Origin of the sequence: Nocardiopsis sp. CNS-639 (genome assembly GCF_000381685.1) — a bacterium.
Lineage (GTDB): Bacteria > Actinomycetota > Actinomycetes > Streptosporangiales > Streptosporangiaceae > Nocardiopsis > Nocardiopsis dassonvillei.
Window position 1 is genome coordinate 403,701 of record NZ_KB906854.1, and the last position, 229,044, is coordinate 632,744.

A 229,044-nucleotide genomic window follows, 5' to 3' on the forward strand; every position below is an offset into this window, starting at 1 on the left:
CGCCAACGCGACGACGGCGGGACCGGCGAGCCCCGGGCGGACGCGCAGGTGGTCCTGGTCCCCGTCCGCGACGGTGACCGCCTCCGCGCCGACGGCGCCGAGCCCGCGGCCGAGTCCGGCCCCGAGAACACCGACGCCGACAACGGAGGCGACGAGGACGCCGCCGAGAACGCCGAGGGCGACACCCGAGGGGAGGAGAACGAACAGGGGGACGAGGCCGTCGAACCCGCCCGCGAGGACGCGCTCGCCCTCGCCGCCGCGTTCGCCGCCGCGCCGCCGCCCGGCCTCACCGCCACGCTCCTGAACGGCGAACCCGCCCCCGACCGCCCGGCCGCCCGCGCCCGCGGCGCCGCCGCCGCGCACGGCACCCACCTGCTCTTCCTGGAGGGCTCCGACGCCCTCACCGGCTACGCCCTGGCCTACCTCCTGCGCAGCGCGGGCGACACCCGCTCGGACCTGGTCGTCGGCAACGCGTACAGGTTCGACGAGCTGGGCGCCTCCCCGTCCAAGGCGCACCGCAGGTACTGCGGCAGGCACCGCATGGCCGAGGACCCCCGCGCCGTCCCCGGACTCGCCGCCGACGCCACCCTGGGCAACAAGCTCTGGCGCAGGGAGTTCTGGAACTCCCTGCCCGACCACTCCCTGGACCCCGAGGACGCCGACCTGGGCCTGCGCCGGGCCGCCCTGTCCGCGGAGACCGTGGACACCCTGCCCGGCCCCGTCCTGCTCATGCGCCGGCGCGAGGCCGCCCGCCGGCCCCTGGACAAGGCCGCGCTCACCCGGCGCCTCACCGCGATGGGCGACCTCGCCGTCGGACTCGCCAGCGCCGACCGCGAGCTGTGGGACCGCACCCTGCTCGGCGGCGAGCTGCACCAGCTCCTGCTGCGCCTGGACGACGCCGACGAGGAGGCCCGCGAGGCCGTCGTCGACCTGGTCAACGCCTACCTCGACCACGTGCCCGCGCGCCTCCTGCGCGGCCTCAACGTGCTCGACCGCCTCCTGTACCACCTGGTGCGCAAGCGGCGCACGGCCGACGTCCTGGAGGTCGCGACCTTCGCCAAGAGCGTCGAGATCAAGAAGGCCACCGTCGTGCGGCGCGGCCTGGGCTACTACGTCAGCTACCCCTTCTTCGAGTCGCAGGACCCCGACCGGGCGGTGCCGCGCGAGGTGTACCGGCTCGGCGAGGACATCCGGGTCCGCCAGAAGACCGAGGACGTCCGCTGGTCGAACGGGCGCCTGCACGTCAGCGGCCGCGTCGGCATCCGCCACCTGCGCGCCCGCAGACGATGGCAGCAGCACCTGGCGGCCTTCGCGGTCAACACCGCCACCCGCCGCCGTGTCCGCGTGCCCGTGCGGGTGCGGCTCGCCGCCGAGTACCGCCTCCCCGACGTCATCGACGCCGCCCGCCACGACCACGGGGGCTTCACCGTCATCGTCGACCCCCGCAAGCTGCGCTCCTCCGGCGGTTGGGAGCCCGGAGACTGGAAGCTGGAGCTGGTCGTCCTCAACCGCGGGATCACCCGCCGCAGGATCGTCGCCAACCCCGTCCCCGGCCCGCCCGAGCGCCCGGGCTACCACCGCGTGGACGGGGACGTGTGGGTGCGCCCGCACTGGAGCAGGGACCGCCAGCTGCTGATCAGCGTCGAACCGGCCCGCGCGCGCGTGGCCGAGCACCGCTTCGACGCCCGCACCGGTGTGCTGGAGCTGGAGGGCGAACTGGTGTCGGCGCCCGCGGCCGAGGCCACCGGGCTGCGCCTGACCCGCCGCCCCGGCACCGCCGCGCTCACCTACCCGGCCACCGTCCACGGCGGCCGCGTCACCGCCCGCGTACGCGCCGACGAGCTCTTCGACCGCAGCGTCACCGAGTGCGGCGGCGTGATCCGCCAGGAGGAGTGGGACGTCCACCTGGTGACCCCGGACGGGCAGGCCGTCGCCCTGATCCTGCCCGACGAGACGGCCACCGCCGCCTACGCGGCCGAGGACGGCCACCGCGAGCTGGCCGTGCTGCGCACCGCGACCGGTCACCTCAAGCTGCGCGCGGGGCACGCCCGGCCCGTGGTCGACCGCGCCCGCTGGGAGGGCCGCGCCCTGCTGCTGGAGGGGGAGTTCTCCGCCGACGCCGAACTGGACCTGGTCGCCCGGGCGCGCGGCCGCGACGAGGAGCACCCGCTGCGGGTGGAGCGCTCCGGCAGCCGCTTCACGGCCCGCTTCGCCCCCGCCGACGTCCCCACCCTGTCCGGCGAGCTGTCCCTGCCCGCGGGCGCCTACCAGCTGGGGGGCCGGGTCAGCGAGGCCGCCGGGGGCGGCGCCGACGCGACGGACGTGGGCGTGGAGTTCTCCGACGCGCTCATCCCGGGCCTGCCGCTGGAGATGCAGACCGGCGAGCGCGCCTACACCCTCTCCTGCCAGGGGCGCGGTGTCCCCGTGCTCCAGGTGGGCAGCGACCTGCGCCCCGCCGAGCGCGGCACCTTCGCCCAGCGCGAGCTGCGCGAGCGCCACTACCCGGCCCGGCGCCGCGAGCCCGTCACCGAGGGCGTGCTCTTCGACAGCTACACCGGCCGCCAGTACTCCGACAGCCCGCAGAGCGTCTACGCGGAGCTGCGGGGGAGGGCGCGCTGGGCGCAGTACCCGATGTCGTGGCTGGTCGCCGACGGCCAGGTGCGCCTGCCCGACGACCTGACCGCCGTGCGGCACCGGGGCCGGGAGTACTACGAGGCGCTGGCCCGTACCCGCTACCTGGTCACCAACTCCCGCCAGCCCCCGTGGTTCCACCGCCGCCCCGACCAGGTGGTCGTGCAGACCTGGCACGGCTCGATGCTCAAGCGCATCGGCTTCGACGTCGAGAACATCCGCGGCAAGTCGCGCGACTACTTCGACAAGCTCGCCTGGGAGACCGCGCAGTGGGACTACCTGGTCTCGCCGAGCCCGTGGGCGACCCCGATCCTGCGCAGCGCCTTCCGCTTCGAGGGCGAGGTGCTGGAGACCGGCTACCCGCGCAACGACGTCTTCTTCGCCCCCGACCGCGAGGCCGTCGCCGAGCGCACCCGCCGCAGGCTCGGCCTGCCCGAGGGCAGGAAGGTGGTGCTGTACGCGCCGACCTGGCGCGACGACAAGTACTACACGCGCGGCAGGCACAAGCTGGACCTGCACCTGGACCTGCGCCGGATGTACGACAAGCTCGGCGACGACCACGTGCTCCTGGTGCGCAGGCACCCGCGGGTGGTGGACAGCGTGCCGATCGTGGGCAGGGACTTCGTCCACGACGTGTCCCTCTACCCGGAGATCATGGAGCTCTTCCTCATCACCGACGTGCTCGTCACGGACTACTCGTCGATGATGTTCGACTTCGCCAACACCGGGCGGCCGATGCTCTTCTTCACCTACGACCTGGAGAGCTACCGGGACAACCTGCGCGGGTTCTACTTCGACTTCGAGGAGACCGCGCCGGGCCCGCTGCTGACCGAGTCCGACCAGGTGGTCGAGGCCCTGCTCGACATCGACGAGGTGGCCCGGCGCAGCGGGGACGCCTACCGCTCGTTCGTGGAGCGGTTCTGCCCGCTCGACGACGGCCGGGCCGCGGCCCGCGTCGTGGACCGGGTCTTCGGCCGGGAGTGATCCGGGGCCCGTGTCCCGGGGGCCGCGCGTCCCCGGGACACGGCGCCGGGGCGCCCCGGGCCTCCGGGGTCCTTGCGGGGTCCGCACCCCCGGGACGAGGGCCGCCCGGAGCGGGATCCGCGCCTGTGGACAACCGTCCGGGGGCCTCCCGGGTGGGCCACAATGGGACCGTGATCGTCATCACCCGCTACTCCGTGCCCGAGGCCGACACCGCGGCCTTCCAGACCGACGCCGCCACCGCGATCGAGGTGCTCTCCCGCCGCCCCGGCTTCCGAGGCCACCGGGTGGGCCGCGCCGCGGACGACCCCTGCCTGTGGACCGTGGTCACCGAGTGGGACGGCGCCGGCTTCTACCGCAGGGCCCTGTCCGACTTCGACGTCAAGGTCAACGCCGTGCCGCTGCTCTCGCGCGCCATCGACGAACCCACCGCGTTCGAGATCGTGACCGGGGGTGGGGCCCCGACCTGAAGCCCATCCGGGCGGCTTCCGCACGCTTGGGGGCGGTTTCCGCACCTCCAGGGAGGGTTTCCGCACCCCTGAAGAGGGTTGCCGCACCCTCGAAACGTGCGTGCGCGCACCCCTGGTTGCTCTAGCCTGGGTGGACGCGGTCGTCGCTGTTGCCGCTCCCTGGTTTCGGCGGCGCCGCATTTCCACACCAACCGATGTATCGCGCACGCGATCCACCGACACCCAGCCGGATGGAGAGTTCCCCATGGCCGCCAAGTCAGAGGCGATGGACGCACTGGTCAACCTCGCCAAGCGCCGAGGTCTGGTCTACCCCTCCAGCGAGATCTACGGGGGTCTGCGAGCCGCCTGGGACTACGGCCCCCTCGGCGTCGAGCTCAAGAACAACGTCAAGCGCCAGTGGTGGCGCTCCATGGTGCAGGAGCGCGACGACATCGTCGGCCTGGACTCCAGCGTCATCCTGGCCCGCGAGGTCTGGGAGGCCTCCGGCCACGTGACGGCCTTCGTCGACCCGCTCACCGAGTGCCAGTCCTGCCACAAGCGCTTCCGGGCGGACCACCTCGTCGAGGCCTACGAGGAGAAGCACGGCCACGAGCCCGCCGAGGGCCTGGCCGCCATCGCCTGCCCCAACTGCGGCGCCAAGGACTCCTTCACCGAGCCGCGCATGTTCAACGGCCTGCTGCGCACCTACCTGGGCCCGGTCCAGGACGAGAAGGGCCTGGCCTACCTGCGCCCGGAGACCGCCCAGGGCATCTTCATCAACTACAAGAACGTCGAGCAGAGCGCCCGTCGCAAGGTTCCCTTCGGCATCGGCCAGATCGGCAAGTCGTTCCGCAACGAGATCACCCCGGGCAACTTCATCTTCCGGACCCGCGAGTTCGAGCAGATGGAGATGGAGTTCTTCGTCAAGCCCGGCAGCGACGAGGAGTGGCACCAGCACTGGATCGACATCCGCCACCAGTGGTACGTCGACCTGGGCATCGCCAAGGACAACCTGCGTCTGTACGAGCACCCGCAGGAGAAGCTGTCCCACTACTCCAAGCGCACCGTCGACATCGAGTACCGCTTCAACTTCCAGGGCTCCGAGTGGGGGGAGCTGGAGGGCATCGCCAACCGCACCGACTACGACCTGCGGACGCACTCCGAGGCCTCGGGCGTGGACCTGTCCTACTTCGACCAGGAGAGCAACGAGCGCTACATCCCCTACGTCATCGAGCCCGCGGCCGGTGTCGACCGGGCGGTGCTCACGTTCATGCTGGACGCCTACAACGTGGACGAGGCGCCCAACGCCAAGGGCAAGCTGGAGAAGCGCGCCGTCATGCGCCTGGACCCGCGCCTGGCCCCGGTCAAGGCCGCGGTGCTGCCGCTGTCGCGCAACGCCGACCTCTCGCCCAAGGCCCGCGACCTGGCCGCCAGGCTGCGCAAGCGCTGGAACGTGGAGTTCGACGACGCCGGGGCGATCGGCCGCCGCTACCGCCGCCAGGACGAGATCGGCACCCCGTTCTGCGTGACGGTGGACTTCGACACCCTGGAGGACGACGCGGTGACCGTGCGCGAGCGCGACACCATGTCCCAGGAGCGCGTGTCCCTGGACCGCGTGGAGACCTACCTGTTCGAGCGCCTGCCCGGCTGCTAGCCACCGGCGCGGCGAGGGCCGTCCGTCCCCGATCGGGGCGGGCGGCCCTCGTGCTTTCGCGGAGTCCGGACCCTCCGGCGGGGGCTGGCCAGAGCGCGGAACCGGTCGGGTGGAAAGCTCGGTGCCATGGGAAAGATCCACGACTCCATCGGTGACCGGCTCGCGCGCTTCCTCCTCGCCCAACCGGTCTTCTTCGTGGGGACCGCACCGCTCGCCGGGGACGGCCACGTCAACGTCTCACCCAAGGGGATGAGCGGGACGTTCGCCGTGCTCGGCGAGCACCGGGTGGCCTACCTCGACTACACCGGTTCCGGTGTCGAGACCATCGCCCACCTGCGAGAGAACGGCCGGATCGTGCTGATGTTCTGCGCCTTCGACGGGCCGCCGAACATCGTCCGCCTCCACGGCACCGGCCGGGCCGTGCTCCCCGAGGAGCCGGGGTTCGATGAGCTGCGTGCCCACTTCCCCAAGGAACGCGCCCTGGGCCAGCGCGCGGTCATCGTGGTCGACGTCCGGCGTATCTCTGACTCCTGCGGGTTCTCCGTGCCGCTGATGGACCTGCGCGGCGACCGGGACCTGCTGGACCGCTACCAAGAACGCCGCGATCCCGCCTACTTCGACGACCATCGGCTCACCCGCAACTCCGCCAGCGTCGACGGACTGCCGGGCCTTCCGCCGACCGCCTGAGGGGTGGGCTCGGGGCTGAGGGCACGGCGAGACGGCCGGACCCGGGGGGATTGGATTCCGGCCGCCTCTTCGGCCCCCGGCCGCACACGACCGGGGGAACCGGTTCTCAACCTAGCGGTAGGGGGTGCGCGTTACGCGGTCGTTTGGTGTGTCTTGTCCTGTCGTGTGAGCGAATCGTGACACCGGCGGAGACCCAACTCGATACCTCGCTCTTCTATGCCTAGCTCTGCTAGGGTAAATAACCCTAGCGGAACTAGGTATAGGAAGTGCGCGTGCACATCGACAAGGATCTGGTCGCGGCGTCGGCCACACCGCTCGTCCTGGGCATCCTGGCCGAGGGCGAGTCCTACGGATACGCCATCGTCAAACGCGTCAAGGAGCTCTCCGACGGCCGGATGCAGTGGACGGACGGCATGCTCTACCCCCTGCTGCACCGCCTCGAACGCAACGGCTACGTCCGGGCGTCCTGGGGCACGTCCGAGACGGGGCGCCGCCGCAAGCACTACGCCATCACGGAGGCCGGGCTGGAGACGCTGGCCGAGCGGCAGAAGCAGTGGGACGTCGTCGCCGACGCCCTCCAGCAGGTGTGGCAGGCCGCGTCGCGGCCACCGGTCCTCGGGGACGCCGCGGCAGGGGGGATCGCCTGATGAGCGAGGACACACGCGGTGACGTCCTGGAGGAGCAGATCGACCAGTGGCGCGGCTTCGTGCGCCGCCGCCGGGCCATCTCCCCCTCCGACATCGAGGAGATGGAGGACCACCTGTGCGAACAGATCGCCGACCTGGGGGCGAGCGGCCTGGACGACGAGGAGGCCTTCCTCGTCGCGGTCAGGCGCATGGGCAACCTGGACGAGGTGTCGCGGGAGTTCGCGCGCGAGCACTCCCACCGGCTCTGGAAGCAGCTGGTCCTGGTCCCCGAGGCCGAGGACGGGGAGGGCGGCCTCGCGCGCTGGCGCGAACTCGGCGTGGTGATCGCCTTCGCGCTCGGCGCGGGGCTGGCGGTCAAGCTCCTGTTCACGGCGGTCGACGACGAGTTCGCGCAGTTGCGCAACGTCGCCTTCGTGGTGCTCCCGTTCCTGGCGGGGTGGTTCGCCTGGAAACGGCGGGTCACCTGGCGCGTGTGCGCGGCGCTGGCCGCCGTCGCGGCGGTACCGGCCCTGGCCGTGAACCTCTACCCGTTCGAGACGGCCTCCGGGCCGTTCCCGGGCCCCGGCATGACCGCCGTGCTCGCGTTCACGCACGCCCCGGTCCTGCTGTGGCTGCTCGTGGGCGTCCTGCACACGGGCGGGCAGTGGCGGTCCCACGACCGGCGCATGGACTTCGTGCGCTTCGTGGGCGAGCTGGTGATGTACCTGGCGCTGATCGTGCTGGGGTCCGCGGTCCTGGTCGGCCTCACCTTCGGGGTGCTCTCCCTGGTGGAGGTGGACCTGGAACCGTTCATGGAGGACTGGCTGCTGCCGTTCGGCGTGCCCGGCGCGCTCCTGGTGGCCGCGTGGCTGGTGGAGGCCAAGAAGAGCGTGGTGGAGAACATCGCGCCCGTCCTGACCCGGGTCTTCACGCCGCTGGCGGTCCTGATGCTGCTCGCGGACCTGGTGGCGCTCCTGGTGAACGGTCCGCTGACCACGGTGGACCGCGAACTGCTCATCATCATGGACGCCGTTCTGGTGCTGGTCCTGTTCCTGCTGCTGTACTCGGTCTCCGCCCGCGCCCCGCTGTCCCCGCCGGGTGTGTTCGACTGGCTCCAGCTCGCGCTGGTCGGGGCGGCGCTCGCGGTGGACGCCGTCGCGCTGACGGCGATGCTGACCCGTATCGCCGAGTTCGGGTTCACCGCCAACAAGACCGCCGCGCTCGGTCTCAACCTCGTGCTGCTGGTGCACCTGGCGTGGTCGGCGTGGCTGATGGCGGGTTTCGTACGGGGCACCCGCCCGTTCGCCGCGGTCGAACGGTGGCAGACGGCCTACCTGCCGGTCTACGCGGTCTGGGCGGGGCTGGTCGTGCTGGTGTTCCCGCCGGTGTTCGGCTTCGCCTGATCCGGGTGGCGGTCACGCCCCCGTGTGCCGGGTCCCTCGGGGAGGGACCCGGCACACGGGGGCGCGCGGCCTGCGGTCAATGGACCGGGAGACGCGGTGCCTGGCCTTTCAGCCCGTGGTGTGGGCCGCGAAGGGCACCCCCGGTCGCGGTGCCCGGTCTTTCAGCCCGTGGTGTGGGCCGCGAAGGGCACCCCCGGTCGCGGTGCCCGGTCTTTCAACCCGTGGTGTAGACCACGAACGACACCGCGACATAGTGGCAGACGAACGCCGCGATGGTCAGCGAGTGGAAGATCTCGTGGAAGCCGAACCAGCGCGGCGCCGGGTCGGGCCACTTGAGCCCGTAGACCACCGCGCCCACGCTGTAGAGCACCCCGCCCACCAGGATGAGGATCCACGTCGCCGGGTGGGTGCCGCCGATCAGCTGGGGGATGAACAGCACCGCCACCCAGCCGATGGCCAGGTACAACGCGGTGGACAGCCAGCGCGGTGCGTTGAGCCACAGCATCTTGAAGCCGACCCCGGCGATCGCCCCGCCCCAGATCAGCGCCAGCATGGCGGTGCGCAGTGTGCCTTCGAGCACGAGCAGCACGAACGGCGTGTAGGTGCCCGCGATGATCAGGTAGATGTTGGAGTGGTCCATGCGGCGCAGCACCTTCTGCGCGCCCGGCGACCAGTTCCCCACGTGGTAGACCGCCGAGGTGGCGAAGAGCATCACCGCGCTGAGCGCGTACACGGCGCTGGCGATCATGGCGGGCGTGGTGGGGGAGAGGGACACCAGGACGATGCCCGCCGCCAGGGCGAGCGGTGCCGTCCCCAGGTGCAGCCAGCCGCGCAGCCGCGGTTTGACCGCCTCCAGCAGCTCCTCGGCCGCCGCCGCGGCCCTCTCGGGCACGGATGCGTCCGAGGGGGTGCCGGATCCCGGTTTCCGCCCGCCGTCGCGCGGGGCCCCGCGGTCCTTCCGGTCGGCCTCCGTACGCCCGGTACCCCGCGCCTGTTCCTCCGACACGCTGCACTCCTCCATCCCGCGGTCCGCCCCGCTGCGGGCCCACCCGAAGCCTAACCTACGGCTCCGTAGGTTACTGGTGGGTAGTCCTGTGTTTCGCGGCACAGGCATTCTCCCGTGGCGGATGTGGCACAGGATTGGTCGTGTGTGTTCCCGTAGCGGTGTTCACCGGGGGTGCGGGGCTTCCGAGCGCACTAGCGCCACCGTGACCAGCGAAGTCGTCTTCACCGGTGGCCCCGCGCACCGGATCGGGGTGCCCGAAGGCTTCCCTTTTGCTGAACCATTGGTATAGACCTCTTTAATAGCTGTGAACTGGGAATATGGTGAAAAAAGGGAGTTCATGGGCGAGTGATGATGCGGAGTGTGGATAGAGTCGCGCCCATCCGGGCACAGGCGCCGACCCAGCACTGCGCCGTCGAGAAGCGAGGGAGCACCCCCGTGGCCAAGTACGTCTACACGTTCACCGAGGGCAACAAGGACCTGAAGGATCTCCTCGGCGGTAAGGGGGCCAACCTCGCCGAGATGACCAACCTCGGCCTGCCCGTTCCCCCCGGGTTCACCATCACCACCGAGGCGTGCCGCCACTACCTCTCCCACGGCAGCATGCCCGCCGGACTCGACGCCGAGATCGAGGCCAACCTCCAGGAGCTGGAGAAGGCCATGGGGCGCCGCCTGGGCCAGGCCGACGACCCGCTCCTGGTGAGTGTGCGCTCGGGAGCCAGGTTCTCCATGCCCGGCATGATGGAGACCGTCCTCAACATCGGCCTCAACGACGAGTCCGTCGTGGGCCTGGCCGCCCGGGGCGGTGACGAGCGCTTCGCCTGGGACTCCTACCGGCGCCTGATCCAGATGTTCGGCAAGACCGTGCAGGGCATCGACGGCGAGCTCTTCGAGGACGCCATCGAGGAGGTCAAGGCCGCCAAGGGCGTCACCAGCGACCTGGACCTGGACGCCGCCGACCTGCGCCGGCTCGTGGACCGCTTCAAGGAGGTCGTGCGCGAGCGCACCGGCGGCCCCTTCCCGAGCGACCCCCGCGAGCAGATGGTGCTCGCGGTCCGGGCGGTCTTCGACTCCTGGAACGCCCCCCGCGCCGTCCTCTACCGCCGCCAGGAGCGCATCCCCGCCGACCTCGGCACGGCCGTCAACGTCTGCTCCATGGTCTTCGGCAACCTCGGCATGGACTCGGGCACCGGCGTCGCCTTCACCCGCGACCCCGCCACCGGCCAGCCCGGCGTCTACGGCGACTACCTCCAGAACGCCCAGGGCGAGGACGTGGTGGCCGGGATCCGCAACACCGTCCCCCTCGCCGACCTGGAGCGGATCGACGCCTCCAGCTACGGGGAGCTGATGGGCATCATGGACACTCTGGAGAACCACTACCGCGACCTGTGCGACATCGAGTTCACCATCGAGCGCGGCAGGCTGTGGATGCTCCAGACCCGGGTGGGCAAGCGCACGGCCGCCGCCGCGTTCCGCATCGCCGACCAGCTCGTGGACCAGGGCCTGATCACCCTGGACGAGGCGGTCCAGCGGGTCACCGGCGACCAGCTCGCCCAGCTGATGTTCCCCCGCTTCGACGAGGGGGCCCTCTCCGGGACGGACGTCCACCGCCTCGGCCGCGGCATGAACGCCTCGCCCGGCGCCGCCGTCGGCAAGGCCGTCTTCGACTCCTACACCGCCGTCAAGTGGTCGCGCAGCGGAGAGAGGGTCATCCTGTGCCGCCGCGAGACCAACCCCGACGACCTGGAGGGCATGATCGCCGCCGAGGGCATCCTCACCAGCCGCGGCGGCAAGACCTCGCACGCCGCCGTGGTCGCCCGCGGCATGGGCAAGACCTGCGTGTGCGGCGCGGAGGAGCTCGACATCGACACCAAGAACCGGCGCATGACCGCGCCCGGCGGCGAGGTGGTCGAGGAGGGCGACGTCATCTCCATCGACGGCACCAGCGGCGAGGTCCTCCTCGGCGAGGTCCCCGTGGTGGACTCGCCCGTCGTGCGCTACTTCGAGGGCGAGATCGACCCCGCCTCCGACGAGGCCGACGACCTCGTGCGCTCGGTGGACCGCCTCATGCACTACGTGGACGCCGCCCGCCGCATGCGCGTGCGCGCCAACGCCGACACCGCCGAGGACGCCGCCCGGGCCCGCCGCATGGGAGCGCAGGGGATCGGCCTGTGCCGGACCGAGCACATGTTCCTGGGCGACCGCCGCCAACTCGTGGAGCGGCTCATCCTCGCCGACACCGCGCAGGAGCAGGAGCAGGCCCTCGACGCGCTGCTGCCGCTCCAGCGCGAGGACTTCGGCGGCATCCTGGCGGCCATGGACGGCCTGCCGGTGACCGTGCGCCTGCTGGACCCGCCGCTGCACGAGTTCCTGCCCGACATCACCGAGCTGTCGGTGCGCGTGGCCGTGGCCGAGGCGCGCGGGGAGAGCCACGAGAACGACCTGCGGGTGCTCCAGGCGGTGCACAAGCTGCACGAGCAGAACCCGATGCTGGGCCTGCGCGGCGTGCGCCTGGGCCTGGTCGTGCCGGGGCTGTTCACCATGCAGGTGCGCGCCATCGCCCAGGCCGCCGTCGACCGGATCGCCGAGGGCGGACGCCCCCGCCCCGAGATCATGATCCCGCTGGTGGGCACCGTGCAGGAACTGGAGATCATCCGCGAGGACGCGCTGCGCGTGCTGCGCGAGGTGGGCCGGGAGAACGGCGTCGAACTCGACTTCCCCGTCGGCACGATGATCGAGCTGCCTCGCGCCGCGCTGACCGCCGGGCAGATCGCCGAGAACGCCGAGTTCTTCTCCTTCGGCACCAACGACCTCACCCAGACGGTCTGGGGCTTCTCGCGCGACGACGTGGAGGCCTCCTTCTTCTCCGCCTACCTGGAGAAGGGCGTGTTCGGGGTCTCGCCGTTCGAGTCCCTGGACGTGGACGGCGTGGGCCGCCTCGTGCGCATCGCGGCGGAGGAGGGGCGCGCCGCGCGCCCGGGCATCAAGCTCGGGGTGTGCGGTGAACACGGCGGCGACCCCGCCTCGGTGCACTTCTTCCACCGCGTGGGCCTGGACTACATCTCGTGTTCCCCGTTCCGGGTACCCGTCGCCCGCCTGGAGGCGGGCCGGGCCGCCGGACACACCGCGCCCTGACCGAGTCGAGGACGCACGCGGGTGCGGCGGTCCCCACGGACCGCCGCACCCGTCCTTCTCCGACCCCCAAGGCGGTGGAAGTCCCTGCCCAGAGGGGAAACGGCGCCTCCCCGACGCCCTAGACTCGTCCCGGTCAGCCGCACGCGTGGAAAATGCGCTGTGATCTGTTCGTGATGTATTCTGGCCGCCAGCCGGGCCACCACTTCCCCGCCCGCCTCCCCGTGCCCGCGGAACCGGGTACGGGGTGCGCTGACACCACCCTCCGCCACGGTCCCCCCACGGGCCGAATCGCTGAGAACCAGCGGTGGTCGGAGGCCGTCCCAGTGGGGGTGACACACCCCCCGACCAGAGAATGTGCGGAGGTGAGCCGGTGCGAACGGCGAACGACGGCCGCGGCGACGAGCCGTGGGACGACCCGACCACCGCTCCCTCGTCCGACGACGAGGCCACCCAGGTCTTCTCCCGGGGGGCCTACTTCCCCGCGTCCTCCGGTGCCGAGGGCGCCGAGAGCACCCGAGCGTTCTCCGACGACGAGACCACACGGGAGTTCCGGCGCGACGAGGTCCTGACGCCCGGGGCGACCGCCCCGCAGGGCGTGCCCGCCGACCTTCCGGCGGCCGACGACGCCGTCTTCACCCGCCGTTTCGTCCGCGAGCGTCCGCGGCCCCGCGCCCGCGTCTCCCCGCCTCCGGCGCCCGCACCCCCCGAGGTGGGGTTCCCGGAGGAGGAGTTCCCGCGCGCCCCGGAGACCGCGTCCCGCCGCCGCCCCGAGCCGCCGTCCTTCTCCCGGCCGCGCCGCCGCGGTCGGCGCCGCTTCCGCCTGCGCTGGCTGGTCAGCCTGCTGCTGGTCACCGCCCTGGCCGTCCCGGTCGGCACCTGGGCCTGGGTCTGGTACGTGGCCCGCCAGGACGAGCGCACCCCCTCCGACGCCATCGTCGTGCTCGGCGCCAGCCAGTACAACGGCGTGCCCTCGCCCGTCTTCGAGGCCCGGCTGCGCCAAGCCCAGGTCCTCTACCTGGAGGGCGTGGCCCCGGTCATCGTCACCGTCGGCGGCAAGCTGCCCGGCGACAACTTCACCGAGGCCGCCTCCGGACGCAACTGGCTGGTCGAGGTGGGCGTCCCCGGCGACCAGGTCATCGCGGTGGAGGAGGGGAGCGACACCCTCCAGAGCATCGAAGCCGTCGCCGAGGTCTTCGAGGCCAACTCCTGGGACACCGCCATCCTCGTCTCCGACCCCTGGCACAGCCTGCGCTCCGAACGCATGGCCGCCGCCCACGGCATCGAGGCGGGCACCTCGCCCTCGCGGTCGGGGCCCGCGGTCATCGAGCGCCGCACCCAGCTGTGGTACATCACCAGGGAGACCGCGGCGCTCTGGTACTACTGGATCTTCAACGACAGCAGCGACATCCAGGTCGATGCCGCCTGACCAGCGCGGACGGCGCCCGGGTCGTAGCTGGGAAGTAGGCTCGCACACACGATGACGAACAATCCCCGCGAGGGCGGAGCGCTCGGCTACACCGACCAGGACACCGAGCGCATGGCCCTGGAGAACCGCAAGAACCGGGCCCGCGACCCCTTCGAGCGGGACCGGGCCCGGGTCCTGCACAGCGCCGCCCTGCGCCGCCTGGCCGCCAAGACCCAGGTCGTCCAGCCCGGTGTGAGCGACTTCCCGCGCACCCGCCTCACCCACTCCCTGGAGTGCGCCCAGATCGGCCGCGAACTCGGCCAGGCCCTGGGCTGCGACCCCGACCTGGTGGAGGCGGCCTGCCTGTCCCACGACCTGGGTCACCCGCCCTTCGGCCACAACGGCGAGCGCGCCCTGGACGAGGCCGCCGCCGACTGCGGCGGGTTCGAGGGCAACGCCCAGAGCCTGCGCCTGCTCGTGCGCCTGGAGGGCAAGGTCATCGACCCCGACGGGCGCAGCGCGGGGCTCAACCTCACCCGCGCCACCCTCGACGCCACCGTCAAGTACCCCTGGCTCCGGGGCGAGGGCGGCAACACCCACAAGTTCAACTGCTACCCCGACGACACCGAGGTGTTCGACTGGCTGCGCCGGGACGCGCCCCCGGGCCGCACCTGCTTCGAGGCCCAGGTCATGGACTGGGCGGACGACGTCGCCTACTCCGTGCACGACGTCGAGGACGCCCTGCACGCCGGGCTGGTGGACCCCGCGGCCCTGCGCGGCGCCGCCGAGCGCGCCGAGGTCGTGCGGATCGCCGCCGCCGACTACTGCGACGCCGACCCGGCCGAACTCGACGAGGTCTTCACCGACCTGATCGCCCACCCCGCGTGGCCGCGTGAGTTCACCGGCGACCTCGCCTCGCTCGCCGCGCTCAAGAACCTCACCAGCGGGCTCATCGGCCGCTTCTGCCGGGCCGCGGAGGAGGCCACCCGCGCCGCGTACGGTCCCGGGCGCCTCACCCGTTACGGCGGCGACCTCATCGTGCCCCGCCGCCCCCTGCTGGAGTGCGCCCTGCTCAAGGCGGTCGCCGCCCACTTCGTGCTCTCGCGGGAGGAGGCCCGGGTCTACCAGGCCGAGGAACGCCGCCTGATCACCGAGCTGGTCGGACTCCTGTGGAAGAACGCCCCCGAGGGCCTGGACCCGCAGTTCCGCGCCGCCTTCACCGGGGCCGCCGACGACTCCGCCGCCCTGCGCGTGGTCATCGACCAGGTCGCCTCGCTCACCGACACCTCCGCGACCGCGCTGCACGCCAGCCTCACGGGCTGAGCGCGGGACCGCGTCCGCGTCCCCGGCCCCTTCCCCCGTTTCCACGACCGGGGTGAAGGGGGGTTGACTTCACTGATGTGAGCGCTAACAATGTTGCGCACATCACAGAAGTCCCCCCTTCCTGTGCCCGGAGGTGTCGTCCCGGTGAAACCCCCAGGTGGCCGTACCCCCGTCATGGCGGACGTGGCCCGGCTGGCCGGAGTCTCCCACCAGACGGTGTCGCGCGTGGTCAACGGCCACCCCAACGTCCGCGAGGAGACGGTGCTCCGGGTACGCGACGCCATCGAGGAGTTGGGCTACCACCGCAACTCCACCGCGCGCGCCCTGGTCACCCGCCGCACCAACGTGCTCGGCGTCATCGCCTTCGACCCCACGCTCTTCGGTCCGGCGCAGACCCTGGCGGGGATCGAGCGGGCCGCGCGCGAGGCGGGCTACTTCCTGAGCATGGTCAGCCTCGACGACGTGTCTCCCGAGGGCGTGGTCGCGGCCGCCGACTACCTGATCCAGCAGTCGGTCGAGGGCTGCGTGGCGATCGCCCCCCAGCGCGCCCTGGTGGAGGCGCTGGCCGCGCTGCCCGGCCCCGGACCCCTGGTCGCGGTCGAGGGCGGAGAGGGCTCGGGCCTTCCCGTCGTCTGCGTCGACCAGGTCCAGGGCGCCCACGACGCCGTCCGCCACCTGCTCGACCTGGGCCACACGACCGTCCACCACGTGGAGGGCGATCCCCTGTGGCTGGAGTCCGCGGCCAGGGTGGTCGGGTGGCGCCGGGCGCTGGAGGAGGCCGGAGCACCGGTCCCCGAACCGCTCCAGGGGGACTGGAGCCCCCGGTCGGGCTACGAGCTGGGCCTGGCGCTGGTGCGCAGGCGCGCCTCGGGGGAGCGGGTCACGGCGATCTTCGTGGGCAACGACCAGATGGCCATCGGCGTGCTGCGCGCGCTGCACGAGGCGGACCTGCGCGTCCCCGGCGACGTCAGCGTGGTCGGCTTCGACGACATCCCCGAGGCCGAGTACCTGACCCCGTCCCTGACCACCGTCCACCAGGACTTCGCCCAGGTGGGCCGGGAGAGCCTGGCCCTGCTGCTCGCCGAGATCGCCCGGGAGGGTTCGGCCGACCCCGCCGGGGCCGCGCGCCGGGTCGTCCCGGCGCGGTTGCGGGTGCGCGGCAGCAGCGGGCCTCCGCCGCCGTGACCCCCTGAGACCTCCCTGTCCGCCCCCTCACGGAGGAGCTTCCCTTGGCCCAGAATGTTAGCGCTAACAATTCACGTTCTCCCGATCCGGTGGTCGTCGGCGTCGACTTCGGCACCCTCTCCGGCCGCGCCGTCGTCGTCCGGGTCGGCGACGGCGCCGAACTCGGCTCCGCCGACTCCGTCTACCGGCACGGCGTCATCACCGCGCACCTGCCCGGATCGGCCGACCCCCTCGAACCCGAGACCGCGCTCCAGCACCCCGAGGACTACCGCGAGGTCCTGCGCACCGCCGTCCCCGAGGCGCTGCGCGCCGCCGGGGTCGCGCCGGAACGGGTCGTCGGCATCGGCACCGACTTCACCGCCTGCACGGTCCTGCCGGTGACCGCGGACGGCACGCCCCTGTGCGAGCTGCCCGACCTGGCCCGGCGCCCGCACGCCTGGCCCAAGCTGTGGCGCCACCACGCCGCCCAGCCCGAGGCCGACGAGATCAACGCCCTGGCCGCCGAACGCGGTGAGAAGTGGCTGGCCCGCTACGGCGGGAAGATCTCCTCCGAGTGGGAGTTCGCCAAGGCACTCCAGGTCCTGCGCGACGACCCCGACGTGTACGAGCGCGCCGACCGCTGGATCGAGGCCGCCGACTGGATCGTGTGGCAGCTGTGCGGGCACGAGACCCGCAACGTCGCCACCGCCGGCTACAAGGGCATCCACCAGGACGGGGAGTGGCCCTCGGCGGACTTCCTGGCCGCCCTGGATCCGGGCTTCTCCGGTTTCGTCCGCGACAAGCTCGCCCACCCCCTGTCCCAGCTCGGCGAGCGCGCGGGCGGCCTCACCGCCCGCGCCGCGGCCTGGACCGGGCTGCCCGAGGGCGTCCCCGTCGCGGTCGGCAACATCGACGCGCACGTCACCGCCGCCACCGCGCAGACCACCGGCAACGGCCGGATGCTCGCCATCATGGGCACCAGCACCTGCCACGTCATGAACTCCGACGTCCTCGCCGAGGTCCCGGGCATGTGCGGTCTGGCCCACGGCGGCATCACCCCCGGAGCGTGGGGCTACGAGGCGGGCCAGAGCGGTGTCGGCGACGTCTTCGCCTGGTTCGCCGACTCCTACGTGCCCCCCGCCTACCACGAGGAGGCCCGCGAACGCGGCCTGTCCGTCCACGACCTGCTCTCGGAACGGGCCGCCGACGCCGCGGTGGGGGAGCACGGACTCCTGGCCCTGGACTGGCACAGCGGCAACCGCTCGGTCCTGGTCGACCACGACCTGTCCGGCGTGCTCGTCGGCCTGACCCTGGCCACCCGGCCCGAGGAGGTCTACCGGGCCCTGGTCGAGGCCACCGCCTTCGGTACCCGCACCATCGTCGAGGCCTTCGCCGACGCCGGGGTCCCCGTGCACGACCTCACCATCGGCGGCGGCATGGTCCGCAACCCCTTCGTCCTCCAGGTCTACGCCGACGTCCTGGACCGGCCGCTGCGCGTCGTGGCCTCCGAGCACAGCTGCGCCGTGGGGGCCGCCATCCACGCCGCGGTCGCCGCCGGGGCCCACCCCGACATCCACGCCGCCTCCGCCGCCATGGGCGGGGTGCGCGAGGGGACGGTCGACCCCGACCCGGTCCGGGCCGCCGCCTACGACGGGCTCTTCGCCCTCTACACCGAACTCCACGACCACTTCGGCCGGGGCGGCAGCCGCAGTCTGCACCGCCTGCGGGCCCTGCGCAACGCCGCCCTGGCCGCCGCCGCGAGCGGCGGGGAAGGAGAACGATGACCGCCCCCACCCCCACGGCCGTGCCCGAGGAGCACCGGGAGGAGGTGGAGCGCCTGCGCGCCCTGGTGTGCGCCCTGCACGCCGAACTGCCCCGGTGGAACCTCGTCACCTGGACCAGCGGCAACGTCTCCGCCCGCGTTCCCGGCGCCGACCTGATGGTGATCAAGCCCAGCGGCGTCTCCTACGACGACCTCTCCCCGGCCGACATGGTCGTCTGCGACCTGGACGGCCGCCTGGTGGAGGGCGAGCACAAGCCCTCCAGCGACACCTCCGCCCACGCCTACGTCTACCGCGCCCGCCCCGACGTCGGCGGCGTCGCGCACACGCACAGCCCCTACGCCACCGCCTGGGCCGCGCGCGGCGAGGCCATCCCCTGCGCGATCACCGCGATGGCCGACGAGTTCGGCGGCGACATCCCCGTCGGCCCGTTCGCCCTCATCGGCGGCGACGACATCGGCAGGGGCGTGGTCGCCACCCTGGAGGGCCACCGCTCACCGGCCGTCCTCATGCGCGGCCACGGCGTGTTCACCGTCGGAGCGGGCGCCAGGGCGGCGGTCAAGGCCGCCGTGATGTGCGAGGACGTCGCCCGGACCGTCCACATCGCCCGCCAGGGCGGCCCCCTCCAGCGCCTTCCCCAGGAGCACATCGACGCCCTCCACGACCGCTACCAGAACGTCTACGGCCAGTAGGGCGCCTCCAGCGGCACCCGCCGCGCGACGGCCTCCGACACCACCGAACACGCCCTAAGGAAGCACCGTGACCGTACCCACGCCCCCCGCCACCGAGCACCCTCCCGTGCGCGCCCGCGCCCCCCGCGTCGGCCTGCTCGGCATCATGCAGCCGCTCTACGACGACATGATCCCCGGCATCACCGAGCACCAGGCGGCGTACGCGGCCCGGGTGGCCGAACGCCTCTCCGGCGTCGCCGAGTGGACCGTGGCCCCACCCGTGCGCGGGCGCGCCGACGCCGAGGAGGCGATCCGCGGCTTCGAGGCCGCCGGACTCGACGGGGTCCTGGTCGTCATGCTCACCTACGGCCCCTCCCTGCGCGTCACCCGCGCGCTGGCCCGCACCCACCTGCCCCTGGCGCTGGCCAACATCCAGCCCGACCCCGCGGTCAGCCCGTCCTGGGACATGGACGACATGACCTACAACCAGGGCATCCACGGGGCCCAGGACACCGCCAACGCCATGGTGCGGGCGGGGCTGCCCTTCGAGGTCCTCACCGGCGAGTGGCAGAGCCCGGAGTTCGCCGCGCGCGTGGACCGCTGGGCGCGGGCCGCCCGCGCCGTCACCGCCCTGCGCGGGCTGCGGGTCGGCGTGTTCGGCTACCCCATGAACGGCATGGGCGACGCCCGGGTGGACGAGACCGCGCTGCTGCGCAGGCTCGGCCCCGAGGTCCACGTCATCGCGCCCGGCGCCCTGCACCGGACCATGGCCGACCTGCCCGAACAGGCCGTGCGCGACCTCATGGCCTGGGAGGACGGGGCCCTGGAGGTGGACGGCCGCCTGTCCAAGGAGGAGCGCGAGGACCACGCCCGCATGCAGTTGGGCATCGAACGGCTGCTGGAGGAGTCCGGGTGCGGCGCCTACTCCACCCACTTCGACGCGATCGGGGAGGACGGCCGCTTCGCCCGGCTGCCGATGGCCGCCGCCTCCACCCTGATGGCCCAGGGGTACGGCTTCGCCGGTGAGGGCGACGTCCTGGCCGCCTCGATCGTCTACGCCGGGCACCAGCTCGCCGGGGACGGCCACTTCACCGAGATGTACGCGATGGACTTCCCCAGCGACTCCATCCTCATGAGCCACATGGGCGAGGGGAACTGGAGGGTGGCCCGCGAGGACGAGCCCGTCCGGCTGGTCAAGCGTCCGCTGGGCATCGGCGGACTGGGCGACCCGCCCACCATCGTGTTCCGCTACCGGCCGGGCCCGGCCACCCTGGCCTCCCTGGTCGCCCTCGGCGGAGAGGAGTTCCGCCTGGTCGTGGCCGAGGGCGAGGTCATCGACGCCCCCGAACTGCCCTCCCTGGAGATGCCCTACGGCCAGTTCCGCCCCGAGACGGGTGTGCGGGCCTGCATGGACGCCTGGCTCCGCGCGGGCGGCACCCACCACATGGTCATGAACACCGGGGCGCGTGCGCAGGACTGGCGGGTCCTGTGCGAGCTGTCCGGAATCGAGTACGTCCGGGTCTGACCCGGACGCCGAGCGCCCCGGCGCGTCCACACCCCCAGACGGAGGGCCCCGGGCGGTCCCTCCCGACCCCCAGGCGCAAGGAGAACACCGTGCGCGACACCACCCCCCACCACCCCCCACCACAGGCAGGGCCCGGTCGCAGGGCCCTGCTCACCGGCGCCCTGGCCGCGGCCGGACTGGCCGCCGCGGGCTGCGCGCCCCCCGACGCACTGCTGACCGGGGACACCCGCCTGCGGCAGTGGAACCTCTTCTCGGGCGGCGACGGCCTGCGGATGATCGAGATGCACGACGCCTACCGGGCCGAGCACCCGGAGGTCGACTTCCGGGCGACCACCTTCACCTGGGGCTCCCCCTTCTACACCAAGGTCGCGATGGGCGCGGCGGGAGGGCGCGGCGCCGACATCGCCACCGTGCACGTCTCCCGCCTGGAGAGCCTGGCCCCCGGGAGGCTGCTGGACCCGGTCGACCCGGCGCTGCTGGCCGAGGCCGGGATCGACGACACCGTGATCCTGCCCAACGTCTGGGAGAAGTGCTTCTTCGACGGGCAGCTGTACGCGGTCCCCATCGACACGCACGTCCTGATCCAGTACCACAACCTCGACGTGTGCCGCGAGGCCGGACTGCTCGACGCCGACGACCGGCTGGTCCAGGTCAGCGGGCTGGACGACTACATGGCCATGCTCCGCGAGATCAAGGCGGTCACCGGGGCCTACGGCCTGTCCGTCGACACCTGGCAGCCCTGGCCCAACTTCTGGGCGCTCTACCGCCAGCAGGACGGGGAACTCCTCCTGGGCGAGGACGACTTCACCATGGACGACGACAAGGCCCTGGCGGCCATGGAGGTCATGTACCGGCTCTCCGAGGAGGAGCTGGCGCCCCGCCACTCGATGCTGGCCGACACCGCGGCCAACCTCTCCAACGGCAGGGCCGGGCTGATGATCCACGGCAACTGGGAGATCCCGACGCTGGAGGCCGCCGGAACGGCCTTCTCGGCGTCCCAGTTCCCCGACGTCTTCGGCAACCGCCGCACCCGCGGCGACTCGCACTGCTACGTGTTCCCGCACCAGCGCGACCCCGATCCCGAGCGGATCCGGGCCGCCGTCGGATACGCCGCATGGATGCTGCGCCACAGCCTCACCTGGGCCGGGGGCGGCCACATCCCCGCCTACCGGCCCGTGGTCGAGAGCGCCGAGTACGAGGCGTTGCACCCCCAGTCCGAGTACCGCGAGGCGGCCGAGAACGTGCAGTTCGAGCCCGAGGCATGGTTCAGCGGCTCGGCGGGGCGCCTCCAGGAGGAGGCCAACGGCCCGCTCACCACCCTCCACCAGGGGACCCAGACACCCGAACAGGCGCTGGAACAGCTCAAGGGAGCCATCCGCGACCTGCTGACCGTGCCGTCACCGGTGTGAGGGAGCCGCCATGACCGCCCAGACCCCAGCGCCTCCCAGGACCGCGGCCTCCGGTCCCTCCGGCCGCGGCCTCGTGGACGTGCGCCGCAGGCCCGCCGTGTGGACCGGACTGTGGTTCGTCCTGCCCTTCCTCGCCTTCTACCTGCTCTTCCTCCTGTGGCCCGCCCTCGTCGGGCTCGTCTACTCCTTCACCGACCGCAGCCTGGCCGGGGGACCGGTCTCCTTCGTGGGACTGGACAACTGGCGGGAGAGCCTGACCGACCCCGACATGTGGGACGCGCTGTGGAACACCCTGTGGTTCACGGTGCTGAGCGTCCCCCTCATGGTCGCGCTGGCCCTGGCCCTGGCCCTGCTGACCGATCACGCCCGGCGCCTGGGGTGGTTCCTGAGGCTGTCGTTCTTCGCGCCGTTCGTGCTCCCGGTCGCGGTGATGACCCTCGTCTGGAACTGGATGTACAACCCCAGCCTGGGCCTGTTCAACGGCGTCCTGGGCCAGCTCGGGCTGGACGGCGTCGAGTGGCTCTTCAGCGAGGACACGGCGATGCTCTCGGTCGTCGTCGCCACCGCGTGGTGGCAGGTCGGCTTCAACTACCTGCTCTACCTCGCGGCCATGCAGTCGATCCCCAAGGACGTGTACGAGGCCGCCGCCATCGACGGCGCGGGCGCCTGGCAGCGCGTCGGCCGGATCACCCTGCCCCTGCTGGCGCGCACCACCGCGCTGATCGCCGTGCTCCAGCTCATCGGCTCCCTGCGCGTGTTCGAGCAGATCTACCTCATGACCTCGGGCGGCCCGAACTTCGCCACCAGGACCGCGATCCAGTACATCTACGACTCCGGTTTCGTGGGCCTGCGCATCGGACTGGCCTCCTCGATGGCCTACGTCTTCATGGCCCTGGTCGTCGTCGCCTCCATCGCCCAGTTCCGCCTCTTCGCACGGAAGGAGGCCTGACCGGCCATGGCAGCCCCCACCGCCCCCGCCGCGCGGCGCGTCCACCGGCCCCGGCGCGCGCCCTCCCCCGGGACGATCGCCCTCTACACGGTCTCCGCCCTGGCCGGAGCCCTCTGGCTCGTCCCCCTCCTGTGGGCCTTCGCCACCTCGGTCAAACCCGAGGGCGAGACCACCGTCATGCCGCCCTCCTGGCTCACCGACAATCCCACCTTCGAGGCGTACGCCCTCGTGCTGGGGCGCGGGGACATCCTGCGCTGGACGGCGAACTCCCTCATCACCACGGCCATCGTCACCGCCCTCACCCTGGTGGTCTGCGTCCTGGCCGCCTACGGGTTCTCCCGCTTCGACTTCCGCGGCAGGCCGTGGCTGTTCACGCTCGTCATCGGCGGCATCCTCATCCCGCCGCAGACCCTGATCGTGCCGCAGTTCGTCCTGATGACCCAGCTCGGACTGGTGGACACCTACTGGGGTGTCGCGCTGCCGCAGGTGGTCGCGCCGGTGTTCGTGTTCATCCTCAAACGCTTCTTCGACGCCATCCCCCGCGAGTACGAGGACGCCGCCAGGATGGACGGCGCCGGAGCGCCGCGCGTCCTGTGGAACGTGATCCTGCCCCTGTCGAGGCCGGTCCTGGCCGCGGTCGGCATCTTCGCCTTCATCGGCGCCTGGAACAACTTCCTGTGGCCCTTCCTGGTCACGAACGACCCCGAGATGATGACGCTCACCGTCGGGCTGGGCACCGTGGCCGGACAGTACGGGGTCCAGTACGCCCAGGTCATGGCCTCGGCCGTGCTGGGAGCGGTCCCGCTGCTGGTCGTCTTCCTGCTCTTCCAGCGCCACATCGTCACCGGTGTGGCCGGAGCGGGCATCAAGGGCTGACCCCACCAACCACCCCGAGGAGAACGCATGCTCCGAGCCTCCGTCACCGCCGACCCGGCGGCCGTCGTCTCCCCCGTGCACCGCCGCACCTTCGGCTCGTTCGTCGAGCACATGGGCCGCTGCGTCTACACCGGCATCTACGAACCCGGGCACCCGACGGCCGACGCCGACGGCTTCCGCCGCGACGTCGCGGACCTGGTCCGGGAACTGGGCGTCACCACCGTGCGCTACCCGGGCGGCAACTTCGTGTCCGGGTACCGGTGGGAGGACGGCGTCGGCCCCCGGGACCGCCGACCGGTCCGCCGCGACCTGGCCTGGCACAGCATCGAGACCAACCAGTTCGGCCTCGACGAGTTCACCGCCTGGTGCCGCGGCCTGGACATCGAGCCGATGATGGCGGTCAACCTCGGCACCCGCGGCCTGGCCGAGGCCCTGGACCTGCTGGAGTACTGCAACCACCCCGGCGGCACCCACCTGTCCGACCAGCGCGCCGCCAACGGGCACCCCGAACCGCACGGCATCCGCATGTGGTGCCTGGGCAACGAGATGGACGGCCCCTGGCAGATCGGCCACCTCGACGCGCGCTCCTACGGACGCAAGGCCGGGCAGGTGGCGCGCGCCATGAAAATGGCCGACCGCGACCTCGAACTGGTCGTCTGCGGCAGCTCCGGATCGGCTATGCCCACCTTCGGTGAGTGGGAGGCCACCGTCCTGGAGGAGACCTACGACGCGGTGGACCACATCTCGCTGCACGCGTACTACGAGGAGCGCGACGGGGACCTGGCCGACTTCCTCGGCTCGACGACGGACATGGACCACTTCATCGACTCCGTCGTCTCCACCGCCGACGCCGTCGGCGCGCGCCTGCGCGACCCCAAACGCATCCAGCTTTCCTTCGACGAGTGGAACGTGTGGTACCTCAGCCGCCACCAGGCCCGGGCCGCCGCGCAGCCCGCCGACGACTGGCAGGTGGCGCCCCGCGTCATCGAGGACCGCTACAGCGTCGCCGACGCCGTCGTCGTGGGCAACATGCTCATCAGCCTGCTCCGGCACGGCGACCGGGTCACCGCCGCCAGCCAGGCCCAGCTCGTCAACGTCATCGCGCCGATCATGACCGAGCCCGGCGGCCCCGCGTGGCGCCAGACCGTCTTCCACCCCTTCGCCCTGACCGCTCGGGCCGCACGGGGCCGGGTGCTGCACACCGGCGTCACCGCGCCCCGGTACACGACCGCCAGCCACGGCGAGATCCCGCTCCTGGACGCCGTCGTCACCTTCGACGAGGAGGAGGGCACCGCGTCGCTGTTCGCGGTCAACCGCTCCACCGACCAGCACCTCGCCCTCGACGCCGACCTGCGCGGCCTGGCCCCGACGGCCGTCACGGACGCCCGGACCCTCAGCGACGAGGAGCCCTACGCCCACAACACCATGGACGACCCCGACCGGGTCGTCCCGCGACCGGCCGGGGACGTGACCCTGGACGGCGGCAGGCTCTCCGCCGTCCTACCCCCCGTGTCCTGGTCCGTCATCACCCTCTCGACCAGCCGGAACTGACCGGAACCCCGGTGCGCGTCCGCGCCCGGACCACGCCCAGAAAGGCGAACGCATGACCCCCCACCCCCGACGCACACCCCTGCTGGCCGCCGTACTGTGCGGCACACTCCTGCTCACCGCCTGCGGAGGCGTCGGCGACGCCGCGCGGCCCGAGGGCGAGGCCGGCGTCGTCGGCATCGCCATGCCCACCCAGTCCTCCGAGCGCTGGATCAACGACGGCGAGAACATGGTCGCCGAGTTCGAGGCCCGCGGCTTCGGCACCGACCTCCAGTACGGCGAGGACGTCGTGGAGGACCAGGTCTCCCAGATCGAGAACATGATCACCCGGGGCGCCGACGTCCTGGTCATCGCCTCCATCGACGGCGAGGCCCTCGGCGACGTGCTCGACATGGCCGCCTCCAGCGACATCCCCGTCATCGCCTACGACCGCCTCATCCTCGGCAGCGAGCACGTCGACTACTACGCCACCTTCGACAACTTCCAGGTGGGCGTCCTCCAGGGCGAGTACATCGTGCGAGCCCTCGACCTGGAGAACGAGGAGGGTCCCTTCAACATCGAGCTGTTCGGCGGCTCGCCCAACGACAACAACTCCTCCTACTTCCTCGACGGGGCGATGTCGGTGCTCCAGCCCCACATCGACGACGGCCGCCTCGTCGTCCGCAGCGGCCAGACCTCCATGGAGCAGATCGCCACCCAGGAGTGGTCCGGCGCCGTCGCCCAGGACCGCATGGACAACCTGCTCAGCGCCCACTACTCCGAGGAGGAGGTGCACGCGGTCCTGTCGCCCTACGACGGCATGAGCCTCGGCGTGATCGAGTCCCTGCGTGCCGTCGGCTACGGCACCGAGGACCGGCCGCTGCCCGTCATCACCGGTCAGGACGCCGAGGCCGCCTCGGTCCGGTCCATCATCGCCGGGGAGCAGACCCAGACCGTCTTCAAGGACATCCGGACCCTGGCCACCCAGACCGTGGACATGGTCGAGGCCCTGGTACAGGGCGAGGAGGTCCCGGTCAACGACACCGAGAGCTACGACAACGGGGTCAAGGTCGTCCCCTCCTACCTGCTCGACCCCGTCTCGGTGGACGCCGACAACTACCACGAGGTCCTGGTCGAGAGCGGCTACTACGAGGAGTCCGAGCTCCAGTGACGACGCAGGAGAGGCGGCCAGCCCCCGGCGGGCCGCTCCTGACGATGCGCGACATCCGCAAGGACTTCCCCGGTGTGCGGGCCCTGGACGGGGTGTCGCTGACCGTCGGCCACGGCCGCGTCCACGCCCTGATGGGGGAGAACGGCGCGGGCAAGTCGACGCTGATGAAGGTGCTCAGCGGGGTCCACCCCACGGGCTCCCACGGCGGCGAGATCCTCATGGACGGGCAGCCCTGCTCCTTCTCCGGCGTGGCCGACAGCGAGCGCGCGGGCATCGCCATCATCCACCAGGAACTCGCCCTCATCCCGCAGCTGTCCATCAGCGAGAACGTCTTCCTCGGCCACGAACAGGCCCGCTACGGCGTCCTGGACTGGGGCGCCACCCACGCCCGGGCCCGCGAACTCCTGCGCCGGGTCGGTCTGGACGAGAACCCGGCCACGCCCGTCTCGGCGCTGAGCGTGGGCGCCAGACAGCTCGTGGAGATCGCCAAGGCCCTGGCCAAACGGGTGCGGCTGCTCATCCTGGACGAGCCCACCTCCGCGCTGAACGAGGCGGAGAGCACCCGGCTGCTCGAACTCCTCCTGGACCTGCGCGACCAGGGCGTCACGTGCATCCTCATCTCGCACAAGCTCGGCGAGGTGGTGCGCGTGTGCGACGAGGTCACCATCCTGCGCGACGGCCGCGCCGTCGAGACCCTCGCCGTGGAGCGCGACGCCGACGGCAACCCCTCGATCGACGAGGACCGCATCATCCGCGGGATGGTCGGCCGCGCGCTGGACCAGCGCCACCCCCCGCGCACCGGCGAGGTCGGCCGGGTGCGCTTCGAGGTCCGCGACTGGACGGTGGACCACCCCACCCAGGCCGGACGGCGCGTGGTGGACGGGGTCGACCTGACCCTGCGCGCCGGGGAGGTCGTGGGCATGGCCGGCCTCATGGGCGCCGGGCGCACCGAGTTCGCGATGAACCTGTTCGGCCGCTCCTACGGGCGCCGCGTCCGCGGCACCCTGCTCAAGGACGGCGCCGAACTCGCGACCGCCAGCGTCGCCGACGCCATCCGCGGCGGTCTCGCCTACGTGCCCGAGGACCGCAAGACCCTCGGCCTGCTCCTCGACGACGACATCCGCCACAACACCACGCTGGCGGCCCTGGACCGCGTGTCCGCGCGCGGCGTCCTCGACCCCGGCCTGGAGGTGGTGGAGGCCGCCCGGATGAGCCGGAGCATGCGGGTCAGGAGCCAGGGCCCCGCCCAGACCGTGCGCACCCTCAGCGGCGGCAACCAGCAGAAGGTCGTCCTGGGCAAGTGGATGTTCACCCGCCCCGAGCTGCTGATCCTCGACGAGCCCACCCGCGGCATCGACGTCGGCGCCAAGTACGAGATCTACCTCATCGTCCGCCGCCTGGCCGCGGAGGGCGCCTGCGTGCTGCTGATCTCCTCCGAACTCCCCGAGATCCTCGGCATGTGCGACCGGATCTACACGATGTGCGAGGGGCGCATCACCGGAGAGGTCCCCGGTGAGGGGGCCGACCAGGAAACCCTCATGAGACTGATGACGCGAACCGGGGGACATCCGTGAAAGAGCCCACCGCAACCTCCCGACTCTCCCGGCTCGGCGGCGCGCTGACCCGCGGCAACTCCCGCCAGTACGGCATGGCCGCCGCCCTGGTGGCCATCATCGTGCTGTTCCAGATCCTCACCGGGGGCCTGCTCCTCACCCCGCTCAACGTCACCAACCTGATCATGCAGAACTCCTACATCCTGATCCTGGCGATCGGGATGATGCTGGTCATCGTCACCGGCCACATCGACCTCTCGGTCGGCTCGGTGGTGGCCTTCACCGGCGCGGTGTCGGCGATCATGCTCACCTCCTGGGGGCTGCCCACGGTCGTGGTCGTGCCCGTCGCCCTGCTGCTCGGTGCGCTCATCGGCGCCTGGCAGGGCTTCTGGGTGGCCTACGTGCGGGTCCCGGCGTTCATCGTCACCCTCGCCGGGATGCTCGTCTTCCGCGGTGCGACCCTGGCCGTCCTGGGCGGGGAGTCCGTGGCGCCGCTGCCGCCCTCCCTGCGCGACATCGCCAGCGGGTTCCTGCCCTGGCAGGCCGGGGACGGCCTCCACCTGCCCACCCTGCTGCTGGGCGCGGCGGGGGCCGCCGCCCTGGTGTGGATCCAGTGGCGCTCGCGGTCCCGCTCGCTCGGGTACGGGCTCCCGGTCCAGTCCGCGCCGGTCACAGCCGCATCCTCGGCCGTGATCGTCGCGGCCATCCTGGCGTTCACCTACGTGCTCGCCGACTACAACGGGCTGCCCGTCGTGGGCGTGCTGCTCGTCGCGCTCATCGCCGGGTACTCGTTCGTCATGCGCTCCACGACCATGGGCAGGCGGGTCTACGCCGTCGGCGGCAGCGAGCAGGCCGCCGCGCTGTCGGGGATCCGCACGCAGCGCACCACGTTCTGGGTGTTCGTCAACATGGGCGTGCTCTCGGCGCTGGCCGGACTCGTCTTCACCGCCCGGCTCAACGCCGCCACGACCGGCGCCGGGACCATGTTCGAACTCGACGCCATCGCCGCGGCCTTCATCGGCGGCGCCTCCGCCTCCGGGGGCGTGGGCACCGTCGTCGGAGCAGTCATCGGCGCCCTGGTCATGGGCGTGCTCAACAACGGCATGTCCCTGATCGGCCTGGGCGTGGACTGGCAGCAGCTCATCAAGGGACTGGTGCTGCTCCTGGCGGTCGCCTTCGACATCTACAACAAACGCCGCGTCAGCGCCGGGCCCGTCACCGTCCCGGTCCCCCCGCCCTCCTCCGGGGCGAGCCGGGGCGGGGACGGGGCCCAGGGCCCGCCGTCCGCGGCGGACCGGGCCCGGGCCTCCTCCTGAGGAGGCCGCATCCGGGAGGTCCGGGGCCCTACTGGTACCCCCGGATCTCCCGGAAGACCTGCTCCAGGTCCTGCTCGCGGGCGTCGAACACCCGGCCGCCCGTCAGCTCCGCCAGCTCGGTCATCTCCGGCACGTCCGACTCGCCGAACAGCACCGTGAACACCGGCACCCGCGCCACCGACTCCGAACGCGCGGCCAGCGACTCCCGGAAGCCCTCCAGCCCCACGCCCCGGTTCACCTCGCCGTCGGTCATCAGCACCACCGACATCAGGGGTTCACCGTCCGAGCCCGTGTCGCTCTCCAACAGCTCGTACGCCCGCACCAGGGCGTCGTAGGCGGCCGTGTCGCCCTCGGCCTCCAACTCCTCCACCGCCGCGGACAGGTCCGCGTTGACCTCGTCCACCGAACCCGTCTCCACCACGAAGGTCCGCGGGTCGGCGGGCCACGTGGAGAACGGCAGCAGCGTCACCACCTCCCGCTCCTGGAAGGCCTGCGTGCTCCGGGCCAGCGAACCGCCGTCCGCGCCGGTCAGCGCGCCCAGGGCCGACTGGAGCTCGGCGAGCCGGTCGCCCTCCATCGACCCCGACACGTCCAGCACGTACACGGTGCGCGCCGGACGGCGCAGCGAGGCCGAGTAGTCCGCCACCAGGCCGTCCACCACCTCCCGGCTCGCCGGGAACGGCAGCTCCACCAGCGGGGGCACCGGCGGGGACAGCTCGGCCCCGGCCGTGACCGGGCGCCGCCACGTCCGGTCGGCGATCTGCTGCTGCGTCCCCTCCGACGTCAGGTCCCCCACCAGCCGCTCGTACCCGTCCAACGCCTGCTCGGAGGGGTCCGACAGCAGGGTCAGCGGGTAGTCGGCCGTCACCACGCCGTCGGCCGGGTACACGACCGTCAGGGGCTCCTCCAGCGCGCCGGAGGCGTTCAGCGACAGGATCACCGACTCGTAGTTGACCAGCCCGTCCACCGGCCTGTCGCTCTCCGCGCGCCGTACGAACGCGTCCGTGAGCCACCCCGACGACCCCGCCGTCACCTCCTGGCCCGCGAAGAACTCCGCCAGCTCCGGCCCCACCCGCTCCACGTCCTCCGACCTCAGAGCCGCGCCCGTGTCGGCCAGCGCCGAGGCCACCCCGATCAGCGCGGAGAAGCCCGAGTTGGAGGCGCCCGGGTTGGTCATCCCGTAAACCAACTCCTCTTCCACGACCGCCCGGTGCACGTCCGACCAGGTCACCTCCGCGCCCCCGTCCCAGCCCAGCTCCCGCGCGCGGTCGGCGGCCACGCCCAGCACCACGGGGGAGACCATGACCGGCGTCTCCTCGTGCACCGCCGACCGGCCGTCGCCGTCCAGGTTGAGGTAGCGGTTGGAGGCGAACCACACCGCGTCGTACTCCCCGCCCTCGCCCCGCCGGTCGCCCGAGGCGATCCGGGCCATGCCGTCCAGCGTGCCGGTGTACTCCAGCTCCACCGTCACCCCGGTGCGCTCCCCGGCCTCCTCCAGCAGCGGCTCCAGGTCGGCGATCTCGCTCCCGGCCAGGATCCGCAGCGTCACGTCCGGGTCCGTGCCCGGGGCGGAGCAGCCCGCCGCCGCCAGGGCCGCCGCGAGCACCGCCGCGCACACGCCGCGGGCCCCGAGTCCCCCGCGGATCCTCCCGGTTCCCGTTCCAGCCGCCATCGCCGTCCCGCCTCCGTGTCCGCCCGCCATGCCCTAGCTCCCGCCCCCGGCGCCGTGCACCGACGCGTCGGGGGCGGGCGGGCGCATCCCGTTGCTGCTGTAGGAGTCCTCGATCCCCGTCAGCAGGGCCTCCAGGACCTCGTAGGTGGGCGTGTTCACCACGTCCGCGACCCGGGTGCGCACCGGCAGCCCGTGCTCGGCCACCAGGTCCTCGAACTGGGTGCCGCCCTCGGTGCGGAACCCGTGCGCGGCGGCCAGCTCCTGGAGCCGCGGGTCCTCGGTGAGGAGGCGGCCGACCGCGTCGCCCTCCTCCGTGAACGGCACGACGGTGTGCACCGCGTACACGGTCGGCCCGGGGTAGAGCACCACCGCGTCGTCGGCCAGCGCGGGCCCGTTGACCATCGCGTCCACGTACTGCGCCTCGTAGGCCCACAGCAGCGGCGTGTGCCCCGACCCCAGGTCGCGGTACTGGTCGAAGGGCTGCTGGGAGGACTCCGGCGGCTGGCCCTGGGCCAGGAACAGGCGCGACAGCGTCCGGGTGAGCTCCTCGTCCACCCCGCCCGGCGCCACCACCTCCTCACCGTTGAGCAGGTAGGACAGGGCCGCCACGTGCATCGCCGCCGAGTTGGAGGTGCGCGGGTCGGTGGTGCGCACCAGCACCTCGTTGCGGTTGCTGGAACTGACCGCGTCCCCGGGCAGGTCCCGCCAGCGGGTGCGCTCCTCGGTCAGCTCCAGGTAGGCGGCCAGGTCCAGCGACCACGTGCCGTCCCCGGCCTGTTCGGCGACCCCGGCGCCCTCCAGGGCGTCCACCATCGGCTGGTAGCTCAGCAGCACCATCGGGGTGCTGAAGGGCCGGTACTCGGCGGAGATCCCGTGCCGCTCGCGCACGTGCTCGGAGGCCGGGCCCGAGCCGGGGGAGACGAAGTCGGCGCCCTCGGCGTCCTCGGCCATCAGGCGCGAGCCCCGGGGGCGCACCCGGACCTCGTACCCGAGTTCGGCGAAGCGCTCCACGACCCGCTCGTCCTCGAACAGCTCCACCTTCTCCGAGCCGACCACGCCCTCCACGAGGACCGTGCCGCCGCCGGTCAGGCGGTTGACCACGACGAAGCCGAGCGCCACGGCCAGAACCACCGCGAGGACCGAGGCGACCACGACGAACCAGAAAGCGCCGCGGCCGGACGTGTGGGGGAGTCCGCGCACCTGTGCCGAGCCTCCTCGGGGAACCGGTCATCGGGGGGAGCCCGATGATCCCAGAGCCCGCGGGCGCGGAGCCGACCGGCAGGTGGCCGTCCGGTGGCGCGGCGGGAAACCCCGGCTCCGGGGAGGGAGGAGGGGGCGGGACCGAGGAGTGGACTGCGGACGGCGGTCGCGGCGTCGGCGGGGCGAACTACCCTGGAGACCGTGGCAGGCCGGATCAGAGACGAAGACATCGCCCTCGTACGCGAGCGCGCGCCCATCGCCGACGTGATCGGCGAGTACCTCCAGCTCCGCAACGCCGGGGGCGGGTCGCTCAAGGGTCTGTGCCCCTTCCACGACGAGAAGTCCCCCTCCTTCAACGTCACCCCCTCCAAGAACCTGTTCTACTGCTTGGCCGGGGAGACCCGGGTCCTCACCCGTGACGGGGTGCGGCCGATCCGCGAGCTGGCGGGCGGCAGGCACACGATCCTCACCCGCAGCGCCCGCTGGGTGGAGGCGCCGTTCTCCTCCTTCGGCGTGCAGAGGCTGATGCGCGTGACCCTGAGCAGGAACGGCCAGCGCAAGGAGATCCACGCCACCCCGGAGCACCGCTGGTTCGTCCAGGCAGGGAAGGACCGCTCCAAGCTCCGCGAGGTCACGACCCAGGAGTTGAAGCCGGACCACCGGCTCGCCTACGTCTTTCCGGCCAAGAAGATTACCAACACCATTCCCTCGCCCTTCGGTATCGCGCACGGCATCACCTTCGGTGACGGGTCCCGGCTGAACCGCGGCAGCATCGCCGAGCTTGACGCGGAGAAGGATCCGGCGCTCCTCAAGTGGTTTCCGTGCAGCGAGACCTCCCAGCGCGGACGCCAGATCCTCGTGCACCATCTGCCGGGGTTCTTCAAGGACCTGCCGTCCCTGGACGAGTCCCCCTCCTACCTCTACGGTTGGCTCGCCGGATACCTGGCGGCCGACGGACACGTCGCCAAGGACGGCACGGTCTCGCTCAACTGCGCCGACCGGTCCGTGCTGGAGCACGTCCGCATGGTCTGCACGCGTCTGGGCATCGGCACCTACGGGATCACCGAACAGGTACGCGAGGGCTTCCCCGGCCGTGAACCCTCCTCGCTCTTCCGCGTGCACTTCGTCAACGACGACCTGACCGAGGAGTTCTTCCTCCACGACGAGCACCGCACGCGGTTCTGCGGCGCGGAGAAGAAGTTCGCCCGTCGAGGCTGGACCGTGCGTTCGGTGGAGGAGACCGATCGCGTCGAGGAGGTCTTCTGCGCGGTCGTCGATGACGGGCACGCGTTCGTCCTGGAGGACAACATCCTCACGGGGAACTGCTTCGGCTGCGGAGAGGGCGGGGACACCATCTCCTTCCTCCAGAGGATCGACAGCCTCAGCTTCACCGAGGCCGTCGAGACGCTCGCCCGCCAGGTCGGCATCACCCTGCGCTACGAGGAGGGCGGGCGCAGCTCCGCCAGGCACGACACCGGCAAGCGCCAGCGCCTGCTCGACGCCCACCGGGCCGCCGCCGAGTTCTACGCCGAACAGCTCCTCTCCCCGGGCGCGGTCACCGCCCGGCGCTTCCTGGACGAGCGCGGGTTCAACCGCGCGCACGCCGAGCACTTCGGCCTCGGCTACGCCCCCGCCGGATGGGAGAACCTCACCGCGCACCTGCGCCGCAAGGGCTTCACCGACGCCGAACTGGTCGAGGGCGGCCTGGCCAGCCAGGGGCGGCGCGGCGCCTACGACCGCTTCCGCAACCGGCTGCTGTGGCCCATCCGCGAGGTCACCGGCGAGGTGGTCGGGTTCGGCGCCCGCAAGCTCGACCCCGAGGAGGACGGGCCCAAGTACCTCAACTCCCCCGAGAGCCCCGTCTTCCACAAGGGGCGGCTGCTGTACGGGCTCGACCTGGCCAAGCGCAACATCGCCCGGGAGGGCAAGGCGGTCATCGTCGAGGGCTACACCGACGTCATGGCCTGCCACCTCGCCGGGGAGGACACCGCCGTGGCCACCTGCGGCACCTCCTTCGGCGAGGACCACGTCAAGATCCTGCGCCGCATGCTGCTGGGCCGCACAGGACAGAGCGGCAGGGTCGTGTTCACCTTCGACGGCGACAAGGCGGGCCAGAAGGCGGCCGTGCGCGCCTTCGCCGAGGAGCACGGGTTCGCCTCCGAGACCTTCGTCGCCGTGCAGCCCGACGGGCTCGACCCCTGCGACCTGCGCCTCCAGCACGGACCGCAGGCCGTGGTCGACCTCGTCAAGGACGCCGCCCCGCTGTACGAGTTCATGATCCGCAACGTCATGGAGAGCTACGACCTGTCCACCCCCGAGGGCAGGATGGCCGCCCTGGATGCCGCCGCCCCGGTGGTCGCGAGCATCCGCGACGAGGGCGTGCGCCGCGACTACGGCAGGAACCTGGACCGCTGGATCGGCATCCTGGACGAGGCCTTCGTGCTGCGCCGGGTCAACCAGCACATGCGCGGCGCCCGGGGCCGCGCTCCCGGGCCGCGGACGGCCCCCGCGCGGCCCGTGCCCACCCCGGACGCGCAGGAGGCGCCCTACAACCTGGGCGACCCCTCGGTGCAGCGCGAGCGCCAGGCGCTCAAGATCGCCCTGCAGTTCCCCTCGCTGGCCGTGGGCTTCGACGCGTTCACCGAGGAGGACTTCACCGTCCCCCAGCACCGCGCGGTGCTGGGGCTCATCACCGCCGCGGGCGGGGTGGCCGCCGCGCACGACCCCGCCGCGTGGGTGAACGGCCTGCGCGAGGCCGCCCCCAATGACACACAGCGTGATTTCCTCACCCGTTTGGTGGTGGAACAGCTGGAGTTCTACGGAGAACTCGACGAGCATTACGCCCGGCAAATACTGGGCACAGTCAAGACTCATTCCATCAACCGGCGCGAGTCAAACCTGAGATCGGAACTGTCCCGCCTGGAGGGAACTCCCCAGGTGGAGGAGCAACAACGGCTGCTGACCGAACTCATGGCGCTCCAACAGCAAAAACGCGCTCTCCAGGAGATGTGACGGGGCGCTATGTAGCACCGGGGTGACAATAGTAGTTCTCCCTTCCCGGGTGCCCGAAAGGGCACAATGGGCGGGTGGCTCCAACAGTTGTGACCAACGAAACGCCGTCCATTCGACAGGTGGTCCGGCTGCTCCCCGACACGGGGCCGGTCAGCCGCGGCGAGGTCGCCTCGGCCCTGGATCGGCTGGACGCGCCCCCCGACTACCTGGACCAGGCGGTCGCCCACCTCGCCCGGATCGGCGTGGAGGTCTCGGGCCCCGAGGACACCGGTTCCGAGGACCCCGGCCCCGTCGCCGACGGCGGCAGGCGCTCCGGGTCGGACCTGGTCCGCCTCTACCTGCGCGAGATCGGCCGAGTACCGCTGCTGAGCGCCGAGCAGGAGGTCGAACTGGCCAAGGCGGTCGAGGTCGGCCTCTACGCGCAGCACTGCGCGCCCGTGGAGGGCGTGCGCACCGCCGAGGAGCTGGCCTGCCTGGTCGAGGAGGGGCGGCGGGCCAAGAGGAGTCTGATCGAGGCCAACCTGCGCCTGGTGGTCTCCATCGCCAAGAGGTACATGGGCCGGGGCCTGCTCCTGCTCGACCTCGTCCAGGAGGGCAACCTCGGCCTGATCCGCGCCGTGGAGAAGTTCGACTACGGCAAGGGCTTCAAGTTCTCCACCTACGCGACGTGGTGGATCCGCCAGGCCATCACACGGGCGATCGCCGACCAGGCGCGCACGATCCGCATCCCCGTGCACATGGTCGAGACGATCAACAAGGTCGTCCGGGTCCAGCACCAGCTGCACCAGCAGCTCGGCCGCGAACCCAGCGTCGAGGAGATCTCCTCGGCCGCCGGGTTCGTCGGCCAGCGCGTCGTGGAGATCCAGCGCATCGCCCGGGAGCCCGTCTCGCTCCAGTCGCCCATCGGCGAGGAGGAGTCCGACTTCGGCGACTTCATCGAGGACTCCGACGCGGTCGCCCCGGTCGAGGCGGCGGCCTTCACCGTCCTCCAGGAGCAGCTGGGGACCATCCTCGGCGGCCTGTCCGACCGCGAGCGGCGCATCATCCGGCTGCGCTTCGGGATGGCCGACGGCCACCCGCACACGCTGGAGGAGGTGGGGCGCGAGTTCGGGGTGACCCGTGAGCGCATCCGCCAGATCGAGGCCAAGACCCTGGCCAAGCTCCGCCACCCCTCGCGGGCCGGGAGCCTGCGCGACTTCATCCGCACCGACTGAGCGGGGGCACGGGGCGTTCGACGGCGCCGGACCGCGTTCGGACGGTCGGCGGTCACCACCAACGCGTGGGCCGCCCCCGGGGTTCCCGTCCGGCGGGCGGTCGGCCTGATGTGGCCGAACCGGTGTCGACCCGCCGCATCCGACGCGCTCGGCGTCTAACGTCGTGTGTGTGAGAACCACGCCAGCCCCGCCGGACGGCGCGCCGCCCACGCGGCGCCGACCCCTGCTCGTCCTGGGCGCGGTCGTGGCCGCCGCAGTGCTGATCACGGGGGTCTTCGTGGCCGCGACCGGAAGGAACCCCGAGCGCCTGGGGTACTTCGCCGACTGGAACGTGGCCAACCGCGGCTACACCGTCAAGGAGCTGGAGGACAGCGGAGCCCCCGAGCACCTGACCCGCCTGATGTGGGCGTTCGGCGACATCAGCTCCGGGGGCCTGTGCCACATCCCGGGCACCCACGACCAGCCCTGGGAGCTGTACCAGCGGCGCTACGACGCCGACGAGAGCGTCAGCGGGCGGGCCGACGAGTACGAACAGGAGCTCGCGGGCAGCCTCAACCAGCTGCGCCAGCTCCAGGAGAGGCACCCCCACCTGAGGGCCAGCCTGTCCCTGGGCGGCTGGAACTGGTCCACGCACTTCTCCACCGCGGCCCGCACCCCCGAGTCCCGGGAGGCCTTCGTGGCCTCCTGCCTGGACCTGTGGCTGCGGGGAGACCTGCCGGTGTTCGAGGACGAGCCGCAGGGCGGCGACGGGGCGGCCGCCGGGATCTTCGACGGCATCGACCTGGACTGGGAGTGGCCCGGGGGAGCGGGTCACCCGGACAACGTGGAGCACCCCGACGACGCGGCCAACTTCACCCTCCTGGCGGCCGAGTTCCGCCGCCAGATGGACGCGCTGTCCCGGGAGACCGGCGAGGAGTACGTCCTGTCCGCGTCGCTGCCCGGCGGGGCCGCGGCCAGCCAGGCCTACGACGCGCGGGTCTTCGAGTACCTGGACTTCGCCACCGTGCAGGGCTACGACTTCGCCGGTCCGTGGAGCGAGCGGACCGCCTACCACTCCAACCTGTACACCTCCGACGCCGACGCCAACAGCGTCGACCGGGCCGTGCGGCGCTACGTGGACCTGGGCGCGCCGCCGGAGAGGCTCGTGATGGGCGTTCCGGCCTTCGGCCGCGGCTGGCGGCTGGAGGACCCCTCCGAGCCCGGGCCGGGGCAGCCGGTCGCGGGACCCGCCGAGGACCGCTACGACGGCCCGACCATGGCCTTCTCCGAACTCCAGGAGATCGGGGGCCCCCGCGCCCTGGACGAGGAGGCGGGCGCCTCCTGGGTCCTGGACGGCGACGAGTGGTGGGCCTACGACAACCCCGAGGTGATCCGCATCAAGGGCGAGTACGTGCTCGAACAGGGGTTGGGCGGGCTCATGGTGTGGAACCTGGACATGGATCCCCGCGGCGAGCTGGTGCGGGCCATGGACGAGTCCCTCGGGGGCTGAACCCCCGGGACGTCCGGCGCGGACACCGGTTCCGGAGGAACCCGGACACCGGTCCCGGCCCCGTGCCCCCGGCTCCGGACGGCGCGGCGGCGCGGCTCGGCCGGGCAGCGCGGCACGCTTGCGGCGCCGCGGCCGCAGCCGCCACGCTGGCACCATGGCCGACCCGCACAGCACCACCACAGCCCGAAACGACGTCGCCGCCCTGCGCCGCGATCTGGAGAGCCGTGTCCGGGGCACGGTCGCCTTCGACGCGGGCACACGCGCCCTCTACACCTCCGACGCCTCCAACTACCGCCGGGTCCCGCTGGCCGTGGTGGTCCCCGAGACCGTCGAGGACTGCGTGGCGGCGGTCCGCTCCTGCGCCGAGCACGGTGTGGCGATCGTGCCCCGGGGCGGCGGCACCTCCATCGCGGGCAACGCCATCGGTACCGGCGTCGTCATCGACACCTCCCGCCACCTGCGCGCCATCGAGCACATCGACCCCGTGGCGCGCACCGCCACCGTGCAGCCCGGTGTCATCCTCGACGACCTGCGCCGCGCCGCCGCCGAGCACGGGCTCACCTTCGCCCCCGACCCCTCCACCCACAGCCGCTGCACCGTGGGCGGCATGGTCGGCAACAACGCCTGCGGCTCCCACTCGGTCGCCTGGGGCACCACCGCCGACAACATCGTCTCCCTCGACGTGCTGCTCAGCGACGGGACCCGGCTCACCGTCGGCTCCAGCGACGGCGACGAGGAGCACCGCGCCCTGGCCGCGCGCCCCGGACGCGAGGGACGGATCCACGCCGCCCTCGCCCGCCTCGTGGACGCCCACCGCGCCGAGCTGCGCACCGCGATGCCCGACTTCCGCCGCCGCGTGTCCGGATACTCCCTGGACCGCCTGCTGCCGGAGAAGGGCCGCGACGTCGCCGCCGCCCTCGTGGGCACCGAGGGCACCTGCGTGTTCGTCCTCGGCGCCACCGTGCGCCTGGTCGAGTCGCCTCCAGCCCGCGCCCTGGCCGTCCTCGGCTACCCCGACGCCCCCGCGGCCGCCGACGCCGTCCCCGACCTGCTCGGCCACAGCCCGCTCACCGTCGAGGGCATCAACCACCGCATGGTCGCCTCCCTGGACCGGTTCGGCTCCGGCTCGCGCGTACCGCTGCCCGAGGGCGGGGCCTGGCTCCTGGTGGAGGTCGCCGGGAAGGATCCCCGGGACGCCGCCGACGCCGCGGAGGGCATGCTCGCCGCCCTGTCGGGTGCCTCCCGCCCCCGTGACGCCCTCGTCGTCTCCGACCCCGCCCACCAGAAGGCGCTCTGGCGCATCCGGGAGGAGGGCGCCGGGCTCACGCAGCGCACGCCCTCGGGGGCCGAGGCCTGGTCCGGCTGGGAGGACGCCGCGGTGCCGCCCGAGAACCTGGGCGACTACCTGCGCGACTTCGAGGCGCTCATGGAGCGCCACGGCCGCTTCGGCGTGGTCTACGGCCACTTCGGCGACGGCTGCCTGCACGTGCGCATCGACTTCGAGCTCACCACCGAGCGGGGACGGCGCGAGTACCGGGAGTTCATGGAGGAGGCCGCCGACACCGTGGTCCGGCACGGCGGCTCCCTGTCGGGCGAACACGGCGACGGCCAGGCGCGCTCGGAGCTGCTGGCCCGCATGTACCCGGCCTCCCTCATCCGGGCCTTCGGCGAGTTCAAGCGGATCTGGGACCCCGCCGGCCTCATGAACCCCGGCGTCATCGTCGATCCTCTGCCGCTGGACGCCGACGTCCGGGTGGCCGCCGTCCCCGGTCCCTCCGGCCCCGGCCCGGTGCTGCCGCTGCTCTCGCGGGCCGAACTGGCCTACCGCGAGGACGGGGGCGACCTCGCCAAGGCGCTGCGCCGCTGCTCCGGGGTGGGCAAGTGCCGCCGCCAGGAGGGACCGGGCGTCATGTGCCCCAGCTACCAGGTCACCCAGGAGGAGAAGCACTCCACCCGCGGCCGCGCCCACCTGCTGTTCGAGATGGCCAGCGGCGACGTCATCACCGACGGCTGGCGCTCGGAGGAGGTGCGCGAGAGCCTGGACCTGTGCCTGTCCTGCAAGGGCTGCTTGAGCGACTGCCCGGTCAACGTGGACATGGCCTCCTACAAGGCCGAGTTCCTGCACCAGCACTACCGGGGCAGGATCCGTCCGGCCGCCCACTACTCCATGGGTTGGCTGCCCCTCTGGGCGCGCCTGGCCGCGCTCGCCCCGGCCGAGGCCAACCGAGCCGCCCGGCTGCCGGGGGTGTCGCGCCTGGCCAAGAGGGTCGCGGGCGTGGCCGCCCAGCGTGACCTGCCCTCGTTCGCCCGCACCACCTTCACCCGCGCGTTCCGGCGCCGCGCCGCGCGCGGGCGGGCACGCGTCGGCGGACCGAGGGTGGTGCTGTGGCCGGACACCTTCGGCAACCACCTCAACCCGAACGTGCCCGCGGCCGCCGTGCGCGTGCTGGAGGACGCCGGGTTCACCGTGGTGCTGCCCCGGGGGCAGGTGTGCTGCGGCCTGACGTGGGTGTCCACCGGGCAGTTGGACACCGCCCGCGCGGTGATGCGCCGCGCGCTGCGGGCGCTGGAGCCGCTGGTGGAGGAGGGGCTGCCCGTGGTGGGCCTGGAGCCCAGCTGCACCGCCGCGCTCCGCCACGACCTGGTCGAACTGCTCCCGGGGGAGCGCAGCGAGCGGGTGGCCGCGGCCGTGCACACCCTCGCGGGCTTCCTCAACGAGTACGCGCCGGACTGGCGGCCGCCCCGGATCGCGGCCTCGGCCCTGGCGCAGGTGCACTGCCACCAGCACGCGGTGATCGGCTTCGACGCCGACCGCGAGCTGATCGCCCGCGCGGGGATCGACGGAGAGGTGCTGGACTCGGGCTGCTGCGGGCTGGCGGGCGACTTCGGGTTCACCGAGGGCCACTACGAGGTGTCCGCGGCCATCGGCGAACGCGAGCTGCTGCCCCGCGTGCGCGGTGCCTCCCCGGACACGCTGGTGCTGGCCGACGGCTACAGCTGCCGCACCCAGATCGAACAGGGGGCGGGCCGCCGGGCGCTGCACCTGGCCGAGGTGCTGGCGCGGGGGCTGGCCGAACGCGACGCACGGGAGTCGACCGGGCGACCCGACCGTGTGTGACTCCTGACGTGTCCTGGGAGGCGTGTGACCCTGCCGACACCCCCGGTGGGTTCCCGCAGTTCCGGGCCCTCCGGGGAACGCGTCCAGCCGGTGGCCCGGAGGCTGAGCCTTTCGCCGGACCGCGTCCGTGGCTAGGGTGACCGTGCGTTCCGGCGCGGGCCCCGCCCGTGACCCCCTCCGCGTCCTGCGGACCGGGCGCGAGCACCTACCGTAGGCGTCGTCCCGCCCGCGCGGCGGGACCGCCGACCACCAGGCGGCGGAACACCCCACCGCCGCAGAACGGGGTTCCTCCATGTCCACACCCACCGGACTCCGCGCGGCCGCGGCCGTCGGACTGACGGCGCTCCTGGCCGCGGGCTGCGCGAGCCAGGGCGGAGGCGAACTCGCCTCGTCCACCTCCTCCACCGCGGGCACCGCCGACACCGCCGCCGAGGCGGCCGCCTTCGAGGGCTTCCCCGAGGGCACGTTGGACTACCAGCTCGGCGCCTCCTACACCCCGCCCCCGGGCGTGGGCACGGTGGTGCGCGACTCCACCTCCGAGCCGGCGGAGGGGATGTACTCCGTCTGCTACGTCAACGGCTTCCAGACCCAGCCCGGCGACCTGGAGTGGTGGTTGGAGGAGCACCCGGACCTGATCCTGCGCGACGCCTCGGGCGAGCCCGTCATCGACGAGGACTGGGACGACGAGCGCCTCCTGGACACCTCCACCGAGGACAAGCGCTCCGACATCGCCGCGGTCCTCGGCGAGACCATCGCCGACTGCGCGGACAAGGGCTTCGACGCGGTCGAGTTCGACAACCTCGACTCCAACCTGCGCTCCCAGGGCCTGCTCACGATCGACGACAACCTCGCGCTGGCCGCCGAACTGGTCGAACTCACCCACGGACACGGCATGGCCGCGGGCCAGAAGAACGCCGCCGAGGACACCGAGCGAGGCAGGGAGGAGGTCGGCTTCGACTTCGCCGTGACCGAGGAGTGCGCGGTGTGGAACGAGTGCGAGGCCTACACCGGCGTCTACGGCGACGCCGTCCTGGCGGTGGAGTACCCCCACGCGCTGGAGGAGGCGGGGATGACCTTCGAGGAGGCCTGCGCGGCTCCGGGCGCGCCCTCCCGGATGATCCTGCGCGACCTGAACCTGGTCGGCCCCGACCACGGGGACTACGTCTTCGACGTCTGCTGACCGGTTCCGGTCACCCGGCGCCGGGCGGACGGGGCCGGGCGGACGGGGCCGTCCCGCCGCCCGGCACCGGCCGGGCGGCGAGGGGCCCTCGGGTGCGGCTCACACGCCCATCTGGTCGTGGAGGGCGTCCAGGGAACGGGAGACGGCGTCGGGCAGGCGCGGGTCCCGCTGGTCCACCCCCTCGCCCAGATGGATGCGCCAGGCCACGTCGGCGCCGCCGGGCGGCCGCCGCGCCACCAGGCGAAAGCCCGTGGAGGAGTCCGGATCGGGGAAGGGCACGAAGCGGTTGACCAGGATGGTCGCGGTGACCCGCTCGGAGACGGTCTCGGCCAGGCGGCGGTAGTCCACGCCGTCCGCGTCCGGGTCCGAGCGCAGCCGCACCGTGTGCTCGCCCGCGCCCTCCTCCACGAAGGTGAAGGTGTCGGGGCTCCAACTGGCCTGGTCGATGTCCTGCCAGGGCACCGCGCGCCCGTCGGGCAGGTGCAGGGCCCGGGTGGTGGCGGCCAGGACGGGCGCCGCCTCCCCGGCCGGAGAGGCGACGGGCGCGTGGGCCAGCACGCGCTCACCCCGCTCCAGCCGGGCGCGCAGCGCGGCGGGTACGCCCCTGGAGAACAGGGCCACTAGCGGTTCCCGCCGTTGCCGGGGGAGCCGTTCTCCTCCGGAGGCTGGGTGCCGTTGGACCTGTGGCTCTCCCACTCGACGAGTTCGATCTCCTCGTCGGTGGGCCGCGCGAGGAAGTCGCGCACGGACGTGACCGGCATCTTGTCCACGGCCTTGTCGTAGACGGTGCGGCCCGCGTTGCTGACCTGGGCGCCGACCAGGCCGGCGACCTCCTGGACGACCGGGCTGTCGGCCACCTTGCGCGCGGTGCGCGCGAGCTGCTCGTAGCGGGCCCTGCCCGCCCGTGCTCCCAGGACGTAACCGATGGCGAGTCCGGCGGCGAACGTGATCCGGTAACGCATGGTCTACCTCTTCACCCTTTGGAGACGATCGGCGTGATCCGTGCTCGACGTTACCCCGTCGCGACCCCGCCACACATGCCGACACCGGTCACGAGCACTCCGCGGGGACGCTAGGCTTGATGTGTCGCCGCGGCCCCACCGCGGGGCACACGCCATCCCGCGTAGCTCAATTGGCAGAGCAGCCGGCTGTTAACCGGCAGGTTATTGGTTCGAGTCCAATCGCGGGAGCGCCCGGAGGGCCCGTCGGAAGCATCCGGCGGGCCCTCGGTCTTTCGGGTGGTCGGGCGGGTGAACGGAGCCGGTGCGCGGGGGCGAAAACACGTCGCGAGCACCCTTCGGAAGGCGCTAGGCTAGGGGACGTCGCCGAGCCTCCGGGGTTCGGGGACTAGCGCGATCCCGCGTAGCTCAATTGGCAGAGCAGCCGGCTGTTAACCGGCAGGTTATTGGTTCGAGTCCAATCGCGGGAGCAGCAGGACAGGGCCCTTCCCTCCACAGGGGAAGGGCCCTGTCCTTTTTTGTGCCCGGCCTTCGGGCGCACAGAAAGTACCGGTGACCACAGAAGGCACTGGGGTTCCCCAAATCCCAGGTACCCCTGCCGTCTCACGCGTCCGCGCCCGCGCGCCTCACTTCCGAAGGTATTCCGGAAAACTTCCGTTATTCCACTGGAAAAAAGCCGAAAACCCTTCCTACCATGGAGGCTCGCACCGCCGGTTCCGGCCCGAGACCCCCGCCCCCACCGGAAGTCCGCATGCCGCTCCCGCCGCCGCACGTGCGGCGGCGCCCCCGTCGGGCCGGACCGGCACCCCCCCGTCCGGCGCGCACCGGCGGGCACGCGACCCGACGCCGTCCGGCAAGGGCCGTTCCGGCCGACCGCGCGCCCTCCCTCCGGAGGACCCCATGCGCTTCCACCGCCACCGATCCCGGGTGTGGGCGGCCACGGCCCTCGTGGCCGCGGCCGGTCTGGCCACCACCCTCCTCCCGCCGACCGGCGCCGCCGCGCGGGCCGAACCCGCCGCCGAGCACAACGGCGCCGACTGCGCGGTGCCCGACCCCGGCCACCCGGCCGCCGACCCCCTGCTTCCCGATCCCTTCACCAGCCTGGACGGCACCCGCGTCTCCACCCTGGAGGAGTGGGAGTGCCGCCGGGCGGAGATCCACGAACTGGCGGAGCGCTCCGTCTACGGGGACAGACCCGCGCCGCCCGACAGCGTCACGGGCGCGGTCACCTCGTCCGGCATCACCGTGAACGTGACGGACCGGGGACGCAGCACCAGCTTCTCGGCGTCGGTGGACCTGCCGAGCGGTTCGGGCCCCTTCCCGGCCGTCATCGTCTACGGCGGGTTCGGGGCGGACACGGCCACGATCAACGCCGCGGGCGCCGCCGTCATCAGCTACGACCCCTTCGCGGTCGGAGCCGAGGGCACCTCGCGGGGCGACAAGCGGGGCGCGTTCTACGACATCTACGGCTCCTCCAGCGGTACGGGGCTGCTCATGGCCTGGGCCTGGGGGGCCAGCCGCATCATCGACGTCGTCGAGCAGTCGGGCGGCAGCGTTCTCCGGACGGACGCGACCGGTGTCACCGGGTGCTCGCGCTACGGCAAGGGCGCCCTCGTGGCGGGCGCGTTCGACCAGCGCATCGACCTGACCATGCCGATCGAGTCGGGCACCGGCGGTGTCCCCGCCTTCCGCGCGGTCGCCCGGGAGAGCGGAGCCCAGCCCCTGAACAGCGCCTACGGCGAGCAGCCGTGGCTGGGGGACGCCTTCGGCTCCCACACGGGAGACCCGAGCACGCTGCCGGTGGACACACACCAGATCCTGGGCATGATCGCGCCGCGCGGGCTGTTCGTCATGGACAACCCCCACATCGACTGGCTGGGCGCCCGCTCCGGGAGCGTGGCGGCCCTGGGCGGAGCGCAGGTGTACCAGGCGCTCGGCGCCCAGGACAACATCAGCTACTGGTCCGACGTCCAGGACGGCACCCACTGCGCCACCAGGCCCGAATGGCGGGCCCCGCTGCGACAGAGCATCGAGGCGTTCCTGCACGGGACGGGCGAGGCCCCCGGTGTGTTCCGGGTCGCCCCCGGCAGATCCGGCGACCTGTCCGAGTGGCGGGACTGGCGGACCCCGGCCCTGACCGACGGCGGTGGTGACGACGACGGCGGTGGTGACGACGGCGCGGACGGTGCCTGCACGGCCGACTACCGGACGGTCAACAGCTGGTCCGGCGGTTTCCAGGGCGAGGTGACGGTCCGCAACGACGGAGCCAGCGCGCTCGACGGCTGGAGCGTCGCCATGACACTGGCCCCGGGACAGTCCGTGGGCAACCTCTGGAACGGGGTGAACACCGGCACCAGCGGAGCCGTCACGGTACGCAATACCCCCTGGAACGGAACCGTCGCGGCCGACGCCAGCGTCACCTTCGGCTTCGTCGCCACCGGCGACTCCTCCGTGGCTCCCGGCGGCATCAGCTGCACCAGCCCCTGACCCCTACCGCGACCCCGCCGGACTCCGCCCCGGCGTGCTCCGGCCCGCCGGGGCGGACCCCGCGGCGGACGGGACGTGCGCCGGGTTCCGGTCGGCAGGTGCCGACGGGGAACAGGGGGGACGGCACGCGTGCGGACGCCGGATCCCCGGTCCACCGGGGCGTTCGGCGGTGACGGCGCGTGTGGGCGCCGGGCCCGGTCCGACCGGCTTCCCGGTCCGCCGGGACGGCGGCACGGCCCGTTGGGCGGGACCGCGCTCGGAGGGCAGCGACTCGGGGGCGGCACGCGTCCGGTCATCGGCGAGGAGAGCGGCACCGGGTCCGCGCCCGTGCTCTGGGGCGCCATCCGTCGGTGCCGGGGCGGCCGGGACGCCCCGCCGGACATCCGCCGTCCGCGCCAGCGGTTCGGGGCCGCTGGAGTACTCCGAGGGTTCCCGTGGTCGGGACACGGGACCGCTCGGTGTGGGGCCACTGGGCTGAGTGGCCTGGTGTGCGCGGTGGCGGACCTCGCCCGCTGCCGATCCGGGCGGCTGCGACGCGGGGCGGAGGTAACGCCTCAGATTCCGGCGACCCCGCCGATGAGCAGTCGGCGGTTGCGCTGGGGCATCTGGTAGCAGCCGGGCACCGGCGGGGCCACGGGCAGCGTGCGCCACCGCTGGACCTCGATCACGCCGGGTTCGGCGACGCGCCAGCCCTCGAAGAAGTCGAGGATGGCCCGCCGGGAGCGCCAGCGGCCGGACCGCAGGCGTTCGGCGAACACCTGCTCCAGCTGTTCGGCCCGCGCCGCGTCCTTGGGGAAGACGGCGGAGTCGGGACGGCAGTAGTGGCTGAGGACCATGTGGCTGCCGGGAGCCAGGGCGTCGCGCAGGGCGGCTATGTGCTCGGCCGGGTGGTCGGCGTCGGAGGTGTGCGTGACGGCACCGGTGAGCAGCAGGCCGACGGGCTCGTCCAGGTCGAGGAAGCTCCGGGTCTCGGAGCTGTCCAGGAGCCTGTCCGGGCGGGTGAGCGAGGCGCGCACCGCGGTGGTGGTGCGCCGGTCGCGGAGCAGGGCGAGGTGGTGGGTCAGGACCACCGGGTCGTCGGTGGCGTAGACGACGCGCGCGCGGGGATCGCTCTCGTGCGCGATCTCGTGCGGGTCGCCCGGTGCGGGCAGCCCCGCGCCGAACTGGATGAACTGCCGGATGCCCAGGTCCGCGCACAGGTGGCGGACGGCGCGCTGGAGGAAGGCCCTCTCGCCCAGCACGAGGTCCTGGAACCCGGGCGCGGCCCGCTCGGCGCGGCCGGCCAGGTCCCGGTCCGCCTCGAAGTGGTCCTTGCCCTTGAGGTGGAAGGAGTGCAGCCGGGCCACGCTGGGCCGGGTCAGGTCAACGGCGGGCGGTGGGTGGGCGCGGACGTGTTTGCCCCCCGCCTGCCTCAGGAAAGGGGGGGAGGTGAATCGAGACATCGCCGTCCTCTTGTCTGAGGTGGGAAGAGTGGTCGACCACTGGATTGTATTCCGCGTGAGCGGTGTTGTTAACCGAGTCACAGACTCCGGTCATAAAAATCGGTGTTCGCGATGCCCGGGAAGTACTGCGGGGTGTGGCGAAGGGCGATCCCGGGTGGGCTAGGGGTTATATGCCTAATGTCCATTATGAGAGGAATCAGGATGAGGCCCCGGAGCTCGTAAGCCCGTGGCTAAGGGCTTCCCGGGTTTCGTGAGTGCGCGTGTGTGACAGTGGAGACGTGTGGGTACGGGTGGTTGTGTCCCGTCCCCGGAGCGGAGCCGCGGGCTCCTTCGCCGTGCGGGAACGGTGAAAAGCGTTCCCCGCGCATATCGGAGGGCAATTCCGCGCACGCAGTCGCCACCTGCGGGAATTCCTTGCCGAGCCCAGGAATGCGGCGCAACCGGTGAACGGTGGAGCGGCGGGCCGAAAACACCGGAACGCCGTTGGGACGCTGGCCCTCCCAGCCGCCGACCCTTCCGGTCACGGGCTCCCGCGGACGCGGGCGCTCCCCGAGCGCGGACCGCCCGGCCCCGCGCCGTGGCCTAGCCTGGGGCCATGGACCGCCCGTACACCATCCTCAGCTGCGCCATGTCGGTCGACGGACGCATCGACGACACCGGGCCCGAGCGGCTGCGCCTGTCCAACGAGGCCGACTTCGCCGAGATCGACGAACTACGGGCGGAGTGCGACGCGATCCTCGTCGGCGCGGGCACCCTGCGCGCCGACAACCCCAGGCTGTTGGTGCGCTCCCCGCGGCTGCGCGAACGTCGCCGGGAGCGCGGGCGCACCGTGCACCTGCTCAAGGCCCTGGTCACCCGCAGCGGCGAGTTCGACCCCGCGGCCCGCTTCTTCTCCACCGGGGACGCGGGAGCCGTCGTCTACACCGGCGGGGCGGGCGTGGACACCGCCCGGCGCGCGCTGGCCGACCGGCCCGCCGCGGACCCGCCCGCCGAGGTCGTGGACGCCGGGGACCCGCCCACCGTCCGGGCCGTGCTGGCCGACCTGGCCGACCGGGGCGTCGGCCGCCTGCTGGTCGAGGGCGGCGGACACATCCACACCCTCTTCCTCACCTCGGGGCTGGTCGACGAGCTCCGGTTGGCGGTGGCCCCCTTCCTGGTGGGGCAGGAGGACGCCCCGCGCTTCGTCGTTCCCGGCGCCTTCCCGCAGACCCCCGACGCGCCGATGCGGCTGGTGGAGGCCAGGGCTCTGGGCGACGTGGCGGTCCTGCGCTACCGGCTGGACCAGGGAGCGCACGCGTGAGCGCCGGTCCGCCCCCCGCCGAGGGGGAGTCCGACGCCCGGTGGCTGCGCCGCACCGTCGAGCTGTCCCGCTCCTGTCCGCCCTCGGACACGGCGTTCTCGGTGGGCTGCGCCGTGGTCGCCGCCGACGGCACCGTCCTGGGCGAGGGCTACTCTCGCCGCGACGACCCGCACGACCACGCAGAGGAGGCGGCCCTGCGGGAGGTGGACGCCGGCGACCCCAGACTGGCCGGAGCCACCCTGTACTCGTCCCTGGAACCGTGCAGCTCCCGTGCCTCCCGGCCGCTGTCCTGCTCGGCGCTGATCCTGGCCACGCCCGTCGCGCGTGTGGTGTTCGCCTGGCGGGAGCCCTCCGTGTTCGTGGACTGCGACGGCGCCGAGCGCCTGCGCGCGGCGGGCCGGACGGTCGTGGAGCGGCCCGACCTGGCCGACGGCGTGCGCGAGGTCAACGCCCACCTGCTGGGCTGAGCGGGAGCCCGGTGGACGGCGGCCGCGTCATCTGAGCTTGCCCGCGTAGGAGTACAGGCGGCGCGTCCGGGCCTTGGTCTCCTCGTCCTCGTAGGGGTTGGTGACGCGGGCGTGCACCGCCCCGGAGAAGTCGTCCCACTGCTGGGCGCTCATCCGGGGCGCCCTGGCGTCGAGGTGGCGCATGGCGACGGGCTCCTCCATCTCCAGGAGCCTGTCGAGTTCGTCGCTGGCCGACACCGACCTGCCGAGGGAACCGGCGACCTCGCGGACCCTTCCGGCGAACTCCTCGTCCCTGGACATCCGGCGGGCGACGTAGGCGGCGGCCGCGGCGCCTCCCGCGGCGACGGCCCAGGCGATGAGGGGGAGGGGCATGGTCGAACCTCCTGTGTGTGAAGGTCCGCGCGACCGCTGGGACGGGAGGGGTCGGCGGGCAGGGGAGCGGATCCGGCGGCGCCGGACCCCGTGTCGTCCTTTCTACCCGCCGGAGGCGGCCCGACCCGAGTTGTCCACAGGCCGGATCCGGCTGTGGCGCGGCCCGGGCCCGGGGGTGTTCCCTTGGTACAGGGGCCCACCCCCGGAGACGGCATGGGCGTGCCCGAAAACGCCCCTTCCCCGAGGGCCGCCCGCCCCTACAGCCGGTCCACGTCCGCCACGTGCACCACCGCGCGCCCCTCGGCGTCGGACGCGGCCAGGTCCACCTCGGCGCTGATGCCCCAGTCGTGGTCGCCCGCCGGGTCGGCGAAGATCTGGCGGACCCGCCACAGCTCCGGCTCCCGCTCGATGAGCAGCATCGCCGGGCCGCGCGCGTCCGGCCCGGTCCCGATCGCGTCGTGCTCCTCGAAGTAGGCGTCCAGGGCCTCCTCCCAGGCCTCGGCGTCCCACTCCCCGCCCTCGTCCAGCCGACCCAGTTCGTCGTGGCGGCGCAGGGCGGCCAGCTCCACGCGGCGGAACATCTCGTTGCGCACCAGCACCCGGAACGCCCGCTCGTTGGTGGTGACGGGGCGTACCTTCTCCTCGGCGGCGGCCGCGTCCTCCGGCACCTCCGCCTCGGGGTTGGTCAGCTGCTCCCACTCGTCCAGCAGACTGGAGTCCACCTGGCGGACCAGCTCGCCCAGCCACTCGATGAGGTCGCGCAGCTCCTCGGTCTTGGCGTCGTCGGGCACCGTCTGGTTGAGCGCCTTGTACGCGCTGGCCAGGTAGCGCAGCACGAGCCCCTCCGAGCGGGCCAGTTCGTAGAAGCCCACGTACTCGGTGAAGGTCATCGCCCGCTCGTACATGTCCCGGGCCACCGTCTTGGGCCGGAGCGGGTGGTCGCCCACCCACGGGTGGCCGCGCCGGTACACCTCGTAGGCGTGGCTGAGCAGTTCCTCCAGCGGCTTGGGGTAGTCGACCTCCTCCAGCCGCTCCATGCGCTCGTCGTACTCGATGCCGTCCATCTTCATCTGCTGGACGGCCTCGCCGCGCGCCTTGTTGAGCTGGGCGCCGAGGATCTGCCGCGGGTCGTCCAGGGTGGACTCCACCACGCTGAGCACGTCCAGCGGGTACGTGGGCGACTCCTTGTCCAGCAGGTCCAGCGCGGCCAGCGCGAACGTGGACAGCGGCTGGTTGAGCGCGAAGTCGGCCTGGAGGTCCACGGTCAGCCGCGCGGTGCGCCCCTGCGCGTCGGGCTCGGGGAGCGCCTCCACGATCCCGCCGTCCAGCAGCGACCGGTAGATGGCGATGGCCTCGCTGATGTGGCGGCGCTGCCTGGGGCGGTCGTCGTGGTTCTCGGTGAGCAGGTGCTTCATGGCCGGGAAGCAGTCGCCGGGGCGGGCGATCACGCTCAGCAGCATGGCGTTGCTGACCCTGAACCGCGAGGTCAGTGGCTCGGGGTCGGACTCGATCAGCTTGGTGAAGGTGGCCTCGTCCCAGGAGACGAACCCCTCCGGGGCCTTCTTGCGCACCACCTTGCGCCGCTTCTTGGCGTCGTCGCCGACCTTGGCCAGCGCCTTCTCGTTCTCGATGACGTGCTCGGGCGCCTGGGCCACCACGTTGCCCACGGTGTCGAACCCGGCCCGGCCCGCGCGCCCGGCGATCTGGTGGAACTCGCGGGCGCGCAGGCGGCGCACGCGCACCCCGTCGTACTTGCTCAGCGCGGTGAACAGCACCGTGCGGATGGGCACGTTCACGCCCACGCCGAGGGTGTCGGTGCCGCAGATGACCTTGAGCAGCCCCGACTGCGCCAGGCGCTCGACCAGGCGCCGGTACTTGGGCAGCATGCCCGCGTGGTGCACGCCGATGCCGTGCCGCACGTAGCGGGACAGGTTGCGGCCGAACTTGGTGGTGAAGCGGAAGTTGCCGATCTCCGCCGCGATCGCCGCCTTCTCCTCCTTGGTGCACATGTTGATGCTGGTCAGCGACTGCGCGCGCTCGACCGCCTGCGCCTGGGTGAAGTGCACGATGTACACGGGGGCGTTGCCGCTGCCGAGCAGCTCCTCCAGCGTCTCGTGCAGCGGGGTGACCCGGTAGTCGTAGTAGAGGGGGACGGGGCGCTCGGCCGAGGACACCACGGCGGTGGAGCGCCCGGTGCGCTTCTCCAGGTCCTCCTCGAAGCGGCTGACGTCGCCCAGGGTGGCCGACATCAGCAGGAACTGCGCCTGCGGCATCTCCAGCAGCGGCACCTGCCACGCCCACCCGCGGTCGGGTTCGGCGTAGAAGTGGAACTCGTCCATGACGACCGTGTTGATGTCGGCGTTCGCGCCCTCGGCCAGGGCGATCTGGGCCAGGACCTCCGCCGTGCAGCACACGATGGGAGCGTCGGCGTTGACGCTGGCGTCGCCGGTCATCATGCCGACGTTGTCGGTGCCGAAGATCTTGCACAGGTCGAAGAACTTCTCCGACACCAGCGCCTTGATGGGCGCGGTGTAGAACGCGCACTCGTCGCGGGCCAGCGCGGCGAAGAGCGCGCCGGTGGCCACCATGCTCTTGCCCGAGCCGGTGGGGGTGTTGAGGATGACGTTGGACCCGGAGACGACCTCGATGAGGGCCTCCTCCTGGTGCGGGTAGAGGGTGAGGCCCCGCTCCTCGGCCCACAAAGCGAACGCCTCGAAGAGGGAGTCGGGTTCTGGTTCGGCCGGAAGCACATCGATGAGACTCACAGTCTCTATACTGCCTGCTTCCCGGCCCCCTTCGGGACGTCGGCCGCCGCGCGCGACGTCCGGGGCCCCGCGACGGCGACGGGCGCACCCCGCGCGGGGTGCGCCCGTCGTGTCACCGGTCTCGCGGTGCGCGTCTGGCTGGTCAGACCAGGCCGAGCTGCTTGACGGTGTCGCGCTCCTCGACCAGCTCCTTGACGGAGGCGTCGATGCGTGCGCGGGAGAAGTCGTCGATCTCCAGGCCCTGCACGATCTCCCACCTGCCGCCGCGCGAGACGACGGGGAAGGAGGAGATGATGCCCTCGGGCACGCCGTAGGAGCCGTCGGAGGGGATGGCCGCGGAGGTCCAGTCGCCCTCGGGGGTGCCGTTGACCCAGTCGTACACGTGGTCGACGGCGGCGTTGGCGGCGGAGGCCGCCGAGGAGGCGCCACGGGCCTCGATGATCGCGGCGCCGCGCTTGGCGACGGTCGGGATGAAGTCGTTCTCCAGCCAGGCCTGGTCGCCGACGGCCTTGGCCGCGTTGGCGCCGTTGACCTCGGCGTGGAACACGTCCGGGTACTGGGTGGCGGAGTGGTTGCCCCAGATCGTGAGCTTCTTGATGTCGTTGATCGACACGTCGAGCTTCTTGGCGAGCTGGGTGAGCGCGCGGTTGTGGTCCAGGCGGGTCATCGCGGTGAAGCGCTCGGCCGGGACGTCGGGGGCGTGGCTCTGCGCGATGAGGGCGTTGGTGTTGGCGGGGTTGCCCACCACCAGCACGCGGATGTCGTCGGCCGCACCGGCGTTGATCGCCTCGCCCTGGGGCTTGAAGATGCCGCCGTTGGCCTCCAGCAGGTCGCCGCGCTCCATGCCCTTGCCGCGCGGGCGGGCGCCGACCAGCAGGGCGACGTTGGCGCCCTGGAAGGCCTGGGTGGCGTCGTCGAAGATGTCGATGCCCTGGAGCAGCGGGAAGGCGCAGTCGTCCAGCTCCATCGCCGTGCCCTCGGCGGCCTTGACGGCCTGCGGGATCTCCAGCAGGCGCAGCTTCACCGGGGTGTCGGCGCCGAGCAGCTGGCCGGAGGCGATCCGGAACAGCAGCGCGTAGCCGATCTGGCCGGCGGCGCCGGTGACGGTGACGTTGACGGGTGCTTTGGACATGACGTGAACTCTCCCTGACGACGTTTCGCGACCCGCGATGCTCACAACGGGTTCGACGCGGCTTCGGTACCGGGCGCTGGGGGCCGTCCAGGCTCGCGCCGCACCTCACCACCCTAGACCGCGCGCTCCCGCGTGCTGTGACCCAGGTGCGCGCTACGTGTCCCCGCGCCGTCCCGGGCGGGCGGCCGGGAGGTCCTGTCCGTTAACGGATTTAGGGCGGGGAAACGTCGGACCCACCCTGTTAGGATGGCGTTTGCCGATCACGGCGGGCCGGTAGCTCAGTTGGTTAGAGCAGGGGACTCATAATCCCTGGGTCGCGGGTTCGAGTCCTGCCCGGCCTACCCTCTCCGAACACGAAAAAAGCGCCTCCCACCTGTGCGTACAGGCAGGAGGCGCTATCGCTTTCCCCACGGTCGGCTACGGCCTTCCGCGGCCCCGTCCGGATGGCCGCGGGGAATACACGTCGAAGTTTCGGAAGCCCTCGAACCCGGCCGCCGCCCGGTCGGCGGCGCCGTTCCGCGGCGCGGCGGTCGTCCGTTCCCGCCAAAGGCGCCGGACACGCGCGCCACGTGCCCTGCCGTCCCCGCACAGCCCCCCGTGACCCGCCGCCTTGCGGGTGCGGGCCGGGTCGGCGGCGCCACGGGCCCGGGGGCGCGGCGTCCGTTCTTCGTTTGTGTTTTGTCTACTTATAGGGCCTTTGGTATGTTCCTTCCTTCCGGGGAAGTCCTCACTGCGGTATCCGAATAACGGACGTCCGATTTCCCGGTCTGACATCGGACGAATATGGCGGCACTCCTGCCCGAATCCGAAGCTCCTGCGCGTTTTCCCGTTCCGTGCAGGTCGCAGGCCATACGACCCGCCGTCCAGTACATCCCGGAACCTCCGCGCCCGGCGGTGGCCGCTCGTTTACACTGGCGGCCGCTCCGAGGGGCGCGGTGGTCCACGTCTCAACAACCACGGCGCGCCCGGCGGCGTCCGACAGTCGGTGGACAGATGCATGCGGGGGGAGAGGCGAGCGTTGGGAGCGGACGGCACACGGCTGCGCGGAACCCACCGGCACGGGGTGGGCCTCCACCCCCGTCTGCTGTACGCCCTGGCCGCGGCGGCCGTGGCGGTGCTCCTCGTGGTCGTGGTCAACACCGCCGTCTCCCGGGACGACGGCGCCGGGCCCTCCGAGTCCAGGGAGCAGACCGTCCCCGCGGTGAACGCGGTCCCCTTCAGCGGTCTCGTCGACCGGATCGGCGTCTCCCGGGACACCTCCGTCGCCACCGTCGACCTCGACGGCTCCGGGAACAGCCTGTCCTCCCAGGCGCTGGCCGCCGCCGGGTGGACGCCCGGCCGCGAGGTGGTCCTGCTCGGCACACCCATGGAACTGCCCGACTACGCTCCCGGCCGCCCCGACCACCTGGTCTCGGACGGCCAGTTCCTGCGGCTCGCGGACGAGCGCTACCGGTCGCTCACCTTCCTGGCCACCGCGACCCGTACCGACGGCATCGAGGCCGAGGTCACCGGAACCGGCCGCGTGGTCTACGCCGACGGCCGGGAGCAGGAGTTCACCCTGTCCGTGCCGCACTGGACCGCCGGACCCGCGAGCGAGGCCGCGCTCACCCTGCCCTACGCCAACTCCGCGCGGCACGCCGGTCCCAGCCCCACCCTCGGTGCGGCGCGCCTGTACGCGCGCGGCGTCACGGTGGACCCCGCCCGTGAGATCTCCCACGTGGTGCTGCCCGAGACCGCCGACGAGGCGGGCCGCATCCACGTGTTCTCCGTGGGCGGGCGCGCCGCGGAGACGGAGTGGACGGGCACCTGGGCGCGCGCCACCTCCGGCTACATGGAGGTCGGCCCCTGGCGGGACCAGACCCTGCGGCTGTCGGTGCGCACGACCACCGGCGGCCACACGGTCCGCATCCGCCTGGACAACACCTTCGCGGTCGCCCCCGTCACCGTGGGCGCGGCCTCCGTCGCGCTGCGCGGAAGCGGCGCCGCCTCCCGCGGCGCCGCGGTCCCGCTCACCTTCGAGGGGCGCTCCGACACCGTCATCCCGGCCGGGGGACAGGTGTTCAGCGACCCCGTCGAGATGCTCCTGCCGCCGCAGACCGACGTGCTGGTCAGCATCCACCTGCCCGAACAGGTGACCACCGCGCCGGTGCACTACGCCTCGGTGGACACCAACTACACCAGCGCGCCCGGAAGCGGCGACCTGACCCTGGACACCACGGGGGAGCCGTTCACCGGCCGGGTCGCGCAGTGGCCCTTCCTCACCGCGGTGGAGCTCTCCGGGGGGCCGGGCGCGATCGCCGCCTTCGGCGACTCCATCACCGACGGGATCCGCTCAACCCCCGACGCCCACGCCCGCTGGCCCGACGTGCTCAGCGCCCGCCTGTCCGAGCGGTCGGGGCTGCCCAACCCGGGCGTGCTCAACCTCGGCGTGGCCGGGAACCACGTGATCCGGGACGGCTACCCGGGCGAGGGCGTCTCCACCAACCCCACCGGGGTGGCGCTGACCCACCGGGTGCACCGGGACGTGCTGGCCCAGAGCGGGGTGAACACCCTGGTCGTCTTCGCCGGGATCAACGACCTGCGCTGGAGCACCCCGCCCGAGTCGGTGATCGCCGGGATCGAGGAGATCGCGGGGCTGGCCCGCGAGAACGGCATGCGGGTGTTCGTGGCCACGCTCGGCCCCTGCGGGGGCGAGGCGCGCTGCACCGAGGAGGTCGACCGGGCCCGCCAGCAGGTCAACGACCACCTGCGGGCGCGGGCGAACGATCCCCTGTCGCCCTTCGACGGCGTGTGGGACTTCGACGCGGTCCTACGCGACCCGCAGGAACCCAGCCGCATGCTGCCCGCCTACGACTCGGGCGACCACCTCCACCCGGGGGACGCCGGACTGCGTGCGCTGGCCGAGTCCGTGGACCTCTACCAGCTCGTCGGCGGCTAGCGCCGACCGCAGGAGCGCGTGGCCCGCCCCGGCCGTCCGGTCAGCGCGGGCACCCCAGGTGGTGGTGGATCACGAGGTCGACGTAGACGGCGCCGAGGTCGTCCAGGCTCAGCCCGGCCCCGGGTTCGTACCAGTGCAGCAGGGAGTCGAAGGTCGCCAGCACGTCGTCGGCGACCCGCCCCGGCTCGCGCACCCCGAAGTCCCCGCGGGCCACGCCGTCCAGGATGATGCCGCGCACGTGTTCGCGGTACGCCCGCGTCAGGGAGGTGACCTCGCGGTGGCGGGCCGGGTGGACGGCGCGCAGCACCGGCAGCAGCTCGTGCCCCAGCGCGGTCGCCGCGCGGTGCCTCCAGCCGGTCTCCACGTGCCGCCTGACCAGCGTCGACATGCGTTCTGTCGCGGGTCGGTCCGGCCGGTCCGCGGCCAGCTGCCCGTGCACCCGCTCCCGGGTGGAGCGCAGAACGACGGCGTAGGCCAGGTCCAACCGGGTGGGGAAGGCGCGTCTGATCACGGCGGGGTCGGTCCCGGTCCCGGCCGAGATCCGGGAGGTCAGTTCGGACATCGCCAGGCCTTGTGAGCCGTGCTGGGCGAACAGGTGCGCCGCGCAGTCCAGGACGGGGGCCGTGGTGCGGAGCGCGTGAGGGGATGTGTCGGCCGTCATGTGGTGTCTCATCGCTCGGAGTACGCCCCCGGAGAGGGGGAGGGCGTGCGGTCTTCGGCGGATCGGTTCCGCGGCCCCCGCTCTCAGACCGGACCGGCGGCCGGTGCCCGCCGCTCACGGCTGCTGGTCAGCGACACCAGGTCCTCGATCCGCTCGGTGGCGAGCGCGTCCACGCCCATGCCCACCACGCGCGCCATCTCGGGGAAGTCGTTCACCGTCCACGCCGTGACGAGGTGGCCGCGCAGGTGTATCTCCGAGACCAGGTCCCGGGTCAGCAGCGTGTAGTGCGTGCCGAGGAAGGTCGGACGCAGGGTCCGCACCACGTCCTCGGGCGGCGGGCCGGGCTTGTCCCAGGCCAGCATCAGCCGGGCCTCGGAACTGCGGCCCCGCAGGGCGTCGAGCGTCTCGGTGGAACCGGTGAAGAGCACCTGGTCGCCGAACCCGCGCGCCCGCAGCAGGCTGTCCGCCGCCAGCGCCGCCTCGGGCGTGCCGGCGTCCACGAGCAGGGGAGGGGGAGCGTCGCCGGTGTACTCGGCGAGCACCTCCATCAGGGTGGGCACGCGGTGCTCCACGTCGTCGCGGGCGGTGGCGATCTCGGCCAGGGTCAGCTCCCCCACGGGGCGGGGCGGGGAACCGGGAAGGGCCACGAGTCGTTCGTCCACCAGGACGGGATAGCCGTCGGAGGTGAGGTGGACGTCGATCTTGACCAGATCGGCCCCGGCACGCGAGGCTGAACGCAGGGCCGGGAGGGTGTTTCCCGGGAAGCGTGCGGTGTCTCCGCGCAGTGCGATGGACAACGTCATGTGGTCAAGGGTGGCAAAGACTTCCGCTTCACGTGGTGCAAACAGGAAAAACGCCCGCCGGGGGCGGGCGCGGACGGGCGTGCGGCGCCCCGCGCGGACCGGTGTTGCCGTTACGTGGCGTCGCGATTGCGAGCGGACTCACGTCGTCGGGGACGCCGACGGGGTGCGGCGAGCTGGGAAACTTTGTTACACGGCGTCGTGACCGCACGGTGCCCCATGACCGTCCCTGGAGTGTGAGGCGAACGATGATTCCGGACCAGAGACGAGAGCACATCCTCAAGCTCCTTCAGGAGCGCCACGTGCTGAGCATCAACGAGCTCACGTCGATGCTGTCCGTGTCCCACATGACGGTCCGGCGTGACATCCAGGCGCTGGAGAACGACGGCAAGGTGCTGTCGGTCACCGGGGGGGTGCGGCTCGCGGCGCGGCTCAAGAGCGAGCCCTCCTACCTGGCCAAGGCGCAGCTGGAGGTACCCGCCAAGCGGGCCATAGCGCGCGCGGCGGCCGACCTGGTCCGGGAGAACTTCACCATCTACCTGGACGCGGGCACGACCACGCTGCAGATGGTCCCCCTGCTCACCGACAAGGTCGGTCTGACCGTCATCACCAGCGACTTCAACGTCGTGGGCCACCTGATGGAGTACCCGGGGATCGAGCTGATCCACACCGGCGGGGTGGTTTCGCACTCCGACCACTCCTCGGTCGGGCGCTTCACCGCCGACTTCCTGCGCCAGGTGAACGTCGACCTGGCCTTCATCGCCAGCAGCTCCTGGGACGCCGAGCGCGGCTCGACCACGCCCTCCGAGGCCAAGGTGGTCGCCAAGCAGGCGCTGCTGCGGATCGCCTCCAAGAGCGTGCTCACGGTCGACAGCACCAAGTACGGCAAGTTCGGCACCTTCAGGGTGGCGAGCCTGGAGGAGTTCGACCTGATCATCACCGACGACCGGCTCCCGCGCTCGGCCGTGGACGACCTCGCCGAGCGCGACGTGCGCCTGAAGCTGGTCGAGGTGGAGTAGAGGGGGCGCCCACCGGGCGCCCCGGCGGCTCAGGGCCGCCCGAGCCCGCTGCTCATCGCCTGGTCGGCGGCGCGCGGCCGAGGCCCCGGCTACGGCTCCACGCGGCTCAGTCCTCGTCGGCGTCGAGCTCCGCGTGGGCGAACAGGGCCAGTTCGGTGCCGTCCGGGTCGTAGAAGAGCAGGGTGGAGCCCTCCTCGCCGTGCATCACCGGGGAGTGCTCCACGTCCATCTCCGCGAAGCGCTCCTCCCAGGCCTCCAGTTCTCCCAGGTTCTCCACGCCCAGGGTGAGCCGGTCCAGGCCGCAGTGCCTGCGGTCGAACCTGCCCTTGAAGTTGTCGCGATGCTGGATGAGCGCCAGCAGCAGCCCGGAGGCCGGGTGCTGGCACTCGGTGCGCCGTGTGCCCTCGTGGTCGCTCTTGCCGAGGACCCGGAAACCCAGGACCGTGCGGTAGAAGCGCACACTCTCGTCGCGGTCGCGGACCGACAGGGTGACGCGGGCGAGCCCGTTGAGCTGGGGCACGGGCACCTCTCTGCGGCGGGGGCCGATGGTGGCCAGTAGATCGAGCACGATCATCGAGCCTAGGTCGGAGTCAGAATGATGGGTTCCTCTTTAACGCGGGTTTAACGCCTGATGTTCCCCGAATCACCCCGACACACTCCCTGACCTCCCCGGTCACCCCTCTCCGACGCCCGGAGTGGAACGTGTCACCGTCGCCGGAGAGGACGGTTCGCCGCGCACGTACCAGCGGGCGCGCATCACCAGGACGGTCACCGCGAAGGAGACCAGGCCGCCCAGTGTGGCCAGCACGAACGCCCCCTGGTGGCCGTGCGCGTCGGCGAGGACGCCCGCGACCGACGACCCCAGCGCCTGGCCCAGGATCAGGCAGCTCAGGATGACGGCCATCGACTGCGACAGGCGGCTGGCCGGGGCGGCCCTCTCGATCAGCCCGAACAGGCTCACGATGTGCGGGCCGATGGCGGCGCCCAGGACGAAGATGGCCACCGCCAGGGCGGCCGCGCCGTGGGCCGCGTACAGCGGCAGGGTGAGCAGGAACAGCGCGCCCGCCGCGATCCGGGTCCGCGCCGTGAGCGGGAAGCCCACGGGGACGGAGGCCATCAGCAGGCCCGCGACGGCGCTGCTGGTGCCCATCACCGCGTACATCAGCCCGGACAGGTCCCCGTGCCCGGAGGCGGCGGAGAAGGCGGTCACGCCGGTGGACATGCCGCCGAAGAACAGGCCCTGGCAGAACATGGGGACGGCCAGCACCAGCAGCGCGGGTGTGGCGATGCGGCCCCCGGCGCCGCGCACCGGCGGGGTTCCGGGCGGCGCGGTGGGGTGCAGGGCGAACACGGTCCCGAACACGCCGATGAGCACGGCCGCGCCCAGCACGCTGGCCGCCGGGGAGAGCGTCACGGTGAGCAGGCCCACCAGGGCGGGGCCCAGGACGAACGCGGCCTCGTCCAGCACGCCCTCGACCGACATCGCCGCGGACACCGACCGCTCGCGCTCCTCGCCCCGGTGCGGCCCCCGACGGATGAGCACCACCCAGCGCGTGCGCGCCATGGGGCCGATCTGGGGCATGCACAGGCCCGCCACGGCGGCGAGCACGGCCAGGACCGGGGCGGAGGCCTCCGCCAGGACGGCGGTCACGAGCACGGTGATGAGCACGGCGTCCACGAGCGAGGTGACCAGCACCGGGACGCGCTGCCCGCGCCGGTCGGCGAAGCGGGCGATGACGGGCCCGCCCACGGTCTCCCCGAGCGCGAAGGCGCCGGTCACCGCACCGGCGGCGGCCACGCTCCCGGTCGTGGTGGTGACCAGGGTGAGCAGGCCGATCAGGGACATGGAGATGGGCAGGCGGGCGAGGAAGGTACTCAGGAGCAGCGGCCACCCGGCGATGTGGTGCATGCGTCGCAGCGTGTCCAAAGGTGACATCCGGCCCCTGTCCGCGGTCGTGGTTGCCGACCCCCGACTCCCGGCACGGCCGTATGGCTCGGGCCATCGCGGAAGGGCCAAAATTCATCCCATGATATGGCCGTCGTCGGCGGGCGGGGCCCTTCCGGCGCCCGCGTGGGGGGCTTTCGGGGTTCCGGCGGATCTCCCGGTACCCGCGCGGGACCTCCGTGGCCCCGGCGCGCCCCGCGGTGCTCCCACCGGGCGCGCCGAGCGGGGAGGGGCGGGCGCACGCGCCGGATGTGTCGCGCGGGTGAGGCCGGGTGCCCGTCGCCGGTGATGACGTACTCGGGCCGTGGGGCGTGCCGAGCGGGGGCGCACGTGCTTGTCGGAGGGGGTGGCCCCACCCTGACTTTCGACGGTGCCGCCGACCCGCCCCCGGTGTGTAGGTTCACCGGCATGGACCTCTCCGTACCGCGCGAGGGCCTCCGGCGTGCGCTGACCCCACTCGGGGGGTGGCCCACCCGGGGCGCCGTCTGGCGCGACGTGCTGTTCGGGGCCGCGATCGCCGTCCTTTGCCTGGGGGAGATGCTCATCCGCTGGCGCGCCGGTGAGACGTCGGCCGCCGAGGCGCTCGCCACCGGGTCCGCCGCGGTGGCGTTGACCGCGCTGACCGTGGTGCTCTGCCGCCTCTACCCTCTGCTCGCCCTGACCGTGGCGCTGCTCGGCTCGTTCTGGGTGTACGGCTTCGGCGTCCTGCTGCTGTGCGTCGCCTACCTGGCGGGCCGCCGCCTCCCCACGGTGTGGTCGGCGCTGGCGCTCTTCACGTCCGTGCCCGTCCTGTGGACGGCGGTCGGAGTGCTGCTGTGGCCCGAGGCGCCCGCGGCGTGGCCCGCCACCGTGAGCACCGTCGTGTTCACCCTCGTGCTCCCCTGGCTGGTGGGCGTCTACCGGCGCCAGCACGTGGCCCTGGCCGAGGCCGGATGGGAGCACGCCCGCCAGCTCCAGCGCGAGCACCGCCTCACCGTCGACGAGGCCAGGCTCCGCGAGCGCTCCCGCATCGCCCAGGACATGCACGACTCCCTCGGCCACGAGCTCAGCCTCATCGCCCTGCGCGCCGGGGCCCTGGAGGTCAGCCCCGACCTGGACCAGGAGCACCGCCGCTCCGCGTCCGAGCTGCGGATCACCGCGGTCGACGCCACCCGCAGCCTGCGGGAGATCATCGGCGTGCTGCGCGCCGACACCGAACCCGCCCCCATGTCCCCCGCGGGCGAGGGCGTTCCCGCGCTGGTCGAGCGCGTCCGCGACTCCGGCATGCGGGTCGTGCTGGTGCGCGACGGGGACACCGGCGGCCTGCCGCCGATGGTGGACCGCGCGGTCCACCGGGTCGTCCAGGAATCCCTCACCAACGCCGCCAAGTACGCCCCCGGCGCCGACGTGACCGTGTGGCTGACCGCGAGCGGGGAGCGGGTGGAGGCCAGGGTCACCAACTCCGCGCCCCCCGAACCCTGCCCCGACACCGGTCCGGGCGGCAGGCGCGGACTCATCGGGCTGCGCGAGCGCGTCCGCCTGACCGGGGGCTCCTTCGCCGCCGGGCCGAACGGCGACGGCGGCTGGGAGGTCTGCGCGACCATGCCGCTGGACGGCACCGCCGGGGCGGGGCCCGACGAGGACGGGGAGGCGGCCCAGATCGACCAGCTCCAGCTCGCCGCCCACCGCCGGGTGCGCGGCTGGACGATGGCCCTGGCCCTGGTCCCGGTCACCGCCGCCGTGGTGCTCGTGCTCGGGCTGGGCTGGATCGGCGTCACGAACATGGAGAGCAGCACCCTGACCCCCGAGGAGTTCGCCGACCTGACCGTCGGCGACCCCCAGGCCGAGGTCGAGGAGGCCCTGCCGCCGAATTCGGTGTACATGGACGCGGGCGTCCTGGCGCAGGACGCCGTCCCCCCGGGCGCCACATGCAGCTACTACCGCAGCAACGGCGTGTTCTTCGGCGAGGAGACGGTCTTCTACCAGCTCTGCTTCTCCGAGGGGCGCCTGCTGACCAAGGGCGAGGCGCCGCTACGGTGACCACGCGAACCCGCTGCGGACACAGGGAAGAGGGACACACGTGATCAGGGTGCTGCTCGCCGACGACGAGGCGATGATCCGCGCCGGGGTGCGGGCGATCCTGCGCAGCGACCCGGAGATCGACGTGGTGGCCGAGGCCGCGGACGGCCGCGAGGCCGTGGATCTGGTGCTCTCCCACCGCCCCGACGTGGCGCTGCTGGACATCCGGATGCCCCGGATGGACGGCCTCGCCGCCACGGCGGAGATCCGCAGGGTCGCGCCCGGGACCGCCGTGGTCATCCTCACCACCTTCGGGGAGGACAGCTACATCTCCCAGGCGCTCGGCGGCGGCGCCAGCGGCTTCCTGCTCAAGGCCGGCGACCCGCGCGAGCTGATCGCCGGGGTGCACGCGGTCGCCGACGGCGGCGCCTACCTGTCCCCCCAGGTGGCGCGCCAGGTCATCGCCCGGTTTGGCGGGCCCCGGGCCGCCCGGGAGGCGGCGGCCGTCGCCCGGGTCGAGGAGCTCACCCAGCGCGAGCGCGAGGTGCTGGCCCTGGTGGGGGCGGGCCTGTCCAACGCCGACATCGCCGACCGGCTGTTCCTCGTGGAGGGCACCGTCAAGAGCTACGTCAGCGCCATCCTCAACCGGCTGGAGATGCGCAACAGGGTGCAGGCGGCCATCCTCGCCCACGAGGCCGGACTCGTGGACACCTCCGCCACCTGACCCGGTGCCGGGCGGACCCGCCGCGATGGGGGAGACTGGGGAGTATGGACGACGCGTGGCTGGAAGCCGCCTGGCGCGGACTCGCCGGGGACGGACCCGAGGCGGTGGCGGTCGGCGCCGAACTCCTGGGCCGCTGGAACGAGCCGCACCGCCGCTACCACACGCCCGCCCACCTGGAGGCCGTGCTGCGCGCGGTCGACCTGCTGCTCCTCGAGGAGAGGGTGCGCGACGCCGACCTGGTGCGCTACGCGGTCTGGTTCCACGACGCCGTCTACGAGGGGGTCCCGGGCCGCGACGAGCGCGAGAGCGCGGGGCTCGCCGAGCGGCTGCTGCCTCTGACGGGGATGGGGACCGCGCGGGTCCGCGAGGTCGTGCGCCTGGTCGGGGTGACCGCGGCGCACCGGCCGGGCAGGTGGGACGCCGACGGCGCGGTGCTCTGCGACGCCGACCTGTCGGTGCTGGCCGCCCCGGCCGACGAGTACCTGGCCTACGCCACGGCGGTGCGCGCCGAGTACCGGCACGTTCCCGACGGGGACTTCCGCGCGGGCCGGACCGCGGTGCTGCGGTCGCTGCTGGAGGCGCCGCGCCTGTTCCACACCCCGGCCGGGCGGGCGCGCTGGGAGGCGCGGGCCCGGGTGAACGTGCTCGCCGAACTCGACCGGCTGAACGCCCCGCCCCCGGTGGAGCCGCCCCCGCCCTGAACCGGCCCTGTCAGGCCGTGCCGGTCAGCCGGACGGCCTTGGGCCGCCGCAGCCCGGACGCGCGCAGGCGCGTGACCAGCTCGCGCCCGCTGACGTGCTCGGCGCCCAGTTCCAGGGCCCGGGCGTGCAGGTGCTCGGGGATGTCGTAGTGGTCGCGTTCGAACGCCCGCGGGTCCACCCCGAGCGCACGGGCGAAGGCGTGCAGCTCCTCGTAGGAGCTGTCGCTGACCAGGTGCGCGAACAGCCAGCCGCGCGGCCCCGGCCAGACCGGGGTGTCGATGAGAACGCTCATCCGGAAACTGTAGGGCCTGTCCGGGCGGGACCGGTGCGGCCCGTCGCCGCCCCGGTCCCGCTCCCTCCGACCCGCCTCAGGCGCCCAGCCCCCCGTCCACGGGCACGATCGCGCCCGTCACCATCGAGGCCCGGTCGCTGAGGAGCCACGCGGCCCGGCCGCCTGGAACCCGCGTGGGTCGAGCCCTCGGGCGGTGCCCGGTCAGGGCCGCCCGGTCACCGGGGCGCTCACCGGGCGCCAGGGCACGGGGCTGGACATGACCATGGTGCTGGAGGGGCGGCCGTGCTCGGCGAGCCTGTCGATGACCTCCTCGAAGTGCTCCATGGAGCGGACCGCGATGAGCAGGACGCAGCAGTCGTCGCCGGTCACCCGGTGCACCTGGAGGATCTCCGGCATCTCCAGCGACGCCTGGTCGCGCAGCAGGCAGTGCGCGCCGAAGCACTCCATGCGCACCAGGGCGGTCACGGGCAGTCCGGCCGCGGCCGGGTCCACGTGCGCGTGGTAGCCGGTGATCACCCCGCGGTCGGTCAGGCGCCGTACGCGGTCGGCGACGGCGGGCGCGGACAGGTTCACCCGGCGGGACAGTTCGTTGAAGGACAGGCGCCCGTCCTGTTGGAGTTCGGCGAGGATGCGCTGGTCAACGCTGTCCAGCGGGGTTGCCAACCGTGAGGCCATGCTTTGCGTTCCCAAAGTCGAGAGTCACAACGACTTACGAATGCTAGGCCAATGTCCCCTTCGCGTGCCTGTTGGCCCTTCCTGTCCGGGGTGCGGGTGCCCGATGATGTCACCTCACGCGCCCGGCGGCCGTGCGCGGGGGCGGACCCCTCCGCCCGCGGCGCCGAGGACGCGCCGCCGTACACGCGATCGCGACAAGGGGTTTCGCATGCTCACCACGACCGCCCAGCAGTGTCCGTACGCCGGTGGCCCCGGCGGGACCGAGGCGGCCCGGAGCGCCGGGGACGACAGCCCGACCCTGTCCTTCGACCGCGCGACCCCCTACGTCGACTACGCCGGTATCGACACCCTGCTGTCCCTGCAGAAGCCGCGCACGGCCGAGCCCGCCGAGCCCTCGTTCATCATCGCCACCCAGGTCATGGAGCTGCTGTTCGCCCTGGTGCGGGAGCGCTGGGAGGCCGCACGCGACGCCCTGGAGGCCGACGACGTACCCGAGGCCCTGGCCTGGCTGCGCCGCGCCCGCAACGCCCAGGACGTGCTCAACGACTCCTGGGGCCTGCTCGCCGACATGACGCCCACCGAGTTCAACCGCTTCCGCGACTCCTTCGGCGAGGCCTCGGGCTTCCAGTCCTACGGCTACCGCAAGCTGGAGTTCCTGCTCGGCAACAAGTCCGCCGCCATGATCCGCCCGCACAAGGCCATGGACGGCGTCGCCGACGACCTCACCGCCATGCTGGAGCGGCCCGGGCTCTACGACGCGGCGCTGCGGCTGCTGCACCGCCGCGGCCTGCCCGTCCCCGAGGACCGCGTCGAGCGCGACTGGACCCTGTCCTACGAGGCCAGCCCCGGCGTGGAGGAGGCCTGGAAGGCCGTCTACGCCCACGACGTGCCCGGCAACGAGCTGTTCCTGCTGGCCGAGGCACTGCTCGACGTCGCCGAGCGGGTCACCCGGTGGCGCCAGCGGCACCTGGTCGCGGTCAAGCGCACCCTGGGCGGCAGACCCGGCAGCGGCGGCTCCAACGGCCTGAGGTGGCTGGCGCGCAACGCCGAGCAGGACGTCTTCCCCGAGCTGTGGTCCCTCCGCAGTACCGTCTGACCCGTTCCCACCCGCCGTCACGAGGAAGCAGGACCCCGATGACCCCCGCCACCCGCGCGGACTGCGCCGCACTCGACGCGGCCGACCCCCTCGCCCCCTTCCGGGAGGAGTTCGTCCTCCCCGAGGGTGTGGTCTACCTGGACGGCAACTCGCTGGGCGCGCTGCCGCGCTCCACCCCCGGCCGGGTCGCCGACATGATCGAACGCGAGTGGGGGCGCGACCTCATCCGCAGCTGGAACGACGCCGGGTGGTGGGACAAGCCGCGCACCCTGGGCGCCAAGGTCGCGCCGCTGGTCGGCGCGGCGGCCGACGAGGTGGTCGTCGGCGACGGGACCTCGGCCAACCTGTTCAAGACCCTGGTCGCGGCGCTGCGCATGTCCGACCGCTCGGTGGTGCTGGGCGAGGCGGGCAACTTCCCCACCGACCTGTACGTCGCCGAGGGGGCGGCCTCGCTGACGGGGGCGACGCAGAGGCGCGTGGACCCCGACGGCCCCGAGCTGGCCCGGGACCTGGAGCGGGGCGACGTCGCGGTCCTGCTGCTCAGCCACGTGGACTACCGCAGCGGCACCCTGCGCGACATGCCCGGCATCACCCGCTTGGCCCACGAGCACGGCGCCCTGGTGGTCTGGGACCTGTGCCACAGCGCGGGCGCGGTCCCCGTCGACCTGTCCGGCAGCGGCGCCGACTTCGCGGTGGGGTGCACCTACAAGTACCTCAACGCGGGCCCGGGCGCCCCCGCGTTCCTGTACGCCGCCCGCCGTCACCACGCCGTGGCCGACCAGCCCCTGAGCGGCTGGCACGGCCACGCACGCCCCTTCGACTTCACCGCGGACTACGAGCCCGCCGAGGGGGTGTCGCGCTTCCTGAGCGGTTCGCAGCCGCTGGTGGCCGACGCCGCCCTGGAGGCGAGCCTGGACGTGTGGGCGCGGGCGGACATGGGCCTGGTGCGCGCCAAGAGCCTGGCCATGACCGACCTGTTCCTGGAGCGCGCGGCCCGGGCGGGGATCTCCTCGATCACCCCGGCCGAGCACGCGCGGCGCGGCAGTCAGGTGGCCCTGGTGCAGCCGGAGGAGGGCGCCGGGTACCCGATCGTGCAGGCGCTCATCGCGCGCGGTGTGATCGGGGACTTCCGCGCCCCCGACGTCATGCGGTTCGGGTTCACTCCGCTCTACCTGCGCTACGTGGACGTGTGGGACGCCGCACAGGCCCTGCTGGAGGTCGTGGAGACGGGGGAGTGGCGCCAGGAGCGCTTCTCCCGCCGAGGCCAGGTGACCTGAGGCCCGGAGGCCCGGCCCAGGGCCGGGCCTCCGCCCCGTCGCGGCGGCCGCTCCCGTCGGCCGGGCAACCTTCCGGGACTCCTTTGCCCGTGCCCGGAGTCGTCCGGGGTCGAGCTGACTGTTCCCGAATGTGTGGTTTGCGTGGCCTTGACCACGTTCGTTGGCGTCCGGCGTCCGCCGCCGCGCCCCGTGGTCCGCGGCTCCCCGTACGGCCCCGTGCCGCTTCGCGACCGCCCGCGGGCGGGTGGAGCCGAGACTATGACGAGGGCCACGGAAAAGCCCGTCCGTTGCTCCGGGACGGTCCGTAAATCCCCTGCCACCGGGGCTTTTCGCGTTTTCGGTCCCCTGCGCGCCCCGTTTCGTAACGTATTGCGAGAGACACGCAAAGTCATTTTACCTCTGCGGCTTGCGCGCTTTGCCTAAACATGGGTTAGTGTCCTCGTGATCGGTTCGTTATTGCTGTTTGACGAACCGATGCCGAGCCCTTGACCGGCCGAGAGCCGCAAGGGAGTCGAGACCTCTTTCCCCGGGAACAGGGCCGCGCGAATCCACGCGCCTGCGCCAGCGGAGAAGCCGAATCCCATCGGTACATCCCGTTCCCGCCCGCCACTCGCCGCCAGCGACGCGGGAGAACCCTGCCTTGACCACGCCCTCGCGGGGGCGCACCGAGCGTGCCCGCATGCCGGGCGAGTCATGCCCGCGGTCTTCTCGGCCCTGTCGTCAACCTGGCTTCCTACTTATGAGCAACGACACTCCCATTCAGCACGGCGAAGTTACCGCGACCTACTTCTGGGACGACGGTTCCGGCATCAACGGGGACACAGGAGCCCCCGCGAGCGGAGAACCCATGCAGAAGGGGCTTTTCTCCAGCCCCAGTTGGCCGCTCGGCACCGAGGGCTATGTCGTCTACGAGGGCAAGAAAGCCGAGTTCTTCATCGGCGACCGGGGTCCGGGCGCCCCCTCCGAGGGTTGTGACGTCCTCCTCGACATGGACGGCAAGACCTTCGCCGAGATCACGGGCGAGACCTGGAACGACAGCAACTACACCGTCAGCGGCGGCAACGGCCACCTCGAGGTGGAGTACTACATCACCGAGTGGGGCGACGGCGCGGGCACCGAGGGCGCACCGCACCCCTTCCAGCAGCCGGGCAACAAGTGCGAGGACGCGGTCTCCCCGATCCCCGAGGACGCTCTTCCCGAGGAGGAGACCGAGGAGCCCGCCGAGGAGAGCGCGCAGAAGACCGAGGAGAGCGAGGAGCCCGCCCCGAAGAAGGCCGAGGGCGAGCCCGAGCAGAGCGCCGAGGAGGAGCAGCCCGAGGAGGGCGCCGCCGAGGACGGGGGCGAGGACGGTGATGGCGGCGTGACCGCCGAGACCGCGGCCAACGACCTCTCCGGCTTCCAGCTCATGGGCTCCGACGGCGTCATCAGCGGCACCGGGCTGCTGGCCCTGGCCCTCATCCCGGCCGTGCTGCTCGCCGTGTTCTTCGCCTGGACCCGCCGTCCGGCCGGCGCCCACGCCGGGGCAGAGGACGACGGAGGAAGCCTGACGGACGCGAGCAACGGCCGCCACAGCCTGGGCACGCGGCTGAACTCCGTGATCGACAGGCTGCGCGGCGGGCGCTGACCCGCACCGGGACGGCCCGCCGGCCGGAACACGGGTTCCGGCGCACCGCGGGGGCCGCGGCCGACCGGCCGCGGCCCCCGTTCGCGTCCGCGGCACGGAGGTCCGCACCGGCAGGTCCGCCGTTCAGGCCTCCCGCGGCCCGTGGACCGGGGCCAGGTGCCGGTCCACGAGGCGCACCGGCTCCGTCGAGGGGAGTGGAGGAGCCGGGGCGGATCGCTCATCGGTGCGCTTCATGTCTTGAATATGAGGTGAATCACCCCATATTGTCGAGAAGTCCATCCGGATACTGGACGAACTGCCCAGTAGTGCGGTGCGGCGGCCCGGATGTTCTCCGTCGATGATCGTGTGAGCGGTATGAGGTAAGTATGGCCGTGCAGCTGGACGACACCGACCGTCGCATCATCTCCCTGCTCCGCGGCGACGGGCGCATGTCCATCCGCGCGGTCGCCGAGCAGGCGCACATCTCCCGTGCCAACGCCTACTCGCGCCTCGAACGCCTGCGCTCGGAGGGCGTCATCCGCGGCTTCACCGCCGTCATCGACCCGGAGAAGTACGGCACCGCCCTGTCGGCCTACGTGTCCGTGCGCATCGAACAGCACTCCTGGGAACGCTTCCGCGGCTACCTGCGCGACATCCCCGAGGTCGACCACGCCGCACTCGTCTCCGGGGACGTGGACCTGCTCCTGCTGGTCCGCGTCGCCGACGCCGCGGCCCTGCGCACCTTCGTGCTCGAACGCCTCCAGCGCATCCCCGAGGTCAAGAGCACGCAGACCATGTTCATCCTCGACGAGCCCCCGCTCTAGACGGGGGCGGGGCGGGGAAAAGGCCACCGTCCCGGGAAGTGGCCCTTGGGGCGGCGCGGGGGAGGCTCCTAGTCTGGGCCCCATGCCTGAGTACCGCGTGGTCGACGCCTTCACCGACCGGCCCCTGGCCGGGAACCCCGCCGCCGTCCTCGTCCTGGACGAGGCCTACCCCGACGACTGGGCCCAGGGTGTGGCCGCCGAGTTCAACCTGTCCGAGACCGCCTTCGCCCGGCCCGTGCACGAGTCCGGCGCCGACTACGAGCTGCGCTGGTTCACCCCCACCGTCGAGGTCGACCTGTGCGGGCACGCCACCCTGGCCACCGCGCACACCCTGTCCGAACTCGGGGTCCCCGGCCCCTACCGCTTCACCACCCGCAGCGGCGTCCTCACCGTCACCGAGCGGGACGGGCGGATGTGGATGGACTTCCCCGCCGCGTGGCCCAAGCGCGTCGAGGAGCCCGAGGGACTGGCCGAGGCCCTGGGCTCGCGCCCCCTGTGGACCGGCCTGGGCCTCGGCGGCCAGGACCTGATGGTCGAGCTCGCCGACGAGGACGCCGTGCGCGGGCTGTCGCCCGACATCGCCGCGCTGGGGCGGATGCCGTACCACCTGGTCATCGTCACCGCCCGGGCCGACGAGGGCCCCGACTTCGTCTCCCGCGTCTTCGGCCCCAACGTCGGCGTGCCCGAGGACCCGGTCACCGGCAGGGCGCACACCGTGCTCACCCCGTTCTGGGCCGACCGCCTGGGCCGCAGTGAGCTGAGTGCCCACCAGGCCTCCGCGCGCGGGGGCGACCTGCTGGTGGAGGAGCGCAACGGGCGCGTACTGATCGGCGGCGAGGCGGTCACCGTGGCCACCGGCACGCTGCTCCTCTAGGTTCCGGCCGGGCCCCGCGCACCGCCCCGGGCGCGGGGACGGAGGAATCCGGGTTTCCCCCTCACGGAGGCCCGAGTTCCGGTAGAACTGGTCCGAGGCACCTCCCCACCCCTCCCGGGGAGGTGCCCGCCGCGGCCCCTCCGGCACACCCCCTTGGTATCGGGGGGCCGCGGCGCACCCCCCGGAAGACCGGCCCCGCCGCCCCAGCGGGGCCGGTCCTCTCCGGCGGACGGCCATCGTCGCCGACGGAGCCGTCCCACCGGCGCTCCCCGCGTCCACTCCCGGACCGGGAGCCCGCGTCGGGGTGCCGCCCGCCCGGGCGGGCGGGACCGCGGGGTTCAGGGCGCGCTGAACCCCCAGGTCCTCGCCCGGGCGCGCGGCGACCGGAACACCTGGTGCGCTCGTCCACGGGCCCTCACAGCGGATCCGCGCAGCACCCCCCGGGGACGGGACCCGCCCCCAGACAGGACCGCTCCCTCACCCCGCCCGGGACAGCAGGAGCGAGGAGTTCTGCCCGCCGAAGGCGAAGGAGTTCGACAGGGCCAGTCCCTCGGGCATCGGCTGCGGGTCCCCCAGGAGCAGGTTGAGGTCGATGTCGGGATCCACGTCGTCCTTGCTCACGTTCAGGGTGGGGACGGCCACGCCCCTGTCAAGGCTGAGCAGGCACACGATCGCCTCCAGCGCGCCCGCCGCTCCGAGCGGATGGCCGTAGTACGACTTGGTCGACGACACCAGCGGCCGGTGCGGGAACAGGGACGCGATCGCCGACGCCTCCGTCCGGTCGTTGAGCTGCGTCGACGTGCCGTGCGCGTTGACGTATCCGACCTCGGACACCCTGTGGTCGGACCTCGGCGAGAACAGCCCCGCCATCGCACGGGTGACCCCGTCCAGGTCGGGGGCGAGCAGCGAACCCGCGTCCGAGGTGCCGTGGTAGCCCACCACCTCGCCGAGGACGGGCGCGCCCCGCCGCCGCGCGTGCTCCCACGACTCCAGGACGAGGACCCCCGCGCCCTCGGCCATCACGAACCCCGAGCGGTTCCCGGAGAAGGGCACCGACGCGCCGTCGGGATCGGACGAGGACGTCATGGCGCCCAGCTTCCTGAACGGTTCGAGGACCTGGTCGATGACACAGGCCTCGGCGCCTCCGGCGACGGCCACTTCCAGATCGCCCGCGCGCACCCTCCGGAACGCCTCGCCGATCGCCACGCTGCCCGAGGCGCACGCGGAGGCGTAGCTGAGCGCCTCGCCCCGCAGCCCGAACTCGATGGAGATGTTCGCCGCGATCATGTTCATGAGCCCCTTGGGCACGATCAGGGGGGAGATCTCCCGCACCCCGTGGACGGCCCCGTCACCGAACTCGGAGGCGAGGGTCTGCACGCCGCCGATCGAGCTGCCCATGAACAGGCCCGCCCCGTGGAGCACCTCGGGCAGATCGAGCAGGCCAGCACCGGTCAGGGCCTCCTTCGAGGCGCGCAGCGCCAGGCGGGTGACCCGGTCGGTGTGGCGGCGGACGCGGGTGGGGAACCCCTCCTCCCAACCGTCGGGCACCCGGGCGACGAGGGTCACACCCTCGATGTCCGGTTCGGTGAAGTTCGTCCTTCCGTTGAGCAGCGATCCCCAGAACTCCTCCGTGTCAGCGCCGATCGGGCTCACCACGCCGGTACCGGTCACCACGACGCGTCGTTTCGTTTCGGACACCATCAACTCCTTCTCAGGCGGGATCGCGACCTGATGAGGACGACCGCGAAGAGCACGAGCACGGTCGAGCAGGTCAGGGCGAACGGCAGATAGGACGTGCTCGCGGGGACGAAGGTGACGAAGGTGGACATGATCCGGTCGAAGAACGCCCGGACCACGGCCGAGGCGGCGAACGCGGTCAGAGCGACGAGCGACACGACCAGGGGGACCGTGTAGCCGAACACCGCCCGGTTGAGGACGCCGGGCGAGTAGCCGTTCATCCGCATGATCCGGACGAACTCGCCCTGGGTGGCGAAGGTGAAGCGGTAGATGGACAGGAGCATGATGGCCAGAAGGGCCACCGCGATACCGATGAGCAGCGACACCTGGATGTTGATGATCTCGACGATGCTCTCCCCGGAGGAGGCGATGCTCTCCCGCAAGACCGAGGGGACCGCGTCGTGCAGGTCGGGATGGCGCGACCCGGTGAACGCGACCGGGACGGACGGGGCCCGCGTCCCGGAGTCCTCGATCCGCTGGTCCTCGGGGACGTAGACCAGCGCGGAGGTCGCGTTGTCGGTGACGGCGCCGACCTCCAGCGTGTACTCGGCCTCGCCCTCGATGTCGGTGAACCGGAGCTCGCTGCCCTCGCCCACCCCGTACTTGTCGGCGAACGCCTCGGTGACGGTGGGTTCGTCCACCTCACCGAAGAAGCGCGAGTCCGACGGTACGGAGAACACCATCTGCGCGACGTGCTCGTCGTCGTACAGGGTGGTGAGCCGGGCGAGTTCGTCCTCGTCCCTTTCCAGGCCCGCTTCGGCCACGGCGTCCGACAGCACGTACATGTACTCGTAGTCGGTGTCCGTTTCGAGCATCGCCACGTACTCGTCCACCGAGATCTTCAGCATGAACGAGAAGTTCACGAAGAGGCTGACGATCAGTACGAGCGCGACCAGGGACAGCGGCTCCCGGGGGTTGCGCAGGGCCTTGACCAGCCGTAGCCGCAGCCCGAAGTCGGGGATGAACCGCAGCCCCGAGGTGGACACGCGGGGCTCCCGGCGTGCCCTGCGGCGCCGGCGGGGCCTTCGGTGGACCATCCGGTAGCAGGCGTAGTCCACGAGGAGCAGCACGGCGAGGGTGACCAGGGAGACGGCGAGCAGCACCGGGACGTCGACCGAGAGCGGCGGATAGTTGTAGAGCCTGCCGTTGATCGACATGATCGGTGTCGCCGCCACCGCCATCAGGGCCGTGCACACGATCCAGGCCGCGACGAGTGTGAGCACCGTCTCGACCCGGTAGTGCCCGCGCAGGTGGGAGGCGAGCCCGAGCCGCTCGAAGGTGGCGATGTCGCGCTGTTCCCTCCTGCGCGTCTCGAAGTGGTACACGGACACCAGGGCGACGATGATGGCCGTGAAGATGACGAAGATGAGCGCGGCCAGGTCGCGCGGGGCGGCGGAGTCCCCGATGACCTGCTGGATCCGGGAGTTGTTGTCCGAGTCGCGTATGAGTGAGGGAGCGTACTCGTCGATGACGGACGCGACGTCGGTGCGCTCGTCGAAGGAGAACTGCCGGGTCGCCTCGTCGAGGAACTCCGCGTCGAAGGTGTCGCCGGTGACGAACGCCATGCCGAAATCGTCCGCGTTCGGCTGGAGGACCAGTTCGCTGCTCTTGGTGGTCATGTAGTCGGGTGCGGTCGCGAAGCCGACCACTTCGAGGTCGAGGGGCCCGACGGTGACGCGGTCGCCGATCTCCAGCCCGTGGGCGTTGGCGTACTGCTCGTCGAGCAGCACGTCGTCGTCGGCCTCCAGGTCCCGTCCGGCCACCACCGCGTGCAGGTTGACCGACTCCCGGGGAGGGAACAGCCGCAGCGTGGAGTCGTCCGGTCCCGGCACGTCGGCGCTGAGCACCGACTCCACTCCGTCGGCCACCTCACCCCGTACCCGCTCCCCGTCGTCGGCGACGAGGAAGTACCCCTCCTCCTGGTTGTTCTCCTGGGCGAAGCGTTCGAGGTCGCCGAGCACGCTCGTGGACGCCACGAAGAAGGAGTTGCTCAGGGTGAACCCGATGACCGTGATGAGGAAGAGCGTCACGAGTTCGGGCCAGTTGCGTTTCGCTCGTCGCCGCACCCGCTTGCGCAGCGTGTCGCGGAGGGCGGGGCTCACCATGCGACCGACGAGGCGTTCACGGGGGCCAGGCCCCGGTCGTCGGAGGCGACGCGGCCGTCGTGCAGGCGCACGACCTGGTGGGAGATCCCCGTGACCAGCTCGTTGTGCGTGATCATCACGATGGTGACACCGAACCGCAGGGTCAGGTCCTGGAGCACCGAGAAGACCTCGCGGGTCGACACCGTGTCGAGCGCTCCCGTGGGCTCGTCGCAGAACAGGATCGCGCACTCCTTGTTGAGCGCCCTCAGGATCGCGCACTTCTGCCGCTGGCCGCCGGAGCACTCACCGGGGAAGCTGTCCACCACGCCGCGCAGGTCCCAGCTGTCGATGAGCTCGTCCACCTTCGGGATGAGCGGCCGGTCGAGCACGATGTTCTCGTGGAGCGTCAGGTCCCCGACCAGGTTGTACTCCTGGAAGACGAACGCGATCTCGTCGCGGCGGAAGCGGTCGACCTCCCGGCGTGACAGGGAGTGGACGTCGCGGTCGGCGACGGTGACGGTGCCGGAGTCGATCCCCTCCAGGCCGGACAGGCAGTTGAGGAGTGTGGACTTCCCGGACCCGGACGGGCCGAGGATGGTGCAGAGCGTCGCCTCCTCGATCTTCAGGGACACCCCCTTGAGCACGGTGGTGCCGTGCTCCCCGCCGACGGGGAACGACTTGACCAGGTTCTCCGCCGCGATCACGAGGCGCCCTCCGCCCGCCGCACGAGCAGGAAGTACGAGTAGTACATGCTGTCCGCCGGAACGATCTCCTCCACGGCCAGGCCGGCCTCCGAGAGCTGGTCCTGGAGTGTGCTCCAGTAGGCCACCGACCGGAAGTCCGACAGCACGCGGTTGAGGAGGGCCTCGGCCTTGACCAGGGAGTTGCCCACACCGGACAGGTAGAGCTGGATGCCCGGCACCGGGGAGGTCGAGCGCACGAGGACCTCCTGGACGTCCTCGAAGTCGGGGAAGTACTGGCCGATGACGTAGGTGCCCGTCGGCGACAGGACCTCACGGACCCTGCGGAAGAACGGGACGCGCTCCTCCTCGGGCATGTAGAAGATCATGAAGCTGCTCAGGACCATGTCGAAGCGGTCGGTGGTGTCGTGGTCGGTGAACCGGACCGATTCCACGCGTGTGTTCGGATGGCCGGACAGCCGCTCGCGTGTGGCGTCGGCGACCTTCACCTGGGGTTCCAGGCCGACCATCCGGGCGGTGGGCAGAGTGGAGAGCACCGAGCTCATGTGCAGGCCGTCACCGCAGCCGATGTCCAGGACGGACGCGGGGGAGAGGCGGCGGCAGAGCCGTTCGAACGAGCGCTTCGTGTAGAGCTCGTAGGCCAGGGCCCCGAGGTCGGAGTAGAACTTCTCGGAGAAGGAGGGCGCGACCTGGGCGTCGAACCTCATGCCCTCCAGTTCGAGGATGTACCGGCTGAGGACGATCAGGTAGCGCACGTCCGGCCGGTGGAGCGGCCCGGACTCCCCGTCCGCCTCGGCCTTGCGGATGAGCCCTCGGACGAACACGTAGTCCTTCTCGGCCTCGGCGCGCGGGCGCGTGGCCGAGTCGCCGCCGAAGCCGGGGAAGCCGGTGGTGTAGGCGGGTTCGGGGACGACGGCGCCGTCCACCCGTGCGGCGACGCCCAGTTCCAGGGCGAGCCGGAGGAAGTCGTCGAGGATCCGGGGGTCGGTGTCCGGGCGCGCGGACAGGTCGCCGTCGGGGAACTCCCGGTCCATGAGGGTGAGCACGATGTGCCGGAGGAACCCCTGGAGCTTGGACAGGAGGAGGAGCTGGAGCAGGGGGCCGCCGCGCAGGCCCAGCCCGTTCGCCGCCGCCAGCGCCGCGCGGACGACGGGCGTCTGCCGGGAGCGGAGCGCCAGGTTGTGCCGCCTGAGGGCGATCTCGCTGTGCCTCATCGGGCGGCCTCCAGCTCGTTCAGGGCCTTGAAGGTCACCTCGAGGTCCTCCTCGGTGTGCAGGCGGGACAGGAAGAAGCGGAGCCTGGCCTCGTCCTCCCGGACCGCCGGGTGCAGGATGGGCGCCACGTTGATGCCGCTGACGTGCAGCTGTTCGGAGAACCTCAGGGCGAGGGCGGAGTCGCCGGTGATGAGCGGGACCACGGGCGTGCCCCCGCTCTTGCCCGTGTTCAGGCCCATGTCCCTCAGGGTGTCGAGGAAGCGCTGGGAGATCCCGTGCAGCTCGTCGATCCAGTGGGGGTTCTCCTGGCACAGGCGGATCGACTCCAGGGCCGCCGCGGTGTTGGCGGGGGTCATACCCACGCTGAAGACGAAGCCGGGGAGGTTGTAGCGCAGGTACTCGACGAACCCGCGGCTTCCGGCGATGTAGCCCCCGCAGCTGTTGAAGGCCTTGCTGAGGGTGCCCATGTGGATGTCGACGCGGCGCGGGTCGACACCGAAGTGGCTGGCCACGCCGCGGCCCGCGCGCCCCACGGTGCCGATCGAGTGGGCTTCGTCGATCATGAGGAAGGCGTCGTGGTGCTCCTTGATCCGCAGCAGCTCCGGCAGGGGGCACAGGTCGCCGTCCATGCTGTAGACGCCCTCGACGACGATGACGACGTTGCGGAACCTGGGGCGCAGCCGTGCCAGCTCCTGCTCCAGGTTCTCCATGTCGTTGTGCTTGAAGGGCTTGCGCTTGGCGTCGGAGAGCAGCGCGCCCTGGATGAGGCTGTTGTGGGCCAGGGAGTCGTGGAGGATCAGGTCGTCCTCACCGAACAGGTTCCCGAGGACGTTGACGTTGGTGCTGTGCCCGCCGACCTGCACGAGCGCGTCGTCCACGCCGATGAAGTCGGCGATCGTGCGCTCCAGCTCCCCGTGGAGACCGATCTCGCCGCCGATGAGCCTGCTCGCCGAGACCGAGGTCCCGTGCTCCGCGACGGCGTCGTCGACGGCCTTGCGGATACGGGGGTGGCCGTTGGTGCCGAGGTAGTTGTAGCTGGAGTAGTTCACGAACGTGCGGGCGCCGACACTGATCGTGTTCGCGGCGATCCCGCGGTAGGCGGCGAAGTAGGGCAGGTCCTCCTGTCCGCGGAGGAAGTCCCCGAACTGGACGATCTTCTCCATCCGTGCGATGCCCTCGGGAGCCGCGGGGGCGTCCGCCGGAGTGTCCTCGACCAGCGCGTGCAGACGGAGTTCGAGGTCGGCGTAGGTGATGTCGTCCTGGAAGTCCTCCCACGGGTCGATCGAGCGGATCTGGGGGTAGTTCTTGGCGAGGCTGGAGACGAGGTCCATGATCATGATCGAGTCGAACCCGAGGTCGTCGATCATGAGTTTTCCGGGGTCGATTTCGTGGGTTTCGTACGAGGCTATTTCGGCGACGGTCTTGAGCAGATCGTTGCTCATGTTACTCGTGTGGCTCATGGGGGCTCCAAGTCGTTCTTCACGGCTTCTGAGACACGTGTTCGTGAATGTGTTCCGCTGCTGACGCCGCCCCGTCGACTCCGGAGAGGAGTTCGCGGAGGGCCCGTGCGCGGGAACGGGTGCGGGGGTCGGTGAGGACCTTCTCCACGGCATTGCGGAAAGAGGTTCCGGAAACGTCCTTGGGGGAGATGGCGACGGCGTTTCCGAAGCGGACGCAGTCCGCCACGTTCCACCGCTGCTCCATCTGCAGGCCGATTCCGACGAAGGGTTTTCCGGTCGTGACCGCGGTCTGCACGGTTCCCTCGCCCCCGTGGATCACGGAGGCGTCGATGAGGTCGCCGAGCAGGTGTGCGGGGAGGAGGTCGCGCACGTGGATGTTGTCCGCGACCTGGGGGAGGTCGCTCTCCTTCAGGTAGGAGGCGACGGGGGCGATGACGGTGACGGGCATCCGGGAGAGCTCGGTGAGGACCCGGAGCACCACCTCCCGGTTCCCGGAACTGCCCATGGCGAAGTAGACCACCGGGCGCTTCGCCCGCGCCGAGGCCTCGGCGACGCGGACCACGTCCGGAGGGATCTCCCGGTCGATCCGGGCGAAGACCGGGCCGACCAGGCGGTAGTTCGCGGGCATCCGGTAGGGGCGCAGGTAGCAGGAGAGGGAGGTGATCAGGTTGAGGTCGGCGTCGAGCGCCTGGATGGTGCGACCGGGCAGCCTGACCCCGTGCTCGCGCGCGACTGCCCGGAAGGCCGCGGGCTTGTAGGTGGTCACCCGGGCGGCCTCCCGCAGGAGCGCGGCGGCGCCGGTGTTGACCGCCCGGGGGAGCGGGCCGCCCCCTTCGACGAGCGGCAGCGACCGCGTCTGGAGGATGTGGGGCCAGCTGTAGGCGAAGGGCTTGACGTAGACGAGCGGTACGCCGGCGGCACGGGCGGAGACGAACTGGCTGAGCGTCGTGCCGATCACGACCGCCGCCGGGCGGAGAGTGCCGATGAGGGCGAGTTCACTGGCGACGCGGGTGCGGAGCATCGCGGCGGTGAAGGGGTGCCGGACCGCCTTCCCCTGGTCGACGCGGATCAGCTGGTCCGCGTCCTCGTCGGTCAGCGCGGGGGCCAGGCGGTGAAACGTGAACCCGGCCTCTTCAATGAGGCCGGAGTATCTTTCGGAATACCCGGAAAAGACGCATTCATATGTTTCACGGAGGTGTTTCGCCACCTCGATGGACCGGGTTGTCTCCGCGAGATTGAATGTCTCGGGGGCGAACAATATAACGCGCACCAGTAAACGCACCTAAGCAAAATTTATGGGACGTCCATGAAAGTAGCATTGGCGAATATAAGCGTCAAATGTGACGCGTATCACACTAAAAGTCTCATGTTTTGGAGGGCCAGGTGGGGAAGGCGTGGGGCAGGGGCGTTGCGTCGAGCCGGTGCGTGTTCCCTGGTGAAGGTTTTCCGTCCTCGGGGTGGAGGAATCGGTGGATTCACGTTCTGCTGTCACTTCTTGCAGTATTTCGACCACGAAGAGAAATGTTGGATTCGCGTTTCTCTCTTTTCTTCGGTCATGTTGCGCGCTTGTTACCGCGGGGCGGCTTCACTGTGCCACTGCCGGGGTGCGGGGGTGTTCGCGCCGGTGCGCCGCCGGGCGGCGGGTGGGAGCGCGGAGTTCGGGGCGCGCCGATTCCCCGGTTCCCGTCCCACCGTTCGGCCACCAAAGCTCCTGTCGCGCGTCCCACGGGGGCGAGGCGCCCGGGCGGGTCCGCCCTCGGAGGGTCCGGAGGCGGGCGGGGCGCGTGGTGTCCACGCCGGACGGACGGGTAGGGGCGGCCAGGGCTCCGAACAGGGCGGACGCGGTTGTCCACAGGTCCTCTGCGGCGAATCCGCCCAACGCCTAACCTGGCCGGAGCAGAGGAAACGACGTCTGGGGGACAGCGATGACGGGACGGTACGGGGGAGGCCAGGGGCGCCGGTACGGGGGCGGCGGGGGCCGCGGCGGCGGGCGCGGGCCCGAGCCCGAGCCGATCCGCGGAGTCCGCGACGAGGCCCGGCTCTCCGAGGAGCTCCTGCGCATGGACGGCGCCTCCTACGGCCGCTACAAGACACTCAGGGGCGACTGGGACTTCGGCGACTTCACCCTGACCGTGCAGCGGGTCCAGGCCGACCCCTTCGCACCGCCCTCGCGGGTGCGCGTGCTCATCCCGGACGCCGGCATCCCCAAGAGCGCCTGGGGCGACCCGGTGCGCCGCCGCGCCACCGCCGACTACCTGGGGCGGCGTGCCCGTCGGCTCCTGCGCGGATCGCTGCTCAGGATCGACACCGGCGGCCAGGAGGTGATCGAACGCTCCTCCTGCCAGCTCACCGACGGCGGCATCGACCTGCGCGTCGGCATCGACCTGCCCGGCCACGGCCGCCGCATCGACGGACGCACCGCCGAGCGGGAGCTGTGCCGCACCCTGCCCGGCCTGGTGGACGACCTGGACTGGGAGGAGATCGACGCCGAGGAGGCCGCGGCCTTCGCCGACACCGTCGCCGACACGGTCGCCCTGCGCTCCCAGCTGGAGGAGAGGGGCCTGGTGGCCTTCGTCGCGGACGGCGCCGTGCTGCCCCGGCGCAGCGGTGTCAGCGACGAGCCCATGACCGGCGGCGCCGTACCCTTCGCCTCCCCCGAGGGCCTGCGGGTCAGCGTCGACCTGCCGCACCGGGGCACGGTGAGCGGCATGGGCGTGCCCGAGGGCATCACCCTCATCGTCGGCGGCGGCTTCCACGGCAAGTCCACCCTGCTGCACGCCCTGGAGCGCGGCGTCTACGACCACGTTCCCGGCGACGGCCGCGAACTGGTGGTGACCAGGGGAGACGCCGTCAAGATCCGCGCGGAGGAGGGCCGCAGGGTCGAACGCGTGGACGTGAGCCCCTTCGTGCGCAACCTGCCCACCGGGGCCGACACGAGCGACTTCCGCACCGAGAACGCCTCCGGGTCCACCTCGCAGGCTGCCAACATCTGCGAGGCGGTCGAGGCGGGGGCGCGCGCCCTGCTGGTGGACGAGGACTCCACCGCCACCAACCTGATGATCCGCGACGAGCGCATGCAGGCCCTCGTGCACGGCGACCGGGAGCCCCTGGTCCCCTTCATCGACCTCGTCCGGCCCCTGCGCCGCGAGCACGGGGTGTCCACGGTCCTGGTCATGGGCGGCAGCGGCGACTACTTCGACGTCGCCGACCACGTCATCATGCTCGACGCCTACCACCCGCACGACGTCACCGAACGGGCCCGCGAACTCGCCCACGAGCGCGTGGACGCGGACTTCGCCCTGCCGCGCCCCCGCGTGGTCGATCCCGCCTCCGTGGACGACGGCACCTCGCGGGGCCGGGGCCGGATCAAGCGCCGCGACATGGACGTGCTGGTGTTCGGCGAACACGACGTCGACGTGCGCGCGGTGGAGCAGTTCGTCGACCCCGGGCAGATCACCGGTGCCGGGCTGGCCCTGCGCGAGCTGGTCGCCGGGCGCCACCTGGACGGCGGCCGCACCCTCGCCGAGGCGCTCGACTCCCTGGAGGAGGCCCTGGACAGGAGGGGCGTCACCCTGCTGGGCTCCGACTTCGGCGGCGACTACGCCCTGCCACGCCGCTTCGAGGTCGCCGCCGTCCTCAACCGGCTGCGCTCGCTGCTGGTGGCCGACCTGCACTGAGCCGCGGGGGCGGGGCCGGGGTGTGGCGGTCCTCTCATGCCCCGGTTGCAGGAAGCTCCCTCCACCGGTCGGGGTTGGTAGGGGTGTGGGTGAGCGTCCTCGCACGGCTCCACCGGCCGGGGTTCCCTTTCCGCGCCGGCCGGTGGCGGTGGTGCCGTGGGGCGTGAGCGCCCTCGCACGGCTCGGTCGGTGGGCTGGTGGGTCGGTATTCTGGAGAAGCAGGGCACAGCCTCCCAGGCGGTGCGAATCGGGCCTCCCCGGCCGTACCCCGGCGCCCGACCGCCGCGCGAGCGCGGCCCTGTGATCCCGACCAGTTTTGGAGACGAGAACCCGGTGCGTGATTCCGCAGATCTGTACGAACTCCACCCAGGCTTCGAGGATGTCGCCGGCCTGGCGATGCTGGTCTGTCTGGACGGCTTCGTGGACGCCGGACACGCCGGGCGCCAGCTGATCACGTCGCTGTTCGAGCGGTTCACCGCGGAGGAGGTCGCGACCTTCGACGCCGACCGCCTCGTGGACTACCGCTCGCGCCGTCCGACGATGACCTTCGTCGAGAACACCTGGACCGCCTACGACGCGCCCAAGATCGCCCTGTACCGGCTGCACGACGACGAGGGCGCCCCCTTCCTGGTCCTGCACGGCCCGGAGCCGGACCGCGAGTGGGAGGCCTTCGTCGCCGCCGTGGGCCGCCTCGTCGACCACTTCTCCGTCACGCTGTCCGTCAGCGTCCACGGCATCCCCATGGCGGTCCCGCACACCCGGCCGGTCACGGTCACCCCGCACTCCACCCGCCCCGAGCTGGTCGAGGGGCACACCCCGTGGATCGGCCGCGTCGAGGTGCCCGGCAGCGCCACCTCACTGCTGGAGTACCGGCTCGGCGAGCGGGGCCACGACTTCGTGGGCTACGCCGTCCACGTGCCCAGCTACCTGGCCCAGGCCCAGTACCCGCGCGCGGCCATCGCCGCCGCCGAGTACGTGGCCGGGGCCACCGGCCTGGCCCTGGCCACCACGGAGATGGAGGAGGTCGCCGCGGCGACCGACGTCGACATCGCCGAACAGGTCATGGCCTCCGAGGAGATCCAGCGCGTCGTGGCCAACCTGGAGCGCCAGTACGACGACATCATGTCCTCGCGGACCGACCCCGAGGAGCGTCCCACGCTCCCGCTGGCCGACGACGACGCCCAGCTGCCCACCGCCGACGAGCTCGGCGCCGAACTCGAACGCTTCCTCGCCGAGCGCGAGGGCGAGGGAAACGGATGACCGTGTTCTACCAGATGCTCTTCCGCTCGGTCCTGCGCCACATGGACGCGGAGAAGGTCCACAGGCTCAGTTTCGCCGCGCTGCGCGGCGTGACCTCCCTGCCCGCGGTGGCCTCCGCCATGAACGGTGTGCTCGGGCCGCGCGAGCCGGAGCTGACCGTGCACGCCCTCGGGCAGGAGTTCCCCGGTCCGCTGGGGCTCGCGGCCGGTTTCGACAAGAACGCGGAGAGCCCCTCCGGGCTGGCGGCGCTCGGCTTCGGCTTCGTGGAGGTGGGCACCGTCACCGCCCAGCCCCAGCCGGGCAACCCGCGGCCGCGCCTGTCCCGGCTGGTGGCCGACCGCGCGATCGTCAACCGCATGGGCTTCAACAACGAGGGGTCGGCCCTGGTCGCCGAACGCCTCCACCACCGGCGCGGCGGCCGCCGTCCCGTGCTCGGCGTCAACATCGGCAAGACCAAGGTCACGCCTGAGGAGGAGGCCCCCGCCGACTACGCCCTCAGCGCCCGGCGCCTGGCCCGCTACGCCGACTACCTGGTGGTCAACGTCAGCTCGCCCAACACCCCCGGGCTGCGCAACCTCCAGGGCGTGGAGCGGCTGCGCCCGCTCCTGGCCGCCGTGCGCGAGGCCATGGCCGAGGCCGGTCGCCCGGACCTGCCCCTCCTGGTGAAGATCGCCCCCGACCTCGCCGACGAGGACGTCGACGCCGTCGCCGACCTCGCGCTGGCCGAGGGGCTCGACGGCATCATCGCCACCAACACCACCATCTCCCGTGAGGGCCTGACCAGCCCCGCGGCACAGGTGGAGGCGGCCGGTGCGGGCGGCCTGTCCGGCGCCCCCCTCAAACGGCGCTCCCTGGAGGTGCTGCGCCGCCTGCGCGCCCGTGTGGGCGACCGGGTGACCCTGATCGCCGTCGGCGGCATCGAGACGCCCCTGGACGCCTGGTTCCGTATCCGGGCGGGGGCCAGCCTCGTGCAGGGCTACACCGGCCTCATCTACGGCGGTCCCCTCTGGCCCCGCCGCATCAACCGCGGCCTCGCCCGGCTGGTGCGGGCCTCGGGCCACCGTTCCATCAACGAGGTCGTCGGGGCCGACGTCCCCGCCCCGGTTGCCCCGGCGGCCGACACCGGGCAGGGGGCGGACCCCGCCGAGGCCACCGCCAAGGGCTGAGCCCGCCGCCGGAGCCCGGACCCGCGGACCCGCCACCGATAACCGGACCTGCGGACCCTTCACCGAGGACCGGTCCCGCTGCTCCGCCTCCCGGGGGCCGCGTCCGCCCAGGGGCGCGACGCGGCCGCACGGACGCGGCGGCCGGTGGGACCCTTCCCACCGGCCGCCGACACGCGCGCCCCGCCGCCCGCGGACCTCAGGAACCGGCGGGTGCGGACAGCCCCTCGGGCGGGTAGCTCTTCCCGGCCTCCGGGCCGTCGTAGACCTGGCTGACGGTCGCGAACTCGTATCCGTCGGCCCGCAGCCGTTCGATGATCTCCGGGACCGCGGCCAGGGTCGGCTCCAGGGTGTCGTGCAGCAGTACCACGCCCCCGGGTCGGGCTCCGTCCACCACGCTCTCCACGACCTCGTCACGGCTCATGCCGGTCCAGTCCTTGCTGTCCTGGCTCCACAGGATCTCGGCCATGCCCTGACGGCCGATCTCCTCCAGCACCTCCGGCGAACTGTCGCCGAACGGCGGCCGGAACAGCTCCACGGTGTGGCCCGTCTGGCGGCGCACCATCGCGCTCACCGCGGCCACCTGGTGGACCAGTTCCTCCCCCTCGAAGGCATCGGGCATGCGTTCGTGCAGGTGGTTGTGGCTGCCGATCTCGTGCCCCTCGGCGTAGGCGCGCCGGATCACGCTGGGCCGGGTCAGCGCCGGGTTGCCGTTGAGGAAGAAGGTGGCCGCCACCTCCTCCTCCGCCAGCAGGTCCAGCAGTCGCGGAGTCGTCGCCACCGGTCCGTCGTCGAAGGTCAGCGCGATGCACTTGGCCTCGGCGCAGTCCAGGTCGGGGTCTCCCGCCGAGACCACCCCCGGCACCGGCGGGTCGGCCGGGGGCTCGGCGTCGGGGGCCTCCACGGTCAGCACGGGCTCCTCCGCCATGGCGGCCTCCCGCGCCCGCTCGCCCAGGCCGGACAGCAGGGGCGCGGCCTCCTCGGCGGGCACCACCGCGACCATCCTCCCCGGCTCCGAGGACGGGGGGTGGCCCTCCACGATCGGGGACAGGTGCCCGTCGTCGAACTCCACCACCAGGTCCCCGTCGGCGTTGAACCCCATCGAGTCGTAGGTGCGCATCACCGGGTGCAGTCCCCGCGCGTCCACCGCCTCCTCGTCGGCGAACGAGGCGCGGACGATCCCGTTGAGCTCCCGGAGCGCCGCGTCGTCGGCCAGCAGCTCCGTGGAGTAGGCGGTGTGGCCGGTGGACGCGTCGTACCAGTACGTCCCGTACCCCTGGCGCAGTCCGTGGAAGTCCTCCTCGGTGCGCACCAGGCGCACGCCCAGCACCCCGTTCCCGGCGGCGACCACCTCCCAGTCGACGCCCAGACTCACCGGGTCCCGGCCGGCGCCCCGGTAGTCCCGCACCTCCCGGTCCACCCGGGCGGCCAGTTCCTCGGCGAAGGCGTCGGCACCCGGGAACACCGGGTAGGCGACGTCGATCGTGAGCCCCTCGGGCTTGTACGGGTGGTCCTCGAAGTCGGAGGCGTCCCCGCGCCACTCGGTGACCCCGTCCCCCGGCTCCGCCGCCACCACCGTGATCAGTTCCGGGTCCTCACCGCCCCCGGAGGCGATCCCCTCGGTGCCGCACGCGGCCAGGGGCAGGACCAGCGCGACCAGCGCCGCCCCGGGCCACCGGGCTCTGCGCTCCCACGGCCGGTTCCCCCCGGCCCCGGGACAGGGGGCGGCCTCGTTCGGGTGGACTCGAGTCGACGACAACACCGGACTCCCTCATCCCTCAGCGGGTGGCCAACACGGCTGCTGCTGGGAGCAACATAGGGGACGCCGTCACCCGTCCCGGGGCGGTGACCACATGTGGTCACCGCCCCGGGACGGGCAGCGCGCCGGGGACCGGGAGCACCCGTGCGGGGCGCCCTTTCCGGCCTCACCCGGTGCCCCGCACGGCTCCGCGCCCCGTGCGTCCCACCGGCCGCGGCCCCGAAGCCCTCCCGGGGCCATCCTCACCCGGGACCGCCCGCCGCGCCGTGACGCCGCGCCCTTCAGGCCCCCTCGGAAGCCTCCTCGGCCCCCTCAGCGGGCTCACCGGCCTCCTCGGAGGGGTCGGCGTTCTCCTCCGGGGCGTCGGGGACCCCGTCCATGTAGCTCTGGCCGGGGGTCGTGGTCCCCAGCAGCTGGGACACCGTGACCATGGTGTACCCCTGCTCGTCCAGTTCCCGGATGGCCGTGCGGGAGGCGTCGACGGTGGTGCCGTGGATGTCGTGCATGAGGATGATCGCCCCGTCCGAAGCGCCCTCCAGCACCCGGTCGTGGATCACCGGGGCCTTGCGGTCCTTCCAGTCGAGGGTGTCCACGCTCCACAGGATCTGGGCCAGGCCCATGTCCGCGGTCACCGAGGCCACGCCCTCGTCGGTCGAGCCGTAGGGCGGGCGCATGAGGTTCATGGTGTAGCCGGTCTCGCGATACACCAGCGCCTGCACGACGTCCAGGTCCGCGCGCACCCCTCCCGCGCCCAGACCGGCCAGGTCGGGGTGGTTCAGGGTGTGGTTGGCGATCTCGTGCCCCTCCGCGTAGGCGCGCCGCACCGTGTGCGGGTGCTCCATGACGGGGTTGCCGGTGACGAAGAACGTGGCCCGCGCGTCGTACTCGGCGAGGGCGTCCAGCAGTTCGGGGGTGCGCCCGCCGGGTCCGTCGTCGTAGGTCAGCGCCACGCACTTGGTTTTGGGGTCGGAGCAGTCGACGTCGGGGTCCACCGCGGGCACCTGTCCGGGCACGGCGCCCTCCTCCTGTCCGTCCTTGTCGGCCCGGGGCGGGGCGGCGATGGAGAAGTCCTCCACGCCCACGGTCGCGGCGTCGCGCACGCGCAGGCCCAGATCGGACAGCAGGCCCTCGGCCTCACCGGCGGCGACCACGGCGCGCGTGCGGCCCTCCTCCGCCGGGGCGACCTGCCCGGCGTCGAACTCCACGACCAGGTCACCGTCGGGGTTGAAGCCCACCGAGTCGTACAGGGAGCTGATCGGGTGGATGACGCCGGGGTCGGCCGGGCCCTCCCCGTCCTCCCTGCTTCCGACGGCGCCGCGCACCAGGCCGTTGAGCTCCTCCAGCTGCTCCTGGCCGCCGACCAGTGCGGCGGAGGGGTGGTGCGCCGCGGTCTCGGTGTCGTACCAGTAGGTGGTGTACCCCTCCCGGGACCCCTCGGAGTCGGTCTCCACCCGGGTCATGCGGACCCCCAGCAGGCCGTCGCGCGCCGCGGTCAGGTTCCACCCCGCCTCGAAGGAGACCGCGCCGGGGTTGGCGGTCTCGAAGGCGTGCACCTCGTCGGTCAGCTCACGCTCCAGGAAGTCGGCCAGCGGCTCGGCGTTGGGGATCACCGGGTAGGTCACCGCGACGGAGACCTCCCCGTCGTAGGGCAGTTCGGCCTCCTCCAGGCCCGCCACCGCGGCCGCGTCCACCTCGGTGAGCCCGTCGGGCGCACCGGAGGCCGGGGGCGATGGCTCGCTCTCGGAGACCGGCGCTCCATGCGTCCGCGGCCCGGGCTCGGGCTCTCCGGAGGAGCGGGTGGCCAACAACACCATGCCCGCCAGGACCGCCAGGGCTACCACGACCGTGATCAGGGGGTGGTCCGGTGCCATGGCGAGGCGGGACTGCTTACTCACGAGGGAATCTCCACGTTCATCGCTCAGACGAACGTCCGCGGGGAGCAGAGGGGAGCTCACCCGCGCAACGCTTGACTTCGTGTGTGACGCCGGTCGAAGGACGGGGGTTCTCACCGTCCGGGCCGGGCGCATGGGGCCGCACGCCGGGTACAGGGGCGAAGGGGGCCCTCCCTATACTTGCAGCCGTGGAAGGTACATGATCCACCCCCGCGTCCCGGGTCCGGCCCGGAACGGGCGGGGCGGAACCATGTCGCAAGAGGGAACCCGGTGCGAGTCCGGGACTGCCCCGCAGCGGTATGGGGGAACGAACGTCGCCATGAGCACTGGTAGTGCCGGTCGCGGAGACCGCACACCGGGAAGCGGCGGCCAGTAGGAGGAGCGGTGTTGGCACCGCCCGCGCCCCCGAGTCCGAAGACCTGCCTCCACCCGGCGACGCACCCGCGGCGCCGGTGGTCCCGCGCCCCGAGGGAGGGCCGGAGGCGGTGGCAGGTCCGGTGCGCGCCCGCGGCGCGTCCGTCGGCGTGCCCGCCCCCTCTTCTCCCCTCGCGGCCGGTACCCGGCTTTCGACGAGGGAGAGAAGCTCATGACCACGACCCCCGCGCCGTCCGCGGCCCCGGGCGGACCACGCCCCTCCGTGCGCTCGACCGTGCACGGCTACCCGCGCATCGGCCCCGCCCGCGAGCTCAAGCGCGCCTGCGAGTCCCACTGGAGGGGCCGCACCACCGCCCGCGAACTGGACGCGGTCGCCGCCGGACTGCGCCTGGACGTCTACGCCCAGCTGCGCGAGGCCGGTGTCGACGACATCCCCTCCAACACGTTCTCCTACTACGACCACGTGCTGGACACCGCGGTCCTGTTCGACCTGGTCCCCTCCCGCTTCGCCCCTCCCGCCGCGGCGCCGGACCGCGAGGAGGAGCTGCGCCGCTACTTCGCGCTCGCCCGCGGCGAACAGGGCGCCCCGCCGCTGGAGATGACCAAGTGGTTCGACACGAACTACCACTACCTGGTCCCCGAGCTCTCGCCCGGCAGCCGTCCCCGCCTGGTGGGCGACAAGCCCGTCGCCGAGTTCCGCGAGGCGGCCGAGGCGGGTTTCCACACCCGTCCGGTCCTGGTCGGTCCGCTCACCTTCCTGCTGCTGGCCAAGCCCGCCGACGGCGCCCCCGAGGGCTGGGAACCCGTCCAGCTGCTCGACCAGCTCCTGGAGGCCTACGCCCAGCTGCTCGGCGACCTGCGGGCCGCGGGCGCCACCGAGGTCCAGCTGGACGAGCCGATCCTGGCCACCGACGAGGGCCGTGCCGCCGTCGGCCACCTGGAGCGCGCCTACCAGTACCTGGGCGCGGTCACCGACCGCCCCTCCCTGCTGGTGTCCACCTACTTCGGCTCCATCGGCTCCGCCGCCCTGCGCGTCCTCAAGGACTCCGCGGTCGAGGCGGTCGGCCTGGACCTGGTCACCGACGACGAGGGCGTGGACGACCTGGTGCGGGTCTCCGGCCTGGGCGCCACCCGCCTGGTCGCGGGCGTGGTGGAGGGGCGCAACGTCTGGTGCACCGACATCCCGGCCGCCGTCGCCGCGCTCGGTACCCTGCTCGCCCTCACCGACGAGCTGACCGTGAGCACCTCCTGCTCCCTGCTGCACGTGCCCCTGGACCTGGACGCCGAGCCCTCCCTGGCCCCCGAGCTGCGCGGGGCCCTGGCCTTCGCCAGGCAGAAGGCACAGGAGACGGCCCTGCTCGGCCGCGTGCTGTCCGAGGGTGCCGAGGCCGAGCACACCGGACGGGGCGGCGTCCGTCCCCCCGCCTTCACCGACGCGCGCGTGCGCGCCCGCCTCGACGCCCTGGGCCCGGACGCCTACGAGCGCCCGCGGGAACGCGGCAGGCCCACCGACACCCCGCTCACCACGACCACCATCGGGTCCTTCCCGCAGACCGCCGAGCTGCGCCGCGCCCGCGCCGCGCACCGCAGGGGGGAACTGGCGGAGGACGCCTACAAGGCCGTCCTGCGCGAGGAGATCGACCGGGTCGTCGCGCTCCAGGAGGAGATCGGCCTGGACGTGCTCGTGCACGGCGAGCCCGAGCGCAACGACATGGTCCAGTACTTCGCCGAGCAGCTGGAGGGCTACGCCACCACCGAGAACGGCTGGGTGCAGTCCTACGGTTCGCGGTGCGTGCGCCCGCCGATCCTGTTCGGCGACGTCTCGCGCCCCGAGCCGATGACGGTCGAGTGGACCACCTACGCCCAGTCGCGCACCGACAAGCCGGTCAAGGGCATGCTGACCGGTCCGGTCACCATGCTCGCCTGGTCGTTCGTGCGCACCGACCAGCCGCTGGGTGAGACCGCACGCCAGGTGGCCCTGGGTCTGCGCGACGAGGTCGCCGACCTGGAACGCGCCGGGATCCGCCACATCCAGGTGGACGAGGCGGCCCTGCGCGAACTGCTGCCGCTGCGCTCGGAGCACCGGGCGCGGTACCTGGACTGGGCGGTGGGCTCCTTCCGCCTGGCCACGTCGGGGGTGTCGCCGTCCACGACCATCCACACGCACATGTGCTACTCGGAGTTCGGGCTGATCGTCGGCGGCATCGAGGCGCTGGACGCCGACGTCACCAGCGTGGAGGCCGCCCGCTCGCGCATGGAGCTGGTGCGGGACCTGGGCGAGCGCGGCTACGGGCGCGGGATCGGCCCGGGCGTGTACGACATCCACTCCCCGCGGGTGCCCTCGGTGGAGGAGATCGAGGGCTCGCTGCGGCTGGCGGTCGCGCACATCGACGCCCGGAACCTGTGGGTGAACCCCGACTGCGGCCTCAAGACGCGCGGTTACGCCGAGGCCGAACAGGCCCTGCGCAACATGGTCGAGGCGGCCCGCCGGGTGCGCGCCGACCTGGCGTGAGCCCGGCAGTGTTTTTTGGACCTCCGCCTCGCTCCGGTCCGTGTTCGGGCGCCCGGAGCGCGGGAATCGGGTTGAAGCAGGCACAGCGGCGCCTCCGGTGAGACGGCTCGTGCCCACACCGTCGCCCGCCACCACCCTCAACGGACGCCTACGGCGCAGTCCTGCTTGCAGTCTCACCTCCAGCCGCTCCAGAACCCCGTGGGCGCCCGAACCGGCCCCCACAAGCTGAGGCCGATCCAAGAAGAGTCCTCAGGAGGCTGGAACGCGGGAGGGGGCCGCGGCGAACGCCGCGGCCCCCTCGTGCCGTGTCCGGTCAGCCCCCTCAGGCGCCGACCAGGGCCAGCGCCTCGGCGCCGGCGTTGAGCATGATCTCCTCGACGTTGTCGGGCATGACCAGGTCCTCGGCGGAGGCGTCCTCGGTGAAGGGCGGGTGCATCTGGTACTGGACCCGGATGTTGAGGTTGGCGGTGCGGATCACCAGCGTGGCCTCGGGGATGTCCTCACCCAGGAAGTCGTACTTGGTGAGGACGTAGTGGGCCTCGTCGCCGAGGTCCACCTCCTTGTCCTCCTCCACGTTCGCGGCGTCGTAGAAGGTGTTGTAGTCACCCTCGCCCCGGAGCTCCTGGACCGCGGTCTGGAAGTCGGTGGTGGCGGCCTCGACGGAGTCGGCTGCGGAGTAGGGGACCTGATAACTGATCTCGAACATCGCGTAGCTCTCGGCCGGGTTGCCCTCCGGGGCGGCGCCTTCCAGGCTCTCGCAGTAGGAGTTGTTGTCCTGGACGTACTTGTCGCCCTCGTCCTGGATCAGGAAGTCGGAGAGCACCTGGTCGGTGAAGGCCTCGCAGGGCTCGGCGGGGACGGCGTAGGGGGGCTCGCCCGCGGGGGCCGCCTCGGGGGCGGGCGCGGCCGTCTCACCGCCGCCGGTGGTCTCCTCCGTGCTCGGGGCGGGCTCGGGCTCGGGGGAGACGGTCTGCTGTCCACCGTTGTTGGTGACGAGCACGACCAGAACGGCGATGACCAGGACGACGATCACGGCGCCGCCGCCGATCACGACCCACAGGCCCGCCTTGCTGCCGCCGCCCTGAGGCTGCTGCGGCGCAGGGGGGTACCCGGGACCGCCGGGGCCGCCGCCGTAGGGCGGCTGGCCACCCGCGTACATCTGCTGGTCCTGGGGGCCGGGGAAACCCGCGGGGCCGCCGCCGTAGGGCGGCTGTCCTCCGGTGTTGGGGTCACCGTAGGGACCGCCGTGGGGCGGCTGTCCTCCGGTGTTGGGGTCACCGTAGGGGGCGCCGTGGGGCGGGCCGTAGGGCGGCTGGCCCCCGCTGTTGTCCCCACCGCCGTATGGGTTCTGCGGCGGCTGGTTGTATGGTCCGTTTTCGCTCATGGCTCCCCTCGCCCGTGTGTGATGACCGTGTTGTCTGGGACGCGTGTGTGCGCCGTTGGGTTCTCACGACTTCCCGTGCCGCCCCGGGAGGGGCACGGTGGCCGTGTGGGGGAGGCGCACCTGTCGCCACTGCCGTCCCGCGGGCGAGGGCGGGGGAGTGGGCGGGCGTTCCCCGCCTCCATGCGGAGGTTGCGGTGGACCGGGGGACCGGCCACCGGGGGCGGTGGCCGGGCGGAGCCGAAGGCGTCCTTCGGTCCGGGCCGGGACGTGTGCATCCTAGCTGTGAGTGGTGTCCCCTGGGCAGGTCAGACCGGGGGTAGCAGGGTGAATCGTCACTGTTTTGTGTCGGTTGTGCAGGAACTCATCCCGCACGTGACGCAATCGTGACGCCGTTCCCCGCGCGGTCGCGCCCCGTGCGGGGTAATGGGGCGTCCGTCGCGGGCGCCGCCGGATCAGAACATCGAGATGTGCACGTGGTCGAAGTGGTTCTCGGTGATGCTGCCGCGGTCGGCCATGTCGCGCCAGCCCTCGTCGCCGCGGCGGATGTCCCAGATCTGCTGCCGGTAGATGATGTACATGATGCCGAGGCGGTCGGCGTTCTCCTGGGCCCACTCGGCGATCGCGTAGCCGCGGTCGATCTGCTCCTGTGAGGGCGTGTTCCCGTTGGGGTCCACCATGAAGTCGCAGGCGCGGCCCTTGGGGTGCTCGCCGACCACCCAGCCGCCGACCTCCCGGTAGCAGCCCACGCCGCCCACGTCGGTGCCCTCGCCGAACTCCTCGATGATCAGCTCGCGCATCTGCTCGGTGCGCGGGGTGATGTTGTACTGGCCGCCCATCGGCTGCACGGGGTGGTCCGCGATCATCTCCTGGACCTCCTCGCGGCGCCCCTCCAGCTCGTCCAGGTCCTCCTCGGCCGCGGCCAGCTGCTCCTCGGCGTTCTGCTGCGCGGTCTCGTCGCGCTCCAGGGCCTCACTGAGCTGGTCGATCTTGTCCTGGTTGCTGGTGGACAGGTAGTTGATCACCACCGCGCGGTCGATGACCTCGTCGGGATCGGCCTCGACGAACAGCGACATGGACAGGCCGATCCCGCTGCTGGTGTAGGTGGCCACCGCCAGGGCGCGCACCTGCTCGCGCGCCTCCTCCACGTCCTCGCGGGTGCTCTGGGCCCGCTCCTCGGCGCGCTCGGCCTCCTGGATGACGCCCTCCATGTCGCGCAGCTCGCCGTTGAACTCCTCGCTCAGGGCCTCCGCGCGATCCTGGAGGGCGCCCATGTCCTCCGGCTCGGCGGGCACCGGCGCCGCCACCGCCGTGCCCTGGGGCGCGAACAGGAAGCTCCCCAGCACGGCCACCGCCAGCGCGGCCACACGCGCGCGGCCCGGGCGAGCAGCGGCGGCGAGGAACCCCGCCAGGGCCCGGGCGCGGTCCGGCCAGCTCAGTTCGGGAGGGTCGGGAGCCCAGAAGTCGGCGAATTCGTCCACTCGGCTCAGATCGTCGGGCTGCACGGTGTGGTCGCTCCTCGGGCCCGCCCGGCCCCCTGGCACGGGAGCGGAGCGGGCGCTGTTTCTCGTCGTTTCCCCAGGGGGCCGACAGCCGCGGGAGCGGCCTCCGGCCCTGGCCTCCCGCGCACACCCGTGAGCCGGGGGCGGGAGTAAAGGGACCGTCATGAGTGTAGGCACTCGCGCGGTTATTCGGGAGGGACGGGACGAATCCACCGTGCCACGGGAGCCCCGATGTGGTGGAGGTAACCCGGCGCGAACAGTGAAATCGGGTGAACCGACCCTTTTCCCCGTGGTTGAGTAGGAAACGTGAAGGCTCCCGCGCACGACCCAGCGACCACCGCTCCCACGCGGTCGGACACCGCCGAGCGGTGTCTTCCGCTGCCCGGCGGACGCTGTCGTGTCCGCCCGGTCCCGTGGACCCGCCCGCAGCCCCCGGACACCGGGGGCTGAGGCCCGCCTTCTCGAACCGGCCTCAGTTCGCGGGGGTTGGTTCGGGCGCCCGGACACCGACCGAAGCGGAGCGGAGGTCCAAAGAGGTACCGCCGCCGGGAGCGGCGCGTCCCCCGACCGGCCGCCCCGCGCGGGCGCGCCGCCACCGGCGCCCGCCCGACCACCGGCGCGCCGCCGCCCGCGCCCGCGGGGCGCTCCGTACGCTCGGACGCGGGCGACGGACCCGCGCCGGACCCCCGCCGGGCGCCACACCACCGCCAGACGTCGATGGGAACACCGTGATTGACGCAGTGGGCCTCCACAAGGCCTACAGGTTGAAGAAGCACCGGGTGACCGCCCTGGACGGGGTCGACCTGCACGTCGAGCCCGGCGAGATCTTCGGTGTGGTCGGCCAGAGTGGCGCGGGCAAGAGCACCCTGCTGCGCTCGGTCAACCTCCTGGAGCGCCCCGACGCCGGAACGGTCCGGGTCGACGGCGAGGAGCTCACCGCGCTGCGCGGCGCGCGGCTGCGGGTCGCCCGCCGCCGCATCGGCATGGTGCACCAGCACTTCGCCCTGCTGTCCTCGCGCACCGTCGCGGGCAACGTGGCCTTCCCCATGGAGGTCTCCGGCGTCGACCGCGCCCGCCGCAGGAGGCGCGTGGGCGAACTCCTCGAACTCGTGGGCCTGGGGGACAAGGCGCGCGCCTACCCCTCCCAGCTCTCCGGCGGCCAGAAGCAGCGGGTGGGCATCGCCCGCGCGCTGGCCTCCGACCCCAAGGTGCTGCTCAGCGACGAGGCCACCTCCGCGCTCGACCCGGCCACCACCGACGCCATCCTCGCCCTGCTGCGCCGCCTGCGCGACGAACTGGGCCTGACCATCCTGCTGATCACCCACGAGATGGACGTGATCAAGCGGATCTGCGACTCCGCGGCGATCATGGACAGCGGCGCGTTCCTGGAGTCGGGCCGGGTGCTCGACCTCATCGGCACCCCCGGCTCGCTGCTGGCGCGCTCGCTCTTCCCGCTGCCCGCGCACGGCGGACCGGACACGGTCTACGTCACCTACCCGCGTTCCTTCGACGAGCCGCTCATGTCCGAGCTGACCCGCCGCTTCGACGTGGACGTCAACATCCTGAGCGGCGGCGTGGAGGAGGTCGCCGGGCAGTCCGTGGGCCGCCTGAGCGTGGACCTGCGCGGCGACCGCCGCGACCAGGCGCTCGCCTACCTGTCCGAGCACGGCCTGCTGGTCGAGGAGGCCCGCAAGTGAGCACCAACCCCGCCGACGTCCTGCACCTGGCCGCCGCCACCGGGGCGGCCGGACCCTGGGACGCCGTCGTCGCGTTCGTCCAGGCCTGGCCCGCGATGTGGCCCGACCTGTGGCTGGGCACCCTGGACACCGTCTACATGGTGTGGTGGGCCACCGTCGTCAGCGTCCTGTTCGGCCTGCCGCTGGGCGTGCTGCTGGTGGCCACCGACCGGGGCGGGCTCATCCCCGCCCCCGCCGTGCGCGCCGTGCTCAGCGCCGTCGTCAACATCGGCCGATCCCTGCCGTTCATCGTCCTGATGGTGGCCGTGCTCTCCCTGACCCGCCTGCTGGTGGGCACCACCCTGGGCCCCACGGCCGCGATCGTGCCCCTGAGCATCGGCGCGATCCCCTTCTTCGCCCGCCTGGTGGAGACCTCCCTGCGCGAGGTGGACCGCGGGGTCGTGGAGGCCGCGCACGCCATGGGCACCCGCCGTGTCACCATCGTGGGCAAGGTGATGCTGCCCGAGGCCATGCCCGGCCTCATCGCGGGCCTGGTGATGACCGTGGTCACCCTCATCTCCTACTCGGCGATGGCCGGAGCCATCGGCGGCGGAGGCCTGGGCGACCTGGCCATCCGCGAGGGCTACCAGCGCTTCAACGACCACTACCTGTGGGCCACCGTCATCCTGCTCATCGTCATCGTGCAGATCGCGCAGAGCCTGGGCGACCTGCTGGTGCGCCGTCTGGCGCGGCGCTGACGCGACGGGGTACACACAGAGGACGACCCCCTCCCCCCACCAGTTGTCCCGGCGACACGGAGGGAGACGGCGATGACCGAGGACGCGAGGAGGCGCGCGGTGCGGGGCGCCGCCGCGGCGACGGCGGTGGCCCTGCTGGCGGCCTGCGGCAGCCCCAGCGAACGGGCCCGGGAGGAGACCGGCGGGGAGGACGTGACCGTCCTGAGGATCGGCGCCACGCCGATGCCGCACGCCGAGATCCTGGAGTTCGTGGACGAGAACCTCGCGGCCGACGCGGGGCTGGCCCTGGACGTGTCCGTGTACACCGACTACAACCAGCCCAACGCGGCGCTGGCCGAGGGCGAACTGCACGCCAACTACTACCAGACGCGGCCGTTCCTGGAGGAGTACCTCCAGGGCAACCCGGACGCGGACCTGAGCTACGTGACGGACGTGCACCTGGAGGCCTTCGGCGTCTACTCGCAGGAGCTGACCGACCTGGCCGACCTGCCCGAGGGCGCGCAGATCGGCGTGCCCAACGACACCTCCAACATGGGCCGGGCCCTGGACCTGCTCGACACCGAGGGCGTCATCACCCTGGCCGACACGGGCGAGGAGGCGCCCTCGGTCGACGACATCGAGGACAACCCGCTCGACGTCACGGTCACCCCGGTGGAGGCCGCCCAGCTGCCGCGCTCGCTCCAGGACCTGGACGCGGCGGTGGTCAACGGCAACTACGCCCTGGAGGCCGACCTGGTCTCCACCGCCAACGTTCTGGCCTGGGAGGAGACCGAGGACAACCCCTACGCCAACGGTCTGGTGGTGGCCACGCACGACATCGGCGACGAGGAGATCGCCCGGCTCGACGAGCTCCTGCACAGCGACGAGGTGCGCGCGTTCATGGAGGAGCGCTGGGAGGGCGTCGTGGTCCCCGTCGGCGGGGAGGGCACCTGAGGGCGGTCCCGGGCCGGCCGCGCGGGCCGCACCGCGGGGTTTCGCCGCGCGGCGGCCGCGCCTCGGGGCCGGTTCCGGGGCGCCCGGTCGGGGCGTTTCGGAGCCGTCTCCATCACCGCCTGCCCGTAACGTTTGGATTGCGGTGACAAGGCTGTTGATTGACATCAAGGTACTTCTCTGTTTCTTTTATGGGAGCGCTCCCAAAACGATGTCCCCTCGTCATGGAAGGTGCGTACACCAGCAGTGAACAACCGCAACGATTTCCCTGAGGGCTTCCTCTGGGGGGCGGCCACCGCCTCGTTCCAGATCGAAGGCGCCACGACCGCCGACGGCCGCGGCCGCAGCATCTGGGACACCTTCGCCGAGACCCCCGGCAAGGTCCTGGGCGGAGACACCGGCGACCCCGCCGACGACCACTACAACCGCTACGCCGACGACGTCGCGCTCATGACCCAGCTCAACCTGGGCGCGTACCGCTTCTCCGTCGCCTGGCCGCGGATCATCCCCGAGGGCACCGGCGCCGTGAACCAGGCCGGGATCGACTTCTACGACCGCCTGGTGGACACCCTCCTGGCGGCCGGGATCCAGCCCTGGGCGACCCTCTACCACTGGGACCTGCCCCAGCCGCTGGAGGACGCGGGGGGCTGGCCCCACCGCGACACCGCCTACCGCTTCCGCGACTACGCCCAGGTCGTGGCCGAGGCCCTCGGCGACCGCGTCAGCAACTGGATGACCATCAACGAGCCCTGGTGCTCGGCCTTCCTCGGCTACGAGAACGGTCACCACGCGCCGGGCCACAAGGACCCGGCCGCGGCCCTGGCCGCCGCCCACCACCTGCTGCTGGGCCACGGCCTGGCCGCCGAGGCGATCCGCTCCACCGGCCACCCCGCCCGGGTGGGCCTCGCCCACAACCAGGCGGTCATCCGGCCCCACGGCCCCAGCGCCGCGGACGCCCGCGCCGCCCGCCGCGCCGACGGCGTGCGCAACCGCATCTTCACCGACCCCCTGCTCAAGGGCCGCTACCCCGCGGACGTCAGGGAGGACCTCGCCGGCGTCAGCGACTTCTCCTTCATCCAGGACGGCGACCTGGAGATCACCTCCGCCCCCCTGGACTTCCTGGGCGTCAACTACTACTCGCCCGAGTTCGTCGCCGCCTCGGCCAAGGGCCTGGACCCCGCGCTGGTCAGCGGCGAGGGCGGCGCGTGGCTCGGCGCCGAGCCCGAGGAGGTGCACGTCTCGCAGGGGCTGCCCGTCACGCACATGGGCTGGGAGATCGACCCCACCGGCCTGTACGACGTGCTCTCCCGCCTGGCGGGGGAGAGCGGCGGCATCGACCTCTACGTCACCGAGAACGGGTGCGCCTTCGAGGACACCGTCACCGAGGCCGGCGAGGTCAACGACACCGACCGGATCGACTACTACGAGGGCCACCTGAGGGCGGCCAAGGAGGCCGTCCTGGCCGGAGTGCCCCTGCGGGGTTACTTCGCCTGGTCGCTCCTGGATAATTTCGAGTGGGCGTGGGGATACTCCCGCCGGTTCGGCATCGTGCACGTCGACTACGAGACGCAGCGCAGGATCATCAAGGACAGCGGTCACTGGTACGCCGAACTGGCCAAGACGGGGCAGTTCCCCGAGCGCCAGTAACGCGTCCGGCGGACGCCGCCCGCCGCGTGGCGGGCGCCCCGCCGAGCACGTCCTGGATTGCGCCGGACCGCCGCCGTGCACGCGGCGGCGGCCCGGCGAACCGCGGAAGGACCGTGGGGTGTCCCAAGGGGCACCCCACACAGTCGTTCCGGGCGGGTATGACCGTGGATGCCCGTCGCACACGCCGCCGCCCCGGGGAAGCAGCCCCCGGGACGGCGGGACACGATCCCAGAGGGAGCCTCGAAGTGGCCAAGACCGGTGCTGGTCGGAAGCGTCCGACCCTGGAGATGGTGGCGCAGCGCGCCGGGGTCGGACGAGGGACCGTCTCGCGGGTGATCAACGGGTCCGCGCAGGTGAGTCCCCGCACCCGGGAGGCCGTGCACGCCGCGATCGCCGAACTCGGCTACAGCCCGAACCAGGCCGCGCGCACCCTGGTCACCAGGCGTACCGACACGATCGCGCTGGTCGTCTCCGAGCCCCGGGACCGGCTGTTCTCCGACCCCTTCTTCGCCGACATCATCCGCGGAGTGAGCTCGGTCCTGCACGAGCGAGACCTGCAGCTCATGCTCACCACGGCCCGGACCGAGGCCGAGCACAAGCGCGTGGGCGACTACCTCAGCGGCTTCCACGTGGACGGCGCGCTGCTGATCTCCCTGCACAGCGACAATCCGCTCTCGGCCCGTCTGGACGAGGCCGGGGTGCCGGTCGTCCACGGCGGTCGCCCGCACTCGCCCGAACAGCCCGCGCCCTACTGCGTCGACATCGACAACATCGGCGGGGCCCGGATGGCCATCCGCCACCTCCTGGAGCGCGGATGCCGACGGGTGGCCGCCATCACCGGCCCCCTGGACATGAACGCCGGTGTGGAGCGCCTGCGCGGCTACCGCGAGGTCATGGCCGCAGCCGGGCTGGAGGTGGACGACAGGCTCGTCGTGCAGGGCGACTTCAGCGTGGAGGGGGGAGCCGAGGCGATGGAGCGGCTCCTGGGCACCGGGCTGGAGCCCGACGCGGTGTTCGCCGCCTCCGACATGATGGCGCTCGGCGGGCTGCGGGTGCTGCGCGCACGCGGCCTGAGAGTTCCGGAGGACGTGGCCCTGGTGGGTTACGACGACACCGTCATGGCCCAGCACAGCGACCCGCCGCTGACCACCATCCACCAGCCCACGGTGCAGATGGGGCAGGAGATGGCGCGGCTGCTGGTGGACGTGGCGATCCCGCGCACGACGGAGGCCGAGACCGTCATGCTCGGCACCCACCTGGTCGTGCGCGAGTCCGGCTGAGCCGCGGGGCCTCCCGGAGCCGCCGGGGCCAGCGCGCACCCTCCCGCAGCGCTCTGACCCGCCCGTTCACGCCCTCCCGGGTGGACGCGGCGCGGTGACTGTGCAAGGCTGGTCGCGATTTCGCGGGAGACGGTGGGAGCGCATGGAGCGGGAACCGACACACAGCAGGTGTGCGATTTCCTCGTGCGGATGGTGCGAGCGGGACGGCGTCGAGTGCCGGTTCTGCTCCGGCACGGGCTGGTGGCGACCCGAGCGGCCGCACCGCGACGGCAGCGGGGTGATCGTCTGGCTGCGCGTCGACGAGCCCTGCCGCGGGTGCGCGGGCACGGGCAAGGAGCACAGTCCCACCGCCGCCCTCTGAGCGGGGGCGCGACGCCCCTTCCGCGCTGGACAAGGAGAAGCACATGCGCTGGGTGACCTACCTGTCGCCGAGCGGCGGCAGCGAGCGCGTCGGAGCCCTGGACGACGGCGACGTGCTGGGCAGCCCCGACCCCGTCCGCCTCGCCGACCTGCTGGAGGCGGGTGGCGACGCCCTGGCCGGGGCCCACGAACGCGCCGTCGCCGCGCCGATCGAGATCATCGTCGAGCCGGAGGCGCGCATGTGCGCCCCGCTGGTCCCCGCCGAGCCGGTGCCGGTCAGGGCGGGCGACGACGTCTGGCGGATCCCCCCGGAACTGGTGCGGGGCTCGGACGACGCCGTGCCGCCCCGGGCGAGTTCGGCCCGCGTGGGCGTGGCCGCCGTCGCCGGGGGAGGGGCGTCGGTGAGCGCCTACACGCCCGCCTGCCTGTGGCTGGACGGCGAGGGGCAGCCGGTGCAGCTGACCCTGGGGCCGGTGCTGACCACCGCCGACGAGGTGCCCGGGGAGCCGCTGAACGTGAGCGCCTCGGTGGAGGAGGGGGAGCTGGGCCGCGGTCTGGCCGACCCCGCGCACGAGTGGCTGGTGTCGGGCCCCGGGCGGGTGCGCGCGCTGCTGCCGGTGGCGACACCGCCGCTGGAGACCGACGACGAGCTGTTCGTGGACGCCGACGTCCTGGGCACCTTCGAGGTCCGGGTCGGCTCCCAGGTCTGACCGCGACCGGGGCGCTCCCCGGTGGACCGGCCAGGAACGCTGTCGGCGTGTCACGGGAGCCCCGGCGAACCCTGGTGGTCAGGCGCTACGGCGTGAACTCCCAGTGCCAGGGCTCGAAGCCGCCCCGGGCCCAGGGCGGGTTGTGCCAACCGTGGTCGGGCGCGTGGGCCAGCATCCACTGGTGCTCGGCGGTGCCGAGTCGGTTCACTCCGCCGCACAGGTCCACGGCCAGACCCAGGCCGTGCTGGCTGGTGCCGGGCCGGGCGGCCATACCGGGCACCATCTCCTGGAAGAGGCGCACCTGCTCGTGGTAGGGCCGGTAGGAGTCGGCCACGCACATCGGCCGTCCGAACGCCTCGCGGTAGTCACCGTCGAGTTCGATGAAGGCCTCGGCCGCGTCGGCGCGCAGCCGCTCGCCGGGCTGGGGCAGGGGGCACAGCACCGACTCCGGGATCCGCCCGTTGGCGTGAGCGGTCGCGACGCCCCCGGTGCAGCCCTGGTCGGCGCTCTCCGCGGACGGAACCTCCTCCCCGCCCTCCTTCTCCTCCGCCGAAACGGCGGTGACGGCGGACTCCGCCGACCCCCCGGAGGCGTTCGCCGCCCGCGCGTCGCGCAGGGCCTCCTCACGGCGCCTCTCGGCGGCCTCGGCGTCGCGCACCTCCGCGAGCCGTGCCTCAAGCCGGGTCTGCTCCTCCAGCAACTCCTCCAGTGCCGCCTCCTGGTCGGCCACGGCCTCCACCGCGTCCTCCCGGGCGCTCCTGGCGTCCTCGACCGCCTCGGCCTGCTCCGTCCGCGCGGTCTCGGCGATCCCGGCGAGGGTGTCGGTGGCCACCCGAGCGGCCTCGGCGCGGCCCACGTCGGCCTCCCGGTGCGAACCGAGCAGGGTGAGGTAGGCGCCCCGTTCGAGCATCCCGGTGGGCCCCTCGGGTCCGGCCCAGGCGTTGACCATGCCCAGCTCGCCGCCCTTGTAGGCGGTGGCGGCCTGCCGGGCGGCGGCCAGGCGGGCCGTCTCGCCGCGCTCGTCGGCCTCTCCCGCGCGCTCCTGCGCCTCGCGGCTGCGCTCGGTCAGCTCGGTGAGGCGTTCGCGCTCGGCCTCGTAGTGCTCGATCTTCTCCGAAGCCTCCTGGCGCAGGGTCTCCATGCCCGCGCGCAGCGCGGCCAGTTCCACCCGCACGCTCCCCAGCGCGCTCCCCGACGCGTCGCCGTCGGAGGCGGCGCCGGGCGCGGCGGTGGAGAGGCAGAGCAGTACCGCGAGGCCGGCCGGGAGCGCGGTACTGACCGAAAAGGCGCGTGCGGAGGGCCCGCGGGTTTTCCCGCGAGCGGAACCCTCCGCTTTCGTTTTGTCACCGAGCGTGTGTGATTCAGGACATGACGAGGTACGCATTTCCGCTTCCTCCCCGGGACCTGCGTCTACCGTCTTGTCACGATGTCATGTCGGTGGGGTGTTGGTGGGGAAGCTGGCGGTGTGTCCAAAAAGTTACCTCAGTCCCGGGGTGGTTTCGGACGCTATCCCTGACCTGGTGCATCGGCCATAATGCCGACAATGGCGGGCATTATGTACCGGTCGAGGGAAGAAGATCCCACCGATCGCCGTCAAACGGCCGAAGCGAGTCCTTCGCGCCCATTGGTACGCTATCCACCGCACGCGCACCTACGGAGATCTTCGGGTGCGCGGCTCCTCTCATCCCAGGCGAGTCCAGCGGACAGTCTTCACATCTCCCCACATTCCCGCCGCTTCCGGCTCGGCGGACCACCTGGTCTGTACCGATTTCCCCGAAGAGCCTTCGGTTGGAGCGGTCAACCCTGGGGTCCAACCAGCCGCCCGAAGCGGTGACACGAAAGGTTGCGAGGGTCCGTGTCGACACGAGCGACGAAAAACGGGGCCGGCGCGCAGAGCGAGGCAGCGCAGGCCGAACATGCCGATGCCACGCCCAAGCGCAGAGCCGACTGGTGGCGGCCACGTAACTGGCGGGTGCGCTCCCGACTGGTGGCCCTCATCGTCATCCCCACCGCGGTAGCCCTGGCACTCGGCGGCCTGCGGGTCTACGAGGCGGCGGTCTCCACCGTCACCCACGCGCACATCCAGGACCGCGCCGAGGTCGGCGTCCTCATCGTGGAGCTGGCCAACCAGCTGGGCCACGAGCGCAGCGCCAGCGCGGTCTACATCTCCGACAACGCCGACCCCGCGCGGCGCTCGGACGAGCTGCGCCAGCGGATGGAGGAGGAGCGCGACGCCTCCCGCGACCTCCAGCAGACCCTCACCGCCCGCCTGGACGACATGGGAGAGGTGGACACCGAGACCGCCTCGAGCCGCCTGTCCAGCATGCGCAGCCAGCTCTCCACGCTGGACGCACTGCGTACCGAGGTCGACGAGACCCGTATCACCGTCCTGCCGGTGGTCACCAAGTACCGCACGATCACCCGCTCGCTGGCCGAGTTCAACCAGACGATGGCGGACGAGACCGGCGACACCGACCTGCGCGAGAGCGTGCGCACGCTGACCGCGCTCTCCACCGCCCGGGACCAGCTCTCCTACGAGACCGCGCTGATGGGCCACTCCCTGGCCCGCAACACGATGACCGGCGGTATCGCCGAGGCCATCGACTCCGCTCGCGCCCGCTACGAGAGCGAGATCTCCAACTTCGTCCAGGCCGCCTCCGAGGAGCAGCGGCAGATCTTCGACGACAACTTCACCGGTCTGGAGGTCAGCCAGGTCTCCACGATGCGCATGCGCGTGATGTACCGCGCCGACCGCGGCGACGACCTCACCGGTGTGACCGCCAACGACGGCCCCGAGGACTACCGCGAGATCGCCGACGTGGCCCTGGGACGCCTCCAGACGGTCGAGGAGGGCATCGCCGAGGGCATCGCCGCCGACGCCAACACCCTGCGCGACGAGGCCATGGGCCGCGCCCTGATCGACCTCTTCGTCGTCGCGGGCGTGCTCCTGGCGGTCTTCGTCCTCACCTCCCTCGTGGTCCGCTCCCTGGTGCGCCCCCTGCGCGCCCTGGAGGACGGCGCGCGCCGGGTCGCCGAGCGCGACCTGCCCGACGCGATCAACCGGATGCAGGAGGCCGGGACGGTCCCCGAGAACGTCAAGGTCACCCCGATCGAGGTCGACACGCACGACGAGATCGGCGAGGTGGCCCGCGCCTTCGACGACGTCCACCGCGTCGCGCTCACCCTGGCCTCCGACGAGGCCGCGCTGCGCAGCAACGTCAACGCGATGTTCGTCAACCTGTCCCGCCGCAGCCAGACCCTTGTGGAACGGCAGCTGCGCCTCATCGACGGTCTGGAGCAGTCCGAGCAGGACGCCGACCGCCTCTCCGACCTGTTCCAGCTGGACCACCTCGCCACGCGCATGCGCCGCAACAACGAGAACCTGCTGGTCCTGTCCGGCCAGGACAACACCCGCAAGTGGGCCCAGCCCGTCCCGCTGGTCGACGTCCTGCGCGGCGCCGTCTCCGAGGTCGAGCAGTACGAGCGCGTCAACGTGCGCGCCCCCTCCCACATCTCGGTGCTCGGCCGCCCCGTCAACGACGTCATCCACCTGGTCGCCGAGCTGGTGGAGAACGCCACCTCGTTCTCCCCGCACGACACCGAGGTCCTGGTCAGCGCCAAGACCCTCGACAACGGCGGCGTCCAGGTCGACGTCACCGACAGCGGCATCGGCATGGCGCCCGAGGACATGGCGGCGATCAACGCCCGCCTGGCCGCCCCGCCGGTCATCGACGTCGCGGTCTCGCGCCGCATGGGCCTGTTCGTGGTCTCGCGCCTGGCCCACCGCCACGGCGTCAGGCTGCGCCTCGAGGAGGCGCACGGCGGCGGAACCACCGCGCACGTCATCTTCCCGCCGGACCTGCTGATCACCCCGGTCGAGGGCCAGCACGCCCTGGGCGGCGCGGACAGCCGTCCCGAGCTCACCTCGGGCGCGCCCAACACCTACGCCGACGCCGAGGCGGCCTTCGCCTCCACCCCGGCGCCCGTCGAGCCGAACGACCCCTGGCAGACCCAGGAGAGCGGCAGCGTCCCGGGCGACCTGGGCGGCCTGCCCAGGCGCCAGACCACCGGTTCCCACACCGAGGAGCACCCGCCCAGCGGCCAGGACCTGTGGGGCAACACCGGCACCGGTTCGGTGTGGGACACCACCAGGGGAGCCGGAACCACCGGCGCCTCCTCCGGCGGCGCCAACGGCCGGCCCGTGGTCGACCCCTACGACGCCTCCGAGGACGACGAGCCCCAGCGCCCGCAGCCCGAGACCGGCGGACGCAACTTCTTCGACCCGAGCCCCCGCGGCGACTCCTTCGGCGGCGGCTCCGTGGGCCGCTCGACGGACACCGGGTCCTTCAGCAGGCCCTCCGACACGGGGTCCTTCCGCCGTCCCACCGGCGACACGGGCGAGTTCCGCCGGCCCGACACCGGCGCGTTCCGTTCCACGGCGAACGAGTCCTACGACGCGTTCGGCGGCGCCGGCACGCAGTCGGGCGGCCACACCGGAGCCCCCGCCGACAACGGCGCGTCCGCGGGCAGCGGGACCTTCTCCGGCAACGGCTCGGGCCACGCGTTCGGCGGCCGCGACATGGGCGCCCACGAGCGCCCCGCGGCCCGCGAGCGCGACGACAACACCGAGACCTTCCCGGCGATCCCCCCGTCCCAGGACGGCGGGAACTGGCGCTCCGGCGGCATCGACTCCCGCGAGGGGTACGGCTCGACCGCCTACCTCTCCCGCCGCTACGGTGGCGCCCAGGGGCCGAACAACACCGTCGTGCCGCCCACCCCGTCGGGTGAGGAGAGCGACTCGCTGCCGATCTTCGACGCGATCGAGTCCAACTGGTTCAAGCGCCGTACCGGCGGCCCCACGGTGGACACGACCGAGACCGGCCCGATCCAGCAGGTCCCGGCGGCCCAGGAGCAGCGCTCCCCGGCCAGCACCGACCAGGCCCCCCGCTCCACCCAGGAGTGGACCTCCGAGGCCGACCGCGGCTGGAAGGCCGCGCGGACCGCGGCGGAGCCCAAGGCGGACGGGCTGACCCCCTCGGGCTTGCCAAAACGCGTTCCCAAGGCAAACCTTGTTCCGGGGACGGCGCCCAAGCCGGAGAACTTCAAGCAGATGCCCACGCGCAGCGCGGACCGCGTCCGCAACCGCTTCTCCGGTTTCCAGAAGGGCGTCCGCGAGGGACGGGACCGACTCGGGGAAGGCTCGACGGAGGGGTGACCTCAGTGGAACCTGGCGGGACGGGGTCCCCCTTAATCCCGGGGGCTGGATGCAATAGCATCTACCGAGCTTCTCGGACGCGTCTTACCCACAGCTCGACGAGAGCAGAACACCAGACTCCCGGCCACCCCCACGGGAGGGGCCGGGCAGTTCGTAGAGGCAGTGCTGTCACATGCCGTGCCGGCGGTAGCAGTGCCCAGAGACCAGCCGGCGAAACTGGACAGGAGATCAGATGAGTCGACAGGTGAATGAACTCAACTGGTTGATCACTGACTTTGCCGACCGTGTCCCCGATGTCGCCCACGCGATCGTCGTCTCCTCTGACGGCCTTCCGTTGGCCTCGTCGGCGGGCTTCCCAGCGGACCGGGCCGACCAGCTGGCGGCCATCGCCTCCGGTCTGTCGAGCCTGACGCAGGGTGCTGCCCGGGTGTTCGAGGGTGGAGCGGTCGCCCAGACCGTCGTGGAGATGGAGCGGGGGCTGATGCTCATCATGGCCATCAGCGACGGCTCCTGCCTGGCGGTCCTGGCGTCGGCTGAGAGCGACCTGGGTCTGGTCGCGTACGAGATGACCCTGCTCGTCGAGCGGGCGGGGCGGGCGCTGACACCAACGGCGCGCACCTCGGGAATCCACTGAACCACCACCGACAGGAGGAAGTGGTGGCACCTCACAGTAGAGATGCCGGGAGCGCCTCGTGGTTCGGACAACAGCCGAGCGGTCCCCCCACGGGGGGAATGCCGGCGGTTCCGGGCGGCGGAGATGTTCCCCGACCAATCCAACAACCATACGACCAACGATCCGCTGCGGGGAGCGCGCCCAGTTCTCTGGTCCGTCCCTACGCGGTGACCAAGGGCCGCACCAAGCCGAAGTCGCAGCTTCCCCTGGAAGCCCTGATCTCGGCCACCGCGGCGGCCCGCAACGAGTCTGGGACGCTGACGCCCGAATGGCAGGCGATCAGCGACCTGTGCCGGGAATGGCGTTCCGTGGCGGAGATCTCCGCGCTGTTGCGGATGCCGCTCGGTGTGGCGCGGGTGCTTGTGGCGGACATGTCCGAGCAGGGACTGGTCCAGATCAGGTCCTCGCTCAACAACGACGCCCGTCCCAACACCAACCTGCTTGAAAGGGTGCTCAGTGGACTTCGCAAGCTCTAGCCCAGCCGAGGAAGGCGGTGCTGGGGGGAACGCGATGACGTCGGTCAAGATCGTCGTCGCCGGGGGCTTCGGTGTCGGGAAGACGACATTCGTTGGCTCCGTCTCCGAGATCGTGCCGCTGACCACCGAGGCGGTCATGACCAGCGCCAGCGTCGGGGTGGACGACCTCGCAAAGACGCCGGACAAGCAGACCACCACCGTGGCGATGGACTTCGGCCGCGTCTCCCTCGACTCCGACCTGATCCTGTACCTGTTCGGCACCCCCGGACAGCACCGGTTCTGGTTCATGTGGGACGACCTGGTCAAGGGCGCCATCGGCGCCGTCGTCCTGGTGGACACCCGCCGCCTGGCGGACTGCTTCCCCGCGATCGACTACTTCGAGGAGGCGCGTCTGCCCTTCATCGTGGGGATCAACGGGTTCGACGGCTACTACCCCCACGCGGCCGACGAGGTCCGGGACGCGCTGACGCTCAGCCCGGAGATCCCGATCGTCCAGGTGGACGCCCGTGACAAGGCCTCCACCAAGTCGACGCTCATCACCCTCGTCGAGCACGCCATCACGGTGGGGGACCCCGAGGGCGCGGCCGGACAGCCCACTTCCACGGGCGGCCAGAGCTCCTGGCGCTAGGAGGGCCACCCGGGCCGGGGTCCCGCACAGAGCACGGCCCGGTTCCCGTCGGACGGGAACCGGGCGTCCGTGCTGGCATCATGGCGCCATGAGCTCTTCCTCCCAGCCCGACCCAGAGGCGATGACCCGGCGGTTCCGCGAGGTGGCCGAGCGCGTGCTCGACTCCCTGCTCCACGACGCCCCCGAGTGGGCGCTGGACCTGGGTGACACCCGTGGCGCCTCCCGTCTGTCCGACCACTCGGCCGAGGCCGACGTGCGCCGCGTCTCCGTGCTCACCGACGCCCTCGGATCCCTGGACGAGATCGACCCCGACCTCATCCCCGCCGGCGACCGGGTCGACCTGGAGGTGCTGCGGACCCGCGTCAGCGCCGACCTGTGGCACACCGCGGAACTGCGCCCGCACACGTGGGATCCGCTGCTGTACTCGCCGGGCGAGGCCCTGCACGCCCTCGTGGAGCGTGAGGTCCTGCCCCTCCCCGAACGCCTGTCGGCGCTCGCCGCGCGCTGCGCGGCCCTGCCCGACCACCTCGCCACCGCGCGCTCGCGCCTGTCGGAGGGTCCCGGCATGCCCCGCGTGCACGTGGAGACGGCCCTGGCCCAGGCGGCCGGGGCCCGCGCCATGCTCACCTCCGACGTGCCCGCCCCGGCCGAGGGAGCGCCCTCCGCCCTGGAACCGGCCCGGGAGGCCGCCCTGGCCGCCGTGGAGGAGCACGCCGCCTGGCTGCGGGACCGTCTGGAGACCGCCACCGCCGACCCCCGTCTGGGCGAGCGCGACTTCGCCGCCCAGCTCTGGTACACCCTCGACTCCGAGCTCTCGCCCGAGGCGCTGCTGGTGCGCGCCGAGAGCGACCTGCTGGCCACGGAGGAGGCGATCGCCGAGACGGCGGCCGAGTACCTGGGCGGGGCGCGCCGCCGGGAGGGGGTGGCCGAGGCGCTCGCCGAGCTGGCCGCACGGGGCGCCACCGACGCCGACACCGTCCGCCCCGCCTGCGCCGACGCCCTCCTGCACCTGAACGAGCGGGTGCGCGCGCTGGACATCGTGACGGTCCACGACGACCCGGTCCGGATCGTGCCGATGCCCGAGGCCCGCCGCGGGGTGTCGGTGGCCTACTGCGAGCCCCCCGGCCCCCTCGACCCGCGGTCCGGGAAGCAGCCGACCCTGGTCGCGGTGGCCCCGCCGCCGGAGGACTGGCCCGCCGAGCGCAGGGAGTCCTTCTTCCGCGAGTACAACGCGGTCATGCTGCGCGACCTCATGGCCCACGAGGCCGTTCCCGGGCACGCTCTCCAACTCGCCCACGCCGCCCGGTACGAGGGCGGCACCCGGGTGGGCCGGGCCCTGTGGAGCGGCACCTTCGTGGAGGGCTGGGCGGTCTACGCCGAGGAGGTGCTGGCCCGCCACGGCTGGTCCGGCGACCGGCGCGAGGACCTGGAGCTGCGCCTGGTGCAGCTCAAGATGCGCCTGCGGATGATCATCAACGCGATCCTGGACGTGCGCCTGCACACCGGCGACATCACCGAGGCCGAGGCGATCTCCCTGATGACCCGGCGCGGGCACCAGGAGGAGGGCGAGGCCGTCGGCAAGTGGCGCCGCGCCCAGCTCACCAGCGCCCAGCTGTCCACCTACTACGTGGGCTACGCGGAGGTCTCCGACATCGCCAGAGACCTGGCCCTGGCCCGGCCCGCGCTCACCGAGCGCGAGCGCCACGACGCGATGCTCGCCCACGGCAGCCCGCCCCCGCGCCACCTGCGCACCCTGCTGGAGCTGTAGGGACGCGGCCACCCGGCCTGACGGGCACTCCGGCCGCCCTCCACGCGTTGGTACACCGGCGGCTGCGGCGGGCACGACCGGTCCCCGCGGGTTCCCGCGGAGTTGTCCACAGGCCGGGCCGGGTTCGGCCCGCGGTCGCCATCGCGCTTCTATGCTGGAGGCGCGAGAGAGTACGGACAGGCGACGGAAACGGACGAGCCATGCGCGGTGCCGACGACGAGCACGGGGACGTTCCCGGCGACCCTCCCGCCGTGGGGACGGGAAGCCCCGACGGCTGGGAACGGCTGTGGACGCCGCACCGCATGGCCTACATCAAGGGCGAGGGCAAGCCCAGCGGCTCGCGCCCCGAGGACGGGTGTCCCTTCTGCCGCGCCCCCGGACTGTCCGACCCCGAGGGCCTCGTGGTCGCCCGGGGCAAGTCGGCCTACGCGGTCCTCAACCTCTACCCCTACAACAGCGGCCACATCCTGATCTGCCCCTACCGCCACGTGTCCGACTACACCGCCCTGGACGAGGAGGAGACCGCGGAGGTGGCCGCCCTCACCCAGGCGGGCATCCTCGCGCTGGGCGCGGCCTACGGGCCGCAGGGCTTCAACGTCGGCATGAACCTCGGCGGCTCGGCCGGTGCCGGAATCGCGGCCCACCTGCACCAGCACATCGTTCCCCGCTGGGGCGGCGACGCCAACTTCATGCCCGTGATCGGCCGGACCAAGGTGCTGCCCGAGATGCTGGAGCAGACCCGCTCCAAGCTCGCCGCGCACTGGCCCAGAGAGTAGGGCGCGCCCCACGGGAGCACGCGAAACGCCCTCACCCGAGCGCGCGACACGCCCCCCGGACGCCGCCCCGCCCACCCACGCGGCCCGCCCGGTCCGACCCGCACATCCATTCAGCCCCGCCCGACCAGTCCGCCCCCCACGCCCAGTCCGACTCGCCCGTCCCGGCCCCCGAGCCGCTCCGCCCGCAGGATTCCGACTCCCGCGGTCGGGCTCCCACCTTCTCTGTGGGGTCCCCACCCCCGCCGGTGCGGTTCCCACCTCCATGACCGTTCCCGCCCTACGATTCCAAGAAGACATGCTGAGAATCCTTCGCCCCATGGTCTCCCGGGTCACCACTCCGCTCGGCCGGAGTCTGGCCCGCCTCGGCCTCACACCGAACATCGTCACCATCGTCGGCGCCCTCGGCGTCGTCGTCAGCGCCCTGTTCTTCTATCCGCAGGGACAGCTGTACGCCGGGTCGGTCGTCGTCACGGTCTTCGTGCTCTTCGACATGCTCGACGGGGCCGTGGCCAGGGCCCGGGACAGTGCCAGCGCGTTCGGCGCCTTCCTCGACTCCAGCCTCGACCGGGTGGCCGACGCCGCCATCCTCTCCGGGCTCCTGTGGTGGTTCATCGGCGAGGGCGACGACCCCCTGCTCGCCGGACTCACCCTCTTCTGCCTGGTCAGCGGTTTCATGGTGTCCTACATCAAGGCGCGCGCCGAGGGGCTGGGCGTCAACTGCGACGTCGGGGTCGCCGAACGCACCGAGCGACTGGTGGTCATCCTCGTCGCCGTGGGCCTCGGCGGCCTGGACGTGCCCTACGTGCTCGCGGGCGGTCTGTGGCTGCTGGCCGCGATGAGCCTGCTCACCGTCCTCCAGCGCCTGGTGGAGACCCGCGCCCGCCTCAACGACCCCGACTACGTCGAGGGTGCCGCGGGGACCGGCGAGGCCAACGGCGGAGCCTGAGCGCACGAGGGGACGGCGAAACGGGCAGAACGGGAAACGGGGGACACGACGTGGACGAACGCACGGCCGACCTGGCCTACACGGCGGGGTGGGCGATGATCCGCCGCACGCCCGAGCGCGCGGGGCGGGCGCTGTTCCAACGCCTGGCCGACCGCTCCTGGCGCGCCCACGACGAGAGCACGCGCGGCCTGGAGCGCAACCTGAGGCGCCTGGTCGGCCCCGGGGCCACGGACGCCCAGCTGCGCGCGCTCTCCCGCGCGGGCATGCGCTCCTACATGCGCTACTACTACGAGATGTTCCGCCTCCCCGCCATGAGTGAGGAGTACGTCCTGGGCCGGACCCGCGCCACCGGGATCGAGGTCCTGGAGGAGCACGTCCGGTCGGGCCGCGGTGTGGTCGCCGCCCTGCCCCACATGGGCAACTGGGACCACGCCGGGGCCTGGATCGCCCTGAGGGGCACCCCCCTGACCACCGTCGCCCAGCGGTTGCGCCCCGAGAGCCTGTTCCAGCGCTTCACCGCCTACCGGGAGTCCCTGGGCATGGAGGTGCTGCCGCTGACCGGAGGCTCGAACACCGTGGGCACCCTGGCCCGGCGGCTGCGCGAGGGCGGACTGGTGTGCCTGCTCGCCGACCGCGACATCAGCGGCACCGGCCTGGAGGTGGACTTCTTCGGGGAGCGTGCGCGCGTGCCCGCCGGGCCCGCCGCGCTGGCCCTCAACACCGGCGCAGCCCTGATGCCGGTCTCGCTGTGGTACGACGGCCCGTACTGGAACATCCGGGTCCACGACGAGATCCCCGTCGCCGGGGGAGCCACCCGCGCCGAGCGGGTCCAGGCCACGACCCAGCAGCTGGTCCGCGTCTTCGAGGGGGCGATCGCCGAGCACCCCGAGGACTGGCACATGCTCCAGCCGGTGTTCAGCGCCGACCACGCGCGAGTCTCGCGCGGTCGCGGAGCCGACGGCGGCGTTCCGACCCCGGTCGCCGCCGACCGCGCGCGCGTCTCGCGCGAGGCGACCGCGGAGACCGCTGTGCCCGCGGTGACGGACGAGGGCACCACGCCGGGAGCGGTGGGCGACGGTACCGCGCCGGGTGGCACTGTCCGGGAGGGTCCGGGCTACGGCACCGCGCCGGGTGGCGCTGTCCGGGAAGTCCCGGCCGACGGCACGGTACCGGGCGACGGTGCGCCTGGAGGGTCGGGCGACGGTACCGCACCGGGCACACGGGGCGGGTTCACCGCGGCGAACGGGGTAGGGGCCCCTCAAGGCAGCGGGGCGAGGCCCCCCGGACGAGACGAACGGAACGGGTGACCGTGGGCATGCGGGTCGGCCTGGTCTGCCCCTACGCCTGGGACGTCCCGGGCGGGGTGCAGCAGCACGTCGGCGACCTCGCCGAGGCGCTCACCGGCATGGGGCACGAGGTGTCGGTACTGGCACCGGTGGGCGACGCGGACACCGGCGCCCTGCCGGACTACCTCGTTCCCGCCGGAAGACCGGTCCCGGTGCCCTACAACGGCTCGGTGGCCCGGCTCACCTTCGGCCCCAGGGCCGCCTCGCGGGTGCGCCGGTGGATCGCCGAGGGCGGGTTCGACGTCCTGCACATCCACGAGCCGTCCGCGCCGAGCGTCTCGCTGCTGGCGTGCTGGGCGGCCGACGGCCCCGTGGTGGCCACCTTCCACACCGCCAACCCCCGGTCGCGGGCGATGGCGGTGAGCTCCCCGGCGCTGCGTTCGGCCATGGAGAAGATCAACGGCCGCATCGCCGTGTCCGAGGCCGCCCGGCGCACCCTGGTAGAACACCTGGGCGGCGACGCCGTGCTCATCCCCAACGGGGTCGCGGTGCGCAGGTTCGCGCACGCGGACCCCCTGCCCGGCTGGCCGGGGGCGGGCGGCTCGATCGGCTTCCTGGGACGCCTGGACGAACCCCGCAAGGGGCTGGGCGTCCTTCTGGAGGCCTTCGTGCTCATGGCCCCCGAACGCCCCGGCCTGCGCCTGATGGTGGCCGGGCCCGGCGACGCCTCGGCGGCGATGGAGGCCGTCCCCGGGCACCTGCGCGAACGCGTCGTGCTGCTCGGACGCCTGGACGACGCCGACAAGGCGCGCGCCTACCACTCCGCCGACGTGTTCTGCGCGCCCAACCTGGGCGGTGAGAGCTTCGGCATCGTGCTGACCGAGGCGATGGCCTCCGGCGCGGCCATCGTGGCCAGCGACATCCCCGCCTTCGCCGCGGTCCTGGACGGCGGGGCCGCCGGGGAGCTGTTCGCCGCGGGTGACCCCGCCCACCTGGCCGAACGCGCCGGTGCGCTGCTGGACGCACCCGGGAGGCGTGCCGAGCTCTCGCGCGCCGCCCGCCGCGCGGTGCGCGCCTACGACTGGGACACCGTGGCCGCCGACGTCGCCCACGTCTACCGGACCGTCCTGCTGTGGGACGGGAACGGGGACGGCCACTCCGGCGGGGTGGGCCTGGACGGCGGGCCCCGGGCCACCGCCCTGCTGCGCCGGGGGACGACGTGACCGCGGAACGGGGTGAGCGGCCCTGACCGAGGACGTCCTCTTCGCCGCCACCGTCGTCGGCATCCTCCTGGCCCTGGTGCTGTTCGGCTTCTACCTCTCCTGGCGGGCCACCCGCCTGCACCGCCTGCACCACCGGGTCGACACCGCCCGCGCGGCCCTGGAGGCCGCGCTGGAGCGGCGCCTGGCCGCCGCGTCGGCGCTGGCCGCCGCCGACGGCACCGACGTCACGCGCGCCCTGCCCGAGGCCGCCGAGGCCGCCCGCGGGGCGCGCGACCGGCAACGCGAGCTGGCCGAGAGCGCGCTCTCGCGCACGCTGCGCGCGGCACTGGAATCTCCGGGTCCCGCTGAGCGTTCCAACATGCTGCGGCCCCACCTGATCGAGGTGGAAGCCGCCGCCAAGGGCGTCCACATGGCCCGCACGTTCTACAACGGCGCGGTCTCCGACACCCGCCGCGCCCGCCGTTCCCGGCTCGTCCGGACGTTCCGCCTGGCGGGCACGGCGCCCCTGCCGGACTTCTTCGAGATCGACGACCAGCCGCCGCGGATCCCGCTTCTCCCCGTCGGCCCCGACACCCCGTAGATACGGGCCTCGGGAAAACACCGATCTGGCCAAAACCCTCGAAAGGGGGTGGAAGTAGGATGGGGGGCTGGTCGACCAGGGTGCGCGGCGCCGACGGTGTCCGCGTACCGCCGCGTGGGGCCGCCGACTCCGCTGCCCGAGAGCAGCCCTCAGCAGAACCGAGACAACGGGAGTCCACCACCGTGGCCAACAACGCACCGAACACCTCCGACAACGCCGTCGGCACCGAGCGTGTCAAGCGCGGCATGGCCGAGCAGCTCAAGAACGGCGTCATCATGGACGTCGTCACGCCCGAGCAGGCCAAGATCGCCGAGGACGCCGGAGCCGTCGCGGTCATGGCCCTGGAGCGCGTCCCCGCCGACATCCGCAGGGACGGCGGTGTCGCCCGCATGTCCGACCCCGACATGATCGACGGCATCGTCGAGGCCGTCTCCATCCCGGTCATGGCCAAGGTCCGCATCGGCCACTTCGTCGAGGCCCAGGTCCTGGAGTCGCTCGGCGTCGACTTCATCGACGAGTCCGAGGTCCTCACCCCGGCCGACGAGGCCTACCACATCGACAAGTGGGCCTTCACGGTCCCCTTCGTGTGCGGGGCGACCAACCTGGGCGAGGCGCTGCGCCGCATCGGCGAGGGCGCGGCCATGATCCGTTCCAAGGGTGAGGCCGGAACCGGCAACGTCGTCGAGGCCACCCGCCACATGCGTTCCATCCGCGGCGAGATCCGGCGCCTGGGCACCCTGGACGAGGCCGAGCTGTTCGGCGCGGCCAAGGAGCTGCGCGCCCCCTACGAGGTCGTCAAGGAGGTGGCGGCGCTGGGCAAGCTCCCCGTCCCGCTGTTCTCCGCCGGAGGCGTGGCCACCCCGGCCGACGCCGCGCTCATGCGCCAGCTCGGCGCCGAGAGCGTGTTCGTGGGCTCGGGCATCTTCAAGTCCGGCGACCCGGCCAAGCGCGCCGACGCCATCGTGCAGGCCACCCTGCACTACGAGGACCCCGCGGTCATCGCGCGCGTGTCCCGCGGTCTGGGCGAGGCCATGGTCGGCATCAACCTGGACGAGCTGTCCGACTCCCAGCGCTACGCCGGCCGCGGCTGGTAGCCGCCGCCCGGCGGACGCCTCCCGCGCCCGTCGTGCGGGCGGCGGGGCCGGGCGCGGCCCCGCCGCCCGCACACGGCAGAACACGAGCCTACGTCCACGAGTGAGGCCGTACTTGACCGCCACACCCACCATCGGCGTCCTCGCCCTCCAGGGCGACGTCGCCGAACACCTGCGCGCGCTCCAGGCCCTGGACGCGCACACCGTCAAGGTGCTCTCCCCCGACCAGCTCGACGCCCTGGACGGGCTGGTCATCCCCGGCGGGGAGTCCACCACCATGTCCAAGCTGGCCGTCCGCTACGGCCTGATGGAACCGCTGCGCAAGCGGATCGCCGCGGGGATGCCCGCCTACGGCACGTGCGCCGGGATGATCATGCTCGCCGACCGCATCCTGGGCGGGACCGCCGACCAGCAGACCGTCGGCGGGATCGACATGACGGTGCGCCGCAACGCGTTCGGACGCCAGACCGAGTCCTTCGAGGCCGCCGTGGACATCGACGGCCTGGAGGGCGATCCCTTCGACGCGGTGTTCATCCGCGCGCCCTGGGTGGAGTCGGTCGGGCCCGGGGTCGAGGTGCTCGGCGCAGTGCCCGGCCCCGACGAGGCCGGTAGGATCGTCGCCGTACGGCAGGGCGGCCTGATGGCCACGTCCTTCCATCCCGAACTGACCGGCGACACGCGCATCCACCGCCTCTTCGTCGACATCGTGAAAGGACATTCATGAGCGGCCACTCCAAGTGGGCCACCACCAAGCACAAGAAAGCCGTCATCGATGCCAAGCGCGGCAAGCTCTTCGCCAAGCTGATCAAGAACATCGAGGTGGCCGCGCGTACCGGCGGTGGAGACCCCGACGGGAACCCCACGCTCTACGACGCCATCCAGAAGGCGCGCAAGAACTCCGTGCCGCTCGACAACATCGAGCGCGCCCGCAAGCGCGGCTCCGGCGAGGAGGCGGGCGGCGCCGAGTGGCAGACCATCATGTACGAGGGCTACGCCGCCGGTGGCGTCGCCCTGCTGGTGGAGTGCCTGACCGACAACCGCAACCGCGCCGCCTCCGAGGTGCGCGTGGCCGTGTCCCGCAACGGCGGCAACATGGCCGACGCCGGTTCGGTCTCCTACCTCTTCAACCGCAAGGGCGTCGTCATCGTGCCCAAGGAGGGCACCACCGAGGACGACGTGACCCTGGCGGTGCTGGAGGCCGGTGCCGAGGAGGTCGAGGACCTGGGCGAGTCCTTCGAGATCGTCTGCGAGGCCACCGACCTGGTCGCCGTGCGCACCGCGCTCCAGGAGGCGGGCATCGAGTACGACTCCGCCGAGTCCAGCTTCCTGCCGACCATGGAGGTCCCGGTCGACGCCGAGACCGCCAAGAAGGTCATGCGGGTGGTGGACGCGCTGGAGGACTCCGACGACGTGCAGAACGTCTTCACCAACGCCGACATCCCCGACGAGGTCATGGCCGAGATCGGCTGACCCTCCGGTCAGGCGACCTCCCGCAGCAGGTCGCGCACGCGCGCGGGCGCCTCGTGGAGTGCGAGGTGGCCCGCGCTCGCGATCGTGCGCACGTCGGTGCCCAGCAGCCTGCGCACCGCGCCGCGCAGCAGCGAGGGTGTGAAGACGCGGTCGTGGGCTCCGGTGGCCACCGTGACGGGTGTGCCCGACCAGTCCCGGAAGTCCTCGCCCCGCAGTATGCCCGGGACCGGGCTGGGGCGGCAGTGCCGCCCGACCAGGGTCGCCCACTCCGTGAGCGGGTGGGTCGCTCCGCCCGCGGCGACGGGCCCGCTGAGCAGGCCCAGGAGCCGCGAACTGGTCCGCTCACCCGGTGAGAGCCGCCAGGAGAACGTGGCGCGCAGTCTCTCGCCGTCCATGACGGGGGCGGCCAGGCCCGCCGGACCGACCAGCACGAGCCCCGCCACCAGCGGCGAGGGCATCGCCGCCAGGGCGGCCGCGGCGCCCGTCGAGTGCCCGAGCAGGATCACCGGTTCGGTGGTGACCTGGGGTAACAGCGCGTCCAGCCAGGCGCCGTAGGCGTCCGCCCGGCCGAGCAGGGGGCGCCGGGAGTCGCTCGTGCCCGGGTGTCCGGGCAGGTCGGCCAGGAGCACGGTCCGGTCGGCGCGCAGCACCCGCGCGGTCTCGACCAGGTTCGCCGACCCCAGGAGGGCCCCGGACAGCAGCAGGACGGGGGTCCCCGGCCCGCCCGGGAGGACGTGCACCCGCGTGGCGCGTCCGGCGGCGGTCACCGCCCCCGGCGAGCGCAGGTCGCGAGCGCCGCCCAGTGCGCGCTCGCACCAGGAGCGCACCGCGATCTCACCGGCGTCGGACCGGTAGATCCGGGTGAGGGACAGCGTGGACATCGTTCACCTTCTCGTGACAGGGGCGTCCCCGCCGGAGAGCCGGGACGCGGGGATGGGCGCGAGGGAACCCGTGCGCGAGGATCTGGCGGCACCGTTGACACCCCCGGACGGAGGTGCACGGGCAGGCACCCCGTGCCCGGGGTCGGCGGCTCGTACGGCACGACCGCCTCCGCGTGACGTCGGACTCCCGCGGGCTGAAGCCGGTGGGCGGGCGGGCCCGTCCGCCGGCTCCGCGTTCGGGGTTCGCGCACGGAAGGGCCGGTGCCCCTCGGGGACACCGGCGCCGACGGCGGGGGTTTCAGCGCAGCGGGTCGAGCGCCTCCAGCGCGCCCGGGCGGACGCCCGTCGCGATCTGCTCGGCCAGGAGGTCGCCGGTGACCGGGCCGTGCGTGAGCCCCCACATGCCGTGGCCGCCCGCGACGAAGACGCCGGGGGTGCGGGTGGCCCCCACCAGGGGCACACCGTCGGAGGTGACCGGCCTGGGCCCCACCCAGGCGTCGGTGCGCTCCTGCCAGCGCACCCCCCTGAGGTAGGGGCTGGCCGAGCGCTCGATGGCCTCGACCCGGCGCGGGTCGAGCGCGTCGTCGGGGCCCCGGAACTCCATCGTTCCGGCGACCCGCAACGCCCCCTGGTAGGGGGTGCACGCCACGCGGGCCTCCGGCAGGTAGACGGGGCCGGGCACCGGCTCGTCGGTGGGGACGGTGAAGGAGTAGCCCCTCCCGGCGCGGACCCGGGCGCGCACGCCGTGCTCGGCGGCCAGCCGGTCGAACCAGGCGCCCGTGCACACCGCGACAGCGTCGGAGCGCAGCCGCTCGCCGTCGCCGGAGACGGTGACGACCGCGCCGCCCTCCCGGTGGACGCCGACCGCCTCGAACCCGGTGCGCACCTGACCGCCGCGCTCGCGCACCGAGGCCGCCAGGTTGCGGACGAGGGCGCCGGGGTCCACGTGGCGCTGCCCGTCCAGGCGCACCGCCGCCCCCACGGCCCCCGAGGCGTGGGGGAGGACCTCGCGGACCGCCGCCCCGGTGAGGGCGCTGTGGCTGACGTCCAGCCCCGAGGCCGTGATCCGGTCCAGTTCGCGCAGGAGCGCGACGGCCGAACGCGGGGACCGGAACAGCGCGGTGACGGGCGCGGAGACCTCGGTGGTCTCCACACCGCCCTTGGCCAGGGCGTCGAAGGCGTCCAGTGCCCCGGTGTTGAGGGGCAGGTTGGCGCGTACGGCCCTCTCCCAGGCGTCCCAGCGGCAGTGCGCGGCGAAGCGGGCCAGGAACAGCCACAGGTCCGGCGAGGGGGACAGCGGAACCGACAGGGGCGCGTCGCGGTCGAGCAGGGAGCGCAGGCCGTAGCGCAGCACGCCCGGCTCGTTCAGGGGGATGGCCAGGCCCGGCGAGAGCCATCCGGCGTTGCCCCAGGAGGCTCCGGAGCAGACCCCGTCCCGGTCCACGACGGTGACGCGGACGCCGCGTTCCTGGAGGAACCAGGCCGTCGACAGACCGACCACCCCCGCGCCCACGACCAGCACGTGCTGGACCCCGCCGACACGCCCCACGTCCGCCATCGCGCCTGTTCCCCCTGTTCACCGTGTCCGTCGGTCCCCACCATGCTCGCTTTCCACCGCGGGGGCCTTGTCGGGAAGCGACAATCAGGAGTGGGGTTCCTGTGCCGATCAGACAAAGGATGCGGCGGGGTCCGCGCCCGGATCAGGGCAGGCGGGAGAGCACCTCGGCGGTGAACTCGTCCGTGCCCGCGCTGCCGCCCAGGTCGGCCGTGCGCACGGGGGAGGAGGCCAGCACGGCGCGGACCGCGTCCATGACCTGCGCGCCCGCCTCGGGGTGGCCCAGGTGGTCGAGCATCATCGACGCCGACCAGATGGCCCCCAGCGGGTTGGCCAGCCCCTTGCCCGCGATGTCGGGCGCCGAGCCGTGCACCGGCTCGAACATCGACGGGTACTCGCGCTCGGGGTTGAGGTTGGCCGACGGCGCCACTCCGATACCGCCCGCCACGGCGGCGGCCAGGTCGCTGAGGATGTCGCCGAACAGGTTCGAGCCCACGATGACGTCGAACCGCGCCGGGTCCAGGACGATCTTGGCGGCCAGGGCGTCGATGTGCTCCTGTTCCCAGGCCACCTCCGGGTGGCGCGCCGCGCGCTCGGCCACCAGCTCGTCCCAGAACGGCATGGTGTGCACGATGCCGTTGGACTTGGTGGCCGAGGTCAGCCTGCCGCCGCGCCGCCCGGCCAGGGCGAAGGCGTGGTCGAGCACCCGTTCCACGCCCATGCGGGTGAACACCGACTCCTGGAGGGCCGCCTCGTACGGGGTGCCCTCGTGGATCCGTCCGCCCACACGCGAGTACTCGCCCTCGTTGTTCTCGCGCACGACCACGAAGTCGACCTCGCCGGGCAGCGCCCGCGCGACCGGGCTGGGCACCCCCTCCAGGACGCTGATCGGCCGCAGGTTGACGTACTGGTGGAAGCCGCGGCGGATGGGGATGAGCAGCCCCCACAGCGACACGTGGTCGGGGACGCCGGGCCAGCCCACGGCGCCCAGCAGGACGGCGTCGTGGTGGCGGATCCGGTCCAGGCCGTCGTCGGGCATCATGGCGCCCTCGGCCAGGTAGCGCGCGCAGGACCAGTCGAACTCGTCGTAGGAGAAGGAGAGCGCGTGGTGGGCGCCGATCCGGTCCAGGACGGCCCGGGCGGGCGGCAGGACCTCCTTGCCGATGCCGTCACCGGGGATCGTGGCGACGCGGTAGTGCTTCATGGCGGTGTCCTTCCGTGGGGTGTTCGGGGGCGTTCGGGCCCGGCGGGGCCCTCTTCGTCCTCGTGGGGCTGGTCCGTCTCATCGCGTCGGGGCCGACGGGGGCCCGGGCCCGGTCGTGGAGGGCCCGGCCGGGGGACGGGGAACCGCGCCCGGACGTCGGCCGGGACCACGCGGCGCCCCGTACGTTGCGGGACAGGGGGAGGCGGGAACCGCGCCCGGGGCGTGCTCAGGGCGCGGAGCCCCCGCCCAGGAACGCGCGCAGGTGCCGCGCCGTGGCCCCGGGCGCCTCCTCGGGCACGTAGTGGTCGCAGTCCAGCGCGTGGCCGCGCACGTCGCGGGCGTATCCGCTCCAGGCGTCCGGCACGTCGTAGTGGCGGCCCACGAAGCTGTGCCGTCCCCACAACAGCAGGACAGGGCACTCCAGGCGGCGCCCGGCGTCGGCCCGGTCGTGCTCCAGGTCGATCGAGGCCGCCGCCCGGTAGTCCTCGCAGGAGGCGTGGATCGCGGCCGGGTCGCGGAAGCAGCGCACGTACTCGTCCACGGCGGCGGGCGCGAAGGGGGTGCCGCCGTGGTGGCGGGCGTTCATGCGGGTGCGGACCCAGAAGTCCGGGTCCTGCCCGATGAGGTGCTCGGGGATGCCGTTGCCCGCCGCCAGGAAGAACCAGTGGTGGTACCCGAGGGCGAACTCGGCGTCGGCGTGCTCGAAGGCGTACCGGGTCGGCACGATGTCCAGCGCGCACAGCGCCGTCACCGCCTCCGGGTGGTCCAGGGCGAGGCGGTGGCCGACCCGGCCGCCGCGGTCGTGGCCCGCCACGGCGAAGGAGTCGAAGCCCAGTTCGCGCATGACGAGGTACTGGTCCCGCGCCATGGCCCGCTTGGAGTAGGGGGCGTGCCGCTCGTCGGAGGCGGGCTTGTCGCTGTCCCCGTAACCGCGCAGGTCGGTCATGACCAGCGTGAACCGGTCCGCCAGGAGCGGTGCGACGCGGTGCCAGATCAGGTGCGTCTGCGGGTAGCCGTGCAGCAGCAGGAGCGGGGGGCCGTCCCCGCCCGTGCGGACGTTGACGCGCACGCCCCCGGCGTCCACGGTGCGGCGTGCGAACCCGGAGGGGAGGAGGTCGCTCATGACTGGATTCCAGCAGGCCGGGGGCGCGGGTGTCCAAGACCGGCTGTCGATATCGTTGATAGGCCCGGCCTATAAGGAGGAGCGGTGGACGTCCGGCAACTGGAGTACTTCCTGGCCGTGGTCGACCACGGAGGGGTGAACCGGGCGGCCTCGGCCCTGTACCTGTCCCAGCCGTCCCTGTCACAGGCGGTCCGGGCCCTGGAACGCGACCTGGGAAGCGACCTCTTCCACCGCATCGGCCGCCGCGTGGTGCTGACCGGGGCGGGACGCGCGCTGGTCGAGCCCGCCCGAGAGGCGGTGCGCGCCCTGGACCTGGCCCGCTCGGCGGTCGAGTCGGTGCGGGAGCTGCGCGGCGGACGGGTGGACGTGGCCGTGCTGCCCACCCAGGCGATCGAGCCGCTGACCGGCCTGGTGGCGGGCTTCACCCGGCGCCACCCGGAGGTGTCGGTGTCGGTCCGCAGCGCGCTGACCACGCGCGACGCCGTGGAGATGGTGCGCACCGGCGCCTGCGAACTCGGTGTGGTGGCCACCTCCGAGCCCTTCGCGCGGACGGGGGTGCGCGCCCATCCGCTGGTGCGCCAGAGCTTCGTGCTGCTCGCCCCGCCCGACGGGCCCTTCACCGCGGGGGAACCCGTGCGCGCCGAGCGGTTGGAGGGGCAGCGGTTGATCGTGGGACAGCACGGTTCGGGCATGCGCCGGTTCGTCGACGAACTGGTCGCGAACGGCCTGGACGCCCGGGTCGCCGTGGAGAGCGAGCACAGGGTGTCCCTCCTGCCGCTGGTGCTGGGCGGAGCCGGGATCGCGGTGGTCACCGACGCCTGGCGGGACCTGGCCGAGCGGGCCGGGGCGCTGGTGCTGGACCTGGAGCCCACCGGCCACCTGTACGTGTCCCTGGTCAGCAGGAGGGGGCCGCTCACCGCGGCGGCGGAGGCGTTCGTGGCCCACGCGGTGGACTGGTCCGCGGGGGCGGACCCGGGCCCGACGGACGAACCCGGGACCGACGTCCTCACCGGGGGTTCGGGCTGATCAGCTCTTGGGGGTCCGACGGGTTGAGGCTGCCCGGCCCGAAATCCGGCGCGTCGACCCCGAAGCCGTGTCGGCGCGGTACCGCCACCGCGTCGTCCAGGGACTCGCGGTCGGTGGTGGAGCCGCGATCACCCACGCTGTTCGGACTGAGGCTGTGGTACAGCTTCCTCCCGTCGTCGTTGCAGACGAACAGGACCGCGTTCCCGGGGACGTCCACGCGCGGGCGCTCAGCCGACCATGTCGAAGGCGGAGACCACCCTGGTCGGGCGCAGCCGCACCGCGAGCTCGCCGGGCACGCCGTTGCGCCGCCCGAACTCCTCGGCCCGCTCGGGCCCCATGTAGCGGCGGGCGATCGCGGTGGCGGTGCGCACCAGCTCGTCGGGGTCCTCGGACACGACGGCCTCGCCCTGCACCTGCACGAAGGCGTACGGCGGTTCGGGCAGGTCCACGGTGAGCGCCACCCTGGGGTCGCGCGCGATGGACCGGCCCTTCGCGGTGGAGGCGCCGGTGTTGAAGACGATGTCGCCGTCCTCGACGACGAACCACACCGGTGCCGCCAGCGGCCGTCCGTCCGAGGCGGTGTAGGCGAGCATCCCGGTACGGGTGCCCTGGAGCAGGAAGTCGCGGACCCGGGGGTCGGAGAGAGAAGTCACGGCCCCACGCTAGTGCGCGGGTCCCGGTCCCTCCAGGAGGACGCGGCGCCGGGGTGCCCGCGTGTCGGCGCGATCCCGCGTATCGGTACGATCCGCGCAACACGGACGTCCGCCGCGGGCGGTCGGACACGGGAGAGGGATGCCATGGGCGGGGTCGTGCCGGAGGACGGGACGTGGCGGATCGGCGCCCGTGAGGGCGTCGCGCTCTCGGCGCGCTGGTGGAAGTGGGTGTGGTCGGCGCCGGAGGGGTGCGATCCGGTCCGTGATGCCACCGGCGAGCACGCGGCCCGCAACCAGCCGGACGACCTGTGGTTCCTCGCCGGTACCTACGGGGGCAGGGTCGTGCGCCGGTGCGAGGTGCCCACGGGACGCCCCCTGTTCTTCCCGGTGTTCAACATGCAGTTCCCCTTCGAGTACTCCAGGGAGCCGATGGCCATGCCGGTCGCGCGCGCCGACGCGCACCTCAACGGCGTCGCGCTGCCGCTGGAGGAGTTCCAGGGGGTGTTCCGCAGCCCCCTGTGGGTCCGCAGGCACAGCTGGGGGCTGTGGGGCGCGGTCTCGCCCCTGAGCCCCGGCGGGTACGTGCTGGAGATCAGGGCGGACGACGGGCAGGGCTTCCGGGTGGACACCACCTACCACCTGACCGTCGTCTAGGCGCGCGGGACGGCGCGACGAGGGCCGCGCCACGACGGTCGGCCCCGCCGCCCGCCGGAGCGGACCTCGATGGGGTGGTCAGGCACGGGACGGAACGCGGGCGTCGGCGCGGGTCGGCCCCGAGAACACCGCCTCCAGGGGCAGCCCCAGCTCCTCGCCGACGGCCTCGGCGGGGGAGTCGGGCGCGGGGGCGAGCACGGGCCGCGCCGCCAGCAGGGCGCGGGCCAGGCGCTCCTGCCGGTCCAGGCGCGCCGCGGCGTCCGCCAGGGCCGCGCCCGTCACGGCGGCGCCCGGCCCGCTGGGCGCCGGGGCCGGCGCGGGGACCGGTTCCAGGCCGGACCCGTCCGGCGAGGTGTAGCCCGTGCACCAGCGCAGCCGCCCGCCCGCCCGCGCGGGGGCGTCGGCGTGCGTGACCACCAGCGAGTCCACCCCTCCGGTGGCGGCGAGCGCGTACCGGTGCGCCACCGCGTCGAAGTGCCCGACCCGGAACGCCCCCTGCCACGGGTGCGCGCCGTTGTGCGCCTCGGCCAGCACCGCGCCCAGTTCCGGGTCCTCGGCCACGAGCGGGCCCGCGCCGTGCCGGGTGGTGTAGGTGCGCACCACACCGATCCGGCGGGCGTCGTCGGGGCGCCCGGCCTCGGCCATGAGCGCGAGCGGGTTCGCGGTGGTCGTGGTGGACCAGGTGGTGTAGGGGTGGAACCCGTGCCACTCGTCCAGCAGCACCCCCTGCGCCCCCTCGAACACCACGGGGGAGCGGTCGAGCAGCCGGGGCAGGTAATCCTCGTCCACCAGCCGCACCCGCCGCGCGAAGGCCAGGTAGGCCTCCACGCACTCCTCGACGTCCGGCTCGGTCTCGGGCCGGGACCCGGCGCCGGGGCTCGGGGCCGCGCTGGACCCTGCTGCCGCGCCGGAGGCCGCCGCCGGCCCGGTTCCGGCTGCGGTGACCCCGGCACCGGGGCCGGGGGCCGCGTCCGGGGGCTCCAGGGAGCGGCGCACCGCGTGCAGGTGGTCGGCCAGGCGGCGCAGCTTGCGGCGCAGCGCGTCCGGCCGCGCGCAGTCACCGGCGGTGGGCGCGTCCTCGGGGCGGGCCAGGGCGTAGGCCACGGTCTCGCCCACCCCCATCCCGCAGGAGCCGTGCCGGGCCTCGCCCCGCGCCCGCTCCCGCGCCTGGTTGGCCGCCCGGTGCCACGGCGTGCTGATCAGCGCCCGGCGGTCCACGGTGACCAGCGCGAACGGGTCGGCCACGCCGAGCGAGGCCAGGTGCCCGGCCTCGGCGGCCAGGGCGAAGGGGTCCACCACCATCAGCCGCGACAGGTGCGTGGGCACCGGGCCGCCGGGGGCCAGCGTGCCCGCACCGAACTGGGCGAACGTGTGGTGGCGGCCGTCGGGGGTCACCACGTTGTGCGCGGCCTGGGCGCCACCGTTGGCGCGCACGACGGCGCCGAAGCGCCGCCGCGCGCACAGCAGGTCGACCGTCACGCCCTTGCCCGCGTCGCCGAACCCCAGGTCGACGACGACGGCGTTCCCGTCGGCCCACGGGGCGATCGCGCCGGTCACAGCCGGTCCACCCCGCCCGTGTCGGCCGGGCCGCCGAGCCCGATCGGGGCGTCGGCCACGACCACGGAGCCGCGGCTCTCGGACAGCGTCCGCAGCGCCCTGCCCACCGCCTCGCCCGCGTCTGAGCCCGCCTCGGCCAGGTCGGCCAGGCCCTTCTCCAGGTCGATGGCCTCCTCTGCGAGTCCGACGGTGACCGCGATGGTCTCCGACACCGCGTCGAGGTCGTCCAGGTAGATGACGTTCTGGCCCAGCTGGGTGTCCCAGAAGCCGCGCACCTTGTCGTTGTGGTAGTGGCCGCTTCCGGTCGGCATGATGAAGTACACCTCGAAGCTGCGCCGCAGCTCGGCCAGGATCCGCGGGAAGGGGATGTCCTCGGTGAGGTCGTCGCCGATCACCTCGCGCACCTCCCGCGCCTTGACCGCCCCGTAGGCCATCTCGTCGCCGATGATGAAGAGGTGGCCGCGCCGTCCGCGCTTCTCCAGGCAGTCCATGGAGGTGTGCCTGGCCATGAAGTACATGGCCAGCTCGTAGGACTCCATCACCTGGCCGCCACCGCCGCCCTCCAGCAGGATGTTGCCCAGGTCGTCCTCCAGTTCGTTGCCGGACTCGAACTGCCCCACCTGGAGCGGGGCCCGGTCGCACGTGGCGTCGCCGATCGCGCCGAAGAGGATCTGCGGGTCCTGCACGTACCCCTTGCGCAGCAGCAGGCCGAACAGGTCGGGCAGCTTGGTCTGGAGTACGCGCGGCACGTTGCGCATGGACCCGGTGACGTCGAAGAGCACCGAGATGGCCAGCGACTCGGGGTGTTCGGCGGAGTCGCGGCTCTCGCGCACGTCCACCCCGTGGGGGTCGAGGCTGTCGTGGACCCGCCAGGCACTGCGCGGGGTCGAGGCGAGCACGTCGTCGGTGTAGCCGAAGCTGCTGGAGCCGACGGAGGCGTTGTAGGCCTGACGCGCGTGGTAGGCGTCGGTGGACCAGTTGCTGCTTCCCATGGGGTTCTCCTCGGGAGATGGGGTGGGCGGATGGGGCCGCCGGGGTCGGGGGCGGGGAATGCGCGGGGGACGGTGGTCGGGGAGGGGGTTCAGACCCCGGCGGCCGGTGCCGGGTCCGGCATGGTGAAGGGGCGGAACCGGCGCGGCCCGTAGAGGCGTTCCAGCACGTCGTCCAGTTCGCAGAGCAGGGCGAACCCGTCGCGGGGCCGCCGCTCGGGGGCGGGCAGGGTGCAGCCGCGCGCGAAGGAACGCAGCTGCGGGGGCAGGCGGCCCGCGGTGACGTACTCCACGCACCGGGTCGCCATGTGGATGTCGGTCTGGGCCAGCGCGGGGCGGCGGGTGGCCACCTCGGGCGGGTAGAAGTCCGCGCGTCCGGGCACCATCGCCGGGATGTGCGGCGCGGTGCGCGGGGCGTGCGCCGTCACCGAGTAGCACCAGTCGACCAGGACCAGGCCGTGCTCGGCCGGGTGGATCATCACGTGCTCGGGCACGACCGCGCCGTGCACGACCCCCGCCAGGGCGGCGTTGCCGACGGCGACCAGCAGCCGCCGCCACATCCACGCCGCGTCGCGCGGGTCGACGCCGTCGGGGTGGGCGCGGCGCACCTCGGCCAGCGTGTGGAAGCCGTGCAGCCGCCCCAGGACGTTGGCCCGCCGCTCCACGCCGGTGGCGGCGTCGCGGTGCTTGAAGGACTCCACCAGTTCGGGGACGAAGGCCCGGTAGCGCTCGTGGCCGTGCTCCCGGATGCGGCGCAGCGCGGTCGCCTCGGCCTCCAGTAGGTCGTTGTCACGGGGTGCGCGGGGCAGTTTGAGCACCGCGTCGCGCCACTCCGGCGCCCGGTAGCGCACCGGGTGCAGGTCGGAGACGTCTCCGCGGGCCAGCCGCTCCCGGCCGATCCGGTAGGTGTGCGCGCCGGTGGCCAGGGTGAGGTCGTCCAGGCGCAGGTCGCCCGCGGCCATCGCCCGGTACAGGTCCCACAGCTCCGAGAGCCGGGCGAAGGGGCCGGTGCCGCTTCCGTGCGGCGCCGTGTCGGGGTGCAGCGCGCGGGCCAGCTCGCGGTGGCGGGCCGTGGCCGCCGGGGGCACGCCGCCGTCCTCGGGCAGCGGGCCGAACAGTTCCACGGGGTCGCCCGCCAGGGCGACCTGGCGCTCGGCGTCCTCGAAGGCGGGGCCGGTGGCCGTCATCGGGCTCCTCTCGGGGGTCACTGCGTGCTCCGCAGCAGGGGAGGGTGCAGCAGGGCGGCGCCGCCCGCGCGGTAGAGCCGGGCGCGCCGTCCGCCGCCCGCGCCGCCGCGCTCGGCGAGTTCCCCGGTGTCCTCCACGAACCCGGGGGCGGCGAGGATCTTGCGGTGGAAGTTGGCCGCGTGCAGGGACTGGCCCCACACGGCCTCGTACACCTCGCGCAACGCCGTGATGGTGAAGGCGGGCGGCAGGAAGGCCGTGGCCAGCGGGGTGTACTCCAGCTTGGAGCGGGCGCGCTCGACGGCGTCGGCCAGGACGCGGCCGTGGTCGAAGGCCAGGTCGAGTCCGGCGCGGGCGCCGTCTCCGTGGCCGAGGTCGCGCCAGGGGATCCAGGCGGCCTCCTCGGTGTCCCGGCCGGTGTGCGGGTCGGGCAGGTCGGGGGCCAGCAGGACGTAGGCGACCGAGAAGACGCGCATGCGCGGATCCCGGTCCCGGGCGCCGTAGGTGCCCAGCTGCTCCAGGTGCAGCTCGGTGGGCAGCAGGGTCTTCTCCGAGAGCACGCGCAGGGCGGCGTCGGGCAGGTCGGGGTCGGCGGGGCCGTCCGGTCCGTCCTGGGCGCGGACGAACCCGCCCGGCAGCGCCCACCAGCCGCGCTGGGGGTGCGCGGCGCGCCGGGTCAGCAGCACGTGCGGCACGCCCGACCGGATGGTGAGGGCGACGACGTCGACGGTGACCGCGACCGGGGCGAACGCGTGCGGGTCGTAGTCGGCGAGGAACCGGCTCTCGCCCTCCTCGTCGCGCGGGTCGGCCACGTGCGCCTCCAGTTGTTCTCATATCGAGTATTTCTCGAACTGAGAGCAACTTAGCACGCGTTCGGCGTCCCGTCCATCCCTTTCCTCCGGAAGCGCGAGGGCGGCGCGCGGACCCGGGCCGTGCGGGCGTGCTCGGGCGGGCGGCTACGCTCGCGTCGGGGCGGCCCGCGGCCGCGGCGGGTTTCCGGCCCGCCGGGTGTCCCCGGGGGCCGACACGCCCGGGTGGACCGGAGGCGGACGTCGTCGCCCGCCGCTAGCATGTGGGCGAACGGACGTTCGAGAGGGCAAGGGTGAGGCGCGTGCGCGTGTTGGGGATCGACCCCGGGCTGACCCGGTGCGGTGTCGCCGCCGTCGAGGGCGCCATCGGCCGACCGCTCACCCTGCTCGGAGCCGACGCCGTGCGCACCAGTCCCGACACCGACCTGCCCCACCGGCTCGTGGGGATCGAGCGCGGCATCGAGGAGTGGCTGGACCGCTACCAGCCCGACGCCGTCGCCGTCGAGCGCGTCTTCGCCCAGCACAACCTCAGCACCGTCATGGGCACCGCCCAGGCCAGCGGCATCGCCCTGGTCTGCGCCGCCCGCCGCGGCCTGCCCGTGGCCATGCACACCCCCAGTGAGGCCAAGGCCGCCATCACCGGCAACGGCCGCGCCGACAAGGCGCAGGTCGGCACGATGGTGGCGCGTATCCTCGGACTCGACGGACCCCCCAAGCCCGCCGACGCGGCCGACGCCGTCGCCCTGGCCATCTGCCACATCTGGCGCGGCGGGGCCCAGGCCCGCGTCGCCCAGGCCCAGCAGGACTTCGCCCGCAAGGTGGAGCTGGCCCGCCGCACCCGCGGCCGCTAGCGCCCCGCCCCCAGGAAGGAGAGGGGCACCGTCCCCGGTGCCCACACCAGATGATCGCGTTCCTCACCGGCCGGGTGGCCGCACGCGGCGCGGGCACCGCCGTCATCGACGTCGGCGGGGTCGGCATGACCGTGCAGTGCACGCCCTCCGCGCTCTCGCGCCTGCACGTGGGCGAGACCGGGACCGTGGCCACCAGCCTCGTCGTGCGCGAGGAGTCCCTGACCCTGTTCGGGTTCGCCGACGACGACGAGAAGCACCTGTTCGAGCAGCTCCAGACCGCCTCCGGTGTCGGTCCCCGACTGGCCCTGGCCATGCTCTCCGTCCACAGCCCCTCCAGCCTGCGCCACGCCGTGTCCACCGAGGACACCACCGCCCTCACCCGCGTGCCCGGCATCGGCAAGAAGGGCGCCCAGCGCATCGTCCTGGAACTGCGCGGCAAGCTCGACGCGCCCGTGCTCACCGACGGCACCCTGCCCGGGTCCGAAGCCGCCGGGAGCGGCAGCGAGCCCAACGGCGCCTGGCGCGGACAGGTGGTCTCCGGCCTGGTCAACCTCGGCTGGTCGGCCAAGGACGCCGAGGCCGCCGCCTCCGCCGTGGCGGCCGAGGCCGAGCACACCGACGACGTCGCCGTCCTGCTGCGCAGCGCCCTGCGCAGGCTCAGCCGGGCCTAGGAAGGAGGAAACCCCGTGTACGACTTCCACGAGGAGGACCCCCGGGGCTCGGCCCCCGGCGGGCCCCCGCCCTACGAGCGCGACGCGGTCTCGCCCGACGCGGGCACGGACGAGCGCCAGATCGAGGGCGCCCTGCGCCCCCGCGCCCTGGACGAGTTCGTCGGCCAGGAACGCGTGCGCGAACAGCTCTCCCTGGTGCTGCACAGCGCCAAGCGGCGCAACCGGGCGCCCGACCACATCCTCATGTCCGGCGGCCCGGGCCTGGGCAAGACCACCCTGGCCATGATCATCGCCGCCGAGATGGGGGCCCCGCTGCGCATCACCTCGGGCCCGGCCATCGAGCGCTCCGGGGACCTGGCCGCGGTGCTCTCCACCCTCCAGGAGGGCGAGGTGCTCTTCCTGGACGAGATCCACCGCATGGCCCGCCCCGCCGAGGAGATGCTCTACGTCGCGATGGAGGACTTCCGGGTCGACGTCGTGGTCGGCAAGGGCCCCGGCGCCACCGCCATCCCGCTGGACATCGCGCCGTTCACCCTGGTCGGTGCCACCACCCGCGCGGGCATGCTGCCCGCGCCCCTGCGCGACCGCTTCGGGTTCACCGCGCACATGGACTTCTACACCCCCCAGGAACTGGAGCTGATCCTCCAGCGCTCGGCGGGCCTGCTCGGCGCGCCCCTGGACGCGGACGCGGCCGTGGAGATCGCCGGGCGCTCGCGCGGCACCCCCCGGATCGCCAACCGGCTGCTGCGCCGGGTGCGCGACTACGCCGAGGTGCGCGGGGACGGGCGGCTGTCGCTGGACACCGCCCGCGCCGCCCTCGACCTCTACGAGGTGGACGAACTGGGCATGGACCGCCTGGACCGCGCCATCCTCGACGTGCTCATGAGGAGGTTCCGCGGCGGCCCTGTCGGCCTGTCCACGCTGGCGGTGTCGGTGGGGGAGGAGGCCGAGACGGTGGAGACCGTGGCCGAGCCCTTCCTGGTCCGCTCCGGCTTCCTGGCCCGCACCCCGCGCGGCCGGGTGGCCACCCCGCAGGCCTGGGCGCACATGGGGCTCACCCCGCCGCCGGACGCGGCCTTCGGCGCGGCGGCGGCCAACGGCGGCGCCACCGGTAACCCCGCCCCCGCGGGCAACACGGGTCACAACGGTGCGGCGAGTCCCTGACCAGTGCGTCTGACACGGCGCCCCGGTCCGGGCACAATGGGTTCCGGCCGCGCGGATCGGGGGCGAACCGTTAACGCTCCGATCTCATCCGGTGGGACAGCGGTGACCCACGCCACGTAAGCTGGGACGAAACAGCCGAGACGGGGCACGACTCCGTACGTGTCGTTGGACACCGGTGGAACGAGTCGGCCCTCTGGCGCGTTGTACGTGCCGGACAGGTCCGGACCACGCGGTTCGTGCCGACGCGAAGAAGGTGGCCGTCGCGGTGTCCGATCCGACAGCCGTCGGCCACACGAAGAAACCTCAGGAAGGACGCCCCCGTGCAGGGCCTTTACCACCTCGCTGCCCAAGGAGAGCCCACGGGCGGACTCCTCAGCATGCTGTTCCCGTTCCTGCTGATCCTTCTGGTGTTCTGGCTGCTGTTCTGGCGCCCGGCCCAGAAGCGCCGCCAGCAGGAGATGCAGATGCACAACGCCCTGGTCCCCGGTGTCGAGGTGATGACCAAGGCCGGCATCTTCGCCACCGTCGTCGAGATCCACGAGCAGGACGTCCTGCTGGAGATCGCGCCCGGGACCCGCATCCGCATGCTCAAGGCCGGTGTCGGGGAGGTCGTCACCCCGGCCGCCGACGACACCCCGGTGGAGGACCGCCCCGACTTCGGCGACGACGACAAGCCCAAGGGCTAGAAGTACTCCTTCGGGCCTCCGCCCCGCTTCGGCCCAGGCTCCGGCCTCCGCCCCGCGCGGTGAGCGGACGGCCCGCGCGCGTCCGACCCCGGTACCGGCCCCCCGCGCGGGGGGCCGGTACCGCCGTGTCCGGCCCGTCGGGCCGCGGACCGCCGCGGCGACTCCCGCGAGGCCCCGCCCACGTCGGCCCCGACAACACGAGAACCCAGCAGAAGGCCCATCCCACATGCCCGACGACACCGCCACCGCGGCGCCCGTCCCCAGCCCGGAGCTCATCCGGGCGCACATCCGCGACGTCCCCGACTTCCCGAAGCCCGGCGTCCTGTTCAAGGACATCACGCCGCTGCTCAACCACCGGGAGGCCTTCGCCGCCGCCGTGGAGGGCCTCGCCGCGCCCTTCCGCGCCGCGGGGGTGGACCACGTGGTCGGACTGGAGGCGCGCGGGTTCATCTTCGGCGCCCCGGTCGCCATGGCGCTGGGGTCGGGCTTCGTCCCCGCGCGCAAAGCCGGGAAACTGCCCTCACGGACCATCGGGCAGGCCTATGATCTGGAGTACGGCACCGCGACCGTCGAGATCCACGCCGACGCGGTCTCCCCGGGCAGCCGTGTGCTGATCGTGGACGACGTCCTCGCCACCGGCGGCACCGGCAGGGCCGCGGTGGACCTGGTCCGCAAGGCGGGTGGTACGGTCGTGGGATTCTCCGTCCTGATGGAGCTCTCCGCGCTCCGGGGACGGGACAGGGTGCCCGACGTGGAGCTGCACACCCTCCTCACGGTCTGATCCGGCCGACCCGCGCCGCGGCCGACGCCCCTCCCCACGGGGAATGCGCGACGGCCCGTCATCGTTGACGTACTCCACCACCGGGGGTGAACCCCCGGTGGCCAGTGTCACACCCGCCGCCGGGCGCGGCGGGAGCGGGGAGGCCGAGGCCGTTCCCGACGGGAACGGCCCCACTAGACTGGTGGGAGAGGTACCGCGGCGGCCACGTCACGACTGGCCCTGATGACACGCACGTGCACCGGTGGAGCCGGGCGGCGCTGACGGCGCCCGCGCGACCGGACGGATCCGCGGGAGGTAGGCATGCCAAGCGAAGTGGTTTCGACCGGGGCGGTACCGACGGACGAGACGCGGCGGGGCGCCTCCCAGGAACCGCGGCCGAACGCGCCCCAGGGGCAGGCGGACGGCACCGGCGCGCGGGGCGCCACCACAAGTCCACAGGGAGACCGGCCGGAGGGCGCCGCGAACGGAGCGGCGCCCTCCGACGTCTCCGGAGCGGGGGCCACGCGGCAGCCGTCCCCCTCCACCACGCCCTCCACGGTGCGAGTACGCAGAAGGCTCGCCCGACTCGGCGCCCAGCGGGGAGTGACGATGAACCCGGTGCTCGAACCACTGATCAAGACAGTGCGGGCCACCCATCCCAAGGTGGACGTGCGGCTGGTCGAGCGCGCCTACGAGGTCGCGGCCCACCACCACCGCGACCAGAAGCGCAAGAGCGGCGACCCCTACATCACCCATCCCCTCGCCGTCGCCACGATCCTCGCCGAGCTGGGTATGCAGGAGGCCACCCTGGCCGCCGCCCTCCTGCACGACACCGTCGAGGACACCGACTACTCCCTGGGCGAGCTGCGCTCGGACTTCGGCGACGAGATCGCCGAGCTGGTCGACGGGGTCACCAAGCTCGACAAGGTCAAGTACGGCGAGGCCACCCAGGCCGAGACCGTGCGCAAGATGGTCGTGGCCATGGCCCGCGACATCCGCGTGCTGGTCATCAAGCTGTGCGACCGGCTGCACAACATGCGCACCCTGCGCTACCTGCCCTCCCGCGCCAAACGGGAGAAGAAGGCCCGCGAGACCCTGGAGATCTTCGCCCCCCTCGCCCACCGGCTGGGCATGAACACCATCAAGTGGGAGCTGGAGGACCTGGCCTTCGCCACCCTCTACCCCAAGCGCTTCGACGAGATCGCCCGCCTGGTGTCCGAGCGCGCCCCGCGCCGCGACGTCTACCTCCAGGAGGTCATCGAGGCGGTCTCGGCCGACCTGCGCGAGTCCAAGCTCAAGGCCACCGTGCGCGGGCGGCCCAAGCACTACTACTCGATCTACCAGAAGATGATCGCCCGCAACTGCGGCTTCGACGAGATCTACGACCTCATCGCCGTGCGGGTCCTGGTGGACAGCGTCCGCGACTGCTACGCGGCCCTGGGGACCATCCACGCGCGGTGGAACCCGGTGCCCGGCCGGTTCAAGGACTACATCGCGATGCCCAAGTTCAACATGTACCAGTCGCTGCACACGACGGTCATAGGGCCCTCGGGCAACCCGGTCGAGCTCCAGATCCGTACGCGCGCGATGCACCGGCGCGCCGAGTACGGCATCGCCGCGCACTGGAAGTACAAGGAGGATCGGGGCAGCGGGGGCGAGAGCAAGCCCCGGGGCAGCTCCGACATGCAGTGGCTGCGCCAGCTCATCGACTGGCAGCAGGAGACCAAGGACCCGGGCGAGTTCCTGGAGTCGCTGCGCTTCGACCTGTCGGTGCAGGAGGTGTTCGTCTTCACCCCGGGCGGCGACGTCATCTCGTTGCCCCAGGGCGCCACCGCCGTGGACTTCGCCTACGCCGTGCACACCGAGGTCGGCCACCGCACCGTGGGCGCCCGCATCAACGGCCGCCTCGTGCCGCTGGAGAACGAACTGCACAACGGCGAGACGGTGGAGATCCTCACCTCCAAGACGCCCGACGCCGGGCCCAGCCGGGACTGGCTGAACTTCGTCAAGAGCGCCCGGGCCCGCAACAAGATCCGGCACTGGTTCACCAAGGAGCGCCGCGAGGCCGCCATCGAGCAGGGCAAGGACGAGATCGCCAAGGTCATGCGCAAGCAGGAGCTTCCGGTCAAGCGCCTGTTCAGCGGTGAGGCGATCATCGGCCTGGCCAGCGACCTGCGCTACCCGGACGTGGACTCGCTGTACGCGGCCGTGGGGGAGCGCCAGGTCAGCGCCCAGCACGTGGTCGGCAAGCTCGTCGACTCCATGGGCGGCCTGGAGAGCCACACCGAGGACATCGCCGAGTCGGCGCTGCCCACCAAGGCGGCCACCCGCCAGCGCCAGCACGGCAACCCGGGCGTGGTCGTGGAGGGTGACGCCGACGTGTGGGCGCGCCTGTCCAAGTGCTGTACCCCCGTGCCGGGCGACGAGATCGTCGGCTTCGTGACCCGGGGCAACGGGGTGTCGGTGCACCGCCGGGACTGCGTGAACACCGCGACGCTGGACACCGACCGCATGGTCAAGGTGGAGTGGTCGCCCACCGAGGACTCGATGTTCCTGGTGGCGCTGCACGTGGAGGCCCTGGACCGGTCCCGGCTGCTGTCGGACATCACGCGGGTGCTGAGCGACCAGCACGTCAACATCCTGTCCGCGACCGTCCAGACCAGCCGCGACCGCGTGGCGCAGAGCCGCTTCACCTTCGAGATGGCCGACCCCGCCCACCTGGGCAGCGTGCTGCGCGCGGTGCGGGGCGTGGACGGCGTCTACGACGTCTTCCGCGTCCGCAACTGACCCGGCCGGACGGCGGGGGAGGGGCCGCGGGCACGGGGGACGCCGCGGTCCCGTGTCCGGGGCCGCGCGGGCAGGGCCGGACACGGCCGGGCCCCGGACGCCCGAGTGGGGAGCCCGGAGCCCGTGCGCGCCGTCAGATGCGGATCGTGGTCGAGCGCACGATCTCGAACACCGGGTGACGTTCGGCCTCGGCCGCGAACGCCTCCTCGGGGGCGTCCGGCGGCGTCTCGAAGTACAGGCCCACCATGGCGGCGCGCGGGTGGTCCAGGTACTCCTTGAGCAGCGGGGCGGCCTCCGCGGCCCCCAGTTCGCGCACGCTGATCAGCTCGATCCAGCCGCCCTGGCGCAGCGTCGCGAAGCCGTCCTGACGCAGGTTGCGGACCCAGTCCACCTCCCCGTAGGGGGAGACCAGGAACCGTCCGCGGTCGCTGTCCAGCACACTGAGCGGGATGGTGCGCAGGAAGCCCGACTTGCGCCCACGCGTGGTGAGCAGGTGCAACTCGGGCAGGCACACCCCGTACTTGACGAAGCCGCTGACGACGGCGTTGGCGGTCCGCCGCAGCCCCGTCATCTCGAACCGCTTCGTCGGCTCGTTCCCCATCTCGGCAACTCCCTCGCTCGGCTGCTCCCCATTCTGGTGGCTGCGCGCGCCCGGCGGCACCGGGGGGAGGCGCGCGACCCGCGGCGGACCACCGCTGACCGGCCCTGACCCGGACCGGAGAGCGGGCCCCGGGGGCGGGATTCAGCGGAAGGCCGAGATCCCCGTCACCGACTGGCCGATGCTGAGCGCGTGGATCTCCTCGGTGCCCTCGTAGGTGGCGACCGTCTCCAGGTTCAGCATGTGCCGCATCACCGGGTACTCCAGGGTGATGCCGTTGGCGCCGTGCACCGAACGCGCCGCCGCGGCCACCCGCTGGGCGGCGGCCACGCACGAGAGCTTGCCGAAGCTCACGTGGTTGTGGTGGCACCGGCCCTCGTCCTTCAGGCGCCCGATCCGCAGCGCGGTCATGGCCGCCTGGTTGACGTCCACCACCATGTCGGCGAGCTTGCGCTGGGTCAGCTGGAACCCGGCGATCGGCCGGCCGAACTGCTCGCGGCTCAGCGCGTACTCCAGGGCCGCCTCGTAGCAGGCGCGCGCGGCACCGGCCGCGCCCCACACGATGCCGTAGCGGGCCTCGTTCAGGCACGACAGAGGCGAGCCCAGGCCGCGCGATTCCGGCAGCACCGCGTCGGCGGGCAGGCGCACGCCCTCCAGCACCAGTTCGGAGGTGATGGACGCGCGCAGCGACAGCTTGCGGTGGATGACGTTGGCCGAGAACCCGGGCGTGTCGGCGGGCACCACGAACCCGCGCACGCCCTCGTCGGTGGCGGCCCACACCACGGCCACGTCGGCGACCGACCCGTTGGTGATCCACATCTTGGTGCCGTCGAGCACCCAGTCCGACCCGTCCCTGCGGGCGCGGGTGCGCATCGAGCCCGGGTCGGAACCGGAGTCGGGCTCGGTCAGCCCGAAGCAGCCGATCGCCTCACCGGCGGCCATGCGCGGCAGCCACTCCTGCTTCTGCTCCTCGGAGCCGAACTTGTGGACGGCCGCCATCGCCAGCGAGCCCTGCACCGACACGAAGCTGCGCAGGCCCGAGTCCACGGCCTCCAGTTCGCGGCAGGCCAGACCGTAGGCGACCGCGCTGGAGCCGCCGCAGCCATACCCCTCCAGGTGCATGCCCAGCACCCCGAGGGAGCCGAAGGCCCTGGCCAGCCCGCGCGGGTCGGGCAGGGTGCCCGCCTCGAACCACTCGGCCACGTTCGGCGCCAGCTCGCGCGAGGCGAAGTCGCGCACGGCGTCGCGGACGTCGCGCTCGGTGTCGGACAGATCGGCGTCCACGGCCAGGAAGTCGTGCGGGTCCGGGGCGGCGGGCTTGCGGGAGTCGCTCATGGTGGGGTGTCCCTTCGTGGTGCTGACGGCCGGTGCGGCCGTGCGGGAGGTGGACGGTGTCCTCGGATCCGGGTGCGGGACCCGGAGGAGGGACGGGCGGTGGTCCGCGGACCGGGTGCGGAGCCCTGAACGGCCCCGGGGCGCGGCCGGGTGGATCCGGTGCGGTCCGCTGGGGTCTCAGGACAGGTCGGGCTGCTGGACGGCGCCGCGCGCGACCATCGCGTCCACGTCGGCCCCGTCCACGCCGAGTTCGGCCAGGATCTGCCGGGAGTGCTGCCCCAGCAGCGGCGGCGCGCCGAGCGGGGGCGGGGTGCCCTCCAGCCGGAACCCCGCGCGGACCTGTTCGATCAGCCCGGCGGTGGGATGCTTGACGGTGCGCAGGACGTCGTCGCCGCTGGCGTCGGCGGTGCGCAGCGCGTCGAGCACTCCGCGCACCCGTCCCACCGGCACCCCGGCCCCCACCAGCAGCTCCATCCAGTGGTCGGCGGGCCGTGAGCGCAGGGTCGCCGACAGCTCGCCGACCAGCTCCTCCCGGTGCGCCACCCTGCCGGGGTTGGTGGCGTAGCGCGGGTCGGCGGCCAGGTCGGGGCGGTCCAGGGCCGCGCACAGCCGCTGGTACAGGGCGTCGTTCCCGGCGGCGACGACGATCTCGGCGTCCGCCGTCGCGAAGGTCTGGTAGGGCACGATCGTGGTGTGCGCGTTGCCGACCCGGGCGGGTTCGGCCCCCGTCACCAGCGCCTGCTGGGTGAGGTTGACCAGGCCGGAGAGGGTGGAGTTGATCAGCGACACGCTGATGTTCTCGCCGCGCCCGGTGACGCGGGCCCGCATGAGCGCGCCCAGGACGCCCACGGCGGCGTTGAGCCCGGTGAGCACGTCGGTCAGGGCCACGCCCACCTTGCTCGCCGGTCCCTCCGCGGGCCCCGTGGCGGCCATGAGCCCGCTCTCGGCCTGCACCACGATGTCGAAACCGGGGCGCGTCGCGGGCTCGTGCTCGGGTCCGAACCCGCTCACCGAGCAGTACACGACGGCCGGGTTGCGGGCGCTGACGGCCTCGTAGCCGAGCCCGAGCCGGTCGATCACCCCGGGCCGGAAGTTCTGGACGACCACGTCGGAGGCCGCGCACAGCTCCTGGACCGCGGCCAGGCCCTCGGGGTCCTTCAGGTCCACGGCCAGACTGCGCTTGTTGCGGTTCACCGACAGGAAGTAGGCGGCCTCGCCGTGCCCCTCCGGTCCGGCCTCCCCGGCCCAGGGCGGACCCCAGGCACGGGTGTCGTCGCCGCGTCCGGGCTGCTCCACCTTGACCACCTCGGCGCCCATGTCGGCGAGCAGCATGGTGGCGTAGGGGCCGGCCAGCACGCGGGACAGGTCGGCGACGCGCACGCCCGCCAGCGGCAGCGGCGCGGCCCCGGCCGCGCTCTCGGTTCCGGTCTGGGGACCGGCCCCGGCCCCGGTTCCGGCCCGGGCTTCGGCGGGGGCTCCGGCGGGGGTCCCGTCCGCGCGCAGGTCGTCGGTCACGGCCGCGCCTCCTGCCCGGCCTCGGGGTCCGCGGGCAACTGGTCGCCCTCCCGGAGCTGGACGTAGGTCTCCAGACAGCGGCGGAGGGCGGTGGTCAGCGCGGCGCCGGACTGGCCCGCGTACCGGGTCTGCACCCGCCGCACCAGTTCGGCGACGTCCTCGGTCACCGACTCCCCCTCGACCAGGGCGCGGAAGAAGTCCCTGGCCAGCTCGGTGAGCAGGGTGGTGTCCGCGGCGACGACGCGCCCGTCGGCGGTGTCCACGGCCAGCACGACGCCGAGCCGCTGGTACTGGGAGTGGCTCGCCACCGAGTCGGGCAGGCGGGCGTAGCCGGACACCAGGACGATCCTGGGATTGCGCAGAACCTGCTGGATACGGTCGTCGCCGTACAAGGTGCACACCTCTCGCTCACGGGCACGCGAAAACTCCGACGCTCTGGAGTCTCGCGCCTGGAGGGCGGCCGGGGGAAACCGGACACCCGCGGCGTGAGGGCAGGCAGGCACAAGTATGTCCCCACCGCGCGCGCCGCTGTCAAGCGGATCGGTGGTCCGGGCCACATCCGGTCCCCCTGCCGCGAGCCGGAAGGCTGTGTTAGTGTGCCTCGCAGGTCACGAGTACCAGCGTCAAGCCCCGGCTAGCTGGTCGGCAACCCTCCTACCGCGGTGGGGTGCCCCGGGTGAGGACCAGGTCCCGACACGACCGTGTCGGACAAGCGCGGACCCCTGAGGCGTTACCGGAGTGACATCTCCGCGGGTCCCACGACCCACAGGAGAGGTGCTTCCATGACCACTGCCGTTTCCGTCCACGCCGCCCGTTCCGCCGAGTCCCCGGCCGACGCCGCCGCGTGCACCGTCGTCACCTCCGACGAGGGCGTCCCCCTGGTCACCGGCGAACGCGTCGAGTACGCCAACTTCGACTACGCGGCCAGCGCCCCGTGTCTGACCCCGGTGGCTGAGGCCCTGTCCGCGGCGCTGCCCTACTACGCCAGCGTGCACCGCGGCGCGGGCCACCACTCCCAGGTCAGCACCGACGCCTACGAGCGCGCCCGCCGCAGCGTCGCCCGCTTCGTGGGCGTGCGCGCACAGCCCGCCGACGCCGTGGTGTTCGTGCGCGGCACCACCGACGCCCTCAACCTGCTGGCCCGCTCGGTGCCCGAGGGCTGCACGGTGGTCGTGTTCGAGTCCGAGCACCACGCCAGCCTGCTGCCCTGGGAGCACCCCGCCGCCCGCGCCGGACGGGTGGTGCGCCTGCCGCTGCCCGCCTCCCCCGGGGACGCGGTGGAGGCCGCGCGCGCCGCGCTGCGCGGGGCCCCCGAGGGCCCGCGTCTGCTGTGCGTGACCGCCGCCTCCAACGTCACCGGCGAGATCTGGCCGGTGGAGGAACTGGTGCGGGCCGCCCACGCCGAGGGCGCGCGCGTGGTCGTGGACGCCGCCCAGTACGTGCCGCACCTGCCCTTCAGCCTGGAGGAGACCGGCGCCGACTACGTCGCCCTGTCCGCCCACAAGCTCTACGCCCCCTTCGGCTCCGGGGTGCTGGCCGGTCGCGCCGACTGGCTGCGCGAGGCCGCGCCCTACCTGTCCGGCGGCGGAGCCACGCGGCTGGTCGGCGAACACGACGTGGTGTGGAACGACCTGCCCGCGCGGCACGAGGCGGGCAGCCCCAACGTGCTGGGCGCCGTGGCGCTGGCCGCCGCCTGCGACACCCTCGCCCCCGCCACCCAGGAACTCCTGCACGTGCGCGAGTCGGCGCTGCTGGAGCGGCTGCGCGCGGGGCTGACGGCGATCGACGGTGTCACGGAGCTGACCCTGTGGGGCGGGGACCACCCGCGGGTGGGCATCGTGTCGTTCACCGTGGACGGTCTGCCCGCCGACCTGCTGGCCGCGGCCCTGTCCGCCGAGTACGGGATCGGGGTGCGCGACGGCCTGTTCTGCGCCCACCCCCTCACCCGGCACCTGCTGCCCCGGGGGCACGGCCAGGCGGTGCGGGCGAGCCTGGGAGTGGGCACCACACGGGAGCACGTGGACCGCCTCGTCGGCGCGGTCGCCGAACTCGTGGCCCGCGGACCGCGCTGGGAGTACGCCGACTGCGACGGCCGCCTCGCCCCGGTGCCCGACCCCGCGCGGGTGCTCTGACGGAGGTTCCGGGCGCGGGCGCCCCGTCGGATTCCCGCGGCGGGTGGTCGCCGTGTGGCTCCCCGCTTCGGCGGGGGCCAAGGGCGCGGTGGAGGCGGGGGTAAGTCCGCGTCGTGGTGCGCGGCGGTGGGCGCCAACGGCCGTTTCCGCCCGGCCCGAGGGCGTTGCGGCGGCGCGGTCGGCGGGGGGACGGTACGTGTGCCGTGGCGGCGGAGCGCTCCACGTGTCGGTGGGGCTCCGTTTCGGCGGGGGCGGCGGGCGGGGCCGGGAACGCGCGTCGTGGCTGATCAGAGGGGTTCGGGTCGGTACTACTACAGCTGGCTGTAACAGGGGTCGACCGGTGAGCGGGATGTTTCGGCGGGCCGCGTCCTCGTAGCGTCGGAGACGACACGGCGGGCGGTACGCCGGCCGTGTCCAGCCACCCACCGAACCCCGGGAGCAGCCGTGTCCGACGACCCCTACCGCATCGACGCTCCGACCGCCGGAGCCCCGTCGCCCTCCGTTCCGCGGGTGCCCGCGCGCGACCCCCGGCCCCGGCGCACACCCGCCCGCAAAGCCCCGCTGGTCCTGCTCGGCGTCCTCCTCGCCGGGGCGGCCACGGCCAACGGCACGCTGTCCCTGCTCGGCCACGAGCTGATCGGGTCGGCCTTCGGACTCGCGGCGCTGGTCTTGCTCGTCGCGCTGATCGTCCTGGTCCGCAGGGGCGACCGGTGAGCGGCGCGAACGGGGCGGCCGCCGCCCCGGCCTCCACCGCACCGGGTTCCGCCGGTCCGGACGCCGACGGCGAGGCCGTCCGGCTCACCGACGTCCACCGCGTCTACTCCGACGGCGAGGGCGCCGTCTCGGCCCTGGCCGGGGTGTCGCTGCGGGTTCCCCGCGGCTCGTTCCTCGCCGTCATGGGGCCGTCCGGGTCGGGCAAGAGCACCCTGCTCAACTGCGCGTCCGGCATGGACCGGCCCACCTCGGGCTCGGTGGTGGTGGGCGGCACCGACATCAGCTCCCTGCGCGAGCCCCGCCGCACCGAGTTCCGCCGCGAGCGGGTCGGTTTCGTGTTCCAGCCCTACAACCTGGTGCCCACGCTCACCGCGGAGGAGAACATCACCCTGCCGCTGCGCCTGGCCGGACGGACCCCCGACCAGGGCTGGCTGCGCTCGCTCGTCGGCCGGGTGGGGGTGGGGCAGCGGCTGCGCCACCGGCCCACGGAGCTCTCCGGCGGCCAGCAGCAGCGGATCGCGATCGTGCGGGCCCTGGCCTCCCGGCCCGACATCGTCTTCGCCGACGAACCCACCGGAGCGCTCGACGGCGCTACCGCCGACAGCGTCCTGGGACTGCTGCGGGAGGTCGTGGACGAACTCGGCCAGACCGTCGTCATGGTGACCCACGACCCCAAGGCCGCCGCCCGGGCGCACGCCACCGCGGTCATGGCCGACGGCCGCCTCGCCGACGTCCTGCACGCCCCCTCCGCGGCCGACCTGGCCGGACGTCTGGCCTCCCTGGAGACGGCCGGGGCGGAGGCTGACCGATGACGGCGATCCCCGAACCGAATCCGGCTTCCGGCCCGGCCTCTGGCTCCGGCCCCGCCTGCGGTCAGGGCCCCGTGGGCGGACGCGGCCCCCTCGCGCTGAAGCTGGCGCGCGGCCGTGCCGGGGTGCTGGCCGCCGTCGCCGTCGCGGTCCTGGGCGGATCGGCGTTCGTCACCGTCGGCGGCGTGCTGGCCGACACCGGGCTGCGCTCGTCGGTCCCCGCCGAACGCCTCCGGGGAGCGGACGCCGTGGTCACCGCCCCCCAGACGGTGGAGCAGTCCGAGGACCTGGACCTGCCCCTGCCTGAGCGGGCCGGACTGCCCGAGGAGCTCACCGCCCGGCTGGCCGCCCTGCCCGAGGTCGGCACCGCCGTCGGCGACGTGGGATTCCCGGCCGCCGTGCACACCGGGGAGGGGATCGCCACGGGAGCCGACCCCCGCACCACCGGCCACGGGTGGTCCTCCGCCGCGCTGCTGGAGGACGCCCCCTTGGAGGGGGAGGCGCCGCGGGGGCCGGGAGAGGTGGTCCTGGACGCCGCCACGGCGGCCGCCGCCGACGCCGGGGTCGGCGACCGGGTGCGGGTCACCGCGGCGGGGCGCACCGGCGACCACCGGCTCTCCGGGGTGCTGGACACCGGCGCCACCGTGGTCCTGTTCGACGACGGAACCGCCGCCGACCTGGCCGGGCGCACCGAGGGCCCGCGCGAGGGCACCGTGGACCTGGTGGCCCTGCGCGCCGCGCCCGGAGTGTCGCAGGAGCGGTTCACCGGGGCGGTACGGGAGGCCCTGGAGGGAGAGGACGCGCTCGTGCGGACCGGGGACCGGATCGGCGACGCCGAGTCCCCGGCCGCCGGAGCCGCACGCGGTGTCCTGGTCGCGGTGGCCGGTTCGCTCAGCGGTGTCCTGGTGATGACCATCGGCCTGACCGTCGCCGGAGCGCTGTCGGTCTCCGTGGCCGCCCAGCGTCGCGACCTGGCGTTGCTGCGGGCCGTGGGCGCCACGCCCCGGCAGGTCCGCCGCCTGGTCGCCGCCCCCAACCTCCTCGTCACCCTGGCGGCCCTGCCCTTCGGCGTGGCCGGCGGCTACCCGCTGGCCGGGGTCGCGCTGGACTGGTTCGCCTCCCTGGGCCTCGTGCCCCCGGGCCTGCCGCCGGTGTTCGGACCGCTGCCCGCCCTGGCCACGGCGGTGCTGATGGTGCTCGCCGTGTGGCTGGCCTCGCTGGCCGCGGTCGGCCGGACCGCGGCCGCGCCGCCCACCGACGCGCTCGCCGAGTCCGTCGCCGAACCGCGGGTTCCCGGCCGGGCGCGGACCTGGACGGGGGCGGCGCTGCTCCTGGCCTCGGTGGGGGCGTCGGTCCCGGCGCTGGTGCTGGGCGACGAGACGGCGGCGGTCGGCCCGGCCTCGGCCAGCCTGCTCGCGGTGATCGGGCTGGCCCTGGTCGGCCCCGCCCTGCTGCGGGCGGTGAGTGGGGCGCTCGGCCGCCGCCTGCCCGCGCGTTCGTCCGCCCTGACCTGGCTGGCGGTGCGTAACCTGCACGGCCACTCCCACCGGGTGGCGGGCGCGGTCAGCGCGCTGGCGATGTTGGTGGCCTTCGCACTCAGCCAGGGTTACGTCAACACCACGCTGCTGGCCGCGCAGACGGAGCAGCGACAGGACGGCGAGCTGGCCGCGAGCACGCTGACGGCACCCGCGCTCGGCGGGCTTCCGCCGGGGCTGGCCGAGACCGTTCGGGAGGACCCGTCCGTCGCCGCGGCCGCCACCGCCACGCCGACCGCCCTCGTGTGGACCACCGAGCTGCCGTTCGACGAGGGGGTGCTGCACCAGGAGACGCCCGCGCTGGTCCTGGGGCCGGGAGCCCCGGAGGTCGTCGACGTGGGCGTCACCGGGGGCGACCTGGGCGCGCTGACCGGCGACACCGTCGCGCTGGGCGCGCAGACCGCGCGCTCCCTCGGAGCGGAGCCGGGGCAGAGGGTGACGTTCCGGATGGGGGACGGGGCCGAGGTCAGCGCCGAGGTGGTCGCGCTGTACGAGCGCGAACTCGGTTTCGGTCCGGTGCTGGTCTCGCGGGACCTGGCCCGGGGACACCTGACCGGGGACCTGTCCGCCGAGTTGCGGGTGCTCGCCGAACCCGGGCGGGAGTCCGAGGTGCGCGGGGTCCTCGACGGCCTGGCCTCGGCGCATCCGGGGGTGGAGGTCGCCGACACCGCCCCGGACGCGGCCGGGAGCGGGCTCGCGGCGAACACGGTGCTCAACCTCGTGGTGCTGCTCTGCCTGGCGGGGTACGTGCTGCTCTCGGTGGCCAACCGCCTGTCCGCCCAGACCCTGCGCCGCCGCGCGGAGACGGACGCGCTGCACGCCGTGGGCATGACCCCCGCGCAGGTCCGGTCGCTGCTGCGCAGGGAGGCCGTCCTGATCGCGGTCGGCGCGGTCGTCGCCGGTGTCCTGGCCTCGGCGGTCCCGCTCGCCTTCGCGGGGATGGGGCTCCTGGGGCGTCCGTGGCCCGGCGGCCCGTTCTGGCTGCTGCCCGCGACCGTGCTGGTGGTCGCGGTGGTGTCCTGGCTGTGCGCGGAGCTGCCCGCGAGGAGGCTGACCGCGGACCGGTGGCGCGCCGGGGCCGGGGCCTGACGGGCTTCCCCCGGGAGCGGTCCTCCGCGCGGAGCGGCGTTCTGGCGGGGACCGCCTCCGGCCGGGAGCGGCCTCCCGGTGGGGGCGGCCTTCTGATTGGGGCGGCCTCCGCCCGGGAGAGGTCCTCGTGACGGAGGGGCGGTCGCCCCCGTCGGGGGGCGACGCCTCGGGACCGGAGCCCGGGGGGTGGGGGACCCTCTCGCCCCCCGGGACCGTCTCCCTGGAAGCGCGGCAGGAGAAGCTCCGGTCGGGGGCGACGCCTCGGGACCGGAGCCCGGGGGTGCGGGGGACCCCTCGCCTCCTGAGGCCGCTTCCCGGCAAGCACGGCAGAAAAAGCGCTTTCCCGGACGATCCGGCCGTGCCTTGGGGCTTTCCCGGGAACACACGTCGGTGACCTGCTGGAACCGCGGGGGAGCGGGGCGTGACGCCCCCTCCCCGTTCGTGGGGCCGAGTTCGTTTACCAGAAACACTTGCGCCCCAGGAGTTCCCAAAGGGCGAAATAGGGCGCATAACACCCAAGTGTGTGCTGAGGATCACTTTCACAGGAGGTACCATCGGGCCCTGACGGCATGGCGCGACGCTGTCCGGGCCCGACCGGCCCGCCCCGCCGAGCGTCTGCCTCCCGCGAGCGAACCGGCTGGGGGAGCGTGAACGTGACCAACGTCCGAGGGCCCAAGACGGGTCGGCTCACAGCCGTGTTCCGAGGACGCGGGTCCGTGCCCGTCCCCGGCCAGCGGTCCGGTGTGGTCGACCTCGGCTCCCGCGCGGGCGGACGTCCCGACCCCCGGCACGCCGAGCACACCCGCCTGCACCAGGCCTTCCTCGGGCGCGTGGTCGACTACCTGTCCGCCGACGCGGGCGTGCGCCAGTTCGTCGACTGGGGGTGCCCGGTACCCGGAACCGCCGAGCGCGTGCACGCCACCGCCCCCGACGCCTCCGTCGTCCACGTCGCCCCGCACGGCGCGGCGGGCATGCTCTCCGCCCCCGGCGCCCGCGTGCTCTCCGGCGACGGATCCGGCACGGACACGCTCCTGCGCCGCCTCGGCACCTCCGGTCTCGTCGACTTCGACGAGCCCGTCGCCGTCCTGATGACCCGCCCCTTCACCGCGGACGACCCGCCCGCCCGGATCGACGCCCTGCACGCCCTCATGCGCGGGGGCGGCTACCTCGCCCTCACCTCCCCGGCGCCCCGCGCCGCGGTGGAGCGCGCCTTCGACCCCTTCCAGCCCATCGAGCCGGGCGTGGCCGACCTGCGGTGGTGGCCCTATCCGGACGAGGACGTGTCCGATCCGGGCACCGGCGTCCTGGCGGGGCTGGGCCGAACGCCAAGACGCCGAGGGGGCGTTCGCGGGTGGCGGTGAACTGGACCGGAGAGGTCCTGGCGCAGTTGCGGTTCTACTGGGACTTCTCCCTGTGGCCCCGCCTGGAGGGGCTCACCGACGAGGAGTTCCACTGGGCTCCGGTGCCCGGAGCCTGGACCGTGCGCGAGGGGCCGGACGGACGCCACCGGCCCGACACGGTCGTCCCCGAACCCGAACCGCCGCCGGTGACCACCATCGCCTGGCGGCTCGGGCACATCGTCGTCGAGGTCCTGGAGACCCGCGTCAACTGGCACTTCGGCGACCGCACCGCCACGCGGGAGAACGCCGACTGGCCCGCGACCGCCGCCGAGGCCCGGCAGCGGCTGCGCCACGCCTACACGGCCTGGACCGCGCACGTCCAGGAGTTGGACGAGAGCGGCCTGGCCGCGCCGGTGGGCGGCGCCGAGGCGCCCCAGTGGGAGGACTTCCCGATGGTCGCCCTCGTGCTCCACGTCAACCGGGAGGTCATCCACCACGCGGCGGAGGTGGCCGCGCTGCGCGACCTGTACCGCGCGGAGTACGGCCGCTGAGCCCTACGGCCGCCCCCGTCGGACCCCGGGCCGCCCCGGACGAGGCCCTCGACGCGTTCCCTGCCGCGACGACCGCCTGGCCCCGAGGCGCCCGAACCCGCTACGAGTACAAGGCCACCGCGGGGCCAGACCCCGTGTGCCACACCGGTGATACTTTCGGACGGGCGGGCCCCGGTGCTCCCCCGGACGGCCCCGACACCGCCTAGACCACGTGCAGCGGGTCCATCCGCACCTGCGCCAGGTGCTCGTCGCGGCGCGCGCTGCGCGCCGAGGCCGCCACCTTGAGCGACCGGGACAGCGCGCCCACCCCGGCCCGGGGCACCCGCAGCAGCGCGCGCTCCGTGGGGTGGGCGCCGTCCGGCCCGACCGCCCGGTCCGCGCCCACCGGCACCGGCCCCAGGAGTTCGGCGCCCTCGGGCAGTTCGATCTGGTCGAGCAGCTCGCGCACGTGCTCGGGAGCGCCGGTGACCGAGGCCATCGCCACCGCGGGGGGGAACCCCAGCTCCCGGCGCTCGGCCAGCTCGCGCTCGGCGAAGCCCGCCGGGTCCCAGCGCACGAACGACTGCACCACCGGCAGCGAGGCGTCGGCCGACACCACCACCGTGCCGCCCGGCCGCACCAGGGCCCCCGCGTTCAGCCAGCGCCGCAGCGCCTCCTCCGAGGCGCGCAGGTCCATCCGGTTCAGCAGCGCCCAGCCGTCCAGTAGGACCGCCGCCGCGTACCCGTTGTCGGCCACCGGTTCGGCCCCCGGCGTGGCCACCACCAGCGACGGCGCGTCCGCCACCCTCGACAGCACCTCCTCGCGGCCCGAGGTGCGCACGGTCAGCGAGGGGAACGCGCGGCCCAGCTCCTCGGCGGTGCGGCGGGCGCCCACCACCACGGCGCGCATGCGGGTGACCCCGCACTCCGGGCACGCCCACTGCCCGGCGACCCGGCCGCACCAGCCGCACGAGGGCATGGCGTGCGAACCGCGCACGGCCAGCGGGCCTCGGCAGGAGTCGCAGCGCGCGGGCTCGCGGCACCCGGCGCAGGCCAGCGTGTTCAGGTAGCCCCGGCGCGGAACCTGGAAGAGCACCGGACCGGTCCGTGCGGCCTCGCGGGCCGCGCGCAGGGCCACGCTCGGCATCCGCGCCGACCGCGCCGCCTCGTCGCGGGCCAGCTCCCGGTCGTCCCCGGCCGCACGGACCACGGGCGCGCGGCGGCGCAGGGTCGCCCGGTCGGCGGTCAGCGGGTGCGCCCACCCCGACTCCACCAGCAGCTGGGCGTCGGTGGTGCGCGTGTGCCCGCCGATCAGGGCACCGGCCCCGGCGCGGTGCGCGCGCATCGACAGCACCGTGCGCGCGTGGGGATAGGGGGCGTGCGGGTCGGCGTGCACGTCGTCGCCGTCGTCCCACAGCACCACCAGCCCCAGGTCACGCACCGGCGCGAACACCGCCGCGCGCGTGCCGACCACGACCCGGACCCCGCCGCGCAGCACCGAGAGCCAGCGCCGGTAGCGTTCGGCCGGTCCGAGGTCGGCGGTGAGCGCCACGTACCGGCCCCCGCCCAGGCGCTGTTCCAGGGCGTGGTCGACGGCCCGCACGTCGCGGCCGTCGGGCACCACGACCACGGTGCCGCGCCCGGCGGCCAGGGTCTGCACTGCGGCGACCGCCACCGCGTCCGCCCACCCGGTTCCGGGCAGGGCGTTCCACACCGCGCGGGCGGGCTGGCCCGCGCGCAGCGCGCGCAGGAACGAGGGGCCCTCGGAGTAGTCGGCCCAGGGGCCGGGATCGGTGGCGGCCCCGGTGGCGTCCTGTGTCGCTGCCGTAGCGGAGGGCGGATCTGTCGCGGTTGAGGACGCCTGTGGGGCGTCGGTGGTGTTCGGCGCGGTGTCGGGGCCCGTTCCGGTGGTGTCCTGTGTCGTTGCCGCACCGGAGGGCGGGTCTGTCGCGGTTGAGGACGCCCGCGGGGTGTCGGCGGTGTTCGACGGGGCTTCAGGGGCCGTCCGGGTGCCGTGCGGGACCGCCTCGGGGGTCTCGCCCGGGGCCATCACGGAGGGGGCCTCGTTCGGGTCCGCTCCGGTCGCCGCGATTTCCCAGGAGGGTGCCGCTCCCGGTGTCTTCGGATCCGTACCGGGCCCCGCCGTCTCCGGATCTGCGCTGACCCCCGTGGCCTCCGAAGACGCTTCGGCCCCCGACATCCCCGGATTCACTCCGGACTCCGTTGTCCCCGGGGTCGTCGCGGCCGCTGTCGCCTCGGAATTCGCGCCGGAACCCGCTGTCTCCGGGGGCGCGCCGGTCACGGCTGCCCCGGAACCCGCACCGAGCGCCAACATTTCCGGACCCACACCGGTCACGGCCGTCTCGGGTGCCGCTCCGGCCTCCGCTGCCTCCGGAACCGCGCTGACCCCGGCCGCATCCGGAGACGCGTCGGCCCCCGACCCGACTCCGGTGGCCTCCGCGGGTGCGTCGGACCCCGTTGCCTCCGCGGCCTCCGCTGCCTTGGCCGCCTCCTTCTCCACGCGGGCGTGGCGGGGCGGCACCGCCAGCCGCAGCACGTCGCTCAGCGTGCCCGCGTAGCGGTCGGCGACCGCGCGGGCCAGCCCCAGGATCTCGGGGGTGAGCACGGGCTCGGGGGAGACGACCGCCTCCAGGTAGGCCAGCCGCCCCGAGAACTCCGAGGTCTCCACCCGTTCGGCCAGGAAACCGCCCAGCTGGCGGTTGTTGAACCGCACCTTCACCCGGCAGCCGGGCACCGCCGCCTCGTCCATGTCGGCGGGCACCCGGTAGTCGAAGTACCGGTCCAGGTGGGGCAGCGGGGTGTCCACCACCACGCGCGCGACGGGCAGCCGCTCGGCGGGCCTGCGTGGGGCCGGGCGGCGGGACCTGCTTGCCGCCCGAGCCGTGGCCTTCTCCTGTTCCGGCTCCTGTTCCGGAAGCTCGAAGAGGACCCCGTCGGGCTGACCGGGCTGCGCTGTCATCCTCCTCTGTCTACCAGAACCGTGCGACACCGCCCCGCGCACCGGGCGGCGCGGCCCGGCGCCACTGGTAGAACTGGGGAACCGACAGACCTCGGTGGAGGGGAACCCACGTTGAAGCTTGTCTTTGCCGGAACACCGCAGGTGGCGGTACCGTCCCTGCGCGCACTGATCGACTCCGGCCACGAGGTCGCCGCCGTGGTCACCCGTCCCGACGCCCGCTCCGGGCGCGGCCGGAAGGTCTCCGCCAGCCCGGTCGGCGAACTCGCCGAGAGCGAGGGCATCGAGGTCCTCAAACCCGCCAAGGCGGGCGACCCCGAGTTCCTGGAGCGGCTGGCGCACATCGCCCCCGACTGCTGCCCCGTGGTCGCCTACGGCGCCCTGCTGCCCCAGTCCGCGCTCGACATCCCCCGCCACGGCTGGGTGAACCTGCACTTCTCCCTGCTTCCCGCCTGGCGCGGCGCCGCCCCCGTCCAGCACGCGGTCCTGCACGGCGACGACATCACCGGCGCGTCCACCTTCCGGATCGTCAAGGAACTCGACGCCGGTCCGGTCTTCGGCACCCTCACCGAGACCGTGCGCCCCACCGACACCAGCGGTGAACTCCTCGACCGGCTCTCCGTCTCCGGCGCCGAACTCCTCGTTCGCACGATCGACGGCATCGCCGCCGACCGGCTCAGCCCGGTGGAGCAGCCCGCCGACGGAATCTCCTACGCGTCCAAGCTCACCCCCGAGGACGCCGAACTCGACTTCACCGCCCCCGCCCTGCGCGTGGACCGCACGGCCCGCGCCTGCACCCCCGCCCCGGGCGCCTGGACCACCTTCCGCGGGAGCCGCCTCAAGGTGGGGCCGGTCACCCCCCTCACCGACGCCGACACACCCGCGCTCGACCCCGGCCAGCTGCACGCCGACAAGAAGCGGGTCCTGGTCGGGACCGCCACCCACCCGGTCGTCCTGGGCGAGGTGCAGCCGCAGGGCAAGCGCGCCATGGCCGCCGTCGACTGGGCGCGCGGCGTGCGCCCCGGCGACGAGGACCGCCTGGGGCGCTGAGCTGCCGTAGTCTCGACCTGGCGGCTGAGCCCGCCGGTCCCGTCCCCGGTTTGTTGAGGCAGCACACGTTGAGCGAGCAGTCCCGATCCCCGTACCGCCGTCCCCGCCGCGGCGGGAAGCCCACGCAGGGCGGCGGCAGGGGCGGGGACGGACAGTCCCCGCCCCGCGACCCCGCCCGCCGCGTCGCCTACGACGTGCTGCGCGCGGTGGGCCAGCGCGACGCCTACGCCAACCTGCTGCTGCCCGCCCTGCTCAGCGAACGCGGCATCAGCGGCCGTGACGCGGCCCTGGCCACCGAGCTGACCTACGGGACCCTGCGCCTCCAGGGCACCTACGACGCGATCCTGGAGGCCTGCGTGGACCGCACGCTCGCCTCCGTGGACACCGAGGCGCTGCCGCTGCTGCGCCTGGGCGCACACCAGCTGCTGTCCACCAAGATCCCGCCGCACGCCGCGGTCAGCGCCACCGTGGACCTGGCCCGCAGGGTCGTGGGCCACCACCGCGGCCGGTTCGTCAACGCCGTCCTGCGCAAGGTTTCCGCCCGCGACCTGGACGCGTGGACGGCCGTGGTCGCCCCCGACCGCGCCACCGACCCCAGCGGGTACCTGTCGGTCGTGCACAGCCACCCGCGCTGGATGGTCAAGGAGCTGGCCCGGGCGCTGGGGGAGCGGTCCGCCAACGGACTGGTCGAGACCGAGCGCCTGCTCGCCGCGCACAACGAGCGCCCCCGCGTGACCCTCGTGGCCAAGCCGGGCCGCGCCACCGTCGCCGACCTGGTGGCCGCCGGTGCCGAGGAGGCCCGCTACTCGCCGTTCGCCGCCTACCTGCCCGAGGGCGACCCGGCGGCGATCCGCGAGGTGCACCAGAACCGGGCCGCGGTGCAGGACGAGGCCAGCCAGCTGGTCGCCCTCGCCCTGACCAGGGTGGACGCCCACGGGGACGACGCGCGCTGGCTCGACATGTGCGCGGGGCCGGGCGGCAAGGCCGGTCTGCTGGCGTCCCTGGCCGGACAGCGCGACGCCCGCCTGCTGGCCGCCGAGGTGCAGCCCGCGCGGGCCGGACTGGTGGCGGGTGCGGTGCGCCGCTCCCCGCGCGACGCGGGCCGGGTCGTGGTCGCCGACGGAACCAGGCCCGCCTGGCGGCCGGGGGCCTTCGACCGGGTGCTGGTGGACGCGCCGTGCACGGGCCTGGGCGCGCTGCGCCGACGCCCGGAGTCGCGCTGGCGGCGCACCGAGGGGTCGGCCGCCGAGCTGGCGCCGCTCCAGCACGACCTGTTGACGAGCGCGGTGGAGGCGGTGCGCCCCGGCGGTGTGGTCGCCTACGTCACCTGCTCGCCGCACCTGGACGAGACCGACGGGATCGTGGGCCGGGTGCTCTCCGAGCGCGACGACCTCACGCTGCTGCGCGCCGCCGACTACCTGGACGGGGTGCCCGACCTCGCGGCCGGTCCGGAGGGAAGGTACGTCCAGTTCTGGCCGCACGTGCACGGGACCGACGCGATGTTCCTGGCGCTGCTGCGCAGGTCCGAGCGTTCCTAGGTCCGAGCGGTCCTGAAGCCGTGGGGGCCGCTCGCGCGGCGGTTCCCTCATCGACCCGGGCCGGAGGAGTCCCCGGGCCCGTCCACAGGAGGGGATCCGGAGTGGGCGGGAGCGGGACGGCCGGTCACACTGGAACACGGGGGCATGTCACCGCGCCGACGGACGCCCGCGGCGCCCCCGATACCAGAGTAGGGACCTGCGCGCCTTTCCGCGGAGCCCTGTGGACAACCCGTCCGGGGCGGCGGGGCGCTCGTCGTCCTCGGGCTCGTGTCCGGCGGTGTCTGCCGCCGATCGAGGCGTCCGCTACCAATGGCGCCCCTCGTTCTCGGGCTCGTGTCCGGCGGCGTCCGGTGCCGACCGAGGTGTTCGCTACCCAGGGGGTCCTTCGTCCTCCGGCCCGGGGGCGGTGGTGTCCGCTGCCGACGGCGGCGCGGGCTCGGGTACCGGAGGCGGCGCGGACCCCGGCGGAGGCGCGGATTCCGGAGGCGGCGGCATGGTCACCGGGGACGTGGTCTCCGGGGGCGGCGACGCGGATTCCGGAGGCGGCGGCATGGGCACCGGAGGCGCGGTCTCCGAAGGCGGGCGCACAGGCACCGGATCCGGCGACGCGGCCACCGGAGGTGCGGCCACCGGCGGGGGCACGGACGCCAAGGGTGCGAGCACGGGCGCCGGTGGCATGCTCGCGCGCAGGCGCAGGGTCAACCGCTCGCCCAGCTCCCCGCTGAACACCCCCTCGTGCGCGACCCCCACGCGGTCGGCCAGCTCCACCGCGTGCAGGCGCACGACGGCCTCCACCAGCGTGGCGTAGTTCCCGGCCGCCGACCGGGCCCGCACCCACGCGATCCCCGCCACGGCCGCCGCGACGAGCGCGGCGGGCCACCACCACACGGTCAGCGGCAGGTACAGCAGTCCCCACGCCGTCAGCCCGGTGGCGCGGGACAGGTCCTCGCGGGCCGCGGTGACCTCCACGCGCTCCTCCTCCGGCAGGACCAGCCACAGGTGCGGCCACAGCACGGCCAGGTCCGCGCGGTGGTCGCGGGCCAGCCGCGTGCGCACGGCCGCGATCCGGTCACCGCACCAGGTGGGGCGCTCCGGCCGCTCGGGGGAGATCCTCGCCATGCGGTCGTAGGCCTTCGCGAACGCCTCCTCCCGGCCGCTGCCCCGCGCCTGCCCGACTTCCCCGCCCCCACGCCGAGCCCCCTCCCCGCCTTCGCGCCGCGGCCGCTCGGCTTCCCCCTTCCACGTCCGCTCCGCCTCCCCGTCCCGTGTCCGTTCAGCCTTCCCACTCCGCGTTGGCTCGGCTTCCCCCTTCCGCGCCCGCTCCTCCTCTCCGTCCCGTGTCCGTTCAGCTTCCCCGCCCCGGAACTGCTCCTCCTCCCCGTTCCGCGCCCGCTCGACCTCCCCGCGCAGCCGGTCCCACCGCGCGCGGCGCGAGCGCACCCACCGCCAGGTCCAGCCGCGCAGCGGCGGCGGCCACCGCTCCCAGTCCGCGGCGGTCCACAGGCGCTCGACCAGCCAGCCCGACCCCCGGGCGACCAGGCCCACGGCGGTGCTCCCGGCCAGCACGGCGGCCAGCACCAGGGCCTGGCCGCCGAAGGTGTCCACTCGCGGATCCGCGGCCCATCCGGTGACACGCTCGGCCAGGTGCCCCGCGTCCCACGCCCCGGACCAGCCCAGGGCGTAGGCGGCGGTGGCGACCGCCAGGTAGAGGGCGCCGGGCAGCGCGAGGGTGCTGACCCACCTCTCGGTGAGCCTGCGGCCCAGTTCCGCCCACAGGTCGCCCACCGCCTACCGCCCCCGCGGCGGGCGCAGGGCGGCGCCGCTGACCAGGCAGGCCGGCACGTCCTCGGCCGGTGTGGGCTCCCACGTGCGCACGCACCTGCCCTGGGGGCACCCGTACAGGGCGAAGGCGGGGCGGGGCAGACCGATCCCGGCCACCCCCGCGCCCCCGGACCCCACCCGGTGCACTCCGTCGGCGTGGGCGGCCAGCCCGCGCCCGTCGAGGGCGACCAGGGCCTCCTGGAGTTCGGCCAGCTCCGCCGACGCGTCCCCGCCGCCGCGCGCGGCCCCGAGCACCGCGTCGACCAGCGCGGGGCCGCCGGGCACCGGTTCCAGCCGGTCCCTGATGTCGCGGGCGTGCTCGCAGACCACGCCCAGCTCCGCCGCGGTGTCCTCGCTCACGGATCTCCCATTCCTCCCGGACGCTCCTGCGCGCGGGCGTCCGCCACGGCACCTGGCACGGGCCCCACCTCCCCGGGGGCCGTGCCAGGTGTGCTCGGACGCCCTCCCCCCACTCCTCTCGGCCACTCCGCATGTCCGAAAAGGGCGATTTGTAATCTACGTCGTAAAGATCCTCCACAAAGACACCCCGAACAGTGAGGGGGAGGGGAAAACCTCTTCGCATCCCCGCAGTTCCGGGCCCCGCACCCGGACCACCCGCCCCCCTCCGCCGTGGCTACACTGCACGCGTGGCCATCCAGATCTCACCCAGCATCCTGAGCGCCGACTTCGCGCACCTCGCCGACGAAGCGGCCGCCGTGTCCCCTTCCGCCGACTGGCTCCACGTCGACGTGATGGACAACCACTTCGTCCCGAACCTGACGCTCGGCCTGCCCATCGTGGAGTCCCTGCTCAAGGCGACCGACACCCCCCTGGACTGCCACCTGATGATCGAGGAGCCCGACCGCTGGGCCCCCGCCTACGCCGAAGCGGGCGCGGGCAGCGTCACCATCCACGCCAAGGCCGCCGGGGCCCCCGTGCGCACGCTGCGCGAGATCCGCCGCCTCGGCGCCCGCGCGGGCCTGGCCCTCAACCCCGCCGAGCCCGTCGAGCCCTACGCCGACCTCGTCGGCGAGATGGACATGCTCCTGCTCATGACCGTCGAACCCGGCTTCGGCGGACAGAAGTTCCTCGACGTGGTCCTGCCCAAGATCCGCCGCGCCCGCGAGATCCTCGACAGCCGCGAGGCCTCCGTCTGGCTCCAGGTCGACGGCGGCGTCAGCGAGGAGACCATCGAGCGGGCCGCCGAGGCCGGAGCCGACGTCTTCGTCGCCGGTTCGGCCGTCTACGGGGCCCAGGACCCGGCCAAGGCCGTGGAATCCCTGCGCGCCCTCGCCGCCGGGGCCGCCGCCAGGTCCTGAACCCGAAGCCCCGACCCTCCGCAACCGAACGTCCGTCTGCGCAACGATCGCGACACGGTTCCGCCCTTCGCTGGCCCCGCCCTGCGTCTCCCCCTAAGCTGTGCGACTCGTAGTCGTGAATCTCGCTTGGTCGCGGCTCCGTCTTCCCCTCCGCCTTCGCGCGCGCGGGGGAGCGGCGCGGCGTGAGCGCGTTGCCAGGCGCGGACCCCCGGGAGTACGCGTTGAACGCTTGGACCGCCGAGCACCTGGCCATGGACGCGCTGTGGGAGGCGGAGACCGTCCCCATCCTCTGGCTCCAGGGCCTGGGGGACTGGCTCGCTCACCCGCTGGGCCTGGTCACCCACCTGGGTTCCCACACGCTCGTCATCCTCGCCCTCACCCTGGTCTTCTGGTGCGTCAACCCCGGCCTGGGGGCGCGCCTGTTCGTCGTGGTGGCCTGCTCCGGCGTGGTCAACCAGCTGTTCAAGTCCCTGCTCTACGGGGCCCGGCCGCCCTGGTTCGACGCCCGCGTCACGGCCCACACGAGTTCGGACAGCTTCGGGATCCCCTCCGGGCACACCCAGGGCGCCACCGTCACCTGGGGCTACCTCGGCATCAGGTCCGGCCGCCGCGCCGTGCTGTGGGCGGCGGTCGCGGTCATCGCGCTCGTCTCGCTCTCGCGGGTCTACCTGGGCGCCCACTTCATCAGCGACGTCGTGGCCGGGCTGGTGCTGGGCGCCGCCCTGCTGTGGGCGGTCCTGCGCTGGGAGGACCGCGTCACCGCCTGGTGGCTGGGGCTGGGCACGGCCCGCTGGATGGGCTACGCCCTGGCCGTCGCCCTGCTGCCCTGCCTGGCGGCCACCCTGTGGCAGCTGCTGGTGCGCGGTGACTGGACGGTTCCCCAGGAGTGGATCGGCGCGGTCCCCGCCGACCCGGCCGCCGAAACCCTCACCGGTCTGTACACCGTGGCCGGGACCCTGCTGGGCGGGCTGGTGGGCTTCACCCTGCTCGCCCGGCGCGGATGGTACAGCGCCGCGGGCACCCTGGCCTCCCGGGCCGCCCGTTTCGTCCTGGGGGTCTCGGTGATCGTGCTGGTGCAGGTGTTCGTGAGCGTGCTCTTCGGCCACCTGGGCGGGCTCGCCGACGCCGCCGTGTCCTTCGTCGCCTACGGCGCTATCACCTTCTGGGCCTCCTTCCTGGCTCCGGAGGCCTTCGTCCGCAGCGGCCTGGCCACCCGGCCCGGGGCCGAGGCCGAGACCTCCTGAGCGGGCGGGACGCGCGGCCGCGGCGACACGCCCGCCGGGGCCGCCCGACCGGGCGCGTGCCGTCCGCGCCGACGCCTGTGGGGCCCGATGATTCGCGTCACACCGGCTAGGCGCTCCTGTTGACGAGGGGTTAGGATCCCTACCAGCAAGTTCAACACGTGCTCCGGGGTCGGTGTAATTCCGAACCGGCGGTGACAGTCCGCGACCCGGCCGAGTCCATCGGCCGGTTGAACCGGTGGAATTCCGGTACCGACGGTGAAAGTCCGGATGGGAGGCAGTACGTGTCGGGACGGCCCCTCGCCGCCCGCGTCCGCTGACGCGCGGCCCCGGTGCCGTCCTGTTCGTGGACCCTTCTCCACGCGTCCCCTCACCCCGGAGCCACCAGGCGAAGGGAAGGCAAGGGCGTGTTCACCGGAATCGTCGAGGAACTCGGCGAGGTCGTCTCCATCCAGGCCGCGGGCACCACGGGTGAGGCCGTACTGCTCACCGTCCGGGGCCCCCTGGTCAGCTCGGACGCCGCACACGGCGACTCCATCGCGGTCAACGGTGTGTGCCTGACCGTCGTCGACCGGGGCGAGGGCACCTTCACCGCCGACGTCATGAAGGAGTCGCTGGACCGCTCCAGCCTCGGCGGCCTGGCCCCGGGCTCCCCCGTTAACCTCGAACGCGCCGCCCGCGCCGACGGCCGCCTGGGCGGGCACATCGTCCAGGGCCACGTCGACGGCACCGCCGCCCTGGTCTCCCGGAATCCCGGCGACAACTGGGACGTTCTGCGTTTCGGGCTGCCCGCCCACCTTTCGCCGTACGTGGTCGAGAAGGGCTCGATCACCGTCGACGGCACCAGCCTCACCGTCTCCGCGGTCAGCGAGCCCGGCGCCGAGGATGAGTTCTTCGAGGTCAGCCTCATCCCCGAGACCCTGCGGGCGACCACTCTGGGCGGACTGGCCACCGGTGCCACCGTGAACATCGAGGTGGACGTCATCGCCAAGTACGTCGAGCGCATCACCGCCGTGGCGGCGGTCCGCCCGCGGGCGTGAGCGCCCGCGCACGGCACGAGGGGGCGGACCCGCGCGGGCGGGCCGCCGCCCGCCCCAGCACCCACATCCACGATCCATCCCAGGGAGCGGCCATGACCGTCACCGAACCCACCCCGGCCACGACACCGATCGACCAGGCCGTCGTCCTCGACCCGATCGAGGAGGCCGTCGCCGAGTTCGCCGCGGGGCGGGCCATCGTGGTGGTGGACGACGAGGACCGCGAGAACGAGGGCGACATCATCTTCGCCGCCGAGCTCGCCACGCCCGAACTCCTGGCGTTCATGATCCGCTACACCTCCGGTGTGGTGTGCGTCCCCCTGGAGGGCGGGGACCTGGACCGCCTCGACCTGCCGCTGATGACCGCGCGCAACGAGGAGAGCCTGCGTACCGCCTACACGGTCACCGTGGACGCGCGCGAGGGCGTCACCACGGGGATCTCCGCCGCTGACCGGGCCCGCACCATCCGCCTGCTGGCCGCGGAGGGCAGCGGCCCCGCCGACTTCGTGCGCCCCGGTCACGTCCTGCCGCTGCGAGCCCGCCCGGGCGGCGTGCTGGCCCGGCGCGGCCACACCGAGGCCTCCGTCGACTTCGCCCGCCTGGCCGGTCTGCGTCCCGCGGGCGTGCTCGCCGAGGTCGTCAACGACGACGGCACCATGGCCCGTCTGCCCCGGCTGCGCGCGTTCGCCGACGAGCACGGCCTCAAGCTGGTCTCGGTCGAGCAGCTCGCCGCCTACCGCGAGGCGCTGGGGGAGGCGCTCACCGAGGCCGAGGCGCACCCGCCGCTGGTCTCCCGCGCGGTCCAGACGCGCCTGCCCAACAGGTACGGCCAGTGGCGCGCGGTCGGGTACCGGGGCACCGCAGACGGCGCCGAGCACGTCGCGCTGGTGTACGGGGACCTGACCGACGGCACCGACGTCCTGGCGCGCCTGCACTCGGAGTGCCTCACCGGCGACGCGTTCGGCTCCCACCGCTGCGACTGCGGCGCCCAGCTGGACGCCGCCATGGCCGACATCGCCGAGGAGGGGCGCGGGGTGCTCGTCTACCTGGGCGGCCACGAGGGCCGGGGGATCGGTCTGCTGCACAAGCTGAGCGCCTACAGCCTCCAGGACCAGGGGGCGGACACCGTGGACGCCAACCTGCGCCTGGGCCTGCCCGCCGACGCGCGCGAGTTCGGCGCCGGGGCGCAGATCCTGGCCGACCTGGGGGTGTCGTCGGTGCGGTTGCTGACCAACAACCCCGCCAAGGCCGAGGGGCTGGAGCAGCACGGGGTGCGGGTCAAGGAGCGGGTGGCGATGCCCTCCTTCGTCACCGAGGACAACATCGACTACCTGCGCACCAAGCGCGACCGCATGGGCCACGACCTGACCGGCGTCGTCCGCTGACCCCGGCCCTGCGGCGCGGCCGACCGGCCGCCCCGCGCGCGGCGCCCCCGGAAGGCCGGGGCGGCGCCCGCCCCGGCGGTGGTCCGGGGCCGCACACTTCGTTCGGAGAGGAAGCAGGAGCCCATGAGTGGTGAAGGACGCCCCGACAGCAGTGGTGTCGACGCCTCGGGGATGTCGGTGGGCATCGTCGTGACCCGTTGGAACGCGGGCGTGGTCCAGCCGATGCTCACCAGGGCGCTGGAGGTGGTGGCGTCCTCGGGCGCGGCCGAGCCCGTCGTGGTGGAGGTGGCCGGGGCGGTCGAGATCCCGGTGGTCGCCCAGGAGCTGGCCCGCAAGCACGACGCCGTGGTCGCCCTGGGCGCGGTCATCCGCGGGGGCACCCCGCACTTCGACTACGTGTGCCAGTCGGTCACCCACGGCCTGACCGAGGTGGCGCTGCGCCATTCCACCCCCGTGGGCAACGGTGTGCTCACCTGTGACACCCTGGAACAGGCGCTCGACCGCGCCGGTCTGCCGGGGAGCGCCGAGGACAAGGGCGCCGAGGCCGCGCTGGCCGCCCTGGACACGGCGGCGGTCCTGCGCGGGCTGCGCCGCTGATCCGGTCCGGCGGCGCACGGTGACGGTGGTGGGCCGTCCGCGCACGCGGACGGCCGAAGAGGTGTCGCGCGGGTCCCGATCCGGCGGGTGGCCGCTGGGCGGTCCTCGCCGGGCGGTGCGCGCCGGAGGGCCCGAGGGGGCCGTCCGGCGGGGTACGGCGTCGCGGGACGCGGCCTGGCGGCGTGCCGGGACCGCGGCGGACACGGTCCAGAAGTGGAGCAGTTGGTGCGGACGAGGGAACAGCCCGTGGACGGCGAGGAGTCGGGACAGGCGGTGCTGCCCAGGACGTGGCGGCCCCGGTCGGTGCGGTGGGTCGCCTACGGCCTGGCGCTGCTGATCGTGGCGACCCTGGCGGTCCTGGCCGTGATCCTGCCGGGCAGCTGGGGGGTCATGGACCGGGTCCTGATGGTGGGCCTGGGCCTGGCCATCGCGGCCGCCCTGCACCTGTTGGCCCGGCCGCGGCTGGTGGCCGGTGAGGAGGGTGTGACGGTGGTCAACAGCATCCGCACCCACGTGCTGTCCTGGGCGGAGGTCGTGGACGTGCGGATGCCCGAGGGCGAGCCCTGGCCCTCGGCGGACCTGTCCGACGGCACGACCCTGGCGGTGATGGCCATCCAGAGCGCCGACGGCGAGTCCGCCCGGCGCGCCCTGGAGGAGTTCCGCGCGCTGCTGCACGAGCGCGGCGAGGGCCGCGAGCCCGACCGCTCGTAGGAACCTCCGGGAGGAGCCGCCGAATTCCTGAGGATCGGTGGCTCCCGAGTGTTGTGCGGGGCACATACTTTGGTACCGAGAGCCACCGACGGAACGTGGAAGAGGTACCGCGTGCGCGACATCCGAGCGGCCGTGTCCGGCCTGTACGCGTCGGGCGAGACGTTCGCGCTGGCCACCGTGATCGACACCTACAAGAGCGCTCCCCGCGACGCCGGGGCGGCGATGCTGGTCAGCGCCTCGGGGGAGGCGGTCGGCAGCGTGTCCGGCGGCTGCGTGGAGGGCGCGGTCTACGAGGAGGCCCTGGAGGTCATCCGCACGGGGGTCCCCGTGCGCCGCACCTACGGGGTCAGTGACGACGACGCCTTCAGCGTCGGCCTGACCTGCGGCGGAACACTGCACATGTTCATCGAGCCGATCAGCCGGTCCGCCTACCCCCAGCTGGGCTCGGTGATCGGCGCGGTCGACGAGCACCAGCCGGTCGCCGTGGCCACCATCGTCTCCGACCCCTCCGACCAGGGCCGGGTGGGGCGGCGCCGGGTGGTCTGGCCCGGCCACGCCGAGGGCGACCTGGGCAGCGACAGGCTGGCCGACGCCCTGGACGACGACGTGCGCGGCATGCTGGCCCAGGGCAGTACGGGCCTGCTGCGCTACGGCACCGACGGGCAGCGGCGCGGGGACGAGCTGGAGGTGTTCGTGCAGTCCTTCGCGCCCGCCCCTCGCATGCTGGTCTTCGGCGCGATCGACTTCGCGGCGGCCGTCGCCGACCTGGGCACCTACCTGGGTTACCGGGTGACGGTGTGCGACGCCCGGCCGGTGTTCGCGACCGCCAAGCGCTTCCCCACCGCCGAGGAGGTGGTGGTCAAGTGGCCGCACGTGTTCTTGGACGAGATCGCCGACCAGATCGACGAGCGCACGGCCATCTGCGTGCTCACCCACGACCCCAAGTTCGACGTGCCGGTGCTCAGCGTGGCCCTGCGCACCCGCGCCGGGTACATCGGCGCGATGGGGTCCCGGCGCACGCACGAGGACCGGTTGGAGCGGCTGCGCGAGGCCGGGGTGGGTGAGGCGGAGCTGGCGCGCCTGCACTCGCCGATCGGTCTGGACCTGGGGGCGCGTACTCCGGAAGAGACGGCGGTGTCGATCGCCGCGGAGTTGGTGCAGGTGCGGTGGGGCGGCAGCGGGCGGGCCCTGCGTGAGACCAGCGGCCGGATCCACCACGACACGTCGGGTAAACCCCTGGTTCCGGCCGGATTCGGCCACCGTGTGAAGTGAACCGAAACCCGCCGGTCCGTGGAGTGCCTGGTCACGGCGGGTCCGTGGGGGCGGTCGCGGAACAGGGCCGGACGGGCTGTGCCAGGTCGCCCATCCCTCGCGTCCGTGCGTGGCATCATCACGTCATGGGTATCGGGGGGCAGGAGCAGGGCGGGGAGCGTACGGGTCCGGTGGCGGGCCTGCTGTTGGCCGCGGGTTCGGGGAGCAGACTCGGGCGGCCCAAGGCGCTGGTCGAGGTGGGCGGCGAACGTCTGGTGGACCGCGGCGTGCGCACGCTGACCGCGGGCGGCTGCGCTCCCGTCATGGTGGTGCTGGGCGCCGCCGACACCCCGGTGCGCGGCGCCCACACGGTGCACAACCCCGACTGGCGGACCGGGATGGGGTCCTCGGTGCGCGCCGGGATCGACGCCCTGCCCGACACGGTCGACGCGGTGCTGATCGCGCTGGCGGACCAGCCCCTGGTCACCCCCGAGGCGGTGCGCCGCCTGGTGGAGGCGCACGAGCAGGGCGCCCGCGCCGTGGTGGCCACCTACCGCGGCAACCAGCGCAACCCCGTGCTGCTGGGTCGCGAGCACTGGTCCACGGCCTACGCCATGGCCGTGCACGACGTGGGGGCGCGCCCGTTCCTGCGCGCGTACTCCCACCTGGTCACCGCCGTGGCCTGCGACGACATCGCCAGCCCGGAGGACATCGACACGGTGGAGGACCTGGAGCGGCTCAGCGGCGTGCTGGGCGGGGAGCCCTCCGGTTCGGGCTGAGCCCCCCTGCCCGGGGCCGTGTCCGCTGCGGACTGAACCCCTCGTTCCGGGCTGTGCCCGGTTCGGGCGAGCCCTCCCTTCCCCGGCCGTGTCCGGTCCCGGCGCGCCCCCGTACGGCTGGGCTCGCGTGGGCCGGGTCATCGGTTCGGCGACCGCGGGCCTCTTCCGGCGGGGCCGGACCCGCCGGAAGAGTCACGGCGCCGTGCGCGCCGGTGGGCCGGGGCTCAGGCCAGGGGCTCGGCGAGGATGCCGAACACGTGCGCGGTCGACTCCCCGGGGGCCAGCACGATCAGGTCGGTGCCGGTGGCCAGCGCGTTGGCCGGGCAGGTCATGGGCTCGGCGGCCAGGTGGGCCCGGTGGTCGTCCCCGCCGAGGGTGTCGGCGCTGAACAGCTGCAACCAGCCGAAGCCGCGGTCGCACCACAGCGACACCCGGTGCTCGGGGCCGCTCGCCCGCACCCACGCGCGCCCGTCGGCGTCCCTCTCCAGTTCGGTGAAGGCGGTGTCCAGGACGGTGTCGCCCAGTTGGCGGCCGGGCGCGCGGAAGTCGAAGTCGCCGCCGTCCACGGGGACGGGGCCGCCCACGGGCAGCATCTGCCCGTCCACCGGCTGGCGGGTGCCGGCGGTGACCTCCAGCGCGAACTCCCCGCGCGCGGCCAGGGCCGACAGCGGCTCGCCCAGGGTCAGGTAGGGGTGGAAGCCCAGCCCGAACGGCAGGGGGGAGCCGCCCGGGTTGCGGGCGGTGGTGGCGACCGTCAGCCCGTCGGCCGAGAGCCGGTAGGTGACGCTCATCTCCAGGGGGAAGGGGTAGCCGGGCCCGCCGCCGAAGTCCAGCCGCAGTTCGACCGCGTCCTCGGAGACCGTCTCCGGCGTCCACTCCCGGTCGTGGACCAGGCCGTGGATGGCGGTGCCCGTGGCCGGGTCGTTGGGTTCGGGACGGTGCTCGACCCCGTCGAAGCGGTAGCCGTGCTCGGTCACGCGGTTGGGCCACGGCGCGAGCACCTGGCCCTGGAAGGCCTTGGGGCCGTCCCCGTCGTAGGGCCAGACCACGTCGCGGCCGCGCCAGGTGAGTGCCCGCAGTCCCGCTCCCGTGCGGTCGACGCGCGCTCGGTACTCTCCCGAGCGCAGCTCGATCACCTCACCCACCTGACACCTTCTTCCCCGTCGTGGCCGTGCGTCCGTGTGCCGAACCGGGCGATCATAGCCCACGCGCCCCGCCGGGGGGACACGGCGGGACACGTGACGCGTGTGACGGAAGTTGTTCAGGAGGTCCTGAGGCGGAGTGCGGCGACCGTGGACACCCACAGCATGGCGGTGACGGCTCCGACGGCCAGGGTCAGCGAGCCGTACTGGCCGCCGGTCATCGCCCAGCCGTTGCCGACCAGCAGGACGGTGCCCGCGACACGGGAGGCGGCGGCCGCGCCCCGGTGGCCGGTGCGGCCGTAGTGGTGCCCCAGTACGTAGCAGGCGGCGATCAGCGCGGCGAAGGAGACCGATCCGGCGGCCATGTGGCCGTAGCCGTGCCAGGTGAGCTGCTCGGGCATCCCCGCGGGGGTGCCGACGGGGAAGCCGTCGGCCGGGTCCATGACGAGGAGCCCCGCCGCGATCATGCCGAGGCCGTTGACCAGGACCAGCCGAGGCGCCCACGTGCCGCCGGGCGCACCGCGCATGGACCGGCGCAGCCCGAGGGCTCCGGCGGCGGTCAGGGCGCCCGCGACCAGGAAGTTCGTGATCTGGAGCCAGCCGAGTTCGCCGGTGCTGAGCGCGCTCAGGGGGTGCCGGGTCAGGTCGAACCCCTCCCGTGCGGCGGCCTGCGCCAGGGAGACGGCGGCCCACAGGGGCGCCGCGAGGGCCGCGCCGGCGAGCAGCGCGCGGGTGGTGTCCGCGGTGGCGAGGCGGACACGGGGTGCGGTGGCGGGGGTGGCGGTCATGGCCGGGGCCTCTCTCGTGTTCTGTGCTTCTCCCTCTCACGTCGCTGCGGCGATGTGACAGGGAACGCGACCGTTCCCTGTCACATCACCTCGTTCGACGTGTATCCGAAGGCAACGAAAACGAGACGAAGGAGCACGCCGTGCGCTTCCTGATGACCACCCGCCCCTCCGAGGACGCCCGCGACGACGAGGGCCTGTACGCCGAGATGGCCGCGTTCGTGGAGGAGCTCACCGCCTCCGGAGTCCTTCTGGCCACCGGGGGGCTGGAGCCCGGCGGTGTCCGGATGGTCTCCGCCGGTGAGGAGATCACCGTGACCGACGGCCCGTTCACCGAGGCCAGGGAGGCCGTGGCCGGGTTCGCCCTGGTCGAGGTCCGCTCCCGCGAGGAGGCCCTCGAGGTCGCCCGCCGCTTCCGCCGCATCGTCGGCGACGGCGAGAGCGTCATCCAGCAGGTCTTCGGTCCCTGACCGGCCGCGGCACCGGCCGGGTTGCGCACGAGCCCGGCCGGTGCTGTCATCTTCGGTGTGACCGATGTCCACCGCACCGTCGACGCGGTCTGGAAGATGGAGTCGGCGCGGATCGTCGCCTCGCTCACCCGGATCGCGCACGACGTCGGCGCCGCCGAGGAGTGCGCCCAGGACGCCCTCGTCGCCGCCCTGGAGCAGTGGCCGCGTGAGGGGATCCCCGACAACCCCGGCGCCTGGCTCATGACCGCCGCCAAACGCCGCGTCCTGGACCGTCTGCGCCGGGAGCACCGCCTGGAGAGCAAGCACAAGGAGATCGCCCACGAGCTGGAGCGCGGTCCCGGGGTCGCGCCCGCCCCGGACGACGGCGTCCTGCGCCTGCTGTTCGCGACCTGCCATCCGGTGCTGTCCACTCCGGAGAGGGTCGCGCTGACCCTGCGTCTGGTGGCCGGGCTGACCAACGGGGAGATCGCCCGCGCCTTCCTCACCGGGGAGGGGCACATCGCCCAGCGCGTGGCGCGGGCCAAACGGCTGCTCGCCGAGGAGGGGGTGGCCTTCGGTCTGCCCGACGGACGGGAGCTGGCCGAACGCCTCTCCTCCGTCCTCGGCGTCATCTACCTCGTCTTCAACGAGGGCTACGCGGCGACCTCGGGCGAGGACCTGATGCGCCCCGGCCTGTGCCTGGAGGCGCTGCGGCTGGGCCGCACCCTGGCCGAACTGGTGCCGCACGAGGCCGAGGCGCACGGCCTGGTGGCGCTGATGGAGCTCCAGCAGTCCCGGGCCGGGGCCCGGACCGGCCCCTCCGGCGAGATCGTCCGACTGCACGAGCAGAACCGGGGCCGCTGGGACCCCCTGCTGGTGCGCCGGGGCTTCGCCGCCATGCTGCGCGCCCGTGACGCGGGCGGCCCGCCCGGCCCCTACGTGCTCCAGGCGGCGATCGCCGTGTGCCACGCCCGGGCCACCAGCGAGCAGGACACCGACTGGGCCCGTATCGCCGCCCTCTACGACCAGCTGGTCGTCCTACTGCCCACCCCGGTCGTGCGCCTGAACCGGGCCGTGGCGGTCGGCAGGGCCCGAGGTCCGGGGGAGGGGCTGGCCCTGGTCGACGAGCTGGCGGGGGACCCGGTCCTGCGCGACTACCACCTGTTGCCCGGCGTACGCGGCGACCTGCTCCTGCGGCTGGGCCGGGCCGCCGAGGCGAAACGGGAGTTCGAGCGCGCCGCCGTGCTGGCCGAGAACACCGCCGAACGCGCCTTCCTGTCGCGCCGGGCCGAGGGGACCGCGGTCCCCGAGCCCACCGGGCCCGACCTGGGCGCAACGGCCCGGGAGTTCCTGGGCCGCGACGACCTGGACCCCCAGACGCTGCGCTCCTACGGCCAGACCCTGGACCGGCTGTGCCGTTCGCTGGGGGAGGGGCTGCCCCTGGCCGACCTGACCCCCGAACGGGTGGCGGGCGTGTTCGCCACCGCCTGGGGCGGTGCGGCCCCGCGCACGTGGAACCGGCACCGGTCGACCGTGCGCTCCTTCGGCGCCTGGGCGGGGCTGGAGGATCTCGCGGCGGACCTGGAACGGCGCGGCGAGACCCGCTCACCGCACGTGCCGCTCGACCCCGAGACCGTGGCGCGCCTGTGCGACGGGGAGGGTTTCGCGCTTCGCGAGCGCGTGCTGTGGCGGCTGCTGCACGAGTCCGGCGCCCGGGTGAATTCCGTGCTGGCGCTCAACGTGGAGGACCTGGACCTGGAGGACCGCCGCGCGCGGTCGGGCGACGGCTGGGTGGGCTGGCGGTCGGGGACCGCCCGGCTGCTGCCCGGGCTCGTGGCGGGGCGCGAGCGGGGGCCGCTCCTTCTGGCCGACCGGCGTCCGGGACCGGCGCGGCGCCCCTCCGCGGCCGACCTGTGCCCGCTGACGGGGCGGGGGCGCCTGTCCTATCCGCGTGCGGAGTACCTGTTCAAGCGGGCCACGCGCTCCCTGGACCCGGCCGGGCGGGGCTACACCCTGAGCAGGCTCCGGCCCTGAGCGCGCCCGCGCGCGGCGGGGCGCAGGGGCCCGCCCCGTGGTCCCGGCCGGCCCGCCGGGGAGTGTCCCGGGCGGGCTCCCGGATCGGCGAGCGGTCCTCCGGGCCGTCTCCCGTACGACGGTTCGCGCGGGTCGGCCCGGTGGGCTTCTCCGGCGGGCACCCGAGGCGCGGCGCGGGGACGGCGGGTCCGGTGGGGGCGGGCGGCCCACCCGTGGGCGCCGGGCCACCGCCCGCACCGGACGCTAGGCGAGCAGGCCGTCCAGGGGGATCAGCACCCCCGAGCCCAGCGCCAACAGGCCCGTGGACAACAGCACCACCACCATGAACAGCGTTCCCACCACGGCCAGGCGGAAGGCCCCCAGGCGCCGACGGGCCCGCGAGGTGGGCTTCCTGCTGGCCGCCGAGCGGCCCAGCGCCACCAGCAGCACCGACAGCAGCACCGGCAGCCACCACGCCGCCCCGGTGTCGCCGGGCAGCAGACCGGTGACGGCCCCGGTGACCTCCGACAGCCAGCCCAGGACGGCGCCGTTGCTGGCGTCCAGCAGTCCGGTGTAGGCCGAGGTCACGAACTCGCTCTCGGGGTAGAAGCCCTCCTGCGGGCGCACCACGCGGCCCAGGCCGTCCAGGAGCCCGAGCAGCGCCGCGGGGTAGGCGAACCGGCGGCACGCGCCCGCCTTCATCGCCCGCTGGATCTGGCCCATGGTCTTGTCGGCCCGGCGCCTGCGGCGTTCCTGTTCGCGGGGGTCGAGCGAGGGATCCTGCGGTCCCGCGGGGTTGTAGGGGTGCGGGGCGGTCGCGCCCCCCGACTGGCCGGGCGGGGAGGCCCCGGCGGCGCGCCTGCGGACTCCGGCCGCCTTCTCGCGGACCTGCGACCAGCGTTCACCGGCCGAACCGGCCAGCGACGCCCACCGGTCCTGGCGGCGTGCCCTGCCGTCGGCGCGCTCGCGCTCGGCGACCGCGCCGCCGACCCGGGCCGCCTCGGGCAGCAGGAGCACCGCCGTGATCAGGGCGGCCCGGGTGGCCAGGGCGTCGCGGCCGTTGGCGTCGCGCAGGGCCAGGCGCCGCTGCTCCGCCCACCAGGGGGCGTGCGGGGCGGCGGTGCGCTGGCGCGGGTGCCAGGACTGGCGGCGCAGCAGCGACCGGCTCCGGGAGGCGGTGTCGGGGAGCAGGACCAGTTCGACCGCCCGGGCCCAGGCGGTGTCGGTCTCGTGGGTGTCCGGGCGCCGGGGCGCGTCGGGGCCCGAGCCGACCAGCTGGTCGACGTTCTCGGACACCTTGCGCATGATCAGGGGCACCTCGTGCTGGACGCGCTCCAGCAGGGCGCACCGCCCCGAACCGCCCGAGCGGCAGGCCGGGTGCGGGCACCAGTGCTGGGCGCCCAGTCCGACCGCGCCCGAGGTCACGGCCTCGCGCACCACCGCGTGGCGGCTGGCGTCGCCGGTGGCCAGGTCCAGCAGCCCGTCGGCGCTGATCTCGTGGCCGCGAAAGCGCGGCGGCATCCCGGGCACGTAGCGGGCGGCCAGCGCGCTGATCGCCACGTGCGCCTGTTCGGGGTGGGCGTCCAGGCCGGTCAGGTAGGCGCGGTCGAAGGTGTAGTCGTTGACCTCGCGGTCCAGCCAGCTGCGCAGCTGCGACCAGTGGGTGCGCAGCCACATGGCGCCGGTCTCGGAGCGGTCGAGCAGGTCGAAGGCCAGGCTCGGCGGGTCCTCGTGGCTGGCTCCGGCGAACTCGATGGGGCGCAGGCGCTTGACCGCGCGGATCTGCGGGCGCTCGCCCGCCAGCCACTGCGCGACCTCGTCGTATCCCCAGCGGGCCGAGGGCGCGAGCGTGAGCAGGCCGCGGGCGAGCAGGCGCCAGCGCTCGTCGGTGATGGCGGAGATGTCCACCTCGGTGTTGCGGGCGGTCAGCCAGTTGCCGCCGCGCTCGGGGCGGCGTCCGGCCACCAGTTCGTGCACGATCACGCCGAGAGACCACCAGGCCGCGGGCGCCTCGCGGCGGCCCTCGACGACCTCGGGCGCGGCGTAGTCCTCGGTGACCGCCAGTCCGCCGTAGACGCGGCTCATGGTGGCGCGTACGGCGCCGCCGAAGTCGGTGAGCGCCACGACCGGCGGGTCCAGGGACCGCACGAGCAGGTTCTCGGGCTTGACGTCGGTGTGGTTGTGCTGGAGTTCGTCCTGCCAGTGGTGCAGGCACTCGGCGACGGCGGAGACCACGGCGCGGGCGCGGTCGTCCGGCAGCGGGGCCTGGTCGATGAGCGCGCGCAGCGAGCCGTGGGAGAAGTACTCCTGGGCCTCCCAGGCCAGGTCCTCGCCCCAGGAGCTGGCGGCGGTGCCGTAGCCCTGGATGGCGGGGGTGTGCGGTGAGGCGGTGCCGCGGGCGCGCAGGCGGTCGAGGAGTTCGCGGTTGATGTCGTGGCCGGGCCGGTACACCTTGAGAGCGAGTCGGCGCCCGGGGGAGTCGGTGGGTTCGGCCAGGTAGACGACGGCCTCGCCGCCCGCGCCGATGTGGTCGAGCACGCGGTAGCGGCGGCGCAGTTCGGCGGGGACGGCGTAGTCGAGGTCGCTGGCGGGGCCGACCACCACGCGCGAGACCAGGCGGGCCATCCAGTCCAGGAGCGGGCCGAACAGGGTCCGCCACCAGGGCGCGCGGCCGTCGGTGCGGCCGTCGCCCGGGATGGTGCGGGCGGGGCGCGCGCCCGGGGCCGCGTCGGCCGTGCGGGTGGCGTCCGCCTGGCCGGCGCCGGGCAGGACGCTTGTGCGGTCCGCGGCCGGGGAGGACACGCGGGTGGGCTCGGTGTCGCCCCCTGGGGCCGTCCCCGGGCGGAACACACGGGTGGCCCGGTGGGTGCGGGCCGCACGCGTGCGGTCCTCGTCGGGGCCGATGCGTGTGGTGGGCGCGGTGGGTTCGATCCGCTGGGTCGGCGCGTTCTCGTCACCGGGGTCGGGCGTGACCATCGGGGTCGGAGCCATCCTTCGGATAGGCGTTGGTGTCGTGGACCTGCGGGGGAACGAGGGCCCCTCCAGGGTAGGTCCGCGCGGCGCGGTTCGCGCGCCGTTTCGGGCCCCGGTGCGGGTTCCTCGGCGTAGCCCCTCGTCTCCTTTGACTCCCCGTGGGCGCATGGAGTTCCACCCGGAACGCGCAGACGGTGCGCTCCGGGGCGGGAAGACCGGTGCCGCGGCCCTGCGCGCGCCTCGGCGACGTCCGCGCGGGCCACCGCGCACCGGCCCCGCTCCGCCGTGCGGGACCGCCTGTTCGGCCCCGTCCTCTGTGACATGGCGGCCCGATCCCAGGCGGCCGGTCAGCTGCTCGCGGTCGGCCGTGCGCCCCTGCGGCACGAGGGCCCGGTGCCGCCCGTGGTGCTCAGTGCCGTCCGCGCGGGGTCACGCCGAGCCTGTCGCAGGCCTCCTGGTACATGCGCACGACCTCGGCGCGGATCTGGGCGCGCTCGGTGAGCGGTCGCGCCCACGGCACGCGCACGGCGTGCTCGGTTCCGTCCACGGTGACCGCGTAGTCGCCGCCGTCGCCGTCCAGGCCCGTCATGCGCGCGGCGGTGGCCCCGGGCTGGCCGCCCAGCGCGCGGCAGATGAGCAGGGTGTCCTCGGGGTGGTCGCCGTTCATGTGGGCGGTGACGGCGGCGACGACCTCGGGGGAGAAGGGGTTGGACGGGGACACGGGACCTCCTGGTCGGCGGGTGGCGCGCACGCGTGACACGAGCGGGGGGAGGGCTGTGCGCCCTCCCCCCGCTGACGATATCCGAGCGGCCCCGAAGGTGATGACGGTGTGTCGTCAAAACTTCCGGGAGGCCGTCCCGTCCCGCGTGTTCCCCTGCTTCGTCCGGCCCGGAGTCCGCCCGGCCGTCACGGACGTGCTCAGGCCTGGCGGGTGAACTCGGCGTCGATGTCGATGGTGATCTTGTCGCCGACGACCACGCCGCCGCCGTCCATCGGCATCTCGATGTCCACGCCGAACTCCTTGCGGCTGATCTGCGTGGAGGCGGTGAAGCCGGCGCGGTTGAGACCGTAGGGGTCGATGGTGGAGCCGTTGAACTCCAGCGCGATCTCGACGGGGCGGGTGTTGCCCTTGATGCTCAGCTCGCCCTGAAGGACGAAGTCCTCGCCCTTGGCGACGGCGCCGGTGGAGCGGAAGGTGAACTCCGGGTGGTTCTCGACGTCGAAGAAGTCGGCGGAGCGGATGTGGTTGTCGCGGTCACCGTTGTCGGTGTTGATCGAGCTGGCGTCGATGGTGGCCTCGACGGACGCCTGGGTGGGGTCCTCGGGCACCGTCAGCGTGGCGTCGAACTTCTCGAACCGCCCGCGGACCTTGCTGACCATCATGTGTCGTACGGAGAAGCCGACGACGCTGTGGGCGGTGTCGATCTTCCAGGTTCCGGCCTGGAGTTCCTGCGCTGCCATGGTGTCTCCCTGTCGGGTCGGCGGACCCGGGGACCGGGCCCATTCGCTGAGGTGTAACAAGACGCCTTAGAAGAATCTTCCTCGGAAGAGGAGTTTAGGCAATGCCGGGCCCTCGTGCAAGGCGTTCCCCCGAGGAGAGCCGACGCGGGGCCCGACGGTGTGGCGGAGCGGGGGTTTCGGACACGCCGCTACGATGGGCCGCATGAACAACGCCGGGTGGCTCGACGTCAAGGAACAGCACGTCTGGCGTGGTTTCCTCAGGATGAACGCCTGGGTCTACGACGAGCTGGAGAAGGACCTGCGCGCCCGTACCGGGCTCTCCCTCATCGAGTACGGCATCCTCGTGCACCTGTCCGAGGCCGAGGGGCGGCGCATGCGCATGCGGGTGCTCGCCGACAGCGTCATCGTGTCCAAGAGCAGGCTCTCCCACCAGGTCGCACGGCTCGAACGCGGCGGCTACGTGCACCGGGAGCACTGCGACGACGACCGCCGCGGGCTGTGGGCCGTGCTCAGCGACAAGGGCTCCCTCCTCCTGAGCCAGGCCGCGCCCGGCCACGCCGAGCGCGTGCGCTCGCTGGTCTTCGACCGCCTCAGCGAGGAGCAGGTCGCCCAGCTCGGCTCGATCATCGGCGCGCTGGAGCAGGACGAGGCCGCCCGGCAGGGGTGAGGCCCCGCGCCCGTCGTCCCCGCGGGCCCGCTCGTTCCGTGTGTCCGGCGAACCCCGAGGGCGGCCGGTGACCGGGCGCGCCGCCCGGTTCGCGCCGTTTCGGGCGTGCCCGCCACAGGCCCCGCGCCCCACGGGTAGAGTCGGTGCACGTGAGCAGACCATCCATCATCGGCGCCCAGAACTTCCGCGACGACGACGGCAGCGTCGATCCCGGGGTCGAGGCACGCCTGCGCGAACACGCGACGGGCGCGACGGGCGACCGCCAGGTGCTGGCCGCGCTCAGCGGAACCCGCGTGCTGATCCCCGTGGTCGCCGTGGCCACCGAGACCGAGGAGGGCGTCGGCGGGCTCACCAAGGACAAGAACAGCGAGGTCGCCGTCCCGATCATGACCGGCAGGGACGGGCGGCGCGGCATGCTCGCCTTCACCTCCGTGGACGCGGTCCGCCGCTGGCGCCCGGACGCGCGCCCCGTGCCCTTCACCGTCAGGGACGCCTGCCAGGCGGCCCTGGAGGAGGAGGCGGACGCGCTGGTGCTCGACGTGGCCGGCCCCGTGCCCTACACCGTTCAGGGCCCCTTCCTCAGCATGATCGCCGAGACCGGCGCCGTCCCCGAGCCCAAGGACGACCCGCAGGTCCTCGGACTCATCTACCAGGTCACCAAGGGCGAGTTCGGTATCGAGCGCGTCCGCATCCACCCCTCCGAGCGCGGCGAGATCGGCATCCGCCTCGAACTCGACGAGCGCGACGACGAGGTCCTGCGGCGCGTGGCCGAGCGGCTCACCGCCGAACTGCGGCACGTGCTGCCCGGAGGCATCGAACTGAGCGCCGTCGTGCGCGCCCAGCGCGACGACGCGCCCCCGAACGGGCCCGGGACCGCCGCCCGGGACTGACTCCGTCCCGATCGCTTCCGGCCGGGCCGCGAGCTCCGCGGTCGTGGACCGCTCCGCGCCTTGTCCCGGGCGTTTCCGGCCGGGCCGCGATCCCCGCGGTCGTGGACCGCTCCACGCCCTCGTCCCGTGCGTGCGCCGTGCGGGCGCGCGGTGCCGCGGCGTTCTCGGACGGGGAGTTTTCCACAGGCCGGACCGGGCGGTGTCGCCGCGGGCCCCGGAAGGGTAGCTTCCCATCATGCCCACCCCCTCGACACTCCTCCTCCATCCGCACCTGTGGACGGCGTCCGTCGCCGTCCTCCTCGCCCTGCTCGGAGTGGTGGTGGGCCAGGTCAACGGCCGCCTCGTCCACCTCTTCGGCCCCGCCAACCCGCCGCCCGCACCCGCCTCCCGCGGTTCGCTCACGCCCTCCGCCGACCGGCACGTCCAGCCCGCGCGCGACGACGCCACCGCGGTCCCCGACACCGGGGAGGACGCGCGCGGCGAGCGCCGGCTCCCGCCGCCGGACGACGACGAGGGCCCGCCGCCGCCCCGCTGCCCCCACTGCCGCGCCGAGCTGCGCTTCCTGCGCTGGTTCCCGGCGGTGGAGGCCCGGACGTTCCGAAGACGGGGGGCCTGCCCCCACTGCGAGCAGGTCGTCCGGTCCCACCCCGCCGTCGTCGTCGTGACCGCCGCGCTCTTCGGCTGCGTCGGCCTGTGGGCCACCCTCCAACCCGACTGGTCCCCGTTCGGCGTGCTGGCCGTGCTCTGGCTGACCGCCGTCGGCGTGCCGCTGGCCGTCATCGACCTGCGGGTCATGCGCCTGCCCGACGCCGTCGTCCTCCCCGCCTACCCCGTCGCCGCGGTCCTGATCGGGCTGGCCGTCCTGCTGCCCCCCGAGGGACCCGACACCGACCGGGCCGCCGGGGCGCTCGCCAGCATGGTCATGGTCACGGTGCTGTACTGGCTGCTGTGGCGGGTGCACAGCGCGGGGCTGGGGTTCGGCGACGTCAAGCTCTCCGGGCTCACCGCGCTGTACGCGGGGTGGGCGGCGGGGACCCTCGGCGCGCTGGTCGCCGTGTTCTGGGCCTTCGCGGCCTTCTCCCTGGTGGGGGTCGTGCTCATGGCGCTGCGGCGGCTCACCCGCAGGGATCCCTTCCCGCTCGGTCCGTTCATGCTCGCCGCAGCGCTGGCCACCGTCCTGACGGGAGCAGCGCTGTTTCCACAACCCTGAACCCGGCGCTCCACCGCGCACCGATCCGTGAAAGGATCGTGCACATGTTGCGTTGGCTGACCGCGGGGGAGTCCCACGGACCCGCACTCGTCGCGATTCTTGAGGGCCTCCCGGCCGGTGTGTCCGTCACCTCGGACGACATCGCCGCCGCGCTGCTCCGCCGTCGCGCCGGGTACGGGCGGGGTGCCCGGATGAAGTTCGAGAAGGACCAGGTCTCCGTCATCGGGGGCATCCGACACGGCCGCACCCAGGGGGGTCCGGTCGCGATCGAGGTCGGGAACACCGAGTGGCCCAAATGGGAGAAGGTGATGTCCCCCGACCCCGTGCCCGCCGAGGAGCTGGAGAGCGTGGCGCGCAACGCGCCGCTCACCCGGCCCCGCCCCGGCCACGCCGACCTGGTCGGCATGCAGAAGTACGGCCACGGGGAGTCGCGGCCGATCCTGGAGCGCGCCAGCGCCCGTGAGACCGCCGCCCGCGTCGCGATCGGCGAGGTCGCGCGCCAGTTCTGCCGTCAGGCCCTGGGCGTGGAGATCCTGAGCCACGTGGTGTCCATGGGGCCCGTGGCGGTGCCCGAGGACGCCCCCGAGCCGCGCCCGGAGGACCTGGCCGCCATCGACGCCGACCCGCTGCGCTGCTTCGACGCCCAGACCAGCGCCCGCATGGTCGAGGAGGTCGACGACACCAAGAAGTCCGGCGACACCCTCGGCGGCGTGGTCGAGGTGCTGGCCTACGGCCTGCCGCCCGGCCTGGGCAGCCACGTGCACTGGGACCGGCGCCTGGACGCGCGCCTGGCCGGTGCGCTCATGGGCATCCAGGCGATCAAGGGCGTGGAGGTCGGCGACGGCTTCCGCACCGCCGCCCGCCGCGGTTCGGCCGCCCACGACGAGATCGAACCCGGTCCGGACGGCGTGCGCCGCCGCACCAACCGCGCCGGAGGCGTCGAGGGCGGTATGACCACCGGCGACCCGCTGCGCGTGCGCGCGGCGATGAAGCCCATCGCGACGGTGCCCAGGGCGCTGGACACCATCGACATCGAGACCGGCGAGCCCGCGCAGGCCAACCACCAGCGCAGCGACGTCACCGCCGTCCCGGCCGCCGGTGTGGTCGCCGAGGCGATGGTCGCCCTGGTGCTCGCCGAGGCCGCCGTCGAGAAGTTCGGCGGCGACTCGGTCGCCGAGACCGCGCGCAACCTCCGGGGCTACCTGGACGCGCTGACCATCCGCTGACCTTCGATCCCGACCTCGGCGTGCTTCCGTCCCGTTCACGAACGGGACGGAAGCGGATTGGGAACCGCCACGGCGCCCCTTGCCGGAGCGGTTGTCCACAGGCGCGTCCTCGGGGCTGGCGGGGCGCGAAGGGAAGGGCCGCACTGGATTCGGGGGCGCTCGTCGCGCTCACGGGCGACGGAGCCGCCCCCGAATCCGAGCACAGGGGTGGATCGGATGTCCCCGCCAGTGCCGCGGTCCGGCCTGCGGACGGCCTCTCTCACCGCCTCCGGGGACCGAGGTCCGCTGGAGTAGGACAACGCCGTGGCCGTGCTGTCCCCGCACGCGCGGGAACGGTTCGCACCCCCGGCAAGGGTTCGCGTCTCCCCGGCGAAGCTAAGGTGGGGGGACGGCAAGATCAAGGCAGGGGGCAGCGCTTCTCAGCGCGCGGTGCCCCGGATTCTCCAGATGGGAAGAGCGTGGCAAAAGCGATCGCGGTGCTCATCGGTTCGCCCGGATCGGGCAAGTCCACTGTCGGAGAGGCCCTGGCAGGGCGCCTGGGCGCCGACCTGTTGTGCACCGACACCGAGGTCGAGAAGCGCGCGGGCAAGCCCATCGGCGACATCTTCGTCGAGGACGGCGAGGAGCACTTCCGCGCCCTGGAACGCGAGGTCGTCGCCGAGGGGCTGCGCGCCTGGGAGGGCGTGATCGCCGTCGGCGGCGGCGCGGTCCTGGACGAGGACACCCAGCGCGACCTGGCCGGACACCACGTGGTCTACCTCCAGGTGGAGTTCGGTGAGGCCGCCAAGCGCGTGGGCATGGACGTGGCCCGTCCCCTGCTCGCGGGCAACCCCCGCACCCGGCTGCGCCAGCTGCTCAACGAGCGCCTGCCCGTCTACGAGCGCCTGGCCAGCGTCACCGTGGAGACCACCGGCTACCACCCCGAAGAGATCGTCGACGCCATCCTGCCCTCGCTGGCCGGACAGGACTCCGGAAAGGCCCAGCAGTGACCGTGACCCGGATCGGTGTGGGCGACTCCGCGGGCCGCTACGACGTGGTGGTCGGCAGCGGGGTCCTCTCCGAACTCCCCTCCCTGGTCGGCGACGCCGCCCAGGTGGCCGTCATCCACCCCGAGAGCCTGGACGGGATCGCCCGCCCCGTGGTCGGCGCCCTGGAGGCCGCCGGTTACCGGGCGCACTCCATGCCCGTCCCGGACGGCGAGGCCGCCAAGACCGCCGCCGTCGCCGCCGACCTGTGGTCCCGGCTCGGGCAGCGCAACTTCACCCGCAGCGACGCCGTCGTCGGCGTGGGCGGGGGAGCCGCCACCGACCTGGCCGGGTTCGTCGCCGCCACCTGGCTGCGCGGCGTGCGCTCGGTCCTGGTGCCCACCACCCTGCTCGGCATGGTCGACGCCGCAGTCGGCGGCAAGACCGGCATCAACACGCCCGAGGGCAAGAACCTCGTCGGCGCCTTCCACCCCCCGGCCGGGGTCCTGTGCGACCTCGCCACCCTGCCGAGCCTGCCCCGCGCCGACTACATCGGCGGCCTCGCCGAGATCGTCAAGGCCGGGTTCATCGACGACCCCGTCATCTGCGACCTGGTCGAGGACGACCCCGAGGGCGCGGCCGAACCCGGGGGCAGGCACACCCGCGAACTCATCGAGCGCGCCATCCGGGTCAAGGCCGACGTCGTCTCCGGCGACCTGCGCGAGAGCGGCCGCCGCGAGATCCTCAACTACGGCCACACCCTGGGCCACGCCATCGAGCGCGCCGAGAACTACACCTTCCGGCACGGCTACGCCGTCTCCATCGGCATGGTCTACGCCGCCGAACTCGCCCGCCTGGACGGCCGTGTGGGCGACGACCTGGTCCAGCGCCACCGCTCACTGCTCTCCTCGGTCGGCCTGCCCGTCTCCTACGCCCCCGAGGCCTGGCCCGAACTGCGCGCCGCCATGAGCGTGGACAAGAAGGCCCGCGGGGCCACCCTGCGCTTCGTCGTCCTGGACGGCCTGGCGCGGCCCGCCATCCTCAGCGGACCCGCCCCCGAACTGCTGGACGAGGCGTACCGCGCGGTCACGGGCGACACCCGGGTTCCACGAAGCCACTAGACTGCACACAGGCGACGTGCGCACCGGCGCGCCCGGGGAGCTCCCCGAGGTGCCCGTGCCCGGCCCCACCGAACACCGACCGGGCCCCGCGGGGGTCGGTCCCCGACGTGTCAAACCCCTTGGAGAGACGACCGAAGTGGCCACGACGAACGACATCAAGAACGGCACGACCCTGCGGCTCGACGGCGGCGTCCTCTGGAACGTCCTGGAGTTCCAGCACGTCAAGCCGGGCAAGGGCGGCGCGTTCGTCCGTACCAAGCTCAAGAACGTCCTCACGGGCAAGATCGTCGACAAGACCTTCAACGCCGGGTCCAAGGTCGAGTTCGCCAACGTCGACCGCCGCGAGATGGAGTACCTCTACCACGACGGCGAGGCCTTCATCTTCATGGACACCAGCACCTACGACCAGATCCCGGTCCCGGAGGCCGTCGTCGGCGACGGCAAGGACTTCCTGCTGGAGAACACCAAGGTCACCGTGGCCACCAACGAGGGCAACCCCCTCTACATCGAGCTGCCCCCCGCCGTCGAGCTGGAGATCACCCAGACCGACCCGGGCGTGCAGGGCGACCGCTCCACCGGCGGCACCAAGCCCGCCACCGTCCAGACCGGCGCCACCATCCAGGTGCCCCTGTTCATCAGCGAAGGCGAGCGCGTCAAGGTCGACACCCGCACGGGTGACTACCTCGGGCGAGTCAACTGATGAGCGGAGCACGGCGCAAGGCACGGCGGCGCGCGGTCGAGGTCCTCTACGAGGCCGAGGTGCGCGCCACCTCGGTGGAGGACGTCATCCGGCGCCGGCGGGCCCAGCCCGAACCGCCGATCAACGACTTCACCGAGAGTCTGGCCCGCTCGGTCGACGAGCGGCGTGAGCGCATCGACGAGCTCCTGGACACCTACGCCATCGGCTGGACCCTGGAGCGCATGCCGGTCGTGGACCGCAACATCCTGCGGATGGGCGCCTACGAACTGCTGTGGGCCGACGACATCCCGGACGGCGTGGCGATCGCCGAGGCGGTCGGCGTGGCCAAGGAGCTGTCCACCGACGAGTCCCCCAACTTCGTCAGCGGACTCCTGTCCAGGCTGATGGAGAACAAGTCGACGCTCTCGCTCTAGGGCGCGACCGGCATCGGCGCGCGGGGGACCGTCGGGGCAACGTGGATTGAGGGAACGCAGGTGACTGACAGGACCAGCGTGGCCGCGGGCGGCGGCCTCGGCGCGAGCGGGGCGACCGGCCCGGGGCGGGCCGCCAACGCGGCCCGGACCGCGGTCGTGTGGGACGCCCTCGTCGGACTGCTGGACCGGCTCGGGGACGGGCCCCTGGAGATCGTCGACGCGGGCGGGGGCACCGGCGGTGCCGCCGTCCCCCTGGCCGAACTCGGCCACCGGGTGACCGTGGTCGAGCCCAGCCCCGACTCGCTCGCGGCCCTGGAGCGCCGCGCCGCCGAGCGGGGTGTGTCCGTGCGCGGGGTCCAGGGGGAGACCCGCGACCTGGCAGCCCTGTTCGCGCCGGCCAGCGCCGACCTCGTCCTGGTGCACAACGTGCTGGAGTACGTGGACGACCCCGCCGCGGCGCTGCACGACGTGGTCGGCATCACCCGCGAGGGCGGTGCGGTGAGCCTGCTGGTCACCAACGCGGTCGCCGGAGCCCTGCACCGCGCGCTGGCCGGACACATCACCGAGGCCCACCACCTGCTCGGCGACCCCGACGGGCGCTGGGGCGAGGGCGACCCGATGCCGCGCCGTTTCACCCGCCAGCAGGTCCTGGAGCTGATCGGCCGGGCCGGGCTGTCCGGGGAGAGCGTCCGCGGCGTCCGCGCGTTCGCCGACCTCGTGCCCGGGCACGCCTGGGAGGGCGACGCCCACGCCGGGCAGCACCTGGTGGAGCTGGAGAGGGCCGCCGCCGAGCATCCCGAGCTGATCGGCATCGCCACCCAGCTGCACGTCGTCGCGCACCGCTCCTGAACCCCGGTACCGGGGGCCGGGGCGCCCCCGGCACGGCATAACCTGGCTGTATGAGCCGACGCCAACTGGAACGCGGCGCCGCGATGCGGGGCATGGTCTCCCCTGAGGGCATCGCGGCGCTGGACGCGGACTTCCCCGCGGACGGCTCCGGACCGGACGGCGACTGCCACATCCTGCACCTGGACATGGACGCGTTCTTCGCGAGCGTCGAACAGCTGCGCCACCCCGAGGCGCGCGGGCGCCCGGTCATCGTGGGCGGTACCGGCCCGCGCAGCGTGGTCTCCTCCGCCGACTACCTCGCCCGCGCGCACGGCGTGCACTCGGCCATGCCCATGGCGCGGGCCCTGCGCCTGTGCCCGGACGCCCTGGTCTTCCCGCCCGACGGCCGCGCCTACCGCCAGGCGTCGGAGGCCGTCATGGACATCCTGCGCTCGGTGACGCCGCTGGTGCAGCCGCTCTCCCTGGACGAGGCCTTCCTGGACGTGTCCGGCGCGCGCCGCCGCCTGGGCGGGCCGGTGCGCATCGCGGCGATGATCCGCGAGCGGGTGCGCCGGGAACAGCGCCTGACCTGCTCCGTGGGCGTGGCCGCCACCCGCTTCACCGCCAAGCTCGGCTCCACGCACTGCAAGCCCGACGGCCTGCTCCTGGTGCCCACCGCCCACGTGCGCGGTTTCCTGGATCCTCTGCCGGTCGGGGCGCTGCCCGGGGTGGGGGACCGGACCGAGCAGACCCTGGCCCGGCTGGGCGTGCGCACGGTCGGGCAGCTGGCCCGCTACGAGCCGGACCTGCTGCGCATGGAGCTGGGCGACAAGGCCGGGACCCGCCTGGCCGAGCTGTCCCGGGGGGTGGACACCAGCCCGGTCGTGCCCGAGTCCCCGGACAAGAGCATCGGCTCGGAGGAGACCTTCGACGAGGACGTGGCCGACCCCGAGGTGGTGGACCGCGAGCTGCTGAGGCTGGCCGAGAAGGTCGGGCGCCGCCTGAGGGCCTCGGGGCAGGCGGGACGCACGGTGAGCGTGAAGCTGCGCCGCGGTGACTTCTCCACCATCACCCGGGCGCGGACCCTGGCCGAGGGCACCGACGTGGCCCGCGAGATCAGCGCCGTCGCCCGCGAGCTGTACACCGCCTCCGGGTTGCGGGGGGTTCCGCTGCGCCTGGTGGGGGTGCGGGTGGAGGGGGTCATTCCGGTGGAACAGGTGCACCGTCAGTTGGCACTGGGGGAGGAGGAATCGGGTTGGAGGGATGTTGAACGGGTTATGGACCGCGTAACGGCACGTTTCGGGCCGGGCGCGATACAGTCGGCCGTGTTGGCCAAGCGTGACGAAAACGACGTATGATGCGGCAACTTCCGGGGCCCTCGGAGCGTTCCCCAGGGTAGGACCGGAATGAGGGTAAGAAGAGAGGCATGGAAGCCGGTGTTTCCGATACAGGGCGAGGGTATCGTGGCCCGTGGTGGTCAGGTACGCACGCAGCTTTTCTTTCCACCGGGCGCTAGCTCATCGTATTCTGGGCATACCACTGACCAAGAGACTGTTCTTCAGTACCCGTCACCCCAACCGGGGACTGCCGTAGGGAGGCGCCGTGCCGCTCTCTGAACACGAGCAGCGCATGCTCGACCAGATCGAGCGGGCGCTGTATGCCGAGGACCCGAAGTTCGCGAACACCGTTCGGCAAACGAACCCCGCGGTCCATTACAAGCGCTGGATCATCAAGGCCGGACTCGGTTTCGTCGTCGGTATCGTGCTGCTGATGACGGGGTTGATGCTCCAGTCCACAGTCGCCCAGGTCGCCATCAGCGTCCTCGGTTTCCTGGTCATGCTGCTGTGCTTCCTGTGGGGCGCCAACGCCTGGCGCAAGGCCTCTGGGAGCGGTGGCGCCGACCAGGGCGTCGCGGTGGCGGAGCCCAAGCAGAAGCGCCGGGGCGGCAGCCGTCCCGGCATGATGAATCGTTTCGAGGAGCGCTGGCGCCGTCGCCAGGAGGGTGAGGAGTAGGACCCCGGTCCCACACCCTCGCCGGTCTCGACCGGCCGTGCCTCGTCGGGCGGGGACCCCGGAGGGGATCCGCGCCGGACACCCGGTTCCCCGTGGTGGGCCCCGCACAGTGGTGCGGGGCCCACCACGTTTTTCGGGCGGGGGCCGTGGTTTCCCGGAGGCGTCCGAGACTGGCGCGGTGCACGGGAGAGGTACTGCTGTCGACCGCCCCGGGACAGGGGGCGGCGTCCGCGCGCCGGGCCCGCACACGGGCCGGAGCGCGCCGGAGGCCGTGCCCCGCCCCCGGCTGGGACACGGCCGCTACCAGCTGGGGCGCGACCTCTCGGATCAGCACAGGCGGGGCGGCACGGCCGCCACCGCTAGGGCGTCACGGGCTCGGGGTCGGCCGCGCGGCGCGGACGGTGCCACGGCGCCAGCGACCGGGGCAGCAGCACCGCGCGGACGCGCGTTCCCGCGCCGACCACACCGGTCAGCCCCGCCAGAGCCGTCCGCAGGTCCTCGCGCAGCCCTTCCGGGACCCGGGGCGAGGGCGCGTAGCGCGCCTCCTCCTCGGCCAGGGCGAGCCGCCGCAGCGCCGCCGCGGCCTCCGGCGGCACCGGACCCGGAACGGCCCCCGACATCAGCCCCACCGGGGCCGCGTCGGGCTGGGGCACCGGACCGGAACCGGCCAGGCGTTCGGCCGTGGCACGCGGGCTCTCCGCCAGCGACCACGCGCCGCCCAGGTCCAGACAGGTGTCCCGCAGCTCCCGCCACGCGGTGTGCGCGTCCGCGGCTCCCGCGCCGCCGGTCAGCGACGCCGTCCGGAACCAGCGCGTCAGGGCGCGCGCCAGCGCGGGCAGGGCCAACAGCAGCAGCACAACCGTGGCGGCGCCCGCCGCGGGCAGCCACGACAGGTCCGGGCCGCCCCGCGCGTCGTCGCCCGGGGCGGCCACCGACGAGGAGGGCTCGTCCTCGGGCTCCGCCTCGGGGGCCTCGCTGGGCTCCCCGGCCTCCGCGGTGGCCTCGTCCCGCGCGGCCTCCGTCTCCTCGGGCGAGGGCTCACGCGTCTCCTCCGCGGCCCCGTCCGGGGCGTCGACGCCCCCCTGCCCGCCCCGGGAGTAGTCGGGCACCGACGCCGAGCCCTGCCCCCCGGCGGAGGAGGGGGTCGGCTCGAACCGCACCCAGCCCGCACCCTCGAAGTACAGCTCCGGCCAGGCGTGGGCGTCGCCCACGGACACCGCCCAGCGGCCGTCACCCTGCTGCTCGCCCGCGGTGTAGCCCACCGCCACCCGCGCCGGGATGTCCACCTGTCGGGCCATGACCGCCATCGCCCCGGCGAACTGCTCGCAGTAGCCCACCCGGTCCCCGAACAGGAAGTGGGCGAGCGGGTCGGCGCCGTCGGGTACCGCGGGCGGGGACAGGTCGTAGGTGAACGCGCCCCCAGTGAAGTAGTCCTGGATCGCCACCGCCCGCTCGTAGGGGCTCCGCGCGTCCTCGGTCAGGTCCTCGGCCAGCTCCCGGACCCGCGGGTCCAGGCCGCCGGGCAGGTCGCGGAAGTCGCCCGGCAGCGACCGCGGGCTGCCGCTGTCGGCCAGCTCCTCGACGGACGGCTCCCGGCCCAGGGCCTGCACGGTGAAGTTCAGCCCCGTGGGCGCGCTCTCGGTCGTGAACACCACGTGGCTCGCCGGGTCGGCGTACCACTCCCCGGGCACGTCCACAGTCCGCGCCCAGTACGGCAGCGGCAGGAAGTCGATCCCGGGCGCGTCCGAGTCCATCGAGATCCGCGTGGTCACCGCGTCGCCTGAGGGCTCCGAGCCCCACCCGGTGGGCAGCGGCAGCTCCCCGTCGACCAGGGTGTCGCCCGAGGCGCTGACCGGCGTCATCGTCCAGTTCGCGCCGTCGAACTCGTCCAGCACGTACGTGCGCAGGTAGTCGGGCCGCTCGGCGTCGGTCCGGTAGGTCAGCACGGTGCGGTCGGAGGAGGAGGCCAGCTCGCGCCGCAGCGAGACCAGCGGGTGCGTGGTGGTGATGCGGTCCCCGCCGGTGCCGATGTAGGTGCCGTCGGCCATCGTGTGGAGCACGTCGGTGCGCAGCGACGGCACCGCGAGCGGTACCGTCAGCGCCAGCAGCACCGCGGCGGCCGAGGCCACCGCCGCCGTCGTCGCCCTGCCCACCGCGCCCAGTACACGGGCCGAGGAGTCGTGGCCGTCGGGGACGCGCACGCCCCACTCGCGGCCGCGCACCCACACGTCCACCGCGAGCAGCAGCAGGAAGCCGACGGCGCCGCTGGTCGCGGCCGGCCAGCCCAGTCCGGCGTCGTCCACGATGAGCGGGACCGCCATCAGTACGGCCACCAGGGCGCCGACCATCCCGGGGCAGCGCGCGGTCACCGCCAGGAAGTCCGCGATGATCGCGAACAGGACGAACACCAGCGCGATGATCAGCATGACCCCGGCCGTGGAGGAGACCGGGGGTGTGCTGGTGTCGATGGTCTCCAGGCCCTCGTCGAACACCCGCAGCAGGTGCACCGCCGTGTCACCGGAGGGCAGCAGCCCCAGCGGCGCGACGTGTCCGGCGAACAGCGGCGTCATCAGCAGCGCCGCCGCCAGCACCTGGAGGAACGGCACCGGGAAGGAGCTCCAACCGCTGAGGCGGTACAACGCGGACACCCCGCCCACCGCCACCGTCATCACGAGGGCCGGGACCCACCAGGCCTCGCCCCGCACGAGGCCGTCCAGCAGTGGCAGCGCCATCAGCAGGCAGGCCAGGGTGGCCAGGGGCATCAGTGCTCTCAACGCGGACCCTTCCAAGGGGTGTGCGGCCCGGCGGCGGGAGCGGGAGCCCAGGCGCGGCGCCACAGGTCGGGCAGTTCGGCGGTGGAACCCAGGACGAGGACGCGCCATCCGGCCGCGGTCAGCACGTCGTGGACCCCGCGCAGGGTGTCGGGGCCGGGCCAGGCGGCGTGCGCGCACAGCACGGCCACGCGCACGCCCCGGCCGCCCGTGCGGGACAGGGCGGCGGCCTCCTCGGGGTCCACCGCGCCCAGCACCGCCACGACCAGGCCGGTCGCCCCGCGGGATTCGGCCAGCATGCCGATCCCGCCGAGCAGCCCCGGGGTGTCGGAGGGCTCGGCGACGGCCAGGCTGTCCAGCACGCCCGACGCGCTCGTGGTCGGGACCCGGCCCCGCTCGGTGTGCAGGCGCAGCTCGTGGCCGCCGTCGAGCAGGTGCACCGCCACCGAGGCGGCGGCGCTCACGGCGGTCTCCAGGGATCCGGCGGGCCCAGGGAGCCCGTGCGCCCCGCGCCGCGTGTCCAGCAGGACCACGCTGCTCTCCCGCGAGTGCTGCTCGTCCCGGCGCACCATCAGCTCACCGTGCTTGGCGGTGGACCGCCAGTGCACCTTGCGCAGGTCGTCGCCGTACCGGTACTCGCGGGGGACGGGGTCCTGCTCCCCGGCGCCGCTCATCGAACGCCGCGGCGAGTCCTCGCCCTTGGAGCCGTCGGCGGCGCCCAGCGCGGTCAGCGGGACGGTCACGGGGGTCACGAGCAGGCGCGAGGGCCCGCCCACGTCGCGGCTGACCCGCACGCACCCCAGCGGGTCGGTCACGCCGACCCACAGCGGGCCCACCGGGTAGTCCCCGCGTACGGCCGGGCGCACCAGGTAGGCGACGTCGCGTACGGCGCGCGGACCCAGGTAGCCCACCGTGTAGCGGGGTTCGCCGCCCAGCGGCACGGGCAGCGTGTCCCGCACAGACAGCGCGGCCACCGGCCAGGTCCGCGAGGAGTTGCCCACACGCAGTTCCACCCGGGCGTTGTGCCCGGCCGGGATGCGCACGGGGGACAGGGTGCGGCTGTGCGCGACGCGGGAGGCGGCCCCCAGGACCGTCAGCGCCGACAGCGGCGGGATCGCGGTCAGCAGCACGCCCAGGCCCACGACCTCGCGCTGCCCCACGACCAGGCCGGACACCAGGGCGGTCAGGCCGAGGATGAGCATGCAGACGCCTCGTGCGGTGAGGGTTCGGTGCGGGCGCATGGACCCTCTCTCAGGGGGCGGGTGCGTACGGGGTGGAGCGGGGGCCGCGGGCGCCGGGGGTCTACTGCGGGCCGGGCACGGGCAGGCGCGCGACCAGCTTGGCCACGATCTGCTCGGGGGTCAGGCGCTCCATCTGCGCCTCGGGGCCGGGCAGCAGCCGGTGCGCGAGCACCGGCACGGCCAGGGCCTGCACGTCGTCGGGGACGACGTAGTGCCGTCCGTCCAGGGCGGCGTAGGCGCGGGCGGCCTGCACCAGGTGCAGGGTGGCGCGCGGGGAGGCGCCCAGGCGCAGTTCGGGGCTGGTGCGGGTCGCGTTGACCAGGTCCACGACGTAGCGGCGCATGCCCGGGGCCACGTGCACCGTGCGCACCCGGTCGGCCAGGTCGCGGACCTGGGCGGCGTTGGTGACCGGCGTCAGGTCCTCCAGCGGCGAGCTGGAGCTGTGCGAGTCGATCATGTCGAGTTCGGCCTGGGGGGCGGGGTAGCCGACCGAGACGCGGGCCATGAACCGGTCGCGCTGGGCCTCGGGGAGGGCGTAGGTGCCCTCCATGTCGCCCGGGTTCTGGGTGGCCACCACCATGAACGGCCGTTCCAGGGCGCGGGTCTGGCCGTCCACACTCACCTGGCGCTCGGCCATGCACTCCAGCAGGGCGGCCTGGGTCTTGGGCGAGGCGCGGTTGATCTCGTCGCCCACCACGATGTTGGCGAACACCGGGCCGGGGTTGAACTCGAACTCGCGCCGGTCCTGGTGGTAGACGCTGACACCGGTGATGTCGCTGGGCAGCAGATCCGGCGTGAACTGCACGCGCTGCACGGAGCAGTCCACGGCCCGGCCCAGGGCCTTGGCCAGCATGGTCTTGCCGACGCCGGGGACGTCCTCGATGAGCAGGTGGCCCTCGGCGAGCAGGACCGTCAGCGCCAGGCGCAGCACCTCCGGCTTGCCCTCGATGACCGTCTCGATCGCGGCGCGGACGCGGTCGGCCACGGCGACGATCTCACCGACGTCCCCCTGGACGTCGCCCCCGCGACCGCCGTGGTGTGTACCGAGTGACACCAGACCCCTCCCGCTCCCTGTGGCTCCGCGTGTCGCTGTTCGGAACCGAGGCTAAGCCCATTCCAACCGATTGCAAACCAAAGCGCCGGAATCAGCGGCCGATTGGTTCCAGGAATGGTCAAAGAGGCTAAAGGGCTCCAATCGCCCTCCTGATCCTCGGTGGTGGCGCCGGTGCCGGACGAGAGCGCGGAGCCGGGTTAGGGCCCCGGCTCCGACCGGCCGGGACACCGCCCCGCCGGTCCGACACGCCGGACCGCCCGCCGGGAGCCCGCTCTGCCCTTCCGCGTGCGCGCACGCGGGCACGCGCGCGGTGTCGCCGCAGGTCGTCGCGGTCCCCAGGGTCCCCTCCTCCGCGACACACCCCGCGCCCTCCACCTTCCCCCACCCTCACGGCCAACGCTGTGACCTGCGATTTCCTGGCCCGCAGTGGGCGTAAAAGCCGGAAAGATCTGTTGACGGTGGGGAAGAGTGGAGTAAGGTGGGGCACCGTGGAGAGGGCGAATTCTCCACTTCGAGGGTGAGGGAGGTGGAAGTGTGTTCCTCGGCACCCACACGCCCCGGCTCGACCAGAAGGGGCGGCTCTTCCTCCCCGCGAAGTACCGCGACGAGCTGTCGGGGGGTCTGGTGATCACCAAGGGCCAGGAACGCTGCCTCTACGTCTTCCCGACGGAGGAGTTCCGGCGCATCACCGACGCCCTCGCCACCACCCCGGTCACCGCCAAGGCGGTGCGCGACTACAGCAGGGTCCTCTTCGCCAGCGCCTCGGACGAGAACTGCGACAAGCAGGGAAGGGTCACCATCCCGGCCAAGCTCCGCGACTACGCGGGCCTGGAGCGGGAGTGCGTCGTGATCGGCGCCAACACTCGCCTGGAGATCTGGGACTCCCGGGCGTGGTCGGACTACGAGGCCGAACAGGAACCCGCCTTCGCGCAGCTGTCGGAGGAGGTGCTGCCCGGGGTGCTGTGACCCCGGCGGAAGCACCGCCGGGCCGACCAGCACACAGTCCACACCCTCGCAAGCCGGAGTCCGGCAACGGCCTCCGGGCGCGGTCTCCACGAGCTGGCGCGACTTCCCCGGTGCCAGGTCGTGAGCGCGAAGCCACCGGAAGGTGGACAATAGCGGCCGTGTCCGGAGGCCCGCCGGAACCCGCCGGGCCGTGCCAAGGACACCGTGGAGCGCACCGACCGCGGCGCTACCACGGCGACTCGGGGGGAGACGGCGACAGCGTGGAGGAACAGCAGCACATGGGGGACATCGGGCAGGACGGCGGGACCGGGGGCGCCCGCACGGACGGGAGCGGCGTGCCCGCCGACGGGGAGAACACCGCCGGGGAGCAGGCGCGCCTCGACGCGGCCCGCTCCGGAGCCGACCCCCTGCACGTGCCCGTCATGCTCGACCGGATCGTGGAACTGCTCGCTCCGGCCCTGGAGCGGCCCGGCGCCGTCCTGGTCGACGGCACCCTGGGCCTGGGCGGCCACTCCGAGGCGCTCCTGCGCGCCTGCCCCGGCATGCGCCTGGTCGGCGTCGACCGCGACACCACCGCCCTGGAGCGCAGCGCCGCACGCCTGGCGCCCTACGCCGACCGCACCCACTTCGTGCACGCGGTCTACTCCGACATCCCGCGAGCCCTGGACGAGGCGGGCGCCGCCGAGGCCGACGCCGTCCTGCTCGACCTCGGCGTCTCCTCGCCGCAGCTGGACGAGACCGACCGCGGCTTCGCCTACGCCCACGACGCGCCGCTGGACATGCGCATGGACCGCGACCAGTCGCTGACCGCGGCCGAGGTCGTCAACACCTACCCGATCGCCGAGCTCACCCGCGTGCTGCGCACCTACGGCGAGGAGCGCTTCGCCTCCCGCGTGGCCAGGGCCATCGAGCGCCAGCGCGCCCAAGCGCCCATCGAGTCCACCCGCGCGCTGGCCGAACTGGTGCGCGAGGCCATCCCGGCGGCCACCCGCCGCACCGGCGGCCACCCCGCCAAACGCGCCTTCCAGGGCCTGCGCATCGAGGTCAACGCCGAACTGTCCATCCTCGAACGCGCCCTGCCCGCCGCGATCGCGCGCCTGGCGGTCGGCGGCCGCGTGGCCGTGCTGTCCTACCACTCGCTGGAGGACCGGATGACCAAGAGGGCCCTGGCCGCGCTGGCCACCGACACCACGCCCGCCGACCTGCCGGTCCCCCTTCCCGAACGACAGCCCGAACTCCGGCTGCTCACCCGGGGGGCCGAACTCCCCACGGACGAAGAGAACGAACGCAACCCGCGCGCGCAGTCGGCCCGCCTCCGGGCGGCCGAACGCGTGCGACCGCCGCGGCAGTAGGGAGACCCAGATGAGCACGAGGACGGACACGCGCCGCACGCCCGTACGCGGTGGCAAGGCCCCCGCCGGGAAGACCGCCCCCGCGCGGCCCAAGCGGGCGGTCGGACCCGCGACCAAGCCCGCGGCCGCGCCCGCACCGGCCAAGCGCACCCGGACCGGGGGCGGTGCGCAGGGCCGGGCGCCGCGCATCCCCTTCGTCCTGCTCATCCTGTTCCTGCTGGGGGCCACGCTCGTCAGCCTGCTCGTCCTGCGCAGCGTCGTGGCCGAGGAGGCCTTCGCCATCGCCAACCTCAAGGAGGAGAACCGGGAGCTGTCCTACGAGGAGCAGCAGCGGCGCAGCACGGTCGCCGAACTGGAGAGCTCCGAGCGCATCTCCGACGAGGCCGAGGCCATGGGCATGGAGCAGGGCGGTGAACCCCCGCTCTTCCTCGACCCCGAGACCGGTGAGATCAGCGGCGCCACCGGGAGCGGTGAGTGAGCACTCCCAGAGACCGGCGTCCCCGGGACCCCCGCAGGCCCGGAGCGGCCAACCGCTCGGGGTCCCGGCCCAAGAGGCCCCAGCGCGAGCCGCGCCGCCCCGACGGCGGCGCCCGCCCCTCGGCGCGCACCCCGGGGCGTCCGGCGCGGGAGGCGCGCGGTGGTGAGCGCCGCCGCGGCGGGGGCTCCCCGCCCCCGCCCCTGCTGCGCCGCACCTTCCGCAGGGGTGAGCCGCCGGGGCGCATCAAGATCGGCGGGGCCCTGATCATGGCCGTCCTGCTGCTCTTCGCGGGACGCCTGGTGCAGATCCAGGTCGTGGAGGCCGACCACTACGCCGAGGCGGCCTCCAACACGCGCCTGCAGACCATCGACATCCCCACCCTGCGCGGTCAGATCACCGACGCCGACGGCAACCCCTTCGCGCTGTCGCTGGAGGCGCGCACCGTCTTCGTCGACCCCGAGACGGTCGCCGAGGACGAGCGCGACCAACTCGTCGAGGAGCTCGTCACCCGCTTCGACCTGGAGGAGGACGAGGTCGCCCAGAAGGTGGACGCCGCGCCCAGCCGCTACGAGGTGGTCGCCCGCGGGGTCCTGCCCGCGGAGTGGGAGGAGCTGGCCGACCTCAACCTGTCCGGCCTGGGCTCGCAGGTCTCCTACGAGCGCGTCTACCCCGAGGAGACCGGCGCCGCCGACCTCGTCGGCTTCGTCGGCGCCGAGGGCCACGGCCTGGAGGGGCTGGAGGGCTACCTCAACGACACCCTGGCCGGTGAGGCGGGCAAGCGCCGCGTCGAGGTGGGCGCAGACGGCACCCAGATCCCCATGGCGGGCGGCCTGGTCAGCGAACCCGAGCCGGGCCAGGACGTGCGCCTGACCCTGAACCAGGACATCCAGTGGTACGCGGCCCAGACCCTCGCCGAGCGGGTGGAGGAGCTGGACGCCCAGGGCGGCAGCGTCATCGTGGAGCGGGTCGGCACCGGTGAGATCCTCGCCATGGCCGACTACCCGACCTACTCCCAGAGCGACATCTCCTCCAGCTCCCCCGAGCAGTGGTCCAACGGCGCGGTGGCCACGATCTTCGAGCCGGGCAGCACCAACAAGGTCGTCACCATCGGCGCCGCACTGGAGGAGGGCGTCACCACCCCGGAGACGGTCTACACCGTGCCCGACAGCATCCGGTACCTGGACACGACGTTCAAGGACTCCAGCCCCCACGAGACCCTGCGCCTGACCACCAACGGCATCATGGCCCAGTCCAGCAACGTGGGCACCATCGAGATCGCCGACCAGGTGGGGCGGGGCGTCCTGCACTCCTACCTGGAGGAGTTCGGGCTCGGCCAGCCGACCGGGCTCCAGCTGCCCGGTGAGCAGGCGGGCGTGCTCAAGGACCCGGAGGACTGGTGGGGCACCCAGCTGCCGTCGGTCTCCATCGGCCACGGCCTGTCGGTGACCGCCGCCCAGATGGCGTCGGTGTACGCCACCGTCGCCAACGGCGGTGTGCGGGTGGAGCCCCGGGTGGTCGCCGGGACGGTGAACGCCCAGGGGGAGTTCACCCCGTCCGAGGAGCCCGAACAGCGGCGCGTGTTCAGCGAGGAGACCGCCGATCAGCTCGCGTTGATGCTGGAGGCGGTCACCAGTGACGAGGGCACCGCGCCCCAGGCCCGCATCGACGGGTACCGGGTCGCGGGCAAGACCGGTACCGCCAACCGGCTCGACCCGGAGACGGGCGGCTACGACGGCGGCGGGTACACGTCCACCTTCTCCGGGTTCGCGCCCGCCGACGACCCGGAGGTCGTGGTCCAGGTGGTGCTGCACGACCCGCAGCAGGACTACTACGGCGGCGAGGCCGCGGGGCCGGTGTTCAACGACGTCATGTCCTTCGCGCTCAAGACGCTGAAGGTCCCGCCGTCGGGGACCGAGGCGCCCGCCATCCGGCTGTCGGAGGACCAGGGCGGCGGCTAGGGGGGCAGCCGGGGGCGTCCCCGTCAGGGCGCGGCGCGGTCCAGGTGGGCGCGCACGGAGCGCACGTGCTCGGGGCCGGTGCGGCAGCACCCGCCCACGAGCACCGCTCCGGCCCCGTACCATTCCACGGCGGCGCGGCCGAACTCCTCGGGATCGGCCGTGCCGGTCCACCGCCCCCGCGCCGCGTCCCACTCCTCCCCCGAGTTGGGGTAGGCCACCGCCGGCAGGCCGCACGCGGCGACCGCGCGCACCAGCGCGGGGACGTGCCGGGGCGCGGTGCAGTTGACGCCCACCGCCACCAGCCGCCCGTCGGCGTGCAGCGGGGCGAGTCCGGCGGCCGCCTCGCGCAGGGGAGTGCCGTCGCTGATGCGCTCACCGTCCCGGCAGGAGAAGCTGATCCACGCGCGGGCGCCGGGGGTCTCGGCGAGCAGCCGGGCCAGCGCCCGGGCCTCGGCCGCCGAGGGCACGGTCTCGCAGGCGAGCAGGTCCGCCCCGGAGCCGGCGAGCACCCGCCAGCGCTCCCGGTGCCAGGCGTACAGGCCCTCCTCGTCCAGGTCGTAGTCGCCGGTGTACTCCGAGCCGTCCGCCCGGGCCGCGCCGTAGGGGCCCACCCCGGCGGCCACCAGCCCGGAGCCGAACGCGTCGCGCTCGGCCCGCGCCAGCTCCACCGAGCGGGCGATCAGCGCCAGGGCCTCGGACTCGGTGGCGCCCCGCGCGGTCAGTACCGGAACGCTCGCCTGGTACCCGGCGGCGATGGCCACGTCCGCGCCCGCCTCGAAGTAGTCCCGGTGCACACGTCGGACGAGATCGGGCTCCTCGGCCAGCAGCCGCGCCGACCACAGCCCGCCGCCCAGGTCGCGGCCGTAGGCCTCCAGACGGGTCGCCAGCCCGCCGTCGAGCACCAGCGGGCGCCGCGACGGGGCGGTTCCGGCCATGCGCCACCTCCGCGTTCGGGCCGGGTCGAGGACGCCTCCAGCCTAGGCGTGGACACCCGGTCGGGGCCGCCGGCCCGCCGCCGCACCGTACGTCCGGGCCGCCGGGCCGCGGCCGCGCCTCCCCGCGGCCGTGGGCTCCGGGGCCCGCCGACCGGGGGCGCGCCCCCGGCCGCGAAGGACACCGGACGGTCATCGACGTGTACGGCGAACCCGCGTAACCTGGGCGAAACGCCCGGTTCGGGAAACCTCGGCGAACGCAGCGTGGAAATTACCGGCCGGTCGTCGACAGCGGTTAACCTCCACACGTGCCACCGGTAATGCGACCTGAACACACGCCACTTCGTCCACTGTCCGCCCTCGCAGCGCTGCTCGGGCCGGACGCCTCCCTCCTGCGCCCGGACCTGGGCGCGGACCGACCCCCCGAGGTGCCGGACAGGGAGGTGCACGTCCGCGGCATCACCCACGACTCCCGCAAGGTGGGGCCCGGAGACCTGTACGCCGCCCTGCCCGGGACCCGCGCGCACGGCGCCGACTTCGCCGAGCAGGCCGCCGAGGCGGGCGCCGCCGCCGTCCTCACCGACGGGGACGGGGCCGAGCGGGCCGCCGCCACCGGGCTGCCCGTCATCGTGGTCCCCGACGTGCGCGCCGTGCTGGGCACGGCGGCCTCGTGGGTCTTCAAGGACCCGGCGCAGGACCTGCTGCTGATCGGCACCACCGGCACCAGCGGCAAGACCACCGTCACGTACCTGGTCGAGTCGGGCCTGCGCCACGCCGGAATGCGCACCGGCCTCGTCGGCACCGTGGAGATGCGCGTGGGCGACGAGCGCGTCGCCTCCTCGCTCACCACGCCCGAGGCCACCGACCTGCACGGCCTGTTCGCCCTCATGCGCGAACGCGGCGTCTCCGCCGCCGCCATGGAGGTCTCCAGCCACGCCCTGGCCCTGAGCCGGGTCGGCGGCACCCGCTACGACGTCGCGGTCTTCACCAACCTGTCCCAGGACCACCTGGACTTCCACTCCGACCTGCGCGACTACTTCGACGCCAAGGCCCGCCTGTTCACCCCCGAGTACTGCGACATCGCGGTGGTCAACGCCGACGACCGCTTCGGCCGCGCGCTCGTGGACATGGTGCAGGCCGACGGCCGCGTCCCCGTCACCACCTTCGCCGTGGACGGCTACACCGACGCCGACCCCGCCACCGCCATGGAGGCCGACTGGCGGGCCGTGGACGTGCGTCTGGGCGCCATGGGGAGCGCCTTCCGCATCGTGGGCCCCGGCGGCATGGAGGCCAACGCCTCCGTCGCCCTGCCCGGACCCTTCAACGTCTCCAACGCGATGGCCGCCATCGTCGGTCTGGTCGAGGCGGGGCTGCCGCTGGAGACCGCGATCGCCGGTGTGGCCGCCGCCCCGGGCGTGCCCGGGCGCATGGAGCCGGTCGTGGCCAACGCCGTGCCCCACGCCTTCCAGGACTTCACCGCCCTCGTGGACTACTCGCACAAGCCCGGCGCCATCGAGGCCGTCCTGACCGCCCTGCGCGCCACCACCGAGGGCGGGCTGACCATGGTGGTCGGCTGCGGAGGCGACCGTGACCGCGCCAAACGCCCGCTCATGGGCGAGGCCGCCGCGCGCCTGTCCGACCAGCTGGTCATCACCAACGACAACCCGCGCACCGAGGACCCCGTGAGCATCGCCGCCTCGATGCTCGAAGGGGTCGCCAAGGTGCCTGAGGAGCACCGAGCCCGGGTCACCGTGGAGTTCGACCGGGCCGAGGCCATCCGCCTGGCCGTCGAGCGCGCCCGTCCCGGCGATGTGGTGGTTGTCGCCGGGAAGGGTCACGAGACCGGCCAGTACGTCAAGGGCGAGGTGCTGCCCTTCGACGACCGCGAGGTGCTGCGCGCGGCCATCGAGGACCACCTCGGCATGAGCGCCCGCGAGCGGCTGGGGGTCGCCCTCCAGGACATCCACCGGGTTCCTGACCAGGGCTGACACCCCGACACTCCCGGAGTACGAACCGTCTGGAGGAGGGGGTGCGGGCCGTGCCCGCGCCCCCTCGGCGTCCGCACCGGAGGGCCTGCGAGCGCTTCCGGGCAGGTGCGGGCCGACGGTCACGAAGTGGCGCATATTGCCGCCCGTGGGGGCCCGGCGGGATTCCGGACGCCCGAAGATGTTCTAAGGTAGGTCCGGCAATCGCAGCCCGACACGTGACGCCCCCGGCGGCGACCACGACGCGGCCCATGCCGACACCGTGGTGAGGCCCGGCGCGGCAACGCGCGGCATCCGCGGTGTCATCCCCTGACCTGAGACTCCGGCCGGGTGGCCAGCCGCCCCTGTGGCGTCGTGGACCGGGCCTGACATGAGGAGTGGATTTGATCGCGCTCACGCTCGATCGGATCGCTGAGATCACCCAAACCGCCATCGGCGGATCAGCGCGCCCCGAAGCCGTCGTCGACGGCCCCGTCGTCATCGATTCGCGGCAGGCAGTGCCCGGCGCGCTCTTCGTCGCCCTGGGCGGCGAACGCGTGGACGGACACGACTTCGCCGCCTCCGCGGTCGCGGACGGAGCGGCGGCGGCCCTGGTCTCCCGACCCGTCGACGCCCCCCACCTGCTGGCGGAGGGCGGCGACGAGGGAGTCGTCGCGGCCCTGACGCGGCTGGCCCGGCACGTGGCGCGAGAACTCAGCGATCCCCGCCGCGGAGCGGAGCGCGCCGAGGTCGTCGCGGTCACCGGATCCTCCGGCAAGACCACGACCAAGGACCTCATCGCGCAGGTCGTGGCCCGCATGGGTCCGACCGTCGCCCCGGCGGGCTCGTTCAACAACGAGATCGGCCACCCCCTCACCGTGCTGCGCGCCGACACCGGCACCCGCTACCTGGTCCTGGAGGCCGCCGCCCGGGGGATCGGGCACATCGCCCATCTGTGCGGAGTGGCCCCGCCCCGGATCGGCGTGGTCCTCAACGTCGGCAGCGCCCACATGGGGGAGTTCGGCGACCGCGACGCCATCGCCAAGGCCAAGGGCGAGCTGGTCGAGGCGCTCCCGCCGGGAGCCGCGGACAGGGGCGCGGGAGGCGTCGCCGTCCTCAACGCCGACGACCCGCGCGTGAACGCCATGGCCGCGCGCACCCGTGCGCGCGTGGTCACCTACGGACTGGGGGAGGAGGCCACCGTACGCGCCACGGACGTGGTCCTGCGCGAGACGGGCGCCCCCTCCTTCACCCTCCACCTGGCCGGGCGCACCGCCCGGGTGGAACTGGCCCTCGTCGGCGCCCACCAGGTCCACAACGCGCTGGCCGCCGCCGCGGTCGCCGACGAACTGGGCATGGGCGTGGACGAGATCGCCGAGGCGCTCGGCGCCGCCACACCGGTCAGCCGGTGGCGCATGGAGGTCACCGAGCACGCCGGCGCCACCCTCGTCAACGACGCCTACAACGCCAACCCCGAATCCATGCGGGCGGCGCTGACCACCCTGGGCGCCCTCGCCCGGGACCGCCGCTCCATCGCCGTCCTGGCCCACATGGCCGAGCTCGGCGAGGGCGGCGGGGTCGAGCACGAGAGGATCGGTGAGCTCGCCGCCCGCACGGGCGTGGCCCACCTGGTCGTGGTCGGTGAGGCGGCCGAGGGCATCGCCGTCGGCGCCGAGGGCGCCGCGCGGCAGGGACTGTGGCAGGGCGAGTGCGTCCGCGTGGCGGACGTTCACGAGGCTGCCGCGGCCGTGCGCGCGCGGATGCGCACAGGAGACGTCGTCATTGTGAAGGGATCACGCGTGGCAGGGCTCGAAAGGGTTATCGACCTCATCACGGAGGGTGACGCCCGGTGATCGGCATCACTCTGGCGGCGGCCCTCGCGCTCGTCGTCTCCATGGGGCTCATGCCCCCGCTGATCAAGCTCCTGTACCGGTTCAAGTTCGGCCAGGAGGTCCGCGACGACGGACCCGAGGGCCACAAGACCAAGCAGGGCACGCCCACCATGGGCGGCATCGTCATCATCCTCGGCGCCGTCGTGGGCTACTTCGGCTCCCACGTGGTGCTCCTGATCGTGCAGCCCAGCGCCAGCGGGCCCACCGCGTCGGGTCTGCTGGTGATGTTCCTGTTCGTCGGGATGGGCTGCGTCGGCTTCCTCGACGACTTCATCAAGATCTACAAGCGCCGCAGCCTGGGCCTGCGCAGCGGCGCGAAGATGGTCGGCCAGGCCATCGTCGGCGTGGGCTTCGCCTACGGCGTCACCCTCTTCCCCAACGGCTACGGCTACACCCCCGCCGCCCCCAGCATCTCCTTCCTCCGCGACTTCGGCCCCCCGCTGATGATCGGCCTGTTCGTCCTGTGGGCCCTCTTCCTCATCGTCGGCTTCTCCAACGCGGTGAACCTGACCGACGGCCTCGACGGCCTGGCCACCGGCGCGACGATCCTGTCCCTGGTCGCCTACGTCATCATCGGCAACTGGCAGCTGCGCCAGTCCTGCGTGTCCTACCTCTCGGACAGCTGCTACACGGTCCGCGACCCCCTGGACCTGGCCGTGGTGGCCGCCTCCGTGCTCGGCTCCTGCATCGCCTTCCTGTGGTTCAACGCCCCGCCCGCCAAGATCTTCATGGGCGACACCGGCTCCCTGGCCCTGGGCGGTCTGATCGTGGGCCTGGCCATCACCACCCGCACGCAGCTCCTGCTGCTGCTCATCGGCGGCCTGTTCGTCATCATCACCCTGTCGGTGATGGTCCAGATCACCTCGTTCCGCCTCACCGGCAAACGTGTGCTGCGCATGGCGCCCCTCCAGCACCACTTCGAGCTCAAGGGCTGGGCCGAACCCACCATCGTGATCCGCTTCTGGATCATCCAGGGCCTGTTCGTGGCGATCGCCATCGGGCTCTTCTACCTGGAATGGATGCCGAGGTAGGCATGGCGCACCACGCTTCCCCAACACCGTCCGGCACCGCGCCGGAGGGCGCGCCCCTGGAGGGGCGCCGGGTCTGCGTCGCGGGCCTGGGAGTGTCCGGGCCCCCCGTGGCCAGGGCGCTCCTGGCCCGCGGGGCCCGCGTGACCGTCGTCGACGGCCGCGACGACGACACCGTCCGCCCGGTGGCCGACCGGCTCCGGGCGGAGGGCGCCGAGGTCGTCCTGGGCGACACCCCGCTGCCCGCGGACTGCGACCTGGTGGTCACCTCGCCCGGCTGGCGCCCCGACTCCCCGCTGCTGGTCCGGGCCGCCGAGGCCGGGATCGAGGTCATCGGGGACGTCGAACTCGCCTGGCGGCTCAAGCCCGCCGACCAGGTGTGGCTGGCCGTCACCGGCACCAACGGCAAGACCACCACCGTGCGCATGCTGGAGGCGATGCTGCGCGCGGACGGCCGCGACGCGCTCGCCGTCGGCAACGTCGGCACCCCGGTCGTGGAGGCGGTCCAGCCCGACGCCGGGGGCCGCTTCCGCGAGGTCCTGGCGGTGGAGCTGTCCAGCTTCCAGCTGCACTGGTCCTCCAGCCTGCGCCCGCACGCCGCGACGGTCCTCAACGTCGCCCCCGACCACCTGGACTGGCACGGCGGCCTGGACCCCTACGCCCGCGCCAAGGGCCGGATCTACGCGCCCGGCACCCTGCGCGTGGTCAACACCGCCGACGCCTGGTCGGTCCGCCTGGCCGAGGAGGACGGCGACCCGCACACGCCGCTGGTCGGCTTCCGCCTGGACACGCCCCGCGCGGGCGAGGTCGGCGTGGTCGAGGACCTGCTGGTGGACCGGGCCTTCGTCGAGGACCCGCACAGCAGCGCCGAGGAGCTGGCCACGCTCTCCGACGTGCGCCCGGCCGCGCCGCACAACGTCGCCAACGCCCTGGCCGCCGCCGCGCTGGCCCGCTCGGTGGGCGTGTACCCCGGTTCGGTCCGGGCCGGGCTGGCCGCCTTCGAGCCCGAGCCGCACCGCATCGCCTTCGTGGCCACCGCGGGGGGCGTGGACTACGTGGACGACTCCAAGGCCACCAACCCGCACGCCGCCGCCGCGTCCCTGGGCTCCTACCCGTCCGTGGTCTGGATCGCGGGGGGCCTGCTCAAGGGCGCCGAGGTCGACGACCTGGCCGCGATGGCCGCCGGCCGCCTGCGCGCGGCCGTGCTCATCGGCGCCGACCGCGCCCGGCTGCGCGAGGCCCTGGCCGAGCACGCCCCCGGGGTGCCGGTGGTGGAGGTCGAGGGCCCCGCCGACGGGGACGGCACCGTCATGGACGCGGTGGTCGCCACCGCCGCCTCCCTGGCCGAGGAGGGCGACACCGTCCTGCTGGCGCCCGCGGCCGCCTCCATGGACATGTTCACCGACTACCACGAACGGGGCCGCCTCTTCGCCGAGGCCGTACTCCGCTTGCCCTGAGTGACGGTCCGCCGCCCGTGCGTGACCGAACGCGCGCGGGCGGCCCCCACTGTGCCCTCCGCCACGCCCCGGACCGCCAAAGATGGCCAACACGCGCGAAATGTCCACGGCTTCGCACCCGCCGGTACGCCAGTATTGAGGCGCGAATTTGGTGCGGAGGGTGTGGATGGCGGCGACGACGGCGGTTCCCGGGGCGACCCGGTCCAAGGCGCGCGCGGCGGCGGGCGGACGCGAACGCGCCCTGTGGCGTGAATGGGTCCGCCTGCTGGACCGGCCGCTCACCTCGTACTACCTGATCCTGGGCACCTCGGTCCTGCTCATCGCGCTGGGCCTGATGATGGTGCTGTCCTCCACGATGGTCAACTCCATCGACGAGACCGGCTCGGCCTTCTCGATGTTCCAGCAGCAGCTGGTCTCGGCCGCCCTGGGCCTGCCGCTGATGTTCCTGGCCTCCCACCTGCCCCAGCGGATCTTCCGCCTGATCGGCTACCCGGCGATGATCGTCTCGGCGGCGCTGCTGCTGCTCACCGTCTTCCAGGGCGTGGAGGTCAACGGCGCCACCCGCTGGCTGGACCTGGGCGGGCTGATCATCCAGCCCTCCGAACCGGCCAAGCTCGCCTTCGCCCTGTGGGGCGCCAACATCCTGGCCCGCAAGGAGGAGCTGCGCGAGCTCACCGAGTGGCGGCACCTGCTCATCCCGCTGCTGCCCGGATGCGGCCTGCTGGTCCTGCTGGTCCTGCTGGGCTCCAACCTGTCCACGGGCCTGGTGTTCCTGGTCACCTTCCTGGGGCTGCTGTGGGTGGTCGGCGCGCCCGGCAGGCTGTTCGGGGCCATGTTCGGCCTGGTCCTGGGGCTGGCCGCCATCGCCATCGCCGTCGAGCCCTACCGCATGGCGCGCGTCACCTCCTTCCTGGACCCCGAGGCCGACCCCCTGGGCTCGGGCATGCAGTCGCTGCACAGCCTCTACGCCCTGGGCACCGGCGGGATCTTCGGCGTCGGCATCGGCGAGAGCCGCGAGAAGTGGGGCTTCCTGCCCTTCGCCGAGTCCGACTTCGTCTTCGCCATCATCGGCGAGGAGTTCGGCCTCATCGGCACCCTGCTCATGCTCGCCCTGTTCGGCATGCTCGGCTACGCCGGGATGCGCGTGGCCTTCCGCGTCAAGGAGCCCTTCCCCCGCCTGGCCTCCTTCGCCATCGTCACCTGGATCATGGGCCAGGCCATGATCAACATGGGCGCCGTCATCGGGCTGCTGCCCGTCACCGGCGTCCCGCTGCCCCTGGTCTCCTACGGGGGCTCGTCTCTGGTCACCACCATGGCGGCCCTGGGCGTTCTCCTGGCACTGGCCAAGACCGAGCCGGAGGCGCGCAAGGTGCTGGAGGCCCGGGGTCCCAGTCGGGTGCAAAGGGCTCTAAGCTGGCTGGGCCTGGACAACATCGCCGCCTCGGTGAACAACCTCGGCGGCGCGGCGGCGTCCGGGCGACCCACCACGGCACGCGGCCCGCGCACGGCGGGCGCCCGCGGTGGCAGGACAACGGCCAAGCACAGGAGCGGACCGGTCCCGGCGGGTGACCGGCCAAGGAGGAATCGGCGACGATGAGGGTAGCCCTCGCCGGAGGCGGCACGGCCGGGCATATCGAGCCCGCACTCTCCCTTGCGGACGCGCTGCGGCGCATGGACCCCAGCACGGAGATCCTCTGCCTGGGCACCGAGCGGGGCCTCGAGACCCGGCTGGTGCCCATGCGCGGCTACGAGCTGGGCATCATCCCGGCCGTCCCCCTGCCGCGCAGGCTCACCCCGCAGCTGCTCAGCGTGCCCGGCAAGCTCGCGGGGGCCCTCAGCGCGGCCGGTGAGCACCTGGACCGGCTCCAGGCCGACATCATCGTCGGCTTCGGCGGCTACGTGGCCACGCCCGGCTACCTGGCCGCCCGCCGCAGGCGCATCCCCATCGTCGTCCACGAGGCCAACCCCCTGCCGGGCCTGGCCAACCGGCTGGGCGCGCGCCTGACCCCGCACGTGTTCACCGGTCACCCCCACACCCAGATCCGCAACGGCCGCTTCGTGGGCATCCCGCTGCGCGAGCAGATCACCTCGCTCGACCGGCTGGCCATGGGCGACAAGGCCCGCACCTACTTCGGTCTGCGCCACGACCTGCCCACCCTGCTGATCTTCGGCGGCTCCCAGGGCGCCCAGCGCATCAACGAGACCGCCTACGCCGCCCGCGACGCCTTCCGCGACAGCGGCGTCCAGGTGCTGCACGTGGTCGGTCCCAAGAACGCCGACGAGCCCCAGGACCTCACCCAGATGGGCATCCCCTACGTCGCCGTCCCCTACGTGGACCGCATGGACATGGCCTACGCCGCGGCCGACGTGGCCATGTGCCGCTCCGGGGCGATGACCTGCGCCGAGCTGACCGCCGTCGGCCTGCCCGGCGCGTTCGTGCCGCTGGCCATCGGCAACGGCGAGCAGGCCCTCAACGCCGAGCCCATCGTCCAGGCGGGCGGCGGGATGATGGTCGACAACGCCGATGTCTCCGTCGAGTGGATCACCCAGCAGCTCATCCCGCTGCTCACCGACACCGACCGGGTCGTGGCCATGTCCGAGGCGGCCGCCCGGATGGGCCGCCGCGACGCCGACATGGAGCTGGCCCGCGAGGTCACGGCCATCGCCCGCGGTGACAAACCCACGCCCGACATGCCGGTGTCCGAGGACGACGGCGACGAGGCCTTCTACGACGACGGGAAGGACACCCGATGAGCCTGGTGCGGCCGACCGAGCCGGTGCCCGTGGACAAGCTGGGCCGTACCCACTTCATCGGCCTGGGCGGAGCGGGCATGTCCGGCATCGCCCGCGTGCTGCTCCAGTCGGGGGTGGAGGTCTCGGGCAGCGACGCCCGCGACAGCGACACCCTGCGCGAACTGGAGCAGATGGGCGCCGACGTCCACGTGGGACACGCCGCCGACAACCTCGGCACGGCGGAGACCCTGGTGGTCTCCTCCGCCATTCGCGAGGACAACCCCGAACTGGTCGAGGCGCGCCGCCGGGGCCTGCGGGTGCTGCCCCGGGCCGCGGCCCTGGGCGCGCTGCTGCTGGGCCGTGAGGGCGTCGCCGTCTCGGGCACCCACGGCAAGACCACCACCACGTCCATGGTCGCGGTGGTGCTCCAGCACGTGGGCGCCGACCCCGGCTACGTCATCGGCGGCAAGCTGGTCACCACCGGCCTGGGCGCCGACGCCGGCATCGGCGAGGTCATCGCGGTGGAGGCCGACGAGAGCGACGGCTCCTTCCTCATGCTCTCGCCCAAGATCGCCGTGGTCACCAACGTCGAGGCCGACCACCTGGACAACTACAGCGGTATCGAGGAGATCCACGCCAACTTCGCCTCGTTCGTCGACCGGGTCGAGCGCACGCTCGTCGTGGGCGTGGACGACCCCGGCGCCCGCCGGGTGGCCGAGCTGGCCCGCGAACGCGGCAAGCGGGTGCTCACCTACGGCGAGGCCGAGGACGCCGACTACCGCGTCACCCGGGTGCGCGCCCGCGGCTTCACCACCGAGTTCACCATCCGCACCGCGAACGGCGAGCCCGTGGACGGCCAACTCGCCGTGCCGGGCCGCCACAACGTGCTCAACGCGGCCGCGGCCGTCGCGGTCGCCGACGAGCTGGGCCACGACCTGGAGGTGGCGGTCGAGGGCATCGCCGACTTCGCCGGCGCCGCGCGCCGCTTCGAACCCAAGGGCGAGGCGGGGGGAGTGGCCGTCTACGACAGCTACGCCCACCACCCCACCGAGATCGAGGCCGACCTGCGCGCGACCCGGGCGGCGCTGGAGTCCCTGGCCGAGGAGGCGCGCGAGGACGGTCGGGAGCACGCCGGGGGCAGGGTCATCGCCCTGTTCCAACCGCACCTGTACAGCCGCACCCGCATCTTCGCCGAGGAGTTCGCCGCCGCTCTGGGCCTGGCCGACGAGGTCGTGGTCACCGAGGTCTACGCCGCCCGCGAGGACCCCGAGCCCGGGGTCACGGCGGAGCTGATCACCTCACGTGTCGCGCACGACCGCGTGTGGTACGTGCCCGGCCGCGACGACGCCGTGCTCCGGGCGGCCGAGCTGGCCGGCCCCGGCGACATCGTGCTCACCATGGGCGCGGGCGACGTCACCGAGCTGGGCCCGCGCATCGTCGAGGCGCTCGCGCAGAGGGCCGACGGCCTCGGGGGCTGAGACGGGAACGGCCAGCGTTGGGGAAGCGGTCGCGCGGACACACGGAAGGGGAGCAGGTGGTCGCTGAGCAGGAGGAGGCGGCTGGGCACGCGGTGCCGCGCAAGCGGTCCGACCCCTGGAAGTTCGCCTTCGTGGCTCTGCTGGTGGTCGCCCTGGTCTGCGTGGTCGCCTGGCTGCTGCTCGGGTCCCGCCTGCTCGTGGTGCGCGACGTCGCGGTCACCGGCCTGGAGCGGACCCCCTCCGAGGAGGTGGTCGCGGCCCTGGGCGTGCCCACCGGGACGCCCCTGATCAGGGTCGACCTGGACCGCAGCGAGGAGCGCGCCGAGGCGCTGCCGCTGGTGGAGTCGGCCACGGTCACCCGCGGCTGGCCCGCCACCCTGGAGGTCGAGGTGGTCGAACGCCGGCCGCTGCTGGCCGTCCAGGCGGGGGAGGACTACCGGCTGATCGACGCCGACGGCGTGCGCATCGAGGACGCGCCGAGCCTGCCCGACGCCTACCCGCTGGTCCGGGTGACCGGGGAGGTGGAGGGCAACGAGGCCGTCGCCGCCGCCGCCGACATCGTCGAACGGGCGCCGGACTCCCTCCTCTCCCGGATCCGGCTCATCGACGCCACCGCCCCCGAGGCGATCGTGATCGAACTCGCCGAGGAGGCCCGCGTCGAGTGGGGCTCGCCAGAGGAGACCGCGCGCAAGAGCGACGTCCTGCGGGTGCTCATCGGCGAGCACCCGCCGCAGGAGGAACGCGTCTACGACGTGTCCGCGCCCGACCTCGCCGTGGTGAGGTGAAGCGTTCCCAGGAACAGGACGGGCAGGGGTGCGGCGGCGGGGGCCGGTCCGCCGAGCGGTACGGGCGCGGGCGGGCCGGAGGACCCCGGCGGCACGTCCGGGCGTCCCGCGCGGACATTCCAGACGCGACGCGCCGAGGGCGCACATCGCTTCCCCGTGTCGTGCGCCGTTAGGCTGAACTCGTCATCGGTTGCCCGTGGTCGGCGGTCCGCTTACTGTCGGGAAACACAACCGAACGTCAACAAAGCACCAGAACAGGCTTTTCGGGTACGCGGGAACCGTTCCGCCTCACGGCGGACCGCACCAGCCCCTTCCGGGCGGGTGGACGGAGGCTCCGGCGGTCCGGGGTCCCCCGGTCACGGCGTCGTGGACGACCCGTCGGGGAACCCGAAACGCACACTGTAGAACCGGATGCCGGACCAAAGGCGCCTCCGGTGGCACACAGCCACCGGACGCGGCGGCGGAACGGCGTAAGCGAGCGGAAAGGCCCCTCGTCGTGGCAGCACCGCAGAACTACCTCGCGGTCATCAAAGTCGTCGGCATCGGCGGCGGCGGTGTCAACGCCGTCAACCGAATGATCGAAGAGGGGCTCAAGGGCGTCGAGTTCATCGCCATCAACACTGACGCCCAGGCGCTGCTGATGAGTGACGCAGACGTCAAGCTGGACGTCGGGCGCGAACTCACCCGCGGCCTCGGAGCCGGAGCCAACCCCGATGTCGGCCGCAAGGCCGCCGAGGACCACCGGGAGGAGATCGAGGAGGTCCTCAAGGGGGCCGACATGGTCTTCGTCACCGCCGGTGAGGGCGGTGGAACCGGAACCGGGGGCGCCCCGGTCGTGGCCAACATCGCCCGATCCCTGGGCGCCCTGACCATCGGCGTGGTCACCCGCCCCTTCGGGTTCGAGGGCAAGAGGCGGGCCACCCAGGCCGAGTCGGGGATAGCGATGCTCCGCGAGGAGGTCGACACCCTCATCGTGATCCCCAACGACCGGCTGCTGTCCATCTCCGACCGCCAGGTCAGCGTGTTGGACGCCTTCAAGGCCGCCGACCAGGTACTCCTGTCCGGTGTGCAGGGCATCACCGACCTCATCACCACGCCGGGACTGATCAACCTGGACTTCGCCGACGTCAAGTCGGTCATGTCCGGGGCGGGATCGGCGCTCATGGGCATCGGGTCGGCGCGCGGGGACGACCGGGCGGTCGCGGCGGCGGAGATGGCGATCTCCTCACCACTGCTGGAAGCGAGTATCGACGGGGCCCACGGTGTCCTGCTGTCCATCCAGGGCGGCTCCGACCTGGGGCTCTTCGAGATCAACGAGGCGGCACAGCTCGTCGCTAACTCGGCGGCGCCCGAGGCCAACATCATCTTCGGCGCCGTCATCGACGACGCCCTGGGCGACGAGGTGAGGGTCACCGTCATCGCGGCCGGCTTCGACGAGCCGGAGGGAGTGATCCCGGTGGTGCGGGAGCGCCAGCCGGTGGACCCTCCTGAGGCCGCCGCCCCCAAGGCAGGCATCACGTCCGGCAGGGAGGAGAGGACCGCTCCGGCGGCGCCCGCCTCCGCGGACGCGAGCGGGGCGTCGGCCGCCAACATGCCGTGGATCACACCGTCCCGTCCGGCCGAGCCCGCCCCGGAGCCGCAGTGGACGCCGCCGGCGACCCAGGCTCCGCCGGTCCAGCAGCCGGTCGAGGCCGAGCCCGCCCACCAGGAGCAGTACACCCAGGCCGCTCCGGCCGAGCCGGGCCCCGCACAGCAGACCCCGCCCCACGGCACGTCCGCCTTCCAGGCGGAGGCCGAGACCGCCGAGCCGGTCCGCGCAGAGGAGCCCGCTCCGGCCGAGGAGGAGCCCGCCGCGCGTGAGGGCGGCCACGCGGGTCACATCCACGCGGTTTCGGACGCCACCGCCGAGCGGCGCGGGGACGTGCCCACGCCCCGGCGCCGGGTCATCTTCGACGACCCCGACGACCTCGACGTGCCGGAGTTCCTGAAGTAGCTCCGACCCCGGCCCCAGGGCCGGGGTCGTCGCCGCTTCGGGGTGGTCTCCGCCCAGTCCGGGGCGGTTCGGGCGGTGGTAGTGTCCTGGACCGGGGGGATGGCGAGACGGGCCCCGCGGGAGCCCGCTCCCGCGAGGAGTCCGCGCCGGAGCCGGAACACGGCCGGTACCGGCCACCGGCCCCGAACGCCCTCCGGGCGACGCGGCCCGGGGTTCCCCCTCCGTCAGGAGCGGGGAGGAAACACCACCGGATGAGCAACGTCATCGACCTGGGCCACGGGGTCCGCGCGGCCGTCACCGAACGGCACGGGGGAGTGAGCGCCCCGCCCTACGACTCGCTCAACATGGGCCTGGGCTCGGGGGACGAACGCGAGGCGGTGCTCGCCAACCGCAAGATCGCCGCCCGCGACCTGGGGTTCGACGCCGATCGGGTCGTGTGGATGAACCAGGTGCACAGCGCCGACGTCCTCGTGGCCACCGGCCCCGGGGGCGCGGGCACCTGCGACGGGGTGGTCACCACCCGCTCCGACCTGGTCCTGGCCTCGATGGCCGCCGACTGCCTGCCGGTCCTGGCCGCCGACGCCGAGGCGGGCGTCCTGGGCGCCGCGCACTCCGGCCGACTGGGCACCGCGAACGGTGTGGCCGCCAACCTGGTCGCGGCGATGGCCGACCAGGGCGCCCGCGCCGACCGGATCACCGTCTTCCTGGGCCCCGCCATCTGCGGCGGGTGCTACGAGGTCCCGCCCCATGTGCGCGACGAGACCGCGCGCGGGGTACCCGAGGCCGCCTGCACCACGAGCCGGGGCACCGCCGGAGTGGACATGCGCGCCGCCGTCACCGCCCAGCTGCGCCGGGCGGGCGTCACCGACATCCGGGCCGACGGCCGCTGCACCCTGGAGAGCCCCGAACTGTTCTCCCACCGTGGTCAGGCGCCGACCGGCAGGTTCGCCGCCTTCCTCTGGCGCGCTTGAACGTCGCACCCGGCCACCAGGATGGTGCCGTGGAACCACCGGGACGACCCGGTTTCCCCGCCTCCGCGGCACCCGCGCGCCTCCCGGTCGGATCCGTCTCCCGGCCCCCGCCGTAGGCGCCGAAGGCTCCCCGTTCTCCGGGTGCCCGGACACGAGCAGGACCGCGTCGTAGGCGTCCGTTGAGGGTGCTGGCGGGCGACGGGTGGGACGAAGCGAAGCGGAGGCCCGAAGAACACCGCCTCACGCGCGGCCCCCGACGGGCCCGGCGTCCCCGGGGTCCGGGGCACGCGGGGTGAGGGGGGTGTAGGAAGGACAGCGAGTGGGATCCGTCCCAGGGAAAGAAGGAGCACCGTGACACACGCAGACCCGGCTCGCGTCGAGCAGGTCCGCGCCAACCTCGCCGCCGCGCGGGCCAGGATCGAGGCGGCCTGCGCCAAGGCCGGCCGCAGCCCGGACGAGGTGTCGCTGGTCGCCGTCACCAAGACACACCCGGCCTCCGATGTGCGGATTCTCGCCTCACTCGGGGTGACCGACGTGGGCGAGAACCGCGACCAGGAGGCGGCGCCCAAGGCCGCCGAGACCGCCGACCTCGGCCTGACCTGGCACTTCGTGGGCCAGTTGCAGACCAACAAGGCGCGGTCGGTGGCCTCCTACGCCGACGTCGTGCACTCGGTGGACCGCGCCAGGCTGGCCCGGGCACTGGGCGAGCGCGCCGCCGCGGCCGGACGGAGCCTGACCTGCCTCGTCCAGGTCAACCTCGACGAGGACTCGAGGGCCGGGGTGATCGGTCCGCGCGGGGGCGTCGACCCCGGGGACGCGCTCGAACTCGCGGCGCGGATCGAGGAGCACGAGGCGCTCGCGCTGGGCGGGGTCATGGCGGTCGCCCCCCGCGAGGGCGATCCCTCGGCCGCCTTCGCGCGTCTACAGGAGGTCGCGGCCCGCATCCGCGATCGCTATCCTCGGGCGACGGTGGTGTCCGCGGGCATGAGCGGGGACCTGGAGGCGGCGGTCGAGCGAGGCGCGACACACCTGCGACTCGGTACGGCGTTGCTCGGCAACCGGGGACCGATCGTGGGGTAATGTCCCCACATAGACCTTGGAACCCGTCTGTGGAGTTCGCCCGAATGGACGCTCTCCCCGAGAGCGGACGGGACAGTGCGAAGGAGTCGGCTGCGGTGAAGGCCGCGGGGACGACGGAGGACATGAGATGGCCGGCGCGATGCGCAAGATGGCGGTCTACCTCGGCCTCGTGGAGGACGACCGTTACGATCACCGCTATGCGGACGAATATGATGAGTTCGACGATTTCGACGAGGGGGTGGAGGAGCAGCGTGAACGCGACGCTGACGCCCCGCCCGGCGAGGAAGCGCGAGGCGACGTGATGGACACCGGCGGTTACCTGGGCTCAGGTCGCGGTGGCACGACCGCGACCGCCTCCACCGCCGACCTCGCGCGGATCACCACGCTCCATCCGCGTACCTACAACGAGGCGCGTACCATCGGAGAGCACTTCCGAGAGGGTACACCGGTGATCATGAACCTGACCGAGATGGTCGACAGCGACGCCAAGCGTCTGGTCGACTTCGCGGCTGGTCTGATCTTCGGTCTGCATGGCAGTATCGAACGCGTCACCAACAAGGTGTTCCTGCTGTCCCCGGCCAACGTCGAGGTGACCGCCGAGGACAAGGCGCGGATCGCCGAGCGAGGGTTCTTCAATCAGAGCTAGAACGTCACATTTGTCCAGAGATTGGGTCGAGGAACGACCGTGAGTACCGTCCTGTCCGTGCTGATCATCATCCTGCAGCTGTTTGTCTTCGTGCTGCTGGCCAGGGTGATCCTGGAGATGGTGCAGTCCTTCTCCAGATCGTGGCGCCCCACGGGGTTCGTGCTCGTGATCGCTGAGATCGTGTACACGATCACCGACCCGCCACTGAGGTTCCTGCGTCGGTTCATCAAGCCCGTACGCCTGGGGAGCATCGCGCTCGACCTGAGCGTCCTGGTGCTCTTCTTCGGCGTCTACATCTTGATCGCACTGCTCGGGAGCTTCGCCTAGCAGGAGAGTAGACGTAGGCGGAAGGAACCGCCCCGGATTCCGCTATGTGGTCTTGGTCATGATCTGGATTGCCGTAAGGTCACGATCATGTAGCGTCCCTACGGACAGACTCCAAGCGCGCCAAGGAGACGAACATGCCGCTGACACCCGCCGATGTGCGGAACAAGCAGTTCAGTACCACCCGGCTCCGACCGGGATACGACGAAGAAGAGGTCGACGCCTTCCTCGACGAGGTCGAGTCCGAGCTCGACCGCCTGATCCAGGAGAACGAGGAACTGCGCGGCAAGCTGGCCGAGTGCCTGCGGGGCAAGGTGCCCAACGCCGGCATGCAGGACTTCCAGCAGCAGGACCAGGCGCCCGAGCCGCAGCACGAGCAGATGCGCCCCGAGCCGGTGCAGCCTCCGCAGGCCGTCGAGCCCCAGCCCCCGGTCCAGCAGCAGCAGATGCAGATGGCCGGTCCCGGCATGGGCATGGGCGGCGAGGAGAACATGGACACGGCCGCCCGTGTTCTGGCCCTCGCGCAGCAGACCGCCGACCAGGCGATCTCCGACGCCCGCCGCGAGGCCGACGAGACCCTCGGCCGCGCCCGCCACGAGTCCGAGGACATCCTCGGCAAGGCCCGCCGCCAGGCCGACCAGATCATCGGTGAGGCCCGCGCCCGTTCCGAGAACCTCGACCGCGACGCGCAGGAGCGCCACCGCCAGGTCATGGGCAGCCTCGTCCAGCAGCGCGAGGAGCTGGAGCACAAGGTCAACGTGCTCAAGGACTTCGAGCGTGAGTACCGCAGCCGCCTCAAGGACTACTTCGAGCGCCAGCTGCGCGAGCTCAAGAGCGAGGAGGAGAAGGCCCAGGAGCTGAACAACCCGAACACCACGGGCGGCTTCCAGACCATGGCTCCGCAGACCGGCGCAACGCCCTCGCTCCAGCACGGCCCCACGGGCAACCCGTTCGGGCAGCCCGAGCCGGCCCAGCACGGCGGGTTCCACCCGGGCGAGCCGCACGAGCGCCGCTGATCACCTCGGCATCCGCTCGAACAACTGAAGACTCCGGCACAACACGTGTAAAGGTCCTGGTCGACCCGTGATCCTTAGCATCCTCGCAACCGTGGCGGTGCTGACGGCCATCGCCGTCATCGTGGCCGCCCTGGTGTTCGCCGAGACCGTCCTGGTGTATGTGGCACTGGGACTGGCGGGCGTCAGCGTTCTCCTCCTACTGGGGGCGCTGCTCCAGGGAAGGTCCGGCGGCGGGGGCAGACCGGATCGGACGGACGGTTTGGGGAAGGCGTCCGTCCCCGTCATGGCCGCCACCGCGGCATCGGCGGTGCCCATCGCACACGTGGAGTCGGAGAACCCCGGGCGCGTACCCGCACCGGCCTCCGAGCCGGTGCGGGAGCCCCATGTCCCGGAGCGGCCCGCCTGGCCGACTCCGGTCGCGGAGGACGCCGGTCACGGAGAACCCGAGTACGACGTCCCCCGCTGGCAGACCCCCACGGCCCACGACTGGCCGGAACCGGACACGGCGGCGCACGACGCCGCCCCCTCCGCTCCCCACGCCGGACCGATCCCCTCCTGGGCGTCCTCCGAGGAGGAGCGGCCGCTCCGCGCCCCGGCGCCCTGGGAGAGCGGAACCGGCGCCGCCGACACCGCCGCGAGGGCGGAGCGGGACGAGCCGAGCGGTACCACCGCCGAGGACGGACCCGACACGGGGGACGGAACCGGCGAGCGCACCGCCGCCTCCGGCGCAGCCTTCGCCTATGACATTCCCGGTCGCACGCCCCCGGCCGATGACGGCCCCTCCGCCGAGGACCGCCCCCCGTTCGGGGAGGACGCGGTCGAGGAGGACATCGACGACGCGTCCTTCACGGACGCCCCCGACGAGCACGGCGGTCGGGAGCGGGGCGGCTCCGCGTTCGCCTCCGAGGAGCCCTTCGTCTACAGCATCCCCCGTCCGGCGCAGGCCGTGGAGGAGAACTTCCCCGGGCACGGGGACGACGACTCCGGGAGCGCGGTCCGGGACGCGGCCCCCTCCGGCCACGACGTTCCCGGGGACGGGGACCAGGACAGCGACGGGGACGGCACTCAGGGGACCGGCACCTCGGACAGGGCCTCGTTCGCCTACGACATCCCCGGACGGTCGGCCGCTGAGGGAACCGTCGAGGAGGACGCCTTCGCGGAGGACGGCGACGACGGGGACCGGTCCGACGAGGAGGAGAGCGGGGCCTTCGCCTACGACGTTCCCGGAGTCTCCTCCGCCGAGGACGCCTCCTCGCCCGGTGACGGCTCCCGGGCCGCGCGGGACGCGGTGGAGGAGGACATCGACGACGCGCCCTCCGCGGACGCCCCCGAGAAGGGTGACGCGGAGGAGCCCGGCGAGGACATGGCCACCGCCGGGACCCCTGAGCCCGGCGAGGCGTCCGTGCCCGCCGCTGACCACGAGGACGCCCGGGACACCGCGGAGGCGCGCGCCGCGGAGCGTCCGGAGGAAGCGGACGAGGACTCCGAGCCCGCCGACGACCGAGAGGACGCCCTGGAGGCGCACGCCACGGAGCAGGCCCAGAGTGAGCCCGGGGCGGCCGGGGACGGCCCGGAGACGGCTGTCCTCCCGGTGGTCTCCGGAGGGTCGGAGCCGGAGGACGGACACGCTCCCGGCTCGGAGACGGCCGTTCTCCCGGTGATCTCCGCGGACTCCGAGCCGGAGGAGGAGCGAGCCCCCGACGGCGGCCCCGATGACGCCGGGACCGACGAGGCGGCGGACAGTACCGGGGACGGTGCCCGGACCGACGACGAGGCCGACGAGCGCGCCGCGGACGCCGACCGGACCGAGGACGCCGACTCCGACGCAGGAGGGGGCGGCGCCTTCTCCTACCGCGTCCCCCGCGGCGGGGACGAGGAGGAGGACGGTGCGCGGGCCGGAGACGTCCCGGCCACAGCCGAGCCCGACCAGGGGGACACCGGGGAGGCCGACTCCGCCGCCCGTGCGGAACGCCCCGCAGACGGTGCCGAGGACGGTCCGGACGGGGACGGGGCGCGGGACACCGCCGACCGCGCCTCCCACGACGACGCCTCCGACACCAAGCGCTGAGACCCGACGAGGGCGCCGCTCATCGGAGCGGCGCCCTCGCGCGTTGACGGCCGGATCCGGCATCCACCGGTCACCGGGCGTGCAGCGGCCTTCCCGCGCGTGATCCGGTGTCGGTGCGGACCGGGGCTGCTCGGATCACAACGGTGCGGCGCCCCCGCGCGCTGAACGCCCTCCCAGGGCCGGGGAGGGCGACCACAGACCTCGGCTGCGGACCGACCCCACAGCGGTGCCGGACGGTGTCGCGTGCGCGGCTCGACCATCCGGACGCCCGGCGGTCATCGCGGCCCGCGCACCCGCCGCCGTGGAACGGAAAGCGGCCCGGCCCATCCGCGGGAGGCGGACGGACCGGGCCGCTCCGGCCGCGGCCTCCGGTCAGGCCTTGCGGAACCCGAAGGTCACACCGAACTCCTCCGAGGAGGCGGTGTGCAGCTCCCGGCCAGGCTCACCGGCGACGAACGAGTCGGCCAGCACCTCGGCGGCGATCGCCTGGCCGTGCTCGGCGAGCGCCAGTTCGGTCGCCTCGTCCGTGACCGTCCACCACACCTCGATGCGGTCCGACACCTCCAGCCCGCTCCGCTTGCGGGCCTCCTGGAGCATCCGGACCATCTCGCGGGCGAGACCCGCGCGGCGCAGCTCCGGCGTGAGCTCCAGGTCCAGGGCGACGGTCTCACCCGACTCCGATGCCACCGCCCAGCCCTCGCGGGGCTGCTCGGTCACCAGCAGCTCGTCGGCGCTCACCTCCACCGGCTCGTCCTCGACGTGCACCCGCGCCCAGCCGGTGGCGCGCACCTGCCGCACCAGTTCGGCCGGGTCGGCGGCCTGGACGGCCTTGGCCACCAGCGGGGTGCGCTTGGCGAACCGCTTGCCCAGCGCCCGGAAGTTCGGCTTCACGGTGAAGTCCACCAGGTCGCCGCCCACCGAGGACAGCGAGTCCAGCGAGGCCACGTTCAGCTCGTCCGCGACCTGGCCGCGCAGCTGCTCGGGCAGGTCCGCGAAGCCCGGGGCGCCCACCAGGGCGCGGGCCAGCGGCTGGCGGGTGCGCACGGCCGAGTCCACCCGGGCGGAGCGGCCCAGCTCCACCAGGCGGCGGGTCAGCGCCATGTTCCGGGACAGCTCGGGGTCGATCAGGTCCTCGCGCACCTCGGGCCAGGAGGCCAGGTGCACCGAGTCCGGGGCGCCCGGGCGGCGCAGCGCCGACCACACGTGGTCGGTCAGGAACGGCACGATCGGCGCCATCAGCAGGGTGACGGTCTCCAGGGCCTCGAAGAGCGTCGCGAACGCCGCGGCGCCCTCGGGGGTGGCTGCCCCGCCCCAGAACCGGCGGCGGGAACGGCGCACGTACCAGTTGGACACGTCGTCCACGAACGCGGTCAGGCGGCGCCCGGCGGCCGTGGTGTCGAAGGTGTCCATCGCCTCGGTGACGTCGCGGACGACCTCGTTGAGCTCCGAGAGCAGCCACCGGTCCAGCAGCGGCCGGTCCTGCGGCGCGGGCGCCGAGTCCAGCAGCGAGTGGTCCCAGCCCTCACCGGCGTTCGCGTACAGGGTGAAGAACGACACGGTGCTGTGGTAGGTCAGCAGCACCTTGCGGACGATCTCCTCCAGGGCGGCGTGGCCCACCCGGCGGGCGGTCCACGGCGAGCCGCTGGCCAGCATGAACCAGCGCAGGGCGTCCGCGCCGTGCCGGTCCATCACCGCGATGGGCTCCATGACGTTGCCCAGGTGCTTGCTCATCTTGCGGCCGTCCTCGGCGAGGATGTGGCCGAGCACGACCACGTTCTCGAACGAGTTGCGGCCGAACACCAGGGTGCTCACCGCCAGCAGCGAGTAGAACCAGCCGCGGGTCTGGTCGATGGCCTCGGAGATGTACTGCGCCGGGAAGTTCTCCCGGAAGGTCTCCTCGTTCTGGTGCGGGGCGCCCCACTGGGCGAAGGGCATGGAGCCGGAGTCGAACCAGGCGTCGATGACCTCGGGGACGCGGCGGGCCACCCGCTCCTCCTCGGGCAGGGAGGGGTCGGCGTCCGGGTCGGGGATGACGATGTCGTCGACGTAGGGGCGGTGCGGGTCCAGGGAGGACAGGTCCTGCCCGCTGAGGCGGCCCAGCTCCTCCAGGGAGCCCACGCAGATCTGGCGCCCGTCGGGGAACTCCCAGATCGGCAACGGGGTGCCCCAGTAGCGGTTGCGCGAGAGTGCCCAGTCGACGTTGCCGCGCAGCCACTCGCCGAAGCGGCCCTCCTTGACGTTCTCGGGCACCCAGTGGGTGGCCTGGTTCTGCGCGATGAGCTCGTCCTTGACCGCGGTGGTGCGGATGTACCAGGACGGCACCGCGTAGTACAGCAGCGCCGTGTGGCAGCGCCAGCAGTGCGGGTAGGAGTGCTCGTAGCTGACGTGGCGGAAGAGCAGGCCGCGATCGCGCAGATCGCGCACCAGCGTCTTGTCGGCCTCCTTGAAGAACACCCCGCCCACCAGCGGCAGGTCGGCCTCGAAGGTGCCGTCGGGCCGGACCGGGTTGACCACGGGCAGCCCGTAGGCGCGGCACACCACCATGTCGTCGGCGCCGAAGGCGGGCGACTGGTGCACCAGGCCGGTGCCGTCCTCGACCGTGACGTAGTCGGCGAGCACGACGTAGTGGGCGGGCTCGTCGAAGGGCACCAGGTCGAAGGGGCGCTCGTAGGTCCAGCGCTCCATCTCGTCGCCCTCGAAGCTCTCGCCGGTGAGCTCCCAGCCCTCGCCGAGGACCTTCTCGAACAGCGGGCGCGCCACGACCAGGCGCTCCTGGCCGTCGGTGGCCACCACGTACTCCACGTCCGGGTGCACGGCCACGGCGGTGTTGGAGACCAGCGTCCAGGGGGTGGTCGTCCACACCAGCAGCGAGGTGGGGTGCTCGGCGGCGGCCAGCGGGCCCGAGGTCACCGGGAAGCGCACGTACACCGACGGGTCGGTGACGGTCTCGTACCCCTGGGCGAGCTCGTGGTCGGACAGCGTGGTGCCGCAGCGCGGGCAGTAGGGGCTGATCCGGTAGTCGCGGACCAGCAGCCCCTTGTCCCAGATCTGCTTGAGCGCCCACCAGACCGACTCCACGTACTGGGGGTCCATGGTGCGGTAGGCGTCGTCCATGTTCACCCAGTAGCCCATGCGCTCGGTCATGGAGGTGAAGGCGTCCACGTTGCGCAGGACGGACTCGCGGCAGCGGTCGTTGAACTCGGCGATGCCGAAGGACTCGATGTCCTTCTTGCCGGACAGGCCCAGCTCCTTCTCCACGGCGACCTCGACGGGCAGGCCGTGGCAGTCCCAGCCCGCCTTGCGGTCCACGTGGTAGCCGCGCATGGTGCGAAAGCGCGGGAAGACGTCCTTGAAGGCGCGGGCCTCGACGTGGTGCACGCCGGGCTGGCCGTTGGCGGTGGGCGGGCCCTCGTAGAAGACCCAGTTGGGGCCGCCGCGGGTCTGGTCGAGCGAGCGCTGGAAGACGTTCTCCTTCGACCAGCGGCCGAGGATCTCGCGCTCCATGGCGGGCAGGTCGATCTGCGCGGGCAGCTGGGGCAGCGCGCGGGATTCGGGCCGGGGGTCGTTGGCCACCGTCGTACCTTTCCATCAGGTGTGTTCCTGACGGAGGGACGAGGCGTGCGGCCCCGCGGTACCACCCTCCTTGGACCGCGGCCGCGCCGCTGAGCGGCGGGCGGCGGATCCCTCTTCGTTGCGCTGTGCCGGTTCTACTGGGACGCGGCGCGTCCGTTCCTCCGGCGGCTCCGGGGTGATCTTCGCGCTGGTCGTGCCCCCGGGCTCGCACCGCCCCCGGGTCGCTTGGACGGTCCAGCCGTTCTAGGCTGTTGCGCGTCCGGTCGGGGCCAGCGCTACTCGTCCCCATCGACACCTGAGGTCAGGATAACGCAGCGGGGAGGGCCCCGCCGCTCGTTCGGGGGAGGGCCGCCGTGGCTGAGGACGTCCGGGGCGCCGTGCTGGTGACGATGGCGGACCGCGAGGACGCCGAGGAGCTGGCCGACCAGCTCCTGGAGCAGGGGTACGAGCCGTGCCTGGTGCACCGCGACATGCTCGCGGGCGAGGACGACGCCGAGGACGTGGACTGGGTGATCGAGGTGCACACCGGGCCGCACGGCGGTCCGGCGGTGTTCGACGAGCCCCACCTGGCGGCCCTGGCCGAGGACTACGGCGGTTTCGCGTTCGCGGAGTGAGGTGCGGCGCCCCGGCCCGGCGGGTGAGCGGGACGGGCGGAGCGCGCGGGCTGGTCGGGGTGAGCGGAGCCCGTGGCTCTCGCGGGTCGGGACCGGACGGGCTCGGTGAGCCGGGCGGGACGGGCGGAGCGCGCTGGTCCGGCGGGTTCAGCGGATCGCGTGCGCTGGAAGGGTCTCGTGTGCTGGACGGAAAACCGGTTGGGCGCGGGCCGGTGGAAGCGCGAGGATGCGTCCCATGCTGATACGTACCGCCGTGCCCGAGGACGGTCCTGCCGTCGCCGACGTGGAGGTCCGCTCCTGGCGGGCCGCCTACCCGGGAATCGTCCCGCAGGACTACCTCGACGCCATGGACGCCGCGGAGCGGGGCGCCCGGTGGTCGGACTGGATCGCCGGAGCGGCCCGGCCGGGAGCGGAGCTGCTGCTCGCCGAGGACGGCGCGGGGGTGGTGGCCTTCGCCTGCTTCGCCCCCGTCGAGGAGGGCGGGGAGGGGGCGGACGGCACCGCCGGGCCGTGCGAGCTGGAGGCCTTCTTCTCCGTCCCCGAGACGTGGGGGAGCGGGGTCAATCGGCGCCTGATCGCCGAGGTGCACCGGTCCGTCACCGGGGCGGGGTACGGCGAGGCCGTCCTGTGGGTGCTCCGGGACAACCCGCGCGCCCGTCGCTTCTACGCGGCGCACGGCTGGGAGGCCGACGGGGCGGTCACCGAGGAGGGGCCCCTCAACGGCGCGGTCCTGCCCCGCCTGCGCTACCGGAGGGGGTTCTGACCGGGCCGGTCAGGTGTGCTGCCCGGGGCTCCGTGCCCCGGAGCCGAGGACGCCCCTACCCCGTGCCGGGAGCGTCCGGGCAGGTCGGAGCCGTGACCGGGCGGAAGGCGCGTCCTCCCGGATCTTTGCCTTGTCCGGGCGGATTGCCTAGGCTGCCGGCACCACTCGTGGTACCGCCCAGGGGGGAGAGTCCGCGCTCCGGCGGACTCCGGGACCGGTGCCGAGCCGTCTGGAGGGATTGCGATGAAGGCCACCGACGCCGCCCGGCTGCCGGTTCTGCCGGGGGAGGACCCCTGGACGGCGGAAGAGGTCGCCGCCGTCCGCGGGCGCCTGGAGGAGGAGGTCGCCGCGGCGAAGCGGGAGCTCGGGGAGGTCGAGGCCGAGTTCACCGAGCTGCTGGAGGACCCCGTGGAGGGGGCCGGGGACGACAGCGCGGACGCCGGGGCCAGGGCCTTCCAGCGCGAACAGGATCTGGCGTTGGCCTACAATACTCGTGACCTGCTCGCCGAGGGCGAGCGGGCGATCGAACGGATGGACGCGGGGACCTACGGGGTCTGCGGCTCATGCGGGCAGGCCATCGGGAAGGCGCGCCTTCAGGCCTTCCCGCGCGCGACCCTGTGCGTCGCCTGCAAACAGCGCGAGGAGCGTCGCTGACTGAGGTAGAGCCCTCCGGGGACAGGAACATGACCACGACCGACAAGACGGGCGCGCGTCCGCGCAGGTACCTTCTCCTGCTGCTCGTCGCGCTCGCCGCGATCGGCGTCGACTTCCTCACCAAGGAGTGGGTCCTGGCGACCTTCGCCGAGGGCGAGTACCTCGACGTCATCGGCGACTTCGTCCAGTTCACCCTGGTGTTCAACACGGGCGCCGCCTTCTCCATGGGCACCGACTTCACGTGGGTGTTCACCTGCATCGCCAGCATCGTGGTCCTCGTCATCGGCTACATGGGTCTGCGGGTGCGCAGCGTGTGGTGGGGTGTGACGCTCGGACTGATGATGGGCGGCGCCGCCGGGAACCTGGTGGACCGCTTCTTCCGCGACCCGGCCCCCTTCCACGGCGCGGTCGTCGACTTCATCAGCGTGGGGACCTTCCCGGTCTTCAACATCGCCGACTCCTGCGTGGTGGTGGGCGCCTGCCTGGTGGTGGCGCTGACCTTCAAGGGACTCAACCTGGACGGGACCTTCATCGAGGACGACCGCGACACCAAGAAGGCCTCGGCCGAGGGCGGAGAGGACGCCGGAGGCGCCGGTGGGACCGGTGCCGCCGGAGACGAGAGGACCGGAGGGAGGGACCAGTGAGCGACGTTCGAAGCCTGCCCGTGCCCGACGGGCTGGAGGGCGACCGGCTCGACTCGGCCATCGCCCGGATGTTCGGCCTGTCCCGTACCCGCGCCGCCGAGCTCATCGGTGACGGCGGCGTCCTGGTCGACGGCTCTGAGGCGGGCAAGTCCGACCGCGTCAGCGCGGGGGCCTGGCTGGAGGTCACCCTCCCGCCGCCGCCCACCGCCCCCGTGCCGCGTCCCGAGGCCGTGCCGGGCATGCGGATCGTGCACGAGGACACCGACATCATCGTGGTGGACAAGCCGGTCGGCGTGGTCGCCCACCCGACCGTGGGCTGGACCGGTCCCAGCGTCCTGGAGGGCCTTCTGGCCTCCGGAGTGCAGGTGGCCACCAGTGGCGCCGCCGAGCGCCAGGGCATCGTGCACCGGCTGGACGCCAACACCACCGGCCTGATGGTGGTCGCCAAGAGCGAGACCGCCTACAGCGTGCTCAAGCGGGCGTTCAAGGAGCGCACCGTGGACAAGCACTACCACACGCTCGTCCAGGGGCACCCGGACCCACTCCGGGGCACCGTGGACGCGCCGATCGACCGCCACCCGGCGGGCGACGGACGCTGGGCCGTGGTCGCGGGCGGGCGCCCGTCGGTGACGCACTACGACACGCAGGAGGCCTTCCGGGCCGCGAGCCTGCTGGAGATCAAGCTGGAGACGGGCCGCACCCACCAGATCCGGGTGCACATGTCGGCCCTGCGCCACCCGTGCGTGGGCGACATGCTCTACGGCGCCGACCCGACCCTGGCCGAGCGGCTGGGCGTGCGCCGCCAGTGGCTGCACGCGGTGCGCCTGGGCTTCGACCACCCCACCGAGCACCGCCCGGTGGAGTTCTCCAGCCCCTACCCGGACGACCTCGCCGCCGCCATCGAAACGCTGCGCGAGGACTGACCGACCGGCTCCCGGACCGGGCCGCCGGGGTCCGGCGGCCCGGCCCGGGCCCGTCCACAGGTGTGGAGGCCGTCCACAGGCGCGGATGAGGGCTTGCCGTGCGTGCGCGGGGCGAAGGACACTGGAACCGGGGGGAAGCCCCACCCCCTGGGGGGGTGCGCGGCGCCCCCGGTTCTCAGTCTGACACCGGGCTTCGGCCCTGGCCAGGGCCTTCCCGGGCCTGTGGACGGCCGGCCTGCGGAAGGCTCCGGTCACCTCCTCCGCGCGGACGGGACCACGTACCGGGTACGGATCACCCCTTGGCACAGGGCGGCGCCCAGGATGATGACCACCGCGCCCAGTGGCTGGTTCCAGTTCAGGGTCTCGTCCAGCAGCACGACCCCGGCGGCGATCGCCACCACCGGCGCCACGTAGGTGACCGTGGTCGCCACGGTCGCCCCGGCCTCGCGCACCACCGCGTACTGGAGGATGTAGGCCACGCCGGTGCCGAAGACGCCCAGGGTGCTCACCGCCGCCACCACCTGCCACGTCACGCCCGTGGGCATCTCGGTGAACAGCGGAACCAGGATCACCAGCGGCACCGAGCCCAGCAGCAGTTGCAGAGTGCTCAGTTCCAGGGCGCCGTGGGAGCTGCCCGCCACGAACCGGCGCAGGTAGGGCGTGCCGATCCCGTAGCACACGGTGGCTCCCACGACGAACAGCATGCCCAGCACGGCGTCGCCGTCGCTGACGGCCACCTCGCCCAGGGACCTCCACACCCCGAACACGGTGAGCACGCCCAGGAAGCCGATGCCCAGGCCCAGGACCCGGTCGCGGTCGGGCCGCTCGTCGGAGAGCAGCAGCATCGAGAACACCACGCCGAACAGGGGCGTCGAGGCGTTCACGATGCCCATGAGCGCGGACGGGATGAGCTGGGCGGCGTACCCGAACAGGGTGAAGGGGACGGTGTTGAGCAGCAGCGCCGCCACGAACATGTGCCCCCACAGGCGGGGTGAGCGCGGCAGGCGGCCGCCCCGCAGCAGCAGGACGGCGAGCAGGGGCAGCGCTCCGGTGGCCATGCGCCCGAGCGCGAGCTGCATGGGGGAGAGGACCTCGGCCCCGATCTTGATGAACAGGAAGCTCATGCCCCAGATCAGGGAGAGCAGGACGAACTTGGCCCGCCAGTCGGAGAGCGCGCGGCGCGGACTGCCGGGCGGGGCGGACACGGGGGAGACCGTGGAGGCAGCGGACATGGGACGTTTCTATCCCCGAACGATGTGTTAGGTCTACTTCGTATTACTTAAGTCAGACCTTAGACTTGCTTACATGCTCAGCGTCGACCGACTCCGGGTCCTGCACACCATCGCGGCCCACGGCTCCCTCAGCGCCGCCGCCGAAGCCCTCCACGTCACCAACTCGGCCGTCTCCCAGCAGCTCACCAAACTCGAACGCGAGGTCGGACAGCCCCTCGTCGAGCGCAACGGCCGGGGCGTGCGCCTCACCGACGCGGCCGAGCTCCTGGTCGAGCACACCTCCCGGATCCTGTCCATGGTCCAGCGAGCCGAGGCCGACCTGGAGGCGCACCGCGACGACGTCACCGGACACCTGCGCCTGTCCGCCACCCCCACCGCCGTCCGGGGACTCCTGCCGCACGCGCTCTCCTCCCTGCGCGAGGCCCACCCCGGTCTGCGGGTGGAGCTGCACGAGGAGGAGCCGCACGAGAGCGTGCCCGCCATGGCCCGCGGGGACGCCGACCTTGCCATGGTCGTCGACTGGATCGGAGCGCCGCTGAACCTGCCCAGCGGCATGAGCCGCGCCCCGCTCATGGAGGACGTCGGCGACATCGCCCTGCCCGCCGACCACCCCCTGGCCCATCGGGAGATCCTCGCACCGGAGGAGATCCTCGACCTGCCCTGGATCAGCTGGTCGCGCGGGTCGATCTGCGACGACTGGCTGCACGGCCTGATCCGGGCGCACGGCGGCGAACCCAACGTCATCCACAACGTGGAGGAGCACCAGACCAAGCTGGCGCTCATCGCCGCCGGGATCGGCGCCGCCGTCATGCCCCGCCTGGGATGCGGGCCCCTGCCGGAGGGGGTGCGGGTGGTGCCCGTACAGCCCGCGCTGGTGCGCCAGGTGTACGTGTTCTGGCGCACCGACGCCTCCCGCCGTCCGGGCATCCGCGCCACCGTGCGCGCCCTGCGCGAGGCGGCCGCCGCCTACGCCGCCTGAGTGCTCAGCCCCCTTCTCGGAACGGTTCGGGTCCGATGAAGGGGCACGGGCACGGTGCCGCCCGAGGCGGCCGGTACGGCGCCCGTGCATCCGTGCACGCCGGGGCGGGGCGCGTCCGCAAGGCTTCGCCTGAGCGCTCCGGAAACGACCGGTGGCGCAGAGGTGACCGCTGGCCTGGCGCCCCCGAGGCGATCGGCCGGAGGCCACTGGCGACCCCGAGGTGATCGGGCAGCACGGAGACGGCTGGCGACCTGGAGGCCGCCTGCGGCCCGGTCGCCCGCAGCCCCGGCCAGCCATGGGGCCGGTGGCGCGGTGGCGACCGTTCGATCGGACGCGACCGCTGCCCCGGAGTCTGCCAGTGGCCCGGTCGCCCGTTGACCTGGTCGCCCGCAGCCCCGGTCACCCGTCGGGCCGGTGGTGACCGGTGGCCCAGAGACGACGGCGTTCCGGTGGACCGGTGGTGCGGACGGCCCCGCGGGGCGGTAACCCTCAGCCGTTCGGCGGTACCGGCTCAACCGTTCAGCAGGCCCGACAGGGTGGCGCCCGGGCTGATCACCTCCGGGTCCGTCCGCACGTCCACCAAGGTGGGCAGATCCGCCCCCACGGCCTCCGCCAGCGCCTTCTCCAACTCCTCACGCGTGTGCGCGGTCGCGCCCCTGGCACCCAGGGACCGGGCGTACCCGGCCAGGTCCAGCGGCCCGCTGATCCGGGTTCCGGCGATCCTCCCCAGCTCCCGGGCCTGGTGCATGGCGATCGTGCCGTACAGACCGTTCTGGAACACCACCACGGTGACCGGCGCGTCCATCCGCACCGCGGTCTCCAGCTCCTGCCCGGTCATCAGGGCGCCGCCGTCACCGGCCACCGCCACCACCGTCCGGTCCGGGGCGGCGATCTTGGCCGCCACCGCGGCGGGCACGGCGTAGCCCATGGCCCCGCTGGTCGGCGCCAGCTGGGTGCGCGGATGCCGGAACCACCAGCCCCGGTGCAGGAAGGAGGCGAAGTTGCCCGCGTCGTTGGTGATCAGAGCGTCCTCGGGCAGCGCCGCGCGCATCCCCGCGACCACCGCCCACGGATGGAGCCGGGAACCGGTGTGCCCGGCGGCCTCGGGGGGCACCGTCGCGGTGTCCACCCACACCCGGCGGGCCGAACTCCAGTCGCGGTAGGGCGCCTGGACCGGCGCCCCGGCGAGTTCGCGCAGCGCCTCCCCGGCGTCGGCGACCGCGCCGAACCACAGGTCGGTACCGGCCCCGAGCTGCCCCGGATCGATGTCGATCTGCGCGACCCGGACGCGTCCGCCGCGTTCGGGCAGCCGGTACCCCTGGGTGGTGGTCTCGCTCATCCGGCAGCCGACCACCAGGACCGCGTCGGCCTCCGCCAGGGCGTTGAGCACCGGCGGAGAACAGCCCAGCCCCAGGTGGCCCAGGTACAGCGGGTGGTCGTTGGGGAACACGTCCTGGCGCCGCCAGGCGGCGTACACGCCCGTGTTGAAGCGTTCGGCGACCCGGATCAGGTCCTCCCGGGCCGCGCGGGCGCCACCGCCCGCGACGATCACCGGGCGCACCGCCCTGGCCAGCCAGGTCGCCAGCCGGTCCCTGGCCTCCGTGCCCAGGACCGGACGCGGGACCACGGGCGGTTCTGGCGGGTCCTGGGGGCCCACGCGCTGGCCGAACAGGTCGCCGGGCACCGCGATGGCGACCGGGCCGGGCCTGCCGGTGGTGGCGACGCGGACCGCCTTCGCGGTGACCTCCGCGAGCCGGTCGGCCCGGTGCACGGTGGTGGACCACTTGGTGATGGGCGCGTAGAAGGCGGTGAGGTCCACCTCCTGGAAGGCCTCTCTGCCCAGGTGCTCGGTCTCGGCCTGTCCGAGGAACACGATCATCGGCGTCGAGTCCTGCCTGGCGGTGTGCACGCCCACCGCCAGGTTGGACGCTCCCGGACCCCGGGTGGCCGCGGCCACGGCGGGGACGCCGGTGAGCTTGGCCTCGGCCTCGGCCATGAACCCGGCGCCGTTCTCGTGCCGGGTGGAGACCAGCTGCATGCGCGGGTGCTGGTCGATCGCGTCGGCGAGCTCCAGGAAGCTCTCACCGGGGACGGTGTAGCACCGTCTGATCCCGGCCGCGGCCAGCACCCCCACCACCGCGTGCGCGGCGGTGCCGGTGGGCGGGCTGGGGCGTTCTGCTGCGCCTGTGGCCATGGGGGCGGGGTCCTTCCATCGTCGCAAGGTCCACTCGGCGCGTCCGAACGGTCCAGGCCGGGCCTGACGCGTCCGGGCGCGTGCGGCCGGTGGTGACCGGCCGCTGCCGTTTCGAGCCTCGTGGGCTCCGCGGCGTCCCGGGTGCTGCCACCCGGAGGCCGCCGTCCCGGGCCGCCGCTGTCCGGCGCCCGAGTAGGGTCTTCGGCTTCCTTCCCAGGGGGAGGGGAACTTGCACTCCCCGCCCGCCGTGTACGGGGACGGTCGTGGTGGGGCGATCGGTCGGAACCCGTGCCGGGGCCGGGCTGGCCCCGGCGCCGCACGGGAGAACGGGCAGGCCCCGTCATCGGCTGGTACGCCCTCCGACGTCCCACCACCTCCTCACCTTTAGGAAACCGCAGCGCGGTGGCCTTCGGTAGGGGATGTGGATAACTTCCCCGGGCCGCTCAGCCGACGCCCAGCGCCCATGTGAGCCGGGTCCGCCCCTCGTCGGAGGCCCGCCCCGGCGCTCAGCCAGGGGCGTCCGAGGAGTGGTTCCCCTGTCGGAGGCGCGCGCCCGGTGTTCGGCCAAGGGCGGTGCGGGGAGCGGCCTCCTCGTCGGAGGCGGACCTCCGGTGTTCGGTCGCGCGGCCCCATCATCGGAGGCCGCCCCGCTGCTCAGCCGACGCCGAGGGCGCGCAGGCCCGCCGTGGTGGCAGCGGCGGCGACGATCACGACGAGGAAGGGCGCGCGCAGGACCAGGGCCAGGACTGCGGCGCCCAGACCGCCCATCCGTGCGGTGTCCCAGGCCAGCGCCTGGCCCTCGCCGCGCAGGGCCTCCACCGCGATCAGCGCGGCGAGCAGGGCGAGCGGTACCGCGGTGGCGAACCGCCGCAGCCACGGGTCGTCCAGGAGCCGCCGCGGAGCGGCCAGGCCCGCGTACTTGAGCAGGTAGCAGCCCGCGGCGGTGGCGACGAGCACGATCCACAGGGTCATGGCCGGGCCTCCCCGCGCTCCGCCTCGGACCTCCGGTCGCCCTCAGCCACGGGACCGTCGACCGCGGACGCGGCCGGAGCCCCCGCCCCGGAGAAGGCGGCCGGGGCGCCTTCCCCGGTGCCTGAGCTCGGAGCGCCGTCCTCGGCGGATGCGCTCCGGCCGTCTTCCGCGTTCGGTGCGGCCGGGCCGCCCTCCCCGGCGGCGGGACCGATCAGCGCCACGAGCGCGGCCGAGGCGGCCAGCAGCACAGGGACGCCCGAGGGCAGGAACGGGGTGGACGCCAGGGCCAGACCCGCGCCCAGGCCCGCGATCAGCCACGTGCGGGCGCCGCCCTCCCGCAACCGGGGCCACAGCAGCCCCAGGAAGACCGCCGGACCCACCGCGTCGAGCCCGAACGCGCTGATGTCGCCCACGCGCTCGGTGGCCAGTGCTCCGGCCAGGGTCGCCACCACCCAGGAACCGCCCAGCACGGCGTAGGTCGTCACGAACGCCGTACGCGCCGACGCGCGGTCCGGCTGGGCCAGCGTCACGGCCGTGGTCTCGTCGATCACCCCGTGCGCGGCCAGCGCCCGCCGCGCGCCCCGCCAGCCCAGCACGTCCGCCAGGCGGAGCCCGTACAGGGTGTTGCGGGCGCCCAGGAGCAGCGCGCCCGCCGCCCCGGCGACCAGGCTGCCGCCACCGGCGATCACCCCCACCAGGGCGAACTGGGAGGCTCCGGTGAACATGAACAGGCTCATGAAGACGGACTGGGCCGGGGACAGACCGGCTGCCACGGCGGCGGTGCCGAACGCCAGGCCGGCGGCGCCCACGGCGACGCCGATCCCCACGCTGTCGCGCACCGCGGGTGTACGGAGGACGGAGAAGGATTTCACCCGCCCCACGCTAGGAAGGCCGACCGTGCGGTGTCTTGAACGTTCTTGCCGGGCCGCCGCCCGCCGCTGACCGCCCGCCGCTGACCGCCCGCCGGTCGCCGAGGCCCGCTCCCGTCGGTCGCCGGAGGGCCCCGGCCGCCAGGACAGGAGAAAGGGTGGCGGGGAGACCGGCACCGGCCCCGTGCGAAGGGATCGTCCGGAGACGGCCGTCCCCGACTCCGAGGACGTCCCGCCACCGCCCCGCCAGCGGCTCAGGTGGAGAGCAGGGCGCGCTGGTAGGCCACCGGAGGAACCCCCAGGTGGCGCTTGAAGTGGCGGGTCAGGTGCGGCTGGTCGGCGAACCCCACCTCCACCGCGACCTCGCCCGCCCGCCGACCCGAGGCCAGCAGCGCCCGGGCCCGGTCCACCCGCAGCTGGTTGAGGTAGGCGTGCGGCGGCAGGCCGTGGACGGCGCGGAAGGCCCGCGACAGCGCGAACGGGCCGATGCCCAGTCCGGCCGCCAGCTCCTCCAGCGTCGGCGGGTCCACCAGGCGCCCGGCCAGGATCCGCCGAGCCCGTTCCACCTCGGGGCGGGCCGCGTGCCCGGCCGGTCCGGCCGCCCGTTCGCGGCCGTGGGAGCGCAGCAGCATGCCCAGGCCCTGCCGGGCCAGGGAGGAGGCGGTCAGGCGGTCGCCGTTCTCGGCGGCCACGTGCGCGGTGGCCAGCACCCGGGCGGCCTCCGGCGCGTGGATGCCGGACTCGGTGAACGCCGGGGTCCCGCGCATGCCCAGTTCGCGGGCGATGTCGGACACCACCTCGGGCAGCGGGTAGAACACGCGGTAGCTCCAGCCCTCGGGGACCCCGGCGTGGCCGGTGTGCACCTCCCCGGGGCCGACCACCGCCAGTCCGCCCGGCCCCACACGGGCACGTCCCCGCCCGTGCGTGTACTCCTCGATGCCGTCGGTGATCACCCCGATCGTGTAGGTGGGGTGGGTGTGGCGGGTGAAGGCGGTGGTGACGAAGCGAGCGGTGAGCAGTTCGGTCTCGGGCAGCCCCGAGAAGCGCCAGTAGCGCGCCCGCTCCGCGCGCGGGTCCTCGATCCGGGGGTGAACGTCTCCGGGCATGCCCATCGCTCCAGGTTAGGCAGTGCGCCGCGCGGGGGCCGCCACGGACCTGCGCGGGCGCGGTCGGAAACGCCGCCACGGGTCTCGGGGAGGCGCAGGGGACGCCGCCACGGGTCTCGGAGGGAGGTACCCGGGCGCCGCCACGGGCTTCGGTGAAGGTGCCGGGGCCGCCGCGTCACGGGCGTGCTCGGGCGTGGTCGGGAACGCCGCCACCCGCTTCCGTGGAAGCCGCCGCGACCGCGGTCCTCGTGTCAGGCACCGGAAACGCCGCCCGGGGCTTGGAGGCGTACACCGGAGGCAGGACGGGCACCGGTTTCGGCACAGGTGCGTGGAACGGTGCGGGAACCGGGAACAGCACGGGCACCAGCCTCGACAGAGGTTCGGGCTTCGGCGGGTGCCGCGGACGGAGCGGGCCGTGCGACAGCACGGGCACAGGGAACAGGGCGCGGACACCGACCGCGCCGGTCGGACGCCTCCCGGTGGCCGGGGAGCGGCACCCACGATGCGTGTTTCGCCCCGTCATGGGACTAATCTGCCTGCATGACTACGACCGAGATCCGCCTGGCGCGGGACGAGCGCGACCGCGCCGCAGTGTTCGTCATCCGGGGGGCCGTGTTCGTCGCCGAGCAGCAGGTGCCCGTGGAGGAGGAGTGGGACGTGCGCGACGCCACCGCCGACCACCTCCTCGCCCTGGACGGCGGCATCCCCGTGGGCACGGTCCGCCTCGTGGACCTGGGCGGAGGCGTGGGCCTCCTCGGCCGCCTGGCCGTCCTGCCCAAGGGACGCGGCACCGGGACCGGCGCCGCGCTCGTGCGCGCGGTGGAGGAGCGGGCCCGCGAGCGCGGACTGACCAAGGTGGAGCTGCACGCGCAGACCCACGCGCTGGGCTTCTACGCGCGTCTGGGCTACGCGGCCTACGGCGAGGAGTTCCTGGACGCGGGGATTCCGCACCTGCACATGGTGCGTGAACTGGCCTGACGCCGCGGAGCGTGCCGCCCGTCTCCGCGCCGTGTGACAGGGAGCGCACCGCACGGCCCCGCCTCGCCGGAATACGACCGAGTAGGATTCGGTTTGACGGTGGTGCCCCAAGCCGCCCGTGCACACCCCGATCCGACGAGGAACACATGACGGTCAACACGCAGCCGGTAACCGAGCGCCCCGACCCCCGCGCTTTCGGCCTCCCTGTGGTCGAGCAGGCCCAGATCCCCGCCGAGCTGCGCTCCCTCGTGGCCCGCGTCCACGACCTCGTCGACGCCGTCGCCAACACCGAGGTCGACACCGACACCCTGGCCGAGGCCGCGGCCACCGTCGAGGGCATCACCGGCAGGCTCAATGCCGCCCGCCGCCAGATCGGCACCATGGTCCAGCGCGACCTCCAGAGCGGAGACGTCGAGTACGGCACCATCACCAACATCGTCTCGGGCGACACCAACCCCGCCGCCCCGCCGCTCCTGCTGGAGCGCACCCCCGAGGGCCTGCGCGGTGAGGTCACCCTCAACACCGTCTACCAGGGCCCGCCCGGACTCGTGCACGGCGGCTGGATCGCGGCCCTGCTGGACCAGGCCGTCGGCAGCGTCTCCGCGGTCGAGACCACACCGGGGCTCACCGCCAAGCTGGAGGTGAACTACCGCCGGCCCACGCCGCTGTTCACCCCGCTGGAGGTCACCGCGGAGGTGGACCGGGTGGAGGGCCGCAAGGTCTTCGTCTCCGGACGGATCCGCGCCCACGGCGAGGTCACCGCCGAGGCCACCGCCCTCATGGTCCAGGTCAGGATTCCCGAGACCGAGGCCCAGCAGGGCTGAGCCGTCAGCCGGCCCGCCCGGCCGGAGCACCGTGGGGCGGCCCGCGCCGACAGGCGGGGCCGCCCCCGCGCGTGCGCGGCCGGTCGCCGTACAGCGCTACATCGACCACTGCGGCGGAGCCTCCCCACGCGCGTGCGCGACCGAAGGGAACACGGCCCGCCCGCCCCGGACGCGGGGTGACGCGGCTTCCGCAGGGGAACCGTCGCACCCTCACCGGCGGATTCGGTAGTATCTCCCCCATGACCCGCCGCTATCACGTGTTTAGCCAGCCGACGACCTCGTCGGCCGCTCTCACGTAGGCGGAACCAGGGGTCGTCGGCAACGGAGCACCAGGGCAGCAGCCCGGTGCTCCTCCTCGTTTTCAGGCGGCCGACGCCCCAGGACACGCTCTCCACGCACCGCGCGCATCCGCGGGGACGTACGGCCGCACCGCGACCGCGTCCGGCCCGCTGCCGGGACCGTCCCACCCGAGGGAGAACCACCGTGTCCGAGCACCGCACCACCCCGCCCACCGCCCAGGAGCAGATCCGCCAGCTGCGCGGACGCATCGACCAGATGGACGCCGAACTGGCCGCCCTCCTCGAACGCCGCGCCCTCGTCGCCGCCCAGGTGCAGCGGCTCAAGCCGGTCGGTTACTTCGCCGGGCGCGACATGCGGCGCGAACGCGAACTGGTCGAGCGCATGGCCGAGCACGCCCCGCGCCTGGGCCCCGACCGGCTCGCCGCCATCATGGACAGCGTCATCAGCGCCGGGCTGGCCGCCGCACAGGAGGAGGCCGTCCGCACCGCGTGACCGCGTCCCGGCCACCGGGGGCACGGCTAGATCGTTGATGGGGGTTTGGTGTCCTGGTCAGTGGTCGTAAGCGATCAATGACCGCTTGACCGGGGCACCCACCAGCCAGTTGTGCCAGATCGCGGCGTTGAGCGCGCAGATACGCTGGCACACCCTGGCCCACAGCCCCTCGCTGGTGCGCGCGGCGTGGCGTTCCAGACCGAGTTGGTTCTTCAACGTCCAGATGACGGCCTCGATCCGCTGCCGCAGCCAGGACGGGAACACCTCCACCCCGGGTTCGGGCTCGTCCCCGCGCACCGGACGGATGAGCGGATGGCCCAGCTTCGCCGCAGCGGCCTCGAT

Annotated in this window: 184 protein-coding genes, 3 tRNA genes, 2 pseudogenes and 3 riboswitches (1 of these 192 cut by a window edge); of the genes and pseudogenes, 130 read left to right on the forward strand and 59 right to left on the reverse strand. The window is 73.3% G+C overall.

Going from position 1 to position 229,044, the window contains the following annotated elements; translation table 11 throughout:
* The 6 genes from G011_RS0101625 to G011_RS0101650 all read left to right on the forward strand — a co-directional run.
* Window positions 1-3,615: the 3' portion of a CDP-glycerol glycerophosphotransferase family protein gene (locus tag G011_RS0101625; protein ID WP_026337918.1), read on the forward strand. It extends 75 nt beyond the left edge of the window; 3,615 of the gene's 3,690 nt are visible here — the last part of the coding sequence; its start codon lies off the left edge, out of view; it ends in the stop codon at window positions 3,613-3,615.
* Window positions 3,616-3,785: 170 nt separating this feature from the next.
* The gene (locus tag G011_RS0101630; RefSeq protein ID WP_026337919.1) at window positions 3,786-4,082 is read left to right on the forward strand and encodes an antibiotic biosynthesis monooxygenase; all 297 of its coding nucleotides are present in this window, start codon (window positions 3,786-3,788) and stop codon (window positions 4,080-4,082) included.
* A 244-nt stretch (window positions 4,083-4,326) separates the two neighbouring features.
* A complete protein-coding gene (locus tag G011_RS0101635) occupies window positions 4,327-5,715 on the forward strand; it encodes a glycine--tRNA ligase (protein ID WP_013151792.1) in 1,389 nt (462 codons plus the stop codon).
* A 126-nt stretch (window positions 5,716-5,841) separates the two neighbouring features.
* Window positions 5,842-6,402, forward strand: a complete 561-nt coding sequence (locus G011_RS0101640) for a pyridoxamine 5'-phosphate oxidase family protein (RefSeq protein WP_019606930.1) — start codon at window positions 5,842-5,844, stop codon at window positions 6,400-6,402.
* A gap of 272 nt (window positions 6,403-6,674) precedes the next feature.
* Window positions 6,675-7,049: a PadR family transcriptional regulator gene (locus G011_RS0101645; RefSeq protein WP_019606931.1), complete on the forward strand. Its 375-nt coding sequence runs from the start codon at window positions 6,675-6,677 to the stop codon at window positions 7,047-7,049.
* Window positions 7,049-8,431, forward strand: a complete 1,383-nt coding sequence (locus G011_RS0101650; RefSeq protein WP_019606932.1) for a permease prefix domain 1-containing protein — start codon at window positions 7,049-7,051, stop codon at window positions 8,429-8,431. Before G011_RS0101645 ends, G011_RS0101650 begins: the two co-directional genes overlap by 1 nt.
* Before the next feature lie 214 nt (window positions 8,432-8,645).
* Here G011_RS0101650 and G011_RS0101655 read toward each other — a convergent pair whose 3' ends face one another.
* Complete coding sequence (locus G011_RS0101655; RefSeq protein ID WP_019606933.1) at window positions 8,646-9,452, reverse strand: hemolysin III family protein; 807 nt, start codon at window positions 9,450-9,452, stop codon at window positions 8,646-8,648.
* 420 nt (window positions 9,453-9,872) lie between these two features.
* On the opposite strand from G011_RS0101655, the gene ppdK reads away from it, so the two are divergent.
* From ppdK to mmsB, 14 genes are all read left to right on the forward strand, one after another.
* Window positions 9,873-12,569, forward strand: coding sequence for a pyruvate, phosphate dikinase (gene ppdK, locus G011_RS0101660; RefSeq protein ID WP_019606934.1), 2,697 nt, complete (start codon window positions 9,873-9,875; stop codon window positions 12,567-12,569).
* A gap of 370 nt (window positions 12,570-12,939) precedes the next feature.
* Window positions 12,940-13,995 carry a YdcF family protein gene (locus G011_RS0101665; RefSeq protein WP_019606935.1) on the forward strand — a complete coding sequence of 352 codons (1,056 nt, stop codon included), beginning with the start codon at window positions 12,940-12,942 and terminating at the stop codon, window positions 13,993-13,995.
* A gap of 51 nt (window positions 13,996-14,046) precedes the next feature.
* Window positions 14,047-15,297, forward strand: a complete 1,251-nt coding sequence (locus tag G011_RS0101670; RefSeq protein WP_019606936.1) for a deoxyguanosinetriphosphate triphosphohydrolase — start codon at window positions 14,047-14,049, stop codon at window positions 15,295-15,297.
* Between the two features lie 174 nt (window positions 15,298-15,471).
* Window positions 15,472-16,482: a LacI family DNA-binding transcriptional regulator gene (locus tag G011_RS0101675; RefSeq protein WP_019606937.1), complete on the forward strand. Its 1,011-nt coding sequence runs from the start codon at window positions 15,472-15,474 to the stop codon at window positions 16,480-16,482.
* 89 nt (window positions 16,483-16,571) lie between these two features.
* The gene (gene araB / locus G011_RS0101680) at window positions 16,572-18,245 is read left to right on the forward strand and encodes a ribulokinase (RefSeq protein WP_019606938.1); all 1,674 of its coding nucleotides are present in this window, start codon (window positions 16,572-16,574) and stop codon (window positions 18,243-18,245) included.
* On the forward strand, window positions 18,242-18,934 hold the full coding sequence (locus G011_RS0101685) for an L-ribulose-5-phosphate 4-epimerase (protein ID WP_019606939.1): 693 nt from the start codon (window positions 18,242-18,244) through the stop codon (window positions 18,932-18,934). Before araB ends, G011_RS0101685 begins: the two co-directional genes overlap by 4 nt.
* A gap of 67 nt (window positions 18,935-19,001) precedes the next feature.
* Entirely contained in the window at window positions 19,002-20,438 is a 1,437-nt protein-coding gene (locus tag G011_RS0101690) for an L-fucose/L-arabinose isomerase family protein (protein WP_019606940.1), read from the forward strand.
* 89 nt (window positions 20,439-20,527) lie between these two features.
* A complete protein-coding gene (locus G011_RS0101695; RefSeq protein ID WP_019606941.1) occupies window positions 20,528-21,847 on the forward strand; it encodes an extracellular solute-binding protein in 1,320 nt (439 codons plus the stop codon).
* A gap of 10 nt (window positions 21,848-21,857) precedes the next feature.
* On the forward strand, window positions 21,858-22,796 hold the full coding sequence (locus G011_RS0101700; RefSeq protein WP_019606942.1) for a carbohydrate ABC transporter permease: 939 nt from the start codon (window positions 21,858-21,860) through the stop codon (window positions 22,794-22,796).
* Between the two features lie 6 nt (window positions 22,797-22,802).
* The gene (locus G011_RS0101705; RefSeq protein WP_019606943.1) at window positions 22,803-23,672 is read left to right on the forward strand and encodes a carbohydrate ABC transporter permease; all 870 of its coding nucleotides are present in this window, start codon (window positions 22,803-22,805) and stop codon (window positions 23,670-23,672) included.
* A gap of 27 nt (window positions 23,673-23,699) precedes the next feature.
* Window positions 23,700-25,223: an alpha-N-arabinofuranosidase gene (locus G011_RS0101710; RefSeq protein WP_019606944.1), complete on the forward strand. Its 1,524-nt coding sequence runs from the start codon at window positions 23,700-23,702 to the stop codon at window positions 25,221-25,223.
* Window positions 25,224-25,275: 52 nt separating this feature from the next.
* Window positions 25,276-26,370: a multiple monosaccharide ABC transporter substrate-binding protein gene (gene chvE / locus G011_RS0101715; RefSeq protein WP_019606945.1), complete on the forward strand. Its 1,095-nt coding sequence runs from the start codon at window positions 25,276-25,278 to the stop codon at window positions 26,368-26,370.
* A 44-nt stretch (window positions 26,371-26,414) separates the two neighbouring features.
* Window positions 26,415-27,944, forward strand: coding sequence for a sugar ABC transporter ATP-binding protein (locus tag G011_RS0101720; RefSeq protein ID WP_019606946.1), 1,530 nt, complete (start codon window positions 26,415-26,417; stop codon window positions 27,942-27,944).
* On the forward strand, window positions 27,941-29,239 hold the full coding sequence (gene mmsB, locus G011_RS0101725) for a multiple monosaccharide ABC transporter permease (RefSeq protein WP_019606947.1): 1,299 nt from the start codon (window positions 27,941-27,943) through the stop codon (window positions 29,237-29,239). The genes G011_RS0101720 and mmsB overlap by 4 nt, the downstream gene beginning before the upstream one ends.
* Window positions 29,240-29,267: 28 nt before the next feature.
* Here the strand turns inward: mmsB and G011_RS0101730 are convergent, their stop codons facing one another.
* Both G011_RS0101730 and G011_RS0101735 read right to left on the reverse strand, forming a co-directional pair.
* Entirely contained in the window at window positions 29,268-30,911 is a 1,644-nt protein-coding gene (locus G011_RS0101730) for a VWA domain-containing protein (protein ID WP_155979696.1), read from the reverse strand.
* Between the two features lie 33 nt (window positions 30,912-30,944).
* Window positions 30,945-32,111 (reverse strand): hypothetical protein, encoded by a 1,167-nt coding sequence (locus G011_RS0101735; protein WP_019606949.1) that lies wholly within the window; start codon window positions 32,109-32,111, stop codon window positions 30,945-30,947.
* Window positions 32,112-32,312: 201 nt separating this feature from the next.
* On the opposite strand from G011_RS0101735, the gene dnaG reads away from it, so the two are divergent.
* The 5 genes from dnaG (at window position 32,313) to G011_RS0101760 (ending at window position 42,124) form a co-directional block, all read left to right on the forward strand.
* The gene (gene dnaG / locus G011_RS31565; RefSeq protein ID WP_026337922.1) at window positions 32,313-35,123 is read left to right on the forward strand and encodes a DNA primase; all 2,811 of its coding nucleotides are present in this window, start codon (window positions 32,313-32,315) and stop codon (window positions 35,121-35,123) included.
* Window positions 35,124-35,242: 119 nt separating this feature from the next.
* Complete coding sequence (gene rpoD, locus G011_RS0101745) at window positions 35,243-36,337, forward strand: RNA polymerase sigma factor RpoD (RefSeq protein ID WP_019606950.1); 1,095 nt, start codon at window positions 35,243-35,245, stop codon at window positions 36,335-36,337.
* A 169-nt stretch (window positions 36,338-36,506) separates the two neighbouring features.
* On the forward strand, window positions 36,507-37,826 hold the full coding sequence (locus tag G011_RS0101750; protein ID WP_026337923.1) for a glycoside hydrolase family 18 protein: 1,320 nt from the start codon (window positions 36,507-36,509) through the stop codon (window positions 37,824-37,826).
* Between the two features lie 154 nt (window positions 37,827-37,980).
* Entirely contained in the window at window positions 37,981-40,944 is a 2,964-nt protein-coding gene (locus tag G011_RS0101755) for an FAD-binding and (Fe-S)-binding domain-containing protein (RefSeq protein WP_019606952.1), read from the forward strand.
* A gap of 292 nt (window positions 40,945-41,236) precedes the next feature.
* Window positions 41,237-42,124, forward strand: coding sequence for an endo alpha-1,4 polygalactosaminidase (locus G011_RS0101760; protein WP_019606953.1), 888 nt, complete (start codon window positions 41,237-41,239; stop codon window positions 42,122-42,124).
* A gap of 99 nt (window positions 42,125-42,223) precedes the next feature.
* On the opposite strand, the gene G011_RS0101765 is transcribed toward G011_RS0101760, so the two are convergent.
* Together G011_RS0101765 and G011_RS0101770 are read right to left on the reverse strand one after the other, a co-directional pair.
* Window positions 42,224-42,745 carry a hypothetical protein gene (locus G011_RS0101765; protein ID WP_019606954.1) on the reverse strand — a complete coding sequence of 174 codons (522 nt, stop codon included), beginning with the start codon at window positions 42,743-42,745 and terminating at the stop codon, window positions 42,224-42,226.
* Window positions 42,745-43,086, reverse strand: a complete 342-nt coding sequence (locus G011_RS0101770) for a hypothetical protein (RefSeq protein WP_013151819.1) — start codon at window positions 43,084-43,086, stop codon at window positions 42,745-42,747. Before G011_RS0101770 ends, G011_RS0101765 begins: the two co-directional genes overlap by 1 nt.
* A gap of 155 nt (window positions 43,087-43,241) precedes the next feature.
* On the opposite strand from G011_RS0101770, the gene G011_RS0101775 reads away from it, so the two are divergent.
* The 3 genes from G011_RS0101775 (at window position 43,242) to G011_RS0101785 (ending at window position 45,570) form a co-directional block, all read left to right on the forward strand.
* Window positions 43,242-43,314 (forward strand) — tRNA-Asn (locus tag G011_RS0101775).
* Window positions 43,315-43,480: 166 nt separating this feature from the next.
* Window positions 43,481-43,553: transfer RNA gene (locus G011_RS0101780), tRNA-Asn, on the forward strand.
* 430 nt (window positions 43,554-43,983) lie between these two features.
* The gene (locus tag G011_RS0101785; protein ID WP_026337924.1) at window positions 43,984-45,570 is read left to right on the forward strand and encodes a cellulose binding domain-containing protein; all 1,587 of its coding nucleotides are present in this window, start codon (window positions 43,984-43,986) and stop codon (window positions 45,568-45,570) included.
* Window positions 45,571-46,124: 554 nt separating this feature from the next.
* Here the strand turns inward: G011_RS0101785 and G011_RS0101790 are convergent.
* A complete protein-coding gene (locus tag G011_RS0101790) occupies window positions 46,125-47,012 on the reverse strand; it encodes an SAM-dependent methyltransferase (protein ID WP_026337925.1) in 888 nt (295 codons plus the stop codon).
* A 595-nt stretch (window positions 47,013-47,607) separates the two neighbouring features.
* Between G011_RS0101790 and G011_RS0101795 the strand changes: the two genes are divergently transcribed.
* Both G011_RS0101795 and G011_RS0101800 read left to right on the forward strand, forming a co-directional pair.
* Entirely contained in the window at window positions 47,608-48,312 is a 705-nt protein-coding gene (locus G011_RS0101795) for a dihydrofolate reductase family protein (protein ID WP_019606956.1), read from the forward strand.
* Window positions 48,309-48,779 (forward strand): dCMP deaminase, encoded by a 471-nt coding sequence (locus G011_RS0101800; RefSeq protein ID WP_019606957.1) that lies wholly within the window; start codon window positions 48,309-48,311, stop codon window positions 48,777-48,779. Before G011_RS0101795 ends, G011_RS0101800 begins: the two co-directional genes overlap by 4 nt.
* Window positions 48,780-48,806: 27 nt before the next feature.
* On the opposite strand, the gene G011_RS0101805 is transcribed toward G011_RS0101800, so the two are convergent.
* The 3 genes from G011_RS0101805 to G011_RS0101815 all read right to left on the reverse strand — a co-directional run bounded on the left by G011_RS0101805 (window position 48,807) and on the right by G011_RS0101815 (window position 53,048).
* Window positions 48,807-49,151: a hypothetical protein gene (locus G011_RS0101805; protein ID WP_019606958.1), complete on the reverse strand. Its 345-nt coding sequence runs from the start codon at window positions 49,149-49,151 to the stop codon at window positions 48,807-48,809.
* Window positions 49,152-49,408: 257 nt separating this feature from the next.
* Entirely contained in the window at window positions 49,409-51,901 is a 2,493-nt protein-coding gene (locus G011_RS0101810; RefSeq protein WP_019606959.1) for an RNA helicase, read from the reverse strand.
* Window positions 51,902-52,058: 157 nt separating this feature from the next.
* Window positions 52,059-53,048, reverse strand: a complete 990-nt coding sequence (locus G011_RS0101815; protein ID WP_013151825.1) for a malate dehydrogenase — start codon at window positions 53,046-53,048, stop codon at window positions 52,059-52,061.
* A gap of 267 nt (window positions 53,049-53,315) precedes the next feature.
* Between G011_RS0101815 and G011_RS0101820 the strand changes: the two genes are divergently transcribed.
* Window positions 53,316-53,389: transfer RNA gene (locus G011_RS0101820), tRNA-Ile, on the forward strand.
* A 656-nt stretch (window positions 53,390-54,045) separates the two neighbouring features.
* Complete coding sequence (locus tag G011_RS0101825) at window positions 54,046-55,986, forward strand: SGNH/GDSL hydrolase family protein (RefSeq protein ID WP_026337926.1); 1,941 nt, start codon at window positions 54,046-54,048, stop codon at window positions 55,984-55,986.
* Between the two features lie 40 nt (window positions 55,987-56,026).
* On the opposite strand, the gene G011_RS0101830 is transcribed toward G011_RS0101825, so the two are convergent.
* Both G011_RS0101830 and G011_RS0101835 read right to left on the reverse strand, forming a co-directional pair.
* Window positions 56,027-56,647, reverse strand: a complete 621-nt coding sequence (locus tag G011_RS0101830) for a TetR/AcrR family transcriptional regulator (RefSeq protein WP_019606961.1) — start codon at window positions 56,645-56,647, stop codon at window positions 56,027-56,029.
* A gap of 83 nt (window positions 56,648-56,730) precedes the next feature.
* Complete coding sequence (locus G011_RS0101835) at window positions 56,731-57,450, reverse strand: glycerophosphodiester phosphodiesterase (RefSeq protein WP_019606962.1); 720 nt, start codon at window positions 57,448-57,450, stop codon at window positions 56,731-56,733.
* A 245-nt stretch (window positions 57,451-57,695) separates the two neighbouring features.
* Here G011_RS0101835 and G011_RS0101840 point away from each other — a divergent pair, with 245 nt between their 5' ends.
* The gene (locus G011_RS0101840; protein ID WP_013151829.1) at window positions 57,696-58,466 is read left to right on the forward strand and encodes a DeoR/GlpR family DNA-binding transcription regulator; all 771 of its coding nucleotides are present in this window, start codon (window positions 57,696-57,698) and stop codon (window positions 58,464-58,466) included.
* Between the two features lie 106 nt (window positions 58,467-58,572).
* Here the strand turns inward: G011_RS0101840 and G011_RS0101845 are convergent, their stop codons facing one another.
* Together G011_RS0101845 and G011_RS0101850 are read right to left on the reverse strand one after the other, a co-directional pair.
* The gene (locus G011_RS0101845; protein WP_019606964.1) at window positions 58,573-59,040 is read right to left on the reverse strand and encodes a VOC family protein; all 468 of its coding nucleotides are present in this window, start codon (window positions 59,038-59,040) and stop codon (window positions 58,573-58,575) included.
* A 99-nt stretch (window positions 59,041-59,139) separates the two neighbouring features.
* Window positions 59,140-60,402, reverse strand: coding sequence for an MFS transporter (locus G011_RS0101850; protein ID WP_026337927.1), 1,263 nt, complete (start codon window positions 60,400-60,402; stop codon window positions 59,140-59,142).
* Window positions 60,403-60,819: 417 nt separating this feature from the next.
* Here G011_RS0101850 and G011_RS0101855 point away from each other — a divergent pair, with 417 nt between their 5' ends.
* From G011_RS0101855 to G011_RS0101865, 3 genes are read left to right on the forward strand one after another with little or no spacing between them, the layout of a single operon-like run.
* Window positions 60,820-62,430, forward strand: coding sequence for a sensor histidine kinase (locus G011_RS0101855; protein WP_019606966.1), 1,611 nt, complete (start codon window positions 60,820-60,822; stop codon window positions 62,428-62,430).
* Window positions 62,431-62,470: 40 nt separating this feature from the next.
* Window positions 62,471-63,133, forward strand: coding sequence for a response regulator transcription factor (locus tag G011_RS0101860; RefSeq protein ID WP_013151833.1), 663 nt, complete (start codon window positions 62,471-62,473; stop codon window positions 63,131-63,133).
* A gap of 44 nt (window positions 63,134-63,177) precedes the next feature.
* Window positions 63,178-63,834: a metal-dependent phosphohydrolase gene (locus tag G011_RS0101865; protein ID WP_019606967.1), complete on the forward strand. Its 657-nt coding sequence runs from the start codon at window positions 63,178-63,180 to the stop codon at window positions 63,832-63,834.
* A 10-nt stretch (window positions 63,835-63,844) separates the two neighbouring features.
* Here G011_RS0101865 and G011_RS0101870 read toward each other — a convergent pair whose 3' ends face one another.
* Both G011_RS0101870 and G011_RS0101875 read right to left on the reverse strand, forming a co-directional pair.
* Entirely contained in the window at window positions 63,845-64,126 is a 282-nt protein-coding gene (locus tag G011_RS0101870) for a DUF4031 domain-containing protein (protein ID WP_019606968.1), read from the reverse strand.
* A gap of 201 nt (window positions 64,127-64,327) precedes the next feature.
* On the reverse strand, window positions 64,328-64,801 hold the full coding sequence (locus G011_RS0101875; protein WP_019606969.1) for an Lrp/AsnC family transcriptional regulator: 474 nt from the start codon (window positions 64,799-64,801) through the stop codon (window positions 64,328-64,330).
* 208 nt (window positions 64,802-65,009) lie between these two features.
* Between G011_RS0101875 and G011_RS0101880 the strand changes: the two genes are divergently transcribed.
* The 5 genes from G011_RS0101880 to G011_RS0101900 all read left to right on the forward strand — a co-directional run bounded on the left by G011_RS0101880 (window position 65,010) and on the right by G011_RS0101900 (window position 70,475).
* Window positions 65,010-65,897: a tryptophan 2,3-dioxygenase gene (locus G011_RS0101880; protein ID WP_019606970.1), complete on the forward strand. Its 888-nt coding sequence runs from the start codon at window positions 65,010-65,012 to the stop codon at window positions 65,895-65,897.
* Window positions 65,898-65,935: 38 nt separating this feature from the next.
* Window positions 65,936-67,174 (forward strand): kynureninase, encoded by a 1,239-nt coding sequence (gene kynU, locus G011_RS0101885; RefSeq protein WP_019606971.1) that lies wholly within the window; start codon window positions 65,936-65,938, stop codon window positions 67,172-67,174.
* Between the two features lie 739 nt (window positions 67,175-67,913).
* Window positions 67,914-68,798 (forward strand): hypothetical protein, encoded by an 885-nt coding sequence (locus G011_RS0101890; RefSeq protein WP_026337929.1) that lies wholly within the window; start codon window positions 67,914-67,916, stop codon window positions 68,796-68,798.
* Between the two features lie 365 nt (window positions 68,799-69,163).
* Window positions 69,164-69,601, forward strand: coding sequence for an Lrp/AsnC family transcriptional regulator (locus G011_RS0101895; protein WP_013151840.1), 438 nt, complete (start codon window positions 69,164-69,166; stop codon window positions 69,599-69,601).
* A gap of 82 nt (window positions 69,602-69,683) precedes the next feature.
* Entirely contained in the window at window positions 69,684-70,475 is a 792-nt protein-coding gene (locus G011_RS0101900) for a PhzF family phenazine biosynthesis protein (protein ID WP_019606973.1), read from the forward strand.
* Between the two features lie 477 nt (window positions 70,476-70,952).
* Here the strand turns inward: G011_RS0101900 and G011_RS0101905 are convergent, their stop codons facing one another.
* The 6 genes from G011_RS0101905 to G011_RS0101930 are packed head-to-tail and all read right to left on the reverse strand — an operon-like array spanning window position 70,953 to window position 78,878.
* Window positions 70,953-72,176, reverse strand: a complete 1,224-nt coding sequence (locus G011_RS0101905; protein WP_019606974.1) for a beta-ketoacyl synthase — start codon at window positions 72,174-72,176, stop codon at window positions 70,953-70,955.
* Window positions 72,176-74,317 carry an ABC transporter permease gene (locus tag G011_RS0101910; protein WP_019606975.1) on the reverse strand — a complete coding sequence of 714 codons (2,142 nt, stop codon included), beginning with the start codon at window positions 74,315-74,317 and terminating at the stop codon, window positions 72,176-72,178. Before G011_RS0101910 ends, G011_RS0101905 begins: the two co-directional genes overlap by 1 nt.
* Window positions 74,311-75,000: an ABC transporter ATP-binding protein gene (locus G011_RS0101915; protein WP_019606976.1), complete on the reverse strand. Its 690-nt coding sequence runs from the start codon at window positions 74,998-75,000 to the stop codon at window positions 74,311-74,313. The genes G011_RS0101910 and G011_RS0101915 overlap by 7 nt, the downstream gene beginning before the upstream one ends.
* Complete coding sequence (locus G011_RS32830) at window positions 74,997-76,211, reverse strand: cyclopropane-fatty-acyl-phospholipid synthase family protein (protein ID WP_019606977.1); 1,215 nt, start codon at window positions 76,209-76,211, stop codon at window positions 74,997-74,999. The genes G011_RS0101915 and G011_RS32830 overlap by 4 nt, the downstream gene beginning before the upstream one ends.
* Window positions 76,208-77,671 (reverse strand): aminotransferase class I/II-fold pyridoxal phosphate-dependent enzyme, encoded by a 1,464-nt coding sequence (locus G011_RS0101925; RefSeq protein WP_026337930.1) that lies wholly within the window; start codon window positions 77,669-77,671, stop codon window positions 76,208-76,210. Before G011_RS0101925 ends, G011_RS32830 begins: the two co-directional genes overlap by 4 nt.
* A 19-nt stretch (window positions 77,672-77,690) precedes the next feature.
* Complete coding sequence (locus G011_RS0101930; RefSeq protein WP_369756844.1) at window positions 77,691-78,878, reverse strand: glycosyltransferase; 1,188 nt, start codon at window positions 78,876-78,878, stop codon at window positions 77,691-77,693.
* A 718-nt stretch (window positions 78,879-79,596) separates the two neighbouring features.
* On the opposite strand from G011_RS0101930, the gene G011_RS0101935 reads away from it, so the two are divergent.
* The 3 genes from G011_RS0101935 to G011_RS0101945 all read left to right on the forward strand — a co-directional run bounded on the left by G011_RS0101935 (window position 79,597) and on the right by G011_RS0101945 (window position 83,774).
* Window positions 79,597-81,348, forward strand: a complete 1,752-nt coding sequence (locus G011_RS0101935; protein WP_019606980.1) for an ATPase — start codon at window positions 79,597-79,599, stop codon at window positions 81,346-81,348.
* Between the two features lie 333 nt (window positions 81,349-81,681).
* Complete coding sequence (locus G011_RS0101940; protein ID WP_026337932.1) at window positions 81,682-82,608, forward strand: proteasome assembly chaperone family protein; 927 nt, start codon at window positions 81,682-81,684, stop codon at window positions 82,606-82,608.
* Window positions 82,605-83,774, forward strand: a complete 1,170-nt coding sequence (locus tag G011_RS0101945; protein WP_019606982.1) for a quinone-dependent dihydroorotate dehydrogenase — start codon at window positions 82,605-82,607, stop codon at window positions 83,772-83,774. Before G011_RS0101940 ends, G011_RS0101945 begins: the two co-directional genes overlap by 4 nt.
* A 196-nt stretch (window positions 83,775-83,970) precedes the next feature.
* Here the strand turns inward: G011_RS0101945 and G011_RS0101950 are convergent, their stop codons facing one another.
* Both G011_RS0101950 and G011_RS0101955 read right to left on the reverse strand, forming a co-directional pair.
* Window positions 83,971-85,530 carry a polysaccharide deacetylase family protein gene (locus tag G011_RS0101950; protein WP_019606983.1) on the reverse strand — a complete coding sequence of 520 codons (1,560 nt, stop codon included), beginning with the start codon at window positions 85,528-85,530 and terminating at the stop codon, window positions 83,971-83,973.
* 281 nt (window positions 85,531-85,811) lie between these two features.
* A complete protein-coding gene (locus tag G011_RS0101955) occupies window positions 85,812-87,401 on the reverse strand; it encodes a polysaccharide deacetylase family protein (protein ID WP_019606984.1) in 1,590 nt (529 codons plus the stop codon).
* A gap of 278 nt (window positions 87,402-87,679) precedes the next feature.
* A riboswitch (cobalamin riboswitch) is annotated at window positions 87,680-87,843 on the forward strand.
* 165 nt (window positions 87,844-88,008) lie between these two features.
* On the opposite strand from G011_RS0101955, the gene metE reads away from it, so the two are divergent.
* Complete coding sequence (metE, locus tag G011_RS0101960) at window positions 88,009-90,309, forward strand: 5-methyltetrahydropteroyltriglutamate--homocysteine S-methyltransferase (RefSeq protein WP_019606985.1); 2,301 nt, start codon at window positions 88,009-88,011, stop codon at window positions 90,307-90,309.
* 322 nt (window positions 90,310-90,631) lie between these two features.
* On the opposite strand, the gene G011_RS0101965 is transcribed toward metE, so the two are convergent.
* Window positions 90,632-91,693 (reverse strand): hypothetical protein, encoded by a 1,062-nt coding sequence (locus G011_RS0101965; RefSeq protein ID WP_019606986.1) that lies wholly within the window; start codon window positions 91,691-91,693, stop codon window positions 90,632-90,634.
* 452 nt (window positions 91,694-92,145) lie between these two features.
* Complete coding sequence (locus tag G011_RS0101970) at window positions 92,146-93,195, reverse strand: hypothetical protein (protein WP_026337934.1); 1,050 nt, start codon at window positions 93,193-93,195, stop codon at window positions 92,146-92,148.
* A gap of 737 nt (window positions 93,196-93,932) precedes the next feature.
* Between G011_RS0101970 and G011_RS0101975 the strand changes: the two genes are divergently transcribed.
* The 7 genes from G011_RS0101975 (at window position 93,933) to G011_RS0102005 (ending at window position 100,553) form a co-directional block, all read left to right on the forward strand.
* Window positions 93,933-94,889: a methionine ABC transporter ATP-binding protein gene (locus G011_RS0101975; protein WP_019606988.1), complete on the forward strand. Its 957-nt coding sequence runs from the start codon at window positions 93,933-93,935 to the stop codon at window positions 94,887-94,889.
* A complete protein-coding gene (locus G011_RS0101980; RefSeq protein ID WP_013151857.1) occupies window positions 94,886-95,626 on the forward strand; it encodes a methionine ABC transporter permease in 741 nt (246 codons plus the stop codon). The genes G011_RS0101975 and G011_RS0101980 overlap by 4 nt, the downstream gene beginning before the upstream one ends.
* A gap of 72 nt (window positions 95,627-95,698) precedes the next feature.
* A complete protein-coding gene (locus G011_RS0101985) occupies window positions 95,699-96,559 on the forward strand; it encodes a MetQ/NlpA family ABC transporter substrate-binding protein (RefSeq protein ID WP_019606989.1) in 861 nt (286 codons plus the stop codon).
* A 243-nt stretch (window positions 96,560-96,802) separates the two neighbouring features.
* Window positions 96,803-98,203 carry a GH1 family beta-glucosidase gene (locus G011_RS0101990; protein ID WP_013151859.1) on the forward strand — a complete coding sequence of 467 codons (1,401 nt, stop codon included), beginning with the start codon at window positions 96,803-96,805 and terminating at the stop codon, window positions 98,201-98,203.
* Window positions 98,204-98,448: 245 nt separating this feature from the next.
* The gene (locus G011_RS0101995) at window positions 98,449-99,483 is read left to right on the forward strand and encodes a LacI family DNA-binding transcriptional regulator (protein ID WP_013151860.1); all 1,035 of its coding nucleotides are present in this window, start codon (window positions 98,449-98,451) and stop codon (window positions 99,481-99,483) included.
* Between the two features lie 142 nt (window positions 99,484-99,625).
* Window positions 99,626-99,844 (forward strand): hypothetical protein, encoded by a 219-nt coding sequence (locus G011_RS0102000; protein WP_026337935.1) that lies wholly within the window; start codon window positions 99,626-99,628, stop codon window positions 99,842-99,844.
* Window positions 99,845-99,887: 43 nt separating this feature from the next.
* Window positions 99,888-100,553, forward strand: coding sequence for a hypothetical protein (locus tag G011_RS0102005; protein WP_013151862.1), 666 nt, complete (start codon window positions 99,888-99,890; stop codon window positions 100,551-100,553).
* Between the two features lie 85 nt (window positions 100,554-100,638).
* On the opposite strand, the gene G011_RS0102010 is transcribed toward G011_RS0102005, so the two are convergent.
* Window positions 100,639-101,721, reverse strand: a complete 1,083-nt coding sequence (locus G011_RS0102010; RefSeq protein ID WP_019606990.1) for a M15 family metallopeptidase — start codon at window positions 101,719-101,721, stop codon at window positions 100,639-100,641.
* A gap of 804 nt (window positions 101,722-102,525) precedes the next feature.
* Between G011_RS0102010 and G011_RS0102015 the strand changes: the two genes are divergently transcribed.
* From G011_RS0102015 to G011_RS0102075, 13 genes and pseudogenes are all read left to right on the forward strand, one after another.
* Window positions 102,526-105,768, forward strand: coding sequence for a nitrate- and nitrite sensing domain-containing protein (locus G011_RS0102015; RefSeq protein ID WP_026337936.1), 3,243 nt, complete (start codon window positions 102,526-102,528; stop codon window positions 105,766-105,768).
* Window positions 105,769-106,000: 232 nt separating this feature from the next.
* Window positions 106,001-106,402: a roadblock/LC7 domain-containing protein gene (locus tag G011_RS0102020; RefSeq protein ID WP_013151865.1), complete on the forward strand. Its 402-nt coding sequence runs from the start codon at window positions 106,001-106,003 to the stop codon at window positions 106,400-106,402.
* A 98-nt stretch (window positions 106,403-106,500) separates the two neighbouring features.
* Window positions 106,501-106,917, forward strand: coding sequence for a DUF742 domain-containing protein (locus G011_RS0102025; RefSeq protein WP_223839293.1), 417 nt, complete (start codon window positions 106,501-106,503; stop codon window positions 106,915-106,917).
* Between the two features lie 34 nt (window positions 106,918-106,951).
* The gene (locus G011_RS0102030) at window positions 106,952-107,545 is read left to right on the forward strand and encodes an ATP/GTP-binding protein (protein WP_013151867.1); all 594 of its coding nucleotides are present in this window, start codon (window positions 106,952-106,954) and stop codon (window positions 107,543-107,545) included.
* A 121-nt stretch (window positions 107,546-107,666) separates the two neighbouring features.
* On the forward strand, window positions 107,667-109,313 hold the full coding sequence (locus G011_RS0102035; protein WP_019606991.1) for a DUF885 domain-containing protein: 1,647 nt from the start codon (window positions 107,667-107,669) through the stop codon (window positions 109,311-109,313).
* 200 nt (window positions 109,314-109,513) lie between these two features.
* On the forward strand, window positions 109,514-110,089 hold the full coding sequence (locus G011_RS0102040; protein ID WP_019606992.1) for an HIT domain-containing protein: 576 nt from the start codon (window positions 109,514-109,516) through the stop codon (window positions 110,087-110,089).
* A gap of 316 nt (window positions 110,090-110,405) precedes the next feature.
* On the forward strand, window positions 110,406-111,035 hold the full coding sequence (gene pgsA / locus G011_RS0102045; RefSeq protein ID WP_019606993.1) for a phosphatidylinositol phosphate synthase: 630 nt from the start codon (window positions 110,406-110,408) through the stop codon (window positions 111,033-111,035).
* A gap of 50 nt (window positions 111,036-111,085) precedes the next feature.
* Window positions 111,086-111,964: pseudogene (locus tag G011_RS0102050) on the forward strand (phosphatidylinositol mannoside acyltransferase); the annotation flags it as partial.
* Between the two features lie 374 nt (window positions 111,965-112,338).
* Window positions 112,339-113,544, forward strand: a complete 1,206-nt coding sequence (locus tag G011_RS0102055; RefSeq protein ID WP_019606995.1) for a glycosyltransferase family 4 protein — start codon at window positions 112,339-112,341, stop codon at window positions 113,542-113,544.
* Window positions 113,545-113,620: 76 nt separating this feature from the next.
* The gene (locus tag G011_RS0102060; RefSeq protein WP_019606996.1) at window positions 113,621-114,124 is read left to right on the forward strand and encodes a hypothetical protein; all 504 of its coding nucleotides are present in this window, start codon (window positions 113,621-113,623) and stop codon (window positions 114,122-114,124) included.
* 182 nt (window positions 114,125-114,306) lie between these two features.
* Window positions 114,307-115,218 carry a pyridoxal 5'-phosphate synthase lyase subunit PdxS gene (gene pdxS / locus G011_RS0102065; protein ID WP_019606997.1) on the forward strand — a complete coding sequence of 304 codons (912 nt, stop codon included), beginning with the start codon at window positions 114,307-114,309 and terminating at the stop codon, window positions 115,216-115,218.
* A 112-nt stretch (window positions 115,219-115,330) separates the two neighbouring features.
* The gene (gene pdxT / locus G011_RS0102070; protein WP_013151875.1) at window positions 115,331-115,939 is read left to right on the forward strand and encodes a pyridoxal 5'-phosphate synthase glutaminase subunit PdxT; all 609 of its coding nucleotides are present in this window, start codon (window positions 115,331-115,333) and stop codon (window positions 115,937-115,939) included.
* The gene (locus G011_RS0102075) at window positions 115,936-116,685 is read left to right on the forward strand and encodes a YebC/PmpR family DNA-binding transcriptional regulator (protein ID WP_019606998.1); all 750 of its coding nucleotides are present in this window, start codon (window positions 115,936-115,938) and stop codon (window positions 116,683-116,685) included. The genes pdxT and G011_RS0102075 overlap by 4 nt, the downstream gene beginning before the upstream one ends.
* Before the next feature lie 8 nt (window positions 116,686-116,693).
* Here G011_RS0102075 and G011_RS0102080 read toward each other — a convergent pair whose 3' ends face one another.
* The 4 genes from G011_RS0102080 to G011_RS0102095 form a co-directional block, all read right to left on the reverse strand.
* Window positions 116,694-117,566, reverse strand: coding sequence for an alpha/beta fold hydrolase (locus tag G011_RS0102080; RefSeq protein WP_019606999.1), 873 nt, complete (start codon window positions 117,564-117,566; stop codon window positions 116,694-116,696).
* Window positions 117,567-117,864: 298 nt separating this feature from the next.
* Window positions 117,865-119,124 carry an FAD-binding oxidoreductase gene (locus tag G011_RS0102085; RefSeq protein WP_019607000.1) on the reverse strand — a complete coding sequence of 420 codons (1,260 nt, stop codon included), beginning with the start codon at window positions 119,122-119,124 and terminating at the stop codon, window positions 117,865-117,867.
* Between the two features lie 142 nt (window positions 119,125-119,266).
* Entirely contained in the window at window positions 119,267-120,325 is a 1,059-nt protein-coding gene (locus G011_RS0102090; RefSeq protein ID WP_013151879.1) for a tartrate dehydrogenase, read from the reverse strand.
* Window positions 120,326-120,551: 226 nt separating this feature from the next.
* Window positions 120,552-121,448: an alpha/beta fold hydrolase gene (locus G011_RS0102095; RefSeq protein ID WP_019607001.1), complete on the reverse strand. Its 897-nt coding sequence runs from the start codon at window positions 121,446-121,448 to the stop codon at window positions 120,552-120,554.
* Between the two features lie 84 nt (window positions 121,449-121,532).
* Here G011_RS0102095 and G011_RS0102100 point away from each other — a divergent pair, with 84 nt between their 5' ends.
* The gene (locus tag G011_RS0102100) at window positions 121,533-122,474 is read left to right on the forward strand and encodes a LysR family transcriptional regulator (protein WP_019607002.1); all 942 of its coding nucleotides are present in this window, start codon (window positions 121,533-121,535) and stop codon (window positions 122,472-122,474) included.
* Here G011_RS0102100 and G011_RS0102105 read toward each other — a convergent pair.
* Together G011_RS0102105 and G011_RS0102110 are read right to left on the reverse strand one after the other, a co-directional pair.
* A complete protein-coding gene (locus tag G011_RS0102105; protein ID WP_019607003.1) occupies window positions 122,455-122,691 on the reverse strand; it encodes a hypothetical protein in 237 nt (78 codons plus the stop codon). The genes G011_RS0102100 and G011_RS0102105 overlap by 20 nt on opposite strands.
* A 10-nt stretch (window positions 122,692-122,701) precedes the next feature.
* A complete protein-coding gene (locus G011_RS0102110; RefSeq protein WP_013151882.1) occupies window positions 122,702-123,127 on the reverse strand; it encodes a PPOX class F420-dependent oxidoreductase in 426 nt (141 codons plus the stop codon).
* A gap of 144 nt (window positions 123,128-123,271) precedes the next feature.
* On the opposite strand from G011_RS0102110, the gene G011_RS0102115 reads away from it, so the two are divergent.
* Complete coding sequence (locus tag G011_RS0102115) at window positions 123,272-123,781, forward strand: hypothetical protein (RefSeq protein WP_019607004.1); 510 nt, start codon at window positions 123,272-123,274, stop codon at window positions 123,779-123,781.
* A 78-nt stretch (window positions 123,782-123,859) separates the two neighbouring features.
* Here the strand turns inward: G011_RS0102115 and G011_RS29470 are convergent, their stop codons facing one another.
* The 4 genes from G011_RS29470 to G011_RS0102135 form a co-directional block, all read right to left on the reverse strand.
* The gene (locus G011_RS29470; RefSeq protein ID WP_019607005.1) at window positions 123,860-125,338 is read right to left on the reverse strand and encodes an adenylosuccinate synthetase; all 1,479 of its coding nucleotides are present in this window, start codon (window positions 125,336-125,338) and stop codon (window positions 123,860-123,862) included.
* Window positions 125,335-126,330 (reverse strand): hypothetical protein, encoded by a 996-nt coding sequence (locus tag G011_RS0102125; RefSeq protein WP_019607006.1) that lies wholly within the window; start codon window positions 126,328-126,330, stop codon window positions 125,335-125,337. The genes G011_RS29470 and G011_RS0102125 overlap by 4 nt, the downstream gene beginning before the upstream one ends.
* Before the next feature lie 89 nt (window positions 126,331-126,419).
* Complete coding sequence (locus tag G011_RS0102130; protein WP_019607007.1) at window positions 126,420-127,514, reverse strand: hypothetical protein; 1,095 nt, start codon at window positions 127,512-127,514, stop codon at window positions 126,420-126,422.
* Window positions 127,515-127,531: 17 nt separating this feature from the next.
* Entirely contained in the window at window positions 127,532-128,323 is a 792-nt protein-coding gene (locus G011_RS0102135; protein ID WP_019607008.1) for an NrtR DNA-binding winged helix domain-containing protein, read from the reverse strand.
* 299 nt (window positions 128,324-128,622) lie between these two features.
* Between G011_RS0102135 and ruvC the strand changes: the two genes are divergently transcribed.
* The 6 genes from ruvC to G011_RS0102165 all read left to right on the forward strand — a co-directional run bounded on the left by ruvC (window position 128,623) and on the right by G011_RS0102165 (window position 135,239).
* Entirely contained in the window at window positions 128,623-129,171 is a 549-nt protein-coding gene (gene ruvC, locus G011_RS0102140; protein ID WP_019607009.1) for a crossover junction endodeoxyribonuclease RuvC, read from the forward strand.
* A 50-nt stretch (window positions 129,172-129,221) separates the two neighbouring features.
* Window positions 129,222-129,842, forward strand: a complete 621-nt coding sequence (ruvA, locus tag G011_RS0102145; RefSeq protein ID WP_019607010.1) for a Holliday junction branch migration protein RuvA — start codon at window positions 129,222-129,224, stop codon at window positions 129,840-129,842.
* A gap of 15 nt (window positions 129,843-129,857) precedes the next feature.
* Window positions 129,858-131,006, forward strand: coding sequence for a Holliday junction branch migration DNA helicase RuvB (gene ruvB, locus G011_RS0102150; protein WP_019607011.1), 1,149 nt, complete (start codon window positions 129,858-129,860; stop codon window positions 131,004-131,006).
* 320 nt (window positions 131,007-131,326) lie between these two features.
* Complete coding sequence (gene yajC / locus G011_RS0102155; protein ID WP_026337939.1) at window positions 131,327-131,692, forward strand: preprotein translocase subunit YajC; 366 nt, start codon at window positions 131,327-131,329, stop codon at window positions 131,690-131,692.
* Between the two features lie 226 nt (window positions 131,693-131,918).
* Window positions 131,919-132,473 (forward strand): adenine phosphoribosyltransferase, encoded by a 555-nt coding sequence (locus tag G011_RS0102160; RefSeq protein ID WP_019607012.1) that lies wholly within the window; start codon window positions 131,919-131,921, stop codon window positions 132,471-132,473.
* Between the two features lie 588 nt (window positions 132,474-133,061).
* Window positions 133,062-135,239 carry a bifunctional (p)ppGpp synthetase/guanosine-3',5'-bis(diphosphate) 3'-pyrophosphohydrolase gene (locus tag G011_RS0102165; protein ID WP_019607013.1) on the forward strand — a complete coding sequence of 726 codons (2,178 nt, stop codon included), beginning with the start codon at window positions 133,062-133,064 and terminating at the stop codon, window positions 135,237-135,239.
* Window positions 135,240-135,372: 133 nt separating this feature from the next.
* On the opposite strand, the gene G011_RS0102170 is transcribed toward G011_RS0102165, so the two are convergent.
* The 4 genes from G011_RS0102170 to G011_RS0102185 form a co-directional block, all read right to left on the reverse strand.
* Entirely contained in the window at window positions 135,373-135,840 is a 468-nt protein-coding gene (locus G011_RS0102170) for a nitroreductase/quinone reductase family protein (RefSeq protein WP_019607014.1), read from the reverse strand.
* 141 nt (window positions 135,841-135,981) lie between these two features.
* Window positions 135,982-137,172, reverse strand: coding sequence for an acyl-CoA dehydrogenase family protein (locus tag G011_RS0102175; RefSeq protein WP_019607015.1), 1,191 nt, complete (start codon window positions 137,170-137,172; stop codon window positions 135,982-135,984).
* Window positions 137,173-137,349: 177 nt separating this feature from the next.
* Window positions 137,350-138,687 (reverse strand): CoA transferase, encoded by a 1,338-nt coding sequence (locus G011_RS0102180; protein ID WP_019607016.1) that lies wholly within the window; start codon window positions 138,685-138,687, stop codon window positions 137,350-137,352.
* Entirely contained in the window at window positions 138,684-139,079 is a 396-nt protein-coding gene (locus tag G011_RS0102185) for a DUF3870 domain-containing protein (RefSeq protein ID WP_019607017.1), read from the reverse strand. The genes G011_RS0102180 and G011_RS0102185 overlap by 4 nt, the downstream gene beginning before the upstream one ends.
* Before the next feature lie 214 nt (window positions 139,080-139,293).
* Window positions 139,294-139,408: riboswitch (SAM riboswitch) on the forward strand.
* A gap of 61 nt (window positions 139,409-139,469) precedes the next feature.
* On the opposite strand from G011_RS0102185, the gene G011_RS0102190 reads away from it, so the two are divergent.
* The 6 genes from G011_RS0102190 to G011_RS0102220 all read left to right on the forward strand — a co-directional run bounded on the left by G011_RS0102190 (window position 139,470) and on the right by G011_RS0102220 (window position 146,857).
* A complete protein-coding gene (locus G011_RS0102190; RefSeq protein ID WP_019607018.1) occupies window positions 139,470-140,819 on the forward strand; it encodes an aminotransferase class V-fold PLP-dependent enzyme in 1,350 nt (449 codons plus the stop codon).
* 444 nt (window positions 140,820-141,263) lie between these two features.
* Window positions 141,264-141,533, forward strand: a complete 270-nt coding sequence (locus G011_RS0102195) for a hypothetical protein (protein ID WP_019607019.1) — start codon at window positions 141,264-141,266, stop codon at window positions 141,531-141,533.
* Window positions 141,530-142,345 (forward strand): ABC transporter ATP-binding protein, encoded by an 816-nt coding sequence (locus G011_RS0102200; RefSeq protein WP_019607020.1) that lies wholly within the window; start codon window positions 141,530-141,532, stop codon window positions 142,343-142,345. Before G011_RS0102195 ends, G011_RS0102200 begins: the two co-directional genes overlap by 4 nt.
* Complete coding sequence (locus tag G011_RS0102205; RefSeq protein ID WP_026337940.1) at window positions 142,342-144,966, forward strand: FtsX-like permease family protein; 2,625 nt, start codon at window positions 142,342-142,344, stop codon at window positions 144,964-144,966. The genes G011_RS0102200 and G011_RS0102205 overlap by 4 nt, the downstream gene beginning before the upstream one ends.
* Before the next feature lie 653 nt (window positions 144,967-145,619).
* The gene (locus G011_RS0102215) at window positions 145,620-146,327 is read left to right on the forward strand and encodes an SAM-dependent methyltransferase (protein WP_026337941.1); all 708 of its coding nucleotides are present in this window, start codon (window positions 145,620-145,622) and stop codon (window positions 146,325-146,327) included.
* Entirely contained in the window at window positions 146,318-146,857 is a 540-nt protein-coding gene (locus G011_RS0102220; protein ID WP_019607024.1) for a DinB family protein, read from the forward strand. Before G011_RS0102215 ends, G011_RS0102220 begins: the two co-directional genes overlap by 10 nt.
* 202 nt (window positions 146,858-147,059) lie before the next feature.
* Here G011_RS0102220 and G011_RS0102225 read toward each other — a convergent pair whose 3' ends face one another.
* A complete protein-coding gene (locus G011_RS0102225; RefSeq protein ID WP_019607025.1) occupies window positions 147,060-149,816 on the reverse strand; it encodes a hypothetical protein in 2,757 nt (918 codons plus the stop codon).
* Between the two features lie 111 nt (window positions 149,817-149,927).
* Here G011_RS0102225 and fmt point away from each other — a divergent pair, with 111 nt between their 5' ends.
* Together fmt and G011_RS0102235 are read left to right on the forward strand one after the other, a co-directional pair.
* The gene (gene fmt, locus G011_RS0102230; RefSeq protein WP_026337942.1) at window positions 149,928-150,863 is read left to right on the forward strand and encodes a methionyl-tRNA formyltransferase; all 936 of its coding nucleotides are present in this window, start codon (window positions 149,928-149,930) and stop codon (window positions 150,861-150,863) included.
* A gap of 68 nt (window positions 150,864-150,931) precedes the next feature.
* Complete coding sequence (locus G011_RS0102235; protein WP_019607027.1) at window positions 150,932-152,401, forward strand: RsmB/NOP family class I SAM-dependent RNA methyltransferase; 1,470 nt, start codon at window positions 150,932-150,934, stop codon at window positions 152,399-152,401.
* Between the two features lie 369 nt (window positions 152,402-152,770).
* Here the strand turns inward: G011_RS0102235 and G011_RS31980 are convergent, their stop codons facing one another.
* Window positions 152,771-154,186, reverse strand: a complete 1,416-nt coding sequence (locus tag G011_RS31980) for a hypothetical protein (protein WP_019607028.1) — start codon at window positions 154,184-154,186, stop codon at window positions 152,771-152,773.
* Window positions 154,187-154,189: 3 nt separating this feature from the next.
* Window positions 154,190-154,582 (reverse strand): hypothetical protein, encoded by a 393-nt coding sequence (locus tag G011_RS0102245; protein ID WP_019607029.1) that lies wholly within the window; start codon window positions 154,580-154,582, stop codon window positions 154,190-154,192.
* A gap of 287 nt (window positions 154,583-154,869) precedes the next feature.
* Here G011_RS0102245 and rpe point away from each other — a divergent pair, with 287 nt between their 5' ends.
* The 8 genes from rpe to G011_RS0102285 all read left to right on the forward strand — a co-directional run bounded on the left by rpe (window position 154,870) and on the right by G011_RS0102285 (window position 162,542).
* Window positions 154,870-155,541 carry a ribulose-phosphate 3-epimerase gene (gene rpe / locus G011_RS0102250; protein WP_019607030.1) on the forward strand — a complete coding sequence of 224 codons (672 nt, stop codon included), beginning with the start codon at window positions 154,870-154,872 and terminating at the stop codon, window positions 155,539-155,541.
* Between the two features lie 251 nt (window positions 155,542-155,792).
* Window positions 155,793-156,785 carry a phosphatase PAP2 family protein gene (locus G011_RS0102255; protein WP_026337943.1) on the forward strand — a complete coding sequence of 331 codons (993 nt, stop codon included), beginning with the start codon at window positions 155,793-155,795 and terminating at the stop codon, window positions 156,783-156,785.
* Between the two features lie 154 nt (window positions 156,786-156,939).
* Window positions 156,940-157,070: riboswitch (FMN riboswitch) on the forward strand.
* Window positions 157,071-157,189: 119 nt separating this feature from the next.
* Complete coding sequence (locus G011_RS0102260; protein ID WP_019607032.1) at window positions 157,190-157,822, forward strand: riboflavin synthase; 633 nt, start codon at window positions 157,190-157,192, stop codon at window positions 157,820-157,822.
* Between the two features lie 92 nt (window positions 157,823-157,914).
* A complete protein-coding gene (locus G011_RS0102265) occupies window positions 157,915-159,204 on the forward strand; it encodes a bifunctional 3,4-dihydroxy-2-butanone-4-phosphate synthase/GTP cyclohydrolase II (RefSeq protein WP_019607033.1) in 1,290 nt (429 codons plus the stop codon).
* A gap of 123 nt (window positions 159,205-159,327) precedes the next feature.
* Entirely contained in the window at window positions 159,328-159,801 is a 474-nt protein-coding gene (gene ribH / locus G011_RS0102270; RefSeq protein WP_026337944.1) for a 6,7-dimethyl-8-ribityllumazine synthase, read from the forward strand.
* Between the two features lie 246 nt (window positions 159,802-160,047).
* Window positions 160,048-160,512: a PH domain-containing protein gene (locus G011_RS0102275; protein WP_019607035.1), complete on the forward strand. Its 465-nt coding sequence runs from the start codon at window positions 160,048-160,050 to the stop codon at window positions 160,510-160,512.
* Window positions 160,513-160,623: 111 nt separating this feature from the next.
* Window positions 160,624-161,784, forward strand: coding sequence for an XdhC family protein (locus G011_RS0102280; RefSeq protein WP_019607036.1), 1,161 nt, complete (start codon window positions 160,624-160,626; stop codon window positions 161,782-161,784).
* 170 nt (window positions 161,785-161,954) lie between these two features.
* On the forward strand, window positions 161,955-162,542 hold the full coding sequence (locus G011_RS0102285; RefSeq protein ID WP_019607037.1) for an NTP transferase domain-containing protein: 588 nt from the start codon (window positions 161,955-161,957) through the stop codon (window positions 162,540-162,542).
* 224 nt (window positions 162,543-162,766) lie between these two features.
* Here G011_RS0102285 and G011_RS0102290 read toward each other — a convergent pair whose 3' ends face one another.
* Together G011_RS0102290 and G011_RS0102295 are read right to left on the reverse strand one after the other, a co-directional pair.
* Window positions 162,767-163,687, reverse strand: coding sequence for an aldose 1-epimerase family protein (locus G011_RS0102290; RefSeq protein WP_019607038.1), 921 nt, complete (start codon window positions 163,685-163,687; stop codon window positions 162,767-162,769).
* 116 nt (window positions 163,688-163,803) lie between these two features.
* Entirely contained in the window at window positions 163,804-164,472 is a 669-nt protein-coding gene (locus G011_RS0102295; RefSeq protein WP_019607039.1) for a DUF998 domain-containing protein, read from the reverse strand.
* Window positions 164,473-164,612: 140 nt separating this feature from the next.
* Here G011_RS0102295 and G011_RS0102300 point away from each other — a divergent pair, with 140 nt between their 5' ends.
* Window positions 164,613-164,939: a YciI family protein gene (locus tag G011_RS0102300; RefSeq protein ID WP_013151919.1), complete on the forward strand. Its 327-nt coding sequence runs from the start codon at window positions 164,613-164,615 to the stop codon at window positions 164,937-164,939.
* Window positions 164,940-164,996: 57 nt separating this feature from the next.
* Window positions 164,997-166,952, forward strand: a complete 1,956-nt coding sequence (locus tag G011_RS0102305) for a DUF6596 domain-containing protein (protein WP_019607040.1) — start codon at window positions 164,997-164,999, stop codon at window positions 166,950-166,952.
* A 243-nt stretch (window positions 166,953-167,195) separates the two neighbouring features.
* Here the strand turns inward: G011_RS0102305 and G011_RS0102310 are convergent, their stop codons facing one another.
* The 3 genes from G011_RS0102310 to G011_RS0102320 form a co-directional block, all read right to left on the reverse strand.
* Window positions 167,196-169,907 (reverse strand): serine/threonine-protein kinase, encoded by a 2,712-nt coding sequence (locus tag G011_RS0102310; protein WP_019607041.1) that lies wholly within the window; start codon window positions 169,905-169,907, stop codon window positions 167,196-167,198.
* 406 nt (window positions 169,908-170,313) lie between these two features.
* The gene (locus tag G011_RS0102315; RefSeq protein WP_019607042.1) at window positions 170,314-170,625 is read right to left on the reverse strand and encodes a DUF2470 domain-containing protein; all 312 of its coding nucleotides are present in this window, start codon (window positions 170,623-170,625) and stop codon (window positions 170,314-170,316) included.
* A gap of 197 nt (window positions 170,626-170,822) precedes the next feature.
* Window positions 170,823-171,365 (reverse strand): YceI family protein, encoded by a 543-nt coding sequence (locus tag G011_RS0102320; RefSeq protein ID WP_013151923.1) that lies wholly within the window; start codon window positions 171,363-171,365, stop codon window positions 170,823-170,825.
* Window positions 171,366-171,558: 193 nt separating this feature from the next.
* Here G011_RS0102320 and G011_RS0102325 point away from each other — a divergent pair, with 193 nt between their 5' ends.
* From G011_RS0102325 to G011_RS0102375, 11 genes are all read left to right on the forward strand, one after another.
* Window positions 171,559-172,032 carry a MarR family winged helix-turn-helix transcriptional regulator gene (locus tag G011_RS0102325; RefSeq protein WP_369756863.1) on the forward strand — a complete coding sequence of 158 codons (474 nt, stop codon included), beginning with the start codon at window positions 171,559-171,561 and terminating at the stop codon, window positions 172,030-172,032.
* 149 nt (window positions 172,033-172,181) lie between these two features.
* Window positions 172,182-172,922 (forward strand): SseB family protein, encoded by a 741-nt coding sequence (locus tag G011_RS0102330; protein ID WP_026337945.1) that lies wholly within the window; start codon window positions 172,182-172,184, stop codon window positions 172,920-172,922.
* Between the two features lie 235 nt (window positions 172,923-173,157).
* A complete protein-coding gene (locus G011_RS0102335) occupies window positions 173,158-174,132 on the forward strand; it encodes an A24 family peptidase (RefSeq protein ID WP_019607045.1) in 975 nt (324 codons plus the stop codon).
* A 44-nt stretch (window positions 174,133-174,176) separates the two neighbouring features.
* On the forward strand, window positions 174,177-175,358 hold the full coding sequence (aroC, locus tag G011_RS0102340; RefSeq protein WP_013151927.1) for a chorismate synthase: 1,182 nt from the start codon (window positions 174,177-174,179) through the stop codon (window positions 175,356-175,358).
* A 476-nt stretch (window positions 175,359-175,834) separates the two neighbouring features.
* Complete coding sequence (locus G011_RS0102345; RefSeq protein WP_019607046.1) at window positions 175,835-176,347, forward strand: shikimate kinase; 513 nt, start codon at window positions 175,835-175,837, stop codon at window positions 176,345-176,347.
* A complete protein-coding gene (gene aroB / locus G011_RS0102350) occupies window positions 176,344-177,444 on the forward strand; it encodes a 3-dehydroquinate synthase (protein ID WP_019607047.1) in 1,101 nt (366 codons plus the stop codon). Before G011_RS0102345 ends, aroB begins: the two co-directional genes overlap by 4 nt.
* 136 nt (window positions 177,445-177,580) lie before the next feature.
* The gene (gene efp / locus G011_RS0102355; protein ID WP_019607048.1) at window positions 177,581-178,144 is read left to right on the forward strand and encodes an elongation factor P; all 564 of its coding nucleotides are present in this window, start codon (window positions 177,581-177,583) and stop codon (window positions 178,142-178,144) included.
* On the forward strand, window positions 178,144-178,557 hold the full coding sequence (gene nusB / locus G011_RS0102360) for a transcription antitermination factor NusB (protein WP_013151931.1): 414 nt from the start codon (window positions 178,144-178,146) through the stop codon (window positions 178,555-178,557). Before efp ends, nusB begins: the two co-directional genes overlap by 1 nt.
* A 60-nt stretch (window positions 178,558-178,617) precedes the next feature.
* The gene (locus G011_RS0102365) at window positions 178,618-179,406 is read left to right on the forward strand and encodes a methyltransferase domain-containing protein (RefSeq protein WP_019607049.1); all 789 of its coding nucleotides are present in this window, start codon (window positions 178,618-178,620) and stop codon (window positions 179,404-179,406) included.
* Between the two features lie 83 nt (window positions 179,407-179,489).
* On the forward strand, window positions 179,490-180,743 hold the full coding sequence (gene dinB, locus G011_RS0102370) for a DNA polymerase IV (RefSeq protein ID WP_013151933.1): 1,254 nt from the start codon (window positions 179,490-179,492) through the stop codon (window positions 180,741-180,743).
* A gap of 244 nt (window positions 180,744-180,987) precedes the next feature.
* On the forward strand, window positions 180,988-181,398 hold the full coding sequence (locus tag G011_RS0102375) for a DUF3040 domain-containing protein (protein ID WP_013151934.1): 411 nt from the start codon (window positions 180,988-180,990) through the stop codon (window positions 181,396-181,398).
* A 359-nt stretch (window positions 181,399-181,757) separates the two neighbouring features.
* On the opposite strand, the gene G011_RS0102380 is transcribed toward G011_RS0102375, so the two are convergent.
* The 3 genes from G011_RS0102380 to G011_RS0102390 form a co-directional block, all read right to left on the reverse strand.
* Window positions 181,758-184,160 (reverse strand): DUF3488 and transglutaminase-like domain-containing protein, encoded by a 2,403-nt coding sequence (locus tag G011_RS0102380; protein ID WP_019607050.1) that lies wholly within the window; start codon window positions 184,158-184,160, stop codon window positions 181,758-181,760.
* Window positions 184,161-184,168: 8 nt separating this feature from the next.
* Window positions 184,169-185,410, reverse strand: a complete 1,242-nt coding sequence (locus tag G011_RS0102385) for a DUF58 domain-containing protein (protein ID WP_026337946.1) — start codon at window positions 185,408-185,410, stop codon at window positions 184,169-184,171.
* A gap of 61 nt (window positions 185,411-185,471) precedes the next feature.
* Window positions 185,472-186,464, reverse strand: a complete 993-nt coding sequence (locus G011_RS0102390; RefSeq protein WP_013151937.1) for a MoxR family ATPase — start codon at window positions 186,462-186,464, stop codon at window positions 185,472-185,474.
* Window positions 186,465-186,998: 534 nt separating this feature from the next.
* Here G011_RS0102390 and mraZ point away from each other — a divergent pair.
* The 4 genes from mraZ to G011_RS0102410 all read left to right on the forward strand — a co-directional run bounded on the left by mraZ (window position 186,999) and on the right by G011_RS0102410 (window position 191,218).
* Window positions 186,999-187,430, forward strand: coding sequence for a division/cell wall cluster transcriptional repressor MraZ (gene mraZ, locus G011_RS0102395; protein WP_013151938.1), 432 nt, complete (start codon window positions 186,999-187,001; stop codon window positions 187,428-187,430).
* A gap of 278 nt (window positions 187,431-187,708) precedes the next feature.
* On the forward strand, window positions 187,709-188,782 hold the full coding sequence (gene rsmH, locus G011_RS0102400) for a 16S rRNA (cytosine(1402)-N(4))-methyltransferase RsmH (protein WP_019607052.1): 1,074 nt from the start codon (window positions 187,709-187,711) through the stop codon (window positions 188,780-188,782).
* 10 nt (window positions 188,783-188,792) lie between these two features.
* Complete coding sequence (locus tag G011_RS0102405; protein WP_019607053.1) at window positions 188,793-189,260, forward strand: hypothetical protein; 468 nt, start codon at window positions 188,793-188,795, stop codon at window positions 189,258-189,260.
* The gene (locus tag G011_RS0102410; RefSeq protein ID WP_019607054.1) at window positions 189,257-191,218 is read left to right on the forward strand and encodes a penicillin-binding protein 2; all 1,962 of its coding nucleotides are present in this window, start codon (window positions 189,257-189,259) and stop codon (window positions 191,216-191,218) included. Before G011_RS0102405 ends, G011_RS0102410 begins: the two co-directional genes overlap by 4 nt.
* A 23-nt stretch (window positions 191,219-191,241) precedes the next feature.
* Here G011_RS0102410 and mmuM read toward each other — a convergent pair whose 3' ends face one another.
* Entirely contained in the window at window positions 191,242-192,153 is a 912-nt protein-coding gene (gene mmuM, locus G011_RS0102415; RefSeq protein ID WP_019607055.1) for a homocysteine S-methyltransferase, read from the reverse strand.
* Between the two features lie 317 nt (window positions 192,154-192,470).
* Between mmuM and G011_RS0102420 the strand changes: the two genes are divergently transcribed.
* The 15 genes from G011_RS0102420 (at window position 192,471) to G011_RS0102490 (ending at window position 211,585) form a co-directional block, all read left to right on the forward strand.
* A complete protein-coding gene (locus G011_RS0102420; RefSeq protein ID WP_026337947.1) occupies window positions 192,471-194,138 on the forward strand; it encodes a UDP-N-acetylmuramoyl-L-alanyl-D-glutamate--2,6-diaminopimelate ligase in 1,668 nt (555 codons plus the stop codon).
* Between the two features lie 380 nt (window positions 194,139-194,518).
* On the forward strand, window positions 194,519-195,967 hold the full coding sequence (murF, locus tag G011_RS0102425) for a UDP-N-acetylmuramoyl-tripeptide--D-alanyl-D-alanine ligase (RefSeq protein ID WP_019607057.1): 1,449 nt from the start codon (window positions 194,519-194,521) through the stop codon (window positions 195,965-195,967).
* Complete coding sequence (gene mraY, locus G011_RS0102430; RefSeq protein ID WP_013151945.1) at window positions 195,964-197,037, forward strand: phospho-N-acetylmuramoyl-pentapeptide-transferase; 1,074 nt, start codon at window positions 195,964-195,966, stop codon at window positions 197,035-197,037. Before murF ends, mraY begins: the two co-directional genes overlap by 4 nt.
* Window positions 197,038-197,039: 2 nt before the next feature.
* Entirely contained in the window at window positions 197,040-198,491 is a 1,452-nt protein-coding gene (murD, locus tag G011_RS0102435) for a UDP-N-acetylmuramoyl-L-alanine--D-glutamate ligase (protein WP_026337948.1), read from the forward strand.
* A gap of 166 nt (window positions 198,492-198,657) precedes the next feature.
* Window positions 198,658-200,088: a putative lipid II flippase FtsW gene (ftsW, locus tag G011_RS0102440; RefSeq protein WP_019607059.1), complete on the forward strand. Its 1,431-nt coding sequence runs from the start codon at window positions 198,658-198,660 to the stop codon at window positions 200,086-200,088.
* Window positions 200,085-201,245 carry an undecaprenyldiphospho-muramoylpentapeptide beta-N-acetylglucosaminyltransferase gene (gene murG, locus G011_RS0102445; RefSeq protein WP_026337949.1) on the forward strand — a complete coding sequence of 387 codons (1,161 nt, stop codon included), beginning with the start codon at window positions 200,085-200,087 and terminating at the stop codon, window positions 201,243-201,245. Before ftsW ends, murG begins: the two co-directional genes overlap by 4 nt.
* A complete protein-coding gene (murC, locus tag G011_RS0102450; protein ID WP_019607061.1) occupies window positions 201,242-202,702 on the forward strand; it encodes a UDP-N-acetylmuramate--L-alanine ligase in 1,461 nt (486 codons plus the stop codon). The genes murG and murC overlap by 4 nt, the downstream gene beginning before the upstream one ends.
* 56 nt (window positions 202,703-202,758) lie before the next feature.
* The gene (locus tag G011_RS0102455) at window positions 202,759-203,487 is read left to right on the forward strand and encodes a cell division protein FtsQ/DivIB (protein ID WP_019607062.1); all 729 of its coding nucleotides are present in this window, start codon (window positions 202,759-202,761) and stop codon (window positions 203,485-203,487) included.
* Between the two features lie 496 nt (window positions 203,488-203,983).
* Window positions 203,984-205,480, forward strand: a complete 1,497-nt coding sequence (ftsZ, locus tag G011_RS0102460) for a cell division protein FtsZ (protein WP_019607063.1) — start codon at window positions 203,984-203,986, stop codon at window positions 205,478-205,480.
* Window positions 205,481-205,731: 251 nt separating this feature from the next.
* Complete coding sequence (gene pgeF / locus G011_RS0102465; protein ID WP_019607064.1) at window positions 205,732-206,451, forward strand: peptidoglycan editing factor PgeF; 720 nt, start codon at window positions 205,732-205,734, stop codon at window positions 206,449-206,451.
* 351 nt (window positions 206,452-206,802) lie between these two features.
* Entirely contained in the window at window positions 206,803-207,531 is a 729-nt protein-coding gene (locus G011_RS0102470) for a YggS family pyridoxal phosphate-dependent enzyme (RefSeq protein ID WP_019607065.1), read from the forward strand.
* 127 nt (window positions 207,532-207,658) lie between these two features.
* Window positions 207,659-208,177, forward strand: coding sequence for a cell division protein SepF (locus G011_RS0102475; RefSeq protein ID WP_013151954.1), 519 nt, complete (start codon window positions 207,659-207,661; stop codon window positions 208,175-208,177).
* Window positions 208,178-208,216: 39 nt separating this feature from the next.
* Window positions 208,217-208,504, forward strand: coding sequence for a YggT family protein (locus G011_RS0102480; RefSeq protein ID WP_013151955.1), 288 nt, complete (start codon window positions 208,217-208,219; stop codon window positions 208,502-208,504).
* Between the two features lie 134 nt (window positions 208,505-208,638).
* Window positions 208,639-209,517 carry a DivIVA domain-containing protein gene (locus G011_RS0102485; RefSeq protein ID WP_019607066.1) on the forward strand — a complete coding sequence of 293 codons (879 nt, stop codon included), beginning with the start codon at window positions 208,639-208,641 and terminating at the stop codon, window positions 209,515-209,517.
* Window positions 209,518-209,608: 91 nt separating this feature from the next.
* On the forward strand, window positions 209,609-211,585 hold the full coding sequence (locus G011_RS0102490; RefSeq protein WP_019607067.1) for a hypothetical protein: 1,977 nt from the start codon (window positions 209,609-209,611) through the stop codon (window positions 211,583-211,585).
* A gap of 372 nt (window positions 211,586-211,957) precedes the next feature.
* On the opposite strand, the gene ileS is transcribed toward G011_RS0102490, so the two are convergent.
* Window positions 211,958-215,158: an isoleucine--tRNA ligase gene (gene ileS, locus G011_RS0102495; RefSeq protein ID WP_019607068.1), complete on the reverse strand. Its 3,201-nt coding sequence runs from the start codon at window positions 215,156-215,158 to the stop codon at window positions 211,958-211,960.
* Window positions 215,159-215,511: 353 nt separating this feature from the next.
* Here ileS and G011_RS0102500 point away from each other — a divergent pair, with 353 nt between their 5' ends.
* From G011_RS0102500 to G011_RS0102520, 5 genes are all read left to right on the forward strand, one after another.
* Window positions 215,512-215,772 (forward strand): hypothetical protein, encoded by a 261-nt coding sequence (locus G011_RS0102500; protein WP_013151959.1) that lies wholly within the window; start codon window positions 215,512-215,514, stop codon window positions 215,770-215,772.
* Between the two features lie 235 nt (window positions 215,773-216,007).
* Window positions 216,008-216,535 (forward strand): GNAT family N-acetyltransferase, encoded by a 528-nt coding sequence (locus G011_RS0102505; RefSeq protein WP_019607069.1) that lies wholly within the window; start codon window positions 216,008-216,010, stop codon window positions 216,533-216,535.
* Between the two features lie 243 nt (window positions 216,536-216,778).
* Window positions 216,779-217,189, forward strand: a complete 411-nt coding sequence (locus G011_RS0102510) for a TraR/DksA C4-type zinc finger protein (RefSeq protein ID WP_019607070.1) — start codon at window positions 216,779-216,781, stop codon at window positions 217,187-217,189.
* Window positions 217,190-217,218: 29 nt separating this feature from the next.
* Window positions 217,219-217,833, forward strand: a complete 615-nt coding sequence (gene lspA / locus G011_RS0102515; RefSeq protein WP_019607071.1) for a signal peptidase II — start codon at window positions 217,219-217,221, stop codon at window positions 217,831-217,833.
* The gene (locus tag G011_RS0102520; protein WP_019607072.1) at window positions 217,830-218,756 is read left to right on the forward strand and encodes an RluA family pseudouridine synthase; all 927 of its coding nucleotides are present in this window, start codon (window positions 217,830-217,832) and stop codon (window positions 218,754-218,756) included. The genes lspA and G011_RS0102520 overlap by 4 nt, the downstream gene beginning before the upstream one ends.
* 251 nt (window positions 218,757-219,007) lie before the next feature.
* On the opposite strand, the gene G011_RS0102525 is transcribed toward G011_RS0102520, so the two are convergent.
* The gene (locus G011_RS0102525) at window positions 219,008-219,988 is read right to left on the reverse strand and encodes a DMT family transporter (RefSeq protein ID WP_019607073.1); all 981 of its coding nucleotides are present in this window, start codon (window positions 219,986-219,988) and stop codon (window positions 219,008-219,010) included.
* A 73-nt stretch (window positions 219,989-220,061) separates the two neighbouring features.
* Between G011_RS0102525 and G011_RS0102530 the strand changes: the two genes are divergently transcribed.
* A complete protein-coding gene (locus G011_RS0102530) occupies window positions 220,062-220,967 on the forward strand; it encodes a LysR family transcriptional regulator (protein WP_019607074.1) in 906 nt (301 codons plus the stop codon).
* Between the two features lie 511 nt (window positions 220,968-221,478).
* On the opposite strand, the gene G011_RS0102535 is transcribed toward G011_RS0102530, so the two are convergent.
* The 4 genes from G011_RS0102535 to G011_RS0102550 all read right to left on the reverse strand — a co-directional run bounded on the left by G011_RS0102535 (window position 221,479) and on the right by G011_RS0102550 (window position 226,108).
* Window positions 221,479-223,161, reverse strand: a complete 1,683-nt coding sequence (locus G011_RS0102535; RefSeq protein ID WP_019607075.1) for a thiamine pyrophosphate-dependent enzyme — start codon at window positions 223,159-223,161, stop codon at window positions 221,479-221,481.
* A gap of 654 nt (window positions 223,162-223,815) precedes the next feature.
* Window positions 223,816-224,133, reverse strand: a complete 318-nt coding sequence (locus G011_RS0102540) for an AzlD domain-containing protein (protein WP_019607076.1) — start codon at window positions 224,131-224,133, stop codon at window positions 223,816-223,818.
* Entirely contained in the window at window positions 224,130-225,005 is an 876-nt protein-coding gene (locus G011_RS0102545; protein ID WP_369756876.1) for an AzlC family ABC transporter permease, read from the reverse strand. Before G011_RS0102545 ends, G011_RS0102540 begins: the two co-directional genes overlap by 4 nt.
* A 251-nt stretch (window positions 225,006-225,256) precedes the next feature.
* Window positions 225,257-226,108 (reverse strand): AraC family transcriptional regulator, encoded by an 852-nt coding sequence (locus tag G011_RS0102550; protein ID WP_036552145.1) that lies wholly within the window; start codon window positions 226,106-226,108, stop codon window positions 225,257-225,259.
* 540 nt (window positions 226,109-226,648) lie between these two features.
* Between G011_RS0102550 and G011_RS0102555 the strand changes: the two genes are divergently transcribed.
* The 3 genes from G011_RS0102555 (at window position 226,649) to G011_RS0102565 (ending at window position 228,702) form a co-directional block, all read left to right on the forward strand.
* On the forward strand, window positions 226,649-227,086 hold the full coding sequence (locus G011_RS0102555; protein ID WP_019607079.1) for a GNAT family N-acetyltransferase: 438 nt from the start codon (window positions 226,649-226,651) through the stop codon (window positions 227,084-227,086).
* Between the two features lie 146 nt (window positions 227,087-227,232).
* The gene (locus tag G011_RS0102560; protein ID WP_019607080.1) at window positions 227,233-227,910 is read left to right on the forward strand and encodes a PaaI family thioesterase; all 678 of its coding nucleotides are present in this window, start codon (window positions 227,233-227,235) and stop codon (window positions 227,908-227,910) included.
* Between the two features lie 483 nt (window positions 227,911-228,393).
* Complete coding sequence (locus G011_RS0102565) at window positions 228,394-228,702, forward strand: chorismate mutase (protein WP_019607081.1); 309 nt, start codon at window positions 228,394-228,396, stop codon at window positions 228,700-228,702.
* A 57-nt stretch (window positions 228,703-228,759) separates the two neighbouring features.
* On the opposite strand, the pseudogene G011_RS31985 reads toward G011_RS0102565, so the two are convergent.
* A pseudogene (locus tag G011_RS31985) lies at window positions 228,760-229,044 on the reverse strand (hypothetical protein); the annotation flags it as partial.

Bases quoted from the DNA above. Each gene is read 5' to 3' on its own strand.
- G011_RS0101865 (WP_019606967.1), top strand. From the start codon at position 63,178: ATGGACGACGCGTGGCTGGAAGCCGCCTGGCGCGGACTCGCCGGGGAC.
- G011_RS0102380 (WP_019607050.1), bottom strand. From the start codon at position 184,160: ATGCCCCTGGCCACCCTGGCCTGCCTGCTGATGGCGCTGCCACTGCTG.
- G011_RS0101760 (WP_019606953.1), top strand. From the start codon at position 41,237: ATGTCCACACCCACCGGACTCCGCGCGGCCGCGGCCGTCGGACTGACG.
- G011_RS0101790 (WP_026337925.1), bottom strand. From the start codon at position 47,012: ATGTCTCGATTCACCTCCCCCCCTTTCCTGAGGCAGGCGGGGGGCAAA.
- G011_RS0102550 (WP_036552145.1), bottom strand. From the start codon at position 226,108: ATGCCCGGAGACGTTCACCCCCGGATCGAGGACCCGCGCGCGGAGCGG.
- chvE (WP_019606945.1), top strand. From the start codon at position 25,276: ATGACCCCCCACCCCCGACGCACACCCCTGCTGGCCGCCGTACTGTGC.
- G011_RS0102525 (WP_019607073.1), bottom strand. From the start codon at position 219,988: ATGTCCGCTGCCTCCACGGTCTCCCCCGTGTCCGCCCCGCCCGGCAGT.
- G011_RS0101850 (WP_026337927.1), bottom strand. From the start codon at position 60,402: ATGTCACCTTTGGACACGCTGCGACGCATGCACCACATCGCCGGGTGG.
- G011_RS0101670 (WP_019606936.1), top strand. From the start codon at position 14,047: ATGACGAACAATCCCCGCGAGGGCGGAGCGCTCGGCTACACCGACCAG.
- G011_RS0101685 (WP_019606939.1), top strand. From the start codon at position 18,242: ATGACCGCCCCCACCCCCACGGCCGTGCCCGAGGAGCACCGGGAGGAG.
- murD (WP_026337948.1), top strand. From the start codon at position 197,040: ATGGCGCACCACGCTTCCCCAACACCGTCCGGCACCGCGCCGGAGGGC.
- G011_RS0102320 (WP_013151923.1), bottom strand. From the start codon at position 171,365: ATGGCAGCGCAGGAACTCCAGGCCGGAACCTGGAAGATCGACACCGCC.
- G011_RS0101910 (WP_019606975.1), bottom strand. From the start codon at position 74,317: ATGGTGAGCCCCGCCCTCCGCGACACGCTGCGCAAGCGGGTGCGGCGA.
- G011_RS0102090 (WP_013151879.1), bottom strand. From the start codon at position 120,325: ATGAAGCACTACCGCGTCGCCACGATCCCCGGTGACGGCATCGGCAAG.
- G011_RS0102035 (WP_019606991.1), top strand. From the start codon at position 107,667: ATGACCCGGCGGTTCCGCGAGGTGGCCGAGCGCGTGCTCGACTCCCTG.
- G011_RS0101845 (WP_019606964.1), bottom strand. From the start codon at position 59,040: ATGATCGTGCTCGATCTACTGGCCACCATCGGCCCCCGCCGCAGAGAG.
- murG (WP_026337949.1), top strand. From the start codon at position 200,085: ATGAGGGTAGCCCTCGCCGGAGGCGGCACGGCCGGGCATATCGAGCCC.
- G011_RS0102225 (WP_019607025.1), bottom strand. From the start codon at position 149,816: ATGACAGCGCAGCCCGGTCAGCCCGACGGGGTCCTCTTCGAGCTTCCG.
- G011_RS0102325 (WP_369756863.1), top strand. From the start codon at position 171,559: ATGGGCCGCATGAACAACGCCGGGTGGCTCGACGTCAAGGAACAGCAC.
- G011_RS0101935 (WP_019606980.1), top strand. From the start codon at position 79,597: ATGACGGGACGGTACGGGGGAGGCCAGGGGCGCCGGTACGGGGGCGGC.
- G011_RS0102540 (WP_019607076.1), bottom strand. From the start codon at position 224,133: ATGACCCTGTGGATCGTGCTCGTCGCCACCGCCGCGGGCTGCTACCTG.
- G011_RS0102160 (WP_019607012.1), top strand. From the start codon at position 131,919: ATGCCCGACGACACCGCCACCGCGGCGCCCGTCCCCAGCCCGGAGCTC.
- G011_RS0101635 (WP_013151792.1), top strand. From the start codon at position 4,327: ATGGCCGCCAAGTCAGAGGCGATGGACGCACTGGTCAACCTCGCCAAG.
- kynU (WP_019606971.1), top strand. From the start codon at position 65,936: ATGACCCCCGCCACCCGCGCGGACTGCGCCGCACTCGACGCGGCCGAC.
- aroC (WP_013151927.1), top strand. From the start codon at position 174,177: ATGTTGCGTTGGCTGACCGCGGGGGAGTCCCACGGACCCGCACTCGTC.
- G011_RS0102000 (WP_026337935.1), top strand. From the start codon at position 99,626: ATGGAGCGGGAACCGACACACAGCAGGTGTGCGATTTCCTCGTGCGGA.
- G011_RS0101675 (WP_019606937.1), top strand. From the start codon at position 15,472: ATGGCGGACGTGGCCCGGCTGGCCGGAGTCTCCCACCAGACGGTGTCG.
- G011_RS0102030 (WP_013151867.1), top strand. From the start codon at position 106,952: ATGACGTCGGTCAAGATCGTCGTCGCCGGGGGCTTCGGTGTCGGGAAG.
- G011_RS0102130 (WP_019607007.1), bottom strand. From the start codon at position 127,514: ATGACGGCCACCGGCCCCGCCTTCGAGGACGCCGAGCGCCAGGTCGCC.
- G011_RS32830 (WP_019606977.1), bottom strand. From the start codon at position 76,211: ATGAGGCACAGCGAGATCGCCCTCAGGCGGCACAACCTGGCGCTCCGC.
- G011_RS0102265 (WP_019607033.1), top strand. From the start codon at position 157,915: ATGACCGTCACCGAACCCACCCCGGCCACGACACCGATCGACCAGGCC.
- G011_RS0102530 (WP_019607074.1), top strand. From the start codon at position 220,062: ATGCTCAGCGTCGACCGACTCCGGGTCCTGCACACCATCGCGGCCCAC.
- G011_RS0102165 (WP_019607013.1), top strand. From the start codon at position 133,062: ATGAACCCGGTGCTCGAACCACTGATCAAGACAGTGCGGGCCACCCAT.
- lspA (WP_019607071.1), top strand. From the start codon at position 217,219: ATGACCACGACCGACAAGACGGGCGCGCGTCCGCGCAGGTACCTTCTC.
- G011_RS0101875 (WP_019606969.1), bottom strand. From the start codon at position 64,801: ATGGCCTCACGGTTGGCAACCCCGCTGGACAGCGTTGACCAGCGCATC.
- G011_RS0101890 (WP_026337929.1), top strand. From the start codon at position 67,914: ATGAGCAACGACACTCCCATTCAGCACGGCGAAGTTACCGCGACCTAC.
- G011_RS0101840 (WP_013151829.1), top strand. From the start codon at position 57,696: ATGATTCCGGACCAGAGACGAGAGCACATCCTCAAGCTCCTTCAGGAG.
- G011_RS0101895 (WP_013151840.1), top strand. From the start codon at position 69,164: ATGGCCGTGCAGCTGGACGACACCGACCGTCGCATCATCTCCCTGCTC.
- G011_RS0102095 (WP_019607001.1), bottom strand. From the start codon at position 121,448: ATGAGCGACCTCCTCCCCTCCGGGTTCGCACGCCGCACCGTGGACGCC.
- pgsA (WP_019606993.1), top strand. From the start codon at position 110,406: ATGGTCTCCCGGGTCACCACTCCGCTCGGCCGGAGTCTGGCCCGCCTC.
- G011_RS0102005 (WP_013151862.1), top strand. From the start codon at position 99,888: ATGCGCTGGGTGACCTACCTGTCGCCGAGCGGCGGCAGCGAGCGCGTC.
- nusB (WP_013151931.1), top strand. From the start codon at position 178,144: ATGAGCGGAGCACGGCGCAAGGCACGGCGGCGCGCGGTCGAGGTCCTC.
- G011_RS0102025 (WP_223839293.1), top strand. From the start codon at position 106,501: ATGCCGGCGGTTCCGGGCGGCGGAGATGTTCCCCGACCAATCCAACAA.
- G011_RS0102255 (WP_026337943.1), top strand. From the start codon at position 155,793: ATGGACGCGCTGTGGGAGGCGGAGACCGTCCCCATCCTCTGGCTCCAG.
- G011_RS0102510 (WP_019607070.1), top strand. From the start codon at position 216,779: ATGAAGGCCACCGACGCCGCCCGGCTGCCGGTTCTGCCGGGGGAGGAC.
- G011_RS0101710 (WP_019606944.1), top strand. From the start codon at position 23,700: ATGCTCCGAGCCTCCGTCACCGCCGACCCGGCGGCCGTCGTCTCCCCC.
- G011_RS0101795 (WP_019606956.1), top strand. From the start codon at position 47,608: ATGGACCGCCCGTACACCATCCTCAGCTGCGCCATGTCGGTCGACGGA.
- dinB (WP_013151933.1), top strand. From the start codon at position 179,490: ATGCGGGGCATGGTCTCCCCTGAGGGCATCGCGGCGCTGGACGCGGAC.
- pgeF (WP_019607064.1), top strand. From the start codon at position 205,732: ATGAGCAACGTCATCGACCTGGGCCACGGGGTCCGCGCGGCCGTCACC.
- G011_RS0101815 (WP_013151825.1), bottom strand. From the start codon at position 53,048: ATGTCCAAAGCACCCGTCAACGTCACCGTCACCGGCGCCGCCGGCCAG.
- G011_RS0101985 (WP_019606989.1), top strand. From the start codon at position 95,699: ATGACCGAGGACGCGAGGAGGCGCGCGGTGCGGGGCGCCGCCGCGGCG.
- G011_RS0101720 (WP_019606946.1), top strand. From the start codon at position 26,415: ATGCGCGACATCCGCAAGGACTTCCCCGGTGTGCGGGCCCTGGACGGG.
- G011_RS0101825 (WP_026337926.1), top strand. From the start codon at position 54,046: ATGCGGGGGGAGAGGCGAGCGTTGGGAGCGGACGGCACACGGCTGCGC.
- G011_RS0102075 (WP_019606998.1), top strand. From the start codon at position 115,936: ATGAGCGGCCACTCCAAGTGGGCCACCACCAAGCACAAGAAAGCCGTC.
- G011_RS0101925 (WP_026337930.1), bottom strand. From the start codon at position 77,671: ATGAGCCACACGAGTAACATGAGCAACGATCTGCTCAAGACCGTCGCC.
- G011_RS0101640 (WP_019606930.1), top strand. From the start codon at position 5,842: ATGGGAAAGATCCACGACTCCATCGGTGACCGGCTCGCGCGCTTCCTC.
- G011_RS0102125 (WP_019607006.1), bottom strand. From the start codon at position 126,330: ATGGGAAGCAGCAACTGGTCCACCGACGCCTACCACGCGCGTCAGGCC.
- G011_RS0102535 (WP_019607075.1), bottom strand. From the start codon at position 223,161: ATGGCCACAGGCGCAGCAGAACGCCCCAGCCCGCCCACCGGCACCGCC.
- G011_RS0102040 (WP_019606992.1), top strand. From the start codon at position 109,514: ATGCGCGGTGCCGACGACGAGCACGGGGACGTTCCCGGCGACCCTCCC.
- G011_RS0101730 (WP_155979696.1), bottom strand. From the start codon at position 30,911: ATGGCGGCTGGAACGGGAACCGGGAGGATCCGCGGGGGACTCGGGGCC.
- G011_RS0102175 (WP_019607015.1), bottom strand. From the start codon at position 137,172: ATGAGCGACTCCCGCAAGCCCGCCGCCCCGGACCCGCACGACTTCCTG.
- G011_RS0101770 (WP_013151819.1), bottom strand. From the start codon at position 43,086: ATGCGTTACCGGATCACGTTCGCCGCCGGACTCGCCATCGGTTACGTC.
- G011_RS0102190 (WP_019607018.1), top strand. From the start codon at position 139,470: ATGACCACTGCCGTTTCCGTCCACGCCGCCCGTTCCGCCGAGTCCCCG.
- G011_RS0102335 (WP_019607045.1), top strand. From the start codon at position 173,158: ATGCCCACCCCCTCGACACTCCTCCTCCATCCGCACCTGTGGACGGCG.
- G011_RS0102020 (WP_013151865.1), top strand. From the start codon at position 106,001: ATGAGTCGACAGGTGAATGAACTCAACTGGTTGATCACTGACTTTGCC.
- G011_RS0102505 (WP_019607069.1), top strand. From the start codon at position 216,008: ATGCTGATACGTACCGCCGTGCCCGAGGACGGTCCTGCCGTCGCCGAC.
- murC (WP_019607061.1), top strand. From the start codon at position 201,242: ATGAGCCTGGTGCGGCCGACCGAGCCGGTGCCCGTGGACAAGCTGGGC.
- G011_RS0101655 (WP_019606933.1), bottom strand. From the start codon at position 9,452: ATGGAGGAGTGCAGCGTGTCGGAGGAACAGGCGCGGGGTACCGGGCGT.
- G011_RS0102310 (WP_019607041.1), bottom strand. From the start codon at position 169,907: ATGGTCACGCCCGACCCCGGTGACGAGAACGCGCCGACCCAGCGGATC.
- G011_RS0102170 (WP_019607014.1), bottom strand. From the start codon at position 135,840: ATGGGGAACGAGCCGACGAAGCGGTTCGAGATGACGGGGCTGCGGCGG.
- G011_RS0101805 (WP_019606958.1), bottom strand. From the start codon at position 49,151: ATGCCCCTCCCCCTCATCGCCTGGGCCGTCGCCGCGGGAGGCGCCGCG.
- G011_RS0101880 (WP_019606970.1), top strand. From the start codon at position 65,010: ATGCTCACCACGACCGCCCAGCAGTGTCCGTACGCCGGTGGCCCCGGC.
- G011_RS0102555 (WP_019607079.1), top strand. From the start codon at position 226,649: ATGACTACGACCGAGATCCGCCTGGCGCGGGACGAGCGCGACCGCGCC.
- G011_RS0101965 (WP_019606986.1), bottom strand. From the start codon at position 91,693: ATGAGCGAAAACGGACCATACAACCAGCCGCCGCAGAACCCATACGGC.
- ribH (WP_026337944.1), top strand. From the start codon at position 159,328: ATGAGTGGTGAAGGACGCCCCGACAGCAGTGGTGTCGACGCCTCGGGG.
- G011_RS0102420 (WP_026337947.1), top strand. From the start codon at position 192,471: ATGCGACCTGAACACACGCCACTTCGTCCACTGTCCGCCCTCGCAGCG.
- G011_RS0101705 (WP_019606943.1), top strand. From the start codon at position 22,803: ATGGCAGCCCCCACCGCCCCCGCCGCGCGGCGCGTCCACCGGCCCCGG.
- G011_RS0102080 (WP_019606999.1), bottom strand. From the start codon at position 117,566: ATGTCCACGCTGTCCCTCACCCGGATCTACCGGTCCGACGCCGGTGAG.
- G011_RS0102485 (WP_019607066.1), top strand. From the start codon at position 208,639: ATGCCGCTGACACCCGCCGATGTGCGGAACAAGCAGTTCAGTACCACC.
- G011_RS0101755 (WP_019606952.1), top strand. From the start codon at position 37,981: ATGGCCGACCCGCACAGCACCACCACAGCCCGAAACGACGTCGCCGCC.
- G011_RS0101650 (WP_019606932.1), top strand. From the start codon at position 7,049: ATGAGCGAGGACACACGCGGTGACGTCCTGGAGGAGCAGATCGACCAG.
- G011_RS0102295 (WP_019607039.1), bottom strand. From the start codon at position 164,472: ATGACCGCCACCCCCGCCACCGCACCCCGTGTCCGCCTCGCCACCGCG.
- G011_RS0102405 (WP_019607053.1), top strand. From the start codon at position 188,793: ATGAGCACGAGGACGGACACGCGCCGCACGCCCGTACGCGGTGGCAAG.
- ruvA (WP_019607010.1), top strand. From the start codon at position 129,222: ATGATCGCGTTCCTCACCGGCCGGGTGGCCGCACGCGGCGCGGGCACC.
- G011_RS0102205 (WP_026337940.1), top strand. From the start codon at position 142,342: ATGACGGCGATCCCCGAACCGAATCCGGCTTCCGGCCCGGCCTCTGGC.
- G011_RS0102115 (WP_019607004.1), top strand. From the start codon at position 123,272: ATGGGCGGGGTCGTGCCGGAGGACGGGACGTGGCGGATCGGCGCCCGT.
- G011_RS0101835 (WP_019606962.1), bottom strand. From the start codon at position 57,450: ATGACGTTGTCCATCGCACTGCGCGGAGACACCGCACGCTTCCCGGGA.
- G011_RS0102085 (WP_019607000.1), bottom strand. From the start codon at position 119,124: ATGGCGGACGTGGGGCGTGTCGGCGGGGTCCAGCACGTGCTGGTCGTG.
- G011_RS0101870 (WP_019606968.1), bottom strand. From the start codon at position 64,126: ATGAGCGTTCTCATCGACACCCCGGTCTGGCCGGGGCCGCGCGGCTGG.
- rsmH (WP_019607052.1), top strand. From the start codon at position 187,709: ATGGGGGACATCGGGCAGGACGGCGGGACCGGGGGCGCCCGCACGGAC.
- mmuM (WP_019607055.1), bottom strand. From the start codon at position 192,153: ATGGCCGGAACCGCCCCGTCGCGGCGCCCGCTGGTGCTCGACGGCGGG.
- G011_RS0101955 (WP_019606984.1), bottom strand. From the start codon at position 87,401: ATGGCACCGGACCACCCCCTGATCACGGTCGTGGTAGCCCTGGCGGTC.
- ftsW (WP_019607059.1), top strand. From the start codon at position 198,658: ATGGCGGCGACGACGGCGGTTCCCGGGGCGACCCGGTCCAAGGCGCGC.
- G011_RS0101905 (WP_019606974.1), bottom strand. From the start codon at position 72,176: ATGGTGTCCGAAACGAAACGACGCGTCGTGGTGACCGGTACCGGCGTG.
- G011_RS0101700 (WP_019606942.1), top strand. From the start codon at position 21,858: ATGACCGCCCAGACCCCAGCGCCTCCCAGGACCGCGGCCTCCGGTCCC.
- G011_RS0101945 (WP_019606982.1), top strand. From the start codon at position 82,605: ATGACCGTGTTCTACCAGATGCTCTTCCGCTCGGTCCTGCGCCACATG.
- G011_RS0102385 (WP_026337946.1), bottom strand. From the start codon at position 185,410: ATGCGCCCGCACCGAACCCTCACCGCACGAGGCGTCTGCATGCTCATC.
- G011_RS0102475 (WP_013151954.1), top strand. From the start codon at position 207,659: ATGGCCGGCGCGATGCGCAAGATGGCGGTCTACCTCGGCCTCGTGGAG.
- G011_RS0101785 (WP_026337924.1), top strand. From the start codon at position 43,984: ATGCGCTTCCACCGCCACCGATCCCGGGTGTGGGCGGCCACGGCCCTC.
- metE (WP_019606985.1), top strand. From the start codon at position 88,009: ATGACCACGACCCCCGCGCCGTCCGCGGCCCCGGGCGGACCACGCCCC.
- G011_RS0101900 (WP_019606973.1), top strand. From the start codon at position 69,684: ATGCCTGAGTACCGCGTGGTCGACGCCTTCACCGACCGGCCCCTGGCC.
- G011_RS0101855 (WP_019606966.1), top strand. From the start codon at position 60,820: ATGGACCTCTCCGTACCGCGCGAGGGCCTCCGGCGTGCGCTGACCCCA.
- G011_RS0101830 (WP_019606961.1), bottom strand. From the start codon at position 56,647: ATGACGGCCGACACATCCCCTCACGCGCTCCGCACCACGGCCCCCGTC.
- G011_RS0102560 (WP_019607080.1), top strand. From the start codon at position 227,233: ATGACGGTCAACACGCAGCCGGTAACCGAGCGCCCCGACCCCCGCGCT.